The organism is Bacillus sp. KH172YL63, from assembly GCF_011398925.1.
Classification (GTDB): domain Bacteria; phylum Bacillota; class Bacilli; order Bacillales; family Bacillaceae_B; genus Rossellomorea.
In genome coordinates, this window is sequence record NZ_AP022842.1 from 2,655,731 (window position 1) to 2,886,416 (window position 230,686).

The following is a 230,686-nucleotide window of genomic DNA, read 5'->3' on the forward strand; positions in this document are numbered from 1 at the left end:
TAAAAGTAACTTAACAATGCTAATCCTGGTGCTATACCCGCTGATAAAATCACCAGCATAAAAAAGTCCTCTTTTCTTTCGGTTTTCTTAATCGTATCATGTTAAAGTAGGATTGGAAACAGGAATTTACATGGTTGGAGGAATGAACGATGAAGAAAGATATATTGGTCATACATACTGGGGGAACCATTTCGATGATGGAAGATGCACAGACAGGCGCTGTGACACCAGGGAAGGAAAACCCTCTCTCTGTTCAAACATCCATCGTCTCAAACTTGGCAAATCTGATGGTTAAAGAAGCCTTTCATCTGCCATCGCCCCACATCACCCCTCAACATATGCAGCAGATTAAAGATATAATCGAAGTGACCTACAAGGAAAAGGCATTTGACGGTGTTGTCATCACACACGGAACGGATACGCTGGAAGAAACAGCTTATTTCCTGGATTTAACCGTCTCCCTCCCTGTCTCGATCGTCGTGACGGGCGCCATGCGATCAAGTAATGAAATCGGCGCAGACGGGTTATATAATCTGATTTCGTCCATCCGGGTCGCTGCAGATGAAAAATCCAAGGGTAAAGGCGTATTGGTTGTCTTGAATGACGAAATCCATTCAGCCAAAAACGTCACAAAGACTCATACAAGCAATGTGTCGACTTTCCAGAGTCCACAGTACGGGCCGATTGGGATCGTGACAAAAAGGGGCGTCCTCTTCCATCACCAGCCGACCTCGTCTGAATTCTATCAAGTATGCGATATTTCAAAAAGAGTGACATTGATTAAAGCATACGCCGGCATGGATTCTGGATTATTGAAAGTCATCAAGGATCTTCAATACGACGGTGTCGTCATCGAAGCGTTAGGGCAGGGGAATCTTCCGCCAGACACAGTCAGCGGCATCAATGGACTCATTGAAGCGAATATTCCTGTTGTACTCGTTTCCCGATGCTTCAACGGGATCGTCCAGGATATATACGGCTACTCCGGTGGAGGAAAACAGCTGAAAGAAAAAGGGGTCATTTTCTCAAACGGATTGAATGGGCAGAAGGCCAGAATCAAACTAATGGTTGCACTTGCCCAGACTTCGGATATCGGAGAATTGGAATCAATTTTCAAAAACTAGAATACATGAAAAAAGAGGCTCACATCAGAGCCTCTTTTTTCATTAAACATTCAGGAGAGTGGAGCAAAACTATGCTCTCCTACTCAAATAAAAGATATTTTATTACATATTATCTATTGTCGCGATTCTCTCCAGTGGGTTTCACGTGCACCCTTGACCTGACCTCAGTCAATTACCCATTCATCTTGTTCACGATGGAATCGGCGATCAAGCCTCCGTGCAATCGGCCGTTTTCAATGAATATTTCATTGGCATTGTTACCTGCAGCTATGACACCTGCAATATAAACACCTTCTACATTCGTTTCCATCGTCTCAGGATGAAATGCTGGCCGTCCGGTTTCTTCATCGATGTTGATCCCCATCTTGGTCAGGAAGCTGTGATCAGGATGATAACCCGTCATGGCAAACACAAAATCATTTTTGATTTCCTGCTTCTTCCCGTCTACATTGTAGATGACGGAATCTGCTTTTATTTCTTCTACACATGCATTGAATTCCATCTTCACTTCACCGTTTCTGACAAGTACGTCAAAGTTAGGAAGAATCCACGGTTTTACACTTTTTGAGTATTCACTTCCACGATAGATGACGGTTACCCTTGCCCCGGCTTTATTCAACTCGAGGGCAGCATCCACTGCGGAATTCTTCCCGCCGATTACGACGACATCCGTATCAAAAAACGGATGGGCTTCCTTGAAATAATGGAATACCTTTTCCGAATTCTCACCTGGAATATTCAAGTAATTCGGATGATCGTAATAGCCGGTTGCGATGACGACCGTTTTGCTTTTGTATGTGTCCTTTGAAGTGGATACAGTGAAGCACCCTTCCTCTTTGCTGACTTGCAGCACCGTTTCGAAACGGTTGATCCTCAGGTCCTTCCTTTTGGCCACTTCCCGGTAATAAACAAGCGCCTGATTCCTTCTTGGCTTATGTTCTTCAATAACAAAAGGCACATCCCCTATTTCAAGCTTCTCACTTGATGAAAAAAAGGTTTGATGGGTAGGGTAGTGATAGATGGCATTCACAATATTCCCTTTCTCAATGATCAAAGGATTGATGCCTTTTTCTTTTAAGCTGATAGCCGCAGACAATCCGCACGGCCCGCCGCCTACAATGATGCATTCTTCTTGTTTCAATTTCAGCCACTCCTTCAATTCCTGTATCTGAATGGTGGTTATGTCCGTTAACTTCAGATGAATAAACTTTCTCTACCCAATCATTATGGAATAAGATCGCCGTCAGGTCAAAAGGAAGCACTCGGACCGTAGCTTTTCATTCCGTATGATGGCACAAAATGGACGACTTCATTTCAGGAAAACATGCAATATTGTCTTGGACCAACCCATGCACTTTCCATACTCCCATGCTTTCATATATCAAAAAAACCGAACGCATTCGATTCTCTTCAAGGAATCTTGAGTGCGTTCGGTTGATCATTTATTTTACAAATGGAAATCCAGTCGGCTAAATCCAGCCGCGGAACCTGCAGGCTTCTGCCATTTTTCTTACTCCGACCATATAGGCGGCAAGTCTCATGTCGACTTTCCTCGTTTGCGAGGTTTCGTACACATTATTAAACGAGCTGACAAGAATCTTTTCAAGCTTTTCTTCCACTTCTTCTTCCGACCAGTAATAACCCTGATTATTCTGGACCCACTCGAAGTATGAAACGGTTACGCCCCCTGAGGATGCCAACACGTCGGGTACGAGTAAAATGCCCCTTTCAGTCAGAATCTTCGTCGCATCAAGCGTGGTAGGACCGTTAGCCGCCTCTACAACGATGCTCGCCCTGATCCGGTGGGCATTCTTTTCTGTGATCTGATTCTCGATTGCAGCCGGTACAAGAATATCGCAATCAAGCTCTAACAGCTCTTCATTTGTGATTGTATTGTTAAACAATTTCGTCACTGTTCCGAAACTGTCCCGGCGATCCAGCAAATAGTCGATATCGAGGCCGTCTTCATCATGAAGGCCTCCATATGCATCAGAAATCCCGATGACTTTCGCTCCTGCATCATGCATGAATTTCGCGAGGAAACTTCCGGCATTTCCGAATCCCTGCACCACGACACGAGCCCCTTCAAGCTTGATTCCCTTCTTCTTAGCCGCTTCATAGATACAGATCGTCACGCCTTTTGCAGTCGCCGTTTCCCGCCCATGGGATCCCCCGAGGACCAAAGGCTTTCCGGTAATGAATCCCGGCGAGTTATATTCATCGATCCTGCTGTATTCATCCATCATCCATGCCATGATCTGTGAGTTTGTAAATACATCAGGTGCAGGTATATCCTTAGATGGTCCAACGATTTGGCTGATGGCACGGACATATCCCCGGCTTAAACGTTCAAGCTCACGAAATGACATGTCACGGGGGTCGCATATGATCCCGCCCTTTCCGCCTCCATACGGAAGGTCAACAATCCCGCATTTCAAACTCATCCAGATTGAAAGCGCCTTCACTTCTGTTTCCGAAACATTCGGATGAAAGCGAATGCCGCCTTTTGTCGGTCCGACCGCATCATTATGCTGAGCACGGTAACCCGTGAATACTTTCACTTTCCCATCATCCATCCGGACCGGAATCTTCACTGTCAACATCCGGACCGGTTCTTTTAACAATTCAAAAACTTCTTCAGAATACCCCAATTTATCTAGTGCAAGTTGAATAACCGTTTGTGTAGACTTCAGAACATCATGCTTATCAGATGCTTGATGTGTTTCTTTCCCCTTTTCGGCTACCATGTATGTAAACCTCCCAGTATTCTTCACTGATTTCAGGAACCCAGTCCCATTCATGACATAGTATACACGTTTGATTTCTTCTTGCAAAGAAGGAAATCGCAAAAACAAACAAATAATTGAAAGCGCTGTCATTAAAGAAAAGCGGAAGGGGCTTGCCCTGGGGCGACAAGCATAAGGCGAGTCACCATAAAAGGCGTTCTTTGCCTTTTTTGGTGACTTGGCGACCTCGAACAAGCCCCTGGAGCTGGACATCGCGAAAAGCGTAGGCGGCTTGGGCACGCCCGACAAGCATAAGGCGAATCAACCGGAAAGGCGCTCTTTGCCTTTTTGGTTGATTCGACCTATGACCTCGAGGGACTAGCCGCCGGAGCTGGACAATCCGAAAAACGGAGGGGGCTTGCCCAGAGGCGACAAGCATAAGACGAACAGGCCGGAAAAGCGTTCTTTGCCTTTTTGGACTGTTTGGCTTATGACCTCGAGCCTCTAGCCCCCGCAGCTGGACATCGCGAAAAGCGTAGGCGGCTTGGGCAGGCCCGACAAGCATAAGGCGAATCAACCGGAAAGGCGCTCTTGGCCTTTTTGGTTGATTCGACCTATGACCTCGAGGGACTAGCCGCCGGAGCTGGACAATCCGAAAAGCGGAGGGGGCTTGCCCAGAGGCGACAAGCATAAGACGAACAGGCCGGAAAAGCGTTCTTTGCCTTTTTGGACTGTTTGGCTTATGACCTCGAGCACCAAGGACCCGCAGCTGGACATCGCGAAAAGCGGAAGGGCCCTCCACACAAGTTAAACGAACAAGGCTCCTGCGCCTGCTTCCACATACCTAAAAAAGAAAAAGCACCCTTTGACAAATCCAAAAGATGCATCCTTCCTAACTTTATGTTATCAAGGGGGAGAAGGATGAAACAGTATACGGTTTTATCGCCGATACTTAGAAATAAAACAATATTTTTTCTATGCTGTCCTTCAGCAAGACAATCCTCCCGTACTCCAACAGGATGTGCTTCGTGATATTGGATTGTTGGCCGTAATCGGTACAGATTGCTTCGAGGATGAAGCTGTCCCCTTCCAGCAGATTTTCGATAAGTACATAATAATGGTTCTCAAAATGGATGATGCTCAATTGAGTGAGGGAATTGCTTACTTTATCCGTGTCATCCAGTCGCTTCAGGAGGCTAATCAAATCCTCAACATCATCAAGATAGACCAGAATATCATGATCACTCTCAAAGTTCATCAGTTCCATCCCGTCTTCCCAATCAGAAAAATCATCTTCTGACTCTAAAGTGAGGATCATGCATATTTCATAATCATCGAAGGATTCAATCTCTACGGTGATTTCCATTTGTGCTTCGATTCCGAACTTCCCCTGGACTTCATCTAACATGTCTTCAAAAAGATCATGCCACATGTAGGAATCTTTCCATTGATCCTGCTCAAACAAACCCTTCTGCTCTAATTCCTCCACACTGATGGAGAATTTAATTTTATTCTCCGAAATTCTTTCGAGCTTCATCTTCGTACCCCCTAGAGTGTGACGATTTATAGTCATACTATGTAAGGGGTAAAAAACAGTGCATCATACAGTTATAATTTACTTTTCAGCCATTGCTCCCACTCATCTTTGGTTTGTCCCACGATATGTTCGCCGAACTTTTCTTTTAATTTGTTCGGAAGATGGTCGACCGCAAACCCGCCGATGCCGATGTTAAGATTCTCCCTTTCTTCTTTTAATGAAGAAACAAGGTTCAGAAGATGATCTGTGTTTTCCATGAGGGTGCATGAGAAAAAGAGAAACTTCGGATCCACTTCATCAAGGACTACATCTATATCATTTTCCTTAATGCTTGATCCGAGATAAATGACTTCAAAGCCTTTTCTTCTTACATACAGGGTAAAGATCAGCAGTCCCAGCTCATGCCATTCACCTGGGCCGCAAACTGCGACGACTTTAGGTAGTATGCCATTATGGGGAAATGAATGCATGATGATCCCGATCCTCGATCTGAGTATGGAGGTTGCGAAATGCTCATGTGCCGTCGTTATTTCCCCGTTTTCCCACAAGTCCCCGATTCTCACGAGCAGGCTACCAAGAATGTCGATGACGACTTTATCTATCGTATAAACTGCAAACGACTGGTTGATGATTTCGTGGGCTTTAGTTTCGTCAAAACGCAAGAGGGCCTTTAGTAAATCATCTGATATGGATTGTGTACGGTCCTTTTGTTGAGACGAGTTGATTTCACTGTCCTCTAGATCCTGCTTGTCCAGTAGTGCGACTGCCTGACTGATCGTGAATCCCTGATCTACTTTCTCAACCAGCCACTTCAAGATATTCAAATGCTGCTCGGTGTACAATCGATGTCCCGATTCATTCCTGACTGGCGCGATGATCTGGTATCTTCTTTCCCAAGCCCTCAAAGTGCCGGGCTGTATCCCCAGTATGGTAGAGACAGCCTTTATATTATACTTGCCTTCTAATTTCTTTTCGTGACTCATTGTTCGTCCCCCAAGTGTTTCTCATGTCACTAAGATTATAATCGAGAAACCGCTTTGTGTAAAATATGTATAGGTTATGAACAAGACATGTTCATAACCCCTGCCCATTTCTAATCGTCAGGAGATGGGTTTCAGCTGGAGCCCCAAGTCTCAGTGGGATGGCAGTCGTGCCGTAACCGTTGCTTACTAATAGGGTGGTCTGGGGTAGAATTTCAAGTCTTCCTTTTTTATACATCCCCCAACCAAACAGTCGAATCTGTCCCCCATGTGTATGCCCGCTGAGCATAAGATCGATTCCATCTTCTTTTTGTACTTGTTTTACCAGCCTCGGATCATGACTGATCAACAGATTGAATTTTCCGGGATCTGTTTCCCCGATTGCCTGTTGATAATCCGCTCGTTGAGTGCTGGCATCATCCACCCCGATCAGGTTGATTACCCCATTCCCAACGGGCACTTTCAATGATCCATTGACGATTTCTTTTATTCCCTTTTTTTTGAAGATTTGTCTCAATTTGCTCGTGTCGGTTTCATAATCGTTATTTCCCCACACGAAATACACGGGACCGATAGTCATAAGACGCTCCAGATTCTCTTCAACTTTCGAAAACGGCACCCCTCTTTCAAGGAGGTCACCGCCTATGATGACCAAATCGGTCTTTCCTTTCACTTCTTTGATGACATCTTCTGAAATCTCCCGCTTATGTATATCTGAGATGAAAAACAGGGACAGCGGTGACATTTCCGGGGGAAAGCCCCCGAGAATCAACTCTTCCTTCTTAACCGTATTTCGACGTGCTTCATATATCATGATAAGAAGGAGAATGACTCCTCCTGCTAGTAATGAAATAATACTGAATTCAAGCATCATGGCCTCCTTGACGGCGGAAATCTAAAGAAATGATACCATAAAAAAACGCTAAGCAGGAAAAAATCATCGTTTGCCACAGTCCGAGGGTGCATAGTATAGAAATCACGATGATATGGATGGGGACGAGCCATAGTTCTTTATGTATTTTACCCCTCATCAGTCGGAGAATAGAAGAACATTCAATTTTGACCACATTCCCCTGAACCATCAATCCGCCCATGAAGGCAAGAGAAGCGGCAAAGAATTGAATCGGATTTAATACCAATTCGACGATGAATTCAGGTTCATTCACTTGTTCTTCCGCCGGAAACCAGGTGATGAACAGATACCCTAACAGCAGCGTAAATAATAATTTCCAAACATGATTGAACAAAAAAATCCCTCCCATAAATCTTATGAGAAGGATCAGTTTTCATACAGGATTTCATTCAATTATTCATCTTCATGAATATCCAGGATGCGGAATCCGGATTTCTCCAATTTATTAAGGAACTTATCCATATTGTCCTTTTTTTCCACTTTGAGGACAATGCGTCTCAGCAATTTATCTGTTTCATCAAACGTTACAAGCGAGATGACTGATTCGGAATACTGTTGGATGATATCCCCGAGACGGGCGATGCGCCCTTCGGTTTCTACAGAAGAAAACGCAATCCGCACTCCTTTTTGATCCATTCCGAATGCGCTTCTAAACTGGTCAAGCACATCAAATCGGGTGATGAGCCCAAGAAACTCATTTTGTTCCCCGACGACAGGCAGGATTGGTGAATCCTGCAATTCAATGAGTGCATTTTCAAATACATCTTTTTCCGTAATGAACTTATCTGTGTCGGCCAGTATGTCCCTCGCTTTCTTCTCTTTTAGGAATGCATCTTTCTCCATCCCGGAATGGAAGAAGCTTTGATAAATATTATAACGGGTCGCTACACCTCTAAATTGATCATTCGAGAGGATGGGCACGCCATCAATTTTATGATGTTCAAGAACGTTTAGGGTTTTTTCGATTGAATCATTCTCATCGACCACATAGCATTTGTGTTTGGGTATCATGGCATTTTTTACAAACATTTGACCACCTCATCATTAATATCATTCACATATATATTCAACATTTACACTGCATTTCCCTCTAATAATATGAATATATTTAGTTTGCATGTTCCCATTCTTCCATTCATATGTTGTTACGAAGGATTTTGTATCTGAAGGGTTGAGTGATGCACCTGCTCTATTAACCATGTATGTATGCCTTTAACAAAGGAGGGATTTCTTTGACTGAGTTCTATAAGGATTATTACCCGTACGTGAGCCCATTCGATCCTTGTAAGCCGATTACCCGGAAGGTTTATTCAACTCCCCCGAACCTTTATTTGGGCTTCCAGCCGCCAAACCTGGAGCAATATTCACCGAAGGAGGCATTACAAAAAGGAACACTGTGGAAAGTGTTTTACGACCCGTATTACAGTCCATACGAAAAAATGAAGGGAGACTAAACGGCCATGAAACAACTCCCCCCACATTATTATGAAGTGTTGGAAGAACTGCAGGCGGTGGATTTCGTCATAGTCGATCTCACCCTCTATCTGGATACCCATCCTGAAGACTATGAAGCAATCTCCCAATACAATATGTACATCAAGACTCGAAAGCAAATCAAAAAGAAATTCGAAAAGGAATTCGGGCCATTGACCCACTATGGGTATAGCTACTCCAACTATCCCTGGGACTGGAAGGATGCCCCTTGGCCATGGCAAGTATAAGCATGAAGGAGGTATAAAAATATGTGGGTGTACGAGAAGAAGCTGCAATATCCCGTCAGAGTGAGTACATGCAACCCGAAATTAGCGAAATTCCTTATTGAACAATACGGCGGTGCCGACGGAGAGCTTGCCGCAGCGCTCCGATACCTCAATCAACGATATTCGATTCCTGATAAAGTAATCGGGCTGCTAACGGATATTGGTACAGAAGAATTTGCTCATCTTGAAATGATCGCAACGATGGTTTATAAGTTAATCAAAGACGCCACTCCACAGCAGATGAAAGATGCAGGACTTGACCCCCATTATGTGAACCATGATGGCGCGATCTTCTATCAAAATGCAGCAGGTGTACCTTTTACCACTGCCTATATTGCAGCTAAAGGGGATCCGATTGCAGACCTTTACGAAGACATCGCTGCCGAAGAAAAAGCCAGGGCAACGTATCAGTGGATCATTAATATGAGCGATGACCCTGACCTGAATGATGGTTTACGCTTTTTAAGAGAACGTGAGATCATCCATTCCCAGCGGTTCCGGGAAGCAGTTGAAATCCTGAAGGAAGAGAGAGACAGAAAAGTATTCTTCTAAATCATCCTGCATATTCAGGCACATCGGCCAAAAGGTCCCACAATCTTGTCGGGCCCTGCTGCCATGGGCCTTTATTTGCTTTCATACATTATTTCGATACATGAAAAAGATTGATGTCCCATTCTTTTTTCAACATCTCGAATACCTGATGCCTTTTTTTCCACGCATCTTCTTTCCACAGATCCTTGCTTCGGTCGATGACCTCACATCTTAACGCATGAAATTCCTTCTCTTTTTTTTCTTTCTTTTCATACAGAATCTTTGTCATCCCGAATAGTCCAACAAGTCCCAGCATCAGCAATAGATGCAGAGAATTGGACACAAATGCAGAAAACATCGCTGCAAAGGAATAAGAATAGGGTTCGAGAACTTGCTTCATGAGATAATATAGAAGAAAGAATGATGAAAAAATCGTTCCCCATAAAGAATAAAGATGATTGGCTTTCGCCTTTTCAAATGATTGTTTCTTCTCTATCAGATTATGTAGCATTTGTCCCGTCGCTTGATCCGTCCATTCTCCGAAATCCTGTATCTTCATCCCCACCGCCTCCTTTCTTCCCTATATTGTATGGACTTGTCCATGATGATAGACTAGCAAACATAAAAAAAGGACCTGGAAAGATCCTTTTTAGGAATTGCCTCATATGACCTGATTCTCGAAATCCCAGTATGGAATTAGCCAAGCATTTGTTTTTGTTTATAGACATGGCTGACTTCCGAGAATTCTTCGACGAGCTGGTCAAAGATCTGCTCCCATGACTGTTGCCTGGCCATTTGAAGGGACTTCATTCGCAGATAGCCGATTCTGTCTTCCCTGAGCACTTCTGTGATATGCTGAATGAATGACTCGGCACGATGCGCTTTCGCTATCATCCCTGTCTGATTATGTTCAACGATCGTTGTCACTCCACCTTTATCGGCCACCACCGCCGGCAAGCCTGATGCAAAAGCCTCTAATATAACATTTCCAAACGTCTCAGATGCAGAAGGAAACACAAACAAGTCTGAGGATGCATACACCTCTGCCAACCCCTCACCTGTGAGATATCCCGTAAAGATGACACCTTCCCCTTTTGTTTTGTCCATCAGTTCCTGTTTCATTGGACCATCCCCAACGATGACCCACTGAACTTGATTCTTCATGTTTTCAGGAAGGTTTTTGATAGTTTTTTCAAGTGTTTCTAAATCTTTTTCAGGAGCGAGGCGCCCGACATAAAGGAGGATGTATTTCTTCATAATTTTCCATTTCTCTCTGAAGGCAGGACTTCTTTTCACAGGGGAAAACACTTCACAATCGACTCCCCTCCCCCAAATGGACAAATCAGTGAACCCTTGGTTGATTAGATGCTGCTTCGTTTCTTCTGATGGGACAAAAATACGGTCTGCCTGGGAATAAAACCATTTTATATATTTCGATAACAAAGGAGATACCCACATCATTTTATAATAGTTCAAATACATATCGAAATGAGTATGATACGAGGCGACGAGGGGAAGATTCATCTTCTTCGCTGCCCGGATACCGAACAGGCCCATCGAGAGCGGGGTTGTAACATGGATAAGCGTCGGGGAAAAATCATTCAGCTGTTTTACAATCGTCTTGGGATTGGCAACGGCCGTCCGGCATTCTGGATACAGAAAAAAAGGGAAGCTGGTAAATGAATGCACATTCGGGTAGGATTCTTTTTTATCCTGAAGATCCGGGACAAACACTTTGTATGGGATCCTCCGTTTTTCATAATGGTCTGTTAACCTTTTCAACGTTCTGGCCACTCCATTCACCTGCGGGTGGTACGTATCAGAAAAAAGCGCTACTCTCACCATCATCTCCCCCTTCTAAGCTTGCTTTCGTGCGTTTGAACGGTTGGATTTACAGCATGAACCACATCACACTTAAGGTTGTCACACATGCAAGAAACGCTCCTGCCACTACATCTGAAGGGTAATGCACACCAAGGACGACCCTCGAATACCCGACAAGTGAGCTCATGATAAAGAGGATGAGCATGCTGGCAGGGAAGTGGACCATAAAGGGTATGGTGACTGAAAATATGGCAGTCGAATGACCCGACGGGAATGAATGATCTTTAAATTCATATCCATGCAAAATCGCGTCTGGCAGCTTGATATAAGGGCGTATTCTCCTGACCATCCTTTTGATCATTGCCATAAGGATATGACTGAAGGTCAGTGAAATCATGGCGACCACCACTGTTTTTTGGATTGAGGTGAAATATTGACTGAAAATGAATAGGCACAGCATGGCAGAAACCGTTGCCCGTGCCCCTCCCAGGTGAGTGACATAACCAAAAAATGATCTGAATAACTGTCTGCTTCCATTGATTCTGTAAAACAACGAGTCGTCCATCTGTCTAAACCGGGTCATCATTCTGTCCATCCAACTCTCTCCTTTCCTATTCAAGACCACTTGAGACCATTATAAAATTTGTTTGTTACGCTTCTTATAATGGAATGTAAATGTTTCTGGATAATGTTGAAAAGGATTTGTAAAAGGGGTTGAATCTATAATAAAAAGGCTCTTTTCGTATAGATTGTTGCTATTATTAGACATTAATGTGAGCATCTTCGGAAATTTGAGACTGTGGAATAATAAAATTGCCATATTAATGAATCAAGGGTAATGTACTTCATTGACGTTGATCACTACTCTTCAGAAGATGAATAAGCAGTTAAATCAGTGAATTTTCGGTTTTTACCTTCGATGGTTGATTGGAGCGGAAGATGCTCGACTCCTGCGGGAACTGATGGACAGGTGAGACCCCGCAGGACGAAGTCCGAGGAGGCTCACCGCCAGCCCCGCGGAAAGCGAGCATCTGTAGCGGAAATCAACCGCACCTCGCTTGTTTATAAGCCACAATGTTTACGAAAACAGCCAAAAAAAAGAAAACCGAACAATCGACATTCATAAAAGAATGGCGCATTGGTTCGGATTTCTTCTGGTTTGTTTACGTATTCATCAAATACACAGACATCTCTGGAGGATGTGACTGACTGCTAAATCACAGGCAGCTTACTGATCCAACGGGATTTCCAATACTTGTCCAGTTTGGATTTCATTATCCTGGATTTTATTCCACTCTTTAATTCGGTCCACTCCTTCAGGAGAATGGTAGTAATTCATAGCAATTCGGTAGAGGGTTTCCTGAGGCTTTACAGTATGATAGGCGATTTTGTATTCCGGTTCAGCCTCAGGCTCCTTTTTCTCCTCTTCCTTTGGCTTCTCTTCCTGACCAGCAGGGGCGGCAGCTGGTTTTTCGTTCTTTCCGCCTGCTGCGGAAGGAGTACCGGTACTTTTTTCTTTTTCAGCGTGGGTGTCAGGCGGCTCTTGTTTTGCTGAATCCGGTGCTTCTTCACTTTCTTCAGGTTCAGGATCATTTTGATCATAATCAACTTCCACAACGCCGCCTGCTTCATCGGCTATGTCAAACAGCGGTTCGCTTCGATTATCAAAATAAGAATATATGCTAAATACAGTCAAAGGCAGCAGAATAAAAAATATCAGCAGCATGCTGATTAATGGATGTTTCAGCTTCCATTTATTCTTTTTCTGTTTTTCTCTGTGCAATTCACTTCTTGGAGGAAGCGGTTCCCTTTTTCTTGACGGCTCTTCGACTGGAGTCCGTTCAATTTTTTTCTTTAGTTTCGCAGCTTGATCTCGATATGGGTCTTTACTCATGAGACATCCCTTCTTTACTTCCCTGTCTTCCTTTCTTACGCATATACAATCCTAGTAAGAAATCGATAACAAAGTGCATGATGATGGTTACAGCTAAATTACCCGTTTGCTTGTAAATGAAACCGATCCAAAAGCTTAACAGGACAATATTGATGATCAAAAACCAATGGGCCCAATACCTGAAATGGATGATGGCAAAAATCAAACTTGATAGGATCAATCCAAAATGAAATTGCAGAACACCCCTGAATAATATCTCTTCACTCACACTGATGAAAAAAGCCAGAAGTGCGATTTCCCCAATGCTTCTGTTCGTGAATATCCGGGCATTCACCCCTCCATCGTCGTAATAATCAGGGGGTAATGTCTTCATCAATAATAAATCGATCAAGACAATGACCAATCCACTCCCGAGACCTACGGTGAGCATGGCGGGGGATAAACGGAATTGTCCGAGAAACTCTGACCAGCTATCAAATAAAAATATACCCAATCCAAAGGCAATCGTTAATAGTACTATTTGCGTAAAATACAAATGAAACGTTAATTGCTTCTTAGAAAGTTGTTGAATGATTTCTCCTTGTTTCTTCATCGTTACCACTTATCCTAACAATAATTTTTCCAACCTTTTTTCCCACGTTGCCTCTACAGGATGAGCGATTGCCTCTGTAAACGGCTCAGTTGAGAAGTCTTCGATGGAGGCACCGCATCGATCACAGCAAAAACTGTTTTCTTTTTGTAACGTCTCATTGAAATAATGTAGAAGCCCCCTTCGTCTGCAGGACTCGGATTGAATCCACTGAATCATGAAGTATAACTTGTCCTTCTTGTATTGTAAACGGTTATTGCGGATTCGTTTGATCCCCTCTACCAATCTATGAGGTTCTGCATCCCTGCTCTGTGAAAGTTCGGATGTGTAATGTGTGAGGAATCGAAATTGCACCTCTGAAAGCTGCAGGACTTCAATCAATTCCTTCGCATGATTGTTTGGACTTTCTTTTATAAATCTTTCTATTTGAGCATCCTCAGGCAATTCACTCTCGATCAGCCCTAAAGGCAAAGAAAAGTCCTGTTCCGCATATAAAATCACGGCGATGCTTTTCTCCCCATCCCTGCCGGCTCGGCCGATTTCTTGCAAGTACGCTTCTATACTCGATGGGAAGTGATAGTGAATGACAAAACGGATGTCTTCTTTGTTCACACCCATTCCAAATGCAGAGGTGGCGCAAATCAGCTTCAGCTTACCTGATAAGAACTGCTGCTGTATCAATATCCTGTCCTCCTGCTCCATCCCCCCGTGATAGTATGCCACACCGGTTACGCCCTGTTCACCAATCCAACGTGCCACATCCTCAGCCATTCGCTTGCTCGAAAAGTAAATGATCCCAGGACCTCCCCATGTGTTGACGAGTTCAAGCAAGGCATTCATTTTTTCACTTGGTCCCCCCACCTTTTCAACGAACAATCCGATATTTCCACGATCGATCGAATAAACCATTTCAGCGGCATCGTCTATTCCCAATACACGGGAGATGTCTCTTCTCACTTCTTCCGTTGCTGTTGCAGTCAATGCCAGGGTGGTCGGATTCAAAAGCTTCTCCCTGAGTTCCCCAAGTTTTAAATAGTCCGGCCTGAAATCAGGTCCCCACTGGGAAATGCAATGGGCTTCGTCTATGACATACAAGGAAATGTCCAATGATTGTAACGCAGAAATCACCCCTGCATTCATAAGCATTTCAGGTGATATGTAAATGAACTTATAATGCTGCAACTGCTCGAGTGCAGCCCTTTTTTCCTTAAAAGGCAAAAAAGAGTTGAGTGCAATCACCCGCTTTTCTCCCATCACTTTCATCTGTTCTACTTGATCCTGCATAAGAGATAGCAATGGTGAAACGATCAGTACATGACCGTCCATCAAATATCCCGGCAACTGATAACACAGCGATTTCCCGGTTCCGGTAGGGAGCATGGCCACCGTGTCCCGATGGTTTAGGACCGACCGTATGATTTCTTCCTGACCTTCCCTGAAAGACGTGTAACCAAACCGTTTCTTAAGCTCCAGATGTAAATCCACTGCCCTCACCTGCCTTTGCAATTGCGACCCTTATCTGGAAATAAGATAATTGGGGTAGCTTATCTTTGATCGGTTTCAGCCTTCTCGTTTGCATATCATTCATTGCATGGATGACGTCATCATAATCCTGAGCTGTGATGAACGGGGAAATGCCAAAGTCTTTCTTGGTTAATGCAAGCTCAATGATATGATCTTCAATCGTATTGATTTTTAAGTTCCTGATCCTCGCAATTTCCTCAATGCTGTGGCCCCTTTTATACAAATCGTACGTCTTGCTTGTAGAAATTGTAAGATTTTGGGAATGTTCACGATTTACCCCCATTGAATATAATAAAGGGAATTTCGATGATTCCCTTGCTATTTCTGATAAAAGTCCATGTAATAAATTCAAAAAGCGGAACCGGTATTCTTCTCTATCCATCTTTAACATATCAGCGACCTGCCGTTCGGTCCATCCGAAATCATCGTATCCGGTCAACCGGAATACAAGGATGGAGGGATCGGTTGCCTGTGTTGTAAGAGAGCTATATAACTCATGATGTAATTCTGTTGTAAAGCGGTCGATATCAGGGTTAGCCTTCAATGCATGCTTTACCCATTCCTGGACCTGCCTGTTCCGCTGTACAGGAAAATACAACGTTTCCTTTTTCTTCGCATTCGAAAGCACCTGGACCAGCAGGCTCAATCTCAGCCAGAAAAGACGTGCTAGGTCGCCGTATTGCAGTCCATCCATCCTAGAGGGGAATGATTCACCATAGAAATGCTCCTTTACGAGCAAGGACCCCGCATCCAATACAGCCGCTTTTTCAGTTTCATCAAGCTTGATCAGCCTTGCACTTTCCAACTCCAGTATCTTCTGATTAAAATACGACCGTTTCAATTTGGGGAGCGAAAGGAAAAATGGCTGCAGTTTAAAAATGTGCGCGTCTTGAATCGATTGAGAGGATTTTTTTCCTTTCAAAATATGAAAAACAGCGTAAATCGATCTCTCTTCATTAATTTGTTTCAAACAATACAGAATCACATAATTAAGATAGGTCAATTTCCTGCTCCTGTCCTTGTAGGTTATTGTCAAATATTGTACCATGAATTCGCACCCAGACGATGTTTTGTTTTTCTTATTAAGGATAAAAATAAAAAGAGAGCACGTAACTATTGAAATGTCACCCAATCCTCTATAAAATAAACATTAAGTGATTTTTCACAAACTTACACTGTGTATAATGATGAATTATATAGAATTATTTACGTGGGAGGTTTTTTCTTTGCCAAAGTATACGATTGTCGACAAAGATACATGCATTGCATGTGGCGCATGCGGAGCTGCAGCTCCAGATATTTACGACTATGATGATGAAGGCATTGCGTTTGTAACATTAGATGATAACCAGGGAACGGTAGAAGTTCCTGACGTATTAGAAGATGATATGATCGATGCATTCGAAGGTTGCCCTACGGATTCCATTAAGATATCTGAAGAACCATTCGACGGAGATGCACTTAAGTTTGAATAGTAAGAGTGAGAACTGAGGGGAAAGATTCCCCTCAGTTTTTTTATGATTGTTTCAGTCTTATCACACCATTTACAACAGCCGCTTTATTTTACACCACTGTCCATATATCTTATTTCCTGGTCCAATACAGTAGAAAAACCCCTCAACATGTTGAGGGGTTCAGTATATAGTTTGATTATGCCGCTTTATTCAAGGCAGTTTGTTTAGATAACCATCCTTGAAGGCGAACGAATAATAGCGTGAATACGGTCGTGATCAGAATTCCCTTAAGGATATTAAATGGCACGATCCCGGTGATGATGATTTCTGATGGAAGTTCGAAATTCATAAAATATTTATAAGCGGGAAGGAATACGAAGTAATTCAAAATTCCCATGCTTATACTCATGACCACAGTTCCTGTAATCAGTCCGATCAACAAACCTTTTTTTGATTGAAAACGTGTGTAAACATAGTAGGTCGGCAGAATCAATAGGATTCCAGCCATGAAGTTTGCTGCATGACCGATCGGAACGCCTGTATCGCTTCCTGTCAGTACATAATCGATTACATTTTTAAATAATTCCACCAAAATCCCGGCAACGGGTCCTAATGTAATGGTTGCAATCAAAGCAGGAACATCACTGAAGTCTACCATTAAGAATTTTGGAAATGGCGGTATTGGGAAGTTGAATAACATTAACACATACGAGATGGCACTTAACATACCGATTGTAACAAACATGCGCGTATTCATTTTTTTCATCTGTCTCTCTCCCTTTGGAGATTCATCTCAAATCGAAGATGGTCAAACCAAGGTAGCATTAAAAAACTCCTAGATCAAAAGCATCTAAGAGAGTGAAAGGCATACCCTAATAAACGTTTAGCTTCCCATTTTCTAAACGTTGTGGCACAGACCTTCATCTTCTCCCATCCAGACTATACTGTCGGCTTTGGAATCGCACCAAATCCTGCCCCTAAAGGCTCGCGGGCTTAGAAACAAATCGTTTCATCACCGCCGGTAGGGAATTTCACCCTGCCCCGAAGACGAATCTTTATTTTTTTATACACCCCTATTATACATAATGATAAGGAATATGTGAAGAAAAAAAGCTCGAATTCAAAATACATCCCCTGTGACACTTTTGTTTTCAAGCACTAACGTACCTTCAGCACCTGTTTTGGATAAATGGCTGCATGTGCATCGAGGTTGTTTACAGCCACGAGTTCATTTACCTCCATCCCTAGGGACAAAGAAATAGAAAACAATGTATCACCGGACTTCACCACATATGTATTCTCTTTTGATCCCGGGATGACGAGCTTCTGACCGATGCTGATTTGCGTATCAATCAACCCATTTGCCGCTTTCAGCTTATCTACCGAACAATTGTATCTTTGTGAAATCGCCCAAAGCGTATCGCCTTTACTCACCACATGATTCCCGGCCGTCTCCATGACTGCAGCCGAGGCGGTGACATCCACTGTCTGATAAGGGTCCATTTCATTCGCAAATACCAGTTCCCCGACTTCCCCGTGGCCGAAAACCCGAAACGGATCTACCGCATAATCTTTATCAATGGTCCATTCACCCCTGTGAACTTCAAAGTGAAGATGGGCACCCGTTGACCTGCCTGTATTTCCAAGCGTGCCAAGCTGCTGGCCTTGCAACACTTCTTGACCTTCATCTGCCATCCTACTTTCCAGGTGGGCATAAACAGTTTCATAACCATTGTTGTGCCGCACAAATACAACATGACCATAAGTTTCTGAAAGATACGACTTCATGACAATTCCTTTATCTACCGCAAATACCGGGGAACCTACCTCCCCCCCGATATCGATTCCTTTATGTGTGCCAGATCTGCTTCCAAAATAATCAGTAATATAGCCATCCACCGGGAACGTCCATGAGACTGTCTCCTTCTTGACCAAATCCACCTTTGCGGTTGCAGTTCCCCGGGGCAGAAACAACCCTCCCAAAACCATTACCAGGAGGACGATACAAAAAGGTCTCTTCATCTCATCCATCATCATCTCTTTCCTCCTTACTATCAATGGGCTTATGATGTGCACCGCACCCCATCACATGCTCCTCCCTACATTCAGAAGGGTGATTATCACAATGAGATAATTTTCCTTTCAGTAGTTTGGCTAATTTTAAGATAAATATACCTGTTCTTCCCTATTTATTTAAAAAGGAGAGGTCGGGCGGAATCGCGGGGGCTGTGCTTTCCATACAAAAAAGCCCAGAAACGGATTCATTCAGTTTCTGGGCTTTAAGTATGTCAGTTGACGATCATCTTTTTATTGGGGCTGATTGGGGTTTCAACGGGTTCATTGAAAAGAAATCCGTTCCAGCTTTCCTGCCTGATATTTTCAAATCGTACTTTCTCGATGCCAAAACCTCTCAATGTAAGTAGCATCCCTTCGATCATCTCAAGGCCGGCTGTTTCACCCAATGCATCCAGGTCCAATTCATCTTGAAAGCGGATAGCGATCACGTCATCAGACTCTTCCACGCTGATTTCAACATGATGGGGAATGACGCTTTGAAACAAGTCTGAGTCGGGATCCTTCATCGCTTGAATGGAATCCTTTACACTTTCCCGCTCAATATTATCTGTCACGAGAAAGCGGTCTTTGTCATTTGGAGAATACATATAGTATGCCGAGTGGGTTTCATCTTTCAAGTCTATATCCTTCAATTCCCCCATGGTACTGAATTGGGGAACAGAACCATCCTCCGTCTGAAGCATGATCTCATTCATCCCCTTATGTTGGAAAGAATACAACAGGGAATAATAAAAGGCATATTCCATTGCGCTGCTGCCGCTGTATGGGTGGTCAGCAGCCAACCGGTACATGACCGTCTTGTCTTTCAAGCTGAATTCTCCTTTCAAGGGGAGGAAATCCTCAAGCCCCCAATCGGTTTCTGGCAACTTTCCGGCGATCTGCTCATGCCTCGTCAACCAATCACCCCCTGATTCGTGATCTATGACTGATATCGGGACAGGAACTGCATCCTTGGATACGAGACCGAATGTATAAAAGTGATTCCCTTTTAAATCTTCTTCATAAAGGGACAACCGTTCCCGCCCGGACACTTCAGGCGAGATTTCAGTGCTCTCTTCTGCATCATAGCTTTCCATTAACGACATGTTTTGCTTTGGCGCCTCTTCCTTTTCAGAAAGCTGTTCTTCTTCGACTTTTTTATTTTCTCCACTGCTGCCAGCCGAATCGGATGTACTCATTTCTGCATTTTCCATGCTTTTTTCATCCATTTGACCAATCAACGCAGGCGCCAGCAATACGAGGATGAAAAGGGCTGCAAGTGCAGCTATGGCCGGCACGAACCTCTTTGTCAAAGCAGGTCTCTTCTTACTTTGTCGTTCTAATTGTGCATATATCGTCCGTGGATCTCGTTCATCCTTTATATGAGGGAGCTTTTTGACGAGTTCTTCGATATCACGATCTTTCCATTCTGACTTTTTCAATGTCTCTTCCCTCCTTTGGGAGCCGCTCATTCATTTCAAGCCTTAACCATTTGATGGCTCTGTGCTGGGTCGTTTTCACTTTACTTTCAGACCAGCCGAGGACCTCGCTTGTTTCAATGATTGAGAGTTCTTGCAAGTATCTCATGATGATCACCATTCTATAGTCTGTCGAACAGCGCTTCAGACAGTCGTATAGCACTCTTATTTCTTCATTCGCCATGGCGATTTCTTCCGGAAGCGCTTCATCATCCCTTACAGCATGACGGCTCCAATCGAATTTATCCAACACGCGATTTTTCCATTTTTTCTGCTTTCTGAAATGATCAATGGCTACATTTTTCGCAATGGAAAAAAGCCAAGTCTTTTCGGTGCTTTTCCCTTGAAAGTTCGCATGGGACTTCAGCACCCTGATATACACTTCCTGGACAAGATCCTCCGCCAACTGCTTATTCTGCACCATATAGACCAAAAATTGATAAACATCCTGGTGATAGTCGGCATATAATTTTTCAAAAACGGAGTCCATCTGATTCCCTCCCCGTCAAATGATTAGTCGTAAGTTTATGTAAAAATGTTACACACTATCAATATAGTATTTTCAGGAAGAAAAAGAAAGAGCGAGATTGGGTATCCCCTGTCAAGCATAGGGAAGGACATGTAGAAAAACCAACAAGAGGACCCCCTTGTTGGTTTTTTCAACAGCGTTTGCACCGTTTAAAGAATGTTTCCCATGTAACAAGAAAAATCGTCAAGTTTCTGTGTAGATCCTCGATTCTTAGCTAATTAGGAAGAAAGAAAGTGAAGGTTGTCCCTTGGTTCACCTTACTTTGGACGTGAAGATGACCTTTATGGGATTCTATAATATTCTTCGCAATTGCCAGGCCGAGGCCCGTACCGGATTTCCCTCTCGTTCTCGCTTTATCCGCTTTATAAAACCTCTCGAAGACAAACGGTAAGTCGTCTTCAGGTATTCCTGATCCGGTATCTTTTACATGGAAGAGATAGCCGCCCTTACTTTCGGTCAACACCACGGTCACTTCGCCGCCTTCAGGCGTATGCCGGAGTGCGTTATCTATCAGATTGGTCAATACTTGTTCAATCCGGTCGGGATCCATTACACTTTCCTGCTTGATGTTCACATCACTCTCAAAGGAAATTGATACCTTCTTCTCCTTTGCAAGGCCAATGAACTTAGTCGTTACCCTTTCGGTGAAAGGCATGACTCTGATCACATCTTTATTCAATGTGATATGACCCGCTTCCATTCGGGCAAGATCAAGCAGGTCATTCACCAATCTGCCCATCCGTAACGATTCATCATATATGATGCGGGCGATTTCCTTCTTTTCCTCTTCGGAACCGGCGATGTCATCCACAATCGCTTCACTGTATCCCTGCAACATCGAAATCGGGGTCCGTAATTCATGGGAAACATTGGCAATAAAGTCCTTCCGGAGCTTGTCCAACCTTCTCTCCTCCGTCATATCGCGGACGACGGCAACTGCACCCCTTATCGTGTTGTTGTTGTAGAGCGGACTGACGATGACGACGTAGGATCGACCTTGGAGACTTAATTCATCGGTTTGTTCCATTTCGGTGACGACGACGCTTTGCAATAATTCTTTCACCGTCGTCGGAATCGCTCCTTCGCTGTCTTCGCTCTGCTCATAATACCACTGTTGCAGGAACCGGTCTGCCGGTGGATTCGTGATCAGGATGGTGCCGTCCCGATTAAAGGTAATGACGCCATCAGCCATACTGCTCAGGATGGAGGAAAGCTGCTCTTTTTCCTGACTTAATGCGTTGATATGAAATTTCAACTGTCTGCCCATCTGATTGAAACCGGTTGCCAGTTCACCGATTTCATCCTTCGTTAAAATCGGTACTTTTGTATCAAACTTTCCTTTTGCGACTTCAAAGGCTGCCTCTCTCATTTTACGGAGAGGGGCCGTGATCCTTGTTGAAAGGAAGAAGGCAAAAATAGTCGTCAAAATGATAGCTATCCCTGCTGCGAGCAAAATTAACTTTGTCGTCTGCCGGGTCGTATCTTTAATGACGCCCAGTGATTGATACAAATACACCGCACCGTCTTCATTGTTGATGCGGAGGGGCGTCCCGACAATCATCACATTTTCATAACGATTCGCAGTCATATCAGATGATAATTCAATTTCTTTCTTCACAGTGTTTTTTTTCTTTTTGACCGCCTGCAGACTGTTGTCTTCTGAAATATACTGATGGATTTTCTGCTGAAACTCGGAAGAATCATGGGAATATAATGATTCATTTTGATTCAGTGTAATGATGATATTGACAGGTTCATCAATGATTTCTTTCCCAAGCTCCAAGCCAAGATCCAGGTCATTATGGTTCTCAATGACCCTCGCCACCTTCTCTGCCGTATTGGTCAATTCCTTTTCAACGACGTCGACATGGTAATTCTGAAAGAACTCCAGGAGAAGAATCGTGAGGATGAATAGAACGAAGGAAACCAACAGAAGGATGGTCACCCATAGCTTTCCGACTACGCTTCTCCAAAGCCTCATTCATTCGTTACCTCGAATTTATACCCGACTCCCCAGACCGTGACGATCATTTTCGCAGCCATTTCAGATACTTTATTCAACTTTTCTCTCAGCCTTTTCACATGGGTATCCACTGTTCGGAGATCACCAAAAAATTCGTAATGCCACACTTCCTTGAGCAGATGCTCCCGGTCGAATACTTTATCAGGGGCCTTTGCAAGGAAGTAAAGGAGCTCGTATTCTTTCGGTGTCAAGTTGACGTCGATTCCATCTGCAGAAACACGATGGGCATCATTATCAATCGTTAGATGCGGATAGACAATCAAGTCCTTCGCTTTTGTATCGGCCTGAATGAAATTGGATTTCGCCGAGCGCCTTAATAAGGCTTTCACTCTCAGCACGACCTCCCGTGGAGAGAAAGGCTTCACGATGTAGTCATCTGTCCCTACTTCGAATCCCTGTACCCTGTTCACTTCTTCACCTTTTGCAGTAAGCATGATGACAGGTGTCGCCTTGCTTTCACGAAGATATTTACACACTTCGATACCGTCCATTCCAGGCATCATGATATCAAGCAGGATGCAATCGTAATCATGTTCAAGTGCCATTTCCAACGCTTGCTCTCCATTTTCGGCTTCATCAATTTCATAATTTTCTCTTTCAAGATACATCTTCAGCAATCTGCGGATGCGATCTTCATCATCTACTACTAAAATACGAATGTTTTCCTCCATGGGAAGGTCCCCCTTTTGTCTAATTAATCCATTCTATCCTATATATTATATGAAAAAAGAAGCTGACTCAAAGAGAATATCATTCTCCAAGTGCCAGCTCCCCCATTCTTTTAAGAATGTTTAAGCGTATGAATGCAATCCTGCAATGATGAGATTGACTGCCACCAGATTGAATAATATGATGGCTACACCAATGACAGCCAACCATGCGGATTTCTCACCGTGCCAACCTTTTGAAAGGCGAAGGTGCAAGAACGCCGCATAAAACAAGAACGTGATCAATGCCCAAACCTCTTTTGGATCCCAGCCCCAGAAGCGGGTCCAGGCAATCTGTGCCCAAATCATGGCAAAGATCAGTCCGCCAAGGGTGAACACCGGAAAGCCGATCAACACAGAGCGGTAGCCGATCTCGTCCATCAGATCCAGATTCACATTTTTCACCAGCGGCTGGATTTTCGCAGCGATGCGCTTTCTGAAAAGCAAGCGAAGAATGAGGTAAATGCCGGTACCTACCATGAGCGACCACAGCACGGTATTCAACTTCTTCGCATTGATCAGAGCAGGCATTTCAACAAGAGGCTCCATTACACCTTCTGTCAATAACTGCCCTTCATTCGGACCGACGATCGCCGGAAGCGTATACTCAGAGACAGCCTCTTCCCCTTGCTGATTCACATATTGAAAGTTTGCTTCGTAACCCGAAAGTGTATAAGCAGTTGAAGCAACGACGAACCCCAATACAACAATCATCGAATACATAACTGTCTCAAGCCAGAAGGATTGTTTGCTTCCTTTTGTATGCTGAACGGATTTCAGTAAGTAAATCAATCCTGCAACAAAGCTGATGGAAAGAATCGCTTCCCCGGCAGATACAGTCGTGACATGGATTTTCAGCCAGTCACTTTGCAGCGCCGGGATCAGCGGGCTGATATCTTTAGGAAACATGCTCGCATAGGCAATCACCAGCAGGGCAAATGGGAGTGCAATGACCCCAAGGATGGTGGTTTTGTACATAAAATAAAGAATAATGAATGCACCTACAAGCATCATTCCAAAAAACGTTGTAAATTCAAATAAATTACTTACCGGAGCGTGCCCCGAAGCTCCCCATCTGAGAAAGAAATACCCCAGTTGAGAGGCAAAACCGATTAGTGTTAGACAAATTCCGATTAATCCCCATTTTCGCTGATTTGTTTCCGTTGTATTCTTCTGGCGGATGCTCCCCCCAAAGAATAGCGTTGCAATCAGATACATGATAAAGGAAACATATAGTAAGTTACTGCTCCACTCTGCCATTGTTGTCGACATCTTCATTCCTCCTCACTTCGTCCTTTTGTTGTTGATCTTCTGGCTCGTTTATTCCTGTACCTTCCAGGATCATGTTTATTTCTCTTTTAACTACAAACGCCGTTTTTGATATTCTTCTGATATGGCCGGCTACAGATGACCGCCGTCCATATGATCGTCTGATCCATCAACTAACTGATATTTTGATCCCTCCTACAAAACTGATTTCACCTTCAGGCTTTTCAGGTGAGAACAATTTGAACAGAAACGCTGGATTATTCGGAAGGGGAGATTTCGTTTGCGGTTCTCCCTGTTCATTAAAACCTGAAAAATCCGGGTAATATCCCATCAACTCTGCTTTATACCCGTCTTCAAATACATACTCATCCTGCGGGTCGAATAAATCAACTGTAAACTCCCCGAAGGTTTCACCTGACTCTTTTTGATCGAACGTGAAAGACATCGATTTGAATTCATCTAATTTATAACTTGTTTGATAGACTGCAAAATTTCCGAACTTAAGCGGATGATTCACTTTAATCGAGTCTTCCTGCTCTATCGTCCGTTCTGCTTTCTGGCCCGGAATGCGATCCCCCGACTCTTTATACAAAATGACGTCAGATTGGAAGTTCTTCGCGATTGTCCCGTTTTTATCGATTGCTTCACCAAATACTTCTTTATCCTTGTCTTTATCGTAGGTTTCAAGGATGAAGCCTTTATTCTCCAGATAATATTCCTGATCAGTTCCAGGGACTGCCCTTGTTTCACCTTCTCGGATCCACACGGTTTCATCAATATACATCCCCGGGACAAAACGAAGCATCCCTCCGAAAAGGAAGATGATCAGCCCAATATGATTCACGTACGGACCCCATCGGGAAAATCGATTCTTTTCTGCAAGGATGTTGCCGTCTTCTTCTCTCACATGATATTTCTTCAGTCCGAATGATTCTTTTAATTTCCCCATGGTATCATCGTTTATGACGATGTCTGTTCTTCCATAAATCCGCTGACGTTCAAGGAAACCGATATGCCTTGCCACCCGCTGATTTTTCAGCGACCGGTAAAGTGGTACAAACCTGTCAAGACTGGCGATGACAAGGGATATGCCGATCGATGCGATCAGAAGCAGGTACCACCATGAACTGTAAAGATCATGAAATCCCAGAGCATAGTATATTTCCCCGAAAAATCCGTACACATCTCCATAATACTCGTCAGCCGGCTGTCCATTTGGTATGTATTGTTCCTGAGGCAGTATCGTTCCGGCTGCCGAAGCGATCAAGGTAAGGAGAATCAGCCACACACCAACCTTTACAGAAGAAAAGAAATTCCAAATTTTATCGATGATGGATTTGTTATATGTCTGAGAGCGCCTTGCACTGCCTTCATAACGCATGTCATGAAGTTTCTCGCTCATCGCTTCGTCGGTTAATGCCCGTCCACACGCTTCACAGAGTACGGTTCCATTCGGGTTCACATGGCCGCATACACATTTGATCTCTTTCATGTTAAAACTCCTTCTATCAAGTTAAACTGCCGGGTTATGGCTTGATGCTCTCTAAGTCTTCAATGATATCCGCTTCTGACATGGTGCCGGTTATGATCTTTTCAATCTCGCCTTCCGGATTGATGAGAAACGTGGTTGGCAACGGATCTATTCCGTATGCATTTTGAACTTCCTCTTCTTTATCTACTAAAATAGGGAACTCGAGGCCATGTTTCGATACGAAACGGTTAATCAGGAAATCGGATTCACCGACATTCACAGCCAGAATCTGTACACCTTGATCTTTATATTTCGCATATTGATTGTTCATATAAGGCATTTCTCTTTCACATGGCTTGCACCATGTTCCCCAGAAATTCAAGAAGACGCCTTGTCCTTTATAATCCGATAAACGGTGTGTTTCTCCATCCATATCTTCGAGGACAAAATCCGGCGCTTTGTCACCCGCCTTCAGCATCCCTCTTTCATCCTTCGTGAAGTTCGCATACAGCGTATATGCCACAGCGGAGATCAGCACGATGAGGATGGTAGTCCGGATGAGTAATCTGCGTTTTTTCTTATTCATGTACGAGAGCCTCCCATTGTGAAATCGTTCTCAAGATTGCAGAAATTTTTTCTCTCTTTACAGTAGCAAAGGGCCTGACGTCATAGAATGTCCTATGAAATCAGTCCCTGCCCCGTCTAATGTGTCATATCTTCATACTAAGCAGGGAAACGCCCTTACTTTTACAGGGTAAAATTCCTTTCCCATTATATCATTTATCACTTTAAAGTCAGCGTAAATTATATGAATGATATGTGACACTTTCTATGATTCGTTTAATGGATGCTTCCTGTTTCAGCCAATGTCCTTAATTGCTTCACTTCGTGTGGCGTCAGTTCTCTTCCTTCACCGGCATTCAGTCCATGCAGGGTGAGGAATGCATACCTTTCACGTTTCAGCTTTTGAACCGGATATCCAAGCGCCTCGAACATCCGGCGAACTTGACGGTTTCTGCCTTCATGGATCGTGATTTCCACGATGGATTTCCCTTGTTTCTTATCAATGCTCAAAACTTTCACTTTAGCTGGAGCAGTCATACCGTCTTCAAGCTTGACCCCTTTTTCAAGTTCACGGATTTTAAACTTTGGCGGGATGCCTTTTAATCTCGCTACATAGGTCTTTTCGATTTCGTTGCTCGGGTGCATGAGTGAGTTGGCGAAATCACCGTCGTTTGTCAGCAGCAGTATGCCTGAAGTCTCATAATCAAGCCTTCCGACCGGATAGATTCGCTCTTCTATTTCAGGGAAGAAATCGGTTACGACTTGACGGTCTTTATCATCTGTTACAGCTGATATGACCCCTCTCGGTTTATAAAGCATGTAATATACTTTATTTTCTCTTTCAATTTGAACCCCGGCAACTTCCACGCGATCTGATTGAGACACCTTCGTCCCGAGTTCTTTCACTACTTTTCCATTGACCTTGACCTTGCCTTCTATTATGAATTGCTCTGCTTTACGACGGGATGCCACTCCACTGTGAGCAATAACCTTTTGTAATCGTTCCACGGTCTTTCACCTCTTTTAATTTTCAATACATTTGTCTTCATGAATTATTACACAATCCAGGCAAAATAGAAAGGCATAAAGAAAAATCGACCATTTCAGTCTTTTTCTTTATGCCTTTATACTCCGGATAAAAAAAGATGCCCGTCAATAGAGTCGGGCATCTCAATGTCAGAACATGAGAGTTACAATGAATATGGCAGCGACGATCCCTATTACATCTGCCAGGAGACCGACTTTAAGGGCATCACCCATTTTCCTGATTCCGACGGCACCGAAGTAAACCGTCAAAACATAAAGGGTGGTATCTGTACTTCCTTGCAGGGTCGAAGCCAGCCTGCCGATGAAAGAATCGGGTCCGTGAGTTGAAATGATATCGCTCATCATTCCGAGGGCAGCTGTCCCGGAAATCGGCCGTATGATGGCAAGCGGAACGATTTCCGGCGGGATCCCCAATGCGAGCAGGGCCGGGCGGATGAGACCGACGAAAAATTCAAGTGCACCTGACTCTCTGAAGATTGTGATGGCCACGAGCATCCCGATCAGAAAAGGGATGATCGATACGGCGATTTTGATCCCTTCCTTTCCGCCTTCCACAAACACTTCATACGTCGGTACTTTTTTAAAGGTTCCATAGATTAATATGAAACCAATCATCAACGGAATTAACCAAAGCGAAATTGTGGATATCAAGTGCATCTACTTCACCTCTCGACGAGTACGCCTGTAATGAAAATAACGATCGATCAGAATGGCACCTATAGTGGATAACATCGTTGCTATGAGAGTCGGCCCCACTATCTCAGTGGGTGAAACAGAGTCATATTTCATACGGATGGCTATGACTGTCGTCGGTATGATGGTGATGCTCGACGTGTTAATCGCAAGAAACGTGATCATGGATCTGCTGGCGTAGTCCCGGCCGCCGTTAAGCTCTTTCAGTTGCTCCATCGCTTTGATCCCTAAAGGGGTGGCCGCGTTTCCGAGCCCGAACATATTCGCCATCATGTTAGAAAGGATATACCCCATCGCAGGGTGGTCTGCCGGCACTTCCGGAAACAACCGCGTTACCAGGGGCCTGAATAATTGAGCCAGCTTATCAAGGAGTCCTGCTTCCTGGGCGATCCTCATGATCCCCAGCCAAAACACCAGGACACTGACCAGACCAATGCAGAGTGTGACCGCTTCATTGGCCGAACTGAAGATGGCTTCATTCACCTCAGCCATCTTTCCATTCACCATTGCAAAGATCAGCCCAATGATCGTCAAGCCTACCCAGATGAGATTAACCATGATCCCTAACCCCTATGATGGATTCAATGGAAAACGCCCAGAACTTCCACCAGCTTTTCTCCTTTTCTTTTGGGCTTTCCCTCTTGAAATAGACAGGCAGGGAGTCTGCTTCCTTATCATCTAAATAGACCACTGCCTTGCCGACAATATCAGGTGCTTGTTTATTTTTCAGCCACCCTTCATCAGGCTTCAGCATCCTGTATTCCACCCTGACCTCTTCCACTTCTTCATCTGTCAATGAAAGAACTGATTCACGCTTGAGAAAGACATGGTTTTTATATACATCGTCTTCCATTTTGTTAATCTTCCCTTTATTCAGGACGATTTTGTAGTCATATTCCTTAAAGCCGTATTCAAACAGATCCATATGATCATTCCAGTCATCAGGTCCGTTTAATGTCACGGCAATCAGGTTTTCCCCATCCTTTGATGCTGTAGATACCAGGGTTCTTTTTGCCAGTTTGGTGTACCCGGTCTTTCCGCCGGTACTATATTTATATAACTCTGTCAGCAGCCTGTTTTTATTACGCCACTTCCGGTCCCACTTTTCTTCCGGATTAGGGGCAGTATGAACTTTGGTCCCTGCTATTTCCCTATACCGCTCATTACCCATTGAATATTTTGTTAATAAGGCCATGTCATAGGCAGTGGAATAATGACCTTCATGGTCATCGAGCCCGTGTGGATTTGCGAAATGCGTATTTTCCATGCCGATTTCCTTTGACTTTTCATTCATCATATATACAAACCCTTCAAGACTCCCCCCTACATGCTCAGCGATTGCCACAGCCCCATCATTCCCAGACCTCAGCATCAGCCCGTACACAAGATCTTCAAGCTTGATTTTTTCCCCGGCCTTTAAGTAAAGGGAGGAACCTTCAGTTCCCGCTGCATTGGAAGATACCGTCACGTCCTGTTCAAGCTTCCCGGATTCGACTGCCAAGATGGCCGTCATGATCTTTGTTATGCTTGCAATCCGGCTCCTCGTGTGTGCGTCTTTCTCAAAAAGGACCCTTCCTGTTTCCTGATCCATTAATATCGCTTTTTGGGAACTGACAGAAGGTGCGGCCTGAACCTGATTGGAGACGGCAATAAACAGCAGCACAAATATCAGAAAGTAATATATGTAGAATTTCAGTCTCTTACGATTCACGCCCATCTACTCCTTTTTCCTGTAACGTGTTTGTACAAGTTTATGCAGGACAAGGACCAATATGAATGAATTTAAGGAAAAACGGTTGATCTTGGAGGGAGTGTCCTTTTCAATTCATTGAGCGAATAGTACTTTCAAATAAAAAAACCGGACCCATTCGATTTTTATCGTATGGGTCCGGTTTTTCTCGGCCGCTTCTATTCGTTTGCTTCCATCGTTTCCTGGAACTTCTCGAAGAACAGGTCGGCTTCGTCCTGCATGAATTCGTCTTGGACGTTTTCAGGCAGAGGTGGCAGTTCTTCAATGCTCTTCAGCCCGAAGTAATCAAGGAATTCTTTCGTCGTACCGAACAGGTAGGCACGTCCGGTTCCTTCTGCCCTGCCGACTTCTTTCACCAGCCCTTTTGCCATAAGGGTTTGGACCGGTCGTTCGGTCTTGACGCCCCTGATTTGCTCTATTTCCATACGGGTGATCGGCTGTTTGTAAGCAATGATGGCGAGCGTCTCAAGTGCTGCCTGTGATAGAAAGCTGACGTTTGGTGACTCGACCAGTTTCTTTAGGTAGTCGGCATTTTCTTTTTTTGTCACCAATTGGAAGGTGCCGGCGATTTCAATGATGCAAATGCCACGATCCGGATCTTCCTCATACCCTTTTTTCAAGTCTTCTATGATGTCTGATGCTTCATGCTCTTCGATTTCCAAAACAGAACACACTTGTTTAAGGGATAAACCTTCGTCCCCTGCAGCAAAAAGCAGGCTCTCAAGGATCCCTTTCCAATTAATCATGCTCAACGAGTTCTGCCTCCTTCCCCGCTTCAACAAATATCTCTGTGAAGTTGCTTTCTTGATTGACTATGATTTGTTTTCGTTTCATTAATTCCAGCACGGCAAGGAATGTGACAACGAGGTGTTCTTTATTATCCGATTGAAAAAGGCTTGTGAAGGATGTGCGCTTTTTGATACCACGTAAGTTTTGCAGAATGTCGTCCATCCTCTTCTCAATCGAGATCTCCTGCCTTGTGATCCGTGTCTGGACTGGTTTCTGCAATTTTTTACGCCTTAATAATTTATGAAAAGCTCCCAGCATATCATATAATGAAACCTGGGCTTCCCCCTTCTTCAAGTCCACCTCTTCCGTGTACTCAGAAAGGTCACTCGGGGGCTTTGTGTATACTTGTCCACGTTCTTCCTCCCGGTGCTTCAGTTCATTTGCCGCTTCTTTAAACTTACGGTATTCAATCAACCGTTCAACCAGCTCATCACGAGGATCTTCCTCTTCAAACTCAATTTCATCATCCAGGAGGTCATCATCATGTTTAGGCAACAGCATTTTGCTTTTAATCGCAAGAAGTGTAGCAGCCATCACTAAATATTCACTCGCTACATCAAGCTGCAAATCCTTCATTGTCTGTACATATAACATATATTGCTCAGTGATCTGAGCCATAGGAATATCATAAATATCGATTTCCAAAGAGTTGATCAGATGCAAAAGAAGATCGAGGGGACCTTCAAATGCGTCAATTTTCACATTGTATTCCACTTCATCACCAAATTTCTACATACGTTCATTCATGATAGCTACTTAATAGTATAGTAGATTGACACTCATTCTCCAATAGAAAGTTTTTCTCGCGCTCTGTTCCTACTTTAAGGTACTGTGCTACAATTTAACTACTTATCATCAACTGGAGGGATTACATGGCTTATCCTCAAGCCTACTTAGCATTTCTGATGTATTTCCACGGAAATCGTGACTATTTTGAGTGCCACGAAGTGCTGGAAGAATACTGGAAGGAAGTTGACCCGAAGAACCGCTCCTCCCACTGGGTGGGACTCATCCAGGTGGCAGTCGGCTTCTATCATTACAGAAGAAAGAATACACACGGGGCAGTCAGGACCTTTATAAAAGCGATCCGCAACATCGAAATGAATGAAGGAGAATTAACAAAGCTTGGCCTGGACACCGAAATGCTTAAAAGTATGCTGGTGGAAGTCACTGAAGATATTCACGAAAACAAGCCTTATCATAGCATAAACTTACCATTAACACAGGCTGACCTGATAAATAAGGTAGAAGCACTCTGCCATTCGCACGGCTTCACCTGGTGTGCACCGAGCGATCTTTCCATAGCAGAAATCGTCCACCGGCATTCTTTGCGTGACCGGTCCGATGTGATCGCAGAAAGAAACGAAGCGCTCAGAAAAAAAAGAGGCTGACCCCCTTCACTACAAGGTGGTCTGCCTCTTTTTTATTGTTCTTCCCGATTCTCACTGCACAGTTCAGGTTCATCACACTTCTCGAAAAAAGAAGCAGTGTCAGAATTAGGTTTCACTTCCAACTCTGAGTGCATCTCCCTTAAGTGCTTCACCATCGATTTGCCGATTCCTTCGTGGCGGTGGGACGGATTAACGGATATATGTTGAACTTCTAAAGTGCTGTCTGTTTTGAATGCGCCTATCAAGCCTACTATGTCCTCTTCTTTCCATAAAAAGAGCTGCCAATTATCTTCAGTTTCATACTGCTTCATTGTTTGCTGAAGCTTCTTTAAATCCTTTTCATTTGGCATGAAAGATAATAATCCCATTGCGATTTTCTCAAACGCCTTTTTATACCGAATTAACATATTAACCCCTCGTTATGTTTTTTGCCTATATTTTCTATGATCTATTATAGACAAAAACTAGAAATTTAATTGATACGAACGTTTATTCATCTTACTAAATTTACTTTTAATAAGCAAATCTCTCCCCATCAGATGTCGGCAATGAACATCCAGTACATGACACCCCAGAAGAGGCCCGCTGCTACTAATATCAAGAATAACCCTTTATTACCGATTTTCATGATTGACTCCTTCATTTAAACAGTATGATCTTCTCTTATGTCATAGCTATTGTATAGCAAAATTGAAATTTGTTAAAGTATGTAATTCCCAAAGCAGAAAAGTAGTCTTTAAGTACGATATACTTAAAGACTATGTATCACTGATTAGAATGTGACATCCCGTGCCACCAAATCGGCATATGTTTCCCTTCTCACAGCCAATGCAGTTTTACCATCCTCTACAAATACGACAGCGGGACGGGGGATTCTATTATAATTATTTGCCATTGCATATCCATAAGCACCGGTACAGAAAACGGCAAGCAGATCGCCTGATTCAGATGCCGGCAAAGGTAAATCCCATATGAGCATATCACCCGACTCACAGCATTTCCCTGCGATCGATACGGTTTCCTCAGTTTTCCTGCTTGCTTTATTCGCTAATACGGCTTCGTATTTCGCCTTATAGAGGGCTGGTCTGATGTTGTCACTCATTCCTCCGTCGACCGCCGCATATATCCTGATGTCCGGTACTTCTTTCCGTGACCCGAGGGTATAAAGACTTGTCCCCGCATCCCCCACAAGGGATCGTCCAGGCTCTATCCAAATTTCCGGCATGGAAAGATTGAACCTCTCGACTTCCTCTTTCACCGCTGAAATCATTTCTTCGACATATTGTGAAGGCGGGATCGGGTCATCTTCCTTCGTATACCTTATCCCGAAGCCCCCTCCTAAATTAATCACCTTTGGATGAAAATCATATTGGGACTTCCACTGAGCGACTTTTTCAATCATTTTCTTAGCAGCCAGGATGAAGCCCGTTGTTTCAAAGATTTGCGATCCGATATGGCAATGCAGCCCAAGCAAATCGAGGGAATCCAATTGAGAAGCGAGCTTCATGGCTTCCTCCGCCTGACCGTTGCCCAAATCGAAGCCGAATTTCGAATCTTCCTGCCCCGTCAAGATATAATCATGTGTATGAGCTTCGATCCCCGGGGTGACCCTTAATAGAATCTTCGTTTTTCTTTCAAGGGTGTGTGACACCTCATTCACCAGCTTCAGTTCATGGAAATTGTCCACCACAATGCAGCCAACATCGTTCTCGATGGCCATGACTAATTCTTCCCTGCTTTTATTATTCCCATTAAAATGAATGCGGCCAGGGGGGAAATCAGCCTTTAACGCCGTAAATAATTCCCCACCTGATACCACATCCAACGATAATCCTTCTTCTTTCATCAACTGAAAGATCCCGATACAGGAAAACGCCTTACTTGCGTATGCGACTTCCGCTTTGACCCCAAGCGCATCAAACGTCTGCTTGAAGCTCCTTGCCCTTTCCCTGATCAATGCCACGTCATAAACATATAGGGGCGTACCATATTGTGATGCCAGTTGAACAGTACTCACCCCTCCGATCGTTAAATGATCTTGATCGATTTCTGCTGAACCATGAAGATGCATGCAACGACTCATTCCCCTCTTTAATCCACTTCTGATTAAACGTAATTTACCACAGAACGTTAATTGTTGCAATATTCTATGATTTAGCCGGCTGTTTATATTTATTCCTTGGCTGAACGATACTCGGCCGTATTTTAGAACCGGGGACAGACTTCCTCACGAGAATCTGCATGAATGCTTTAGGGCTGAAAGGCAGCAGCGGCCAGAGATACGGCGTATTGAGTGATTTGATATTCGATACGAACAGGATATACAGCGTTATCCCGATTATCAGGCCAGGAATATGGAACAAGGCGACCGACACAAGGAGCAGGAGCCTCGCCATCTTATTGGCCACACTCAACTCATAACTTGGTGTAGCGAACGTACCGATCGAGGCGACCGCCACGTATAATATCACTTCAGGCTGAAAGAGGCCGACATCAATGGCGATTTGACCGATCAGCACTGCTGCGATCAAGCCCATCGCGGTTGATAGCGGAGTAGGCGTATGAATCGCTGCGATTCTGAACATCTCTACCCCCATGTCGGCAATGAACAGTTGGACGATCACGGGAATATTGGTTTGTTCCTGCGGTCCCACGTACTTGATGACCTCCGGTAACAACGAAGGATCCAGTACGAATAAATACCAGAGGGGGAGCAGGAATAAAGAAGCAAGCACACCGGCGAACCGGGTCCACCTTACAAACGTCCCAACAGCAGGTGACTGCCTGTATTCCTCCGCATGCTGTAGATGATGAAAGAACGTTGTTGGCGTAATGATGACACTCGGAGATGTATCGACAAAAATCAGCACATGCCCCTCTAATAGATGTGTGGCAGCGACATCCGCCCTTTCCGTATACCTCACGAGTGGATATGGATTATAACCCTGTTTCACAAGGAACTCTTCCACCGTTTTATCGGCCATCGTCAAACCATCGATTTTAATGGCTTTCAATTCTTTCTTGATCACTTCGATCAAACTGGGATTCGCGACATCTTCTATATATGCAATCGAAATGTCCGTCTTGGACCGCTCCCCTATCCTAAAGATTTCGAATCTCAGCCGGGGATCTCTTATTCTCCTTCTCGTCAATGCTGTATTCACGATGATATTCTCTACATATCCATCACGTGAACCCCTTACGACCTTCTCGGTATCAGGCTCAGACGGCTGCCTTCCGGGATAACTACGGACATCAACGATCAGTGCTTCTGCATAGCCTTCAATAAAGACGGCAATCAAGCCTGAGAGCACTTCATCCACTGCTTCTTCCATCGTATTGACGGGTTCGACAGACTGATGGACAAGCCGGTTATAAACAATGTCATACAATTTACTCGTCGCCCGCTCATTGTCATTGATTTCTACAAGTTCCTCTACGATTTCAATAATATAGGAGGCATCTGTCAATCCATTGATATAGTAGAAATGGACGCCCTTTTTGAGAATCATGAGTTTGCGCACGCCTATATCGAAGCTCTTTTTCAGCCCGACATGATTTTTCATATACTCTTCAATCATTCCTAAATCTTTAGGAATCACTGTTTCCTTGGTCTTTTGAGTCATGATAGCCGCTCCTTTCTAAGATGATTTCCACTGCCTTTCTCGTGATTGGGGCACCTTGTGAGTAATGATCACGTCTCGCCATTTTACCAATGTCTCCGATCCCGACAATGACCGGTACATTCAATTCATCAAGGCAATAAACTGTATCACCTGTCAATCTTCCAACATCCATTTCCGGAACTCCAAATTTATCGACACCATATGGCGTAAGTTCTCCATATTTATCGATACAAATATCCACTCGCGTCCATTCGGCCTGACGGGTTTTGCTCGCTACTGCGATGATGCCGAGCACTTCGATGTCACAGTGATTCGCCACATGTTTCAGCGCCCGCTCCCCTGCTCCTTCACCAATGAATCCACTATCATCAAACATGACAAAGACAGGGTCGTTCTTAGCCCTTTTGATCAGTTTCACGATCTCCGGGCCAGACAAAATAGAGGGATTCCCTTTAGAGCTTGAAATACAACGGCCCCCGTATTGAGCAGCAACACATTCGATGGCACGCTTTGCATATTCGTCTCCGTCTGTGACCAGAATCACTTTCCTTACTTTGTCCATTCGAATCCCTGCCCTTACAATTTATTGATGAACCATGTAGAGCCAATGAAAAAGAGAACCGAAGATTTTACCGAACACAATCGCCATAATTAATATGACGATTTGGCCATCAATACCGATTCGCTTAGCCAGGATCGGGAAAACATTCAACACTTCCGTCAAAGCGGCAGCCAACAAACCGATGAATGTGCCGCTCGCGAGACCAAGCGGGATCAATACCAGCGGGGAACAGTGGAAGGTATATTCATTTAAGCTGATAAACACTCCGGACAGGGCCCCTAATATGATAGCGAGCTCGTAGAAATGGATCATTTTCATCGTTTTCGTCAATTGGGTCAACCGGGGAATGATGCCCAAAACTGTTAAAAAAGCCACAAACCCGGACCCTACTGCCAATCCGCCTGCAAATCCGATAAATACGGTGATGACAATATTAATCGTCATCGAGATGTCTCTGGCTTTCTTTATTTTCATGCATAATGACGTATTGATCTAAATCCTGCTGATAATTGAACATTTCCACTTCCAGCGGGCTCGGTTCTTCATTTAATCTCTTTCTGAAAACATGGTTAAAAAACAAGATCATCCCGAGTCCCAGTCCAAATGAATAAGGAATCTGAAACAATAATGGATGTGGGTCGTTTCCCCCAGTCACAAAATGATACAGACGCTGATGAACCTCCCTCATACTCACATCTTCATGAAAGTTCATGATCGCAAGTGCCGCACCAACGAACAATAGAAGCCATACACCTATGAATAACGGGAGGGATACCTTCTTCTTTTCATAAACGACTTCAATGATGCTTTGTGCAGGTCCGATCGTCTGAATATCCAGATCAGGATGCCCCGCCATGATGCCCCTTATCACCTTCATCACATCGACAACGATAATATTCTTGTCAGAAGGCGTCACCTGATGGACCGGGATACCCTTTAAATCTGACACACGTTCCTCAGGTGCGATGATTTGCGCCAGCTGGCCGAGCGTGACCCTGCTTCTTTCCTTAACCTGCACTCGATGGCGTAAGCGGATATAAACGATTCCTTCCATTGAGCTCACTTCCTGAATACATGATTTTCCCTTCGTATCAATAGTATGGATTAACGGAAATTAATTATGTAATGAGAGGGAACAAACTGGCGTCAGGCGCAGCCGAAAGATTGGAAATCAGAAACAATCGAGTAGGAGGGGATGATTAATCCCCGACCTCTCACACCACCGTACGTACCGATCGGTATACGGCGGTTCAATCAAGATGGTTGACGAAGACTTTCATACCTACCGATAAGACTTAGGAGCCCTTGGCGATTCCAAAAGGAATTGCCAAGGGTTCTGTGTAGTATTGGACTTTGTGCGACCCTCCAATATCCCCTTCCGGGTATTTCCCCATTCATATGCCTTCCATTTTGGAACGCCGAGCGCAATGAGGTTACGGACTTTAGTTTTCGGCAGTTTCCACTGCTTCCACAGACACATTCGCAATCTTCTTCTGATCCATGCATCCAGGTATTTTAGGATGCTATGTGTATCAGCCAGCTGAAAATAGCCGATCCATCCCATTAAATATTGGTTCAGCTTTCTGATTCGTCCCTCCATCGACCATCCTGAAGATCTGGAAGTTAGATAACGGATTTTCTGTTTCAACCGTTTTATACTTTGGGAGGCAACTCTGACTTTTGGTTTACGATTCGATGTAAAGCTAAAGCCAAGGAACGTTCTTCTCCAAGGTCTATCCACCGCAGATTTCTTTCGGTTTACCTTCAGTTTAAGTTTCTTCTCAAGAAACGTCGTCACTGAAGTCATCACCCGGTTACCGGCTTTTGGCGAACGGACAAAGATATTACAATCATCTGCGTACCGTATAAAACGTAGCCCCGTTTCTCTAATTCCTGGTCCAGTTCATTCAAAATGATGTTAGAAAGCAATGGACTGAGAGGTCCGCCCTGTGGCGTACCTTCCTCGCTTTTCACCTTTACACCTTCTATCATAATTCCTGCATTGAGGTAAGAACGAATCAGTTTCAGAAGTGCTTTGTCCTTTACTTTCTTCGCCAGAAGACCCATGAGCTTATCATGATTCACTCTGTCAAAGAATTTCTCTAAATCAATATCGATAACCCAGCGATATCCTTCCCGGATATACATCTTCGCTTTTCTAACGGCGTCATGGGCACTCCGATTTGGTCGGAACCCATAACTATGATCAGAGAAGGTCGGCTCGTATATCCCGGAGAGTATTTGGGCAATTGATTGTTGAATCATACGGTCTGTCACCGTTGGGATGCCTAACAACCGGACGCCGCCGTCTGGTTTCGGGATTTCGATCCGACGTACCGGGTCCGGCTTGTAGGTTCCCCCAAGGAGATTCTTGCGAATCGACTGCCATTCGCGCATGATATGCGATCGCAGGTTTTGTACGGGCATATCATCCACGCCATGGCTTCCCTTATTACGTTCTACACGTTTCAGTGCTTCAAGCATATTCGGTTTAGACAGAATCATATTCATCAACATCACTGATATTCCTTTCCTTCGTGTGTCACGTTTCCTCTTTCGATGGCCCTGCCTCACACTTCCACCAGCCCTCACGGAATTCACCGTTACCTCTAAATGGACAGCTCTTTTCAGATTGTCTGTGAGTCTCTCAGTTACCATGAGCCAGGTCGTGGCACTCTCTTAATTGTTCAGTCCTTCCCGGCTTCCTCGAGAAAAGCCGGTACTATGACCTCGGCTGACTTCTGGCGGTTCAGCGGAGAATCGCTTCTCCGGTTACCAAGTGTTCAAGGCGTATCCGCCAGATCTCCCCGGGTAAGAGTGTAATCTTTCCCTCCATCTATCCGCCTCATTTACTTTCTGCACCTTCGACAGTTCGGACTTCATCTTGTATTGCAGACTCATCCAGTGCAACAAGCCTTATATGAGATTCGTGTTCCTCGGACCGGAGGTTTGCCGCCCGCTTCCTTCAGATTCCAGGTCACCCCGGACACCCTTGCGTTAAGCTAACCGCTACAACTGTCTTCACGGCTCGGGACTCTCACCCTATAGATTACACCCATGCCGGGCGCACAATAAATAACCATGCCGGATCGTGATCCGGCATGGTTATTCATGAGTCTGTATGCATATGGTCTTTCATCGTTTGCAATATTTTCTTCTCAAGCCTCGATACCTGAACTTGCGATATGCCGAGTCGGTCGGCCACCTCCGATTGCGTTTGGTCTTTGTAGTACCTTAAGTACACAATGAGGCGCTCCCGGTCGTCGAGTTCACGTATCGCTTCTTTTAAGGCAATCTTGTCAAACCACTTGTTATCACTATGATCGGCAATTTGATCGAGAAGGGTGATGGGATCCCCGTCATTTTCATACACGGTTTCATGGATGGATGAAGGGGCACGGCTTGCTTCCTGGGCCATGATCACTTCTTCAACCGTATAATCGAGATGGTCGGCAAGCTCACCGACTGTCGGCACCCTTCCGAATTTCTTCGAGAGCTCATCCCTGGCCTTACGGATTTTATTCCCCATTTCCTTCAGTGATCGACTGACCTTTACTGTTCCGTCATCCCGGATAAAGCGCTGGATTTCCCCGATGATCATCGGAACAGCGTATGTTGAGAACTTGACGTCGTAGCTTAAATCAAACTTATCCACTGATTTCAGCAACCCGATACTGCCTATCTGAAAGAGATCATCCGGTTCATAGCCCCGGTTGAGGAATCTTTGGACGACCGACCAGACCAAACGCATATTCTTTTGGACGATCAAGTCCCTTGCACTCTGGTCTCCAGCCTGACTCTGTTTGATGAGCTCCTTCACCTCATGATCCTTTAAGAAGGTCTGTTCCTTTTCATTTTTCACTTCGACATCCATGGGCACGACTCCTTAATTGCATAGCGCTTTACTATTGGTCAAGTGCTTCTTCAGCCTTACCGTGGTGCCTGTACCTGGGTGTGATGATACTTCAATTTCATCCATGAAATTTTCCATGATGGTAAAGCCCATTCCAGAACGTTCAAGTTCGGGCTTCGATGTGTACAAAGGCTGGCGCGCTTCATCCACATCCCCAATCCCGACCCCTTCGTCACGAATGGTCATGTCGATATACCCGTCTTCCTCCATGATGACGGATATGTACACTGTTCCGTTCGGATTGTTTTCATATCCATGTATAATCGCATTTGTGACCGCTTCGGATACGACGGTTTTGATTTCAGTCAACTCATCCATTGTCGGATCCAATTGTGCAATGAAGGAGGCGACGGTCACTCTTGCAAAGGACTCATTCTGGCTTAAAGAACTGAATTGAATGCTCATTTCATTTCTCACGTTAGGCGACCCCCAATCTTTGTAATGCGTTTTCTTCAGACGGCTCAAGACGAATAATCTTAAACAACCCGGACATTTCAAATAATCGGTTTACAGACGGGGAAATCGCACAAACGACCATTTCACCATGCTTTTGTTTAATCTGCTTGTATCGGCCTAAAATGACTCCTAAACCTGAACTGTCCATAAAGCTTAATTCCTCTAAATTCAAGATGATGTGCTTTACATTTTCAGCTTCAATCAGGTTTGAAGCTTTTTCCCTCAGTTCATCAGCTGTATGATGATCCAACTCTCCACTTAAACGGACACAAAGTACATCTTTTTTGACTTCTAAGTTAATAGCAAGACTCACTATCAGAAAGCCTCCTTCTCTGTCGTATAGTGAGTCATTTCGCTATTCTTTTGTTGAATTCCTCCCCGTTGACAAAACTAGAAGGAATTCGTCATAATTAGAGGTTATTTTCTGCCGCCATTCACTTTCCTACTTTTGAGAAAAGGCCAAAGGATTTTTTATACAGCTCCCACCAACTTGCATCATTGACATTCTTCTTGGCTACGAGCGTACTTTTCACTACGATCTTTCCTTTATTCATGACTACCAAGGTGCCGACTTTGTCACCTTTTTTTATTGGTGCTTTCAGTTCTTCGGAAAGCGTGACCTTCTGTTCCACTTCATCCAGTTTTTCACCCTTTTGGGTCAGAAGCGAAATCGGCTCGTCTGTGACGGCATCCACTTTGTTTTCTTTCCCTTTCGAGACGTTCACCTTCGCGAGTGTATCACCCTTCTTGAACAAAGGTTTTGTGGAATATTGGTTGAATGCATAATCAAGCATTTTACTGACCTCATTATTCCTCTCCTTCGGCGTCGGGGCCCCGAATACGACTGCGATCACCCTCATATTCCCTTTTTTCGCCGTCGCCGTTAAGCAGTACTTCGCTTCATTCGTGAATCCGGTTTTCAGACCATCCACACCGTCGTAGAAACGAACAAGTTTATTCGTGTTCACGAGCCAGAATTTCTTCTCCGAATCTTCCCTGAGATAGGATTCATAACTGCCGGTGAACTTTGTAATCCCTTCATATTTCAGAAGCTCCTTTGCCATCATCGACATATCATGGGCGGAACTGTAATGATCTTTTGACGGTAAGCCGGTAGGATTTTTAAAATGGGTATCCTTCAATCCAAGCTCTGTTGCCTTTTTGTTCATTTCTCCGACAAATGCTTCTTCACTTCCGGCGATATGCTCAGCCATCGCAACAGACGCATCGTTGGCAGATCCGATGGCAATCCCCTTCAACATTTCCTCAACCGTCATTGTTTCCCCAGGCTCAAGGAAAATCTGAGATCCCCCCATCGAAGCAGCATACTCACTTGCACGCACTTTATCTTCCCACTTGATCTGGCCATCCTCCAGGGCTTCCATGATCAACATCATCGTCATAATTTTCGTCATAGATGCCGGTGCCAGCTTTTCATGACTATTCTTCTCATACAGGACCGTTCCAGTATCACGTTCGATCAATATGGCTGATTTTGCAACATCCGCCAATTCGGATTTCTTCTCTTCTGCTAATCCTATAGAAGGAGATAGAAATGCCGTCAAAACAAATACAACAACTATATACGCTAAACGTTTCATTAAACTGTCCTCCAATCAAGTCTCATTATTACAATACTCATAGACCCAGTTTTTCCATCTGTATCATTTTTATACAAACATTGGTAAAAAATTGAGTGGGGGATCTTGGTGTAGAGAGAGGGAAAGTCGAAGTAATTCATTATTGAGGAAGCATCTTCAGGTGGGGAGGCCCACTGCAATTGATGTTAATAAAAGGCTGTTTTAGTGAATATTGTGGCTTTTAAACAAGCGAGATGCGGTTGATTTCCGCTCCAGATGCTCGCTTTCCGCGGGGATGGCGGTGAGCCTCCTCGGACTTCGTCCTGCGGGGTCTCACCTGTCCATCAGTTCCCGCAGGAGTCGAGCATCTTCCGCTCCAATCAACCATCGAAGATAAAAACCAAAAATTCACTGGATTAACTGCTTATTCATCTTCTTAATAGTAGTGATCAATGTTATTCAAGTACATTGCCCTTGATTCATCGCTATGGCATTTTTTATTCTACAGTCTCAAATCACCTAAGATGCTCACATTATCGTCTAATAATAGCAACAATCTATGCGAAAACCGGCTAATAAAAAAAAGCCCCAGCCGGAGAGAAGTACTTTCTCCCGGCAAGGGCTTAGTCAGAATCAACCTGTGATTTCTGTATGGATCAACGTCGGTGCATTCACATGCTCAGATGTCACCTTGATGCTTTCGTATAACTTTTCTTTTACTTGATCAATGTTTTCATCATTGCTGTAGATGGTTACAAGAGAATCTCCTGCTTTGACAGTGTCACCGATTTTCTTGCGAAGCTCTAGGCCAACCGCTAAATCGATCACTGAGTCTTTTGTTGCACGTCCTGCTCCCAACCACATTGCTGCCGTTCCGACTGCATCGGCTACGATTTCAGACACGTATCCGTCTTCCTTCGCTTCAAGCTCGATTTTGTACTTCGCTTGAGGAAGCTTCGCCGGCTCGTCCACTACTGACGCATCTCCGCCTTGTGATTCAAGGAAAACCTTGAAGTTATCAAGTGCAGATCCATCTTCGATCGCCTTTTGTAAAAGCTCTCTCGCTTCTTCTAATGTCGATGCTTTCTCCGCAAGGTAAACCATGTGGCTTCCAAGCGTCAGGCATAACTCAGTCAAATCTTCCGGACCTTCGCCTTTAAGCGTATCGATCGCTTCTTTCACCTCAAGGGCGTTCCCGATTGCAAAACCAAGCGGTTGACTCATATCGGAGATGACCGCCATCGTCTTACGGCCGACATTGTTCCCGATGTTCACCATTGCTTTTGCAAGGTCTTTCGAATCGTCAAGTGTCTTCATGAAGGCACCTGCACCGGTCTTGACATCAAGTACGATCGCGTCTGCTCCTGCCGCAATTTTTTTACTCATGATGGAACTTGCAATCAACGGGATACTATTGACAGTAGCTGTAACATCACGCAGTGAGTAAAGTTTTTTATCAGCCGGCGTCAAGTTACCGCTTTGTCCGATAACTGCCAGTTTATTTTTGTTCACCAGGCGGATGAATTCATCGTTTTCGATTTCCACGTGGAAGCCTTCGACCGACTCCAGCTTATCGATCGTTCCCCCGGTATGCCCAAGTCCTCTTCCGCTCATCTTCGCAACAGGTACACCGACAGACGCAACAAGCGGCCCCAGTACAAGCGTAGTCGTATCACCTACACCACCTGTAGAGTGTTTATCGACCTTGATGCCTTCAATCGCAGATAAATCGATTTGATCTCCAGACTCAACCATTGCCATCGTCAGGTCCGCTCTTTCACGGTCACTCATATCTTTGAAGAAGATCGCCATCGTAAGGGCACTCACCTGATAATCAGGGATGCTTCCATCTGTGTACCCTTCCACGATGAATTTGATTTCTTCGGTACTTAGTTCTTTTCCTTCACGTTTCTTTTCTATTAAATCAACCATTCTCATGGTATTCACCCACTTTTCATAAATTGTTCATTGTCTTGCAGACTTAGATGGATTTCACGATTTCTTTCACATATGCTAAGAAGTTGGCACGGACCATTTCCGTCGTTTCCATGACTTCATCATGGGATAGAGGCTGGTCAAGGATTCCGGCAGCCATGTTGGAAATGCATGAGATTCCCAATACTTTAATCCCGGCATGACGGGCCACGATGACTTCAGGTACAGTGGACATTCCGACTGCGTCTCCGCCAAGTGTACGGGCAAGTCTTACTTCAGCAGGCGTTTCATATGTAGGGCCAGTATTTCCTACATATACACCCTCTTGAACTTCGATCGACAGCTTTTCAGCAATTTCTTTCGCTTTTTGACGAAGTTCCTTGTTGTATGCTTCAGACATGTCAGGGAATCTTACTCCGAGACGGGAATCATTGGCACCGATCAGTGGATTTCCACCCATATTATTGATGTGATCTGTGATCAGCATGAGGTCACCTGCATTGAAGTTCTCATTCACCCCGCCGGCCGCGTTCGTCACGATCAGTACTTCGACACCCAATTCTTTCATGACCCGTACAGGGAAAGTGACTTTATCGAAGCCATATCCTTCATAATAATGAAAGCGCCCTTGCATAGCCACAACTTCCTGACCGTTCAGCTGTCCGAATACCAGCTGTCCTGCATGGCCTGCGACAGTTGAAACAGGGAAATCAGGAATTTCTTTATAAGGGATCTTTACTGCATTTTGGATTTCATCTGCAAGAACCCCTAATCCAGATCCAAGGATCAGGCCGATTTTCGGCGCTCCTGTATATTGATTTTTCAAATGGTTCGCTGCATTTTGTATGTTTTCGTAGTTCATTGTCTTGACTCCTTTTTATTCTAACGTAGGAGGAGGAATCGGCAGACGCCTTCTCCCTTTTCGTTTTTTGTCAATTTTAATACTTACTTCAGATTGTTCAAGAAGCTTTTACCGAATTTCGGCATGTTTACATTAAAGTTGTCTGCAACTGTTGCCCCGATATCGGCAAACGTTTCAGATACCGGCAGTTCGACGCCTTTGTCGAATCGTTTTGAGTAGACAAGAAGCGGTACATATTCCCGCGTATGATCTGTCCCTGGAGCCGTCGGGTCATTCCCATGATCAGCTGTGATGATCAATAGATCCTCTTCGGTCATCTTCTCAAATACTTCAGGCAGTCTTGCATCGAACTCTTCCAATGCCTTACCATAACCTTCCGGATCGCGGCGATGGCCGTATAATGCATCAAAGTCTACTAGATTCAAGAAACTCAAGCCTGTGAAAGACTGGTCGAACGTTTTGATGAAGCTGTCCATCCCGTCCATGTTATGCTTCGTACGGATCGAATCGGTTACACCTTCTCCATTATAGATGTCGGAGATTTTCCCGATTGCGATTACGTCGTATCCGGAATCCTTCATTTCATTCATAACAGTACGCTCGAACGGCTTCAACGCATAATCGTGTCGGTTAGACGTACGCTTGAATGCCCCCGGCTCCCCGACGAACGGACGTGCGATCACACGGCCGACTAGGAATTCTTCATCTTTCGTAATTTCACGGGCGATTTCACAGATTTTATACTGCTCTTCAATCGGAATGATATCTTCATGCGCAGCAATCTGAAGAACGGGATCTGCAGAAGTATACACAATCAGTGCACCTGTCTTCATATGCTCTTCCCCTAATTCTTCAATGATCTCGGTCCCACTTGCAGGCTTGTTCCCGATAATCGTTCTGCCGGTTTCTGCTTCAAGCTTTTGGATCAGCTTTTCCGGGAAACCATCCGGATATGTTTTGAACGGGGTATCGATATTAAGGCCCATGATTTCCCAATGACCTGTCATCGTGTCCTTCCCTACTGATGCTTCTTGCATTTTCGAATAGAATGCAAGGGGATTTTCAGCTTTTTCAATGCCTTTGATTTCCCTGATGTTCGATAAACCAAGTTTCCCGATATTCGGCATATTCAGTCCGTTCATATGATCAGCGATGTGACCAAGAGTATCGGATCCTTTATCATTGAATAGTTCTGCATCCGGTGCTTCGCCGATGCCTACAGAATCCATCACAATTAGGTGAACGCGTTTGTATGTATAATTACTCATTCAAGTAAACCTCCTGTATAATAAGCTTTCCGAAAAAGCGGTTACATTTTCTAACCTTCAATCGTATCATACCCTTATCTCAGCAGATGCAATCGACAGAAACTAACGTCAGAAGTCTGACATCTATATTTTACTTTTCTCCTTCAAAAAAAACAAGAGAGATCCCTTAAAGAATCTCATTTTCTTTAAGGGATCTCTTTCATGCCCGGGGATGGAATTGTGAGTATACATCCTTCAACCGGGTTTTCGTTACATGGGTATAGATTTGAGTGGTGGAAATGTCGGCATGTCCAAGCATTTCCTGAACCGCCCTCAGATCGGCGCCATTTTCCAACAGATGTGTGGCAAATGAATGCCTGAGCGTGTGCGGTGTTAAATCTTTCTCGATATTCGCTTTTTTGGCAAGGGTTTTGAGATTTTTCCAGAACCCTTGTCGGGAGAGCCCCTTTCCATGGTGATTCAAAAACAAATGATCATCCCGGTGTTTGGTACTCCTCAATTTCAGCCTGGCATCTGCCAAATAGTTTTCAAGAACTTTCATGGCGGTCTGCCCAATGGGGATGATTCTCTCCTTGTTGCCTTTTCCGATGCATCTGACAAAGCCCATCGTCAGGTGGACATCTTCCATCTTGAGTTGAATGAGCTCGCTCACCCGAATGCCGGTCGCATAAAGAAGCTCGAGCATGGCTTTATCCCTCATTCCAAGAGGTGTCGACTCATCCGGCGCTTCAAGCAAGGCCTCCACTTCCGCGATGCTCAATATTTTCGGGAGGGTCCTCTCAGTTTTCGGTGTTTCGATATGCACAGTCGGATCTTGATCCGTCGCCTTTTCCCTTAAAAGGAATTGGTGAAAAGACCTGATCGATGCCACATGCCTCGCAACGGTTTTTGAGGATTTCCCCTGATTCTTTAAATGCCCAAGGAATTGAACGATGTTCACCCTCGATACTGCATTCAGTTCTGACACGTCCTCTACCTTCATTAAGTAAAGGGAATAATTCTTCAAGTCCCGTTTATATGATTCAATCGTGTTTTTCGCAAGACCTTTTTCTACTATTAAAAAGTGCATGAAATCCTGAATATGATCTTCCACGCTGCATTACTCCCCGTTCATATAAAAAAATAATAATCGATCATACCAATGGCTCTCTTCCTCGGTCACAGAAGAATAAACCTTCACCGCCGCCCCTTCAGGTTCATCATATCGATGATAGCCTTCATATTCCTCGCTTATCCACATGATACCATAATAAAACAAAATCGTTGATCCAGTGAATAATATGAAAACCTTGATGGTTTGCCAGATCACTCGGGCCCCTCTCAGCATTTTTCATCCCCCATTTTTGTCACGTCTATAATACAAGCTATGACGTTTTCAGCAGGTTTTATACCTGATGGGAGTGAAACGGTGCTATAAATATGAAAAAGCCTTAAAGAGTATGTATAGGATGTTTCCATACAGAAACAACAACAGGTGATCTTTAAGGCTTTTGGTCATCAGCTTATTCTTCTGGGTCCTCTTCTTTATCCTGGCATCTTGAACAAATGCCGTGAAAGGTAAGACGGTGATCTTTTATTTTAAATTTCCAATCCCGTTCAACAATCGTTTCTACGTCTTCAAGGAGATCTTCTTGAATTTCATCAACCGCTCCACATTCGATGCACACCAGATGGTGATGAAAGTGGGCTGCTCCTTCTTGTCTGAGATCGTAGCGGGATACACCATCCCCAAAATTAATTTTATCCACAATTTTCAGTTCAGATAGCAATTCCAACGTGCGATATACGGTGGCCAGTCCAATTTCCGGAGATTTTTCCTTAACGAGGAGGTATACATCTTCGGCGCTTAGGTGATCTTCTTCATGTTCTAGTAACACGCGTACCGTTGCTTCCCGCTGTGGCGTAAGCTTGTAGCTCGCAGAATGAAGCTGTTTTTTAATTCGTTCAATACGGCTTTCCATAGTCCCTTCCTCCCTCGTCAATTTCTTTTTCATTATATCAAAAAGGGAGGAATAAGCAAAATAAAATAATTATAATCAAACAAATGTAATGACTATTATTTGAAAATTATTTTAATCTATTAATGACCATTTCCATCAAGTTCGGGGACAGATATGCTTCCACGCTGGCAGCGATTGTCACGATGCCGATTGCGACCACAAAGAAGATGACATACCTTGATAAAAACGGGATCATTTGAAAGTGCATCGACGACGTTTGCCGCATAAATATCTTCCTGATCAACGTAAGTGAAAAGCTTGCAGAAATCACCCCGATGAAAATAAATGCGGGAATGATGATGATGTTTTGCGGAAGTACGCTGACAAAGGATAACAAAAACCCGCTCCATCCCATCTGGTTCACAAGGAAGCCTACCGAAAATCCGACCACCACTCCTTTCATAAAGAGCAAAACGAAAATGAGCGGAAGCCCGATGATTGAAATGCCCAACAGCCAGATCAATCCAAGATACTTCACATTATGAAGAAAGCTTTGACGGAAGAGCTCTTCAGCAGACGTCATACTTCCATCTTCCATCTCACTGAAAAACTTGCTCAAATAGAAGTAGAGATCTTCCTTTTGTGCAAAAGACAATGAATTGACTACGATCGCACCGAAAATGATGCCCATCAGGAATAATGTAATAATAAATAAGTAGATTGAGGAATGTGCTTGTACATGTTCGACGAGTGGATTTGAATTTGATATTTTTTTGCGCATCACAGCGTTCCTCCCAGATATCGATTACTAATCCATATGCAGGAATAGACTTGTTTATTCTTTGATTCTATTGAACTTCCATTTGAATAAACGTATAATCATAGAAACTTTACGGACAAATTGGAGGATTATGCCATGAGAAAACCGGCGTTAATACCGTTTCCGGATAAGATCGAGACAACACGTCTTTACATCAGGCCTTGTTTACCCGGTGACGGTCAAGAGGTCGCTTCCGCCATTTCCGCATCAAGGGACGCACTCAAGCCGTGGCTTCCTTTCGCAAGAAATGAGCAGTCATTGGAAGATGTGGAAGCAGGAATCCGTGAATCATATGCAGAATTCATCAAGCGTTCTGATATCCGCCTCCATATTTACCTGAAAGAAACCGATGAATTCATTGGTTCAACCGGTTTTCACCGCATCGACTGGGATGTACCAAAAGTTGAAATCGGTTACTGGCTTCGTACGGAGCATACAAAAAAGGGTTATATGATCGAAGCAGTCAGGGAACTTGCACACTTTGCCTTAAACCACCTTTCCTGCAGACGCGTGGAAATCCGCTGTGATGAACAGAATACGGCGTCGAGAAGAGTACCTGAAAAACTCGGATTCACCTTAGAAGGCATCCTCCGGCAGGATCACCTTTCTGAAAATGGAAAAGATGCGGGAAATACATGTGTGTACGCTTTGATTCCAGGGGATTGGAAAGAGGATTGAGTTTTTTTGCGAGCCAGGTGTTGTAGAGTTTTTTGTCTTCACTAAGGAAATATATCGATTTTAGAGAGATGTCGGTCTTATCCTGTGAAAATACGAATGTGGATCTTAATTGTTGGGGACCTGCTTCAATTGGCGCTGGAGTTTAGAAGTGATTGCGTCGATTTAAGTGGTATTTGCGTCGAAACTTTTTTTATTGCGTCATTTTTTATTTTTTTGCGTCGGTATCGGGGACATTTGCGTCATTTTTTTATTTTATGCGTCTTTTACCATTTACATCCAAAAAACTGGACCCTTAAAGGAGTCCAGCTTTTTCATTTCCCTTTGATCATTTCATCAGCTGCTGCAGTTTTAAATATTGAACTGCATATGCGGTTTTCGCATCGTAAATGCGCTTCTCTTCAATAAGCTTCTCTGCTTCCTCGACGGTCACTTCGATAAGCTCTACAAATTCATCCTCGTCTGCTTCTCTTGATTCTTCGATAACATAGATGTCACGGGCGACATAGATGTGCACAAGTTCATCTGCAAATCCTGGAGACGTGTAGAACGAAATCAAATGATCCAATGTTCCACACCCATAACCCGTTTCTTCCTCCAATTCGCGAAGGGCGGTTTTATCGGCCTCTTCACCGGGCTCGAGCTTTCCGGCCGGGATTTCAATGATGGATTTTTCCAGTGCTTTCCTGTACTGCTCCACCATCACAAGCTTCCCTTCCTGTGTCAGGGCAATCACTGCCACAGCCCCCGGATGCTTGATCAGCTCCCGCTTCGAAGTCTTGCCGTTTGGCAGCTCTACTTCATCCACTTGAAGATCGATGATTTTCCCTTTATAGATCTTTTCTGTTTTCACCGTCTTTTCTTCAAATTTCTTCATCCATTCAACGCTCCTTGTTCTCTCTATGATCATTTCCTCATACATTTTACCATAATTGATTCCAGGATCGAGGTGAAACACCTTGAAGGTGATGGCTGAAAAAGACCGGATCATTTTGGTTGGCAAGGCTTGGGAAATCAGGGAGAAGTTGAAACAATACAGCCGGACGTATGCCACGGTGAAGGAATGGATCGAAGCCACACGATGAATAAGCCGTTTCTTTTGTTTAAACCTCGCAGCATTCGTTAATATAATAAAGAGTGCGAATGTCGAAAGGACGGATACAATGGAAAAAAGAAGGATCGGAAACTCGGATTTACTTGTATCAAAGATGGGACTTGGCTGTATGTCTCTGGGGACAGATGAGGCCGCTGCCAAAGAAATTGTCCAATATGCGCTGGATCAAGGGATCAATTATCTTGATACCGCCGACTTATACGACTTTGGCCGGAATGAGGAAATCGTCGGGAACGCCATACGCCATGTCAGAGACGACGTCATATTGGCTACAAAGGTAGGAAACCGCTGGAATGATGTAGAGGAAGGCTGGCGCTGGGATCCTTCCAAATCTTATATCAAGTCAGCCGTCAAGGATAGCTTATCCCGGATGAAGGTGGACTATATCGACCTTTACCAGCTCCACGGCGGCACGATTGAAGATAACTTTGAAGAAACGATCGAAGCGTTCGAAGAATTGAAGAAGGATGGCCTGATCCGTCATTACGGGATTTCTTCCATCAGGCCGAATGTCATCAAACAATTCCTCGGCAGCGCTTCGATTGAAAGTGTGATGATGCAGTACAGCCTCCTTGATCGCCGTCCGGAAGAATGGATGGACATGCTTGAGGAAAATAAGGTGAGCATCATTGCCCGGGGACCATTGGCGAAAGGTCTGCTTTCTGAGAAGATGCTTTCCAAAGCCTCCAAGAAAATGGAGGAGAACGGATATCTCGATTATTCTTATCATGAGCTCCGTGAGACGATCGAGTCCATTCACAGCAAGTTTGGAGATGAACGGAAGATGAATGAGCTTGCCCTTCAATTCATCCTCGCTCATGAAGCGGTTGCTGCAGTCATTCCTGGAGCAAGTTCTGTTCAGCAGCTCAAAGAGAACATTGAAGCTGTAAACAGAGAACCATTATCGGCTCAAGAGTTGGATATGCTGAAGCGATACACCACATTATCCCGGTATGGAAATCACCGGGATTAAAAGGGCAAATAAAAGAGGCGGTTCAGGTCCTGCGCTTACCTGTCCGCCTCTTTTTTGTACCATGTGAGTGCCTTTTTCTCCATATCTTTCACGAATCGGTCCTTCCCTTCGATATACCCTTCCATATCACGGGGAAATTCCCTGGCCAGCTTTGCTTTAAGCGCACCATATTTCTTCGCTTCCTCCATGTGCGACCTTAAATAGTCACGGAACGCGAGGTGCCTGATGACATGATGAATGCCGTACGGGAAAATATGGAGGTGGACCTCCCTCTCATTTCCTTCACCTTTATAGAAGAAGCGGCGGTTCTCGATGCCGTTTTCCCCTCTGCCGATGTACCCCAGGCTTTTAAACTCCCCTGTCAGTTCATCCATTCTTTCCAGGCTCGGTACTTCGATGAGGATATCAATGATTGGTTTAGCCATTAATCCGTTTACGGAAGTCGATCCGATATGATGGATACGGGCATCCGGCAAAAACTTGATGAGGTCCCTTTTTACCGATTCAAACTTCCCTTTCCAGGCTGATTGATGGGAAACTATTGTTACATCCCTCATCAATCTTTATACTTCATCCAATCCATATTGCTTTCATTCAGCAACTCTTCGAAGCTTTTATTCTTTTCACGCTGCTTTTTCTCTTCAATTTTTCGAAGTCTTTCTTCTTCTTTTTTTACAGACTCTTCTTTTTCAAGTTCTTGCTTTTTCTGCTTCAGCTGTTCAAAGAGGTCCTGATTGATTGAGTTTTTCAGCGTTAATTCTGCTTCCTGTTTCTTTTTCTTGGACATGGTGATTCCCCCTATCTGTCATAGTTATAAAGCTTTTTTTCTATGAAGTCAAAAAAAAGCCGGTTAAAGGTTCTTTCCCCTTTAACCGGCCGCTTCCATCAATAAGCTTCCAACTTCACATCTTCCCCTACGATCAGCGTCGCGTCGGTGGACGATTGGATATCTTCTACAGAAAAGCCGTTCGCCACTTCCCGGAGCAGCAGCCCTTCCTCTGTCACATCCATCACGGCGCGATCGGTGATGATGCGGTGCACGACACCTTTCCCTGTCAGCGGCAAGGTGCATTCTTTCAGGATTTTGCTTTCACCGGCCTTGTTGACATGCTCCATGATCACGATGATGCGCTGAGCTCCGTGAACGAGGTCCATCGCACCGCCCATCCCTTTGATCATTTTCCCAGGAATCATCCAGTTGGCAAGATCTCCATTTTCGGCAACTTCCATCCCACCGAGGATGGCGATATTAATATGTCCCCCGCGGATCATCCCGAATGATTCGGAACTATCAAAGTAAGAGGCGCCTGGTATTGCCGTAACGGTTTCTTTTCCGGCGTTGATGAGGTCTGCATCGACCTCATCCTCCACAGGATATGGTCCGATTCCGAGCAGTCCATTTTCAGACTGAAGAACAACCTGCTTATTTTCTGTCATGTAATTGGCTACGAGCGTAGGCATCCCGATGCCGAGATTGACATAGAAACCATCTTCAATTTCCTTTTCTGCTCTTCTTGCAATTCTTTCACGCATTTTTGCACGATCCATCCCGTCACACTCTCCCTTCTATGCTTGTTTCACCGTTCGTCTTTCAATTCGCTTCTCCTGCTCTCCCTGAATGAGACGCTTTACGTAGATGCTTGGGGTATGCACTTCATTTGGATTGATTTCACCGATTTCGACTAGCTCTTCCACTTCTGCGATCGTCACCTTGCCTGCAGCCGCGATCATCGGGTTGAAGTTTTGAGCCGTTTTGTTATAGACGAGATTCCCCATCTTATCGCCTTTCCACGCCCGGACAAGGGAGAAATCTGCCGTGTACGCCTCTTCAAGCAGGTATTCCTTCCCATTGAATGTCCGTGTTTCCTTTCCTTCTGCGACCGGTGTACCGACTCCCGCCGGCGTGTAGAATGCAGGGATCCCTGCTCCGCCTGCACGGATCTTCTCCGCCAGCGTCCCTTGAGGAACCAGTTCCACCTCAAGCTCCCCTGATAAAACCTGTCTTTCAAATTCTTTGTTCTCTCCCACATAGGAACCGATCATCTTATCGATTTGCTTGTTTTTCAGTAACATTCCTAACCCCCAATCATCTACACCGCAGTTATTGGAGATGACGGTAAGGTTTTTCACACCTTTGTTCACAAGTGCCAGGATAAGTTTTTCCGGGATTCCGCATAAACCGAATCCCCCGACCATCAACGTAGCGCCATCATGGATGTCTGCCACCGCTTCATCATATGAAGTATATACTTCTTTCATTGCATTCCCTCCTCGTATCTCAATCTGCCTTTATTTATGAAGTTCTACGACGGTCGCTACCCCTTGTCCCCCGCCGATGCATAATGTGGCGAGTCCGTTTTGGGCGCCCCTTTTCTTCATTTCATGAATCAGGGTCACGAGTATACGCGTACCGCTTGCCCCGATCGGATGCCCCAAGGCGATGGCCCCGCCGTTCACGTTGAGGGTATCCCTCTTGAACTGCAGTTCCTTATCGACCGCTAACGATTGAGCGGCAAATGCTTCATTGGCTTCAATCAGGTTCATATCTCCGATTGTCAGGTTTGTTTTTTCCAACACCTTTTTCACGGCAGCCACAGGGCCGATCCCCATGACACTTGGGTCTACCCCTGCATTGGCATTTCCTTTGATTGTCACGAGTGGCGTGATGCCAAGCTCCATCGCTTTCTTTTTAGACATGACGACGACAGCAGCCGCTCCATCATTGATGCCAGATGCATTTCCGGCCGTCACGGTGCCGTCTTTTTTGAAGGCTGCACGGAGGCCAGACAATTTTTCAGCAGTCGATCCCTTTCGTGGGAATTCATCCTGACTGAATACGACAGGCTCCCCTTTGCGCTGCGGAATATGGACCGGAACGATTTCATCATCAAACCGTCCCGATTCAATCGCTACGGCAGCTTTTTCCTGACTCCATGCAGCGAACTCATCCTGTTCTTCACGGCTGAGTGCGTAACGGTCACATAGGTTTTCTGCCGTCACACCCATGTGATAATCATTAAAGGCACACCACAAGCCGTCTGAAATCATAGAGTCGACGACTTTCTGATCGCCCATTTTATATCCTTCTCTTGCCCCTTTTAGCAAATATGGGGCCTGACTCATATTTTCCATCCCACCGGCAACGATGATTTCCGCGTCCCCCGCAAGGATTGCCTGGGTTGCCAAGTGGACCGTTTTTAATCCTGATCCGCATACTTTGTTTATTGTCATGGCAGGCACCTGTTCCGGCAGCCCCGCTTTGATGGCTGCCTGACGTGCAGGATTTTGTCCCAAACCAGCCTGCAGCACATTCCCCATGATCACTTCATCCACATCACTTGCATTCACACCAGCCTTTTCGAGGGCATCCTTAATGACAATCGCTCCCAGATCCGGAGCTGAAATGCCTTTTAACGATCCATTAAAGCTTCCGATGGCTGTACGTACGGCACTTACAATGACGACTTCATTCGACATCTTGCTTCCTCCCTTTCTCTTCTGACTGATTCTTTTGCATGGTTATATCAATCAAAACTGTTCCACTTTAACTCATTCTATGTAAGCGTTTAAATCCCTCTAAATTTGTCAAAAAATTTTTGTATTGATTTATATGTCGAAATTTTCTTAAAATGAAGTGGGAGGGAGTACAATGAAATTACCTGGTAACGCTACCATTATTGAAGTCGGTCCGAGGGACGGCTTACAAAATGAAAAGAATTTTGTCCCGACGGATGTTAAGAAGGAGTTTATCCTCCGTTTAAAGCAGGCAGGCATCAAAGAGATGGAATTGACTTCGTTCGTTTCGCCTAAATGGGTGCCTCAAATGCAGGATGCAGGCGACATCGTCGACACGTGCATGACTATGGATTCAAGGGATATCGTCCTCGCCCCCAATAAAAGGGGGATCGAACGGGTATATGAAACGGGTTGCCGCTCAGTGGCTGTCTTTGTCGGGGTGAGCAATACGTTCAACATGAAAAATATTAATAAAACAACGAAGGAAGCGCTTCAAGGACTGGCCCCGCTCATAGGTGAATTGAAAGACAGGGATTATTTTGTAAGGGCTTGCATATCGACCGCTTTCCACTGCCCATATGAAGGGAAAATCGCAAAGGAAGACGCCCTTTCCCTCTGCAAGGAATTTGTTTCAATGGGCGTGGACGAATTAAGCGTCGCTGATACTGTCGGACGGGCCAATCCACTGGAAGCTTACGGGCTTTTCTCTTTACTTAAGCAGGAACTACCGGATACGCTTCTGACAGCCCACTTCCATGACACCCGGAAAATGGCCCTTTCAAACATCCTCGCTGCCTTGCAGGCCGGGGTCGACCGCTTTGACACAAGCGCCGGCGGCCTCGGCGGCTGTCCGTTTGCCCCTGGTGCAACCGGAAATGTCGCCACCGAAGATGTGGTATTCATGTTGGAAGAAATGGGGATCTCAACAGGGATTGACCTTGAGAAGCTCTCAGAAGCCATCACACTCATCAAACCCCATGTCAGCCGTCCGATCGAAAGCGGATACTTCCGCCTGTATGAAATGAACCGTTCGTGAATACCCCGATTCTTCTTCGTGCATTCTAATAGGATCAAACGTGAAGGAGATGAATCACATGGGCCAAAAGCGTGACAAAGGGTTCAGCCAAAAAGGCAAACCGAATGGAGATACAGTATCTAACACGATGGCGAAAGAAGAAATGGATAAAGCGATCCACCCTACTAAAAGACAGAATGCCAAATCATAAATCCATTATGTGAAACGAAGTGTCTCTTAGGAGGCACTTTTTTCACGTTGTAAACCAATTCCTCTTTTTTTCTTTATTTGCTACAATAATCATAATCAAGTCGTTGAGGTGATGACGTTGAGAAAGAAACTTGCCATCCTTGGCGGTACCCTTTCCTCTATAGGGCTGCTCGGGATGTATGTAACCAACCGGTTCATGTATATACGAAAAAAAGAAGATGACTTCATCCGATCACGGGAGAAAGATTCGGCCCGGCTGATCGAGGGAGATTTTGATCTGCTCCCGAAAGAAGAGGTCATGATCCCTTCCCCGCACGGATATGAGATTAAAGCGATTTTCGTCAAGCCACACCCCCACCGCAGATTCGTGATCTTCTGTCACGGGGTGACCGAAAACAAATGGAATTCAATCAAGTATATGAATCTATTCATTAAACTGGGATATAATGCCGTGATCTATGATCACAGGCGCCACGGAGAGACCGGCGGGAAGACGACGAGCTATGGACATTTCGAAAAAGATGATCTGAAGGCTGTCGTGGATGAGCTGCTCCGCCGTGAAGGGGACGATGTCTCCTTCGGCATTCACGGGGAGTCAATGGGGGCCGCAACCCTGCTACTGTATGCCGGGAGCGTCGAAGACCGGGCAGATTTTTATATCGCCGACTGTCCCTTCTCCGATTTCGGTGAACAGCTCGCCTACCGAATGAGTGTAGAAGTGAAGATGCCGGCCAAATTCCTCCTGCCCCTTGTCAATCGGGTGTTGAAGCTTCGGGAAGGGTATTCGTTAAAGGATTTGTCCCCCATATCCGTCGTCCATCATATTAAAAAACCTGTCCTGTTCATTCACAGCACGGACGATGACTTCATCCTGCCCCGCATGACCCGGGAGCTATTCGATAAAAAGCAGGGGCCGAAAGAACTGTATCTCGATTTCAAGGGGGCACATGCCCAATCGTATAACGAAAACCCTGGACAATATGAGCAGGTGATCAGACAGTTCCTCCAGCAATTTGTACAAAATGAAAAGGATGATGTTTCTTGATTCCAACAGATTTCAGGGTGAAAATGAAGAACATGTACGGAGATCCGGGTACAGAGTGGCTCGCCAAAGCGGAAGCGCTCATGGATTCATTAAAAGCCCGGTTCCACTTAACATTCGGAGAACCTTTTTCCCTCAGCTATAACTTCGTCGTCCCTGTCCGGATCAGTCAGGGTCTCGAAGCCGTCTTAAAGATGGGATATCCGAACGGCGATTTCGCAGGTGAGTTTCATGCCCTGCAGGATTTCCAGGGAAGAGGCATGGTGAAGATCATTGATTTCAATCAAGAGGAAGGTTGGATCCTTCTAGACCGCCTCACCCCGGGAACCTCCCTTCATTCGATCGAGGATGAAGAAGAAGTGCTGAACATCTTTTCCAGCGTTGCCGGTCGCTTATGGCATAAACCCTCTTCCTCCCATTCCTATCCCACCGTGCAAGCATGGTCGAAAGGAATCACCCGTTTAAGGGAACGGTTCAACGGGGAGACGGGACCTCTTCCTGAAGATCTCGTGTCTAAAGCCGAGCAGCTCTATCCTGAGTTACTGCGCACGTCGACTGACACCTACCTCCTCCACGGTGATTTGCATCACGGCAATATCCTGTTTTCGGACGCCTCCGGCTGGACCGCCATCGATCCGAAAGGCCTTCTCGGCGAAAGGGAGTATGACTGCATTCAATTCATGCTGAATGAATGGAAGAAATGGGACGTTCCATTAGAGCTCCTACAATTCAGGACACGGACGTTTGCTTCGCTGCTTTCCCTTTCCTATGAACGGTTGATTCAATACGGATTGTGTCATTCGATTCTATCTGCCTCTTGGTCTGTAGAGGATGGTATGGGCGGGTGGACGACAGGGGTTTCCCTGGCACGGATGTTTGATGAATTAATGGAGGGGGAGATCCTCCATAAAAGCATTTTGTAAAGCCCGAAGAACCTCCACTTCAGTTTATTAGCTGAAAGTCTCTAAAAAAGCCTCATAAAATATAAAAATCCGGACGATTATTCAAGATTCTCCTCAAAGAATCTCGCATGATCGTCCGGATTTTCCGCTGAAGACTTTTCCTCAACCACTATCCTGTTATTCTTCCGGGAACAGTCGCAGGCTCATTCGCCCATTAATGATCTGACCGGGACTTTTCAATTGGAATGTGTTGCTTTGGGAAGAAAAATCAATTTTCAGCTCATCATCCAGAAAAACCATTTTTGACTTTTCTACGAGGATTGGATAGCTGTTCGTTTCTATCTCAATATCTTCTCCTTCAACAGGCTGCTTCACAAACCATAAGGCAGGGATTCCACTGACTACACAGCCACAGCCTTCTGTATCGTATTTAAGCTTCAGGTGGCCCTGTTGGTTTTCTATTGTATCGTCGATTTTCTGCACGGCTTCTTTTGTTAGTTGTATTTTCATTTTTACACGCTCCTCTATTCACTATCGTATCACATTTCATCGGTTTCCTTTTGGATATTGCTTTTTTGGTCTATTCACTTTACTATCGAAAGTGGGGAATTCTTTTGTATTTTTTAGAAAGGGTGGTTTTTCATGACAAAAGCGCAAATTAAAGTGAATGATAATGGTTCTTTTCGTGTAAGCGGTGACGTTGAATTGATCGATGCCGACGGAAATGTTTTTCCGACGAAGCAAGTGTTCACTCTTTGCCGTTGCGGACTATCTGTAAAGATGCCGTTCTGTGACGCATCTCATAAAGGGAAATTCGAATCATGTGTCCGTGCTGAAAAAGTATTGGACGAAGAATAACAAAGAAGAGAGGCTTCCCGGAGCCTCTCTTTTCATTTCAATCAAAAAAACGAATATCCACCACGGTTGCGAGGGAGAGATAGTATACTTCTTCAAATTTGTCTACAACATGCAGTTTCCCTTCAAGTGAGTCGACATGATGAATCGTCCCGATCAATAATTGATGACGGTGGTTTTTATGGTGGGTAATCGACACCTGCTTGCCAAACTCCATTGCCTCTGCAACGACCTCATTCATCCTGTCCAATTCCTGTTCGTCAAGCTCCACTTTTTTTTCATGCGTATCTTCTTTTGCCCAGTCCCTTAACAGTTTCACATGCTCCGGCAGCATCATCGATGTCCACTTTATTCTTCCCCGATCACGGATCAACGCCCTCACCTCCCTATATGCTATGATTTATGTCCGCCCACAAGGCGGGCACGGTGCCTCGCCGTCCCTGCTTCAGTATAAGAGACGGCACGGAGCAGGGAACCGGAACCATATTTATTTCGGATCCGGTCGACAACATACCCCAGCTCTCGCTTTTCCCAACGGTCAGGTTCGAATAATGACACCTGCAATGAGCCATCTTCCACAATATTAGACAGGGAAATATGGATTTTCCTAACGGTTTTACCGCTATAGTTCTCCTCAAATAACGCCAGGCACACCCTGTACAGGTCCATGGTGATGTTGGTCGGTTCCTCTATCGTCCGGGAACGGTGGAACCCGCCCCCAAATTCTTCATGGCTGTACCCGATGCCAAAACTGACGGTCCTTCCCGCCTTCCGATGGTTGCGGGCCCGCCTGGCGACCTCTTCGCACATTTCCAAAATGACTCGTTTGATTTCCTTTTTCTCTTTATAATCACGCATCAAAATCTGGCCCTTACCGAAGCTGACCTGCCCATCCATGATCGGTGCCCCGATTTCAGAAAGGTCCACTCCCCATGCATGATAATAAAGCTGATTTCCCATCACACCGAACTTCGCCTCAAGCTTCTCAAGGTCATACTTCGCCAATTGACCGACAGAGAAGATGCCCATCCGGTTGAGGCTCTTCTCAAGACGTCCGCCTATCCCCCACATTTCACGAAGCGGTGACAGGGGCCACAGCTTTTTCGGAACATCTTTGTATGTCCATTCGGCCACCCCCTTTTTCTTTGCCTCAAGATCCAGGCACAGCTTGGAAAGGAGCATATTCGGGCCGATCCCGATCGCACACGGAAGCTGAAACTCCCTTTCCATGTCGTCTTTGATTTTGCGGGCGATGGTCGTCGCATCCCCCCATAGATTCGTCGCTCCGTCGATTTTAATAAAGCTTTCGTCCACGCTGTACGTATGGATGGCATCCTTCGGTACATAGCGATGGAACAGCCGGGTAAGCTCTGTGGAAATACGGACGTACGTTGCCATTTTCGGCTCGACAAGCCGGATGCGCGGATCGTTCGGGATCTCAAACATCCTCGAACCGGTTTTGATTCCAAAGTCCTTCTTCAATCTCGGCGAGGCAGCGAGCACGATGCTCCCCTGCCGATCTTTATCCCCCACTACAGCCAAGTGACATTCAAGGGGGTCCAGCCCCTCCATGACAGCCGAACAGCTAGCATAAAAGCTCTTCATATCGATGCACAAAATCTTGTGGTGTGGCAGCACACTGTAATCGACAGTCATATCTTCGCCCTCCATTTTACCTGAAATAGAACAAACGTTCTTACATAGTATAGTTATGATTCTATACGAATATACGTTCCCTTTCAACTTAAATTACTGGTAATGGAGAAAATAACAAGAAAAGCGAAGGCGGCTTGGTCAGGCCCGACAAGCATAAGATGAATCGACCGGAAAGGCGTTCTTTGCCTTTTTGGTCGATTTAGCTTATGACCTCGAGGGACTAGCCGCCGGAGCTGGACAAAAGAAAAGCGGAAGGGCTTTGCTCAGAGGCGACAAGCATAAGACGAACCAGCCGGAAAGGCGTTCTTTGCCTTTTTGGCTGGTTTGACTTATGACCTCGAGCCTCTAAGCCCTGCAGCTGGACATCAAGAAAAGCGGAGGCGGCTTGGTCAGGCCCGACAAGCATAAGATGAATCGACCGGAAGGCGTTCTTTGCCTTTTTGGTCGATTCATCTTATGACCTCGAGGGACTAGCCGCCTGAGCTGGACAAAAGAAAAGCGGAAGGGCTCGCCCTGGGGAGACAAGCATAAGACGAGTCACCCGGAAAGGCGTTCTTTGCCTTTCAACGCAAAAAAGATGAGACCACAATCGCCAAATGATTGTGGTCTCATCTTTTTTATCTATCAACCTTTACCGGCTTGGAATCCAGGATATTTTGTCATCCCTCCGTCCGCAATAAGCGTCGTTCCAGTGACATAGCCTGCCTGCTCTGAAGCTAGGAAGGCCGCACAGGACGCAATCTGCTCCGGTTCTCCTATATAACCGAGGGGAATGAGTTTTTCTACTCCTTTCTTCTTTTCAGGGTCAGAAAATTTTTCCGCATTGATTGGCGTATCGATCGCTCCCGGAGCAATGTTATTTACACGTATCCCATCCGGGGCAAATTCCAGCGCAAGACTTTCCATCAATAATTTCACCCCGCCTTTACTGGCTGCATAATGAACAAAATGGGGCCATGGGATGATTTCATGTACGGAAGAAATATTGATGATCGAGCCTTTGATATCGTGATCGAGCATATATTTCGCTGCTTCACGGCAACCGAGAAAAGTGCCTGTCAGATTGGTATTTATTACCCGTTGCCAATCTTCCAGGGAAAGATTTTCAGAAGGTACTTCATTTTCCACCCCTGCGTTATTCACGTAAATATCAAGGCGTCCATAGGTATCGTGGGCACAGCGGACAAATCTTTGGACGTCCTCTTCCTTCGAGACATCCCCCTGTATGATGGAAGCTGTCCCTCCTGCCTCTACGATTTCCTGTAACAGTGCCTCTGGATTTTCTTCTTCATTGAAATAATTGATGACCACTTTACATCCTTCGCTTGCAAATCGTTTTGCAATGGCTTTGCCGATGCCTGTCGCGGCACCTGTGATGATGGCCACCTTATCCGTTAAATCTGTATACATGTCCCATTCCTCCTTACTCTTTGGTAAACCCTAATAGAACTCCCCCGATAATGATGAGGAGACATCCTGCAATAACGAGAAGAATTTGCTTTTTCGATTTCTTTTCACCAAGGAAAAACAAACCGCCGAGAGTGGAAATGACGATCCCTGTTTGGGAAAGGGAAAAACTTGTCGCAACCCCGATACGTGGAAGGGCAAGCAATAACCCCAAGTTCCCTGATGCCCACATGAGACCGGTCAATATGTTCCGGATCGTATATTTGTTAAAGGGCTTATGCCTGAACGTAATGACAACAGCCCCGATAAACATTCCAATCGCCTGAGGCAATATGGCCTCCCATCCGTCGATATCAAACCATCTTAATATGACGACATAAGCTATGTATCCGCCGCTTGAAAGCAGCAAAGTCAGTAGGCCCTTCTTAAGTTGGGACCCTTCATCATCTTCGGATTTTTGAGTGAATGAGGTCAGGACGACACCAATAATAAGAGCTAATACGGCTCCGCTTCCGAGAAGGATCGTTTCCGTCGTTTCCCATTCTTTAAACACCAATACCCCAAAGAGGGTCGTACCGATCAGCTGCATGCCTGTGGAAATCGGCACGGTTTTCGATACGCCGATGAATTTCACACTCGCTAACTGGTTCACTTGTCCGACTGCCCAGAAGACACCGGATATTAAGCCGATTCCCCAAACAAATAACGTCAATTCAGGGGATTTGATGAAGAAAACGCCAGTGGCAAACAATAATGCCCCTATCGTAATCCCAACTGTTTGACTATAAGCATTCCCTCCAAGTTTTACACTTACAAACACAAGGCTTCCCCATGCTACCGCGGGAATGAGGGCTAAAAGAATTCCTATCATACATCCACATCCTTTTTCCGACAATATTTCTAGTTTTCCGCTGAAACCATTTTCCTAGCCGCTCAGGCTAGAAAAATATAAATATATTCCACTCACACATGCATACCCTTCTTTTGCCCGTGCTAATCTCACCATGGATGGAAACATGGATATATCCTGCTTGAAACAGAAGGGATTTTTCAAATCATGTCGAATCAAGGTATAAATCAAGACACAAGGAGAGACAGAAATGGACAAATGGATACAATACGGGGTGACAGCACTGCTTTTTCCAGGGAGCATTGTGAATTCCATCATCAGAAAAAAAGAGGAGCAGCCGCCTGCCGGAAAAATGCTTCACACACCGAGGGGAACATTCCATGTGATTGAAAAAGGACAGGGACCCCTCACCATCATGATGGACGCAGGACTGTCGGGAAGTTCACTCCATTGGCATCATGTACAGGAGAAACTGAGCCAGCATGCTCATACCATTTCATTTGACCGGGGCGGGTACGGCTGGAGTGACAGACGGAGCGGCCAATATGATGGAAAGGAAACCGTAAAAGATATGACAGCGATTTTGGAAGGGTTGGGCTGCACTTCCCCTCTCGTCATGGTGGGGCATTCCTATGGAGGGTTGAATGTAAGGCTGTTTGCACAAGAACACCGAAAAAGGGTGAAAGGGATCGTGCTGGTGGATGCAGTACATGAAGAAAGATACGAAACAGAAGAAACCGATAGGATGGAAGCCATAAAGAAAAACTTGAGGTGGATGAAGCTTGGATATTATAGCGCCTATACAGGGGTCCCGAGGCTTCTGAAAATGAAAGTGGGCGGAAGAATGATAGCGAAAGAGGTGGCCCACCTCCACTCTTACATGGCCTATAAGCCGAGCGCTTATGAAGCCGTATACAAGGAACTGAGGGACAGCGGCTTCACGGCCCGTCAAGTGAAGGAGAGCACCCCGCTTCACAGAGACCTCTTTATGACCATCATCCAATCCAATAACAAATCACCGGAATGGCTTCGCTATCAGGAGAAGTTGCAGCAGCTCACCGATCACCCGACCGTTATCCTTACCGACCATGGACACAATATCCACATGGAAAATCCCTCCCTGGTGGCAAGAGCAGTCAGTGAACAGTTGAAGAAGATTGATACACACATTTTAAAAGAAGAAAGCGTCCGGTCATGACCGGACGCTTTCTTCTTTATCATTTGGTGGAGGTATGTATAGGGACAATGACCCTTTCATTGTCAACATTCACAATGACATGAACGTCCCTGTCGATGGAAAGGTCCTTAAATCGCAATGAATACAAGCCTGTAGGATTTTTTTCGATGGATTGAATGACGACTTGTGAAAACCGCGGGTCCCTCATGACTAATTGGACAGCGCTTGCTTCCGTTTTACTCTGTTGATCTGTCAGAAAGACGAATTGATCAGCCGCTGCCCTCCTGGGATAGGATTCTTCGAGCTTGCCGTCAAAGCGGACATTCACTTTCTTTCCCATTTCTATCTCTTCTTTTCCGACCTTTTTATCCTTATCTGTCACCATGACGGTGTGGTTATCAAAAGAAAACCAGACATCATTCACCAATACTTGATCCTGTTCGAGCTGGGTGACAAAGCCTATGAAATCTGTGCTTGCTTGTGATGAATTGACAGATGTGGATGGCCCGCAGCCGGAGAACAGAATACAAAAACCAAGTATCAGAACAATCAAACATTTCTTCATAGACTCCCCCCTCAGTTAATTAGACGAATGAGCCCACAGGATGGTTTCATTATTTTTTGAAAAAAAAGCTATTTCCTACTTTTTCTACAAAAGATGGAAATAATTGATAGATGCGACTGCCTGCGTTCATCCACCGGGGAAGATTGATTTCCCTTTTGTTCGTTAAAAGGGCACGAACGACTTCTTCTGCCACTTTTCTTGGATCCAGCATGAACTTTTCCACATTTTTCGTATATGTGCCCGACTCATCGGCAATGGTGAAGAAGTCAGTGGCAATCGGCCCCGGGTTCACTGCGGTCACATATACGCCATAACGCTTCGCTTCCATCCGGAGGCTGTTTGTATATCCAAGGACAGCATGCTTGGATGCAGAGTAGGCACTGGACTTTGGCGAAGCAAACTTCCCTGCCTGGGAAGCGATATTGATCACATGCCCAAATCCCTGTTCCCGCATGATGGGAAGGACTTCGCCGGTACAAGCCATCAGGCCGAGGACATTGACGTCCATCATCCCCTTCACATCTTGAAATGATGTTTCATGGGCTTCTTGGAAAATGCCATATCCGGCATTATTGATTAAGGCATGAATGGTCCCGAAATCGTTCAGGATCTGTTGGAACGTGCCGGGAATTTGGTCATAATCCGTCACGTTTAACGGATATATTTCAACCTTGCACTTATACACCGTGCCCAGTTTTTCTTTCAATGCTTCCAACAAGTGGACGCGACGTGCGATCAAGGCAAGGTTTCCACCGCTTTTGGCCACCTTGATCGCCATCTGTTCTCCGATGCCTCCCGAAGCTCCGGTGATGACAATCGTTTTTCCTTTTAATCTACTGTTCAAGTCTTCTCACATCTTTCTAAGCAAAATAATAATAAACGCCGTTCCGCTTTTCCTTCTGAATTTCATGAAGGGATTCAAGGTAATCCAATTGACCGATTGTTTCCGAGAGTGTAAGGCCCAGCTCTTTACGATAAAGGGACGGAAATAACTGCCTGCAGATATCAAACACGGACAGGGCATTTCCTTTCACCATCTCCCGTACACCTAAAGCCCTTTCTTCTTGTTTCCCTAACCTCTTCGGAATTAATCCATGTACATCTGAAATATTCTCCCCATGACCTGTATAGGCAATCGAAATCGGGATATCCAACAGCTTCTTCAGGGAGGCATTGTATTGAAGCAATGGCTTCGACCGTTCCCCTTCACCTTCGAATGGCGGTTCAATGAGGGGATTCGGCGAGATCGAGGCCAAAATATGATCCCCCGCTATCAACACACCATCACGTTCCCTGTATAGTGATAAGTGGCTCTGTGCATGCCCGAGGGTTTCAATGATTGACCAGTCATTCATCCCGGGAATCCGGTCCCCCTCATGTATAGCGACATCCAGTTCCCGCTGCCCCATATACTTTAAGGGACCTTTGAACTTAGGGATGGCCTGGAGGTATTCCTCGGGAAGTCCGGCCTCGACGGCCAATTGCATGAAGAAACGGTCATGCACCGTGTGAAAGCTGTCATCACGGTATAACCAGAAGCGGTTGTACTGATGACCATACACCTTCACTGAATCAGGAAACCGCTCAATCAATCCGGCATGGTCGGGATGATGGTGGGTCAGGACGATTTGATCGATGTCCCTCGTTGTATAACCCAATAAAGAAAGCTGTTCGGTCAATTGCTGCCAGGCAGTATCGGTGAGAGGCCCCACATCCACAAGTGTAAGGGTATCCCCTTTTACTACATATACATTCACGTCCCCTACGGCAAAGGGGGTGGATAGCGTGATCTTTGCTACGCCGTTCACTAAAGTTGTCATATTTTCACCACATTCATCATAATAAAAGGGCAGGCAGTACGTAAAAAAACTCATGCCTTTCCTGTCCAGGGTTCATTTTCACAAAAAATGAATGACCCTTCATTTAATAGTGTACAATTTTACCAAACAAATGTCATTTTTAAAATGTTAGAATATACTGAAATAAACACTTGACAGACTAGCTCTCTTTCAAAGATAATCACCTATAATATATATTTCACAGTCCCTTCATCATTTTACATATCCATACGAGAAAAAGCGATGATAAAGGCCAGTAATGAATGGATGATGTCAGAGATCGGCTGCCCACCGGCTGAAAGGCGCCGTCGTCCGCTCCATTCATGAACCTACCTTTTGAGCGTCTTAAAGCAGAACGTGTTCCAGCGTTACTTGGAAATGAAGTGTGTTCATGCCATCAACCATGGAATGGACAAATCAAGGTGGTACCACGGAAGCAGATCCTTTCGTCCTTTATGGATGAAGGGGTCTGCTTTTTTTTCGAAAACAGAAGGAGGAATGGGCGGATGAATACATTGTTTATCGGGGCCGGGTCGATGGCTCACGCATTATTGAAGGGTGCATTGAGAGCAGGCGTTTTAAAGAAGGAAGAGGTGTATGTGACGAACCGCTGCAATCAGCATAAATTAGACGAAATCGTAGAGGAATTCGGTGTCGGTAAGTACAATCAAGACACGCGATATGATACCGTCATCCTCGCAATGAAGCCGAAAGACTTTCATGATGCGGCACAGTCTGTCCGCACCTTTCTTTCATCAGATACTTTGGTCATCTCCCTGTTGGCCGGAATCACGATAGAGCATATAAGGGAGCAACTCTCCTTTAACGGAGCCGTTGCAAGGGCCATGCCCAATACAAGTGCAGCAGTGGGAAAATCAGCGACTGCCGTATCGTTCAATCCATCCACCACCCATTTCCACAGGGAATGGACGACTGCCCTGTTTGAATCTGTCGGCACCGCGGTCGAAGTTGATGAGAGTAAGCTGGATCTTATTACGGCACTGTCTGGAAGCGGACCTGCTTATATTTATTATGTGGCTGAATTGCTCAAAGATGCTGCAGTGGAGCTCGGACTTGAGAAAGAACTCGCGGAGGGCCTCATCACACAAACCATCTCAGGTGCAAGTGCCATGTTGGAGAAATCCGGTTTGGAGGCCCAAGAGTTAAGGAAGAATGTCACCAGTCCCGGGGGAACGACCGAAGCCGGAATCGCAGCATTAGAGGAATATGAAATGAAAGATGCGTTTATCCACTGCGTCAGCTCTGCCAAGAAACGTTCAGAATTTCTCGGTGAAATGATGAACATGCAATCTCCCAAAAGCTGACCCGCCTCCCGCTTGATATATAACGATTCATCCCGTGAATCAAAAGACATTTCCGCAAGAGCGGGAGCACATTTCTTTTCCAGGTTAAGGGCTGTTGTTATAATCGGTATGCACGACTATTTAGAAACCCGAAATAATTCAATCAGGGAAGGTGATCTAAAAATGAACGCTAAACTATTCCAACCATATACACTGAAAAATGTAGAGCTCAAAAACAGGATTGTGATGGCCCCTATGTGCATGTATTCCTCTCACAATGAAGACGGAAAAGTGGAGAATTGGCATCGCACCCATTATACGAGCCGAGCTGTCGGAGGCGTCGGTCTCATCATACAGGAAGCGACTGCCGTCACACCTCAGGGAAGGATATCCCCCCGTGACTTGGGAATCTGGGATGATGAGCATATTGAAGGCTTGAAAGAGTTGGTAGGATTGATCAAGGAGCAGGGTGCGAAAACAGGAATCCAGCTTGCACATGCAGGAAGGAAAGCCGTCCTCGAAGGTGATATCCTCGCTCCGTCTGCCATCCCATTCAATGACGAAATGAAAACCCCGCTTGAAATGACAGCCCATGATATCAAGGAAACCATCACGGCATTCGTCCAAGGGGCTGAAAGAGCACGGAAAGCAGGATTCGATGTGATCGAAATTCACGGTGCCCACGGATACCTTATCAATGAATTTCTCTCCCCCCTTTCAAATAAACGTACGGACGAATACGGTGGATCGGCAGAAAACCGCTACCGATTCCTCGGAGAGATCATTGACGGCATAAAAGCGGTATGGGACGGACCGCTCCTTGTCCGCGTCTCGGCTAAAGATTATCACGGGGAAGGCTTGGACATCGAAGACTATGTAGCTTTCGGAAAGTGGATGAAAGAACAGGGAGTCGATTTGATCGACGTAAGTTCCGGCGCACTGGTCCCTGCACGGATCCCCGTATTCCCCGGGTATCAGGTAAAGCTTGCCGAGACGATCAAACACGGCGCAGGCATCGATACGGGCGCCGTCGGATTGATCACAACAGGCATACAGGCTGAGGAAATCCTCCAAAATGACCGTGCCGACCTGGTACTGCTTGCACGCGAACTACTCCGTGACCCATACTGGCCGAGAAAAGCCGCACATGAGCTGGGTGTGGAAATCAAAGCCCCTCAACAATACGACCGGGCATGGTAATGGACGTAAAAAAGGAGTGAAGCGATATCGCTTCACTCCTTTTCTTATGTAACCGTCATTCCATTCACAGCAGAATATGCGCCATCATTCATACACTTTCTGCGCTTCATACCTGAATCCGATACAGGAATAGTTTTGTTTTTGATACATCAGTCGCGGCGTATCTTCTCCATCCGCGACGAGGATCACCGTCTTGTCATCGAATCGATCCATCACAAACTGTTGCAGTCTGGTTCCGATCCCTTTCTTCTGAAAAGTCTCATGTACCATCAGTCCATCGATTTCAGCCGTTTCATCCTTGATGATCACATCCACTGATCCGGCAGGTTCCCCTTTATCATAAGCAAGAACCTGCATCACATGGGGATGTTGGAAATTACGTTTATGCATGCCTACCTTTTCGTCAGCAAATGCAGCGCCATACGCCATATCCTGCTCATATTGAAACGCCAGATAAGCATCGAGCTCGACTTCACTCACTTCTCTTATTTCAATTTCAGGGGTATTTTCCACCCGGGGGAAAACATCGGGTGCAATCTTGTACAGTTCAGTGAAGCCAATCCCATAACCTTCTTCTTCCATAACAGCCTTCAATTCCGCCGGAAGCTCCTGATCCTGGGGAAAAATGTACTTCACATGCTTCTGTCCGTTTGATTGTTGGAATTTCCTCAAGAAGCTGGCAGCTTCTAAAAATTCAGCTCTTGTCGGCATTCTCTTGAATTTCAGAAAATTACTATCATATCTTGTGAGCATTTCTGGAAAATGAATATGTTCGTACAATTCATTTTCTGCCACATTATGGCCTGGATTGTAAATATCGTCAAAAGTGATCCCGTTCATCCGTCATTTCCCCTTTGGTCTGTATATTTGATCTCCCCTACGCCCAAATCCGTTGAACAGATGCCCCGTTCTCTTCAATCTTCACCATATAAACATCAGGATTTGACAGGGCAAACAATTCATCGTAGCCATACTTCTCATCAAACAGTCTCAAAAGCAGAGTCGTTAAGTTTCCATGACTCACGCACACAATGGAATCTTCCTTTTTGGAGGTGATGTCATCTACGAAGGACCGTGCCCGGTCCATCGCCATTTGGTTTGACTCACCTCCTGGCAATGATAGTGAAAAATCATCAAAGCTTTCTTTCAGCTTTTCCTTCCAATCAGGAAGATCCTTTTCAGATAGAATTCTTTCTCCCAATCGATCATCAAAGGAAACCTTTAACCCTGACTGCCTGGCAAACGGCTCAATCGTCTTTTCTGCCCGGAAAAAGGGGCTGGAATATATCGCTTGGATCGACCTGTTTTCTAAGAAAGATGCAAGCCGAACCGCCTGCGCTTCCCCTTCTTCCGTTAGTGGGGCCTGTACTTGCTGCCCTTCTGCCTTTGCATGACGCACGATATAGATTGTTTTCATAATAGTCCCCCTCTATTTCTTTAAAGGAATCTCATACTCCATAAAGTCGCTTGCAATGTGTGTGTTAGGAAACACTTCCCTCGCTTCCCCTTCAAGCTCTTCCCACGATTCCTTTGCAAATCTGGACGAGATATGGGTCAAAAAGAGTGTATGTGCCCCTGCAGCTGCTGCAGTCTCTCCAGCCTGCTTTGTTGTCGAATGGAAATATTCTCTCGCCATCTCCTCCTGATCTCGATTGAACGTCGCTTCATGGACGAGTACATCGGCAGATTCACCCAGCTTGACCGCATTATCACATACCCTTGTATCACCAAGGATCGTGACGGTCCTGCCAGGTATCGGAGGTCCAAGGAAATCAGTGCCATCGACCACGGTCCCATCTTCAAGCTGAACGGTTTCTCCTGATTTCAATTTTTTATATAGGGGGCCGGGCGGAATGCCTACTTCCCGTAACCTGTCTACTTGAAGGATGCCAGGCTTGTCCTTTTCCACCACCCTGTAACCGAAAGTCGGAAGAGCGTGATCCAGTTCCCTTGCTTCCACGGTGAACCCATCGTCTTCAAAAATAGTCCCTTCCTCGATTTCGATGACCTCAAGTGGGTACTGAAGGTGCGTCCGGCTGACAGAAAGTGAAACAGAGATGAACTCTTTGATCCCTTTCGGACCGTATACCGTCAACCCAGAATCCCCTCCTTGAAAAGACCTGCTCCCGAGCAGTCCAGGCAGCCCATAAATATGATCACCGTGAAGGTGGGTGATGAAAATCTTCTCGATCCTTCTCGGTTTTAAACTCGTATGTAAAATTTGATGCTGCGTCGCTTCCCCGCAATCAAAAAGCCAAACCGCACCCCGCTCTTCCAACAGCTTCAGTGCGATACTCGTGACGTTGCGGAGTTTGGCCGGTACGCCAGCACCCGTTCCTAAAAATAATAATTCCAACTTCATTCACTCCTATGATGACCGGTGGTGTTTTTATTCTAGCATAATCCCCATCAGAATACCCTTTCCTTCCCTCCGACCGATTCCATTCGGGAAAACTCTCATAAGAATGCAAAAATAAGCCAACATAAGACGGAAACGTTTTCATCATTCCGTATAGAAAAAGTATTCAGCATAACATTTGCTAAATGATTGAGAAGTCTTTAAAATTAAGTAATTGTATAGGATATTAAATAAGAAGAAACACATAGTTTTGGATTTACAACAAAGATAAAGTGAGGTCATAACATTGAACAATTCAATTACACCGACATCTCTGATTACGATTTTTGGAGCGACAGGTGATCTAGCAAAACGAAAACTCTATCCGTCTCTTTATCATTTGTTCCGTAAAGGAAAAATTTCAAAGCGTTTTGCCGTAGTGGGTGTGGCACGCAGAGAGTGGTCAAATGAAGAGTTTCAGGAACATGTAAAGACGTCTGTACATAAAGCGGTAGGCAGCAACGAAAACATCGATGAGTTCGTCTCTCATTTCTACTATCAACCAAACGATGTTTCCAACAGCGATTCATATAAGGCGCTTAAGAACCTGTCTGATGAGCTTGACGATACCTACGAATTGGAAGGGAATCGGGTTTTCTATCTGGCGATGGCCCCAGAATTCTTCGGTACAATCACCGAGCAGTTGAAGAATCAAGGGTTGACCGAAACAAACGGTTTCCAGCGCCTTGTAATTGAAAAACCGTTCGGGCATGATCTGCCTTCAGCTGAGAAACTGAACAGTCAAATCCGCGAATCGTTCTCTGAAGATCAAATTTATCGTATCGATCACTATCTCGGTAAAGAGATGGTCCAGAATATCGAAGTGATCCGTTTCGCCAATGCGATGTTTGAACCGCTTTGGAATAACCGCTATATCTCGAACATCCAAGTCACTTCATCAGAAGAACTTGGTGTCGAAGACCGTGGCCGCTATTATGAGAAAAGCGGTGCGCTCAGGGATATGGTCCAAAATCATCTACTTCAAATGGTTGCACTTCTTGCCATGGAACCTCCGATCAAGTTGACAACAGACGAAATCCGCAGTGAAAAAGTGCGCGTATTACGTTCACTTCGTCCTTTTGAGCATGATGAAGTGAAAGACTATTTCGTCCGGGGACAATATGGCGCCGGCAAGTCAGGAAACCAGGATGCGCCTGGCTACCGTGAAGCCGAAAATGTCGATGATCATTCAAATACGGAAACTTATGTAGCCGGGAAACTGATGATTGATAACTTCCGCTGGGCAGGTGTCCCATTCTATATCCGTACGGGTAAAAGAATGGAAACCAAATCGACGAAGATTGTCATTCAATTCAAAGACATCCCAATGAACCTTTATTACAATACAGACAAGCCTTTGGCCCCTAACCTGCTGGTCATCCACATTCAACCTGAAGAAGGGATCACCCTTCATTTAAACGCGAAGAAATCAGGTCAGAATATCGAAACGACACCGGTGAAATTAAACTTTGCCAACAACAGTGTCGATGGAATGAACACGCCGGAAGCGTACGAAAAACTTCTATTAGACTGTCTCCGCGGAGATGCGACGAACTTCACACACTGGGATGAAGTCAAGCTTTCCTGGGCTTTCGTCGACAAGATTTCTGAAGTATGGGAAAACACCCGTGACGGAGAATTCCCGAACTATGAAGCAGGAACAATGGGACCAAAAGCTGCTGACAACTTACTCGCTAAAGACGGCTTCTACTGGTGGCCGATTGAAAATCTAGACGTAGACCAATGCTAAGGAAGGTGTGGAAACAATGAAAATATATGATGTGACAGCTCCAATCTTTAACGGAATGCCCGTGTATAAAAACAAACCTGAAAAACAGCCGACAATTGAAACGAATACAAACGGTCATGTAACTGAATCCCGGATTTCCATGGACGTGCATACCGGTACACACGTAGACGCTCCGCTTCACATGATCAACGATGGAGAAACGATCGAGACGATCGATATCGAGAAACTTGTGAGACCTGTCAAAGTATACGATTTATCGGAAGTGGAAGAAAAGATTTCCTTGAAGGACATTCAAGATTTAGACATTGAAGAAAATGATTTCATTCTCTTTAAAACAAAGAATTCATGGGATACAGAATTCAACTTTGAGTTCATCTACGTTGCAGAAGATGCAGCTGCGTATCTTGCCGAGAAGAACATCTCCGGCGTCGGAATTGATGCGCTCGGTATCGAAAGAGCCCAGGAAGGTCATCCGACCCACCGCAGCCTGATGGGCAGCGGCGTCATCATCATGGAAGGACTTCAATTGAAAGATATTGAAGCCGGTCAATACTTCATGGTTGCCGCACCACTGAAAATTGAGAACACCGATGCATCACCTGCACGGGTACTATTGTTTGATGAAATGATCGGATAATGCAAGAAAGCCGCTCCTAAAAAGGGAGCGGCTTTTCTTTTTCAACACGATAAGCGATTTATTCTACGGACTGATCCTTCATACATGCATCATCGACAAAGGTCTCCATATAATCCCTCCCCCACTCATACATGGCATCCAAAATAGGCATCAAGGTTTCTCCTTGAGCGGTTAGGGAATACTCCACTTTGGGAGGGACGACCGGATACACTTCACGATGGACGATGAAATCTTCTTCCAGTTCCCGCAATTGATTTACCAGCATCCTTTGGGTGATTCCGGGGATAAGGGATTTCAATTCTCCAAACCGTTTCGTCCCTTCCTTGCCCAAATGCCATAATATCAACATCTTCCATTTACCTCCGATAACCGAGAGCGTCAATTCTTTTTCACAATTAAACATTTTGTCTTTCATTCTCGACATCATCATCATCCTCCAAGCTTATCAAAGTCCATAGTATACTTTTTGACACTATGTAAAATTAAAGTGCGTACTATTAATCATATTATATACATTATATACTTGCAATTGTACGGGATGAGGCACCATTTGAATATCTCGTCAGAAGCAACAACTAGAAACGATACAGGAGTGGATCATCAATGGAATTGCAATTAGCTTTAGATTTAGTGAATATCCCGGAAGCCATTGAATTGGTGAAGGAAGTTGAGGAGCATATCGATATCGTTGAAATCGGGACTCCGGTAGTGATTAATGAAGGGCTTCATGCAGTAAAAGCAATGAAGGAAGCATTTCCTGACCTAAAAGTATTGGCAGATCTTAAAATCATGGATGCAGCCGGGTATGAGGTCATGAAGGCATCTGAAGCAGGAGCTGACATCATTACCATTCTAGGTACAGCTGAAGACATGTCTATTAAAGGCGCAGTGGAAGAAGCAAAAAAACAAGGTAAAAAAATCCTTGTGGATATGATAGCAGTAAAAGATCTTGCCGGCCGCGCAAAGGAAGTCGATGCACTTGGTGTAGATTACATCTGTGTTCATACAGGGTACGACCTTCAAGCCGTTGGACAAAACTCTTTCGAAGATCTTCAAACAATCAAAAGTGTTGTGAAGAATGCCAAAACAGCCATTGCCGGCGGAATTAAACTTGATACCTTGCCAGAAGTGGTCAACGTACAACCTGATCTTGTCATTGTCGGTGGAGGCATCACAGGACAAGAAGATAAAAAGGCGACTGCGGCAACTATGCAGGAAATGATTAAAAAAGGTTAAGTTAACGATGATTACGACTCAATATATTCTTAAGATTTTACAAGAATTAAACCGGACAGCAGACGCCATCTCCAATGATGAAACTGAAAGATTGGTAAATGGGATCTTAGAAGCCAATAAAGTTTTTGTAGCAGGGGCTGGAAGGTCTGGATTAATGACCAAATCCTTTGCCATGCGCTTGATGCATATGGGTATCGATGCATATGTGATAGGAGAGACTGTCACTCCTTCTTTTAAAGAAGAAGATATGGTCATCATTGCATCTGGTTCAGGAGAAACGAAGAGCTTGGTATCCATCGCAGATAAAGCGAAAAGCATCGGAGGAAAGATTGCAGCTGTCACGATCTTTCCAGAATCTACAATCGGACAATCAGCAGACATGGTTGTGAGAATCCCAGGTGCTCCCAAAGATCAATCGGCAGGTGACTATCAAACGATACAGCCAATGGGCTCCGCATTCGAACAGTTTTCACTTGTACTGTTTGACTCGATTATACTGAGATGTATGGAGAAGAAAGGTTTGGATACCGCAAATATGTATGGTAACCATGCCAATCTCGAATAGTTGGATGAAGATAAATGAGAAGCTTGAGGACACAATCCTCAAGCTTCTCTTTCGTTCCTCAAAGTAGGCTTTATCAGTTTACAATCGGGATAATCGATGGACGGTGCATAATGGGAGAGCTTCTTCATGAAATAACATGCCTCTGGAAAGTGATGTTCCAAAAAACGGAGTGTCGCATTATTTAATACCTCATCCTTCACATACAGATTCAATACTTCATCCACAAGCGCCGTAAAAGCGACCACCTGTAAGGACACATCGTGGGCAAATCGGATTTGAGCAGGGAAGCCTGGCTGGGTAAAATGCAAGTAACCTTTAAACATATCATTTTTCACCATAAATTGAGAAAACTGAACCATCAAGGCATTTGCCCTTTCAATCACATCAATTTCGGCACTGTCGAGGATATCAACGAGCAAGGCAGCGTGCCCCCTCTGGTCATCGAGCCACATATCCATCAAATCCACAAGCGGGAGTTCAGCGTAACTCTCCCCTTTCGTATAGCTGTTTAATATTCTGAGATACTCCCTGTTTTCTGCCAATGTTCCGTTCAAGTAACTTGGGGACAGATTTAAATTCACCTGATTGAAGAGCCGCAGATGGAGGAGGTGCCCTTCGAACGTATAGTATTGATATGATACTTCCTGCGCCCATTCTGAAAGCTGTATCATCTCAGGTGAGGATTCAGGCAGATCCCCCGGGACCTTCATCAATTCCTTCTCCACATTTTGGAACCACTCTATATAGTATTCTGCCTGATTCACCCACTTCACTTCTGTCGGACTTAAATAATCCCTTACAAAATACGCATGGTCCTTCAGGATCCCCAGCCAGAACTCGTGCTCCTGCCACGGTGTGATTGTTTCAAACCCCATTCCATACAGTCCCTTCTTTTACATTCTATACCTTAACATTATTAAGAAAGTTAAGTCTTCATGCTTAGAATAGAAAAGTGCTGTTTGGAAAAAATAGCACAAACTGCAACTAAATGAGGGTTTGCTATGGGATTACTTTCGTTCATCAAAAAATTAACGCTGAAAGAGGGAATGGCTTCAACAAATGAATCCTCAAAGCTCCCCTCCAATCCACACAGCCAACCAATGGACTTCGGCCATATTGTGGATCAGTTTAAAGATTGTGAGGATTTCAGGCACAGACAATTCAAAGACCTGGAAATTGAGTGCATTTATTTCGATACGCTGGTGGATAAACAAATACTGAATGAAGAATTATTAGAGTGGATCAGTAAAGGCGATTCAACTCCTATTCATCGGCAAATAGATTCTGATGGAATACTTGAAATCAAGTCAAACAAACAGGCAGTGATGGATGTCCTTAACGGTCATATTGTTCTTTTTCTTGATAACAAAGTATTTTCTTTAAGAGCAGATGGTGAGGAAAAAAGGTCTATCGAGGAATCTGAAACAGAATCTGTCATCTTGGGACCACACGAAGCATTCATTGAATCATCCGATGTGAACATCTCCCTCATCCGAAAAAGAGTGAGAAGTTCTCATTTGAAAACGGTGAGCTTAAGTGCCGGAGAAATTACGAAAACATCCATCACATTATTATATATAGAAGATATTGCGCCCATAGAAGAATTGAAAGACCTAAAGGAGCGGATCAACAAGATTGAGTACACTGGTATTTTGGATACCAATATCCTTGTTCAGATGATAGATGATCAACCAGTATCTCCTTTCCCGCAGTTTTTCACAACAGAAAGACCGGATGTCTGCGCCTCGAAATTATTAGCAGGCAGGATCATCGGAATTGTAGAGGGCAGCCCTTATGTGTTTTGTGCCCCTGTCAGCTTTTTTGATTTTTTCCAGTCAGTGGATGATTACAGTCAGCGGTGGATAACCGGCACTTTTATTCGGCTGCTCAGGTTACTCGCCCTCGTCATTACGCTTGCGTTTACAGCAAGCTACGTATCCATCACCACCTACCATTATGAAATGGTTCCACAGGAGTTATTGCCAAGCCTGATAGAATCGCGAAGCAAAGTACCCTTCCCCCCTCTGATTGAGGCGATATTTCTTGAGTTGGTCATTGAGCTTCTAAGGGAGGCTGGGGCACGTCTCCCAACTAAAATCGGGCAAACAATCGGCATTGTAGGTGGGATTGTAATCGGACAGGCGGCTGTTGAAGCAGGTATTACAAGTAATATTTTAATCATTGCAGTTGCGGTTTCAGCCATCTCATCCTTTGTGATCCCCAGTTATGTGATGAGTGCATCCATCCGGATCGTCCGCTTTTCTTTTATCCTGCTGGCGGGTTTTTGGGGGAACATGGGATTGGTGTTCGGACTGGGTTTGTTGGTCATTCACTTGTCTACTTTAACATCACTGAAAACACCTTATATGATCCCTTTTTCTCCGACTTTTTTTAATGATTGGCTGGACACAATCATCAGGGCGCCTTTCATGATGATCAAAGATCGCCCTGAGCAGGTCAGAACATCCAATGAAGATATTAACAAGATGAAGAAGTAGGCGATTTACTATGAAGGAAAAACTCCATCCATTTCAATTGGCACTGCTAATATATATGATTCAATCGGGCATCACCCTGTTCAGCATTCCGAGACTATCCGCCGAAGCATTCGGGACCAATGGATGGATTGGGATCGTCGTCATTTGTGTGATTGTCACCTTAAACATTTTGTTAATCAGTTTGGTAAACAAGTGGGGGGAAGGTCAATCAATCTTTGTCATCATTGAGAATGTGATCCCAAAATGGTTGGCAATCCCTTTTTATTTGACGGTGAGTATCATTTTCACCCTTCTCGCAACCATGGTGACAAAAAAGTACATTTTACTTCTTAAGATGTTATTTTTCCGTGATACCCCTTCGATTATATTTGTAGGCATGTTTTTTCTCATGAGCTTTCTCTTATTAAAGGGATGCATCTATGAAATCGGAAAGGCGACCGTCCTGTTATTTTTCCTGACCATATGGACGATGCTTTTACTGACCTTCCATCTATCAGAATTCAGTTTTACCCGGATGACAATGTTTTTGATGGAAGGGAAAAAAGATCTTTTGTCAGGAGGGTTGAGTGTATATTCAGCGTTTTTAGGCTACGAGCTAAGCTTATTTCTCATCCCCCATGTTCAGAAGAATTTCACAAAGGGTGTCATTTTGGGAAATGGCATTACATCGTTCATTTATATCACCGTAAGTTTTGTGTGCTATGGATTCTTCGGTTATAAGTATATACTGAATGATTTATACCCTGTCATTACCTTGATTGAATATGTGAAATTTCCATTTGTAGAGAGGGTTGAAAATCTGATCTTTACACTGTTCGCTTTAAAAGTATTGATTACCGTCGTCATGTATTTATGGGCGAGCAAGGAATTGGTATCTCACTCATTTCAGAAGCTGAAACCTGACTTTATCAGTTTGTTATTGTTAACGGTCGGTGCGCTTCTATCTTTCATCCCGGAAATCAGCCGGGAAGTGGATGAATGGCTAAAGTGGCTGACGTATATAGATACAGCCATCGCAATTGCTCTTCCAATTTTCTTATTGGTATTAATAGGGCTTAATAAGGTCAAAGAAAGGAACGTAACGTCATGAAACCTTTGAGGTATCTGTTCATAGCCATGATATGCCTGATGCTTGGCTGTGAAAGGAATGTCATTGATAAACTGGGGATGTTGGATGCGATTGGTTATGACCTGTCTGAAGATCAGGAGCTTCCACTGATGGTTACAGCTAACTATCCAAATGTAACGAAACAAGGTGTCTATCAAAATAAAATACTGACGGTTAACGCAAAATCAAGCAAAGATTCGAGAATACGGCTCAACCATCGTTCAAATCTTAAACTTGTCAGTGGCCAAATCACCGTTGCCCTATTCGGAAGCGAACTGGCAAAAGTCGGTGTTCAGGATATTATCGATACCTATATGCGGGATCCGAGTCTCGGACCGAGAGTATATTTTGCGGTCACAGAAGGACCAGCAAAGGAAATACTGGACTTTAAACCGATTGAAGGGACAAACAGCTCACTGTATTTACGTACCTTCATTGAAAAGCTTGACGATGAAAATGAGCGGATCAACTATAATACATATCAATTTATCAGAGATTATTACGATGACGGAATTGATCCGATTATGCCCTACTACAAATTAAGGAGTGATAATATCAGCTTAGATGGATATGCCCTCTTTAAAGATGACCGATTTGTTCACCATCTCTCCCCCACCTTATCAGGCATTTTATTTACTTTACGTAAAAACACACCAAGGGGGACATTCAGCTTTGAGATTGCGCCCCCGGATGACACACATGTGTTCTCTAATCAATTGATGTTTGACTACGTCAAAAAAGATTGGGATATAGATATAGCATTCAACAACCATATACCCAAGACTGTTAAAATCTCCATCGAGCTCAACGGAAGCATGCTCGAATATACGAATGATGAACTGACAGATTCAAAGAAAACGCAAATGAAGTTAGAAAAGAAGATCAATGCTTATATGGAAAAGAAATCGGAGGAATTCCTGGAATTGACACAGCAACTAAAGGTGGACCCCGTCGGGATCGGTGGATACGTTCGGAACAAACTTTCTTATGAGGATTGGAATCATCTGAACTGGGAAGAAGTCTATCCTGAAATCGATTTTGATGTGACCATTCAAATGAAATTTGTGAATACCGGGCAGACAAAATAATGGATCGGGAGCAACAGAATGTGAGCTCCCGTCACCTTAAGATCATACCAGGCAAATGAGTTAATCCTATCTTAGGATTCTTCTGCTTGGGATTCTTAAGCGTGAATAAGTTCCACTAATTATGTTTACTATCCAAGGTCTCCCCTTTTACCATCAACCTCATTTCTCTGTCACCAGCCTCCTCGCCTATCGCTTCAAAGCCGATTTTTTCGTATACACGGATGGCAGGCGTATTTCTAATATCTACATACAGGCGGACCTCATCTATTTGTTGGTTGTAATGTGAAAGGCCAAACTCGAGCCCTTTCCGGACAAAGTCGAGCCCCAATCCTTTCCCTGTTAAAGAAGGATTTAAAGCAAGCCCTATATACAAGATTCTGCTGTCAATACTGTATTCGAACAAACCGACAGCTTCATTGCGGGACATCACAACAAAACCTTCACATCCACCTGGACCAATCAACCTGCCTGTTTCTTCGAATGAATGAAAGTACGGCTTCATGGAAACTTGTTCAATGAAATCATCATAATTCCATGAATCAATTAATTTAACATCTCTCATGCTAATCGGTTGGAACATCCATTCCATTTCCCATCCTCCTCTACAAATGATGATCATGTCCATTGCAAACAACAGCACCGTCGACTTAATGAACAATTTCAGATAAATAAAAAAATCCGGACGATCATCCGATTTCAGAATTCGAATGCGTCCGGATTTTGGGTTAAGCAGAAGACTTTGTTACAACTGTCTTCTCTTTCATTGAATTACTTCATCCACTCGGTATGGAAGATGCCTTCTTTATCGACACGCTCATACGTATGGGCACCGAAGTAATCACGCTGGGCCTGGATCAGGTTCGCAGGAAGCGTTGCTGTACGGTAGCTGTCGTAATAAGATAATGCCGCAGAGAAGCCAGGCACCGGCACACCGTTTTGTACGGCCACACTGATGACTTCGCGAAGGGCATACTGATAGCTTTCAACGATTTCTTTAAAATACGGGTCCAATAAAAGATTCGAAAGCTGCGCTTCACGGTCATACGCTTCTTTGATTTTCTGCAGGAATTGAGCACGGATGATGCATCCCCCGCGAAAGATCATGGCGATATCTCCGTACTGCAGATCCCAGTTGTACTCATCGGAAGCTGAGCGCATTTGGGCGAACCCTTGTGCATATGAACAAATCTTACTCATGTAAAGGGCTTTACGGATTGATTCGATCAACGCTTGTTTATCACCCTGGAATGCTTTTGTTTCCGGTCCATTCAGCACTTTGCTTGCCTTCACGCGCTCATCCTTGATGGAAGAGATGAAACGGGCAAATACCGACTCTGTAATGATCGGCAGTGAAACGCCAAGATCCAATGCACTTTGGCTCGTCCACTTCCCGGTACCCTTCTGCCCTGCTTTATCAAGGATCACATCGACCATCGGCTTCCCGGTTTCCTCGTCTTTCTTCGTAAAGATATCCGCGGTGATTTCAATCAGATAACTGTCCAGTTCACCTTTATTCCAATCGGCAAACACTTCATGAAGCTCCTCCGCACTCAGTCCAAGCACATTCTTCATCAGGAAGTACGATTCTGCAATCAGCTGCATGTCACCGTACTCGATTCCGTTGTGCACCATTTTCACATAGTGTCCTGCCCCGTCCGGACCGATATAAGTTGTGCACGCATCACCATCCACTTTTGCCGCAATGTCTTTCAAGATCGGCGCAACAAGGTCATAAGCTTCTTTCTGACCGCCAGGCATGATGGAAGGGCCTGTAAGCGCTCCTTCTTCTCCGCCGGACACACCGGTTCCAATGAAATGGATACCCAGTTCACTCAACTCTTGATTACGACGACGGGTATCTTCGAAGAACGTATTCCCCCCATCGATCAGGATATCCCCTTTTTCAAGATGAGGCTTCAACTGATCGATCGTTGCATCGGTCGCCTTCCCAGCCTTCACCATCAGCAAAATTTTGCGGGGTTTTTCTAATGATTGAACAAATTCTTCGATTGTATATGTAGGCGCTACATTCTTGCCTTTTGATTCGTTGATCATTTCATCCGTCTTTTCACGGGAACGATTATATACAGAAACAGAATAACCTCTGCTTTCAATATTCCATGCTAAATTTTTTCCCATTACGGCTAAACCGATTACACCAATTTCTTGAGACATACTTGTCAACTTCCTTTCACCATTGTAATAATCGTTTCTTCACCCTCTGGCGCCTGAAATATTGGTTTCAGAGGAATGAAAGAAACATGCCATTTCACTAAAACCTAATATTTCATACTCCTATTCAATCTAACAAGAACAAGATCATGATGCAAATATTCAGTCTTATAAGGCAATCATCTTACTTAAGTTGTCCGATTATTAACAAGTCATTCCCGCAAAAAGTCTTTATTGAAGCTAGTATCCTGTTTCGGGTCAAATGATTTCTTTTTATTTTTCCCTTTTATCCCCTGAGAGATCGAGTCTTTTCCAAACTTCTCCTGCAGCTGGGATAAGACGTTATAAAGAGGCTCTTTTTCCGCTGCTTTTTTGTAAGAAAAAAGATCGAGCTGCTCGGTGGCTTCGCTTTTTTCAACAACGTCTTGTGCGGTGACACCGAGAAGCCTGACCGGGTCTCCATTCCAATGCTTCAACAATAAATCCTTTGCAAAGTAAACAAGGTCTTCTTTTTTGTCGATCGGATTTTCAAGCTTCTTGCTCCGGGTGATCGTTTTCCTGAATTTATCCCTGATCATGAGCTGAATCGTCATCGCCAGCACATCTTTTTGTTTAAGGCGTGACGACACTTTTTCACACAGCTTTTCTATGACACCGACCAGCTCCTGCTGATTCGTCGTATCCATTGGCAGGGTGGTCGAGTTCCCCACGCTCTTATAGTCATAAATCGAATCAGGGTCAACGTTGCGCCTGTCGACCCCATTTGCCCGCTCTTTGAGGCGGAGGCCGTTGATGCCAAGGAGGGATTTCAGTTGAATGTCATTTGCATGGGCAAGGTCACGGCAAGTTTGAATCCCGACACCATTCAGCTTTTCGGCAGTCTTCTGGCCGATCCCGTGCATTTCAATCACAGGAAGCGGCCAAAGCTTGGCAGGGATATCTCGTTTGCGCAAAACGGTGATGCCCATCGGTTTTTTCATATCGGAGGCGGTCTTCGCCAGAAATTTATTCGGTGCAATCCCGATGCTGCAAGGGAGATCGAGCTGTCTTTCTATTTGGTTTTGTATATCTGAGGCTATTTGCAAGGGGGACCCTTTTTCAAAGGAATCAGTAATATCCATATAGCCTTCGTCGATCGAAACAGGTTCGACTAGATCAGAATATTGTCTGAGGATATCAAAGATCCCTTTTGAGGCCGCGCGGTACCGGTCAAAATTCGGTGTCATGATCATCAGGTCGGGACACAGTTTTTTTGCTTCCCAAAGAGGCATGGTCGTCTTCACACCGAAGCGCCTTGCTTCATAAGAACATGTGACGATGATGCCTTTTCTTTCTTTTGGGTTCCCTGCTATTGCCAAGGGCTTCCCCCGCAGTGCGGGATCATATGCCATCTCAACAGAAGCATAGAAGCTGTTCATGTCTACATGAAGGATCACTCGTCCATTTTTGGGGTAATGTGGGTTCATTTACAATCGCGTCTTTCTTTGTCTAGTTTTGATGGGCCTTCTGTTCTTTCACATACTCCTGTATCTCTTTCATACCTTCTAAGCTTTCCACTAAAACATCCGGGTCAATCTGGGTGATCAGCGCATCGTCGAGATTGATGACGCCTGCAAAATAGTTCGTCTTAGAGTATGCGAATAAACCGACATTCGTCATCGAGTCTGCCGGTACTTCAAGGATTTCTTTTGCTTCCTTCACAACAAGCCCGATTTGCATCGCCTTCGTTTGAATGACGATGAGGAACATTCCTTCCTCCCCGATGGCAGATGTGTTGTACAGGATATTTCCTAAATCGAGAACCGGGATCAATTCTCCTCTCACCTTTACCAGGCCAAGGACAAAGGACGGCAAGTGTGGAATAGATCTTACTTCCTCCAATTTTTCTATTGATACCACATTCTCAATCGGCAGCGCATATTCTTCTTTACCAGCATGAAACACAACCACTTTCGACATTATTCAACGTCCCCTCTCAAACTTCTAATATGTATAATACTAATGTACCATATTTTATAAAAATTTGGTGGGTGTGTGAATGAAGAAAATGTCCACGAATGAAGGTTGACCTTCATTCGTGGACATTTTTGTGTTGTCTCATACTGCAAGCCTGATCGAGCCGCCTGCGCTTTTTTTGTCCAGCTCCGGCGGCTAGAGGCTCGAGGTCATAAGTCAAACCTGCCAAAAAGGCAAAGAACGCCCTTTCCGGCAGGTTCGCCTTATGCTTGTCGCCTCTGATCGAGCCGCCTACGCTTTTTTATTCTCCAGCCACTTCTTGAATGATGGCTACTACCATTTCAGATAGCTTGTTCAGTTCTTCCACCGGCATTCTTTCGTTTTTCGTATGGATTTCTTCGTAGCCAACTGCCAGATTGACAGTTGGTACACCGAAGCCTGCGATTACGTTGGCATCGCTTCCGCCTCCGCTTGTAAGAAGTTCGCTTGGACGTCCGATTTTTTTCGCAGCCCGCTTTGCGACTTCCACTACTTCGTCACCATCTTTGAACTTGAAGCCCGGATACATGACTTCTACTTCAACTTCTGCTTTTCCACCCATTTCTTCTGCAACGGATGTGAAGGCAGCTTTCATTTTCTCCACCTGTGCTTCCATTTTCTCAGGAACAAGGGAACGTGCTTCAGCCAGGATATCCGCTTGTTCGCACACGATATTTGTCGCTTTTCCGCCTTCGAAACGGCCGATGTTCGCCGTCGTTTCTTCATCGATGCGGCCAAGAGGCATTCTGGAGATCGCTTTTGCGGCAATGGTAATCGCAGAAACGCCTTTTTCAGGTGCTACGCCAGCGTGTGCCGTTTTCCCGTAAATGGTTGCCCGCACTTTTGCCTGTGTAGGGGCAGCCACGATGATGTTTCCGACTTTGCCGTCACTATCCAGCGCGAAACCGTATTTCGCTTTTACCAGAGATGAATCCAGGGCTTTAGCCCCAACAAGACCAGACTCTTCGCCTACCGTGATGATAAATTGGATATCACCGTGAGAGATGTTGTTTTCTTTCAGTACACGGACGGACTCAAGCATCGTTGCAAGTCCCGCTTTATCGTCGGCACCAAGGATGGTCGTACCGTCGGAGTAAATATAGCCGTCTTCTTTAAGCGTCGGCTTGACCCCTTTTGCAGGAACGACTGTGTCCATATGGGAAGTAAAGTAGATTGTATCCACACCATCTTTATTTCCTTTCAGCGTGCAAATCAGGTTTCCGGCACCGTGGCCAGTTTCCCCCATCGTGTCGTCTTCGAATACTTCCACTCCAAGATCGGAGAATTTTTTCGTCAGGACCTTTGCGATTTCTGCTTCATCTTTCGTTTCTGAGTCAATTTGAACCAATTCCAGGAATTCATTTAATAAACGCTCATGATTTATCATTTCCAGACCTCCACAATTATGTATTCACTCCTATAGTATAGCGTGAATAGTCAAGGACAACAAATGGAACCACTTTTACAATGGGATATTCCCGTGCTTTTTCTTCGGACGCTCTTCCCGTTTGTTTCTCATCATATCTAATCCTTGAATCAATTTAATCCGTGTTTCACGGGGGTCGATAACATCATCGACCATCCCCCTCGATGCAGCCACATAAGGGTTGGCAAATTTCTCACGGTACTCCTCGATTTTCTGTGCACGCAGTTCTTCCGGATTTTCACTTCCGGCAATCTCCCTTGCGAAGATGATGTTTGCTGCCCCTTGAGGCCCCATCACTGCAATCTCAGCATTCGGCCAGGCAAAGACCAGATCCGCGCCGATCGATTTAGAGTTCAATGCCACATATGCGCCTCCGTAGGCTTTTCGAAGGATTACGGTCATCTTCGGTACTGTCGCTTCAGAATATGCGTAAAGAATCTTTGCCCCATGACGGATGATGCCCCCGTGTTCCTGTTTGATTCCAGGGAAGAAGCCGGTCACATCTTCAAACGTGATCAACGGAATATTAAAAGAATCACAGAAACGGATAAAGCGGGCTGCTTTATCTGATGAATCGATGTCGAGTCCCCCTGCCATGAACTTAGGCTGATTACATACAAGACCGACGACTTCACCCTTTATGCGTGCCAACCCCACGACGATATTCTTAGCGAATTCCTTTTGCACTTCCATGAAGCTTCCTTCATCGACGATTTCATTGATTACCGTCCTCACATCATAAGGGCGGATCGCATCAAAAGGTATCAGGTCAGTCAGGTTTGCACGATAATCGTCCTCTTCATCCACTTCAAGGCGCGGAGGCTTCTCTTCATTATTTTGAGGTAAATATGCCAGTAATCTTCTGACTTCAAGCAGTACTTCTTCTTCTGTCTTTCCGCGGAAATGGGCATTCCCGCTGATCGAGTTATGAACCTTGGCTCCGCCAAGGTCCTCAGAGCTGATCTTCTCACCTGTGACGGTTTCGATGACCTTTGGACCCGTGATGAACATTTGGCTCGTTTCATCCACCATGAATACAAAATCCGTGATGGCAGGCGAATAGACCGCTCCCCCGGCACACGGCCCCATAATGACGGATATTTGCGGAATGACGCCTGAATAAATGGAATTCCGGTAGAAGATATGGCCATAGCCATCCAGTGAGACTACGCCTTCCTGGATCCTTGCACCGCCGGAATCATTCAAACCGATGAACGGGGCACCGTTCTTGACGGCAAGATCCATGACATGGGAGATTTTCTTAGCGTGCATTTCCCCTAATGCTCCTCCAAAAACCGTGAAATCCTGAGAGAATAAATAGACAGGTTTTCCGTTTACTTTTCCGTAACCGGTCACGACTCCATCCCCGGGACCCTGTACCCCATCCAGGCCAAAGTCTGAACATCGGTGCTCAATGAATGGATTCAATTCGACAAAGCTTCCTTCATCAAGTAAAATATCGATCCTTTCCCGGGCTGTCAGTTTCCCTTTTTCATGCTGTTTATCTATTTTCTTATCTCCGCCGCCGAGCTCAACTTCTCTTCTGCGGTCATATAATTCATTGATTTTCTCATAAATATCCATTATGATTGCTCCCCCTTGATGGCTGTTTTATCACATAGCTCATAAAGTACACCGTGAGCCGACTTTGGATGCAAGAACGCTACCTCGGCCCCGCCTGCACCTTTCTTTGGAGTCTCATTGATCATACGGACCCCTTTTTCTTTCAATTCCTTGATTCGCTCCTCGATGCCTTCGACCGAAAAAGCGATATGATGAATCCCTTCTCCCCTTTTTTCAATGAAGGCGGAAATCGGACTGTCGTTATGTAATGGCTGAAGTAACTCAAGTTTCAGGTTACCCCCATCCAGGAATGCAACTTTTACCCCTTGATTTTCAACTGTTTCCATCTTGATGAGTGAAAGTCCGAGCGTATCTTCGTAAAACGGAAGAACATTGTCTATAGATGAGACTGCGATCCCGATATGATCTACTTTTTTCAACTCTATCATCCCCCTGTTGTTTGCATGCTCCACATCTATAGTATTCCATACCGCATGTCGAATTCCCTCCTTATCTGGCGAATAAATAAAGCGTTTTCTTCTTTTCCCGAGGTTGTCTTCCTTTAACATTCACGATAGAATAGAGGTGAAAATCATCTCATGATTAAATGGGAGAATGGAGCGATTCAATGGGTAACAAAAAAATGCAAAAAATCATTGTCTATGTCATGCTGTTCGCGATGATCGCGACGACAATCATGGCAGGATTGACGTTCTTATTATAGAAATGAGTGCTTGATAGAGGACTAGGGAGGGGCATAACCAATCCCCTCTGGAGAAACATCACCAAAGTGGGTAGGACGCTTATTAGTACAGAAAAAACCGAAAAACTATTTTCTTTAAAGAAGATTGTTGTTCGGTTTTTTTATTTGAATGTCCATTTAAATTTTGTAGTTGGTTCCAGCTGTTGATTGGAGTGCAAGGCGAAGACTCCTGCGGGAAAAGCGGAGTAGGCAAGACCCCGCAGGCTTGCCTTCCGCCCGAGGAAAGCGAAGCCTTGCACGGAAATCAACAGCGCTGTACCAAGAGATCTCCCTACCTGCTTTAACTAAAATATATTGCCGTCTGAGCAGAATAAAATACAAAAAGAAAAAGCTTTGGTCCCCCCAAAGCTTTTTCTTTTCCCCTTATTTTAAAGCACCATATTCCCTTCCAAGCTCATTAAAGCTTTTCTTGGACTTGACCACGAGGACTTTCGTTCCGATTGGTACTTTTTCGTAAAGGTATTCCACACGTTTATTTTCCATTCGTATGCAGCCGTTCGATATATATTTGCCTATCGAGGACGGCTGATTTGTACCGTGAATGCCATAGATCCTGCCGTCCGTCCCTTTGGCATCAAAGCCTATCCACCTTGATCCCAAAGGGTTTCTCGGATCTCCGCCAGGAATGTTCTTTTTGCGGTAATATGGATTTTTCGCTTTCACGGTGACATTGAATAAGCCTTCAGGCGTCAGTTCAGTCGTTTTACCGGTTGCTACCGGGAAAGTTGCCTGAATGTTGCCCTCGTCTATATAAGCCAGTTGATTATTCTCTTTGTTCACGATGATGAAAGGGTCTCCCGGCACCGGGTTCCTTCCAAGTGGCCAAATGGGAGATGCAAACAATAGGATGGCAAGAAGTAAACGCATCGGATCACCTTTTCACATTTTAGGTATAGTTTACTTCTTTATGCTCCCTTTCATCCGTCCTGATTCCTTTAAATGAACTTTTAAGTAGGAGATACTGCTCCATTTCCTGCACAAACTGATAGAGTGCCGCCCGGGTTTCGAACTCTTCCCGTGTTTTAGGCAAGTCCATTTGTTCGAACTCCACCTTCATGTCGTACAGCTTTTTCAAGTAGAATAACGCTGTATTTCCCGGGTGGATATGTTCACTGAGCTCTTCGAGGAATTCAGCGATCCGCTTCCCCTGCTCGATGGTCAATGAAATCGAAGTGGCGATCGGGAGGATCCGCTGAAGAATTTCGAATTGTTTTTCCCGCATTTTAAAATACAAGTAGTATAAGTTCTCGTCCCTGAGGAAATGATTTTCAACATCCTTAAAGGCGATCGTTTTCGCCTCTTTGATCAAACGCTCTGTTTCGGTGATTTCCCGTCCATCCCACTTGCTGTCATTCGTCCGTAAATAATTGATCATCTCGCAGAAAATTTTATAAAAGTTCGCTTCTATTTTTTCTTGATAGTCGATCATTTGTTTATCAACGCTCGGCATGTAAAGATTCATGAGAAGTGCTATCCCGATCCCGATGGTGATGATCCCCACTTCATTTTCAAACAGACCGATCGTCACATTACCAGCTGAGTATATATGTAGAATGATGACGGAGCTTGTGACGATTCCTTCCTTTATATTGAGCGCTACTGTGATCGGTATGAATACAAGCAGCAGCAGCCCGATGACGGCAGGGTGGTATGCAAGGAATTCAAAGAAGGCAGCGGAAAACACCATGGCGATCAAACATGCCAGGAAGCGGCTCCATGAGGCGTTCACCGATTTTTTCTTTGTATTCTGTATGCACAGGATCGTCAATATCCCTGCCGATACAAAGTTATCCAGATGGAACCATTGGGCAATGCTGATGGCGACAGCCGTGCCGATTCCTGTCTTGAGTGTACGGTACCCAATACGAAACATTCATCTTTCTCCTATCTCTCTCTTTTTTTGCTACTTAAGAATACCATAAAAGAGGGACGACTCAAAAAGAAGGATTAACGAGTGTGCTCGTTAATCCTTCAAGTAATCAGAGTATCTTTTCAAGGAATTCCTTTCCACGGTCACTTTGCGGATTCGCGAAGAATGGCTGCGGCGCCCCTTCTTCAATGATCATTCCATCATCCATGAACATGATCCGGTCTGCAACCTCTTTTGCAAATCCCATTTCATGGGTGACGATGATCATGGTCATGCCGGTATGGGCAAGTGATTTCATGACTTCAAGTACTTCCTTAACCATTTCCGGGTCAAGGGCTGAAGTCGGCTCATCAAACAGCATGACTTTCGGTTCCATCGCGAGTGCCCTTGCGATGGCCACACGCTGCTTTTGTCCACCGGATAAACGGTTCGGGTATTCGTCACTTTTTTCCTTCAATCCCACTTTCGCCAGAAGATCCTTCCCAAGCGCAGTGGCTTCTTCCCGTTTCATCCCCTTCACTTTCATCGGGGCGTAAGTCACATTCTCAAGTGCCGTCATATGAGGGAAAAGGTGGAAATGTTGAAACACCATCCCGACATCTTGTCTGACTTTCCCTATGTTTTTCCCATTCACGAGATGATCTTCAAAGTAGATTGAACCGGAAGTCGGTTCTTCTAAAAAGTTCAGACAGCGGAGCAGCGTGGACTTTCCTGATCCAGACGGCCCGATCAATGCGACAACTTCCCCTTTGGCTACCGAGAAGTCAATTCCTTTCAACACTTGAAGCTTTCCGAATGACTTGGTAATCTTTTCACCTTTAATCATTTCCACGCAGTCTCCCTTCCAGTACTTTTCCTAACAGAGTAAGAATCATGACAAGTACATAATATACCAAACCGGCGAATAAAAGCGGCTCAAAGAATGAATACAAGTCGCTTCCGACCATATAAGAACGTCTCATGACATCGGCGGCACCGATGACGGTCACGATCGCCGATTCCTTCGTTAGGGTGATGAATTCATTCATTAAAGCAGGTAATATATTTTTGATTGCCTGGGGCAGGATAACATCCTTCATCATCAACGGGTAGGACACACCGAGCGCCATGGCCGCTTCTTTTTGACCTTTATCCACCGCATTGATCCCTGCACGGATGATTTCAGAAATGTATGCTGCCGAATTGAGTGAAAAAGCAAGGATCGCAGCCGTATAAGGTTCAACTTGTGTACCAGTGAACTGGGGTGATCCGTAAAAGATGATCATCAGCTGCAGCACCAAAGGCGTTCCACGAAAGACAGATGTATAAATATCGGCAAAGATCGCCAGAGGTTTAACCGTGCTTATTTTACAAAGGGCGAGGAGAATACCGAAAGCAAATCCGAGCACTCCCGCTAACCCGACAATTTTAAGTGTGACCTTCAAGCCTTCCAGGATGAAAGGAATAGAAGGGATCATTTGTTCAAAATCTAGTGGCATTGTAATCTCCTCCAAGTGTATTCTTTGAATTGAAACAGGAAGGGCTAACCAGTTGAAAGGTTAGCCCTTCTAGCAATCTACTGTTCTCCGTCAAACCATTTTTCTGCGAGTTTATCCAATTCACCGTTTTCTTTAAGCTTTTTCAACGCTTCATTGAATTCAGCTGTCAGCTCGCTGTCCTTAGGAAGTGCGACGGCTGAACCTGCTTCTTCTTCATTCACATTCATCGTAGAGCCTTTAAGGTCTTCACTTTTATTCAAATAACCGTTTGCTACCGTGTTTTCGATTATGATTGCATCAAATCGTCCATTTTGAAGATCTTGTATCAACTCAGGGATACGGTCACGTGTTTCAACTTTAAGATCAATTGATTTTGACAGCTCTTCCGCAGCATCCTGCTGGATCGATCCTAACTGAACACCGACTGTTTTTCCGTCAAGGTCTTCTTCACTTTTGGTTTCATTCTTCTTTGTAGAGATGATCATATCTTTCGCAGTGTAGTATACATCACTGAAGTCAACATTTTTTTGTCGTTCTGGAGTCGGTGTCATCGCAGACAGGACGAAATCCACCTGACCTGTTTTCAACGCTGAGATCAAACCGCTGAATTCCATATCCTTGATTTCGATTTCATACCCTAATTCATCCGCAAGCAGATTCGCAAGATCAATATCATACCCGATGATTTCATCGCTGTTAGCTGTGTCAACATATTCAAATGGTTTATAGTCAGCAGACGTTCCCATGATTAATTTTTCAGTGTCACCTGAAGTGGAGTCTGACTTTTCCTCACCTGATCCGCACGCTGCAAGAGCAGCAGAGACAGTCAGTATGAATAATAGGGATAATAGCTTTTTCATTGAAATTCCTCCTTGATAGGTTCTGTATAAATATTATATATAATGTATATTAATTACTATATTCGTATTGTATCAGAGATTAATTTTTATGCAATATGTTTTATAAATATCGATTAATGTTTATATTTTCTGAAAATAACCCTTGATCACCCTACCTTAATATACAGGTTTTCATACACACCGCTGGATTGTGAAGAGGCGACATACAAGATCCAGTGATACAGTGTTAAATGATTGAATGATTATTTAACGCAAAAAAATCCGAATGAGTCAGATTCACTCTTCCGGATTTTTCTTTAACTAAACCCCTATTCCCCCGTCCCCTTTATCGATTCCATAAAAAAACGCCAGGCCCCACCGCTATCTGCTTATAAGGAGATAGCGAGATGGGAACCTGACGGGTCTTCTCAGTATTGATTCTTATACTTCTTCACAATATTGATCAAAGTAAGATTGAAGTTTGTTCACAACCGACATTGGGTCATGACCTTCGATTTCGTGTCTTTCAACCATCGTTAATAGCTTTCCGTCTTTCAGCAAAGCAAATGACGGTGAGGATGGCGGATATCCTGTGAAGTAGCTGCGCGCTTTCGCAGTCGCTTCTTTATCCTGCCCGGCGAACACAGTCACCAGTTGATCAGGACGTTTATCGTAGTGGATAGCATGGGCAGCAGCCGGACGTGCGATCCCCCCTGCGCATCCGCATACTGAGTTGATCATCACCAACGTTGTGCCTTCTTTCGTAAGTGCTTGATCCACTTCTTCTTCAGTCGTTAATTGAGTATATCCTGCTGTCTCAATTTCTTGTCGTGCTTGACGCACCACATCATTCATCAATAAATTGAAATCTATATCCATGGTGAACTCTCCTTTAATCGCTGACTTTATCATCCTCTCTCAACGGGAGGATAAGATGTACCCCTATCATACCAATTTCAAACCATATCTTTCAATTAAAATTAACTATTCCCATCAATGATTGCTTCTTTATATTGAAGAAGTAATTGTTCGACTGCCTGTGAAGTGGTGAATTCCCCTTCTTTCACACGCTGTTGCAGCTCAGGAAGGGATGTTTTGATTTTTTGCTGATAGAAAAAGTCTGACAGAATTCTTTCTTTCAGCATCGTGTGGAACCATTCCTGCTTTTGATACAGCCTTCTTTCCTGGAAAACGCCCTGCTCCTTCGTTTGCCTTTGAAACTGCAGCATCATGTCCCATATTTCCTGTAAGCCTTCATTCTTCAATGCTGAGCAAGTATAAGCCTTTGAACTCCATCCCTTCGTTGCCGGAAGGAGGAAATGAAGGATTTGATTGAGCTCCCGCTTTGTTTTTTCGGCAAGGGGTTTGTTCTCGCCGTCGGCCTTATTCACGAGAAGCATGTCTGCGAGTTCCATGATCCCCTTCTTCATTCCTTGAAGTTCATCCCCGGCGCCGGTGATGACGAGTAACATGAAGAAATCTACCATCTGTCTGACCATCACTTCACTCTGGCCGACTCCGACGGTTTCGATGATGATCAGATCATAGCCTGCGGCTTCACACAAGAGGAGGGTTTCATTCGTCTTACGATGAACACCGCCGAGCGTCCCGGCAGTCGGCGATGGCCTGACAAACGCCTGGGGGTTTTTCGACAGCTGCTCCATCCTCGTTTTATCCCCAAGGATGCTCCCACCTGAAATCGAGGAGCTGGGGTCGATGGCAAGAACAGCAACACGGAAACCCTGTTCACACAACATTTCCCCGAACGCTTCGATGAACGTGCTTTTCCCGGCACCCGGCACTCCTGTGATGCCGATCCTGAAGCTGTTTCCTGTGTGGGGAAGCAGCTCCTGCAGCAATCTTTGTCCTGCTTCATAATGCTTTTCGGCATTGCTTTCAATTAACGTAATCGCCTTTGCCAAATCGCTTCGATTCCCATTCAGGATGCCCTCTTTCAATTCGGCAATCGAGACTGGCTCTATTTTCTTCTTCACGAAACGTTTTCTTCTTCCTGGCTGTTGATTCATTATTCCGCCACTTCCTCATAGCCGAGCACTTCATAAATTTCCTGGATGACTTTTTGGGCTGCAACAGGGATGATCGTCCCCGGCCCAAAGACTGCTGATGCCCCGTTGCTGAGCAGGAATTCATAATCCTTTGCCGGTATGACTCCGCCGATGACAACAAGGATATCTTCCCGCCCAAGTTTCTTCAATTCCGCGACAAGCTGGGGAAGAAGCGTCCTGTGGCCAGCCGCCAAAGAACTTACCCCGATCACATGGACGTCATTCTCCACGGCTTGAAGTGCAGTTTCCTCCGGCGTTTGGAACAAGGGGCCGATATCGACATCGAAGCCAAGATCGGCAAATGCCGTACTGATGACCTTCGCGCCCCGGTCATGGCCATCCTGCCCCATTTTTGCAATGAGGATCCGGGGTCTTCTGCCTTCGTTCTCAAGGAATTCTTCGGTCATTTCTTTCACAGTATTGATTTCCTGCTCATTGGAGAAGTTCGAACTGTACACTCCGCTTATGCTACGGATCGTTGCTTTGTGCCTTCCTGATACTTTCTCGATGGCATCTGAAATCTCACCCAATGTGGCACGTGCCCTCGCGGCGTCGACGGCTTTTTCAAGAAGATTTCCTTCCCCGGTCTCCGCTGCAAGCGTCAGTGCCTCCAGGGCGCTCTCGACATCCGCTTCGTTTCTTTCCTCTTTCAGCTGTTGGATGCGTGCGATCTGCTTTTCCCTGACGACCGTATTATCGATATCGAGCGTTTCGATCGGGTCCTCCTGATCAAGACGATACTTGTTGACACCGATGATCGATTCATCACCGGAATCGATCATTGCCTGTCTCCTGGCAGCCGCTTCCTCTATGCGCATTTTCGGCAAGCCGGTTTCAATCGCTTTCGTCATTCCGCCCAGTTCTTCGATTTCCTCAATATGACCCCAGGCCTTTTCCATCAGCTGATCGGTGAGCGATTCGACATAATGGGAACCTGCCCATGGATCGATCACTTTCGTTATGCCTGTTTCCTCCTGGAGATACAATTGAGTATTACGGGCGATCCTGGCAGAGAAGTCAGTCGGAAGGGCAATTGCCTCATCCAGGGCATTGGTATGGAGCGACTGGGTATGACCCATCGCCGCTGCATGGGCTTCAAGCAATGTACGGATGACATTGTTATACGGATCCTGCTCTGTCAAGCTCCATCCGGACGTTTGGGAGTGGGTCCTGAGCGCCATCGATTTAGGATTTTGCGGGTTGAATGTTTTCATCATTTTTGCCCATATCCTCCTGGCAGCCCTCATTTTTGCGACTTCCATGAAGTAATTCATCCCGATCGCCCAGAAGAAAGACAGACGAGGGGCAAACGAATCTATATCGATACCTGCATCAAGACCGGTCCGGACATACTCAAGGCCATCAGCAAGCGTATAAGCAAGCTCGATGTCCGCCGGCGCACCCGCCTCTTGCATGTGGTACCCTGAAATACTGATACTGTTGAACTTCGGCATGTGCACAGACGTATATTCAAAAATATCAGCGATGATCTTCATCGACGTTTCAGGGGGATAAATATACGTATTACGTACCATGTATTCTTTTAAAATATCATTTTGAATCGTCCCTGACAGCTTCTCACGTGTCACACCCTGTTCTTCTGCCGTCACAATATAAAAGGCGAGGATCGGCAGAACGGCTCCATTCATCGTCATGGACACGGACATTTGATCAAGGGGGATGCCGTCGAACAGAATCTTCATATCCAATATGGAATCAATCGCCACCCCTGCTTTCCCAACATCCCCCACGACCCGTGGATGATCTGAGTCATAGCCCCTGTGGGTGGCTAAATCAAAGGCGACCGACAGACCTTTTTGCCCCATACTTAAATTTCTTCGATAAAATGCATTGCTTTCTTCTGCGGTCGAAAACCCTGCATATTGCCTTACTGTCCATGGACGGTTCACATACATTGTCGGGTATGGACCACGTGTATAAGGAGCAAGACCTGGCAGATCATCTTTGTGGGAGATATGTTTTGAGTCCTCCTCTGAATAGAGGGATTGCACGTTGATCTGCTCATTCGTTTCATAGCTGCTCCCAAGTAATGACTCTGGTTCAGCCGTTTCCTGTTTTACATAAGGGTCGATGTGCTGCCAATCAGGCTTAAGCATATTCTGTCCCCTCCTCCCAAATGGATAGTAGTTCATCAAGCTTTTCAAGGATATTCTGACCCATATATATGGAACCGGATAATCCGGTACGACTCCATTCCTCTCTTTTTCCTGAAGGAACCTTTCCGGCTATATCGACCACAATCGATGGATCGATCTGATGGATGGATTCAATGATCAACGGGAGCATATGTTCATACTCTTCATCTTTTCCACAGATCACATAATATGGAAAACGGGTCTCCTCAACAAATTGCAGAACATCTTCTTTCGCGGAACCATTTTGGCCCACTTTGGCATGGACCCCTCCCGCTGCTAAAAATCCTTGAACAAAATCCGTCCGTGGTTTATGGTCTTTCAATGTCCCAAGTCCGATCAGCCCAGCCACCGGTTTACCGGTAAGCTTATTTGCCCGCTCTCTTAACCTTTCAAATGGCAGTGACAGCCTTTCTCCTTTAACCGGGGCTACCGACCCAATTTCTTCTTCAAGATTCGCATAGATATTCGTCCCGATCATCGAGTGCTTTCTCGTTGCCAAATCGTTTATTCTGGATTCCCTCAGTTTCTCTATTTTTTCATGAAGGGAACCATTTCCAATAGAAGCCAGGATTCCGCCGGCTCGATCGATGTGCTGGAATTCCTTCCATGCGCATTTCCCTACTTCTTCTGTCAGCCATTCAAGATAATAAGAACCGCCCCCGGGATCCACGACCTTATCCAGGTGAGCCTCCTCTCCCAGGATCAGCTGGGTATTCCGGGCAATCCGTTCAGAAAACGGGCTCACTTCCCCAGTCACCATATCAAACGGAGAAACAACCAGATAATCTACACCAGCAAGGATCGCAGAAAACGCTTCTCCTCCCCCGCGAAGCATATTGACATAAGGATCAAGGGCAGATTTACTGAACGAAGACGTTTCCGCGCTCACACTCACGGCTTGGGCGCATCTCTCTCCGGATAATCCGTAAGAAGCCAGGACCTCTTGCCAGAGCTTTTTAAAAGCCCTTATCTTCGCTATTTCCATAAAGAACTGACTTCCGATTGAGAAGTGGAAGTGCATATTTCCTGCCACTTTCTCTAAAGACCAGCCTTTCTCGCATAGTGTTTCGATATAGCATACGCCTTCACTTAGCGCGATGGCCAATTCCTGTGTGGCATTCGCGCCCTTATCGTGATAAGACGACGAATCGACTATGATCTTTCTTACCTGGGGAAAATGCTTGTCTGCTTCATCCAGTTTCTTGCACCAGTCTTCAAGGCCGCTTTCACCGTGCCCTGACGAGATAGGATCGAAGCCAATGACGCCCACCATCCCCATCAAATCTGAAGCAGTACCCACATTGAATATAGCTGAAGCTGTATGTTCCTCTATCACAAAGGCGGGAACATGATCCTCCACCGTTTCTACCATGAAAGAAGCGAGACCTTCACTATCAAGTTGATCTAATGAAAATGAAAGACAATTCTGCCCCCGGGCCAAAGCATCTGTGACTGCATCTTGAAGGGATCGCCAGGAAGACCTCTTGATTGATTGGGCGATGTACCATTTCGGCGTACGTGTTATTTTTTCCCCTGCATCCGGAATGAAGTCTTTCACCCGATTTCGTGCCGGTACATCTTCTTTTGTATACAAGGGTTTCAGCTCAATATTTTCATAAGTGTTCGTATGTAATGACTGAATTCCTTTCCCCTTTAACGCTTTTTCGGCAGCATCCTGCCATTCTGCCAGTGTAAAACGGCTGAATGTTTGATCTTTCATGTCATTAAGCTTCATAATACCCCTCTTCCGGATCTTTTTTGTAATCGTTTACATAAATGATGATGAAATCTTCGGACGAAACGCCCGAATCCCCTTTGAAAATTCGAAATCTTTCTACTAATGCTATTTTAGTATATAAAAAAAACCGCTTTTCTTCAATGTCTATGGGAAATGAGAAAAGAAAGAAGAGTTGCCTGTGACAACTCTCCTTCCATTCACGCTATTTTTTTGTATTGATATAAAGCTTTCCTGCCGCTTGTTTGGTTGTGACATTACCATATTCATCTTTCACCTTTACTTCAATGACTGCCCCGGGTGCCTTCACATTTGAGGTGGCTGTGTAGTATCCAGTGTAATGTCCCTGTGAGGTTTCCATCATTGGCAGTTCAGTGGCGTTTGTTACTTGACCGGCATTTGTCAGAGGCATGTGAATGACAAATGTCGCATCCAGACCAGGCTCACTGTCAAATTCGATTTTGACGGATTCACCCTTTTTCAGCTCTTTATCCTCTCCTGGGAGAAGGTTTTCAATTTCAATGTCCCCAAATTTCGCGTAAACTGTTACACGTTTTTTCTTTTTGTTCCCTGCTTTATCTTTCGCAACAACCTGGATGACATTTTCACCTTCATCCAAAAGGATTCGATGACTAAATTCGCCGTCGCTGACCGACGCTTTCTCTCCGTTCACTTTTACCCATGCCAGATTTTCATCCATGACCGTTCCTTCGACCGTAATGGCCTCCCGGTTCGTTTTCATGTCATGTTCCGGTGAAGTGATGGAGAGTTCTGGCTTGACTTGATCAAGCATGATCGTAATCGCATCCGATGGACCAGTCATTCCCTGTTCAGTTGCTGCCTTGGCGGTTAATACATTCTCACCTTCATGCAGTGAAACATCAAGTGAAAATGTTCCATCCTCAGCTGTGTCGGCAGTACCTGCTTTCTCATCACCATTAAAGAGGTGAACGGTCGTTGTCGGTGCAGAGGTCCCTTCCACTGTAACCGAATCTTTATTGGTGAAAGATCCATCCTTCGGTGAAGTGATGACCGGTGCAGTCACTTCATAATTCACCGTGGCACGGATCATGTAGTTCCCTTCATCCTCCGGGGACGGAGACCATGCTCCACCAACGAATTGCCAGCTTCTGGCTGCATTTTCACCATCCTCATCCGTCCCAAGTCCAGGGGCATTCGGATTAGGTGCAGACTGGATGTACACCATGTAGAAGTCTCCATCAACCATGATGCCATGTTCGCTGAGATCAACATGTGTCCACTCGCCGTTTCGAAGAGCAGTGCCATCGAACGGTCCTGCAATTTTCTTCCCTGGGGCTCCGTCAGGTCCAGATGCATCATATACGGCTACCTTGAATGCAGTCCCACCAGGTACCGGCCATTCTGTATTCCAGAAGCGGAACAACCCGCCAGTCACAAGGGCCGTCTCATTTCCTTCTTCAAGGGACATCTTCACAGCCCAGCCGTTTCCTGCATCATAGAATGCACGTGCATTTTCAGCTGTGCCATCATCATAGCCTATCTCCCCTGGATACCCGATGAATGGTTCCAGAGATGCATCGGCGGTTGTCACTTCCCCGCCTTCAACCGTGACACTCAATTCCTTACTATAGTAGTAAGGCGCAACCACCTTCAGGGTGTAATTCCCTTCGTAAGCTTCTAATTCATATTCCCCATCTGCATTCGTGACTGCAGGCTCTACAACCGCATCTTCAAGAACGAACACAGTTGCACCTTCTACTGGTTCACCGCTTACTTCGTTGGTCACGGTTCCGGTGATATTCCCTTGAGGGATTTCTTCAAGGGTGAAGTTGGCAGTCGATGTTTGATCGGCATCAATCGTCACACGTTGTGATTCTGACTTATAGCCGTATGTGGATGCCTGTAATGTGAAATCCCCTGCTGCATGAGTCATTTCATATGATCCATCTGCCGGATTGGTGTAGACTGACCGGCCTGTCTCCAATACGCTTACTTCTGCCTGTAACGGAAGGAGTACAGGTGCTGGCCCAGATTCAACCGCCTTTTCATCTTGCTTCACTGCATGCTTAAGTGTGATCTTATCCGGGTTCACACTTGGCTTTTTCGACAATGATGATGATTTCTCATCTTTCGACTTCAAACCAAGATTCATCTTCTTAGCTGGAAGAATGGATTCCGCGCTTAGCTTCACATCATCCAGATACCACCCTTGTTTCGTAACACTCCCATCAGTTGTGACGTTGAACGCCACGTATACACGCTGACCGGCATATTGACTCAGATCGACTTCTCCTTCGATCCAACCTTCTGTATTGCCATTTACCCTTAGTGCCTGCGTCCACTCTTCTCCATCAGTAGATACAAATACATGACCATAATCATAGTTGCGTTCGAGCTCATGCCACTGTTGGAACTGCAGGAAGCTCGCCCCTTCAGGTAAATCGACCGGTGGCATTTGAAGCGACATATTTGCACTGTTTTCATACGTTCCGCCTAAATTCGTGGCATATGCGTTTTCACCGGAAGCTGCCGTTTCCGGACCACTTGCCGGAACTCCCCGCTCCCAGCTGTTGCCTGGGCCATACGACGTCCACCCTGCTACCGGGGATTCAAAATCCTGTTCATACCCGACACTGATTCCTGGCAGAAGATTGATCGTGTACGTATCCGACTCGACTTCATTTCCACCGAAGTCCATTGCCGTCCATTTATACGTAACCTGGTCACCAGTGAGAGCTTCACCCGGGATGACGGCTTCATACGTTCCCGTTCTATAATCGCCTGACGTTCTGGCTGCTTCTATCTGTTCCCATTCACCGTCCTGATTTTGATAGTGAAGGGCGACACTCGTCACGCTTACGTTATCACTTGCTTCTGCCTGTAATGGCAGATTCATTTCTTTAAATGCTTCTTGTGGTGCTTCATGACTGATGACAGGAGCTTCTGTGTCATCACCTTCCTTTGAAACCTGTCCTTTCACTTTTCCAATCCCGCTGATAACGGAGGATACAGCGTCAAACGCATTGACCAAACCGTGTCCATACCCGTTATTAGGCGATTCCGGGAATGTGCCGTCAGTTAACGGTACAGCGGTTGACATCAGAATTTCTTCCAATTCGTCCACTGTCAGGCTTGCATCCACTTGTCGCAATAAAGCTGCAACTGCCGTTACGTGGGGACCAGCCATCGACGTGCCATTCCATCCGCCTTCATAATTGCCACCCGGAACCGAAGAACGAATATTGACACCCGGTGCGGCAATCTCCGGCTTTACTTCATCATAAGGAGAAGGTCCCTGCAACGAAAAGCTTCCCAATTGATCATTGATATCCGTTGCACCTGTTGCGAATGATTCTGGATAGTTGGCAGGATTCGCAATCGAACCTGGTCCACCAGGATTGAATAACGTTGTATTTCCTGCAGAGAACTCAGGGAAAATTTCCGCTGCTCTCCAGGCACTCACCATGTCCCGGTACCATTCATCCAGCCCTGCTCCGCCGCCCCATGAGTTATTGACAACATCAGGCGCCATTTCAGGATGGGGATTTCCTTCAGCATCTTTCGGTGCCAGAATCCATTCTCCTGCTTCCAATAAGTCTACATCCGTTCCACCATCGGCTGTAAACGCCTTAACGGCAATCCACTTGGCACCTGGGGCAACACCAATTTGATTACTGCCATCAGGCTCAGAACCGACCATTGTTCCAACAGTATGAGTTCCATGTCCCTGGTCGTCATATGGCGCGCTCTGTCCTGCAGTTGCATCAAACCAGTTGAATTCATGGTCTGGTGAGTCAGGATTTTGCGGATCATACCCTCTATATTTTTCTTTCAGTGCAGGGTGGTTCCACTGTACTCCGGTATCAATCGAAGCGATGACCGTTCCTGCTCCATCGATTCCCATCTCCCAAACAGCCGGCGCTCCAACCCGGTCGATATTCCATTCAATTGAAGCTGGTGTATTCGGAGCTTCCTTATTCAATTCTGCTGTAGAAGTTGCCTTCGCCGGCTGGATGATCTGTCTTGTTTCGTTCGGAAGGATTTTCTCAACTTCAGCAAAGGTCGAAATTTTCTCCATGACTTTCTTCGTACTTGTAACCGCCATTCCGTTTACAACATAGAAGTCTTTGATTTCCTTCACTTCACCTGACTTCTTTTCTTTCGTTAAGTATTCTTTCACTTGTGCCTGAGATTCAAGGGCTTGGGCTCGAAGTTCAGAGACAACCATATTCCGTTTCAATAACTTCTTACTATTTGCAGATAACTTCTGCTTTTTTGCTGTCTCGGACGCTTTTTTGGATATGCTTTCAGCATCAAGCTGATCCTTGAATTTCACTAAGTATGTGACGTGCTTATCTTTTTTGAACTGCTCTTGCAGTTTTGATGTAATCTTGGCTTGTGGGCTGACTTTCGCTGAATCTTTTGCAGATGTGGATGGTTTTTCTTTCGCAAGGGATATTTGTGAGGTATTTGCCGCCCCTGCATTCAGTGGAAACATCAAGGGGACAAACATGACTAAGATGAGTACAATGGATAACCATTTTGCTCTGAATTTTCTTTGTGACATTAGATTCCCTCCCAATCTTTTTTTGGCTCCTTAGGTAGACCTCCACCTCCTGACATCCCACCAATGGAAAAAAGTAGGTGTTAAACCAAAGATAACCAATCAAGATAAGGGAATGTTGTATATTAATGTCGAAATAACTGTTGCTTTTACACATTTAATAGGAAAGTCATATACCTAAGGTTTTCCCATAAGCATTTTGCCCCAAAGGTTTTATAACTTCAGGAATAATCCAGGCTATTCTCTTTCTCTATCAGGGTAAAAGGTGGGTATTTAACATCGTTCATCATTTTATTTCAAAAAAAATGAGTTATTAGTTCGAGGTAGGGTTGTAGACGAACGCCGAAGCAGTCATAAGACCTATTCATGTTTCGCCACTGAACCATATCTTCATCTGAATGGCCATTTACCATGTCTTCTTCATACGAAGACATGATATATGATCTATTTCGAAACAAAACAAAGGACTAACCCCTCAAGGTTAGTCCTTTGCCACTATTAATATACTGATGTATTTTCTTTTGTTGTATTTTCTAAAATCTCTTTAACGCGCTGCAAGAATCTACCGCAAACGAGGCCGTCAAGAACGCGGTGATCAAGCGACATACACAGATTCACCATATCACGAACGGCAATCATTCCGTTGTTCATGACAACCGGACGCTTGACGATCGATTCCACTTGCAGGATCGCTGCTTGCGGATAATTGATGATACCCATCGATTGTACCGAACCAAATGACCCGGTATTGTTGACAGTAAACGTGCCGCCCTGCATATCCTGGGAAGTTAATTTACCGCTGCGGACTTTTCCGGCAAGCTCAGTGATTTCTCTTGCAATGCCTTTGATCGTTTTTTCATCCGCATTTTTGATGACAGGAACATACAGCGCATCGTCTGTTGCCACCGCAATGGAAAGATTGATATCTTTCTTCTGGACGATTTTGTCTCCTGCCCACATCGAGTTGATTTGTGGATATTCTTTTAAAGCTTGAGCCACAGCTTTTACGAAGAATGCGAAGAAAGTCAGGTTGAACCCTTCACGCTGTTTAAATTCGTTCTTCAGTGAATTTCTGTAATCAACAAGATTCGTTACATCCACTTCCATCATCGTCCAGGCGTGAGGCGCTTCATGCTTGCTGCGTACCATATTGGAAGCAATCGCTTTGCGGATACCTGAAACAGGAATTTCGATATCTCCAGGTACGACTGGTACATTCGCTGCAGGTGCTGAAGGCTTGGCCGGTTGTGCAGGTGCTGACTCTTGAACAGGCGCCTGCTGCGGTGCCGGTGCTGACTTCTCAGGTGCAGCATCCGCTGCTTTCGGAATGGACCCTGATTCGATGATTTTCTTCAAATCTTTACGTGTGATCCTGCCACCGTTTCCAGTGCCCTCCACTTGATTCAGATCAATATCATGCTCTTGGGAAAGCTTTAATACGGCAGGAGAGTATCTTGCTTTATTGCCGCTTTCCTTGTTTGCAGATTGTGATTTCGATGCAGTCGTGTCTGCTTTTTCAAGCGATTCTTTCGGAGCTTCTTCACTAGGTGCAGAGCCTCCACCTTCCACTTCGATAGAACAGATGAGCTCCCCTACTTCAAGGGTGCCCCCTTCTTCAGCGATCAATTCTTTGATCGTGCCTGTGAAAGATGATGGAACTTCTGCATTCACTTTATCCGTTTGTACTTCTGCAATCGGATCATATTTATTGACGGTATCACCAGGTGACACCAACCATTTACTGATTGTACCTTCTGTAACACTTTCCCCTAGCTGAGGCATTTTCATATTTTCAATACCCAATGAGGAACCCTCCCTACTGTGCGTTTGATGGTTATATAATCGAATTAGAATTCTGCAAGTTCACGCATGGCTTTTTCTACTTTATCCGGATTGATCATAAAGTATTTTTCCATTGTCGGTGCATACGGCATGGCAGGTACATCTGGACCCGCAAGTCGTTTAATAGGTGCATCGAGTTCAAATAAGCAGTTTTCAGCAATGATGGCAGAAACCTCTCCCATGATGCTACCTTCCTTATTATCTTCCGTCACCAGAAGGACTTTACCTGTTTTGGAAGCCGCCTCAATGATTGCCTCTTTATCTAATGGATAGATCGTGCGCAGATCAAGGATATGAGCTTCAATTCCGTCCTGGGCAAGCTTTTCTGCTGCTTGAAGGGCAAAGTGGACGCACAGTCCGTAAGTGATGACGGTAATGTCTTCCCCTTCACGCTTCACATCAGCTTTTCCGATTGGCAGCGTGTAATCATCCTCAGGCACTTCCCCTTTGATCAGGCGGTAAGCACGTTTATGCTCAAAGAACATAACCGGATCTTCATCACGGATGGCCGCTTTCAGCAGTCCTTTCACATCATATGGAGTGGAAGGCATAACGATTTTCAATCCTGGCTGGTTGGCAAATACTGCTTCCACGGATTGTGAATGGTAAAGCGCTCCATGAACTCCGCCTCCATAAGGGGCACGGATCACCATCGGACAGCTCCAGTCATTGTTCGAACGGTAGCGGATACGCGCTGCTTCAGATATGATCTGGTTGACAGCAGGCATGATGAAATCGGCAAACTGCATCTCAGCAATCGGTCTCATTCCGTACATGGCAGCACCGATCCCTACTCCTGCAATCGCAGACTCTGCAAGCGGTGTATCAATGACACGGTCTTCACCAAACTGATCGTATAATCCGTGGGTCGCTTTGAACACCCCGCCTTTTTTCCCGACGTCTTCACCAAGGACGAAAACTTTTTCGTCCCTTTCCATTTCTTCTCTAATCGCCATAGTCACGGCATCAATATATGAAATTACTGGCATGATTGAATTCCCCCTTACTTCTCTTCTGCGTAAACATACTTCATTGCTGATTCTGCTTCAGCATATGGAGCATTTTCTGCATAATCGGTTGCTTCGTTCACTAGTTTCATAATGCGGTCATTGATATCTTTTTCAATCTCATCATTCATGACGCCTGTTTCTTTCAGATAAGCACCGAACGTGATGATTGGATCATTTGTCTTTGCCTTCGCTACTTCATCAGGAGAACGATAGCTTCTGTCATCATCATCCGAAGAGTGTGGGGTTAAGCGGTAAGAAACCGTTTCAACCAATGTCGGTCCTTCTCCGCGGCGTCCACGGTCCGCAGCTTCTTTCACTGCCTTGTACACTTCGATCGGATCATTCCCATCTACTGTGATGCCAGGCATTCCATATCCGATCGCACGGTCCGATACATTCTCACAAGCCAATTGCTTTTCAATCGGAACGGAAATCGCATATTTATTGTTTTCACACATAAAGATAACCGGTAATTTATGTACACCTGCAAAGTTAGCCCCTTCGTGGAAATCTCCCTGGTTGGAAGAGCCTTCACCGAATGTCACAAACGTAACTAGATCCTTTTTCTCCATTTTACCTGCAAGGGCGATCCCCACTGCATGTGGCACCTGAGTGGTTACCGGAGAGGAACCTGTAACGATGTTGTTCTTCTTCTGTCCGAAGTGACCAGGCATTTGCCGTCCGCCGGAGTTCGGGTCTTCTGCTTTCGCAAAGCCAGAAAGCATCAGTTCCTTTGCCGTCATCCCGAATGTTAACACGACACCCATGTCACGGTAGTAAGGAAGCACATAGTCCTTTTCCCGGTCCAGTGCGAATGCTGCACCGACTTGAGCAGCTTCTTGGCCCTGACACGATATAACAAACGGGATTTTACCCGAACGGTTCAATAACCACATGCGCTCATCGATTTTTCTGGCAAGCAGCATGGTTTCATACATTTCTAACACTTTCTCATTGGAAAGCCCTAATTCTTCATGACGATTTTCAGCCATATCATTTTACCTCCTACACGGTCTTATGGTAGGAGAAGGCAGACAAGTTCCGCCCTTCTCCACTTAGATTGATTGTTTGGTTGTCCAGCCCCTCTAAACTGCAAGGGGCAGATCCTTGTTCTACGAGTGAATAGCCTTCCCATCGACAGCGAGCGCCGCTTCACCAATGGCTTCTGAAAGGGACGGATGCGGATGGATCGTATGCGCAATCTCCCAAGGCGTTGCGTCTAACACTTTGGCAAGTCCAGCTTCTGAGATCATGTCTGTTACATGCGGACCGATCATATGGACACCAAGGATATCATCCGTGTCTTTGTCTGCGATAATCTTCACGAAACCATCTGATTCTCCGTAAACAAGCGCTTTTCCGATTGCCCGGAAGCTGAATTTACCAACTTTTAGGTTGTATCCCTGTTCTTTCGCTTCCTGTTCCGTGATTCCGACACTCGCAATTTCAGGATTGCTGTAGATACACTTTGAAATCAATGAATAGTCAATCGGATGCGGGTTCTCATTTGCCATATGTTCAACCGCGGTGATTCCTTCATGAGAAGCGACGTGGGCTAATTGAAGTCCGCCGATCACATCTCCGATTGCGTATATGTGGGATTCCTTCGTTTGGAAGAATTGATTGACTTCAATGAAGCCTTTTTCCACTTTGATATCGGTATTTTCAAGACCGATACCCTCTACGTTTGCCTGACGCCCAACACTTACGAGAATTTTTTCAGCAGTGAAGGATTTTTCTTCGCCTTTATGCTCTGCTTTGATCGTGACTTCACCGTCCCCTTTATCTAGCGTTTCCGGAAGCACTTTGGCACCTGTGACGATTTTGACGCCTTTTTTCTTCATCAGGCGCTGCATTTCTTTCGAGATTTCGTGATCTTCCGTCGGGACGATTTTATCAGCGTATTCTACAACGGTTACTTCAACATCAAAGTCAGACAGCATGGATGCCCATTCAATACCAATCACTCCGCCCCCGACAATGATGATCGATTTCGGAAGCGATTCAAGTGAAAGCGCTTCATCAGAAGACATGACAAATTCCCCATCAATGTCGAGTCCAGGAAGTGAACGGGGTCTCGAACCAGTTGCTACGATCACATTTTTCGGGATCAGCATCGGGTTATCTTCACCGTTGTTCATTTCCACGGAAATCGTGCCCGGCATCGGCGAAAAGATGGAAGGACCGAGAATGCGTCCAATTCCTTCAAACACATCGATTTTCCCTTGTTTCATCAGATGCTGCACACCTTTATGAAGCTGTTCGACGATTCCGTCTTTTCTGGATTGAACCTTGCTGAAGTCCAGTTCCACCCCATTGATCTTCACGCCGAAATCTTCACTGTGTTTGGCTGTTGCGTATACTTCCGCACTGCGCAGAAGGGCTTTACTCGGAATGCACCCTTTATGAAGGCAAGTGCCACCCAGTTTTCCTTTTTCTACGATTGCTGTTTTTAATCCAAGTTGAGAAGCACGTATGGCGGCAACGTAACCGCCAGTACCTCCACCCAGAATGACTAAATCATACTCTTCTGCCACTCTTGTTTCCCCCTTTGACTTAAACTCTTGCTTCCTCTTTAACATTTCCAGGATATACTTTATAGTCTTCTTCTTTACGCAGAACCCTTAAAGCCCCTTCTGCAAGTGCTTGAAGCTCATTTTCACCAGGCTGGATCACAACGTCCGCTATCCAGTTGATGCGGTCGCTGATTTCTTTCACAAACTCTTTCCCGTAGGCAAGGCCACCGGTAAGGACAATTGCATCTACCTTGCCGCTTAGAACCGCACTGGCAGAACCGATTTCTTTGGCAATTTGATAAGCCATCGCATCATAGATTGCTTTCGCTTGATCATCGCCGTTTTCAATCATTTTCTCTACTTTGACGGCATCGTTCGTCCCAAGGTAACCGACCAGGCCGCCTTGTCCGACAAGTTTCTTCATGATTTCATCCCGGTAGTAGTCTCCTGAGAAGCATAGGTCAACCAAATCCCCTGCAGGAACGGTGCCTGCCCGTTCAGGACTGAATGGTCCATCACCGTGCAAACCGTTGTTCACATCCACCACTTTCCCATTTTGATGTGCGCCGACTGTGATACCGCCGCCCATATGGGTGATGATCAGATTGAGTTCTTCGTATTTTTTTCCGATTTGTTTCGCGACTCTTCTTGCAACCGCTTTTTGATTCAATGCATGGAAAATACTTTTTCTTTCGATGAGCGAGAATCCTGAAACGCGGGCAAGCTGTTGTAGCTCATCCACTACGACTGGATCCACGATATATGATGGAATATTTAATCCTGAAGCGATCTCATATGCCAGGATACCGCCTAAATTTGATGCATGCTGACCAGAAAATCCTTCTCTTAAATCTTTCAGCATTTCATCATTGACCAGGTATGTGCCACCTTCTATCGGTCTTAGAAGTCCCCCCCGGCCACATACGGCACTTAATTTAGAAATATTGATCCCTTCCTCGTCAAGCGTCTGCAGGATCGTCGTTTTACGGAATTCATATTGATCGATTATTGCTGGAAATTCATTGATTTTGTCTGCATCATGGCGAATCGTCTTTTCAAAAATGGATCGATCATCATCATAGACACCTATTTTGGTCGATGTTGATCCAGGATTAATGACGAGAATTCGATGTTTGTTCTCTTGCACTGTTGTTACCTCCATTTGGGTAGCTGTATTGTCATGTTTTTCACGTAGAAAATTCCCCCTATGACAGATAACCCCTTACTCTTTACTTGTTCGTATTTACAGGGAAGAAACGCTTCACTTTTGACAAAGTAAAGCGTTGTTCTCTAATTTATCCGCGTCTGCTTAAGATATGCTGTCCGTTTTGTAAAAATTGGCTTCTTGAACGGCGCATTTTCTCGATTCTTTCTTCAGCCATACGGTCTGCTGCCACATATGTCGGAACGTTGTCGCGCTTCGCGATTTCGATTACGCGCTCAACATTATTGTAAACCTGCTCGACTTTCTTCATCGCTCTTTCACTGTTGTAGCCGTACAATTCATCGGCTACATTGATGACGCCACCGGCATTGATGACATAATCAGGCGCATAAACGATACCCATCTCATGTATTGCATCACCGTGGCGCGATTCTTTCAACTGGTTATTTGCCGCTCCGGCAATGACTTTCGCCTTAAGCTGTGGAATCGTTTCATCATTGATGATCGCCCCAAGAGCACACGGCGCGAAGATATCACAATCAACACTGTAAATGTCGTTAATATCCACTGCTTTGGCACCGAATTCTTCCACTGCACGTTGAACAGCTTCTTTGTTGATATCTGTCACGATCAGGTTTGCACCTTCTTCGTGCAGGTGACGGCACATATTGTAGGCAACATTTCCGATACCTTGGACAGCAATGGTTTTCCCTTCAAGGGAATCCGTGCCAAACGCTTCTTTCGCAGCAGCCTTGATTCCACGGTAAACCCCGTATGCAGTGACAGGAGATGGATTACCAGAAGAACCGAATGCTGGGGAAATTCCCGTTACGTAATCTGTTTCTTCGTGGATCAGGTCCATATCGGCAACCGTTGTACCTACATCTTCAGCAGTGATATAGCGTCCGTTCAGTCCCTGGATGTAACGACCGAATGCACGGAACATTTCTTCGTTCTTATCTTTGCGTGGATCTCCGATGATAACCGTCTTTCCTCCACCAAGGTTCAGGCCAGCAGCCGCATTCTTGTACGTCATACCTTTGGCTAGGCGAAGTGCATCCTCGATTGCCGCTTCTTCTGATTCGTACGTCCACATACGCGTTCCACCAAGGGCAGGTCCAAGTGTTGTATCATGGATGGCGATGATCGCTTTCAAGCCTGAAGCTTCATCCTGACAGAATACTAATTGCTCATAATCATATTGTTCCATATAGCTGAAAATTTTCATTGTTATTTCCCCCTAGATATTAATAAATGGTTTTTGTTTAATCATTTTTATTTGAAGCAGAGCATATAGCGAGCGCCAGAGAATACAGTTTACTCTCTGCACTATCCGCCCTGGATGTTAATACAATCGGTGCTTTTGCCCCGGCAATGACTGCCCCGACCTTTGCTTTCGCAAAATAAATCAAGGACTTATACAATGCATTACCTGTTTCAATGTTCGGGACAAGAAGAATATCCGCCTGTCCGGCTACCTCGCCTTTGATCCCCTTATGTTCTGCAGCATGGAGCGATACTGCATTATCAAGGGCTAGCGGTCCATCTACCACACAATCTCTGATTTGCCCCCGCTGATTCATCATCGTCAGGGACGCGGCATCAACCGTTGACTGCATGGCCGGGTTCACTACTTCTACTGCTGCAAGTGGTGCCACTTTCGGCTGAACAACCCCGATCGAACGGGCCACTCCGACTGCATTTTCAATAATTTGTGCCTTTTGCTGCAAATCAGGGGCGATGTTCATGGCTGCATCCGTAATGAATGTAAGCCTGTCAAAACCTGCAACCTCAAAAGCTGCCACATGGGATAATACACTGCCTGTACGGAGCCCCCACTCTTTATTTAAAACAGCCTTTAATATGACTGCTGTAGGGACATTCCCTTTCATCAGCGCACCAGCTTCATTTTCCTTGACCGCCTTCACGGCCAATTCCGCTGCTTTTTGCGGTGAAAATGCATGCTTGATGATGATATTGCTGTCGTTTATGAGGTGCGGTGCAACTTCTTTCAGTATGGAAGTGATTTCTTCCTTGTCTCCATATAAAAGAAAGCTGGCCATCTTTTTTTCAACCGCCATCGCGACCGCTCCGAGTACTTCCTTATCTTCTGCAGCCGCAACAGCTACAGTGGAATGTTCGATTTGGGTTGCTTTTTCCACTAAAGATTGTAGATTCATGTATGTTGGTTCAACCCCTTTTTTCTTTTATTTTCGACTCCATTAAACATTATGCAAGAAGTATGCCAACTTTAAAATCATTGGAAACGCTTTATCTTCATATCTTCCGCCATGAAAAATGTTTCACACTATGCAAAATATTTCATGCTATTTATTTCATGCCTGCAATATCAATTTGATATTTCTCTATTTTGTAGTACAAATTTCGCACAGACACATTCAATGCTTTGGCAGTGGCCGTTTTGTTACCTTTATTCTGCTCTAAAACCTTTTGAATTATATTCTTTTCAAAGTGCTCCACCTGGGCAGCAAGATCACCGGGCACTTCTGGTGACACTGGTTCAGACACAGACTTGACTGGGTTTGCAGCATTTATAAGTTGAGGTAAATGCTTATCATCGATGTTCACTTCGTTATATTCCATGAAGATGATCGCCCTGCCAAGGACATTTTCAAGCTCCCTCACATTGCCTGGCCAATGGTAGTTCATCAATTTGTTCATGGCGGCCTCCGTGATTCCTTCCACATTCCGGCCATAGTCTTGATTGATTTTGGCAATGAGCGCTTCAGAGATCTTTGGAATATCCGATTTCCTTTGCCTGAGAGGCGGGATTTGAATGGGCATTCGGTTGAGGCGGTAATATAGATCTTCTCTGAATGAGCCATCTGCCATGCCTTTTTCCAGATTTACATTCGTTGCCGCAATGACTCTCACGTTGATCGGGATGGATTTCGTACCGCCTACACGGACGATTTCATGCTCCTGCAGGACCCTGAGCAGCTTTGCCTGGGTATTGGCACTGAGCTCCCCTATTTCATCAAGAAAGATACTCCCATTATTCGCTTCTTCAAATAATCCCCGCTTGCCTCCGCGCTTCGCCCCGGAAAAGGCTCCTTCTTCATAGCCGAATAACTCACTTTCGAGCAGGTTTTCAGATAATGCAGCACAGTTAACCCTCAGGAACTTGTTGAATTTCCGGTCACTCGCATTATGTATGGCGTGGGCAAATAACTCTTTCCCAGTCCCTGATTCTCCCCGTAGAAGGACCGTTGCAGGGGTTTTTGCCCCTAATTTCGCCTGTTCGACGGCAATCATCATTTCCTCCGAGTCGCCTATGATATCTTCAAACATATATTTCGCTTCAAGGGTGCGGATGATCCTCCTTGCCCGGTCCAACTCCTGTGTCAGGGATTGAATTTCGGACATATCGTGGATGACACCCACACTTCCTTTCAGCTTGTTATTCACAATGATCGGCGCTACATTGACGATGACTTCTTTCCGTTTAGGGCCTACCCTCATCCTGGTCCCCCGGATTGCGCGCCTTGTCTGGAGCACTTTCAGATGGATACTTTCCCCCTCTGAAATGTCTGTTGTCGCCGGCTTCCCGATGACCTGCTCCTGCGTGAGCCCGGTGATCCTTGTGTAAGCAGGGTTGATGAGGATTCCCTTTCCCTCTTCATCTACAACAGATATCGCATCATCGCTTGAGTGGATGATGGCTTCAAGCATTGTCTGGATTTCTTTGAGATTGGTGATCTCTTCTGCAAGATTCACCACTTCGGTAATATCTTTAAATACTGAAAATGCTCCGATGATTTCATCACGGTCAGTGATCATCGGAATCCGGTTGGAAATGATTTTCAAACCATTCTCCAATACAACCTCCTGGTGGATCTCTGTTCGTCTTGTTTCGATCGTGGTGGTAAGCCTGCTTTCTGGAATCACATCTGAAATATGTAAACCGATGACATCTTCACTGTTCTTGCCTATCATCCGTTCAGCACTCTTATTAAAAAGCATCACGATTCCCTGATCATCAATTCCAACCATTCCATCATCAGTGGAATTAAAGATCAAATCCCTTTTAAAAGATTCACTCGTTAACTGGTGGATGAGGTCTTCTTTATCTTCCAGCAGTTTGGAAATAAGGAAAGCGACACTCCCTGGAATCAAAACAGTGTTCTTCCCCCGTTCATCCCTGATGCTTTCAAACACACGCTGATCCCCGGTCACTTCAATCACAATATCTACAGAATCGCTAAGGAACGGACGCCAGTCCTTGCCGGTCGGTATACCGAGCTCCTTGGCCATCCCCATTCCTGAAGCGTTTTCATTTATATCTACCACTGCAATTACTTTCATGACGGAGACTTCGTGGAGGATTTGCAATATGGCGGTCCCGCCTTTACCACCACCGACAATCAGAACCTCTTGCAATATTTTTCACCCCGACACATGCAATTTTTTTCACACACATTATGTTACACTACTTTTCACAACTTGACAATTCTCTACTTGGCGTTAGAATTTTAGTATGGAATTGTAAAGGAGATATACAACGAATGGTCCGTCTAATCGCTTTGATTATCATGCTGATTCCAGGAGCGCTCGCTGCCCTTGGGATCAAGCTGATGAGAGATATGCTTTTCGGGATCCTGCAGCCTCCCATCCCGTATCTTTGGCTGCAATTTATCATTGGATTGGTTTTCTTCGTTTGCGGTTTAGGTTTCATTGCCGGATTCGTCCTTCACCGTGACCGTAAACAAAATAAAGTCCAATCACGATTCAACAAAAAAGGCTAGCGCAGTCGATATGCGTTAGCCTTTTTTACTTTCCCGCAGCTTCCATGCCCTTTCAGGATAATCCGTCACAAATGCGGAACACCCTAAATCCAGTAGCCTCTCCATCTGCTGAACCTTGTTCACTGTATACGGCCTGACGGCGATGCCATTATTCATCGATTCGGTTATCATATCATCCCGTACAGCTTTTACATTTGGATGAATGGCACCTGCCCTCAATGACCGGGCGTAGATCCAGGGCATAAACAATCCCGAAGAATAAAGGGGTGCAATTTCAATGGACGGCTCTAAACGATAGCATGCCACAATCGAGTAATGATTAAAGGATGATATGATGATGCGTTCCTGAAAGCCGAACTCCCGGATCAGCTCAATCACCTTTTCTTCCAGACCCGGATAATCGATCATGCTGTTTTTTAACTCAATGTTACAGTAAAGCTGATTATTCTTCATCCAATGAAACACTTCCCTCAATGAAGGAACACGGTTCTTCTTGAATAACTTGCTTTTGAAGGTATAATTGGCTTGAAGTTTCTGCAATTCCTTCAGCGTATAATCTTTAACGAAGCCTTTCCCGTTTGTCGTCCTGTCCACCGTTTCATCATGAATCACCACGATTTCTCCATCTTTCGTGAGCTGGACGTCCAATTCAATTCCGTCCGCCTTTACCCTCTCAGCTTCAATGAACGCCTCCATTGTGTTCTCCGGATGCGTCCCTGCCGATCCCCTATGTGCGAAGATGAAAGTCATGCGTCCACTCCCCTTCCGATAATCACTTATGTAAGAACCCTACGGTTATGGTTGATATATCACCTTTATTATATACATATTGATGACCTCCATAAAGGATGAACCATCAAGAGAAAAATCCTGAAATACTCAGGATTTTTCTTGTGCATTAGAACCACCAGTTGCATCTGCGGCGCCGGTCATCACTTTCTCCTGCCACATCATTATCCATGCAGCGTCTTACAGCTCTGCAAAATTCTTCACCTTCGATATATGCTTTAACAGGCACTCTGAAATCACGATCTGACACACCGGCCACATCATTATTCCTGCAACGGTCGGAAGCACCTCTTACTCTGTTGTTATTGCGGTAATTCCCCATATTCTCACCTCCCCGTATCATTTTGCACTACTCTGTATCATATGATTGAGAGGACAAGCTGTCAGGGCGAATTACCAAGGGTTGAAAAAAGAGGCGATTGTGACCCCGGGCTTTTATTCAATTCACGAAAACCACGCAGCCAGAAAAATAAACCCCCAGAGGCCGTCGTTGCCCATGGGGGTTTCTCATATATATTCCAGCTATTTCTTTCTCTTTCAGGAAGCCATGTGCTCCAATCGAAGCTTGTCTGCGACCATGGCAATGAATTCGGAATTGGTTGGTTTAGCCTTTGACATGCTGACCGTGTAGCCGAATAAAGATGAAATTGAATCGATATTCCCTCTGCTCCAAGCTACCTCGATGGCATGGCGGATTGCCCTTTCCACCCTTGAGGCCGTTGTATTGTATTTTTTTGCGATATCAGGATAAAGGACCTTTGTGATCGAGCCAAGTAATTCGATATCGTTATACACCATTGAAATGGCTTCACGAAGATATAAATAACCTTTGATATGTGCCGGTACACCGATTTCGTGGATGATGCTTGTAATGCTTGCGTCAAGGTTTCTCGGTTTTTGTTCTGTATTCATTCTGGATGAGGAAGGTTTTTTGATGATTGAGTTTGATTTACCGCTCACTTGTCTGATGTGGCTCACTAAGTTTTCCATATCAAATGGCTTCAGGATGAAATAGGAAGCTCCAAGGTCAACCGCCTTTTTCGTGACATCTTCCTGACCGAAGGCAGTCAACATGATCACATTCGGGATGTTTTTCCTTTCACGGAGTCTTTCAAGCACCGCCAATCCGTCCAGGTGGGGCATGATGATATCCAAGACGAGGACGTCCGGATCCACTTCTTCCAATAAATCTAAACAATCTTGACCATTATGGGCTACTCCTACCACTTCCATGTCATTTTGTGAAGCAATGTAGTCCTCCAATAATGACGTTAGTTCACGGTTATCATCCACAACACATACTTTAATCGATTTCACTACAGGTTTCCTCCTCAATCCTAATTAATTCATCTCTGTATTTTTTATTCTAAATTACTTTTTCGACAATGCAACCTAAATTCCTTTTATTTTGAAAAAAAACTTAAAAAATAATATCTTTTCTTTGATTTTCTTACTTTTTCTTTGTATTTCGACCCTATTCGATATTTATCAATCCATTTGTCGAATAATCTTTATTTTAACAACATACAGCCCTTCTTGGCAAACACTCTTTGTATTGCAGGCATGACTTTTATCATAAGGCTGTTTTCGTAAACATTGTGGCTTTTAGACAAGCGAGTTGCGGTTAATTTCCGCTCCAGATGCTCGCTTTCCGCGGGGCTGGCGGTGAGCCTCCTCGGCTTCGCCTGCGGGGTCTCACCTGTCCAGCGGTTCCCGCAGGAGTCGAGCATCTTCCGCTCCAATCAACCATCGAAGATAAAAACCAAAAATCCACTGGATTAATTCATCTTATGAATAGTAGTGATCAACGTCATTCAAGTACATTGCACTTGATTCATTGCTTTGGCATATTTCACTCCCCAGTCTCAAGTTTCTTAAAATGCTTACATTAACGTCTCAAAATAGCAACAATCTATGCGAAAAAGCCTATCATAAAAAAGAACCCTTACAAGCACCGTTGAACGGTACGTTGTGAAGGGTTTCATCATCAGCTTGCCCGGTTGTGATCTTTTTTATAAATATCGATTCCGGCTTCGCTCAGCATCCATTCAATGTGCACGCCGTACCCGCTTGTCGGATCATTGACGAACACATGGGTGACGGCACCGATGACTTTGCCGTTTTGGATGATCGGGCTTCCGCTCATTCCCTGTACGATTCCGCCGGTTTTCTCCAGCAGCTCTGGATCCGTCACTTTTAATACCATCCCTTTTGTCGCCGGATATTTCTGGGGAATGGTACTGACAATTTCAATATCGTACATTTCCACTTCTTTACCATCCACCACTGTCAAGATTTGCGCAGGACCCTCTTTGACCTGGTGTGATAAAGCGATCGGCATCGGCTTATCCAGCAAATCATTTTCAATCGTCTGATTCAGCTTTCCGAAGATGCCAAACGGACTGTTCCGGGTGATGTTCCCGATGACATTCCTGTCTGATGAAAAGCGGGCCAACTTCTCCCCAGGCTTTCCATCCGCCCCTTTTTGAATGGAAGTCACTTCTGAATTGACGATTTCACCATTCTCCACGACAATCGGCTTTTTTGTATCCATATCAGAAATCACATGGCCAAGGGCTCCGTATTTTTTTGACTCGGGATCATAAAATGTCATTGTCCCGATCCCTGCTGCAGAATCCCGTATATAAAGGCCCAGCTTGTAGTTCTTTTCCCCTTTTTCTTTCAACGGAAGCAATTGTGTCTTCACCGTCTTTTGTTCCCGCTTTAACACGACATCAAGAGACTTTGTTTCTTCTCCTGCTTTTTGAACAAAAGGAGCAACATCGGCAAGCTTTTCAATTTTGGTCCCGTTAATTTCCGTAATCATATCTCCCACTTCAATCCCGGCTTTTTCTCCGGGTGACAATTTCCCTGCATCTGTCTCGACGAGATGATGACCTACAACCAATACCCCTACTGTATTTAACTTGACCCCGATTGATTGACCTCCCGGGATCACCTTGAAATCTTTCAGTACTTCTACATCGACCTTTTTCACAGGCAGGCCGGCAAGTTCGAAAACAACTTCGTCCTTACCTACTGAACTCCCTTGTATCGAGAGCTGACCTTCCCCTTCTTTCAGTTGAACATGTTTAGTATGAGAACCCATTGCAGCGACGGAAGCAGCCTTAGGGAGAGCAACTTGATCCCCTTCCATTACTCTTATGGCGTTCGGTGTGTTTACATATTGTTGGACAGGCTTGTAAAAACCAATAAGACAAAGCGAAACAAGGAGAATTCCACCTATGCATTTTCTTAACCAGTCTACCTTCAAACTATTCACTCTCCTCGCTTCTGATCCTTGCACACTTACTGTTGGCTACAGTTTTAATTTTGCCTTTAAAAGCTTCATTTATAACTGGTAATAATGAAAAAAAGCTACCCGAATTGGATAGCTTTTCATGTCTTTTTGATGGATGCCGCCAGTTGGAGCAGTTCCTTGGCATGTTCTAAAGTGAGGTCTGTGATTTCCACTCCGGAGATCATCCGGGAGATTTCTTTGATCTTGTCCACTTCCTGCAGACGCTTTACCGTAGTACTTGTCCTGCCTCCTGAAAGCTTTTTTGCAATGAACAGGTGGCAGTCGGCCATCGCTGCCACTTGAGGAAGGTGGGAAATACACATCACCTGGGAGTGGACGGCAACCTGATAGATCTTTTCCGCAATCGACTGTGCAACCCTTCCGCTGACACCGGTATCCACCTCATCAAAAATGATCGAAGTGATACCCTGATGTTTCGAGAAAATGGTCTTCATGGCAAGCATAATACGGGAAAGTTCCCCGCCTGAAGCAACCTTGGACAGTGGCTTCAAGGGCTCACCAGGATTCGTGGATATGTAGAATTCGACCGTATCCCAGCCGTCCTTTTTAAAATGCTGAAATGAAAAGGATTCCTTGTCACCACTCTTTACAAAACGCACTTCAAATTTTGTTTTGTCCATATATAGCTGCTTTAACTGCTCGTGGATGCTCGCAGTCAACTTTTTAGCCCATGACTTTCTCGTTTCCGTCAGATTTTTCGCTTCAAGAGATAAATCTTTTTCAAGGGACTGTAATTTACGCTGCAACTGTTCCACGTGGGAATCCTTATTTGTGATCGTTTCGATTTCTTCTTCAATCTTTGAACTGTATGCCAGAATTTCTTCAACCGAAGAGCCGTATTTCCTCTTCAATCCATTGATTTCATTCAACCTTGATTCAATGAGATCCAATCGGTTCGGCTCGAACTCAAGCTGATCCAGGGCACCGCGAACCTGGTGCGCAGCATCTTCAAGCATGTAATAGGCATTGGATACAGACTCTAGGGTCTTTTCGTGCTGGGCATCCACCTCGGCAGCCGTCTCAAGATGACTCATCGCAAGTCCTGCCCAATCCATCCCTTTCCGTTCACCCTGTATGCTGTCATACGATGTTTGAAGCGCCTCAAAAAGTTTCTCAAAGTTCGTGAGCTTACGCTTCTCTTCTTGTAGCTCTTCGTCTTCATTCAGCTGCAGTTCCGCATCTTGGATTTCTTTCAGCTGAAATTGAATCAGATCCAGACGATGGGCCATTTCCTGCTCATTCTCATTCAACCTTCTCAGCTGCTTATAAATGGACAGATACTCTTTATAAACTTCCCCGTAGCTCTCTAAACATGCCGCAATATCATTGCCGCCGAACTGATCCAGCAGGGAAAGGTGAAGACTCTCATTCATCAGTTCCTGGTGCTCATGCTGACCATGGATATCGATGAGCGACCCACCGATTTCCCTCATGATCGCAATCGTCACGAGCTTACCGTTGACACGGCAAACGCTTTTACCCGTACTTGAGATATCCCTGCGAAGGATGATCATACCTTCCTCGATTTCAATCCCGAAACTTGCAGCTTTCTGAAAACAAGGATGGGTTTCATTATCAAGAATAAATAACCCTTCAATTTCCGCCTTTTTCTCCCCATGACGCACATATTCCGAGGATCCTCTTCCTCCCACCAGCAAATGAATCGCATCAATGATAATGGACTTACCGGCACCGGTCTCACCGGACAATACGGTCAGACCCTCTTCAAAAGAAAGGGACAGGGCATCGATAATGGCGAAATTTTTGATTGATAGTTCTTGTAGCAAAACATCCACCTCAAATAAAAAGGAACACTCCCCTCACATATCATAAAGAAAAGCGTCCTATTGGATTTTGTATGAAGGGCTTATGCCCATTGACATTTACATTTTAAAGCATATCTAAAAATCGTTCTGAAACGGTTTTCGTCTCGGCTTCCGTACGGCAGATGATCAAGCATGTATCATCTCCACAAATGGTTCCGAGGATTTCTTCCCAATCCAGGTTATCAATCAGCGCACCGATGGCATTCGCATTACCAGGCAACGTTTTCATCACCAGCATATGACCTGCCTGATCCACTTTCACGAAAGCATCAGTCAGTGTGCGCTTCAGCTTTTGAAGCGGATTAAAGCGCTGGTCTGCCGGCAGACTATACTTGTATCTGCCATCCATCAGCGGAACCTTTACGAGATGCAGTTCCTTGATATCCCTGGAGACGGTCGCCTGGGTCACATTAAAACCTGCATTCTTCAGGCTTTCAACCAATTCATCCTGCGTTTCAACGTCTCTATTTGTAATGATTTCTCTAATTTTAATATGTCTTTGTCCTTTGTTCATCATAGAACATACACCTCTTACATTGGATTAAAGCCTGTATAAATATACCTCTACGCTTATGTTAGCCTATTTTGTGTGGAAGTACAATAAAAAAAGCTACAGGAGTGGACACAAGAAAAATGCGTTGTGCTTTTCCTGTACGGTCTGCTGATCATTTTGTTTCAGGCAGACGTAAATGGACTTGCAGAAAGCGGTCTAGGCTATCCTGTGCGCCTAGACAGCATGATTCAGGCGATATTCGGGAGATATTATCGACTTCTCATCATTTATTATCGACCTTGGTCTTGATTTTATCGACATTCATAGGGATATTATCGACTTTTCCTCATATATGATCAACTTCCACTTTAGCGTTCTCTGCAATCCACCAGTCGATAAACAAGCTAAAACCGCCCTTTGAAGAAAGGGCGGCCCATTTTATTGCGTATTCGCCTTTAATTGATTATGTGCATCTTCAATGACTTCATCAGGTGTCGTCGTCAGGAGGGACTCACCTTCGCCTTCGTTTCCAGACCATTTAAGATGAATGAGGAATTCAATGTTTCCATCTCCGCCGGTGATCGGGGAATACGACAATCCTGCAATATGATAGCCTTCTTTCAAGGCAAGCGTCATGATTTTTTCGATGACCATTTTATGAACCGCGGGATCTCTTACGATGCCTTTTTTCCCTACCTGATCTTTCCCTGCCTCAAACTGGGGTTTGATAAGTGCGACACAGTCCCCGCCTGGAACGAGTAACGTTTTCAGGACAGGCAAAATCAAAGATAGTGAAATAAAGGAAACGTCAATCGATGCAAAGCTTGGCATTTCCCCTTCCAAGTCAGCAGGGGTGACATAGCGGAAATTGGTCCTTTCCATTACTACGACCCGCTCATCCTGGCGCAGCTTCCAGGCAAGCTGATTGTATCCGACATCGAGTGCGTATGACATCTTCGCTCCGTTTTGCAGGGCACAATCAGTAAAGCCGCCTGTTGAGGCGCCGATGTCGATCATTACCTTTTCGTTTACGTCTACATCAAACACTTTCAGTGCTTTTTCTAACTTCAGTCCACCGCGGCTGACATATGGGATGACCTTTCCTTTGATCGTCAAGGGAATGTCTTCACTCACTTTTTCACCCGGTTTGTCCAGTCTCATTTCATTGGAGTAAACAAGTCCTGCCATGACTGCACGTTTTGCTTTTTCTCTTGTTTCCATTAATCCACGTTCTACCAGAAGTACGTCTATACGTTGTTTTTTTACTTTCATCATTAAGCCCTTTTTTGTTTTTTTGGTGTGATCGTTAATATTCTGTCTACGACATTTTCTTTCGTCATGCCGATTTCATTCAGTAATTCCTTGACGCTACCGTGCTCGATGAAGTAATCAGGTATCCCGATCCGCTCGATCACCGCATCATGATAGCCCTGTTCCTGTGCAAATTCAAGCACACCACTGCCAAAACCGCCCTGAAGTACCGCCTCTTCAATTGTGAGGAGCGGCATTTCTTCCTCCAAGATTCCTTTCAGCATTGCTTCGTCCATCGGTTTGATGAAGCGGGCATTGACCACTCTTACTGATAGTCCTTGTTTTTCCAGGTCAGCTGCTGCTTCCATTGCCATCGGAATCGTTGTCCCAAATGTCAAAATTGCCGCATCTTTCCCTTCTTTCAACACTTCCCAAGTACCGATCGGGATCGTCTTCAGTTCGCCATCCATTGGGACGCCATATCCATTTCCACGGGGATAGCGCAGCGCGATTGGGCCGTCATCGTATTGAAGGGCGGTATTAACAAGGTGCTGCCCTTCATTCTCATCCTTCGGCATCATGATGACCATATTCGGCAGGTGCCTTAGGAAGGCGATATCAAATACGCCCTGATGGGTTTCACCATCAGCTCCGACCAATCCGGCACGATCGATGCCGATAAACACATTAAGGTTCTGACGGCAAATATCGTGAACGACCTGATCATATGCCCTTTGCAGGAAAGTGGAGTATATCGCCAGGAACGGTTTCATATCCTGTGTCGCAAGGCCTGCCGCAACGGTCGTCGCATGCTGTTCGGCGATACCTACGTCGAACATCCGATCCGGGAACTCTCCTGCAAACCCGAGCAGCTTAGAACCAACCGGCATGGCAGGTGTGATCGCCACGATTCTTTCATCCTCCCGGGCAATCTTCCGAACCGTTTCACTGACAAGACCGCTCCATGAAGGAGGGGCATTCACAGGCTTGATCAAGTCCCCTGTATCGATTTTGTAAGGGCCTGTTCCATGCCAGGTCCCCTCTTTGTCCGATTCTGCTGGATGGAAGCCTTTTCCTTTTTTTGTGATGACATGGAGGAGCACAGGGCCTTTTGTTTTCTTCGCATATTGAATATTTTCAGCAAGATCATGATAATCATGACCGTCGATCGGACCAAGATATGTGAACCCCAATTCTTCAAAAAACATCCCCGATACGAACAGATACTTCAGGCTGTCCTTCACACGCTCAGCCGTACTTGCAAGCTTCCCGCCGACTGCCGGGATGCGCTTAAGGATGTATTCCATCTCATCCTTCACCCAATTGTACTTTCCTGCTGTGCGCAGGCGGCCAAGGACACTGTGAAGGGCACCGACGTTCGGAGCAATCGACATTTCATTGTCATTCAGAACAACGATCATGTCTTTCTTCTCATGCCCGATATGGTTCAGCGCTTCAAGTGCCATACCGCCGGTCAGGGCGCCGTCACCGATGACAGGGATGATGTAAGAGTCTTCTTTTTTCACATCCCGTGCGATGGCCATACCCATGGCAGCAGATAATGAAGTCGAGCTGTGGCCTGTTTCCCATACATCATGCTCACTTTCATTACGCTTCGGGAACCCGCATAAACCTTTATATTGACGGAGTGTGTCAAATTGACAAGCACGGCCGGTTAAGATTTTGTGTACGTACGATTGGTGACCTACATCCCAAAGGATCTTATCTTTAGGGCTGTCAAAATGCTTATGAAGGGCGACGGTCAGTTCGACCACTCCCAAATTAGGACCAATATGACCGCCAGTCTTTGATAAATTGCTGATCAGGAATTGGCGAATCTCTTGACTGAGCTCTTCTAATTGATCATGGGACATGCTTTTTAAAAAAGAAGGCTCCTTGATTGATAATAAATCCATGGGGTCCACTCACTTTCATCACTAAATATTTTGTTTCTCTCGCTTGTAACGTCTTTTTTTAGTTTTATCTTTTTTATCTTTCATCAATGTAATGTGGAATCGATCTTCAATAAACTGTAGAACTTTACCAACTCTAAATATTATATCCTTAGAATAAGTGATGGCAAACGTTTTTCCAAGTGCCTTGCCTCCGACTGTCAGCGAAGCTATGATACTCGTCAACGTCACGCTTACAATATATTCTTTCAAAGACCCGCCTTCGAGGTGGAATCGTAGCGCGAATTGAATCAGGACAATGGCAGAAGCCGTCCCGCTTATGATCCCTGAGATATCTCCGATTACATCATTACAAAAGCTTGCGAACCGGTCTGCATTCCGGACGATCTTGATCGAGTAGCGGGCACCGTATACCTTTTTGGCGGCCATCGCATGGAATGGGGTTTCGTCTGCTGCAGTTGCGGCGATTCCAAGCATATCAAAGAAGATCCCGATAAAGACGATGATCAAGACGACAATCAGCCCTGTAAACCACGCGACCCCATTTAATACCATATTTGAAGTGACTGAAAAAATAGCCGCTAACACAAATGTGATAACGGCAATGCTGATACTCCACTTTATTGAGTTTTTCATCGTTTCATTCATTATCGTTTTAACACACCGTTTCTACTGTGTATATAGGTTATTCTATGTAATTGGGGGGTCATATAAAGAGTAAAAATTGCAGCTTAGGTCCAGTAGGTTTTCCCAATCAGGTACCGGATGTTGCCATACCGGCGGTTTCCCATTAAACCCGACTTAGCCGCGTCACCACAAGCTAGACTGGATTACCACTTAGTCCGCACTATAATCCTCTTTATATGTCCGAATATGAACAGTCTAGGAGTTTTCCTCAACAGTCCTTAACGCAATCCTTAGCCTCTTTTGCAAAGAGGATTTCATATGGGCGAAAAAGTACATATCAATGGCCAACTGATGTGTACCCTGTAACCATAATCCCCTCTCTCTTCACTCAAGGCAGGCTACGCTGCTAGTGAATCATCACATCGCAGGTTCATACTTTGTTCTTATTGCATATGCTTAATGCCAGCATAAGAAACAAAGCCTCCGCGGCTCGCGGGTCAACGCCCACATGCCATTGTGGATCGCCCTCAAGCCTTACTCCCAGATATGACCCAAAGCTGGGCGCCTCAAGCCAATTCCAGGAACTTCATCGATGTGCCCTTTAGTGGATTTTTAGGCCCACCTTCAGGATTGGTGGACTGACTAGAATACTGCACCACCCCAAAATTTATTCTGAACTTATTATAACATATGTTCATTCTTTTGCTCAAACGAAGAATGGCTTAATGGTTCCGTACAGCGATCAATTGAGCGATTTCAGATAGAAGAGATGAGTCCACTGACAAGTGGCCAAGGGACGATAGCGCTTCATCCAAATGGAATTGAAGCTTTTCCTTCGCTCCCTCCATCCCCAACAGCCTCGGATACGTACTCTTTTGTTTCGATTGATCACTACCGACGGGCTTGCCGATCAATTCTTCAGACCCCTCGATGTCGAGGATGTCATCCTGAATCTGAAAAGCGAGGCCGATGTGGTATGCAAAACGCTCCAGCCATTCTAACTCTTCTGCAGTTGCACTTGAGATGATGCCTCCTGCGAGGACGCTGAACTTTAAAAGCTTCCCCGTTTTGTGGACGTGGATGTGTTCAAGCTCAGCAACCGACAGCTGCTTATTTTCCCCTTCTATGTCAGCTACCTGGCCACCGACCATGCCTTCAGGTCCGGCGCACTCAGCCAAAAGCGAGATGAGTCTCCCCTTTGTATCACTCGATAATTCACTGTCCCCTGCAATCAATTGAAAGCTGTAGGTCAACAGGCCGTCCCCTGCCAGAATCGCCAGTGCTTCTCCAAACATCTTGTGGCTGGTAGGCTTGCCCCTCCTTAAATCATCATCATCCATTGACGGAAGATCATCGTGAATCAAAGAATAAGTATGGATCATTTCCAGGGAAGCCGCTGTATTCAAGCCGAGCCGGGGATTTTTATTGAATGACCGGATCGTCGCCAGCAGTAAGATGGGACGGATCCTTTTCCCTCCTGCCTGCAGGGAATACACCATGGCTTCTTTAAGGGATTTAGGCATAGAGAGCCTCTCTACGGCATCAACCATATGACCGGTGATTAATTCCACATGCTGTTGTTGAAACTCTTTCAAGTAGGTAAGAGGGTTCACCGGTTATTCCTCCTCATTAAGATCAAAGGATTTTTCACCTTCATCCGTCATCATCTTCGTTAAGTGGTTCTCTGCTTTTTGCAATGTATCATGACAGTATTTCGACAGGTCCATCCCTTTTTGATAGTACTCCAGTGCCTTTTCCAAAGGAACTTCACCTTCTTCGAGTTTCTCTACAATCTCTTCCAGCTGTTCCATCGCTGTCTCAAATGATCGTTCTTCCTTAGATTTCGCCATTATGTTCACGCTCCTCAACAGATTCAACTTCGCAATGTATTTTTCCATCTCTGACATTAATCTCGAGGCGGTCGCCTTTTTGGATCTGCTGAGATGATTTAATCAAATTTCCTTCTTCCTTGTATACAAGACTGTATCCCCTGTCCATGATCTTTAATGGACTAAGCGCATGCAGTGTTGACAGGGCAGAACTGAATCGGTGTCTCTTTTCCTTCAGCACCTGCTTGAATTGCTTCTCAAGGGAGGTTTGGCTGTGAAGGACACGTTCCTTTTGAAGCGTGATGAGCTGAGATGGATGAACCCTCTGCAGCCTCTGGTGAAGCCCGTTCAAGTACTCCCGGTTCCCCTTCACATGCAGGCTGATATTCCTTTGCAGCTGATCAGTCAGGCGATCGACCGTTTCAATCTTCTGCTGATACAGATAGCGGGGGTTTCTCAGGGCATAGGATTTCGTCAAACCGTTTAAGCGATTACGCTCACTTTGGAGCTTTGTCTTAAAAGACTTGATCAGTCGTAATTTACGATTCATGATTCTTTCGAGTAAATCGTCGATGTGCGGGACAGCCATCTCCCCCGCTGCAGTCGGTGTCGGCGCCCTCAGGTCGGCTACAAAATCTGCAATGGTGAAGTCAGTTTCATGACCGACTGCAGAAATAACAGGGACCGTCGAATTCCAAATGGCATCAGCCACAATCTCTTCGTTAAAACCCCATAATTCCTCAATCGATCCACCGCCCCGGCCGATGATCAGCACATCAATATTCCCAATTTCATTCACCTTGCCCATGGCATCAGCAATGGAAGCTGCCGCTTGATCTCCCTGTACGAGGGCTGGGAATACAAGGATTTCCCCGATCGGATAACGGCGTTTAATCGTGGTGATGATATCCCGTATGGCAGCACCTGTCGGAGAGGTCACCACGGCAATCCGCTTGGGGAATTTCGGGATCGGCCTCTTGCGGCTTTGATCAAAATATCCTGCTTTTTCAAGCTTATCTTTTAGCTGTTCGTATGCCAGATAAAGTTCGCCGATGCCATCAGGCTGCATCTCTTTCACATAGATTTGATACTGACCGCCCGACTCATATACGGAAATATCTCCACGGACCAACACATTCATCCCATTTTCAGGCATGAATTTCATCGATTGGTTATGGCTTGAAAACATTACGGAAAGAATCCGTGCTTTTTCATCCTTCAATGTAAAGTACATATGTCCGCTGGAGTGTCGTTTGAAATTTGAAATTTCTCCCCGAACAAATAGGTTGGAGAGATGGGGATCTTTATCGAATTTTCTTTTTATGTATTTTGTCAGTGCTTGTACCGTTAAATAACGGGATTGATCGAGTTCCATGACTCATGACTCCTTCCCCGCGCTTCCAGAAAGTTTAAGATGCAGGAAGACGGAAAGGGACCAGTGAATAACTGAAGTCCCTTCCCGCTCTACCTATATTGTACTATTTTTCAGCTCTTTTGGCGATCCGTAACAGCCCATTCGGCCGATTTCACTGTGTTGAACAGCAGCATCGTGATCGTCATCGGTCCTACGCCGCCAGGCACAGGTGTGATTTTCCCCGCTGTTTCCTTCACTTCTTTGAAATTCACATCGCCGCAAAGGTTACCACTTTCATCACGGTTCATCCCGACATCAATGATCACTGCGCCGGGCTTAATGTCTTCAGCACCAATCAAGTTCGCTTTCCCAACCGCTGAAACAAGAATATCTGCCTGCTTCGTGTAAGAAGTCATATCCTTTGTTCTTGAGTGACAGTAAGTAACCGTCGCGTTCTGATTGAGGAAAAGCTGACCTGCAGGTTTACCGACGATATTGCTTCTGCCTAAAATCACGACATGCTTTCCTTCGACCGAAATATCCTCATATTCAAGCATCTTCATGATTCCAAGTGGCGTACAGGAGTAGAAGGTATCCTGGTTGGTGACCATTTTCCCGATCGATACAGGGTGGAATCCGTCTACATCCTTCGATGGAGAAATCGTTTCGATCACCGTGATCGGATTGATGTGATCTGGCAGGGGAAGCTGGACAAGGATCCCGTGGATATGCTCTTGTTCATTCAGCTCCTCCACTTTTTGAAGAAGTGCCGCTTGAGTTAAATTGGATTCATACTCATAAAGCTCAGAATGAATACCAAGATTACTGCATGCTTTTCTTTTCATTTTCACGTATGACTGGGAAGCATGGTTATCCCCGACAAGGATCACGGCAAGGCCGGGTGTGATCCCCTGCTCCTTCAACTTTTGAATCTTAATCGCTAACTGTTCACGGTAATGCTTTGCAATGAGCTTGCCATCGATGATTTTTTCCGACATTCCACTGCCCCCTGACATCGTTATGATTGACTTACTTTTGAAAGGACTCCATTGATGAACTTGCTGGATTGATCATCTCCAAAGATTTTCCCGATCTCCACAGCTTCGTTGATGACGACTTTGTTCGGTACATCCTCCACGAATAAGAGCTCGTACATCCCTAAACGCAGAATGTTGCGATCCACTTTCGCCAGACGGTCAAAAGACCATTTCTCCAGGCTGTCACGAATCTGATTGTCAATGCGTTCCTGATTCTCCACAAATCCAAGAACAAGCTGTTCAAGATAAGCATCCATCTTCTCATCTTCCTCCAGCACATTCGTTAGGGCAACCTCGGGTTCGATCCCGCTCATATCTATTTGAAATAAAGCCTGTAAGGCCTTCTCACGCGCAACTCTTCTCTTCATCTTATATTTACTCCTTTTACTCCATCAATTTTCATACCTTTGATAATAGCACAAATCCACACCAATACGCACGTCAATGTAAAAAAATCAATATTCTGAAAGAAAAGCGGAGGCGGGTTGGGCTGGCCCGACAAGCATTTCTGGGAAATCCATAAAGGCGTTTTGTGCCTTAATGGATTTTTCAAAAATGACCTCGAGGGACTACCCGCCGGAGCTGGACAATAGAAAAGCCGAGGCGACTGGGTTGGCCCAACAAGCATAAGATGAATGGGCCAGGAAGGCGTTCTTTGCCTTCTTGGACCATTTAACTTATGACCTCGAGGGACAAGGAGCCGGAGCTGGACAACAGAAAAGCGGAGGCGGGTTGGGCAGGCCCGACAAGCATTTCTGGGAAATCCATAAAGGCGTTCTGTGCCTTAATGGATTTTTCAGAAATGACCTCGAGGGACTACCCGCCGGAGCTGGACATGAAGAAAAGCGGAGGGGCTTTGGTCAGAGGCGACAAGTATAAGACGAACATGCCGGAAAGGCGTTTTGTGCTTTTTGGCATGTTTGTCTTATGACCTCGAGCCTCTAAGCCCCGGAGCCGAAATCGAATTGCAGAAGGGGATTTGGTTAGAGGTGAACTGGCCCGACAAGCATAAGGTGAATGGGGCTACAAAGTCGTTCTTGGCCATTTTCAGTGCTTTTGCCATAGTTCTCCTGCGCAAAAGGTGGTAGATCGGCTTGAAATGTCACCAAAAGCCTAGTTTCAGATCCCCTCACCTTCTTACAGCGCCTCGTTTTCATATTATATTATGAAATCATCATTTTTTTTTCAACGTCACCCGGCACATATTATCGACTTTAGAGCATATATTATCAACTTTCCAGGTATATTATCGACTTCAGCCCATATATTATCGACTTTCCAGAAATATTATCAACTTCAGCCCATATATTATCGACTCCCGCTTATTACGCCCCTCTCCACCTAACTCTGCATTTACCAGCAATAAACCGCTCGTTCCAATCCCACCCCAATACGCCCATTTTCAAAATAAAAAAACGGCCCCCTAAAGGACCGTTCCACCCATTACATTTCGTCTTCGATGTCAGCTTCGTATTTTTGGTTTTCAAATTGAATGCCGACAATATGAACGTTGACTTCATCTGCTTCGAGTGCAGTCATGTTCAATAATGCTTGACGGATGTTGTCTTGGATTTTTTGTGCAACTGTCGGGATGGCTACACCGAATTTCATGATGCAGTATACATCAACGATGATTCCTTCTTCAGCCAGCTCCACTTTTACACCTTTTCCGTGGTTCTTTTTGCCAAGGCGTTCCACGACGCCTGTTGCGAAGTTACCGCGCATTTGGGATACGCCTTCAACTTCTGAAGCCGCAATCCCTGCGATGACTTCGATCACTTCAGGAGCGATTTCTATTTTCCCGAGACCGTCCTTGCCGTGGGACATTTGTAAAAGGTTTTGATTTTCCGCCATGTATGGCACCTCCTGATTCACACTAGGATTTCATTACTTCATACTTCTCTAAGAACTTCGTATTAAATTCTCCACCAACAAAGGTTTCATGATCTAATAGTTTTAGATGGAACGGAATGGTCGTGTGGATCCCTTCGACCACAAATTCGCTCAGGGCACGTTTCATTCTTCCAATGGCTTCTTCACGAGTCGCTCCAAACGTGATCACTTTCGCAATCATACTGTCGTAGTATGGAGGAATCATATAACCAGGATATGCGGCTGAATCGACTCTTACGCCAATTCCGCCTGGTGGAAGATACATTTCAATCCGTCCTGCTGAAGGCATGAAATTCTTTTCTGGGTTTTCAGCATTAATACGGCACTCGATGGCCCATCCGCTGAAAGTAACTTCCTCTTGAGTCAGAGAAAGGGTTTCGCCTGACGCCACGAGAATCTGTTCTTTAATCAAGTCAACCCCTGTTACCTGTTCTGTTACAGGATGCTCTACCTGGATACGGGTATTCATTTCCATGAAGTAGAACGTCTGATTGACGTAATCATATATAAATTCTACCGTGCCGGCACCAGTATAATCAACTGCTTTGGCTGCTTTTACTGCTGCTTCTCCCATTTTAACACGAATTTCTTCTGTAAGGGCAGGAGATGGCGTTTCCTCGATCAATTTTTGCAGGCGGCGCTGAATGGTACAGTCACGCTCACCTAAATGAATCACGTTGCCAAAATTATCAGCCAATACCTGGATTTCAACATGTCTGAAATCTTCGATGAATTTCTCGATGTACACGCCCGGGTTTCCGAAGGCCGTCATCGCCTCTTGCTGGGTGATGGTCACACCTTTGACAAGCTCTTCCTCCGTCTTCGCAACACGGATCCCTTTTCCTCCACCACCTGCAGTGGCTTTGATGATAACCGGGTATCCCATGGATTCTGCAAGTTTCACCGCGTCTTCCGCGTCCTTCACGATTCCTTTGGAACCAGGTACGATTGGTACTCCCGCTTCCCTCATCGTTTCACGGGCCACATCTTTTGTCCCCATCTTCGAGATGGCTTCAGGTGACGGACCGATGAAGATGATGTTGCACTCCCGGCAAAGGTCGGCAAAGTCAGAGTTCTCTGCTAAAAATCCGTAGCCCGGATGGATTGCATCACAATCTGTCAGCTTTGCGACACTGATGATGTTTGTGAAGTTAAGGTAGCTGTCTTTCGATGCTGTCGGCCCGATGCAATATGCTTCGTCAGCCAGTTGTACATGAAGGGCTTCCTTATCCGCTTCAGAATAAACGGCTACACTTTCAATGCCTAAATCGCGGCAGGCGCGAATGATGCGTACGGCAATTTCTCCTCGATTGGCGATTAATACCTTTTTTATCATATCTATATTCGCTCCTTATTCAGGTTTAACCAAGAATAACGGCTGTCCATATTCAACTAATTGACCGTCTTTTACTAAGATTTCTGCAATTTCACCTTTTACTTCTGCTTCGATCTCGTTAAATAGCTTCATTGCTTCTACGATGCAGACGACAGCGTTTTCGTCGACTTTATCCCCGACTTTTACGTATGGTCCAGATTCAGGAGAAGAAGATTGATAGAACGTCCCGACCATCGGTGACGTGATTTTATGTAGATTTGAATCATCGGCTTTTGCCTGTGGCGCCTCGGCTGCCTCTTGTTTGACAGCTGGTGCCGCTTCCTGGACAGGTGCCTGTTGCACAGCCTGGGCTGCAGGCTTCGCTTCCGGTGCTTGCACCACTTGTGGTTGGGCAGCTGTGGTCACGCCATTATTTTTCTTAAGTTTTATTTTTGAACCATCATGCTCGTATGTAAACTCATCAACACTAGACTGATCTACGAGTTTGATTATTTCGCGAATTTCTTGAATTTTCAACACTGTTGACACCCCTCTTATAGTTTAAAAAATTATGACTAGCTACTAACATCATACGATAATACCTTGTATAAATTCAATATGTGTTTCTTACTATTCGTGTAAAGCGCATACATTTCTACTATCTATTGTAGACCTTTTTTCACAAAAAATAAAATAATAGATATGATATTCCGACATTTTTCTAAACGCTTTCATAAAAACTCTTTCAAAATAACAAAACCGCTGAAGGGTTCCCTTCAGCGGTTCATTGTTTAGTTTGCCGGCTGAAATTCTACTGCGACAGGTTTCATCTGGCCCACTTCACTCATGACCAGGCGGATGATTTCATTTGCGTCGGCCTTTGAATGTTCTTTGTCTGATTTCACTGTGATGCGGATATTCTCTCCATTCGCTCTGACTAATGCATCATCATAGCCCATTGTCTTGATCATCGTTTCAAGTACTGATTCGGTCATGGCAAGCTCACGGAGGTTTTCCATTTGCTCATAGGCAGCGCTCTTATCTTCAGCCGAGACATCTGCACTTGCTACTTTTGCTTCGAGCTCTTCACGGAGCTGTTCACGCTGGTCCAACACTTCGATGCGGAGGGCCTCGAACATTTCATTGCCGGCTGCATCGGTCACAACCTCCATATCGGTACCCGACATCGTTTCTTTATCCCCGTCTTTCGCCTGCTCTTTCCCGTCCTGTTCCTGATATGCCATGTCTGTCGCTTGTTGGGTCGGAGAAGTAATGTAATAAACCGAAAGGACAATCACCAGACTTAGCATCGTTAATAACCAAACCGTTTGTTTTTTAAGTAACATCTATCATTTCCCCCTTATTGTTTAGGCAGTACCGATACCCGGTGACTAGGAACGTCTAAGGAGCGGGTAACAGCCTCTATGATCCATTTTTTAATTTGTATATTATCGGCGCCTTTTGCGACAACAAGGACACCGCTGACTTTAGGTTTTTTGGTTTCTTTCACAATGGGGACTTCTTTATCTCCGTCCCTTACAATGATGACTTCTTCTTCTTGTGATTTGTCTTCGATCGATCTTTTGCCACCTTGTTTATCTTCTTCATCAGTCGATTGGATCTGCGTCTTTTCTTTCTTTTCATAGATTTTCGATTCGGTGGCTTCTACATTGACGACAACATACACATCACTTACACCTACAATTTGATCCAGCGCTTCTTTCAGCTGGTTTTCATATCGCTCTTCATAGGTTGTCATGGCATTATCCTTGCCGTTATCGTTTGATCCAAAGGTTGCAACCTCTTCCCCTGAACCTCCTGAAACAGGTTCTGCTTTACCGCCGGTTGCGTCAGTCCCCCACAGATCACTGATGAGCATGAAGGCGACACCGATGAGCAGTACAAGGAGAAAATAATGCAGTTTTTTCCCTTTTTGATCTTTGGGCGGAGAATTCGCATTTTCCTTCGAAAGCCATTCCTTCAATGTTTGAAGTGGACCCTTATTAAAGTTCATCCGCTTCCCCAGTCCCCCCTTCTAGTGTGATGATGATTTTGTCTGGAGTAAGATTCCATTGCTTCGCAAGTAAGGAGGTCAGTTGGGACATATCCTCTTCCGGTGTTCTGTTCGCTTCAGCTCCCGTATCGATCTCCACGCTTTGTATCGTCTCAACCGCGGTGTCTTCTTTTACTTCTTTCATATAGACTGTGACTCCGGTGATGCTTTCCGGAATTTTTTCCAAGTCGTCCGCCTCTACCACCACTTTATCAATGACCTTGCTATGTTCATCCATCAACTCCTTTTCCACTTGTTGTTTCATTTGGACAGCCATCTGTTCTAAAATATATGCACGTTGTGAAGCTTGTATTTCTTTTTTCTTCATTTCGATTGAATTTTCCATGGAACCTTGATTAGTTGCCCCCTTTATATCGATTGCATCGACCACTTGATCAAAGTCTGTCGACATCAATTTGAACAGGGGTGTCAAGATGATGGTGATCAATAACAATCCGGTTACGATCTTGGCATATTTCTGCATGTTGGAACTGGGAAGAAGCATGTCAATGACTGTGGCCAGTAAAACAAAGATGATGATATTGGTTATCCAATCTGTGAGAAATGACATGAGGCCTACCCTCCCTTCAACGCATCATCATCGTGATATTTCCCGCTGCAATGATGACGGTGATACTTAAGAAGAACATGAACGATACAATCGCAAGGGCTGCGAACACGTAGATGACACTCTTTGCGATCGTATCGAGGCATTCTATGACCGGTCCGCCCCCGAGTGGTTGAAGGAGGGCAGCCGCCAATTTATAAATGAATGCAATCATCAAGATTTTGATTGCAGGAAATGCCGCTATGATTAGGACAATGGCCACTCCAGCAATCCCGACCGTATTTTTCAGAAGGACAGATGCGCTTATGACCGTATCGGCCGCATCAGTGAACATCCTTCCGATCACAGGAACAAAATTGCCGGTCACAAATTTGGCGGTCCTGACAGTGATGCCATCGGTCACCGCCGCGGTTGCCCCCTGAACGGATATCACCCCGAGGAAGACGGTCATGAATGCCCCCAGGAGACCGATGCTCCATGTCCTTAACAGCTGGGCGAGCTGCGTCACTTTATAATGGCTAGATAGAGTACTGACGATGCTCAGGAGTGCTGACAGGAACAGGAGGGGGAGGACGACATTTTGAATGAGCAGACCGCTCGTATTCATGAGGAAGAGAATTACCGGGTGAAAAAACGCCGCAGATACAATCCCTCCCGAAGCTGCAATCAAGGCAAGCAAAAGGGGTATGAGTGCAATGATGAAATGGATCATGGTCGAGATGGCGTCCCGTGTATAGTCGATGGCTACATGGAAGCTGTTAAGGGCGATGATGATCAATACCATGAAGATGATGCTGTAGGCCACCTTGCTGACGCTCCCGCCCTCGAAAGCATTTTGCAGGGATTGAAGGAACATGCTGAAAATCGTCAGCATGATCAGCGTCCCGAGCAGTTTCCCGTTCATGACAAGTTCTTGGAACGCAAATTTAAAGATGCCGCTAAACCACGTTTTAAACGAGAATTCTTTTTCCCCTTTAATAAAGTCAATCAAGCTGCCCTTTTGACTTTCCGGAAGATATCCGCCATATTCCTCCACGATGTCATTCCAAAAGCCCGTTAATTCTTCAATCCCCAGCTGGTCTATCTGTTGGTCGATCATCTGTTGCTGCATGTTGGTGTCGGGGGGAGCTTGTCCATCCCCTTCTTCCGCTTGTCCACCTGAAGCGCAGATAAAAAAGAATAGAAGTGCTGTGACGATGATCCGATACAGTTGCCGCATATTTTTCCACCTCTTCATGTTTACCTTATCCGGTTGGAATCATATTAATGATTGTTTCGATGATCACTGTTAATATCGGGACGGCCATTGCCAGAATCAGGATTTTTCCGGCAAGTTCCACCTTTGCAGCCAACGCTCCCTGCCCGGCATCTTTCGTAATATGAGAAGCAAATTCCGCTATGTAGGCAATGCCGATGATTTTGAGGATGGTTTCAACGTATACCATGTTTACATTTGCATTGGCAGCAAGCTTTTCAATCATGTGGATGATGGAGTAGATCTGGTCGATTAAAAATAGAAAGATTGAGCATCCGACAAAGACGATGAGCAAAAAAGCGAAATCAGGCTTCTGTTCCTTTACAATCAACGCAAGAAAGGTAGCAACCAGTGCAATCCCTACAATCTGAATGATTTCAATCGCCGACGCCCCCTTTATCCTTGATATAAGAAGACCGATTTTATTTTCTGGAATAAATCATCGACAATAGAAGCCACCATAAATAGGATGTATATGAATCCAAACAGCGTGACCCACTGGGCGTACTCCTTTTTTCCAACTTGATCTAAAATCGTATGCAAAAAGGCGACGACGATCCCTACCCCTGCAATTTTAAAAATGATATCCACATCGATTCCCATATCCGTTTCCCTCCCGGTTTATATATGCCAAAGCCTGCACTATTATGGTCAAAGGAGCAGGATGATCAGCAGCAAACCTGATAAAAAACCCAGGCTTTTCGTCATCTTTTCATATTTCCGCTGTCTTTCAACAGCCTCTGTTTCTTCCCTCTCCAAGTGGGTGAGTGCCAGTTGGATATGTTTCTGCTGGGTCAGCATGTCGTGCTTGCCAAGATTCTCTCCAAACTGCTTCAAGATTTCATATTCCCCGCTCTTGAAGGCCGTTAATTTCCATATATCATTCAAGCTTTCCTCCCACGCCTTCTTCACGGATATTTCCTGCTCTGTCAATTTCTTCGAGAAGGTTTCAAAAAACCAGGAAACGGGCTTTTGCAGCTGCTTGGAAATCTTCCTCGTTGCTTCATGTAAAGGGGTATGACTGTACGTGATTTCTGCTTCCAATGACTGAAGGGCAACTTTCAACAGCCGAAGCTGCCTTGGTCTTTCGGTTAAATATTTCGACGCTTCGAAACCTGCCCAGGAAGTGGAGAGCAGGATGAACACAGCACCAATTAATTTAATCATTTAAGTCGCACCCACTTTTCTGTAGAGAGATTGCCCCCGTTCATTCCAGACTTCATGAACCACACCTGGATCTTCCCCCCTCTTCAATTCAATGAAGCGCTCGATTGTTTCTAAGTTGACAATGTCTTTGATCACCGGTCGTTTTCTGACTTCATCAAGGGTCGCTCCGTGTGTGGTCATCACGAGGGTGATACCTGCATTCACTGCTTCCTGAATGGCTTGACCATCTTCCACCCGCCCGATTTCATCAACGATAAGTACTTCCGGGCTCATCGAACGGATCAACATCATCATCCCTTCTGCCTTTGGACATGCATCAAGCACATCCACCCTCGGTCCGAATTCGAGTTGGGGAATCCCGTTTACACAGCCCGCTATTTCAGAACGTTCATCCACAATCCCCACTTTGGATGGAGGGATGTTTTTTTCAGGTACGCCTGATGAAATCATCCTTGCAAGGTCCCTCAGAAGCGTCGTTTTCCCTGTCTGGGGGGAGCCGATCAGCATCGTATGCTTCCAGCCGTCTTCATACACATAAGGGAATATGGAATGGGCGATGCCAAGCTTTTGCCTGGCGATGCGGATATTGAAGGAAGACAGGTTCCGGATACCCTTGACGATTCCCCCTTCAAGGATGACCTTTCCTGCGAGCCCAACACGATGGCCGCCTTCAATCGTAATGTATCCTCTCTTCAATTCTTCTTCTAATGTATAAAAGGAATGGCGGGATAATTTGTTTATGAGTTGTTCGCAATCTTCACCGGTGACTGTGTACGGAATAAAATATGGCTTCCCTCCAGCAGTCACTTCCAACACCCGGTTGGTACGGACCCTTATCTCTTCGATACGGTCCCTCAGTGGTTGTGGAAGGGTCAGAACTTTGTCAGATATGGTGCTGGGTAGCATGGCTATAACTTCCTGCATGGACGGTACCTCCTACTCTTGTTCCACTTCCGGTTGGCCGGCGGACAGTGCCCGTGTCCAAGCTTCCCGATATTACAATGTATTCTAGTGAAAATAGATTATGACAGCCGGGTGTTGGAAGTTGGGGAATGGCGGGGGATGTTTCTCTTTGCTGATACTTGAAAAACAAAAAAAGCCTGAGCGAAAAATTTTCGCTCAGGCTTTTTTTTATTATCCACGTGAAACGTAAGATCCGTCCGTGGTATTGATGATCAGTGTGTCTCCTTCGTTTACGAAGAAAGGTACGTTTACAACCAATCCTGTTTCGACTGTAGCAGGCTTCGAACCACCGGAAGCGGTGTCACCTTTGATTCCCGGTTCTGTTTCTGTCACTTTCAGTTCAACCGAGTTTGGAAGCTCGACTCCAAGCGTTTCCCCACCATACATCATGATGGACACTTCCATGTTTTCCTTCAAGAATTTCAATTCATACTCGATGGAAGTTGCAGGAAGTTCGATTTGGTCATAGCTTTCATTATCCATGAACACATGCATATCGCCGTTAGCGTACAGATACTGCATCTTACGGTTATCGATTTGGGCTTTCCCTACTTTTTCTCCTGCACGGAAAGTTTTTTCCTGGATCGCACCTGTACGAAGGTTACGAAGCTTTGAACGGACGAAAGCCGCTCCTTTACCTGGTTTTACGTGTTGGAAATCGATTACACGCCAAATGCCGTTATCGACTTCGATGGTCAAACCGGTACGAAAGTCATTTACTGAAATCATGTTTATTCCTCCTATTGTCTAGTAGGCCTGAATCAGGTCTAAAGTGGTAGAATGATTAGATCTTTAGTTGAGTGTGTCAGTGTTTCATTGGAATCTTCCGTTATGAGTGTATCATCTTCGATACGTACCCCGCCAACACCAGGCACATAGACGCCCGGTTCTACTGTCACGATCATTCCCTGCTCTAGCACCACGTCGGAGCGTGAAGATAAACCAGGGCCTTCATGGACTTCAAGACCGATTCCATGACCGAGTGAATGGCCGAAATACTCGCCATAACCTTTTTCCGTTATGTAATCACGGGCGATTGCATCCGCTTCTTTACCTGTCATGCCAGGCTTGATGTTTTCCATGGCCAGAAGCTGTGATTGAAGAACGACGTCATAGATCTCCTTCAATTTCTCACTCGGTTCCCCAACAGATACCGTACGCGTCATATCTGAGCAATAACCTTTATAGTATGCGCCATAATCAAGCGTTACAAAATCACCTTTTTCAATGACTTTATCACTTGCCACACCGTGAGGCAGGGCAGAACGGTTACCTGAGGCCACGATGATATCGAAGGAAGATGAAGTTGCCCCTGCTTTTCTCATGAAAAACTCTAATTCGTTGGACACTTCCAACTCTGTCACACCCGGCTTGATAAAATCTAATATATGCTTAAATGCTGCATCGGCAATATCTGCCGCATCCTTAATTATATTAAGCTCTTCCGATGTCTTAATCAAGCGTAACTTTTCCACTAAGCCTGCTACCGGCACCATTTCAGATTCAACGACTCCACGATAGTTTTCATAAGCACTGTAGGTCATGTCATTCTTCTCAAAGCCAAGCTTCTGTATGCCAAGCCTCTTTGCCTGTTTCGCCACTTCTTCCTGGATCGGTCCCGAATGCTGTACGATTTCATAACCTGCAGCTTGTTCCGTCGCTTGTTCGATGTAACGGAAATCGGTGATGAATAGGGCTTTTTCTTTTGAGATTAATGCCACACCCGATGAACCTGTAAAATTGGTCATATAACGGCGGTTATAGGCACTCGTTAAAAGGATTCCGTCTAATTGATTTTCTGCAAAAGCTTCACGTAAGCGTTCAAGCTTCATCATCTTCCACTCCTTTATGATTCTTCATTATTGCTTGCAATGCCAATTCATACCCGAACAACCCCAGACCGACGATCTGACCGATTGTTTCAGGAGCCACAACGGACTGGTGTCTGAATGCTTCACGGGCATGAATATTTGAAATATGTACTTCCACAACAGGCACGGATACTGAAGCGACAGCATCTCTTAATGCGTAGCTGTAATGGGTGAAGGCCCCCGGGTTCAAGATAATCCCTCCATAACCTTCATCTTCTGCCTGATGGATGAGGTCAATCAATTCCCCTTCATGATTCGACTGGGCCGCTTTCAGCCGGCAGTCTTCCTTTTCTGCCAGGGATGCTAGCCTGTTTTCAAGCTGGGCAAGGGTGACGTGGCCGTAAATATGTGGTTCACGCCTGCCTAACCGATTTAAGTTCGGACCATTCAAAAGCAAGATTTTCATCATATGTAAACTCCTAAAAAAATAGAATGTTCATCAAGAACATTCTAACATAAACCATTTACCTATACCTACATAATTGTCTGATAAATAGGATTCTTAATGGGATACTTCCCCTGATCTTTCTTTTTCACCTTGATGCCTCAACTCATTCTCTTCATATGAAATCGAGTAGCCGATGAACACGCCATACAGCACATACAGGCAAAAGGTGGTGATCAATGTGTGATAATCAATCGCTTGAAAAGATTTCAGGCTTGGGAACAGCGGATTAAGCAACAGGAAGAAGGCAAAATACAGTGCTACTCCATAGGCAACGCCCACCCACATTGATTTAAACTTACGCAACAGACCATAATAGATGAGTGCCACTCCAATTGAGATAATGCCGTAAGCCACGATGGATAGGATAATCCCAATCCATGTATCCACCCATTCTCCCACCGCCCAGGGCTCGAAGATGATATTTGGTTCAATCTTCGTAAAGGAAAAGAAGTAACAGATGTACCCGACCGCACTCCACAGCATTCCGCCGATAAATCCCGTCACGACGACCATCATTGTGAATGAAAGTGGCTTTTCACTCTGATTTTGTTCTAAGCGGGGATTTTCCTTACTTTCTTCCGTCCCCTCCTGCACCTTTTCATGTTGACCTTTCTGCTCTGCCATATGCAACACCTCCATTCGTAGTATGTCCCAATGATGTAAACATTTGCATGATAAGTTGAAATTTCACCCCGTTCACTTATGACAGGAATGTGGCGGGAAATATGAATAACGAACTGCTTTCCCTAGTGCTTTCCATCAATTTTTAGTAAAATAGAACATATCTTTCAAAGTTTCAGAAAAAGCAGGGGAGACACACATATAAACAGCAGATAAAAAAGCATGAAACACGGTTAAAAAACCCTTTAATTGTCTAGAATAATAGTATAAGTCAGATTCAAGATGGACTGTCATGTTAGGAGGTGGCTTTGTTGAACGCTCGTAATATTGTTGTTTTCACTTTAATTTTGTTGGCGATCATCGGTCTCGGACATTCCCTGTTCGGAAATCCGTTAGGGCTTGCCAAACAATTACTTTTCACAGCAGCTCTGATCGGAATCATTTATTTTGCATACCGCAGGTGGTTCAGCGGCAGGCGGGCTGGTAATAGTAATGAGCAAAGAGCGTTTCTGAAAGCAGCCAAGCAATCAAAGAAGCGGCATAAGAAGCAATCTTCAAAAAGGCCTCAAGTATCGAATGTGTCGAAAAAGCGCGGGACGCGTAAGAAATCAAACGCTAAACTAACCGTGATTGAAGGTAAAAAGAATAAAAAAAACAATCGAGCTTCGTTTTAGGAGCTCGATTGTTTTTTTATACCGGCCAGTTTTCCAAAAAGGTTTCCGCCCTCAATTTCCCGTATGTGATCAGTTCCTTTTTCTTCTCCGGGGTTAAGGAGAATTCGGTTGTCAGCACCCCTTCTGTCGGGATGAAGATGATATTTTTTTCGAGCTTTCTTGAAATGTAACGGGAATCATGGGCATCTTTCATTGTGATAAAAAGCGCCTCGTATAAATCGATCGCATTTTTGATTTGTTTTTTTGGTCTTGCGATAAGATCATGGCTCAGTTTCACCCCAAGGACCGGCCTCACATGCTGGACATTTTCTGCGTCAAATAGCCATAAGGGGAAATTACTGAGGACGCCTCCATCCACAAGGAAGCTGACACCGGCCAAAGATTTTAACTTTACAGGTTCAAAAAAATAAGGAATACTTGCACTCATGCGTATCGCCCTGGCGACCGGAAATGTCTCTTTCGGTATCCCATACTTTTCAAGATCATCAGGAAGCACCAGCAGCCTTCCATTCGTCAGATCAGAGGCGATGACCCGGAGTGAATTCTTCGGAAGGTCGGCAAATGTATAAATCCCTTTCGCTTTCAGCTTCTCTTCCAGCCAGTTCTCAAGGGCCATCCCTTTATATAAACCCAACCGGTAGTACACCCGAAACCATTTGATGATGGGAAGAGAGATGATCGCGTTCGTATCCAGTAATTCCTTCAGGTCAATTTCATCCATGATTTTCATGATTTCACTGCTTGAATAACCCGCAGCGATAAATGAAGCGACGATCGCTCCTGCACTGGTTCCTGCTATCCTTTTAAAGCGATAGCCCTTTTCTTCTATCGCCTGATAGGCACCGATCAGTGCGAGCCCTTTGATTCCTCCACCCGAAAATACACCATCGATTTCCATAGCCCCACTCCTTCAATGTCTACTACTACATCTTTAATTCAAAGTGGGGGAATTTAGAATAAAAAAATAGGAAGGGAGCGGGTCCCTTCCTATCATTCTTCGATTATAAACCGCATTTCAGCTGTGCACCGCAATTGGTACATGTGTTACAGCCACCCATGTCTTTGACCGTTCCTTTACGGCACACAGGGCACGTATTCCCAACTTCTGAACCGATCGTGACATCCGTCGAACGAACATCCTGGATCGTATCAAGCAATACGATCGGCTTTTTCGATGTAGGGATTTCTTTTTGTTCCTGTCCGTCTTCGTCATCGAAGCTGTTTTCTTCCGCTTTCAGGGTAAGCACCTGGGAATCACGGCTTCCGTCGACATACACGGTTCCACCTTTCGCTCCGCCTTTATACAGACGCTCATACACTTTTTCCACCTGTTCCACCGTATATCCACGCGGGGCGTTGACCGTTTTGGAAATAGAGCTGTCGATCCAGTTCTGGATCACACATTGAACGTCGGCATGTGCCTGAGGCGCCAAGCTCATGGAAGAAACAAACCATTCCGGCAGATTGTCGGCATCCGCTTCAGGATTTCTCTTCAAGTAATCCTCAACGATGTCTGCCTTCACTTCAATGAATTTACCAAGGCGTCCACTTCTGTAGTAGGTGAAGGAGAAGTATGGTTCAAGACCTGTTGATACACCTACCATCGTACCTGTTGAACCAGTCGGAGCGACCGTCAACAGATGGGAATTACGGATGCCGTACTGTTCAATGTCATGTCGGACATCTGCAGGCATTTTCTTCATAAAGCCGGTTTCAACAAATGCTTTTCGTAAAGCTTTCGTTTCTTCGTCCGTACTTCCGGTCAGGAATGGGAAGCTCCCTTTTTCCTTTGATAATTCCACTGAAGCACGGTATGCCGTCGTGGCAATGACCTCAAACACTTCATCTACAAGCTTATTACCTTCTTCAGAACCGTATTCTTTCTCACAGTAGATCAATAAGTCAGCAAGTCCCATGACGCCGAGGCCGACACGTCGTTCACCGAGGGCCTGCTTTTTGTTTTCATCAAGGAAGTATGGCGTCGCATCGATGACGTTGTCCTGCATACGTACACCCACTTCGACGGTCCGCTTCAACTTTTCAAAATCAACTGTCTTCGTTTCTTTGTCGGCAAACCGGGCAAGGTTGACTGCTGCCAGGTTACAAACGGAATACGGGGCAAGAGGCTGCTCACCGCACGGGTTTGTCGCCACTACCTTTTGGCCGTATGCTTTGGCATTTGTCATATCATTTGCGTTATCGATAAAGAAGATCCCAGGCTCTGCAGAGTAGGTTGCACACACATTGATCAGATTCCAAAGCTCCTTCGCCTTGACTTTACGGTATGTACGCACTTTATAGCCAAGCTTCTCCCACTCGCGCACATCACCTACGTTGTGCCATTCTTCGTTATAATATTTCATCTGCTCTTCATTATAGCTTTCCACATCAGGGAAGCGCAGCTCATATTCACGATCATTTTCCACTGCTTCCATAAAGTCGCTCGTCAGGCAGACAGAAATGTTCGCCCCTGTGAGGAACTCAGGATTGTGAACGCTGTAAGTCCCTCCGGTGCGGAGCTTTTCTTCTGCATGCTTAAGGATTTTCGCATCGAATCCACCGTATCCAGGGATTTGTCTATAATTCAGGATGCCTTGATACATCGCTTCCTCTTGTTCCGTCAGAGGGGTGAATTTCAGTTTATCCTCTGCAGCCTTCTTGATCGTTTCGTCTTCTGTGTTTTCGAGAAGATAGCGGAGGATACGCGGGTTTTGCATTTTGGAAATGATGAATTCAATAATGTCGGGATGCCAATCTGACAGCATGATCATCTGCGCACCGCGTCTTGAACCGCCCTGTTCAACCAGGTGTGTCAGCTTTGCGATATCATCCAGCCAAGAAACAGAACCGGAAGATTTACCGTTCACGCCTTTAGCAAGCGTGTTGCGTGGACGAAGCGTCGATCCGTTCGTTCCGACACCGCCGCCCCGGCTCATGATTTCCATTACCTGCTTGCGGTGTTCTGAGATTCCTTCACGGGAATCCTGGACGAAAGGCATCACATAACAGTTGAAGTATGTGACGTCCGTACCTGCGCCTGCTCCGTACAACACCCGGCCTGCAGGAACGAAATGGAGGTTCACTAATTCATGATAGAACTTCTCGAACCAAACTTGTCTTTTTTCAGGAGTTTCTTCCACTTCTGCCAAGCCTGTTGCGTTACGCTTTGCAATTTGTTCGTAATAGACTTCAAGAGGTTTTTCGATCACATCAAGGTTTCTTGATACGATACCTTTTTCCATTTCCTCAGGTTTGTCTATCGCACTTCTGTACTCTTCTTCGATCCAAACATCCGCCTTTTTCGTTTCCCAGTCGATGCTTGAGATATAACCCAATCCACGTGCCGGAAATTTGGGATCCTCCTTGATCGTGAGTACGACAAAGTCCCCTTCTGAAAGTGTGATTTTTTCAGTGTCCTTGAAGGAATAGCGATCAATCATGACAAGACGGGATACACCTTTGTGGGTGGTAGTCATATCCGGGGTTATAGGATGTACCTGAGGAAATAATCCGATATCCTGGTTTAATCTTTCGATGTTTAATTTCATTGTGTTTTTCGACGCAACAGTCATAAAGACAACTCCTTCTATCTCGAATGTTTCAATATATGTGATTTCCTTTGGTGTTTGTTTTCAAATATTACGATACCATAGCTTATTTTGAAAAGCAATAAATAAACACAACATATTGTGTGCGCAAAAATATACAACACACCACATATTGTGTTTCAGGTCAACTGTTCTTTTGTTTGTCAAACGGATAATCAGCTGATAAAAATAGAAAACGGGAGAAAATAATAGAAAAAGATCTAAAGCATGACTGAATTCTAGTATTTTAGAACTTGATATAAATCAAACAACCGCAATCCTTGGTAAAACAGGAAAAAAGCGACAATCATCGCTTTTTTTCTACAAAAACTTTTTTTAACGTTTGTAATTCCATTCATCGGACTCGTATCTTGACTTTGCAAGGTCCTCAACATATTGTGTTTCTTCATCAGAAAGTTCATAAGGTTCGAGATAAATATCCAAACCATCCTCAAAACCTTTTTTGAATGCTACCTTTGCCATGTCCATTGTGATGGTCTCAGTACTGATTTCGTTCATGGCAACTGCCTTATTTTTGAATGCACGCTGCATCCTTTCTTTCACCCTGTCGGATGGATATTTAAACAGACTGAACAGCTTATCTTCATCGAGATCCAAAAGAATGGAACCATGCTGAAGGATGACGCCCTTTTGACGTGTTTGGGCACTTCCAGCCACTTTTCTTCCTTCGACAACCAGTTCATACCAGCTTGGTGCATCAAAACAGACTGCTGAACGGGGGTTTTTCAATCCTTCCCGCTCTTCTGCCGTTTTAGGGACGGCGAAATAGGCTTCAAGGCCGAGTGCTTGAAATCCTTTCAATATCCCTTCAGAGATGACCCTGTATGCTTCTGTTACCGTTTTAGGCATTTCAGGATGATCCTCTGACACGATTACACTATACGTCAATTCGTGTTCATGCAGGACACCCCTTCCCCCAGTCGGCCTTCTCACAAATCCGAGCCCGTGCTCTTTAACCGCATCAAGATTGATTTCCTTTTCAACTCTCTGGAAGTATCCAACTGAAAGTGTGGCCGGGTCCCAGCCGTAAAAACGAATCGTCGGCGGTATCTTCCCTTGGCTGTGCCAATCAAGGAGTGCTTCATCAAGCGCCATATTATAGGACGGGGAACAATGCCCTGAATCGATGAATCTCCATGTTTCTTTTTTCATATTCCATCCCTCATTCATTTCGTCTCTGTTGTGTCATTTATATGTAAATCATTCAACTCACTAAGTCCGTTACTAGTCTATCAAATCCATTTCAAAAAACAAAGGAAAACAGATTGGAAAGTGTATGCATGAAAATAATAAATTTGTTTTGATTCTGCCGGCCTACATGAATATAATAGAAGGTAGCGCATTTGTAGAAAGGAGCATGAATGATGGAAGGATTATATATTCTATTAATCGTATTGGGTGGAATCATCATTTATTCACTATTTACGTTCTTCTATCAAAAGAGAGTCGTAAACACCTTGAATGAAGAAGAATTTCGGGCAGGGTACCGCAAAGCTCAATTGATAGATGTCCGTGAAGCAAACGAATTCGACAATGGCCACGTCCTCGGGGCCCGCAACATCCCTCTCTCTCAAATTAAAATGAGACAAAAAGAAATCCGCGCCGATCAACCTGTTTATCTTTATTGCCAAAGCGGTCTTCGCAGCGGCCGTGCAGCTCAAATGCTGCACCGTAAAGGATACAGAGATCTGCATCAGTTACAGGGCGGTTTCAAAAAGTGGACCGGTAAAGTGAAACACAAGAAATAAATACGAAAAGGATTGCCTTTAAGGTGATCCTTTTTTTGATATATTCCCCACCAAAAAGGGTAGGTGCACAAAAAATCCCCGCGGCCATTCGCTGCGGGGATTTACGATTCTATTCGCTTTCCTTCATATAACGAAGGACGGGTTTTCTCGCTGCCAGTGTTTCATCCATACGCTTCACGATTGTTGTGTGAGGCGCTTCCTGCACGATTTCAGGGGTTTCTTCCGCTTCCTTCGCAATCTGGATCATGGCATCGATGAATGAATCAAGTGTTTCTTTTGATTCAGTTTCAGTCGGTTCGATCATCATGCATTCTTCTACATTCAGCGGGAAATATATGGTCGGTGGATGATAGCCGAAATCCAACAGTCGTTTCGCAATATCCAGCGTACGTACACCCAGCTTTTTCTGACGTTTTCCACTGATGACGAATTCATGTTTACAATGACGGTCATACGGCAGATCAAAATAAGGTGCAAGACGGCGCATCATGTAGTTTGCATTAAGGACGGCATTCTCTGTAACGGCTCTCAGTCCATCCGGCCCCATCGTTCTGATATACGTATAGGCACGGACATTGATGCCGAAGTTCCCATAGTACGGTTTCACACGACCGATGGAATCAGGACGGTTATAATCGAATTCAAATTGTTCTCCTTTTTTCACAAGGACCGGTTTAGGAAGGTACTTGATCAAGTCCTCCTTCACGCCTACAGGACCGCTTCCCGGACCGCCGCCCCCGTGAGGACCGGTGAACGTCTTATGAAGATTCAAATGCACGACGTCAAATCCCATATCCCCCGGTCTCGCTTTCGAAAGCACCGCGTTCAGGTTCGCTCCGTCATAATACAGCTTACCGCCTGCTCCATGAATGATGGAAGCCATTTCCAAAATGTTTTCTTCAAATAAGCCAAGCGTATTCGGATTTGTCAGCATCAGGGCAGCTGTATCATCTCCGACTACCCGCTTTAGATCTTCTAAATCAACAAGACCGTTTTCATCTGATTTCACGGTAACCGTTTCAAATCCGGCAACCGTGGCACTTGCAGGATTCGTTCCATGAGCTGAGTCAGGTACGATCACCTTGGTGCGGTGGGTATCCCCATTTGCCTCGTGATAAGCACGGATCATCATAAGACCGGTCCACTCGCCGTGTGCCCCCGCAGCAGGCTGAAGGGTCACTTCATCCATACCCGTGATTTCTTTCAGATGTTCCTGAAGATCATACATCAGTTCCAGGGCACCCTGTACGCTTTCAGCTTCCTGAAGTGGGTTGATGTGGGCAAAACCGTTCAGTCGTGCAACGTTCTCATTCACCTTCGGGTTGTATTTCATCGTACAAGATCCCAATGGATAGAAGCCTGAATCGACCCCGTGATTACGCTTTGACAGGGCCGTATAATGACGCATGATATCAAGCTCGGATACCTCTGGAAGCTCCGGTGCATCTTGTCGGATATAATCAGACGGGATGAGGTCAGACAGTTCCACCTGTGGTACATCCAGTTCCGGCAGGCTGTAACCTGTGCGTCCTTCTTTCGATAATTCAAAAATAAGAGGCTGATCTTGCTTATTCATGACAATCCCCCACTTCCGCTACGAATGCGTCGATTTCTTCTTTGCTGCGAAGTTCTGTAACAGCGACCAGCATATGATGCGATAAGCTGTCATCCATCAAACCTAAATCATAACCACCGATCATTTCTTTAGTAAGAAGCTTTTGATTGATCTCCTTCACCGGTCTATCCACTTTGATGACAAACTCATTGAATGAAGGCCCTTCAAAGGCGATGGTGAATCCTTTAGCTTTAAACGCTTCTTTTGCATAATGGGCCTTTTGGATATTCTGGATGGCCATTTCTTTTACGCCCTGCTTGCCGAGTGCCGTCATTGCAACCGATGCTGCGAGTGCATTCAACGCCTGATTTGAACAAATATTGGACGTCGCCTTGTCACGGCGGATATGCTGTTCACGGGCTTGAAGAGTCAGAACGAAGCCGCGGATTCCGTCTTCATCGACGGTCTGGCCGACAAGTCGCCCAGGCACTTTCCTCATCAGCTTTTTGTTCACGGCAAAATAACCGCAGTGAGGTCCACCGAAGGCACTTGGAATTCCGAACGGCTGGGCATCGCCGATGACGATATCAGCACCTAATTGTCCAGGAGGTGTCAACGCCCCCAGCGCCAATGGATTGGAAGAAACAACGAACATTGCTTTATCGGCATGAACGATTTCCTCAATTGCCTTCAGCTCTTCCACACGCCCGAAAAAGTTAGGGTATTGAACGACGACTGCAGCGATTTCATCACTCATTAAGCTTTTCAATTCTTCTACATCCGTCACACCGTTCACATGGGGAATTTCCACCACATCGATATATTGACCTTTCGCATACGATCTTAATACATCTCTGGACTCCGGGTGTACCGTACTTGAAACGAGGACTTTCTTTCTTCTCGTTTGACCTGCCGAAAGCATAGCTGCCTCCGCAAGGGCCGTTCCTCCGTCGTACATGGATGAATTGGCCACGTCCATGCCGGTCAGCTCACAGATCATCGTCTGGAATTCGAAGATTGCCTGCAGTTCCCCCTGGGAGATTTCCGGCTGGTAAGGTGTATAAGCTGTATAAAATTCTGAACGGGATAATACATGATCGACAATGATCGGCATGTAATGGTCATATACCCCTGCACCCAGGAAGGATGCATGGCTTTTCAAATCAGCGTTCTTTGCGGCCATTTTGGTAAGTTCTTTCACCAACTCCGTCTCGGACTTCGCTTTCTTGATATTATAATCTCCTTTGAAACGCACCTGTTCAGGAATATCCTCAAATAAATCGTGCACGCTTTCCACGCCTATGCTGTCTAACATTTCCCTTTGATCCTGCTCTGTCATCGGTAAATAACGATGCTTCATGACCGTCATTCCTCCCCTATTTCTTTGGTCTTTTGTAAAAAGGTGTTGCGACAACTGCCGCTTTTAACTTTTTGCCCCTGATTTCAACCATCACTTCCGTACCCAATTCAGTGAAATCTTTATTTAAGAGGGCCAATCCCACATTTTTCTTTAAAGTAGGAGATTGTGTACCGGTTGTGACCTCGCCGATCTCTTCTTCACCGGAAAATACTTTATAGCCGTGACGGGGGATGCCCCGGTCGATCATTTCAATCCCAACGAGCTTCCGTGACGCCCCTTCTTCTTTTTGCTGCTTTAATACTTCCTGACCGATAAACGGCACTTCTTTATTCACTTTCACAGCGAATCCGATTCCAGCTTCTATCGGTGTGATCGATTGAGACAGCTCCTGTCCGTACAGGGCAAGATTCGCTTCAAATCGCAATGTATCCCGGGCACCGAGTCCACAAGGAAGGACGCCCTGATCCCCGCCTGCATCCAGGATCACTTTCCATATATGGGCTGCATCCTGTGCATCACAATAAATTTCGAATCCGTCTTCCCCTGTATAACCTGTACGTGAAACAAGGGCCTCCTTGCCATCGATCTCCACTTCTATCTGGAATTTAAAGAAACCGATATCCCCGAGTGAAGTCTTTGTGAGTGTCTGTAATACCTCTTCTGCGAGCGGGCCTTGGAGAGCCAACTGTGCCATTTTTTCAGAAATGTTGTTGACCTCCACATTATCTCCCTGATGCTCTTTCAACCATTGAAAATCTTTATCTATATTTGCTGCATTCACAACAAGTAAGTAATCGTGATCTTTTATTTTATAAACCAGCAAGTCATCGACGGTTCCACCATTTTCGTAGCACATGGCCGTATATTGCGCGCCTCCGTCTTTCACTTTGGAGACATCGTTGGTCATCATTTTTTGTAAGAAGTCCAGCGCCCCTTCGCCTTTCACTTCAATTTCTCCCATATGAGAAACATCGAATAGTCCTGCCCGGGACCTTACCGCTTCATGTTCTTCTTTAATGCTTGAAAATTGCACTGGTAAAGCCCAGCCACCGAAGTCGATGGTCTTCCCTCCATACTCTTTGTAAACATCGTATAAAGGCGTTTGTTTTAACTCTGACATGACTTTTCCCCCTTCATCTTCCTTTCATTCTGGCATAACCACGTTTTCCCCATGAAAAAAAGGACAGAAAAACCCCTTTTAATAAGAAGTTTTCTCTGTCCTTGCACCTGAAAGTTTACCGAAGAACGGCTTTCCCCTTTGGTGGTTTCCTAAGTCGAAACACTCTCCAGAGTTGCGTCCAACAAGAGTCTTTTTGCCTGAGAGATTCACACTGTTACGTGCTTGCTCCTTCGGCGCTGAATGCACAGTCTCTCCCCTTGTCATCATTCGCCAATATTCCTTGAAACAATTGGTCATACTAGAACTATACAGAAGAAATGTTATCACTATGAATGTTCGGATTTTCGATTTTTTCAAACTTTTGAAAATCTATTTTCATCCTACCATTAAATGCGAGATTTGAGCAATCATTTTTATAAGAAATAAGGAGATGTTTTTCTGATGAATGTTGAAGTAATATTTGATGAAGAGTGGGGAGAAGGGCTGGATGATCTGATTGCAAACGACGGTCCTTGGGGGAATTGGGAGCTTTATAAGCTTGCCATCGAATTTGAACAACATCTTGCAATTCCGAACTTTGAAGGGTTGCAGGCTCCGAAACATTTGGCAAATGTCACTCCGCTCCCCCATCAGCTGGAAGCAGCAAAGCAGGTTGTGGAGACGATGAACGGTAAAGCGATCCTTGCAGATGAAGTCGGGTTGGGAAAAACGATTGAAGCGGGACTGATCCTGAAAGAATACATGATCCGGGGTCTCGTGAAGAAGGTATTGATACTCGTTCCCGCCTCCCTGGTGTCTCAGTGGGCGTACGAATTGAACAGTAAATTCTTTATCCCGGCCGTCCCCCAGCGAAAAAGCTATGTATGGGATCAGTGCGATATCGTCGTCTCTTCCATGGACACGGCAAAGCGGAGCCCTCACAGGGAAAAGGTATACGAGCAGGACTATGACCTGGTCATCATTGACGAAGCTCATAAACTCAAGAATCACAAAACAAAAAACTATGAATTTGTGCAAAACCTCAAGAAAAAATTCTGCCTGCTGCTTACGGCCACACCGATCCAGAACCGGGTGGAAGAGATTTTCCACCTTGTTTCTCTGCTGAAGCCAGGACACCTTGGGAACGAATCGGGATTTACAGACAGATATAAAAAGGGCGTCCGGAGCCTAGAGGAAGATGAAAACCTGAAAAGCCTCATTAATAAAGTGATGATCAGAAACAGGCGGGGAGATACGGGCATCGAATGGACGAAACGTCATGTAAAGACAGTCCTGATTGATTTCAACGAAGCTGAGAGAGCGCTCTATAGGGGGATCGATTCCCTGAAAGGAAGATATGATGACTGGTCGAATGCAAGTTCGTTCTCTCTTTTGACTCTTCAAAGGGAAGCATGCAGTTCAAGGGAAGCCGTCTTTTATACGTTAAAGAACATGCTCGAAAAGAAAGAATCCCCTTCTGAAGCGTTCGAACAAACGATAGGCAATCTGATGAAGAAAGTCGAAAATGTGACGTCCAATTCGAAAGCAGAGAAAGCATTGGAAATCATTCAATCCATTGATGATAAAGTCATCATTTTCACAGAGTACCGGGCGACCCAGCTATATTTACAATGGTTCCTTAAGCAGCACGGAATCAGCTCTGTTCCGTTCAGGGGGGGATTCAAACGGGGTAAAAAAGATTGGATGCGGGAGCTCTTCCAAAAGCATGCACAAGTCCTGATTGCAACAGAAGCGGGCGGAGAAGGAATCAACCTCCAATTCTGTCACCACGTCATCAACTTTGACCTTCCATGGAACCCGATGAGGCTCGAACAGCGGATCGGACGGGTTCACCGGCTTGGACAGACAGAGGATGTCCACATTTATAACTTCGCCACCAAGAATACAGTCGAAGAGCATATCCTGAAACTTTTGTACGAAAAAATCAACCTCTTTGAACGGGTGATCGGACAGCTTGATGAGATTTTGACCCGTCTTGACTTCAAAGACTTTGAAGACCATGTGTCCGATATCCTTACTTCATCTCGGTCGGAAGGGGAAATGAAGATAAAAATGGAGAACTTAACGAGCATGATTCAATTCGCTGAGCAGTTAAAGGAGGAAAAATCAAATGCAGCAACACGAAATTCATCAATTTCTTGAAAGATATTTCCTTGCCAACGGGTGCGAGCTTGTGGCGAACGGGAACGGCTATATGACCGTCCAGCTGACAATTGATCTTGATAAAGAGCTGATGAACCGCCCCTTTTACTGGCATTATCTTGAGAAAACCGGGGGCACGCCAAACCCGATGACACTATCCCTTGTGACCAATCCTGAGCATGCACCGGAAGAATTCAAAGGGGAGACCGTCCACTTCGGTTCCCCGCGTCTGCATCAGATCTTTCACTCGACCAGAAATTTAGCCGGGTACATTCGGTTATATGAAAACAGGAGTATGCCCAGTGGTCAACAGACACCCCTTCACCCCTGGCTTGGATTGAACATTAAGATTTCATACCAGTCAAACCGCAAGAAAGATAGCATTCGAAGCGTCGGACTGAACTTGATCAACGGCGTCATCGAAGACAACTTTCATACGTCTTTATTGGGAAGAAACCTGACGCCGAAGATTCCGGACTTTTCATTCACCCTGACACCGATCATTAAACCGAAAAGCGGCATCAACCGCATTCAAATGTCTATATACGAAGAGATCAAAAAGGAACCAGTGGACTGGGCAGAACAGGCAAGAATAACGTGGCAGGAGGATTTACAATTGCTGAATCACTTCTATGGAGATCAGGAAGAAAAACCGGAATCTTATTTTATGGAGAAGCAGGCATTGAAAGAGCAGTATGAACCTAAGATTTCGATTGATATCATCAATGGAGGGATTTTTTATTTGCAACAGTCCCATTGATCTGGATCCGGAGCGGAGAAGAAAACTGCTCCGGACCAAAAAAAGACTGCCCTCAGGCAGCCGGAATCCACACTATTTATGTTTCTTGAACATGATCATGAATGCATAAGGAATGATGCCGAACCATCGGAATAAAAATGGTTCCCGCTCATTCTTCCTTTTTTTCTTCAAGCTTTTACGTTCATGGGGTGATTTCTCATAATGTTGGACAAATGTTTGTGTGATAAATTTAACATAATCATTCACTGACATAAAAGCACCACCTTCCGCTTTTATCAGTGTACCCTCAGGCAGCGGAATTTATTCAGCGCGACCCTTTAGGTTATGCAAAATCGACTGCACAACCTCTTCCACCGTTTGATCTTTCGTCTCAATGTCGAACCCATTACAACTTTCGTACAGGGGAAGGCGACGATTGTAAAGCGACGATAGCCGCTCTTTAGAATTCTTTTGTACAAGTGGACGATTCTCATCCCCCTCAAGTCGTGACCAGAGCACGTCAAATGGACAGGTGAGATGAAACACTTGATGCTTCCCTCTCAGCAGCTGACGGTTCTCTTCACGTTCGACCACCCCGCCGCCGGTTGTGATAATAGCCGGGGTGCCAGACAGCTTCATCAGAGCCTCACTTTCCAAATCCCTGAAATAAGATTCTCCATGATGATTGAAAATCTCCTTGATGGTTGTCCCTTCATTTTCTTCAATATAGCTGTCCATGTCCACGACCGGGAGATTCAACACTTCTCCCAGACGTTTCCCTATGGTCGTCTTTCCCACTCCCATAAATCCGATAAAGTACAACGGTTCCATATTCTACTCCCAACTGATTATGTCTTTTGTTTCCCTATTATACACAACAGTTGCAGGAAGAAAAACCTCTCCTCCCCGTTTGAAGGTCACAACCAGCCGGGTTTCCAGGGGATTCATTCCTTCACTTATCATATCGATTTCACCATATGTGCCCGTCACCTGTTTGGCAGACGGCATCCCACCCTCGATTTCCATCAGTACCGCATGGGACACACTCACCTCTCTTTCCAGAACCCCCTTCATGTTTGTTAAGTATAGGTACTTGCTGATAAAAAGCTCTTTTGCAGCCATTCCTGTCAGGATCACCATCATTAAAAGCACGTAGGTATATGGGAGGATGAAACCTTTTTCGTTACGGGACTGCGCCCTCTGAAAAGTAATATAATGCTGCCTCTGCCTTCTCATCTCCCTCAAACTCCACATCCATATGCACCCCTTTCCGTACGGGTGAGAACTTAAACGCTTTTACAGACTGTAACACGACTTCATGGCCTTTCTGATCTACTCTTCTTCTGACCGAACCCTGATATTTCTCATATGAAATCCTTTTATTGTTGAGCGTGAATGAAATTTTGTCAGATGTGACAAGGACATTCCTTCCTCCCCAAAGCTCGTTCCTTAAACTTTCATTAAATAGATTCCATTCATAATAATGGGGAGGCACCATGTCTTGTTTGATTGTGGAGAAACATTTCATCACCAGGGGAATGCTGATGGAAATCATGATGAATATAGTAAAGCTGATCATCGCCTCGATGAGCGTATATCCCTTGTCATTCATTCTGGGATATACATACTTCTTTCGATTCTTGTCCTTTGCTATATTGTACACACGCTTCTTCATGCACTGCTCCCCTCCACATGAATTCATACCGCACTCCTTTATATGTTCGTGCGTGACCTGTGTATTCCCGACTGACGATTGTACCCTCCACCCCTTCCCTCAAGAACTTCAATGCTTCCACCTCATGCTGCAGCATCTCGAGACGGGCCGCATACTGAATAAGGAAGGGAATGAAAATACCGCTGATCAGGAGAACGCAGCTGAAGGCAACGAGGGATTCAGGAAGGGAAAATCCATTAGAGTTCCTGTACATAAAATCGTCCCTGCCCTATCTGAAACATCAGTTGAAGGATCCCATCCCCAGCTTTAAAGTTCACTTTTCCAAACCGATTGGTATTGCCGTCCGGATAGAACGTGATATCCTCAAGGTTGCTCGACGAAGAGATCTTGATTCCAGCTGAAAGCTGTCTCGTGAGGATCGTTTTCCTCGTCACTTCTCTTGCCACATATTTATTCGAAAGGGGATAAAACGTAAGAATCACCTGTGATTGATGGCGTATACTATAACTTTGGATCTGATAAAGATCTGATTGTAGTTGGGTAAGAAAGAGGTCTTTTGCAACGGAATCTCTCATTGGGACCGCGGAAAAGGTTACCCACCACAGGAGGGTCGAAACCACCAGAAGGACGATCATCATTTCAATCAGCGTGTAGCCTCCTTCCCCCTTAATTCGCACTCACTTTCCCATTCCCGTCTATGGTGATCGCACTTCCATCAGGACAGGCTTTATATTCCTCATTCAAATACCCTTCCTCCACAAGGGTCGCGGTCGTGACAGGAAGCGCATTTCCGTCCATCTTATACGCCTCGATCTGACCTTCGACCATGTGGACAAAAGCCTCGCAGCCCTTACTACTGATGGAATTACTCTGGTTGGTTACATTCGGGATCGTAATGAACAACAGGACAGAGATGACGAGTAAGACGATCATCATTTCGATCAGCGTAAATCCTTTTTCATTTTTGAACATAATAAACCTCCTGATTTGATTACTGAACGACTTTCATGCCTACACTCCCTGCATCATTTGAAAGAGCGGCATCATGATGGAGAAGTAGATGGCCATGATAAATAAACCAACAAATGAGAAAATCAAGGGCTGGATATATTTGAGCAGTGCATTGGTTTTCTCTTCTAATTCCTGAAAACAGATCTCACTGTACAATGAAAGTTCCTCTGCCAGCCTTCCATTTGTCTGGCCGTGAAGGACCACAAAGGACAATTCATTTTGAAAAAAAGGGAGGGATGAGAGACAGTCATTGAACGGCTTTCCTTCTCTCAATTTTTTGATGCATTGAGCTGAAATATATTGCAGTGTGGGTCTGAACGTTTGACTTTCAATGATAAGGAGGGACTCTGTGATCGACACTCCACTTGTGAGTAAAAAGCTCAATTCCTTTGCGAAAAAATGGGAATGACCAAGTTTGAAATAGGTAGAGAGATAAGGGATCATACACAGGGTTCGTGAGACTTTCACAGGGGAAATCCTGTCTTTGAACAGGAGCAGGAATACGCCTGCAGTGAGGATGAAAATAAAACCGATACTCATCATCATCGGAAAGTTTTCAATGAAGTGAAGCAGGTAGGTCAGCTTTGTTGAAGGGGTATAACCAAGGGAAGCATATAGAGATTGAAACCTTGGAAACAGGACTTTTCGCAGCATGACCATCATCATGATTGAAATGATGATGAGCATGAGGGGATATTGAATGACTTGCTGTACTTTTTGCTGATTTTTTCTTTTCTTTATGAGATAAGCCCCTGCTTCCGAGAGGGTCTGGCCCATTTGGCCATGGTGTTCGGCGAAAAAAATCTGGGCGCTGACATGGCTTGGAATCTTCAGTTGCTTATGGATGACGGAAGAAATGGATTCTCCCTTTTGTAATGAGGCAATCATTCTTTTCTTTAATTTTGTTGTGTTCTTTTCCTTGGGAAGGAGAAGAAAATCAATGGCTTCTGAAAAAGTATAGCCCTTCTGGATGAGATCACCCAGTCTTTTCAGGAATTTCCCTTGATCATCACTTTTCTTCATGAACCCATTTCTTATATTCAAGTTCTGAAACAAAGCCCAGTGCCACCCCCTTATTGATCAACATTTGAAGGGACTGATACCGATATTTCCCCGCTTCCCCCTTCGCTTCCTTCAACACTTCTTTCAGGGCACTGCCGGTGATGATTTCATACACGGATGCCCGGTTGGCGTGCTTTCCATGAAGGCACTTCCCTCCGCACTCTGTCTTGCAGAGCGGACAGACCAACTTCAATAAACGCTGAGCGGAAACGGCGAGGAGCGTCTGTTCAATGTCATGCCATTCGATGCCGAACTCCATCAAACGGTAAATCGCCCCTTTCGCATCCCTGGTATGCATAGTAGATATGACGAGATGCCCGGTCAAGCTCGCTCGAATCGCTACTTCCGCCGTCTCCCTGTCCCGGATTTCCCCGACCATGATAATATCTGGATCATGCCTTAATATCGCCTTCAGCCCTGCTGAATAGGTAATCCCCGCCTTTTCATTCACCTGAATTTGCACCATTTCATCGTGCTGTTTTTCTACGGGATCTTCCAATGTGATCACGTTCCGGTTCAGTGCAACGGAACAATGGTGGACAAGGGAATACAATGTCGTCGTCTTTCCGCTACCCGTGGAACATGTTATGTAAATACAATAAAATTCAAACATACTTTCACTATGTCTATGAGGCACGAATATCAATGTGTCTCTTACATTTCATACACTGAAACAAGTTCGGTTCAATCTCTTTATGCTTTTTCAGTTTCCTACAGGTCTGGCAGGACAAGGTTACATGCCGTATTGAATGATCATTAATTTCAACTTCACCCGGATTTCCGGGTCCTTCCTCAACCTCTTCCCACTCACCAACATTATCTTTTATTAAAGCAAACAACATCGTAGAACATATTATCCCAGCAATAAACGAGATCATATCATTATCCCCTTTCACTTAGCACATATTCGATTTCGCCACTATTGAAGCCCTTAATAGGTACGACTCTGTAGGCAGAATATACACAGTGCTCCTGCTGCAGCTTAAACACCAATTCTGGGTCGTTTAAACACTTTTCCACCAGGAGACAAGCGAGAGTGGTCGGTTTCATATTACAAGCTACGGACAACTTATTCAGTTTTGTATTCATCTTGTTAGTCAGTGAAATGTTCACCCTGTTTACTTTCTTATTTCCTAACCCCTTTCCTTCTATCATCAAGACACCCCCTTCCAAATGTCATGACAATTGACAGTGTCAACCGTGTAACAATGTAACAAAAGAGTAGGGTGAAGGGAGGTCATAACCGTAAGGTAATTCCTCCCCCGGATGTCTTAATTACCTCTTTTTTTTGGAGTGTTCTTTGATATTCCCGGTCTACGAGGGTCTTTAAGAATGAGCTCCCATTCCGTTTGGACCCATTAGGAAGCTTTGAAACAAAATCAAATAATTCTTTTTGTTCAGGGTCATCCACATTTAAACACAGAGTTACCTTTTTTATATTAGTCAATTCAACCTCTCCCCTATCATAATTTCTGGTTCACTTGTGAACCACTTGAGATATACTTATGATGATAATAGGTGAAAAATACCAATGTCTTTTGGAGGGAGAAAGAGTGAACTTTAAAATGGAATTACATATAAGAATCGAGGGCACTGGTATACTTAGATTTAATCGATTCAGATGCAGCAGAAATAAATTGCCTGAGCTTGCTTCTAAATGGAAATATCAAGTGTGGAGAGAGCACGGTTGCCGTGAAATGATCGTGGAAAAAATAATGGCTAACAATGAAGAAGATATAAAAGGTGAGGTGAAGGAGTATGAAGAAAACGTGGGAAGAGGTCATCTCCCGTTTTAAGGAAATGGGGTTAGATCCAGACAAAGTTTTTGATGCCGTGTGTACAATTGATGAAATGGCTAAATTATTAAAAGAAGAAGAAATTAAAGTAAAAAACCTCTCAAAATAGAGAGGTTTTAAACTGTAGCGAGCTTTCTTTCAATCTTTTTAGAATTCTTTTCAATTGATTTTCTTTCATTGTCAGCGATTGAAAACCTTTTCAAAAATGAAGAAAACTCTTCTGGAGTAATCTTGTCGTTTAGATATGCAACTCTAGCTTCATCCAGTGTTCTGAACTTTTTCGCCATTTGTCATACCTCCTAATATTATATCTTTACCCATAATATCAAAAATTATTGCTAATTGATTAGAAAATATTTGGAAATAACTTATATCATCAGGTGAGAAGCAATCTGTTTCTGAACCATCAATACTTAATACCGCTAGTGTAAACCCATCAATTTTGATTGGAACACAAAGTAACGAAGAATAACTCTTTGTGGCTTTTGGATGTGGTTTGAAGTCTTTTTCCTTCGTTAAATCCTTACAATAACTATATTCTCCAGAAGAGAAAACATTTCCTGCTATTGATGAATCAATTTTCAATCTTAATTTTTCTTTTCCATTAATACTAAATCCACAACCCTCAAATATCTTTAAATTATCAGGATCATCTGGATCAACTGCAAATACCGCACATCTATGCCTGATGTTTTTCATACTTTTCAAAGTTAGGGGAATTTGTTCGATAATCATATCAGTTACTTTCCGACCTCTACTTATCAGTAGTGTTTTATCACTCAACCCCGAAAGTTTATGTAACTCGGGAATCTCTTTGTTGACCTGATCCATGAGTGTCATTATTTGTGATTTTTGTTTTGAATCAGCCATGGTCTTTTCCAAATCTAATTTATATTCTTTAATCAATTCTGAACCGGGAGCTTTATACATTTTATATATTTTTACTGCCCAGTACAAAATAATGATTGCTCCTATCAAGTACAAAGAAAAAAGAAAGAATTTCGGATTAAGATTTATTACTTGATTTGAAAGAGATTCATCAAACTTCTTAAAGGTCTTTGTTTCTGTAAGTACAGTTAGGTAAAGCATGTAACCACCCCTATATATCAACTAACATTTGTAATTTTACCATATAATTAACAATTTAGGGGGATTTTTTTAGCCCCTCTCGATTGAGAGGGGCCTTCACTTATGATCCACTGTAGTTCATGGTGTGATCAATATTGTTCTCTAGATAAGACACAATTATTCTACACGGATATATTTTTCATTTGCAGTAACATAAAACGTTTTGCCTTTTGAATTCTTCACTTCAAACTGATACGCATCGTCTACTTTTAATTTCCTTACGATCGTGGGGAATCCATAACCTTCTGAAAGATAGTCCACTACATATTTAGCATCCCAGGATGGCTTAGAGTAAAATCTTAGTTTGGTCACTTTACATTCTGCCCTTTTGCCTACATATGATGATGATCCACTCAATATTAATTTATCTCCTGGGTGAATCACATCAGACATTAATCCACTCAATGTTTTTAACTCACTCACAGAAAGGTTATTGTCCTTAGCAATTTCCCAAAGAGTATCACCGAACTTTACAATGTGAACACCTGAAGAGGTTGAAGGTGAAAGATCCTTTAATAGATAATCTAATGGATCCACAGCTTTACTCTTACCAATATTCCATCTGCCTTTGTGCATCTCAAAGTGAAGATGCTGTCCAAAGGAATTCCCTGTGTCCCCCATGATTCCGATTGGCTGCCCCTGGGTAACACGGTCCCCTTCCCTTACCTTCCGGGACCCGGATCTCATGTGTGCGTATACTGTTTCAAATTCTTGTCCATTAATATCATGCAGAATGAACACACACTCGCCGTATGAAGATGATAGATACGATTTGGACACTCTGCCACCGGCTGAAGCCACAACCTCATTTATGCCACCCTGAGCAATATCTATTCCATTGTGGATCCTGGCAATACCATTCAGAAAATCTTTGCCGAAACGAGAAGTTATTTTACCTTTTGCTGGATAAATGAATTCCATTATAAATCCCTCTTTTCTTGAGCATATTTAATTCCTGCGACCGTCCCGACACCCAACATTGCATACTTAATTCCTTCCAACATCACGTCAAAGTCAAAATTTCTGTACTCGAAGAACGCAAATGCTAGTCCTAAAAAAAGACCCACAACAGGGATTAAACTGTTTGGGACCCTACCTGATTCACGAATCACATAAAGAATAAACGCCAGGGCGACATACCCACCAAAATCTAAAGATAATAATTGTTCCAAGTTACATTCCTCCTTTGAATAATTGAAAAGCTCCATAAAAAATGGCTACGGATCCACCGATCAATGCAACTATAAATGCATTGGTAACGGCACGACGTAACCATTTGGTATTCTCTTTGATTTCACCTAAATCTTGTTTTACATATTCAAGATCTTTACCTTGTAAGAGGACTTCTTGCTCCAACTTTTGCAACCTGTTGTCAGTAGCCTGCTTCCACAGTTCATTCATGTCTGCTTCCTCCAATTTTATCACTCCCTTTTCAAGCAATAAAAAAGACACCTCATATTGGGTGCCTTATCTCTGTATTATCTTAGTGATTTTGCGTCTTCGATTAATCCTGGAACATTATCGTAATCGAATGCAGCCATTGCATTTTTTGCTTCTTCAATCTTCATGAAGTAATCCAATTTATTTGGATGGTCTTCTTTGACACCATTTAAAAAAGCATTCATATGATTTGCCCAGCTTGTAGCTAAAGTGTCTTTATCATAAGGTGTCGTGTCAGGATTTTCAGATAAATCAATGCTGTACTGTTCTAATGCTTCAGCATCAGAAAACAGGTATACGACCTCCCCACTTTCCTGACTCGCTTCAATTTGCTCTGCGGACATATAGTTCCATGGAACCTCCCCGTTAGTATCCACAGTTCTTTCAGTAGGAGCTTTTACACTAACCACCTCCTTTGTGGAATCGTCATTTGAAGCACTCACACTTTGTACTGATTTTTCTTTGACCTTTTCTTTTCCGTCTACCATACTGTATGTTAATATCCCGCCTATGCCGAGCGACCCTACCAAAGCGAAACTAACAAGTAATTTTTTCATAGAAAACCCTCCCGTTTCCTTTTGTTAACAATTATATACGAAAATAGAAGGGAATAGTTTCAAATTTTCATAGAGAGTGGCTTCCTCTACTTTGAATAAACATTTGAACGAATAAATTCGCTCTAATTTTAGCTAACTCATTTGGAGTAATTTCAATTGTTGCCCATCTGTTTCTTGCGATATTACCGCTTGCATCTTTTTCTAAATACGGGGTTAAATCGATATTTTCACCTGACAAAGATTCATGGTCTACTACATTACCATCAACTGTTATTTGTATAGTCGTTGGTGATTCTGGGTTTTTAAAAATGCCATAATTAAATGGGTGGGTGTGCCCAGGTATATTTATTTCGAAAGGATGGCTATGGTCCGGCAGATTTATTTCAAATGGATGAGAATGAGCTGGAATATTTAATGAAAATGGGTGCGTATGTGCCGGTATATTTAAACTCACATTTACTGAATGTCTGTGGCTTAACTTGTCGTCATCTACTTCGACTGCGTGAGTATGTTCTTCATAAGGTGGTGTCATCCCTGTCCCTACTCCCACGGGTGGGGATGAATACAAAAAGAACGTCGGACTTGTAAAAGTGCTTGTGAAATCATTACTCTGCACATAAGCCCCACCGCCTGATGTAGTATTCGCTTGAACTACACTCCCCCCAGATGAAGTAGTAGAAGTTTTGACTATGCTGCCACCGGATTGTGTTGTTGAAGTAGCCACCACTTGGCCAGCGCTTTCCATCGCCTTAATATACCCCTCAAAATTAGTCGTTTCAAAAGTTAGGTCCAATTTATTGATCTTCCTGAAGTCTTCGTAAATAAAAAACTTGAACACTGCAGGATTGTCTGGATCACAGTTTTGGTCTAATGGTACTACGTAAGCATTTGTGGCACCCTGGGCATACACCTCATTAATCTTCTGCCTACGCTCCAAATCAGCCTGTGTGGTGCTCAAATCCTCAGTTAAGCTGCCAATCTCTAATTGAGTATTGCCGGGATCACCTTTAATATCTGGCCGGTGCTCTTTCATGATTAATAGGTCCACATTAGGATAGTCATCTAATTCTAACCCCACCACATTTCCTTCTTTGAGCTCATCGATTTTGGCACCCGTGATGCTTGAAACATCTGCAGCTGACACTACCCAGGAGACAACCGGTTCTTTCCACTTCTTCAAGATTGCTTCTCCGCTCGCCATTAAAGTTGCTGCATCTTCAAAGCGTTTATCAACCCATGTGGTTTCAATGATGCCATTCTCTGCGATTGATGCAGCATCTTCAATATAAGGTACCCCGTTGTTCACCGATTCTATTGTCAGTTGATTCACACCTTCACCATATCCTAAAGGGTAGATCCGGTTGAACACACTCATTGGATTCTCTTCGATTTCAAAGTCAATTAAGTTGTGACGCTCCTTAATCCTACACACAGGTTCTGTATTGGGCCTAACAAGGTTAAGAGTCCAGGGATATGAAGTCGTGTCCCATGTCCATCTGTATTGCTCATCAAATGGCTTTGTCACACTGAAGATTGCAGATAGTAGGTTTTCATTCTCCCACAGGTAATGGAAATATCGAATGATTTCGACTGTCCCCAGCTGCCAGTGCTTCTCTTTTTGCTGATTAATTAAATACTGCAGGACTTCATCTGTGGGCAGGTTCGTCAGTTGATGATCTTTGAACAGTGTGCTCCCCAGGAGAGTGGCCAGAACATGCTCGCATTCAAACGAAACATTTAACCAGCTCTTTGAAGTTTTCTTAGGGATAATCCTGAACAGACCAACATACTCACCTTTATCATAAATTTGCAGGTATTTCAGCAGTTTAACTTTATCGACTTTTGGATCGTTGATCGGGAGTGAAAATGATGCCTGCCAAATTTGATTATTTTTCCTTGTGTATGAAATACCGAATGCATTTTCAAGAATTGCCGTGACATTCCTTTGTAAATCTAATGTCTTAAGCAATATTTTCACCTCTTTTCAAAACAAAAAGACCACCTCATAAGAGATGATCTTCTATTGCGCTACATTATCCGATAGTTTCTTACCCATAAACATCTTTATATTATTCTAATTAATTGTTAATATATTACAGGAAGGGAGATGTCATAAATGACAGATAAAAACATACTTAATACTAAAGAAAAAATAGAAATCGCAGTTCAAACTGGACTTCAATTGGTTCCATATGTCGGACCGGCTTTATCTGCCGCCTACTTTGGGACCAAAAATGAAAAAAGATTTAAAAGGATAGAATCTTTTTATGAAGAAATTTCTCAACTCCAAGATCATCTAAAAGAGCCGTTACCTCCAGTTGAATCGCATAATGAGGATGAGCTTATTGCTTTAATAGAGATTTTAAATGATAAAATTGAACGTGAACACACAAATGAAAAAAGAACATTTTTCAAGCAATTTTTCTTGAACACTTTAGCTACTCCAAAACAAGGGAATTTTGACGAAAAACGCTTCTTTTTAGAAACCTTAGCAGCTATGTCCTTATTAGAATGTGAGCTATTATCATTTCTTTATTCAGAGCAAAATAAAGGCAATTCACCAATCAATGTTGGCACAATTAATAAACCGGGCATAGAACAATATGCAATTGTAGGCGCAATCGGTAGATTGAAAATGTATGGATTTCTAAGTGCTGTTACCAACTCATTTGCTATTGGCGGTGGAGATAACAATCTACAAGAAAATGTTTCTCTTACGAATTTTGGTTTGAATTTTGTCCATTTTTGCTTAGCCTGAGAAAATTTTCAGGCTTTTTTATTTATCCATGTAAGTATTATTACTGATAATAAAACAATTGCACTCCAGACTTGCCAATAATATATTAAATGTTGTATCGGTGTAAGACTTAACAAGTCATAAAAAAACTCATTTTAACACCTACTCTCTAATTTCAGAGTCTGAAAATCAAACCATTAGTTTTGATCTTCAATATTGCCTTTGAAATCCTCCAGTTTGTTATTTGTTTCTTCTAATTGCACTTCTAGTTCATAAACCCGATTCTGTAATTTTGCGATTTCGTATTCCTTTACACCAATTATCGTAAATAGATCCTTTTCCAATATATTCACCCCTCAATATGTTTTCTTTAATAAATCCATTAAGCGCTTTTAAAATTCTTTCCTAAACATTTCCACCCATTGTGTACCTAACCTTGCTAATGTAATATTTGATAAGGTATTAGATGGTCTAAAATCACTTGTAAGCTTTATAGCTGAATTACTTTTTATAGTTGTTACAAAATCATTTATGACCAACGTAACAATTTGACCTGGAGTCCCATCCAATAAATCAGTTATCGAGGTTGTAGTTGTATTTGAGATAACAAATACATTGCCGGTTTTAACACTTGGAGTAGGTAGATTATTTGATATTCCTATATAATTTTGGACGAGCTTTGTTTTAGGTTCTACACCTGCACCAGAAACCCTCAATTGTTCCGTTCCGCCATTGGTGAACACTTTCAATCCGTTAATTAGAGACATGAAAAAATAATCATCAGAATTCATCCTTACTCCGGCATCTGCATTGTTTGCACTATTCCGGAATTTTAGACTTGTGTTATTTTTAAAACCGACTTCTCCTTGCACTTCCATGAGTATGTTTGGATTAAAACCATGTAAAGAAGGTTTATCTTTACCAAATACCCAAACCGGCCATTGGGCTCCCAATCTCGTAATCCTGCCAGCGACCGTCTCTCCATCTTGAAAACTAAATCCTATATCAGGATTCTTCCCTAGATACTGAGCTCCAGTGCCATCGAATACCTTCCCGTTAATCCAAAAAACGCCATTACCGAAATATCCTTTATCTCCAGCTTGGTCAGCGTGAAAATACAAACCTAAATCACGATAATCAGCACCGTTTTGATAATCATCACCAAATATTTTTAAAACCCCACCAACCCCTGAACTTACTTTGGCTTTAGGTAATATATAAAACCTTGTTCCATTGTCTCCCGTATATTCAGTATTAACCAAACCGACATAGGATGATAAACTTGTTACGAATTTACTCGTGGCTTTCAGCCTATCAAGTCCTCCATCGGTTTTTATGGCTCTCTCTGCCATGAGTTCATCAGACGTATCCAGTCGATCCTTCAAAGTAGTGAATGAATTTCCCTCTGCGTTTACCCTTGCTTGCGCCGCTTCGACTGAAGAATCTCCGTCAATCACAACCTGGTTAAACTGTTCCTGGACACTATCTGCTTTTGTTTCTGCTGACTGAGAGGTTGCTAATGCATTTTCTGATTTTATCTTTGCACTTGAAGAATCTTCCTGTGCTTTATCAGCAGCTTCAATGGCTGCATTGATTAATTTAACCCCTTCGAATAAGGGAAATTTAATGCCAGTAGGTATTTTCTGTAGTGTCATACTCACCACCATCCTTTAAATATATTGATCTCGTACTCTAATAGATAAATTGAAATTAAGACTGCTTCCAGAAATCGTGATCTGGTTCAATCCAGGTAGCAAATCGAAAAAGTCCCCAACGATAAACTCTTCTTTACCACCTTTTAAGATAGTGGAGTCTTTTCCTCTAATTACAAAAACAGAGTTTGAAAAAGTTCCAAGTACTAATGTCTTCCCATTTGCACTTAAGGTTACGTTTTCCCCTGATCCGGACACCAAGATAGTCGGACTCATTGCATATCCAGTGATGGTTGTTTCCACAGTTTGAGGGGACGTTATGAGTACATCATCCACAAAGACAGTATTGATGGAATAAACATCATCAAATGTAACTGTAGTACTATCCCAATGTACTTCATGGTTTTCTGAAGCTGAGTATTTCAATGGGTCATTTGCTTTGAAGTTTAAGTTTATGCCCCACTCCTCTTCGACTCTCTGAGGGACAACTGGCCCATTAATCTTCGCCATGCAGTACTTGCCTGGATCATAGTCGGATTCAATCTTTATCAACCGTGGTTTTCCATATGGGTCCAATAAAAAAGAAACGAGATTATTAAGCTGTCGCTGCATATTCGTGTAATAGCGATCCATTATCTTTAAAGGATAAGAGAATTGACGACCTTTAACCTCTGACCCGAAATCCCACTCACCAACTTTTCCTGGAATAAATAAAGTTTTCTCCTCGTAATCGGGAGTGGCGGGATCCTCGTTGCCCGGTTCACAAAAAAAGCCAAAATCCTCGAATCGATATTGGTCATCCATCGTGATCATGTAAACACCACTCCTTGCGCACGTGCATTGATTTTATTGTTCTTGTTGATCTTCTTGCTCATACCAGGTGCCAGCTTGGTAGTTAGTTCATCAGAGTCCACATATACATGGACCTCTACTTGCCCACTGGTTCCCCCCACTGTGGCAGCAATACCTTTTCCGATATCTCCAAGTGTCTGCTCATTGAGTGGAAGTGCGGCTTCCGGACCTGCATCTCCTGCGCCTTGCATACGTCCCCCGTACTGTCCAAAGATTGTTGGTTTTGTAAAGATAGCTCCTTTTGCCCGCCAGTCTACTCCAACAGTAGGAACACTGATTCCAGGAGGCATTAAGTCAAACTTACCTTTAATGCTGAAGTGGGGAAGCTTAACTCTTGGTAGTACCCACTTAATCCCCTTGAACAAATTGGCTATTTTGTCTTTTAACCTACCTGCCTTTTCTTTGATGGTATCCCAATTCTTATAGAGAGCTACACCAGAAGCTATGAGAGCACCAATCGGACCTGTGAGGGCAAGTAGAACAGTTTTTACTGGTCCCATTCTATCCATTAAAGATGTGGCTTTCGATTTTACAGAGTCCCAGTTCTTATAAAGAAGAACTCCTATGGCAATTACAGCCGCTATAGCTGCGATAATTGCTAAGATTGGCCATGTTGCAGCCGTGATACTAATTCCCATAGCTCCCGCAGCCACTGTAACTGCAGTCATGATCGGTGCCGCTATAGTTAATACAGTAACCAGTCCTCCGATTGCTGCCGCCCCAGCTCCGATTGTTGCAGTGAGGTTGGGATTTTCATTAGCCCATTCAATAACCTTGGTTGTAAAGTCAGCTACTTTGGTCACCAGGGGAGTTAATATGAGTGCCAGATCTGCTAGAGATTTCTGCATCTGGGCATTAGCTTCCGCATTTGCCTGTACTTCTGGATTCAATTCTTGATATTTGTTATAAACTTCGCTAAATCCCTCTTGAGATAAGGTTTTGAGGATGTAATTTGAACCTTCTCCGATCTTAATCATAGATGCTAAAGTGCTATTAAAATTATCTACGTTAACCCCACTTCGTTCTAGTAACTCAGCAAATGACCCGGCTGCTTCCCCGGCGGCCATTGTCTCTTGTATCCCATCCGCGATGCCTTCTGTTTTAAGCGTGTCACTGAATTTTATATAAGCACCGTTTATAAGATCAATTGCTTCAGCTAATTGATTATCACTGAATCCACTAGCCAGCAGATTTGCCAGAGTTTCGCCGGCTGCATCCGCTTCTCCCGTTACCGCTGTAATTTTGGAAAATGCTTCTTCAACAATGCCTAGATCCCTTCCAGATAGGACAACATTGGTTCTAAGTCTCGCCATGACTTCGTTGTACTCTTGCATACTCTCCACTAAACCACCGATGGCCGCTGCTGGAATCGCTCCTGCAATTGCTTGTAATCCACGCCCCATTTTATTTAGATTACCCTCTGCTTCATCAGCTTCTTCTCCAACATTATCAAGTCCTCTTGAAAATCGTGTCATCTCAGAACGAGCTTGATTTAATCTTGTTTCTAATTGCATTACTTCTACAGAGTTTTCTCCATAGGCCCTTCGAGTGGCTTCTAGCTGTTGCTCCATATTATCAATTGCTCTTCTAGCCATCCTCATTTGTTGAGTATATTGTTCCTGGGCAAGTGCAGCCCTATCAGCCTCACTAGCATTTTCACTCAGTTCGGATCTTTGAAGCTCGAAAGCACTGGTTAGTCGCCTTTGTTCAGCTTCAAGTCTTTTGGAATCTTCTTTTAAATTAGTGAGCTCATCCTGTGCCTCCCTGGCTGCTATAGCCTCCTCTGAAAGCCCCTCGTTAACTCGTTCCATTGCTTGCTGAAGTGATGTCTGTGCACGTTCTGCGTCTAAAAGTTTACCGTACATCTGCGTAAGCTGACCGGTTGTGGTCCTGGTATCTCGACTCATAGCTTCGTATTGAGCTCTCAACATTCCTGTCCGCTTCTCAGCTGCCTGCATTTGGATTTCTAGTTTCTTCTTCTCAGCAGCTAACTTGTCGGTTGCCTTGGCATCCTTACCCATTGCGGCGATATGATTCTTGTACTCTTTAGCTGCCGTATTCATCACAGTATTTATTTCTTTAAGAGTATCCGCATATTGAACTTGGCCATCCATTTTAAAATTCAGGACAACATTTCTTTCCCTATTAGCCATATCCTCACCTCACTTATAGGAACGGTGTTTGATCTAATGTATATACTTGCTTTTCCTTTTCATCCACCAGGGCATCCGGATTGTGATACCTCACGTGCATGATATATTGCTTGAGTAAATGGTTTGGGGTTATGTTGAAAAAATCATCCATGCTTAATCCAAGAAGCGTATTTCCAACATAAAAATAAAAGTCCCAATCTAACTCTGTAGATTGAGACTCATTTTGCATGCTGCTGATTAATTTTTTTTTTCGGTTTTCAGTTTATCCATATCAGTCTTTTGGAAATTTTGATCATTGAATAGATCAATTGCAACTTGGAAGATGGCAGGAAGATCCGTGAGAGGTATAGCATTTTCAATTTCATTTACTGTACAATCAGTACCCCCAGATTTAATCATGGCATAAATGAGTGAATGCATTAATTTTATTTCTTTTTTACCTAAGGTTATCTTTCCTTGGCTCATCATCCGGTTCATTTCCTGTTCAAATGTACCGTAGGATTTCCCAAATGCTTCTTCAACGTATGGGAAGGATTTGAATGTAAATATAACCGGAATTTCGACCCCTTGTATCCTGATCGTACTCCGGTTAATATCAACATTTACTAACTCACTAAGTTTAGGCACGTAAGTTCCTCCAATAGAAAAAGCCACCTTAAAAAAGTGACTTTGTTTATTATTATTTATTAAATGGAGTTATTGGATGTATATTAATAAATCTTCACCTACATCAGTTAATTGGCATAAAGTTTTATTTCCATCTGTTCTATAGGCTTCCATTAACCCTAATCTTTGTATCTCTACTACAGAATGTTGAATTCTTCGCAGTTTATTTATATCTGTTATACCTTTTGAATGACTGTATGCATGTGTAAATTCTGAGTAAAAATCTGAAGTTACTTTTGGACCAAAAGAAATAGAGGTACCAAGTTGTATTGGTGGCCAATTTGAATAATCCGAAATTATTGTAATTGCCTGAGGTGTTAGCCTTTCAATTTGACCTAGTGCATATTTATGTTGTTCAAACAGCTCTTCGAAATTTCCGTTTTCTACTATTCTTTTTAATACTGTTGATAAATGTGCAGAAAGCTCAGGATCAGGTGGTGAATCATCAAGTATTCGAAGAATCTTATTGAATAACGTGTTACCTTGTGGATCCTTCAAAAAGTCACAAAGCATTTCTAGGGATTTTTCCTGATCATCCACTTTATTAAAATACTGTTCTAATAATACCATTTGCTTTGCTTCGGAGATGTTTTGGTTGACTTCTTCATTCCAAGTAAGCGCAGTTGATATTACATCACCCAAAGGTCCAAGTAATGACAAACCTTTTTCTCTCGCTACTCTTAATCCTTGTTCCACCTTTATTTCTTTTTCTCTTTGCTTGTCTAATTCAATTCCTTCAATCATCTGATCAAGTTTTTTACCGGTAACTCTTAAATAATCCGAGGAGTTTGTTGCAATAAAAGCAAGCTGCTGTTTTTTATCCATATTACAGTCCCCCTAAATAAAGTATACATTTCCTATTTTAACCTTTAACCGGGGAATTTTCATAAAATACCACTTTATTCGAGTTAAACTGTAGGGAATAACGTTTCGATTTGTGATTCATCTGCTACTACCTGGGCCATGAAGTCTGCAGCTTTTACACCTGTTGCACTCTCACGTGTTTCTGAGAATTTAACTTCCGTATTATTGTTAAAGAGTAAAGGAGTGGCATCAAATGTAACAGAAATATCTTTTACGTCTTGTTCTTCGGTCGCAGTAGCAAAGGTTTCCTCAGACGGCACTTTTTGCACTCGTGGATACCAGCGAGCCACTCTAGAACCATCGTTTAATAGGGCAGTAAATCCTAATGCAAACATAGGGTATTCTTTGACGTTCGCCGTACTGAAAGTTATACCCTTATTAGGTGTCACACCATCAATTTTGTCCTGGACTTCTTGTGGTAATGCTACATGGGACAAACTTAGTGTAAACTTTGAGTTTTTGGAAGCATTTACGAACATTTTACCTGATGCCCACTTCACGACTGAAGATGGATTACCTGCGATCCCAAGCTCTGTAATATTATCAAGTTGATAAATTTCAGAATCATATGTCGGAATGGCATCTCGACTATCTTTTCCGCCGGTCATAAATGCCAAATATAATGATTCAATTGTTACTACATACAGCAATTCCTTTGCTTTTACCATGTAAGATTCATCCTCCCATTTCATCTAGTATCTTACTTGCCATAATGTCCGCGATTTTTTCACCATCAGAATCAAATGTGTTTTGAACAAAATGACTGCCTTTGACTTTCCCTTTGCCACTTGCCTTTTTATGGCCATGTTCAACGAGGTGCCAATAGAAAGCCCATTCTTCAAATTCCACACTGACATGATCATCATGTACGACCACCTTTAAGGCATCCCTCAAATGATTCCCTCGATGATATGATTGAGGAATTCTGGGTTTGAGCTTTCTCACAAAGTACTCGGCAGCCTCTTCCAAAACATCGAGCTCCACAGTCTTGTTCACGTTGATCAATGTATTAATTTCTCTGAGAGCATATGCAAACCCATTGTTATTGGCAGCCATTAATTAACACACCTCACATTTGTGATGAACTGTGTTATGGTGGCATCGTTCTCGTCATAAGGAAACCCTTCAAATTGGCTATAGGATACACCATGAGCATTGAACACATCCTTTAATGGTTCGTAGTCTGATTCAGTTCCATTTGTGACCACAGCTATTTGATAAAGGGGCAGAGACTTGAGCACTTTTGAAGATGCTCGTTTATGTGCTTCATTTACAAATTCATATTCGATATAAGGATAGGTTGCTGAAGTCGGAGCACTGTCCCGATAAACAGGTATCCCGGACTCTTTCATGATTATCCTTAACTGCTGTAAGTTAATCTGCATAAGACAAACTCAACTCCATTATGCGTTCATCTTCACGCACATAAATTCTTTCGATGTCATAGATCCGTTCATTGATTTTAACCCTGTATTCTTTTTGGTTATTTTCAACTTCCCGGTCAAGACGAGTCTCGATTTTCTTCATGATTTCCTGGGCATCTTTGAATGTGAACTTGTCTGCTGCCGTTACTCCAATGTTGTCATATTTCAAGTCACGCTCTTTCGAATAACCTATGACAACCCGATCAGTCTCAGGGTCCACCGTTTCTCCCAGCGTCAATAACTCTGCATTCCACCTGAGATTATTCGTTTGTCGTTTCGGCATCTGAATAGACCTCCTGGACAAAGAAAGGTGTAAGGGCATCGAGAGCTTTACCAAGTTCTTTCTCGGCCACACGGTACTCGTAGAAGATCCCTGCACACATGATGACCAGGTACCCCACTTCTTTCCCGGTTGCTTTCTGAACATAGTTTTTACCTTGAGTAATATAAAAAGGGAGCATGGTATCATCCATGCCCTCCTCCCAGTGAATTTGACTTTTTAGTTTTTGAAGATATTCTTCTTCAGTCATGAATCATCCCTCCTATTACGGAGTTTCTACCGCTCCAACTTCGTAACGGTACACGGCCGGTTCGAATGGAGAATAAACCAGTTGACCATCCAAGATGTTATAGATTTGGAAACCGACCTTGTTTGTTCCTGAGAACTTTTCAACAAGCTTTTGCAGCTCCATTGCACCAATTACATCCTGAATGTGGAAGGCTTTGAAGTCACCGAAGTAGAATACTGGTTTAGTAGGATCCGCTCCATCGGTTGCATCTGTGAAATCGAGCTTATGGCCGAGTAATTTATACCCTACACCGTCAGCCGCTTGGTGAAGCAATGGACGGCCAGTTGTGTCTGTCATGTCCTCAAGGATAGTCAGAGCTGCACGATTGACAATCCACATGGATTTCTTAAGCACTTCAGTAACCGGTTGACCTTTAAGTTTGACCAGTTGAGAATATAGCTTCTGAGAGTACCCAACCGCAGTGATATCCACAGGAGTAGATTCATAGTAAGCAACTGCTTTCTTAGCCAGGGCACCTGGATTTTCGTTGCCCACATCGTCACCTTTAAACATGTAGCTTGTTTCTTTGCGGACATAAGCTTTCTTCAATTCTTCAATAACAATTTGCTCAATTGGAGCACCGGACATCTTAAGCAACTTTTTAGTAACAGTTGCCAGTGCATCGAATTCAGCTGGATCAAGTAGGATTTCATCAAATTCGATATCTGTTTCTGGAATCTCGTTACCCGCAGCCCGTTCTGTTTTCGTAACGTTGGCTTCCGCTTTCTTAACAAGAACAGGGTACTTTACATCTCCTTTTGTCTTGTGACGGGAACCATATTTACGCAGCAGGTTCTCTTCTTGAGCATAAGTGATGATTTCAGAAGCAATGACTTCTGGGATAGTAACGGACCCATTACCGACTTCCACACCAAGAGAACGAGCTTCCGCTTCGGTGATCTTACCAACAACAAAGTTAGCGAATGCAGAACGTAGCTCTTTCTCTTTTGTCTTTGTAGACTTGTGGCCACGAGTGGAAAGGCTGGCACCTATCTTTTTCATGATGCCGTCGCGTTGCTCGGCTGGGATGCCTGATCTCTGTTCTCCTTGATCGGAGCCTTGATCGCGTTCTTCATCATCTTTATCAGAACTGTCATCACCTTCGCCGCCTTTGTCTTCACCTGCAGCTTCACCGTCACGGTCCTCACTATCGTCTGAGCCTTCATCAGGACCAGATTCTTCATCTCCACCCTCGATGTTAGCCAGGGCATCAGCGATTGCTTGAGCCTCATCTGCAAGCTCCTGCACTTCTGTTTGAACACCTTCAAGATCTTCAGCACGAACTTCATTCTTTTCAAGACGGCCGCGCAGTTCAGTTAAACGAGCCTTATTACGTTTTTGCATAGCAAGCAATTGTTTTTTATTCATTCTCCAAAACTCCCTTTATTTGATTTAGAATTTTTATCCTTTTCTCTACCTGTTCATCTATTTCTTTACTTCTCAAAGCCACCTCAGTGTCTTCGTATGCGGGTATTGACACCACCGATATCTCATAGAGTTCAACCTCATTCAAGGTCCGGACGGCAGGCTCCACTGAGTAATCCCATGTTTCACCAGTTGCCCAAAATCCAAATGAACATTGATTGATATCGCCACGTCTCATTGACTCAGCTAAGTCACGAGCAAGCGATGTATTAGGCAGCTCGACCTCAAACTTTAGACCTCGGTTGTCTTCCTCTACCTTCAATGTCCCGTTTCTAGTCCGGCCAAGAACATGATCCCAGTTATGATTGAATAAGGCCCGTATATCTCCATTCTCAGAAATGGTCCGGGCAAAGGCGCCAGGCGCAATCACTTCTTCAAAGAAATCTCCAATCGATGTCTTCGAATTAAAAACGGCAGCATACCCGCTTATGACCACAGATTCACTGCCGGTGCCGTCCCGGGTCTGAAGGTTGGTGATGTCAACGATCCGCGTTTCCTTCTTCTTTGTCACTTTCATCACCTCCCTTCAAGGAATCATCAGTGGCTTTCTTCTCACCGATTTTAGTTAAGTCATTTGATATATAGATAGCCTGAGTCTCTGGAGTATTCTGTTTAGGGAACCCAAGCATGTCAGCAACGTTGTCAGGTGATGTAATTCCTGTTCGCACAATGTTATAACCAATATTGGTCTTGGTGCTATAAGTGACAAAATCGAGGATGTTCACCTTGAACTTGATTCTCTTTCCAGAATCCCGTCCAAAAAAAAGAAGACTCAAATGGTCTTCGAAGTTCTTCATTATTGGTTTAGCTGCTTTATTATGCAGGTACATCATGGCCTTTTCTAAATCAGATTTAATCAATGCCTGGTATGTCTCTACATTGATATTTAAGAACTTGCCCAAATCCTTTTTATAAACATTCAGAAAGGCAAGGATCTTCTCATCCTCGATAGGGCTCTTGAGTGAATCGATCGAGTACCCTTTACCCATAGGAATGAGTTTCACTGAACGTGAATCATCAATTGCCTCTAACTGATCCAGGATAGCTTTAATCAGCTTCGACTGTGCTCCATTCTGTGGATTGAAATGAGCATCAAGTTTAAGAAGAAATGCAAGCAAGCCGCCCTTCTTATATTTATCAGTGAGCACCTTCTCAGCATTCATGACACCTTCCAAAGTATTGCGACCAAGTTCCAGCAACCCAATACCTTTCAAATGGTTTGTTCCAATATTCTTGATATGCCTAATCATAAATGGCGGAATGGTCTCTCCTCCAATTTTGAAATGCTCTATCAACCTATCATCGAGCTCAGTATAAACGGTCGATGCAAGGTGCATCCTATCTCCATCAAGGACAGGGAACACTTCTCCCTGGATCAAGTACGTGTTAACCATGAGTTTAATAAATTCAGAACCGCTCAAATAATTGTTAGGATCCTTCAAGATTTTCAATACCGGATGATGCATGATTTCATTTCCTTCCTCGTCTTCCACAACAATGTCGGCCAGCATCAATTGATTGCTTATGTCCTGAAGGAGTTCGTACACATCACTTGATTCCAGAATACTGTCATCATTCGCATACCTGCCGCCATATCGGATGGAATTAGAATAGATATCCTCCATTACCCCGCGTTTTTCTAACTGTCTATAAACAAAATTCGAGAACCGATCTCTTAATCCCAATTTCTCACCGCCTTTCATTGCATAAAAAATGCCCTCAATAATTGAGGACACAAATGTTCTTTAAAAAATATTAATAAAAAACCAAACAATTACAATTATTCCTATTACCCATGTAAAAGCACAACCAATGGCTGCATCTTTTTTATAATTCTTCCCAAAATTAACGTATCCGGTCTCTGTTTTTATACCCGTCTCGCTATCACCTTCATTTTTATAAAAGAACACCAAGTATGTTCCTAATGGTAAAGATATTATAATAATGAATGGAATTAATAAAAATCCGCCGTTAATAAGGATTAAAAATCCAAATAACAGCGTTAAGAAAAAGGCGAACCCTCCTCCAGCATATTTCTTATTCAGCAAATCTTCACACCCAATCTAAATACTTTTCTTTTATGGTTCATCAAGAAAATAGAAAATCCTTGTTACCATCCACAGCTAATTTTCTGCATTAACCTTAACCCCCACAAACACTCATTAGTCTTATCGTCTAATCCAATAAAATTTTTAACTCGGTTTGTTTCACCTATAGATTTCACTTATTAAATCATCCATTCCATCTTGGTCAATATCATCCATAAGCATTATTGTCTCTTTGTGAGCAACTAAAAAAGCCACAAATCCATCAATTTTCTTTTTGGACTGTCGCTTTGAAGGACCCTTCATTCCATTTATGTTTGTCACTACTACCAGATTAAGAGCACAGTAGATAAATAATGGATTATCTGTCATTATTCTCTTTTCATATATTAATCTTTCAGCATCATCGATCATGGCATTCATGACATTAGGGTATTGGTTTACCACAATGCATTCAAGCCCTAAGTTTTCACATTTCTCAATGAGCTTCTGGGACATCGCCGGGTCATAATTCAACTGCTGCACATCGTACAGATCCAGGCATTCGGAGATATAGTCCATTACTTGATCCTGGTCAATCATCTTTCCATCACAGAATTGAACAAAACCACGCTCCACCAAATCAGTATAGGGCACATTGTCTTCCTTCTCCCGGGATTCGATATCCGCATTAGGGATGAAGTACATTTGTTTGACCTTAAGTATGGACCGGCCTTCCTCATCATGTGTAGGGAAATTCAAGTTTACACAGGTTAAGTCAGTGGTCTTCGATAAGTCCAGTCCGAGATAACAGGTTTCCCCCTGCAGCTCCCCAAGGTCATCCACAAGAATATGTTCAACCTGTTCTTGCTCGAAGAAATTGTCTGCTCCATTCACAAATACATTTAAATGTTTCGAAAGGAACTCCGCTTTCTTATGGGCTGACCGATTAGCCGTGATGAATTCCGATTCTAGTGCGCTCATTGTTACCGAGATACCGATATTCGGGTTGACCATCGACCATACTTTCCGGTCTGTCCAGTCATATCCTTTGTTTGGCTCATAGATCATGACGAAGTTTGAATCATTATCATCATTCTTCAAGACTTCCTTAGCCTCCCGGTAGACACGCATACCCACACTTGAGGACCCTTTACCTGCTGTACTGATATTGAACATGATTGGCTCGTCCCGGGCAACCTGGGCAGACTTGAAGTTATCGTATTGGTCCATGTTTTCCTGCTTATGAAGCTCATCATTGAGCACGAAATGGGGATTGGACCCCTCAATGGAATCTATGTTCTTACTCATTACGATGAATTGATTGGAATATGCCAGGTCATTGTGAATGTAGTCATATGTCACGGATGAGACTGTACCTTTTGGGCCCTTGTATATGTGGGAAGCGTTCATCAATGCATCGTGATTCATGATTGTGGCTGCGAATGGTTTGGCTGCATACTGAGCCTGATTAAAATCACTGGCACAACAGTAGCAATCCGCACTCAGTACCCCTTCACCGAACATCGAATAGCCCAGGGCCCCCACTGCAATTAATGTTTTACCGTTTTTCTTCGGCACCTGTATATAACATTCCCGGGTCACCCGAACCATTTTTCCTTTTTCGTTCTTATGGACCCATCCATATATCCACGAGTAAGCGAATTTCTCCCATTCTTCTAAAATGAAAGGCTGGCCGGCTAGATCACCCTTTGTATGCCGGACGAACGTTTCCACCCAGTCCATCATTTCATTGGCGCGATCCACATCGAACCAAAGGTCTTTTCGCTTCCTCCACCGGAAGTAACGATCCACCATATGCTTGATTGTGTCCGGGTACTTCTTAGGATTCTTCCTTACTTTTCTTGCAAATATTTCTGCATAATTTATCCCGCGTTCAATCATTTTGAATTCCGCCACTTTTTCCTATGAGCCGACAGTTCATCCTCCACCGGCTTCGGCTTTTTCATTTCTTCATCTTTTCTAGCTGTTGATCCACCGGTTACAATCTTACCCGGTTTCGACTTATTGGTGAGTCCCATTAAATCCAGTGCTTTTGTCTTCTTGTCAGCCCATGTTTCAACCTGCTGAGCAAGAGGATGCTTGGAGTTATTGGTGGCCCCGGCTTTGTTGGTGTGACGTTGAGTGGCTGGGAATCCCTTCTCCTTCCACTGGATGTACATTGTCATATACACCTCAAAGATATCCAAGTAAGATTCAATCAACGGATCGAGTGTAAGGGTGTAAATTTCAGCGTCTCTCATGATTTCCAGAATCCTTTGTTTCTCCGACTCTGTTTTTTCAGCAACCATTTTTTCACGCTGTTTTCTTGTAGACATCATTTACACCCCCCTTTGTTTTTTAAAATATTGTCTAACGATAGAAAAGACTCCCTTGCTACCTATCTTCCCTAATGGAGAAAAATCGAGATTGGGTAGGGGGGGTTATCCAAAATAACTCGGAAATATTTTTCCTTTGTCATCCTTGTTCTCTTCTTCCGTATGACACTTCGGACATAATAATTTTAAATTGTTTTCATCAAGCTTTAGTGTTGGATCCTCTTTGATTGGTATCTCATGATGCACATGTGCCTGCCTGCCGAATATGAACCGTCCACACTTCTGGCAACATCCTCGTTCTCTTTGATAAACAAGAGACCTCATGTTTTTCCAAGGCTTCGAATTATAGAACTGCTTATTGTCATGGTGATAGATATCCTTCTTCTTACGCTTCCTCAGGACCGATTTCCTGGACCTTTTATGGTCCCCACAGTAATAACCGCGGTCTATTTTATTTCCGCAGCCATTGAAGTCACAGTACTTCATTACTCATCAGCTTCATTTAATGATTCGAGGATGTGAGCACGAATGGTCTCCTCTTTCTTCATGTTACCTGGTACCTCGATGTCATTCTGTTTTGCAAAGCCTTTTAACTGATCAGCATTCATTGAATCCAGGTCAATGTCAGTTTCATTATCTTCCTGTTTTGATTCTTTCTCCGGCAGCATACTCTTAGGTTCCTTTGTTACCTCAAAGCCTGGCTCCTTGCCTGCAGGTACAAAACGGATCTTCTTTTCCTTAGTGTCCCAATACTCAGTGCCCTGTGCCGTCTTTCTCATTTCAACATTCATTTCATTCATCTCCTTTAAAATAATAAAAAGCACCTCATATTTACGAGATGCTTTAAAGTCTACCTATTTCCTTTTTTCTTTCGATAGAATCCATCTTCTTTATGATTTCATTTGCAGAGAAAGCTGTAAGAAAGTTATCCCCTTTTGATAAGATGATCAGGTGTTTCTTTAGAAAGTCCCATTCGGATAGTCCGGCTTCGTTCTCCAACATTTCCCCTTCACAGTCATCACAAAGTTGTAAGTCCCAGTCTTCCATGACTCCTATATCGGATTCACTGAATTCAATGTTACATTTTAAGCACTTCAATGCCCCACCTCCTTGTATAGTACTTTCTACACAAGAAATTTATTTCCTCTTAATTATTGTTATTCAATTTTTCTAACTGCTTTAGGATTAACCAGTTCTGTTCCACCAGGGTGTCTAAGTACAAAACCTGAGCTTCCAAATTAACGTTTGTCTTTCCTGATAGACCATCTTTCATTAGTCCACTCTCTGAAAGATCCTTTGCAATCTTCCTTACAACATGCTGCTGACTTAGACCAGAAAGATCATATCTTTCAATATATTCATCAGCAGTCATCTTACTACTCTTTGGGCTGAATAATGACATTCAATATCTCTCCTCTCTGTCTAAAACTATATTCGACAAAAAGGAATTCAATCCTGCACTTACCTTCTCCTAATCGCTCCACCCTTGCTCCGTCTAAAGGTGTCGCGTTTGGTGCCCATGATCTCTTCCCAGTCCACATGCTCATGATGAACTTTTTTCTTTTGCTCAGGCTTTTTCTTCTTGCTGTAATTTAACTTCTCAAGTTGACCTTCACTCAGATGATCTACTATCCTCATTTCAATCACCCTCAAATTCTTCTCAGATTGGCTCAGTCTCGATTTAACAGACCATTCGAATGTCTAAGTACTAGAAAAGGCTCCCTTCGTTTGAAAGGAGCCCTCTTTGAAATATTCCGTTAATACCATATTAGCACCTCTAGGAAGAAATGCTCATCGTTCATTTTTTATATTTCTTTTGGTTTTACTTCACCAGTCTGATTTTTATAAACCTCGATGCGTAAGATGAATGCCAGTTTGTAAAAGACTCGAGGCTTGAACTTCTGATTGTAGAATGTCTCTCCCATGCCCAGTTCGTTGTACACCTCATAGTCGAACAGTTCTTCTTCACCGAAGTACTTCCGGATGACCATTTCCCTCTCCCTGGCCGTCAGCCGGTTCACAGCCTTTCGGATCCGTTCGATGTAGGCATCACGTTCAATCTCGAAGCCAACCTTGGCGATAACCGCATCTTCAACGGAAGAACTGAACTGGTTCGAATTGGATGGTGGAACAAGTGTATAAGAAGCTGTTACTTTCGGCAGCCGTTCTTCTGGAACAGTAAGCAAATACATTCGATACATCTCAAGTGCATCCTCAACCTTTTGCTGAGTTTCTTTTCTGTCTATCTCAGGAAGCTTGAAGGTTAATTGTTTACCCAACATTGACCCCTCCCGTTATGGTAAAATATTCTTAGCGAAAAAATTTTGTAGATCGGGAGAAGTCTCGGTCTATTTTTTATTGTTTTCTTCGACTTTAGCAATCAACCATTCTATTTCTTCTACAGTGATGCGACCGTTTTTTACACGATCCTTTATTGATTCTAAAGTAATTTGATACTCTTCCATGTTCTCACTCCTTTAATAACTTGTCCGAGAACTATTAAAGCATATCTTGAAATTAATTTCCTTCACTTAATCATCGGATTACACATTACTTGTTTTTAAGATACTCACTTAGTTTCTTTTTACTTTTATCCAACACGTTGCCCACTTTTTCAAGGTTCCCATTGTCTAACGCTTCGCTATACTGCTCCCAGAAACGACCTTTCATATCTGTCATATAAACTGTTCTTTTCTTAAGTTTGATAAACACGCCCACCTTTAGAGGGTTTTTATCACCAGCGTAATGATTAATTAATATATCCCCAAACGTTAACCTCATTTGGTCATCACTCCTTCGCTACATGGGTCTGTAATTCAAAACCTTTCACCATACCGACGTTTATATTCTTCAAGGGCTCCAGGAACCCCAAGGATACAATCCTTGATAAGTTCCAGGATCTTTGTTTGGGAATATGGATTAATGGAGCTCTTTCTCTTCAAACGGGTCTTCGCCCTTTTCTTCCTGTTCTTCATTTTCAACCTCATCGATACTCATCTGATCTTTAGAGACCTCCACATTGCCGTTTCCGTCCACTTGGTACTCAATACCTTCCGGACCTTCGTAAAACTCCTCAATGCTCATCTGAGACTGCTGAATAGATAAGTTCACATTACGTCCAGCGTATTTATAAAGCTCCTGGGCTTTCTTCTCTGAATCTCCTTTTATCGCAAACTTCATGGTTGTCTTTTTGGAGTCGCGTTGAATGTTCATGAATTCAGCTGATGTCTCTCCAGCTGCACATCCTTCGATTTCAAAGAGGATGATGCTCCCTGCCAGTTCGTATAAAACGGTAGTTGCCGTGTCTCCGTCTTCCTGGCCCTTAATTTCAAACTTCAAAACTTCCTTTTTGTCGTCTTTCTGCTGCATTTTGAAGAAAACGTTTAATTGAGTTTTGTTCATGATCTCGTCTCCCTTATTGTTTATTTTTGTCGAACGTCATTAGGCATCCCAAGCCATACCCGTGTTCTTTGATTTCACTCGTTTGAACCCAACCCCTGTCCTCGTGTCTTTCAATGACTCTGGCCAGTGTAGTCTCTGTCATTCCGAATACAATTTTATTTAGAGGCTTGTATTTTCGACTCATGCCTTCTTCTTCATATCTGATTTAGCTTGTATGATTGACTCAATAACCTGTGCCTTATTGACAGATAAACGTGATTCACCAGTCTCTTCTACCACGAATAAATCACCGGCAATTTGAGCAAGAATATACGCGTCAACTACGTTGTCGCTTTTATGCTGGTACTCATAATCATTTACCACTGCTTGCATAACAGCTTTCTTTTTCTGCGGTCCTGTCAATCGTTTCTTGCTGCCTTTTTCACCGGTCCATCCAGTCACCCCTACATACTTTTTCACTGCATTTGGGGCAACCTCATAATAAGGCAGCTTTCTTTTGTATAGCTCGTTCCGGATCCCGTGATGCAATCCCCCAGCAAACATTGCCTTCTGGGTGCTATACGGGAACCCTTCAATGCAGATTATGTCACCAGGCTGTACATGGGCAATGATTTCGTTGATCAGGGTGATCATCCTTTTGGGATCCTGACTCCCGACACCGGTCAATTCCTTTTCTCTAAGGACCATCCCACTTTCGTCCAAGGCAACAAATCCTGTTTTAGTCGATGGGTCAATACCGACAAATCTCATAATGCTCTCCTCCTTGCTTTTTCATTTTCGTAGACCTGTTCCAACTCTGTGAGAGTCAACTCATACAACTGGCTGCCATCTGGTGTTTTAAAATAGCCCATCTTAAGCAGCTCACTTTTATAAAAATCCATTTTTGCTTCAATGCCTTTTCTTAGCTGTCCGAATGGAATATTTGTAATCATGTATACTCCTCCTTTACATAAAGTTCATTTCTTCTTGTTTAACGAGATTGATGAACTTTCCATATTCTTTAATGAAGCCCAGTTTTACAGTCCCCGTAGGACCGTTCCTTTGCTTGCTCACAACCAGCTCAGTTATTCCTTTAAGCTCTGAATCTTTGTAGTAATATTCATCCCGATACAAGAACCCAATGACATCTGCATCCTGTTCAATCTGTCCGGATTCCCTCAGATCGGACATCATCGGACGCTTGTCTTGCCGTTGTTCTACTCCGCGGGAGAGCTGGGAGAGAGCAACCACATTTACATTTAGCTCCCTAGCCATTGCCTTAAGGGTCCGGCTGATATCGCTTATCTCCTGTAGACGGTTTCCTTTGTAACTCGCATTCCCCATGATCAACTGCAGGTAGTCAATCATGACCAGGAGCTTCTTGCCCGGGTTCTCACGTTTTACCTTGCGGGCTTTTGACCATATATAATTGACTGTGACACTTGGTTTATCAAAAATATGTATGTCTAAGTTGTTTAGGATTCCAAGTGAGTGTGAAAGCTTTTTCCAGTCATGATCAGTAAAATCTTCACTTGCATTTCTCATCTTCTGAGCATCGATATTCCCTGAGATTGACACCAATCTCTTGAGCAACTGTTTCTTAGGCATCTCCAAGGAGAATATGCATGGGATGTCACCTTGTTCAGCAGCATTGTAGGCTACATTGAGAGCAAAGGCTGTCTTCCCCATTGATGGACGGGCCCCTATAATGATAAGATCGCTTTCCTGAAGGCCGCCGGTGAGCTTATTCAAATCATCGAATCCAGTTTGTATCCCAGTCATTTCATCTGTCTGGGTGCTTAGCTGGTCATACAGCTGATAAAGTTCTTCACTTATGCCTCCATCATCATCTCCTGCCTCAGCTTCCTCCAACTTCATCAATTCGCTGATTACTGTCTGGATAGCTTCGTGTGGATCCTCTTCAAGAAGTTGTTTTTTAAAATCATTTGCCAGTTGCAAGGACTTTCTTTTTCTCCAGTTTTCAAGGACAAGAGATTCATAGAATTTGAAGTTTCGAGTAGTCGGCACTGACTCGGCCAGCTTCATCATGTATGAAACTCCACCGACTTTATCCATGCTCTTTTCAACTAGCTCAACAAGGGTCACGATATCGATTGGTTTTCCTTTTTCATCGAGCTTCTTCATGGCCCAGAAGATACGTTTGTTCTCAATGATGTGGAAATGATAGGACTGCAGCACACAATCTTTTATCAAGTCTCCTTCCAGAAGAATGGATCCGATAACGGATTGCTCAGCTTCTACATTCACGATCTGAGGTTCTTCAGCCAGCTGATTCATTGTTGTTCACCTCATCCGGGATATTTAGTATTTTCCTGATTTCAGCAAGTGCCTTTTCCCGCACTTCAGGACTTGCCGCATTTCTTCTGTTCCGTGCTCGCTCTCTGAGCATTTCATTTGTTTCTTCTACCGAGGGGACTGCCGGGCCTGATGGCACTTCTTCTTTTGAGTAATTAATCAACTCAGAAACTGTTGGGACAAATTTTGATTCTTGGGCAAGCCTATCAGCGTTATACAAGATGACTTCGGGATCCTTGTCCTTTAATAACCGGTGCCAGGTATCAATTTTTACCTGGTCGAAATAGAAGTTATTAAACACGTTTTCAAATAGGGTCATCACTTCAAAAACCTGTTTCTTATTCACTTAAATCGAAATCCTCCTTGCTTGGCCTTTTTTTCGTTCCTTTACGACCATTACTTTTAAATGACTGTTCGAACTTCCTGGCATCATCTATAGTTTGTACCCCAGCTTCAACCCATTTTTTTAGGATGCCTTCTGTATAATCAAATCCCTTCTTTTCTTTCTTAGCTGATAATTTCATGGCTGCTATAACCAAATCAGAGTCAAGATCTTCAATCCAGTTGTGAATCTGTTCGTACACATAAGGAGATGATGTCACTCCGACTTGTAGGTTTTGATGGTAGAAATCAATCACATCATTTTGACTACTACCACTACTACTAGAATTCTTTAAATTCTTGTTTGTGTTATTTTGTTGTTCTTTTGTTGTTCTTTTGTTGTTATTTTGTTGTTCCTCATCAGTATCATGAGATTGATAATTCCCCCATTTACCAACGGTTACAATAGAAAATTTGTTGTTACTCTTGAGTGATATTGAGTCTAACTTTTCGAGTAGCTTCATGTACTTCCAAACAGTGGACTCTTTCATGTTCAATTCTGATGCTGCTTTACTTCTCCCAAAGACGAATTGTCCTGGTTTTAAATCGATGAATGTCATCCCTACCAATTGTTTATATTCGGTGTGAGATGCCTTCATAAGGCAATACATGAATACCTTTAACAACTTCTCGTTCTGGAAGATATCGCTCTGTAATAATTTACGATGTACCTTTATCCATCCGCCTAATGAAATGGCATCTCACCCCTTTTCTCTATATTTCCGTTCGCTGACAAATTGCAAAACCATTTTTAACCGCAACCACTCTGTAATGAGGATAGTGCTTCATGTAGTCCTTAATGAATTGCTTAGCATCTTCTTTACTGGTCGCCTTCTCCCATATCCATTTAGGGAGAAGGACTCTGTATTGATCGTTCATTGATTATCAGTCCAGCTGACCTTCTTGAAAGTCAAATTCCATTTCGATTGCTTCTGCTTTTTTACTAGCATCATTGATTTTTAGGTCAACAAGCTTGGAAAGACCGGTCACCTGGCTTAGAGTCAAATCTGCAGGCTTCTTGTTGAAATTCTCTTTAACCAAATCAGTGACAATCTTTTTATCAAGCGATGATTGTTTAACCTTTTGATTAATTCCATCCCAGGCTTCTTTCAGCTGATCTTCTTCATCTACCATTTCCCCGAGCCTTGGCTCATCGAAAGAATCAGGAGTGATATCCTTTCTTTCTCTCGGCTGGTAAGGATCAACGGTATCTTCCTGGGCACCAGTAGCATCATCCACATCGATTCCGAATTGGAGCTTCAATGCACGTTTCAAAACGTGCTTTTTAAACATGTCATTGTAGTAGGTCTTCCATTGGGATCCTGACTTTGTGCGTAAGTGTTCAACCTCATCAGCTTCGATGACGACCACTTTATCCGGGTACCCTTCACGTTTTGCAATCGCATATGAAGCAGCGACTTTACCCCTTGGGATTTTAATCGTGTGTTTTTCAATCTTCAGCTCTTGTGTCTCCGGATCCACACCGATTTCAAAGTCATCGTTTTCGTGAACCAGTTGAACTGTCACCCCTTTATAATCTTCACGCTGCTGGGCCAGGTACTGAATGCCTTCAACTGAAACCTGTATGCTCATTTGATTGCCGTATTTGATAAAGTAGATATGGTTCTTAAATGGATTTAGGTTGTTCTGCTTACAGATTTGAATGAACAGGGCCAGCTCTTCATTAGTAGCTCCTTTGGCGATCGAGTTGACAACCACCTCCAATTCCTTTTGAGTGAACACGTTCTCGAATTCTTGAGTGTTAATTGCGGATAATTGGTTTTTACTCATTTCGTTTCCTCCTTGGTATCAAGACTTGCTGCTTTATTTTGCAAACTCTCGAGCATTTTAGGTATATTAAGTCTTTCAATGATATCCACAGATAGCTGCTCTTTCAGGTTATTTTCAAGCGCCTTAACAATCGTTTCCTCTGCATCCTTACGAGCCGTTTGAATCATGGAACTTACTTTTCCAGTCAGCTCCTTAGCAAGATAGTTATTTATGAAATACTCACTAATCGATAGCCTTGCATCACTGTTGTATTTAGCTTCTCGCCCATGTTCATCAAGCAACTTTTTGGTAAGGTGTGCTTCGTACTTCCTACCGATATATTGACTGATTGGAATATATTCAACCTCTGAGCCCCAGCTATTGGTCTTATGTGGGATTTGCAGATCTTCAATTTTAGTTTCAAGAGTCTTTTCAATAAAACTTGAAGTAACACGATCAGCAATCTCAGCAAGTTGAGTATTTAGTTTTCCAGCGATTTGATTCTCAGCATTTTTGATTAATCTGTTTTGGAGATTGGCAATTACTTGCTCTTTGATTGCCTCATCTAGTGATTCATCTTCATTTAACCAATCAAGTTCCAACTCGATTTTTACATTTGCCATTATTTATCCCCCTCTGTTTCTACAGTTTTTATATTTAAATCCTCATCCTTCACCCTGGCTACAATCAACTGACCAGCCGGCGCAGTGAAGTTCAAAATGGATTCCCCGTTATCAACAAACGTTGGTGCTATAACTTCAGACAGCTTGCTCAGCACCTCAATTAGTTCTAAGCCCGCTTTAATCTTCTCAGCAGTGGAAAGTTTACTGTAAGGCTTGCCGTCCATCTCAATCTCGAATGTCGCTCTCTCCTCTCCGTTCTTAAGAGTTTCATAGAGCTTGACCGAGATGGTTGTGAACAAATCATCCACCTTGCTGACCATCAGTTCCGATCGTTTGGATTTGAACTCTTTGATCGCATCCACAATTGCCTTTGAAGTAACCAATTCTTTTCTAATCGATTCTTTCTTCTCCACGGCCACGTTGCGATCCGCATCAAGATTTTTAAATTGTTCGGAAGCTTTTACTGCCATCTGCAGTTCCATGAGTTTATCTTCAATTTCAAGGAGCTCATCACGGTTGATTTCTTTTACCTCTGGCATTTCAGATAAAGTTTTCTTTAGTTCGTTCACCTTTTGAACCAACTCTTTGCCCTTTTGTACTTCTTTGTTGAATCGACTTTGCCTGTTTTCTTTCACTTTCAAAATCGATTCTTCATCCAATGCTTGTCCGCAGGTAGTGCATTCCTCTTTTACCTGCTCATCTTTGATGTTCTGGACCACTTGCTTTTGGTTTGCAATCTGAGTGGATAAGTTATCAACTTGTCCTTCCAATCGATTGCGATAAATAATCGCCTTCTGTCGAACAGCATTATCTTCATCAATGGCAATACGTTTCTTGTACAAAGATTCGATTTCCTTTTTGGCCGTCTCAACATCGAATGAATCATCTTTATCCTTTTTCGCTTGTTCCTCTAATGTAAGGACACGTTCCGATGCTCTTTCATACGCAGTCTTTGCGGTCTTTGTTTTTTCACGATGCATACTCTCCAGGTCATCCAGTGAATACTTTTTCAACTGTCCCTCAAGTCTTTCTCGGTCTACTTTTGATAATGTGGCTAAAACTTCTTTATTCAGAGGCTCGCTCACATATTGTAGGAGTTGTGCTCTTTGATCCTGCCAATGCTGAGTGAAGAAGAATGCCGGGTTCAATAAAGAGAGAAACCGATTCTTATCAAACTGACTTTCTAAGTATTCGTTGAACTCGGTTGCTTTCTTAGGGACCTCATTTAGAAAATATTTAGCCGTTTTCTTCTGAGTCCGACCGAACAAGACATCCTTGCCACTGATACACACAAGTAACTCTACTTTCGACTCGGTCCCTTCCTCTGAATCAATTGGCCTGGGGTCCAGCTTGCTACCTGAAATATCCGTCCCGAATAGCACCCAGGAAATTGCATCTCCAATTGAGGATTTCCCTGCACCGTTACGACCTTGGATATTCGTGACTTCCCCGAACTTAACTGATAATGATTTATGATTTTTAAAGTTTTCAAGCGCTAAAGTTTTAAAAGCGATTTGCATTTTTCACCCTCCATTTGATTTTGGTTGGTGATTCCGATACTATTTATATAAAGTTGTTGTACAGGATCACCTTTTTAAGAGATCCGTGTTGGCGCACGGGTCTTTTTTAGTTTTCATGCGGTCCTTCAGGAGCCTTCACAATTACCACTCCTTTCGGGAAACCGTTCCATAGGAAGAACTGGTATTGTTCCCATGTGATTTCCACAACCTCTCCCCGATCGTCCAGATATCCGTTCAGCTTTCTCACCCCCTTTCAAGGTTACAGCTACCGATTAAGCTGATTGAATGCTATTGCGTTCAGCTGCTATTTTCATTTTGAATAACTTTTCTTTCGCTTCTAATTCCACAGCGATAAGTAATGCCGGTGCCTTTTTAGCCTCTCTACACATCTGAAGGACCTCACTCGCTTTCATCATTCTGCTTGCAGTAAACACTCCGTTCATACTAATCAATCTCCTCTGCTTCATATTTGGTTATGAACCACTTTTACTTCTGAACTAGTTATCAACTAATCACCTTATGGTTCGACAACATCTTTAGCTAACGTTCTATTAATTAATCCAATAGATTATTAGTTTCTTCAGCACTCGACTTCATTCACCAGCAAATTTCGCAACGATGTCGAAAAAGAAGGAGCTGCTTCCAGCTCAATAACCTGCTTTATTAATTTGGTCATGCATTAGCTTCTTGTAAGCCATTAACCTTTGATGACGGTATGTGAACCATCGTGGATGTCTTTCAGCAAGATTTACTGATGATTTTTCAGCTACTTTACGTGTGTAGTATGCGATCCGATGAACGATCTCCTTTTTCACCTTTCATCCTCCTCAATATCTACGACTTCCAAATCATCTAGGGACAATATGACCTTAATAATTTCTTCCTGGTTATTTTGTGGGAGAGACTCGAATTTAATCATTGTCTTCCCCTTCTGATTCCATATTTTCAATAATTCTTGGAATCGAAGTTCTTGCAAAGAATGCTGCCATTTCTTTCATTGTTTCCTTGCTGATTCTTGGTGGTGTTACATTTTCTTTAAGCTTTTCCCCCATCTATGTCACCATCCAAATGTTAATAAGTTATCGAGTTCCCAACTGATCCATCAGTTTGATTACAATTGCAAGCATCTTCGATAAAAAAAATATCTGCAAAATTTACTCCTAATCCATCTGATATTTGTTTAGCAATCTTCCCACTACAGAACCTTTCTTCATTTACAATCTGGCTTAAGTAAGGATTAGAAATCTTAATGTGTTCAGCGAAAGATCTTTGTGAATGGCCGTTCTGCAAAATCAATTTCCTTAACTCGTGTGGATCTTTCAATTTAACTTTCAATGATGTAGAAACCTCCTTTCAATCTGTTGCTTGCAATTGTTATCTTGCTTCTGTAATCAATTTACCATCACTAATTAACAAATGCAAGCATAAATTTATAATTTTTTGTCCATAATGCTAACAATAGTTAATTCATTACGTTATAATGTTTTCAGTGAGGTGAGAATTTAGTGAGTAGTATAGAAGTATTTGATGAGAAGAAGTTTGGAGAAAAGTTAAAAGAATTGAGACAGAACAAAGGATTGAAGATTAGAGAACTGGAGGCTCTATCTAGTGTATCCAATGCATATTTATCTCAATTAGAAAACGGCAAACGAGGTAAACCATCTCCAGAAATTATTAAGAAGTTAGCTCCGCATCTTGGTGTTACATATACAGAACTGATGAGAATGGCAGGTTATATTACAGAAGATATTAACGATGAAGCTTTAGAGTTATTAAAATTAGAGGATATAGAAGAAGTATTTAATTACACTTTTGAACAATTTTTTAATGGCATTTCAAATGATGGGGAAGTTTTAAAAGAATTTAGAGAATCTTTTATTAGTCAAGTTAATCAACTGGATACAAACATAAGTGAATTTTTTAGTGAAGAGAATATGAAAAAAAGAAGTTTTTGGGAAGAGTTATTTAATAACTTAACTTTTCAAGAAAAATTAGAGTTTCTTTTACTACTTAAGAAAGATGTAAATATCAATTCAATTTATCAAATTCAAAATGAGACTTTGTATAAAGCAGAATTCAAAGAAAATTACTATACAAAAAACGATATTGAGAAGACAGATAAAAGTGTTCGGGTGCCTATCTTAGGTTATATTGCAGCTGGTCAACCTATATTTGCAGATGAACATATTATAGATTATGAAGAGGTACCAGGAGAATTTAATAAAGATCATTTTATGTTAATTGTCAAAGGTGACTCAATGAGAGGGAGCCGGATTTATCCTGGGGATAAGGTATTAGTAAAGATGCAACCTGAAGTGGAAAACGGAGAAATAGCTGTAATTAATGTGAATGGCGAAGATGCCACACTCAAAAAAGTAAAGAAATATGAGGATGGGTCAGTATGGCTTGTTTCTACAAACGAAAAATATGCACCTATCCCTTTCCAAAAAACATCAAGAATTATAGGTAAAGTGGTAAAAGTTATTTTTGAGCCTTAGAGAGATTTTTTCTTTGTTTCATATTTTCACTTTTTACGATTAATTTAATCATTTTATGTATTGTCTCATTAGAAAGCTGTTTCATTTGTTTATCCCCCATTTTATGTTTTGTAAGGTGGTGATAAGGTTGTATACGGTCGGTCGGTGTAAAATCCGCGACTGGCGACTGCAGTTCGATATGACCCAAAGTGACTTAGCAAACAAATCAGGTGTAGATCGGTCCAATATTTCTAAATATGAGCAAGAAGTTAGTAGACCTGATTTAAAGAATCTTAAAAATATTGCTGCTGTTTTTGGGTGCTACATGGAAGATCTGTATGAGTGGAAAAAAGACCACTAATAAGTCTGCCAGAGGATAGGACGGGAAGATTTTATTGCACCGTCCCGACCGTTAAGTGCATGTTCGCAACAAATACGAACGTATTTTTTATTATAAACTTGCTCTCACCTTTTATCTACCGCTTTTTTACATAAAAGTAACGATTAACACAAACCAGGGAGGTTTTATCTTGACTGTAGGAATTTATATAAGAGTAAGCACACAAGAACAAGCTAAAGAAGGATATTCAATCGCTGCACAAAGAGAAAGACTGACTGCATACTGTGCCGCCCAGGGGTGGACTGAATACAAATTTTATGTGGATGAAGGGGTATCCGCTAAGAATACCGACCGTCCACAATTAAAATTACTCTTGGAGCATGTGAAATCCGGAACGATTGCAACGATCTTGGTATATAGACTAGACCGGTTTACGCGATCAGTAATGGACCTCTATACCCTCCTCGACTTTTTAGATAGTCATCAGTGTGCATTTAAATCTGCCACAGAGCTCTATGACACGTCAAACGCTATGGGGAGGATGTTTATAGGTCTGGTTGCTCTTTTGGCTCAGTGGGAACGTGAGAACCTTTCTGAGCGCGTCAAAATGGCACTTGAGGAAAAAGTATCTGATGGAGAACGTGTTGGTAATGTTCCATTTGGATTTGATTTATCCGAAGAAGAAAAACTGGTGAAGAACGAACAATCACCAATCGTATTGGAAATGATTGATTTATTAAAATCTGGCATGTCAGCAAAAAGGATTGCTGATCATTTAAACCTCCGTTACGACCACAGAAGATGGCATGCGCAGGGAGTCCTTCGTATTTTTCGGAATCCAGCTATTTATGGAGCAACTCGATGGAACGACAAAGTGTATGAAGATACTCATGAAGGATTGATATCTAAAAACGAGTTCAATAAAATCCAAGACATTCTTGCTGATCGTACAGTCCACCACCGTCGTGAGGTAAAAAACACTTATCTATTTCAAGGGATCTTGGCATGCCCACAATGTGACCGGCCACTTTCAGTCAATCGATATTTAAGAAAAAAGAAAGATGGTACTTCATATCAAAGTGCTCTCTATAAGTGTCAAGTATGTTGGAAAAAAGGATTTAAAATGGTCTCTATTGGAGAAAATCGAGTTTTAGATGCTCTTAATGAATACATGAAGGAAGTAATAATACAAGACATTGAAGTACCAAAAAATCAAAACACTGAACGAGACGAACTTCTTAAGCAGCAACAACAAATTGAAAGGAAAAGGGAAAAGTTTCAGAAAGCATGGGCCAATGATTTAATTACCGATAGTGAATTTGAGGAACGTATGAAGGAAACAATGGATTCCTATAACTTGGTTAAACAACAATTAGAAAAAATAAAAGCCCCTGTGCACTTAGACACAAAGGCAATACAAGACATTGTATTTACATTTAACCAGACCTTCTTTTTACTTACAAACGATGAAAAAAAGGAATTCATATCACGTTTCATAAAAAAGATTGAATTTGATTTAATACCACAGCCTCCTAAGAGACCAGATAAACACCTAAAGGGAAAGGATTTAATCGTTATTTCGAATGTTTTGTTTTATTAGTATTTACGACACGTTACCAGTCGGACCGGTGAACAGAATGAGCCCATGGGAATACATCAACAATGCAAGCAGTTTTTTTGCAGAAGAAGGATAAAGGGACATTTTTTCAATAGGAATTTGGTATTTCTGCGGGAGAATGCGGATGACAAGACTTTCTTTTAAGTGGGTGGTCGGTAAGGTGGATATCCTGAGGGAAAGGGGTGTGTTGCGGACAGTAAGGCTGAAGGAGCCGCTTTGGGGCTTTCTTTTTTCCCCGATGTCCATCGAGGCCATGAACTTCAAGTGGGCGATCAATCGTTCGGCCTGATCCTTGTCGATCGTCTGGAACGGAACCAGTACGCCGGTCTTCCTGAATTGTATCAGGTAATCATTTGTTCTTGGTATAACGTGAATGTCTGTTGCATCACTGCTGAAAGCATCACCAATCATCACTTCCGATAGGGATTCTACTGAGTGAAATATGGATGTGCACCACCTTTCTGTTTTCTTAAGTATAGGTATACGACACTTTTTGGGAAAATCCTTCTTTTTGGATATATATTTTCTCTTTATTATTTTCCTTATCATATTACAAAACACATAAAAAGAGGCTGGGACATAACTAGCTTCTAATTAAAAAAAGATGAAATTGAGCGAGCTCAAATTCACTGCCAATAATGCCATGCCCATTTCATTTTCGACCTTCGATTTTCCTCGTACAGAAAATCGAGTGACACTAAATTAGCTTTCAAAAATCCAAAAACTGGCTCGACATCGATTTTACGTTTTCGATAGATGGCCCCAGTTTTTCTTCTGAAAGCTTAGATTTTACATATTCTTTTTGTTGTTCCCACAGTTCATTCACCATGAGTTTTCGATTATTTCCTTCTTTTGCTTTCGTACATGATGAACGAAATGGACACCCAAAACAGTCTTCGCACTCATAAATTTTGAACTTCCGTTCATAGCCACTGCGATCACTGCGGAGAGAATGATTTTTAAATTGAAGACGCTTATGATTTGGACATGTATATGTATCCGTCTCCTCATCATACTCCCAGTTCTCAGGATTAAGTATACTTTGTTTGTACTTTTTCTTTTGTTCCTTTTGATACATGTTATACGTAATAAGCGCTTCGCGTTTTCTGTTTAAAAGGATATCACTATAGTTTTGTTCGCTGCCATAACCCGCATCCGCGACGATGTGTTTTGGCAACTCGAAATAATCCTGCTCAATCTTATCAAGAAATGGAATTAATGTACGGGTATCTGTTGGATTTGAAAACAAACTATAGGCTAGCGTGTATTGACCTTCTGTGGCAATTTGTACATTATAACCAGCTTTCAATTGTCCGTTCTTCATATAATCATCTTTCATTCGCATGAATGTCGCATCGATATCTGTTTTAGAATAGCTATTTCGTGTTCCGAAGGTCTTAAAATCTTGTTGGTATTTCTGTTTGCGTATGAGAAAATCTATCAGTTTTTCGGACTTGCTTTGGATATTTACGCTCACTTCTTAATGCTTTTCGTTCTGAAGTATCAGAGGTAGCTTCAATGTGTTGATCATATTCATTTACGACTTCGTCTACTTTTCGAACCAGTTGAGCGAGTTCTTCCACAGACAATTGTTCCAAGGTTTCACGTTAAATTTCGGGAATGATTTCACTTTTAAGCAGCTCAGTATATAACTCATTTGATTTTTCGATCAAGCTTGTATGATATTTCTCGATAAACTTTTTCCATACAAATGTGAATTTATTGGCGTTCGCTTCAATCTATCTACCATCAATAAAAATCGGTTGATGGTGCGATAGCTTGGTTCATATCCTTGTGCTAGCAACTTCATACGTATACTGTCTTTTAGGGGTGCTTCAATTTTACGTCCTGAAAAGACCGATTGTGTGTAGGCGCACAGAATAATCTTAAGCATCATTCGAGGATGGTAAGCAGGACACCCTTTATTTCGAAGAAATGGTTCAAACACTTCATGAGGCATGCTGTCCACTAAATGATAAACAAGAAAGGCAATATCATTTTTTTTGCAAATTCACTTCTAAATCTAAGGGCAAAACAATTTGATTCATGTTATAATTTTCAAACAACATAAGGACCCTCTTTTCGGATGGCCGCCATAACCAACCGAGAAGTATCGGACCCCAGCAATTACGTTCATTTCAATCGTATTGTCATAGATCAAAAAGTTTTATAATGGTGAGGACAAATATACTTTTATTTGATCCAAATGATTCCGATGTATTAGTTCATATGCCCGACCATAGATTGATAAATCCAGAACAATATCTGCATTAAGAGCAGCATCTTCTATTGTTTCGTTGATTTCATTAATTTTTTCCTGAGTGGACTTATCCTTATGACGAACTGATACAGGAGCACCTACAAAGAAGCCCTGCATGAAGTTAGAAACATACTTCGCATAATTGTGCTTGGCCCGGTGATCGGCCTTGTCATCTTCTTTCCGACGATTGGCTGCAGAGATCGTCGTGTTCTCCCCGAGATAATAATCGTCCAAGACAGTGAGCCTTGGACGTTGGTGTTCAATATGATGTTTTAATATTGCAGACAGTTCTTTTGTATCTTGCACCAGCTCTTCTGCAGAATCAAACGTATACTGAATGTTTGATTCTATACTAAACCGCCTCTTCTTCCCGGCACTTCCACTCGTACCTACTTCAAGCTCAAAAGCATTAACGTGATTCATGTTCCACCTCCTATAAACCTAATCCTTTTAAAGCATTATAAGTATCATCTTTCTTGGCCACTCCCAAATGGTATTGTTCCAGGCTATATCTAAGAGCATCAATAATATGGTTATTTGCATCAACCGGAGTATTCAGCCACTTTCCTTCTTTATCCTGATCAAAAGTGTACGTATTAAATTCTTCAATGGTATGTTCACATGTGGGATGAATGTATACCTTGAATCCTTGAATGAACAGGATTCCTTGATTCACACTGCCTTTCCCTTTGACTGAAGCTCTCATTCTTCGAACACCTTTATTGATTAATTCCTGGATCAAACGACGTTCTGCAGAGTCAGCTGTGATGACTGATTTGAGAAGTCCTTTCCTTACGATCATCTTGTATATTTCTTCGGTTAACATCGCTTTCTCATAATGTTCATCGTAAATCCAAAGCTCTTTCTTCTTAAGGTCTACCACAGAGCTGGGTAATGTTGTAGGATCATTGGTAAACCCAAAATCCATTCCATGAGCAGTTTCTTGAATCTCTTTAATCTTGTGTTGGATATCGAAATCAACCACATGGAAGTTTTCAAAGACGAGACCTTCTGCTACTCCCCAGTCTCCGTCACAAACAATCCTGGCACGTCTAGGGTTAGTTCTATATAAGTCCTCATATCTGGCTCGGTCTACTTCGTCTAGCCATTCATTAACCCGGAATGTCGTAGTAATGGCAAACGTATCCTTCTCCCGGGTCTCTTCATCAAAGAATACCTTCTTAAGCCAGTGTCGTTCAGACCAGGGATTAAAAGTAACTGTTATCTGTTTAAAGAAGTTCGGATCATCATATTTTCCTCGGATTGATTCAACCACAGTACGAAATTTAGCTTCAGTTTCAATTTGATAAGCTTCCTCAAACCATGCCCAGCTCAATATCCCAACATCAACGGTTATCGATGTAATCTTCAATTCATCATCAAGACCTCTGAACAAAATCTTCTGGCCAGTGGGCATGTACGTTATCTCTGGCATTGATTCATTGAACTTAAATAAATGGGCAACCCCTAATTGCTTGGCTGCCCATTTTAAGAGATTGTTGTCAATATGAAATTTATTGTTCCTTTAACTGATTCTTATTGTTAGTACCCTCTATCTTCTTTTATCGACCTGCTGCTTAGATCAGTATGCTGCTTTTACTCGATCTTTAAGGTAGGTGTCCTTGTGTACCTTTCATACTGGTATCTGTTCGGTGTATTCTCCTCGCATCACTGAAGTGAGGAACTGAAGGATCTCGTCCTGTTCAGCGATTGATTCTTTTGTCAATTCCTCTAAACGCTCCTCGATATATTGTCTCACGTTAGCTTTTGTTAGCAGCCTGCTTCCAGATGACCTTGCAGCTGAATCCTTTTTTACATTAGGGTAGGAGATTTTATAGGCAGCTGAAATATTGCCTGATTTAACATATTCATCAGCAAATCTCATTTGTTTTTCGGTTAGTTTCATTCCCTCACACCTCTCACCTCCTATTTTTTGATTTGTTTTGTAACAAAAGAAAAAGCATTCCTAAGAATGCTTAAGTAATAAAAAAATATAAATAGTTATTATTTATTAGAAAAACTTCCACTATATAATACTCTTAAGTATTCTCTAAAACGTAAATCATTAAATTCATCTTTGTTTTTATCTTGAACAAATATACCGTTATATGTAATTCGATCAAGTTCAGAATCATTAAGTTTTACCGTAATTTCGTTTCCTAAACGAGTTATATCCAAAACCTGGTCTTCTATTTTCACTTCTCCAATATACTGAGAATCATCAACAAAAGTAGAGATTTCGAAATCACTAGAATATTTTATTTCTTGACTAAGATCTCTTGCTAATTTTTCTAGAAGCTTTTTAATTTCCTTACTCACCTTGTCAATTGCGACTCCAGCTTCCACTTCCCCTTCATATCTTTCTTTCATTTCTCTTATAAATTTCTCAAATGGCATAGATATTCACTCCTTATATTAGTATTGATTCGACAAAAGGAGATATTTTCCTGCAAATAAATTAAGGTTATATTATAAAGTGGCTTTTCTACGACAAATACTTCATAAAATTAAAGGTCAACTAAGACAAAATAGACTATCATTTTTTCTTTTAATAATTTTCTTTTCTGCTCGTTCAATCATTGTTTGTACACTACTAGAACTAATGCATAAATAGTTTGCAATCTGACTATATGACAAGCAGTGGCCACGTGACATTAAATATACCTCTTTTTCTTTACCAGTAAGGACAGATAAGGCATCTTCAATCACTTCTTTTTCAGCAGATGAAATTACACTTTCATTTTCTGCTTTATCCCAGACATATGTCTCACCTTGGCTCCTAAAAAACCTTTGCATTAATAACGGATCAAGTGGTCTTTCCCTTTGATATGCAGCTAGCCTCTCCACTCCTCGCTTACTTCCAGGCTCTCTTCCGGTTTCCATCCATTCAATAGAGTACTTAAGGTCCCTTATCATTCCATTAAGAAGTGATTGATCCCTTTCAGAAGCCCCATCAAGCATTAATTTTGCCCTATTTAAATTTTCTTTGTAGCTTAATAATAATTTTTCCATCAAATCACTCCTTAAGCAAAATAAAAAAGGACACCAATCAACACCATTACAAGTGTTAGATCAGCGTCCTCCAGAAGACTGGTAGAAACTTAATAATTCCTGATTGACTTTTGTATATCATTAAACAAATTAGTTAATTTCTCAATTTTTATTAATATGGTGTTAATCCTATTAGCTTCATTTTCAATATCAATTTTTTTTAAGTAAGTATCTAAATAAGTATCTACCTCAGTAATTATGAACAGAGTTTCCTGAATTAACTTATTTGAGTCTACTGTCAAAAGTTCAATATCAATGGTCTCTAAAGACTCCTTTAATTTTAATACTTCCTCAAACTCGTCTTTTATTTCTTTATCAAAATCAATATTATATACATCTAGTCCCGTTTGGCTTTCTTTAATTAAAAATTCAAGTTGTCTAAAATAGTTAAAAAGGCAATCTATATATCTACTAATAATGGGCATTGATTTTGCAGATTTATCTTTTCTTATTTCTTCACTTTTATTTCTATCATATTGGATTTGCTGTTTAACAGCTTGAACAGATTTTTCACCTGCCACTTTTGCTCCCCAATATGCTCCCAGTATTGTAAACACCCCCGGAATGAATAAGCCGATTAACCATTGATAATTAATTAATTGAAAGTAATCCTTTATCAAAAATGTGACTCCTTTCATAGTCTTTCTTAATATTTTTGTAGTTCTTTTATTTGTGTTTTATTTAATTTATAAATTTTTCTATCTAGTTTTTTATAATCTGTTCTTACCAAGTTTAATTGATGGATATACTTTTTTAAATCCTCACATAAGTTATTAAATTGTTTATGTAGTTCGGTTTTATAGCTATCAATAGATTTTAAATGGTAGGATTTCTCTTCTTCGTTTAAGCGCTCCTTAATAATCATAGCCTTTATGTCCAATTCAAATTGTTTAGTCTTTTGATAATTATTAAGTAGCATCCTTAAGTCACTAAGAATTTCATGAAATACTTCCCTCGTCCGAAACATAGTATTCATATTATTAAAGGGGATAGTATGCATCTGCATTTCTCCTATAAGATTAGAAATCAGTTCAATACCATTTATCCTTGCTTCCAAGTTATTCATATTTTCTGCTTCATTTTCTTCTAGCATTGCGGTTAGATATACTGTTACTCTTCTACAGCTTTCCCAAAGAAGTATTTGAACTTGTTTTGATTTCTTTCTATTGTCCCACTTTCTAAGAAGCAATTGTATTACAAAGGTACCGATGGCACCAATCAATGCTGCAATAAAGATTTTTAATAATTCATCATTCAAAACTCTTCCCCCTCATCAAACTTAACCCGTTTCACTTTGCCCTGGTGGGTAACAATTTTCGTTTCCCCGTGAGACGGCAGCTCAGTAATCTTCGCCTTCCCATCACAAACCACCACAGCAAAACTTCCTTCTTTATCCATTATATCAATTTCTAGTTTTAAAGTACTAGTGTTAATTTCCAAGTCTGATAGTCTCATCAAGACCCCTCCTGTAGTATAATTAAAATGGTCTACCTAGAAATGCCCTGATTTATTTATATTTCACACAATAAATTTCATTTAATTCCAACCAAATTTCCTATGAGTAATTAGTTAATCTTGTACGTTATCCCATTATAGGAGGAATAATAAATGGTTAATCTCCTGCCAATTGATGAACATGCATGGAAATTAGACTGCATTCTGAGAACATTAGATATTAATGATAACGATGAGAGCTGGGAACATATCTGTAGTTGGTTACAGATGGCATCTAACGTAGAACAAGTTGATTTAATAACAGAGAAATTTGATGCAAGTCTTGCATTCTGTTCCTCAGCTAGACATTTTGAAAATGAAAGGAGTGCTTTACTTTCAAAAATTGCTACAGAAATTACTATTTTTAACTTTATCTGGGGCGCCTTTGAATCCTTGATAAATAAATTAGAACCTTTAATTGATGGATGTAATATAGGAAAATATGGGAAAGTAAAGACAGCTCGTTACATAATTAATAAAAATCAAATATCCTTGTTTCCAGGGTACAAAGGAGCACTTGACAAATTATTACAACTTTACAGCTCCTTAAAGATTTTACCGAAACATTCTCATGTAAAACATAACGAAAAAGGAATTTTTCTTGTCTATAAGATTCGTAATGAATTTGCACATGGTGCTTATTCAATTCCCCATCATCCAGACGATTTTGATTTACACAACTTTGATGATACCGATTTGATAAGGGAATGCTCACGCATTGTACTATTAACTATGCAAATGATCTTAGTTTCGTATTTTTCCGATAAAAATATTGAACTTGAAAATTTATTTTTATTTGATGAGCTAGATGATATCGATACTGTAATTTTGATTTCTTTATTAAGAAATGTACATGTCCATGGATATACCAATCTAATTTCTTAACTATAGTAGTTTCATCATTCATCTAACAATAGTATCTCATATTACTTCATTTCCTACCCTCCACTTCTTTTCTCTTAAAGAATGGAGGGATTTTGTTTTTAGTAACTTCCAAAAGTATATTTCAGAAAAATCAATCATGATTAGCATAAAGTGTTGAAACATCGTTACTACAATATTTACAAACTAAGAAAAATACACTACAACCACTACCCTCTTTTAAAAGCCTTCAATTCAGCGACTAACTTAGCTCGTTCTGCTTCAAAATCAAATTCTTCATTCTCAGCTTGGGATGGTTGAAAATATGATTTTTTCTCCTCAAACCAATCCGGCAGTTTCTCTGTGCGAATTGGCCTCACCTTACCATTCCTCGCAGGTGTTCGCTTGGTTCTCTGCTCTTTAAATTGCTGTTGTTCAGCTCGAGACTGTTCCAATGTCCTAATCCCCTTCTGAGCCCAGTTTTTTAGAATTGCCTCAACATATCCCCATTTCTTAGTCCCTTGCTCTACAGCAATCTTCATTGCCTCCAGTACCAATTCCTCACAGAGATCATCACACCAAGACACAATCTTTTGCGGTATATAACCTCCCAAGACCCCAAACCCCTCTTGCTCGTAAAACTGAAACGGATTGAGTGATGCAGGTGAATCATCTACTACATCTTCTTTTAGTTTCGTTTTGTTTAGTTTATGTTTAGGTATGGTCAACTGTTGGTCATCGGATTGGTATCCATATTGGTATACGGATTGGGTATCAGATTGGTATAGCGATTGGTCAACTGAGTTGACCAATGACTTTACCTTATAGATGGGAGCCTTCCCTTTCTTTCCTTTTTCGTACTCAATCAGTTCATTTTCGATAAGCTTTATTCGAGCATTAACCAACCCCTGTTTAGAAAGGCCAGTCAATTTCTCTACTGTGGAGTTTGGCGCATTGAATCGTTCTTTCCAGCCAGCCATATTGTTTATAGCCATCAGTGTGTGCCATAACGCAATTGCGCTGGTATTAAGATCGTTCAGTAGCAACCAATCCTTAAAAGCTTTGAGTTCCTTTAGATAATTCAAGTCATCACCTCTATGCTTGTCTTACGTATGAAATAGCTGCTGAAATAGATTCCCTATCATCTTGGTTCGTTGCGTCTGACAAAGCATTCTCAAGCCATGTAAGCGTATTATTTTTTGTAACATCCTTTTGATAAGGTCTGAAGACAATACCACCATGATCTAGAAACATTTCTAATGGGGTGCCACTATTCAATCCCTGTGTTCTTCTAATCTCCTTTGGAATAACCACTCTACCTAATTCATCAATCTTTCTTACGATTCCAGTTGCCTTCATAATTCCTCTTCCTTCCTTTCACATATCGCTTTCCCCTCATTAACACCTTTTACGTGATAATGGGGATATCGCTTCATATAGTCCAATACGAGACTTTTCAGCTCTTCCTTACTCTGAGCCTTCTCCCAAATCCATTTTGGAAGAAGGACTCTGTAAGGTACTTCATGGTTAATCAAATTTCATATCCATAGTGTCTTGTGCTGATTCTTTTTTATTTTTCTTTGACTTAGATTCTTTTGCCGGTTCTTCCGTTTGTTCTACCTGGACCTCATATTCAATTGTGTTGTCATCCTCTTCAGGTGTAATATCTTTCAATTCCCGATCCTCGTTATCTTCAATAACAGCCTTTTGCATTTCTACTGAGAGAATGCCCCATTTAGATAAGAGATTCTTTAGTACCGTTTTCATGGCCATAGCATCCCAGTCATTCTTCCAACCAAAATCGGATTTACTGAATTTCTTCCGATGCTTCTCTACATGTTCTCGGGTCCAGTAGACGGTTTTTCTAAATCCATTAAGTAGTTCAAAATAAGCTGCATATCCAATGACGGCTTCTGACTCTCTTTGCTCAAAATCGATATCGATTTCCTCTGTTAGGGGATTCCATTTAATCAACTCCCCTTCATGAATCGGTGTGACGTTTATATACCGATACTGTCCGGTTCTAAGGGCTAATTGAATATAACCTTTATATCCAAGTTGAAATTGTGCCTTTCCCCATATGGAACAATCCAGGCATACCCTAAATTCTTATCTACTGGGAGATCTAATGTTGCTGCAATCATCGCTGAAGAAATAACTGACAATGGTTCAGCTTTTTGTAGCATCTTTTCATTGTTGTAAAGGCTAAGGATAGAGGCGGTAAACTGTGTTGCTCGTTTACCTAATACCTCTTCAAAGCGCTTAATCACACTAGGGCTAGCTAGTAACCCTTTCATAGTGGAACCTTGTGTAGAAGGAGCTTGTCCATTCTTGTTAGCTAGTTGAGTTTTAAGAGTTTGATTAGTGGCCATTATTTTGCCTCCTTGATATCAAATCGTCTATAAGCACTCTTTTTGGTTACTTCTTTATATATATTCGGAAACATCTCTTTTAATAGCTTTGAATCTACTCTATTTGATTCTATCGGCTTCCAGGCTACTTCATAATTCGAGCAGAACCCTAATTCTGCTTCTTTTAATTCATGCTGCAGGTCATGCTGAATATGTTTTTTCTGTTTTTCTAATTCGCTAATGGTCTTCTTCAAATCGAAGTACTCAAGGATGCGATCTTTATTGGTACTCTGTAACTCAATGGACTTACCCTTTTCAGCTTTGGCATACTTTTCTTTTAAGTACTTTTCAGCAGCACTCGATCCGTCCAGGGCCGGGGGATTCCCTCTCATTACGTGGTATTCCCAAAAATGCTTTTCAGCTTCAAAAATAATGCTGATCAACTCTTCGTCACGATTCACTTCTTTACATATAAATTTGTTACCGCCTATCAAGACCGCGATGTATGCCTTGGGGTATCCGAGTACACCTAAGTAATGCTGCACTTGTACCAAGTAAGACTCAGGTATTTCTTCGCTCTCCCAATCTTTCGCAAGAAACTGATTGGCTGTTTTACATTCAAGTAACGCTTCTTCCCCTACAACCTTACGATCTATGTTGGCGATAATGTACTCATGGTCAGGATGATGAAGGATGGCATTTCTTTTTCGTACCTTCTTCCCCATACGCACTTCAAATTCTTTTGCGACCATATCCTCAAAGAGATTTCCAAAGTAGGCAGCTTCACTGGATGATTCTTCAATAAGTACCTGTCCGGTTTTCTCAAGCCATAATTCAAAAGGGGTTTTATATTTATTAAGTCCGAGGATGATGCTTGACGCTTTGGAGAAAAAAATATTGCTTCAGATGTTCACGAAAAAGATAGTTGTTGATCGGGTTAGTGACCAGTTGAAACCTGAATGCTTGGAGATAATAGAGGTTGAGTTTTATTAAACAAATAAAAAAGAGATCTTATATTTGATCTCTTTTTTATACCTTATAACTAAATAAAGATTTAAATTTAAATCATAGTGTTATTCAGTGAAATCGTGCCATTCTGTATTTCTATCTCTGTATTAAATTCAGAGGAAAGTTCTTTCAATTTTATTAGTGTTTCTTCGTTGTTACTCAAATAAGGGGTTCCTCTTTGATGTCTGGATAAACCATATCCTAAATCTACTGGATAGAGCTTTAATTCTTTCAATTTCCCTTTTTCCATTGTCCATTCTGGAATGACTGAAACCCATGCATCAGGGTATGATCCAAATCCTCTTGTATCATTATTACTTCTCGCTTCTAAAGCATCAACTACGTTGTGTTCACTATTAAGCCCCAACTTCGAATAAAAATCAGAAGGTAAGTGTGAGACAGTTTCATTTTGAAAAATAAAATTTCCTAGACTATAAAAAATTGGACACCCTTTATAAATTTCAATCCCTCTTAAAACATGTGGCCCATGCCCAATTACAGCATGTGCCCCTTCGTCAATACAATTTCTAGCAAATTCCTTTAGAAATTCAGCAGGTTTGTCTAAGGAACCTTCACCTATTTCATGAGAGTGTATACTAACTAATACATAGTCAGCTTGTTGCTTTGCTTCGGCGATTTTACTCAATATCCTTTTAAGATCTTTTTTATTTGGCTTTGTAAACTTTCCTTCTTGTTCCCCTTCCTGAAATAAAAGCTTACTAAACGGTATATATTTCTCATCAATTTTATTTATTAGTCCTTTTTCTACACCTTGCTCATAAAACCCATTAACATTAGCTGACTTTTCGATAATTTTTAATTGTTCCAGTTTCTCTTTAGAAAGAACATGTACAGTATTATGACGTAATGGGTTAATTCCAGGACGACCAATCATATCAGAGCGTTGTTCCCCGGCAGCCATCGCTTCATTAAAAGTAGAAGTGGCAGCTATTAAAGCTACTCTACCAGAGTTGGTCTCTAAATAGCGTGCTTGAGTAGCCTCTGCAAGATTATCACCTACCCCTGCATGTACAAAGTTATGATGATTCAAATATGTTTTTGTTCCCTTTAAGCCTCCATACGAATAATCGAGTGTATGATTATTTGCCCAAGCCACTAAGTTAAATCCATATGACTTTAAGTCTAATAGTACATCAGGATCTGCTATTGCCCACGTTCCTCCACTTAGTGCTGAAGGGAATCCTTCAAAACGATGAGTAGTAACTTCCAAATTTGTGAAACGAACTTCTGCTCTCATAAAAAGGTCTGTAAGTTTATGAAACGAAGGTGATTGGTTGGGAATTCTTCTAGTGATAAAACTATCTCCAGTAGCAATAAATTTCATTTCCTTATCAGTTTCTACATGCATGTAATAATCCTCGTTCCCTTTTGTTAATTGATAATTGGTGAAATTACTCTGTGCCCTCTAATCTGTATCCGTACTCTTTCTCCCAAATGTCGTTTCCAGTTTCAGATATCTCTCCTAAAACAGGAAGTTCTTCTGATTTTTTTCCGAATCCAGCTTTGTGTGTAAGTATTCCGTTAAAGTATCCTTTACAATCAGGATAATAATTTTGAGGGTGTAGCATGTGAAGATGCCAAACCTCATCAATTGATTTTGTAGGGCTAAAAGGTCTTTTAGGATATTTTTTTATTAATTTCCAAAACATCTTGTATTCTTTAACCATTCCCTCTATTTCTTCTTTGTTCCTTCCATCAAAATATTTACCATAAAGTTCACACGCTTCTACCAAGTCTATTGATATTTCAGGTAGTTCAACATTTTCTAAAACTGATTTAGTCTCCATAATAAATAATCCCCTTTATTAAATATGTAATTTATTTTCTAACCCTCTATAAGTCGAGAAAGGGCATAAAATTGCCCTTTCTCTTTATTAAAAATTAGTTTGTTTTGTCGTCCGCTACTTCACCGATACATAGTTCATTTGGCTTTTTATCAGCTACTTCTCCAATACATAATTCGTTTGGCTTTTTCCATGTTCATTTCCCCCTCTCAATTGGATCATCTAAATGATGTTTTAGTTTGTTTTGTCGTCCGCTACTTCACCGATACATAGTTCATTTGGCTTTTATCAGCTACTTCTCCAATACATAATTCGTTTGGCTTTTTTTCCATGTTCATTTCCCCCTCTCAATTGGATCATCTAAATGATGTTTTAGTTTGTTTTGTCGTCCGCTACTTCACCGATACATAGTTCATTTGGCTTTTTATCAGCTACTTCTCCAATACATAATTCGTTTGGCTTTTTTCCATGTTCATTTCCCCCTCAATTGGATCATCTAAATGATGTTTTAGTTTGTTTTGTCGTCCGCTACTTCACCGATACATAGTTCATTTGGCTTTTTATCAGCTACTTCTCCAATACATAATTCGTTTGGCTTTTTTTCCATGTTCATTTCCCATTTCCTCCTTAATATTCAATTGATAGCTACACTTTGCTATTTTAAGATAGAAAAAATAATAGTTTCGTTAACTATTCAAATATTCAACTTATTAATATTATTCTGATTTTAAAGTTGAAATTTTTTTAATATATTTTCTTTATCATATTTCGACAAAACTTCGCTATCCATTTATAACCATATTTTATAAAATGTCTCATGTCAAAAACTTTTTATATTCTTTTAGGCATATATTCTTTTGGGAATATTTTTGATTTTTTTCTATTTCTTGTAAAAAAATTGTGATATTTAGGTTATATTTGTATTGTTAGATTATTTAGAGTAGTAAAAATAAACCATGATGTTAATAAGGAGATGAAACTTTTTAGCTATTAGGATAACTACCACTGCTAGAGCTATTAATACACTAAATGATTAATCAAGGAGCGATCTACTTGACTTCAGAGCACAAAACATTATTTCAAAATAAAAGTTTTATGAAATTTTGGATTGGCCAAACTATTTCAATGTTTGGTTCACAAATCTCAGTAATGGCACTTCCTTTAACAGCAGTTCTTATTTTTGACGCTTCACCAATGGAAATGGGAATCTATATGGGAATGGCTACTGCCCCGTATTTAGTCATAGGACTCTTTGCTGGTGTTTGGGTAGATAGGGTTCGTAGAAGACCACTTATGCTTACATCAAATTTACTTTCTGCAGCAATTTTATCGTTGATACCTGTACTTGCTTGGTTGGACTTACTAACAATAAGTCTTATGTATATAATTTTATTTTTATTTGGCAGTACTAGAGTGGTTTTTGAACTTGCATATCTTTCATTTATTCCTAGTATTGTAGGTCAAAATGAAATAGCCGATGCCAACAGTAAAATCCATAGTACTGTTTCGGTTGCCAAGGTAGCTGGTCCAAGCTTGGCTGGTTTTTTAATATCCTTAGTTACAGCTCCTTTTGCAATATTAATTGATTCAGTTTCCTTTATTGTTTCTTATTTTGTTTTAAGGAGAATACCTGTAGAGGAGCCTTTACCTAAAGTAAAAACTGTAAATAATATTTGGAAAGAGATTGGATTAGGATTAAAAACTATTTTCACACATCGTATTTTATTGTCACTTTCAGCTTCGACAGCCACGATCAACTTTTTCCATACAACATTTTCAGCTGTATTTATGATATTTTTAGTAAAAAACGTACATTTAACCCCTCTTGAGATAGGTTTGGTTATGAGTATTGGTAGTATTGGAACTTTAATAGGAGCTTTTACCGCTAAAAAAGTTTCTGATCGAATAGGAATCGGACCTTCTATTATAGGTTCAACTATATCGATTGTCTTAGGTACTTTTATAATTTTTTCTACACCAACATCAGTATGGATTGCTTTACCTTTACTAGCTTTCGGCCAATTCTTTACTGGATTTGGTAACACAGTGTACCTCGTTAATCAGGTTAGTTTGCGACAGTCAATTACGCCAAACAACTTACTAGGTAAAGTTAATGCTAGTAGCAGGTTTCTTACGCGTGGAGTAATGCCAATTGCAGGCCTTTTTGGTGGAGTTATAGGTACATTGTTTGGCTTAAGAACTGCATTACTTATTACTGTACTAGGATATACAATAGCTGTACTCTGGTTGATTTTTTCTCCTGTTAAAACTGTTAGAACAATAGAAGACATTAATCATCAAAAGAACAAATTGAGTGAAGGATTGAAAATCGCAAAATAAAACTAATTTAAATGAAACGAGAATAATTTAAAAAACTTATGGAGGGGGTGAAAAATTATGCTTAACAACATACCAATAGATACACTTTTAGATTCAGGCTATGAAATTATTGGACCACATAATGAAGAAACAGGATATTGAAATCATATAGGAAATTGAGAATGTACTAAGAACGCTATCCGTTTAACTGGATAGCGTTTTATGCATCACGCGACTATTTAGTAATGACAAAATCGTCTAAATTAAAATTGATATGTATAGAATTACATAAAAAAAATCAAACATGAATTTTTGGTGCATTGTCCTATTAATATGACTGGATGCCCGGTCAAGCTCGCCCGAATCGCTACTTCCGCCGTCTCCCTGTCCCGGATTTCACCGACCATGATAATATCCGGATCATGCCTTAATATCGCCTTCAGCCCTGCTGAATACGTAATCCCCGCCTTTTCATTCACCTGAATCTGCACCATTTCATCGTGCTGTTTCTCTACGGGATCTTCCAGTGTGATCACGTTCCGGTTCAGCGCAACGGAACAATGGTGGACGAGGGAATACAATGTCGTCGTCTTTCCGCTGCCAGTCGGACCGGTGAACAGAATGAGCCCGTGGGAATACATCAGCAGTGCAAGCAGTTTTTTTGCAGAAGAAGGATAAAGGGACATTTTCTCAATTGGAATTTGATATTTCTGCGGGAGAATGCGGATGACAAGACTTTCTTTTAAGTGGGTGGTCGGTAAGGTGGATATCCTGAGGGAAAGTGGTGTGTTGCGGACAGTAAGGCTGAAGGAGCCGCTTTGGGGCTTTCTTTTTTCCCCGATGTCCATCGAGGCCATGAACTTCAAGTGGGCGATCAATCGTTCTGCCTGATCCTGGTCGATTGTCTGGAACGGAACCAGTACGCCGGTCTTCCTGAATTGTATCAGGTAATCATTTGTTCTTGGTATAACGTGAATGTCTGTTGCATCACTGCTGAAAGCATCACCAATCATCACTTCCGATAGGGATTCTACTGAGTGAAATATGGATGTGCACCACCTTTCTGTTTTCTTATGTATAGGTATACGACATTTTTTGGGAAAATCCTTCTTTTTGGATATATATTTTCTCTTTATTATTTTCCTTATCATATTACAAAACACATAAAAAACCTCCCTCAATAACGAGAGAGGTAAGATCTTTTACTGGCCATACCAAACCTTATTATTCTGAATTTGCGTATTATGCGCTTGATGCCAGTAATCTACTGAATAAGAATAATCATAATTCATGATGCATCGAATCCCACTACCTTGTGCATCATGGCCTAATCCGTAGTTATGGGAGAACTCATGTTGAGCCGCTTTAGAAGTGTTTGTCACACCTTGGTCTAAGTTCACACTGAACGCGGTACCCGGATCAGAAGAGTAGACATAAGCGATCCCACCTGCTTCAAAATTTGCATCTCTTGTGAATCCTACCACGAAATCGTAGTTATACCCTGACCAATCCCGGCTTAGGTCTGATAATATTTGTGAGCTGTTTCCACCTTGCGAACTCCAATTCCCTACTGCTTGCACTTGGAAATCAATGCCATGATCTCTGATAAATGCATCATCTGCATTTTCGATGATTTGCTGGACCCTGCTTTGCCAGTCACTATATGTAGCACGATACTCCTCGTCTGCCACTGCCAAAACCGTTACTTTCCTATTGGCCGCAGCTGCTGCTTTTTGGACACCCTGCTTTTCGATTGAGATTGTACTTTTAGTAGTCGATGATTTCTTAACCTTACCCTTTTCGTCTAATTCTACAACTGTAGTAGAGTTTTCAATTTTTGCAGGACCTTTATCAGGTGCATAATCCTTTGCTTTTGGCAAAGAATCAACATATGTCTTCGTTGTGGCGTGGTCATGATCATGGTGATTAAGATCTGTGGGTTGTACCTTTGCTAATCCGATGGCAGGTGCGACACAAATCGATAAAGCGAGCGTGGTTGAAGCAATTTTCTTCAAGTTCATTATGAACCCTCCCTTTTTTGGTATACCTAATGAATTCGGGGGATTCTTCCTGATTCCTTTTAATCTGAGGTTGAGAAAATCAGGGGTAAAAGCCTCATGCAGATTCGGGATTATTCTACTAAAACTATGAAATTTTTCATGAATTCTATCGCTATTGAACCTTTAAATTTTAAGCAAATGCGGAGTCAGGATTTTTCAGGAGACAGGCTTCTGTGCGAGGTATACATATTTTCTTATTTAAGGATCTATATCGAATAAACAAAAAGAAAAACCCCTTCCCAATATAGGAAAGAGGTTCCTCGCAATCTTCAGTATTACACCCTAAACTTACGACTGACTTCCTCTAATTGATGACTCGCTTCATTTAATACAGCTGCTGATTCTGTAATAGAATTGAGTGCGCTCAATTGTTGTTCAGTCGAAGCGCTGACTTCTTCACTTGACGCAGCCGACTGTTGGACGGCTGCAGAGATGCTTTGAATCGCACCGACAACGTCATCTTTATGGCTTGTCATGGTTTCTACTTTTTGTGAAATTCCTTCTATTGATGTAACCATGTGATCGATCATGGATGAAATCGAGTTGAAGGCTTTTTCTGTCTCGTTTACTACGATGTTTTGCTCATCTGCAATTTCACGTGTTGTTTTCATTTCATTCGTTGCATGGCCGGATTCGTGTTGGATGTCCCGGATTGTATTCCGGACCTGATCCGTTGCACGTGCTGATTGCTCAGCTAGTTTCCGAACCTCTTCCGCCACGACAGCGAAACCTTTCCCGTGTTCACCTGCACGTGCAGCCTCGATGCTAGCATTCAGGGCAAGTAAGTTTGTTTGATCGGAAATTTCATTGATTGAATGAATAACTGTATCAATTTCATTGATTTTCTTTGTCAGGTTCTGAATGACCGTTTCCACGGTACGAAGAACTTCATTTGACTGGTTCGCTTTCTCTTTAAGATTCACCATTTGCTTCAAGCCGTCTTCACTCGCTGTCGATGCAGCGCTTGAAAGTTGAATAAGTTCATTCGATGATTCATCGACTTCTTCAATCTGTGTGGATAAATCAAGCGTGCGCTGATTCCCCATTTCCGCATCTGTCGCAGTCTGTGTCGCACCATTTGAAATTTCATCCATCGCTCTTGCGATTTCTTCGCTTGATGCCGTCGTTTCTTCTGAAATGGCACTTAAATTATCGGTTGATTCTTTTACCTTTGACACAGATGTTTGTACAGAATCAATGATTCCTCTCATACTGGTGACCATTGAATTGAAATTCTTCGTCAGTTGGCCCACTTCATCGTTTGAAGATGATTGAACAGAAACAGTCAGATCTCCTTCTGCCACCTTGCTCACTTGATTATTCAAATGAATGATCGGTTTCGTGATGCTTCTCGCAACCAGGGTTGTGATGGCTGAGATAATCACGATGATCACAAGTGTCACGACTAGAAGGAAATTCCTGAATTCGGTTGCTTCAGAAAGCATCTTTTCATTGATGTATACTGTACCGACCTTCCAGTTGGTTGCCTCTATCGTGCTGTAAAACAATACTCTTTCCTGATCATTGAATACATAATCCATCCGTCCGCTTTTTTCATTCGACTCATACATATCTTTGATAAAGTCAAGTTCCATCAGGCTTTTTCCTTTTTCAGTGGGGTGGACCATAGCCACACCATTTTGGTCAAACAGGAATGCATAGCCTTCGTGTCCGACGTTTGACGAATTAACCAAAGCATCCAATTGATCAATTTTTATATCAAATGAGATGACGCCGATCACTTTACTCGAATTCGCTTCTGTCACCACTTTAGAAAGCGTGACGATGAATTCACCTGAAGACTTATCCTCGTATGGTTCACTCCAGAAAGCTCCTTCAGGATTGGCAGTTGCCCCCTTGAACCATGGGGATTCCAACGGGTTAAAGTCTGAAGGGAGATTGACTGAAGGTTCAATTAGAATCTCTTTATTCATTCCTGTGACATACACATTCGATACCGATGGATTACTTCTGATAAACGAAGCAAATTCATTCGTGACTCTTGTCTTTAGTACTTTCGAGTCAAACGACTCTTCTTCTTTAGTACTGGCTGAGTCCTTCAAATAGTCGCTTATTAGTGATTGATTGCTTAAAATATTTATATTCGATTCATATTTTTCAAGGAACATATTGATTCCAAAGTCGATATTTTGAACAATCGACGTAGACTTTTCTTGAACATCCTGTTTAATTCCTTCACTTTGTTGCACAAACAACAACACAGCCAACCCGATCAAAATGATGGCAAAAAATGATGAAAAAATGAGCACCATTTTCATTCGCAGGCTGTTGAAAGAAACCTTCTTTAAAAATGTTCCGCTTAGCTTACTCCTCAATTTCTTAAGCATTGATGCTTCCCCCTAAATGTATGTATCTTTATCCCCTCTAAAATGACATTTTTTTCTTTTTAAAGGGACTTCCTCTTCATGCTTACAGAAAATGATTATAACACCAAATACTAAGGATTATGTAAAAAAATGTCGAATATTCACGAATTAAATCTATTCAAAAAAATGAAATTAATCTGACTATATTCTACTAATAGAAATCAAAGTAAAAATGTAAAATAATGGTAGGTTTTTTGATTATTTATTATAAGAACACAGTCACATCCTGTCCGCCTTCATAGAATGTAGTAGATGATAAGGAGGTGAATGTATGGGAATTTATTTAGATGGTAGAACGAGTCAAAATGCTAGTTTAGCCAATAGCATCGCCACTCCACTTGTTTTAGGACAGGAGGCGTTGTTCGGTGTCGTGGGGCTTGATGTTTCAAAGGCAACTACTGGACAAATCCGGGTTGCATTTAATGGAACAGCGGCAGTGCAATTGCCCTTAGTTCCAGTTCTGACAAGTATCAATATCAGAATCGTGAGAGGAACCGCTCAATCCGGCTTTACCACAGTCTATACCGCAGAACAACAACTTAGCCTTGAAATCGCTGGTCCTCAATTAATCACCTTCGCCGGTGCTGACTTTAACCCGCCTAAACCTTCAAGCGGACCTTTAGTTTACACAGCTTATATCAGTGCTACAGCAGTAGGAACGATCCGGGTTGGCCCTGAAAGCTTTAGTGCCATTGCAACGGCAGGCTGATCCTGAAAATAAGACAACCCATACCCCGTCAAAGGGATATGGGTCTATTTTTTAATTCCATGCACCTGCTCATTCTTATGAACATTCAATTCAGTCACCGATTCCCCTCTCCCCCATATACATAAATGGAATATGCAGAAAGCGGTGAAAATCAAGCATGACCAAATACATGGATTATGCCTCTCAAGAAGCACAATTTTATTTTGATTTGAATAGTAGCCCTTTATTTATAAAAAACAATCAAAACAGAATCAATATCCTCGGTCTCAGTCAAATGAATACATTGGATAACAGTTCCCTGCTGGATATATATTTAAGTAAACATAACTACGTAGAACCCCACTACCATCAAAACGCAGCTGAATTGGTATACTGCATTTCAGGCGGAGCAATCGTGTCCATGCTCAATCCTTCTACGAAAGAAATCATGAATTTCCGTCTTTCCCCCGGCCAGGTCGCAAATGTGCCACAGGGCTGGTGGCACTATGAAGAAGCGACGAAAGATCAAACCCACCTGCTGGCAATTTTTAATGCGCCGACGCCTGAAGTGATATTAGGCTCCGATCTCTTGGCCCTTACCCCTTCTAACGTAATGGCAGACAATTACTGCATGGATGAAATCCAGTGGATCAAGACGACTTCGAACGTGAAGCCTGGCACCTATATCGGTCCTGGTTGCCTTCATGAAAACAGGACGGCAACCTTCCAACCGTACGGGTCTTGTTTCCCCTACTACTTTATCAATCACCACTATCCATATTATTATCGATAGAGGGAAATTCTTTTCAATTTTTGAATAGACCCCGAAAAATTTGTCATACTAATCGTATAACCAGACTCAATGGGCTATAGCCAAGCGGTAAGGCATCGCACTTTGACTGCGACATGCGTTGGTTCGAATCCAGCTAGCCCAGTTAGAAAAGCGGAGGCGGATCGGTCAGCCCTACATAAAAAAGCAGACACTTTTTAGAACAGTGTCTGCTTTTTTATGCGGGAATCGGATTTCGCCGATAAAAATGGAATTTCGCCGGTAAAATGAAAATTTCGCCGTTATATCCTGTTGTCACAAAGAATTCTATCTGATTTCATCAACTGCTGATCTTCAAAGCCTTACTTTTGCTTGCCAGGCTTTGCAGGCCTTCCGGGTTGTAGCCGACCACGAGCTTCTTTCCGTCGGTCAATAAAGGGCGGCGGAGAAGTTTTGGCTCATCGATGATCAGTTTGATGACTTCTGAAAGGGGCAGTTCATTTACATCTTTGCCGAGATCTTTAAAGGTTTGGCTTCTCGTTGCAAGGATTTCATCCAGACCGTCTGTGGTGAGGGATAACAGCCCCATCAGCTCTTCCCGGGTAGGGGTTTCCCTGAACAGGTGGCGTTCATCGAAGTTGATGGAGTTGGCAGTTAGCCATTTTTTCGCTTTACGGCAAGAGGTGCAGCTTGGATAAGTAAAGAATGTCAGATTATTCACTTTGAAGCCCTCCTATGTTTATGTTTTGTTAAACTAATTGTATACCATTTGTATAACTTATGTACAGCTAAATCCTTTGGAAATTTGTAGATTTTTTTCAATTGGATGAAATTCATGCTATTTAAATAGATTTCCCCACGGATATAGCTGAATATCTCTATTACAAAGGGAATTTGCTCTTTTATGTGTAGATATCACCTATTCGTCACAAACTAACATCAAACAGATATTTACTTTTAAGGTAGTATTCATTTATAATATTGAGTGATGGACTTAGGGTGCAAAGGAGGGTTACATATGGATCGTATGTTTAGAGTTCTAGGGTTTTGGACTGGTATTTTTGCTGTCATGTTCTATCTTGGTCATATGACTACTACATCATTAATATTCTTAGGCCAAACTGGATTCTTCATTATGCTTAGCTATTTAAAACTGTCCGAGCGTATGTATATTTACGTTTTCGGTGCTTACTTAACAGTTTTCTTTGCAGGATTTACTTATTGGACGACCTTTATGATGACTCCTGGTGCAGGAGGTCACTAAAAAAAATTCCCTTTAGCGAAAAGCTAAAGGGAATTTTTTTGATTAAAAGCCATTTAAAAATGGATTCGTATCCATTTCAGCTTCAATGGTGGTTTCCGGGCCGTGTCCAGGCAAGACCGAAGTTGACTCAGGGAGCGACAACAATTTATCATGGATGCTCGAAAGCAATTGCTTCTGATTTCCCCCTGGCAGATCTGAGCGGCCAATGCTTCCCATAAATAACGTATCCCCGGCTAATACAATCCCGCTTTCTTGTACATAATAAGAAATACTTCCAGGTGAATGGCCTGGTGTTTCAAACAATTGCAGCTTGAAATCACCAATATCTAATGTCTTCTCGTTAGTCAGTATGTAATCGGCGGGCTTCACTCTGACAAGCTCACCCATCATGAACAGCTGTGAACCGTTCAAGGCAGGATCCAACAGCCACTTTGCTTCTTTTTCGTGCACATATACCGGGATGCTATAATGTTCTCTTACTTCATCCACCGCACCGATATGGTCGAAATGGGCATGTGTCAGAAGGACGGCCAATGGGGATAGTGAATGGCTCTCCAACCACTGAATCAACTTGTCCCCTTCTCCGCCTGGATCGATGATCAGGCATTCATTGCTGGTATTCCATAAGATATAGCAGTTGGTCTGTAAAGGACCCAAGGGCATTTGTTTCCACTGCATACTTTCACCTCCACTTGTGATACTATCATTGTATCAGAAGTTTCTGTGATGCCGAAAGCCGAACGGCGCCGACATACAAGTGTCAAACTTTTGACCTCGACAAACGAAAGAAAAACCTATAAAATGTTAATGAGTGCATTTATGTACATAAGTAATCGTCGAACGCATTTTAATGAAAGGGGTCATATAAATGGGTCTTGTTATTATTACTTCACTGGTTACATTATTAGCTTTATTCGCAGTAGTAAGCACGTTCAAAAACAAGAATGTGATGGGAATCTTTTTCTCATTGGCTACATTAGGTGTTTTCGGATGGTTTACAATTATGACTGTCCTTCACTCTGGATACCCAGGTGGTCATTAATTACAAAGAAAAAAGCCTCCACTTCATGCTGGAAGGCTTTTTTCTTTTTGCTTTTTTCATATTGATTGAGTGAATAGCAGCTTTTGATAAGGCTGTTTTCGTAAACATTGTGGATTATAAACAAGCGAGATGCGGTTGATTGCAGCGAGGATCAACCATCGAAGATAAAAACCAAAAAAACATTGGATTAACTGCTTATTCATCTTCTGAATAGTAGTGATCAACGTCATTCAAGTACATTGCACTTGATTCATTGCTATGGCATTTTTTATTACACCGTCTCAAATTACCGTAGATGCTCACATTAACGTCTAAAAATAGCAACATTCCATGTGAAAAGATCCTTTGATAAAAAAATCCGAGCAATCCGACGTTCTGAAAAGAAAATCGAATCGGCTCGGATATTTATTCGTTATTCACCCGGCTATTGGTCAAGTTTTCGTTGAACAGAAGAAAGCTTTCCTTCCATTGTTGTTTGTTTATCCCTGCGGTCATCTATACGGATGTTGGTTGCCACTCTGTTGATCCCCTTTTCGAAGGGAGATTCGTGAATGTCTTGAATCACTTGGAACAGGACAGGAAGCTCGCCTTCAATGATGGTATTCATCGGGGTAAGCTGGAAGCGGATTTTCCCCTCTTCTTCATATCCTTTTAATATACGGTGTAGGTCCGCTACATAGGAACTGACACTGGGAGAGTCTGTCCCGATTGGTATGACTGTTACATCGACGATTGCCATTACATATCTGCTCCTTCATCTTTTAATAGTTGTACAATGGATGATTTCTTCAGCGTGATCACTTTTTCGAGCTGGTTTCCATATAAGCAGGTCTCCCCATTCGGCGAACACTGAATCGGTTCTAATGGCATGTCTTCCGACACAAGCGTATCTTTTCCTGACAGCACATCCCATTTCCGCAATGAAAACGTTCCTGCATAAGTATCGAATGAACCTTGTTCATCAGCCACGAAAGTGATCAGCTCATTTTTCCCTTCTATCATATCATAATAGGGAACCAACCAGTCAGAGTAACGGCTCAAAAGGTCTACAGTGAACTCAGACTGAATCTCACCTTTTGCCGTGATGAATTGATATGTGAAAGGTCCCCCTTCTTCCCGGGGAAAAATAGATAAAAGCGTATTTTTGAATTGGTTGAAATGAATGCTTTCATCGACGATCATTTCTGTTTTACCGTCAAGAATATTTTGAGCGAATAGGGGAGCTGCCACACTGATTTCTTCCGTATCCCAATCCTGAAAGAGGATGGTTGTGGCAGATTGCCACTGAACGAATGGCTCCTTGACTTCAATCTTCTTGATTTTCTTTTCTTCTATATTCACCTGATAAACCTGATAGCTCCAATCTTCACTAAAGCTTGTCATAAGGAGGTCATTTTCATTGAACTTGTTCCATGTATAGGTCAATTCATAAGATGGCATCTCTTCTTGAAACATCAATTTTCCTGATAGATCAATAATTGACACTTGGGCGGAGTAGGATGTTTGTGAGGAATGAATGAGTATTTTATCTCTATCAGGTGAAATACTCGCCGACACATATGTAGAAGAGCTCTCATAGATTTTCTTTATGGTTCCGTCATACACATTGTATCGATTGAACACAGTGGCCTCCCCTTCACTGTACACAGCCACAATTTCTGAGTCGGTGATCCATCCTATGACCTCAATGAATCCTTGTGCCGGGAGCTGACCTGATTTGATTGATTTCTGCTCTGCTTTCACGTTTTTCGGAGGGGAAGAAGATTCTTCAGGCTGACAGGCGGATACCCACGGCAGTGTCACGATCAAGACAAACATCATAACGTATAGTTTATTCTTTACCATCTTCTTCTCCCCCCTCTCTTTTTATCCATATCTATTAGTACGTATGACCCGTAAAAATGTTTCAAATAGATGAAAGAAACATTACAAAATATTCAAAAAAATTGATGACGTGATGCAGATACCTGCGCCATTTGTCACCACGTAAAGCCTTCTTTTCTTTGGATGATGATTTATTTTACTCCGGATTTACTATTTCTACAATAGCTTTTTTATGATAATGAAAAAAGAATTTTCGAGTGATTTTTTACCCTCCCGAAAGGGCAATCACTTTACCTTCTCCTTTATATGTGAACGGCTCAAATAAACCTGCCGAAAAGTATCGTTACGTACTTTCCGGCAGGTGTTGAAAACCTTAATACCATTTATATACCGCTACGAGAAAGATGCCCAGCACATCCTGGTAGATTTCATTGAATTGTGATAAGGGGAGGGGATTGATACCTTTTCCGAGTTCAATGGTGAAGCCCGCTTTTTTAAATTCTTGAACAAACCAATCCTTATAGCCGGCATAGCTGTCAATGTACCGGATAGATTCATATCCACTCACTCTCGTAAAGTCTGCTGCAAGCTTAGCTGATTCAGGTGGTTCCATTCCTTCATACCCCCAATAAAATTCCTTTCCCTGGGTGTGAATCGCGAGTACCCGGTCGAATTTCTCCTTTTCGGCGAGTTCCGCCATCGCAACGGCTTCTGGTTCTGATAGTGGCTTATATCCTGGGAAATCCCTTGGAGCGGGTGCTTTCTCTTCTTTTCTTTCTTTCTCGAGCTCCCATTTGGCAGGGTATTGATTATTTAGATCTACTCCTCTGCCATTCGCTTTCCACCCGGTAAAATCCGCACTTCCTTTGTTAATTTCAATCAGTTCCTTCCTCTGATCCGCCGGCGGACCGTTCAGCACGAGGTCTACTCCGTCGGGGTTCACCATCGGAACGAAGGAAATCATAACACTCTCATAAACCGGCATCGCCTCGATCCCCCTCATCAAGGAACCATTCGTTAACGCAAGCACGTAATCATTTATGAATTTCATTAAAATGGACGTAGTGATCCATTCATTCGCATGAAAAGAACCATTAAAATGAACTTTTCTCTTCCCGTTGCCAATCCGCCATTCCACGATTTCGTTCCCGAATACACTTTCCCCGATTGTCCTTGATTTAATGAAGGGGTATACCTCTCTTAATTGTTGCATGGCATGTTCCAATGTTTTCGGATCAAAGGCTTGTTTCCCTTTGATAAGCGGTGACACCACTCTTGCCGGCAACAAAACCTTAGAACCGATTTGAAGGTCGGTTGGATTGACCCACTCGTTCAACAACAGCAGTGCGTCGACGAGAATATTCCGCTGCTGTGCCAGCGTCCAAAAGGAATCCCCCTCCCTGATTGTATATTCCTCACTTCTAAATCCGGGAATCTTGACTTCCGTCCCAATCTTCAACCGCTCTGCCTCAATGGATGGATTTGAATCGACGATCAGTCGTACCGGAATATAAAATAATTGGCTGTAATACCAGAAGGAATCTCCTCTTCGAACTTTGACTTTCATGATGGAACCTCCCCATTCATATGCCCTTACTTACATGTATGAGGGGTTCATTATTTCATGACAAAAAAACTTGCGAATCACTTCGCAAGTTTTTTTCATTGCTTTAATTCAGTTTGGCCATAAAAGCGGAGCAGATCGCCGTAAATGATACGATCAGAGTATTCAAGCTCCTGAGTAGCCCGTTCTTTATATGGCTCACAGTACTTCATATCCGTTTCTTCCTCTGTTTCCTTACTCCAGCACGCTTCTCCTGCATACACATAATCTTTAGTAATGAAGCGCCCGTCACGGAGTATTGCAAGATCTTCGTGATCATCAGAGAAGATATCCGAACCGAATTGAATGTCTTTCTTCGTGTCGATACCAAGCAGATGCATGATGGTCGGTTTCAAATCTACCTGTCCCGAAATCTTGGAAATAGTCTTCCCTTCTTGTCCGGGAATATGAATGATCATTGGCACCTGCTGCAACTGTGTGCTTACAAACGGGGTAATTTCTTTACCCAGATATTTACTCATCGCTTTATTGTGATTTTCAGAAATACCATAGTGATCTCCGTACATAACGATAATCGAGTTGTCATACAAACCTGACTCCTTCAAGTCTGCGATGAAATTCTTTACAGCTTCATCCATATAACGGACTGTTTGGAAATATCGATTCACAGTACCGTCATCTGACGTAAAGGGATCGATGTACTTATCCTCTTCGTCAAGCGTAAACGGATAGTGATTGGTCAATGTAATCATTTTCGTGCTGAAAGGTTGAGGCATAGCTTTCATATGTTCGACCGACTGATCGAAGAAGGGGATATCCTTCATGCCCCAGTTTACGGAATTTTCTTCGGTCACATCATAATCGGGCAATGAATAGAAGCGCTCATAGCCTAACGAATCATACATGATGTCCCTGTTCCAGAAGCTTTTATTGTTCGCATGCATGGCCGTCGTGTAATAGCCGTTATCATGGAGCTTTTCAGTCATGGATTCAAACTCATTTCCTGAATGGGTAAAGAATACTGCTCCGCGATTCAAAGGATACAGTGAGTTGTCGAGGATAAATTCAGAATCCGATGTCTTCCCTTGCTGTGTCTGGTGGTAGAACTGATCGAAGTAATAGCTTTCTCCGATAAAATCATTCAGGAAGGGTGTGATTTCCTGGCCATTCATTTCACTGTTGATCACAAAGTTCTGGAGGGACTCAAGGGAAACAATGATGACATTTTTGTCTTTCGCTATACCGAACATATCCTCATTCGGCTCGAGATAGCTCGCTCTGACATAGTTATCGATGTCCGCCAATTCACTTCCATCTGCCATCGCTCTCTGGGCGGATGACTTTGATTGCAGGAAAAGGTCATACACGTGATAATTGTACGTCCCTAAATTTTTGACAAGCATTTCACGATCGAATGTTCTTGTCAATAACTGGGGCCGCTCAGACTCTGCCAACCCGAGGTTGAAGAAGACGAGTGCGGTTGCAACGAGAAAATAGGCCCGGCGATTGACTCTCGTATAATTTTGAGCAGAAAACCATGACGGTTTGATTTTTACGATTGCAATCAAAATGAGCACATCTGTGAAGTAGAATAAATCCTTCCAGCTCATGATGGCACTTGCACTGGTGCCTAAGTCGGAAAAATTGCTCGTCTGAAATAATACCGGCAGTGTCAGAAAATCATCGAAGAAACGGTAAAACACAACGTTTCCATATAGGATGCCGGAGAGGATAATGCTTGTTGTGATGATGAATCTCGTCCGGGACTTATCTCTTTTGAGCAGTAAGCCAATCCCGAAGATGAATAATAAGAAACTAAGTGGATTGATGAATAGAATAAGTTCCTGCAGTGTGTTTTCTATTTTTATATCAAAACTAGTTTTATAGACAATGTATGTTTTCATCCACATCAAAAGTGCAGCGATGATGATCAGCGGCAGCTTTATCATTTTTCTTTCTTTCATTGAATCAACCTCCTTGCTACAAACGATTCATGCGTATGTAACACTTTAAAATTTAATCTGAAAATAAGGAAAAATATAGAAATAACCTTGCCCTATCTTAATCCTTTTTTTACAAACAGTCAAACCGATTTTCATCTTTTTCTTGTATCATGATAAGTTAAGCTCTATTCACTTACCCATACTATTAGACGAATGAAACACGATAAAGTTTCAAAAAACACGTTTTTTTCAAAAACAGTCCCATAGTCGTTAGGTATTTTTAACCAATTATTGCTTCAATTAATTTTTTCCTATCTTTAAAATAAAAAAATCCGAACGCATTCGGATCTTCACAAAGGAAATCGAATGATCGTTCGGATTTTTCTTTAAAAATGTTAGCCGGTCTTTCCCTTCACTTAGATCTTATTCTTTACGAGCCAGGCTGCCCCGATCACACCTGCATCATTACCGAGGGTGGCGATGCCGAGATTGGTCGATGTGCGTACTGTAGGGAAAGAAAACTTCTCAAAGTATTTTTTAACCGGATCAAGCAATATGTCCCCGGCCTTCGAAACCCCGCCGCCGATGACGATTTTCTCTGGATTCAAGCCGTTTCCAAGGTTTGCAAGAGATAAACCGAGGTAAAACGCAAGTTGATCAATGACCTCAAGGGCAAGGGCATCTTCTTCACGGCCCGCATCAAAAATATCCTTCGCACTGATCATTCCCTGTCCTTCCCTCATGTCACGAAGTACGGAAGCATCAGTGGTTGCATCAAGCTTTTGATTTGCGAGGCGGACGACACCTGTTGCTGAAGCCACGGTTTCCAAACAGCCGGTCTTTCCACAATTACACTGAAAACCGCCTTCAGGTACGACTGTGATATGACCGATTTCACCACCTGCACCCTTCACACCGTGCACAACTTCACCATTGGTGATTACGCCGCCGCCGACTCCTGTACCAAGGGTTACACATACAAGATCCTTCGCACCATCCCCGGCACCTTTCCACATTTCACCTAAAGCTGCACAGTTCGCATCATTATCGATCACTGCATACAAGCCGGTTTCCATCTCAAGCAGATCCTTCAACGGCGTATTTTTATCCCAGCCTAAGTTGACCGCTTCGTAAATGATTCCCTTTGCCATGTCGACAGGACCAGGGGCACCCATGCCGATACCGGCCAGTTTTTCTTTTGTTAAATCCAATTCTTCCAGTTTTTTATCAATCGCTTTTGCAATATCAACAATGATGTTCTTACCATTGTCAGATGTGTCTGTGGGGATTTCCCATTTATGTAAAAGTTCACCGTATTTGCTTAAGAACGCAATTTTGGTAGTCGTTCCTCCCAAATCTACTCCAACCAACCATTTATCCATCCTATTCATCACCTGTCCTGTTTTTCTTTTTCGATTTGAATCTCATGACGCAACAATAACAAAGCTGTTTGAAAATCACGTGTATCGATCAGTTGAGATTGATAAAGTTCTTTTAATTCGCCTTCCATCAGTTGCAGGTCGGAAAGACGATGCCCAACATATATAATCGTTCCATAACTTTTCAGCAATTGTTGGATATCATAAATCGTTTTCATGCCATACACCTGCTTTCTATTCTTCCTATTAAAGTATAAGTGAAAACCCTTTTCTTCTCAATAAAAACAAGGGGCAAACGCTTTATCCACCAAAGCACGGATTTCACTATCGACACCTTTCATGGCTCCATGCAAAAAAATCCGAATGATGATCAGACCTTCTCTGGAGAAAATCGGATCATCATTCGGATTTCATTCACCCCAACCTAAGCTTGCACCACGTTATCTGTCGGGGTCTTTCGGATGTAAAAACCGGGGGCGCCTGTTCTTAAGAGGCATCGGGGATCGTAAAAATACATCCCGGAATGCCCGGAAATTGAACGGAATAAACGGCCACATGTACGGGATATCAAATGAATTCATCCTTGATAGCATGATAAGCCATAATAAAACCCCGACGACGAAGCCGTACACGCCAAACAAAGCTGTACATACGAGCAAAAAGATTCGTACGAGCCGGTTGGCAAGGCTCATCTCGTAGCTTGGGGTGGAAAATGTCCCGATCGCCGCTATTGCCAAATAAAGAATGACTTCATTAATGAAGAGACCGACTTCCACCGCTACCTGCCCGATCATCAGGGCAGCCACGAGACCGAGTGCCGTTGCAAGGGAAGAAGGGGTATGGATGGCCGCCATCCTCAGGATATCGATTCCCACTTCAATGATGAGGAATTGAAGGAACAGGGGCACCTCCCCCACGTCATTAGGTCCCACATAGGCAAGCGCCTCCGGCAGAAGCTCCGGGTGAATCGCGAACAAATAATAAAGGGGTAAAAGGAATATTGAAGACCATACCGCTATGAATCTGACAAAGCGCAGGTATGCACCAACCGATGGTTTATTCCTGTATTCCTCGGCATGCTGAAGGTGATGCCAGAAGGTCGTCGGCGTGATGAGCACGCTCGGTGAGCCGTCCACCATGATCAGGACATGTCCTTCATATAAATGAGCAGCAGCCGTGTCAGGCCTTTCGGTATACCTGACGAGTGGATACGGATTCCAATGCCTGCCCGCAATGAACTCCTCCAGCGTCTTTTCCCCCATCGGCAGTCCGTCTGTGTCAATTTTGGAGAGGGCATCTTTGATTTTATGTACCAGGGTCGGATCAGCGATATCCTCGATATAACTGACGACAATGTCCGTCTTCGACCTTCTCCCTATCTGCATATATTCCATCCGGAGAGACGGATCACGTACCCTTCTTCTCGTAAGGGCAGTATTGAAAACAATTGTTTCCACATATCCATCCCTGGATCCCCGCACGACCCTCTCGATATCGGGCTCCTGAGGTCCTCTGACCGGATAAGTACGTGCATCGATTATGATGACTTTATCTATGCCATCTACCACAAGGGCAGTCGGACCTGCCAGCACGAGATCGATCACCTGATTGAGGTCGTCCACCTGCTCAATCTCTATGTACGGAATATACGTTTTCAACAGCTTTTCAAGCGTATCTTCATCTAACTGTTCGGGACTGAGGCCCGCTAAGAATTCCATAAGATAGTGCATGATATCATCTTTCACAAAGCCATCCACTAAAAACATCGCCATTTTTCTCTCAGCATACACAAGGTCCAATTGTATGACATCAAAGCTTTTATCAACTGCGAGGGTATCTCTTAAATAATTGGTGTTTGCTTCAATCTGAGTAGAGACAGGCTTTTTCTTTTCATTTGACATCAGCCTTCACTCCAGTACCTTTACATGATTTTCCATCCTTACCATCCTTGACAACGATGTTTGAAATCATACATCCAATCATATTCATACCGGTATTCTCATATTATGTACAAAATGGACAAACCACTGGAGTGAACCCAATGAAACAAAGATTAAAAGGCGCGATGCCTTTTCTCGTGATCATGTGTGTACTCGCCCTCGGGATTCAATTCATCTATAAACCCGAGAGCAGGGAAAGCATCATATTCTTCCCTATCAATCAACATGTCCTCTACGAGAACGCCTCCACCATCCTCATGCTTGAGCCGGAGAAGAAAAACGATCACTACGAAACGAATTGGAAAATATCTTCCAAACTCGATACACCTGCATATTTGCGTCAGGATGTCGGCTTTATATATATGAATGGGCGATTGAAGGGTCTGATGAATGAGTGGGAGCAGGATACAGATCAAATTGTGGAGGAATCGGCCATTAAAGGCAAAGAAAGCAGCCTGCTTCAAGCCGTCTCCTTCCATTACTCGGAAATTCATGATTCAGATACAGACTTTACAAGTGCGCAAAAAATGACCGAAGACACATTATATGTGATAGACTCCAACTTCAGTCCGTTAAATGCTTTCCGAGAGCCTGCAACCCAGGCTGAAAGGGAGTGGAAGAACATACTGGACAAAGTGACAGCCCAACAGCTTGATTATTTATGGGAGAAGGCAGTCACCTCTTATAAGATACTGCTTGAAGAATACGTCACCTTCCCTTTGACCCGTCTTCCTGCCCTTGAAGAACAGCCTGTTTCAGGCTTCACGCAAGAAGAGTGGGACCGAGTGATCGGTAACCTGTGGGAAGGTCTTTATAAAAACTATTATCTGGGAATCAAAAAAGAGGACGGCTCCTCTATTGATTCAATAGACAGTGCCATCCCCCTCATCATGGTAAAAAAAGACCGGTCAGAAGTCCTCGTGCTGCTCATCGACCAAAACAGTGAAGCGTCCCTGCTCAGGCAGCAGATTTCCCTTTAACGCTCTTCCAGCTGCTGATACAGCCTCTCATATTTTTCATCCTGCCTATGTAATTCATAGGCTTTTTTTGCGTGGATGAATGCTTCCTCCATTTGCCCGCCATCGAGGAGAATGAGCGCAAGATTGTAATGGGCTTCATGAAAATCCTCATCTTCCTTGATCGCTAGTCTTAAATGCTCCTCGGCAGCTGTCAGCTTCTCCTGCTTAATTTCGGCAAAGGAGAGATAGAAATACGTATAGGCATTCGGTGAACCATCCTTTACGACAGGGGTCAGCAGTTCTTCCGCATCCTTCCATTGTTCGTTGGAGATCTTTTCCTGCGCAACGCCGTTCACAGTGTCGATATCCCATGAGAGGGAACCTGCTCCAATTCCATTCCAGAACACCCCTCCGATAAGAAGGATCGTCCCCGTCAGGAACATCAACTGGCGGAATGGGCGGAAAGCTTTAGGAAGGCTTACGATACCCGCTCCCAGGAAACCTCCGATCAATCCACCGATATGGCCTGCATTATCGATTCCGGGTATCGAAAAGCCGAGAACAAGGTTTAATAAAATGACGGCAATGATATTCGTACCCATCGTCCTGAAAAATATTTTAGGATACAACACGCCAAAATATAAGAGTGCACCAAAGCAGCCAAAGATCGCTCCGCTTGCACCGGCGGACAGGCTGGATGTAAACAGGAAGCTTGCAAGGGAACCTGTTATACCTGAGAAGAGATACACGAGAACGAATCGGAGACGCCCGAACATTTTCTCCACTGCACTTCCGAGATAATATAAAGCAAATGTATTCATGAGCAAATGCAGGAACCCGATATGGAGAAATATCGGAGTCACAAGCCGCCACCATTCACCCTCAAGCATCAAGGGGTTGTATTTGGCACCGAACTTTATGAGGGTTTGCGGATCTTTGCTGCCCCCATTCAGTTCAAGGACGAAAAACATGATCAATTGGACGGCAATGAAGAAATATGTAAAGAAAGGCTTTCCTCTTTCAAACAGCTGTCTTTCCTTTTGAACCTGCTTTTGTGATGCCGTCATGGACATATTTTTCATCCACTCAATATTGGCTTCAAGCACATCCGAAGGGAGATCCCATTCTCCTTGTGAAAATAGCGGATCGCTTTTCAACGGTTCACCCGGCTCATTACCATGAAGCAGGAGAGGCTGGACGGTCGTCTTTTGTCTCAAGACAGTGTCTTGGAAAAGTTCAGAACCGCCATCCACAGGCGGATAGGTTGAAATATAAATGCTCTTCACCTTCAGCTGCCTTTTCCTCAATGATTTCCGGATTTTTTCCCCGTTCATGGCCGTATGTTCCAAATCACGTTTAACCCAGTTCCCCCAGTCCAGGTCTCTTCGAACGATCCGTACGACGTCCCCCTCTTTCTCCCCTATATTCTCCAGCCATATCTCATGATGGTCCTCTGAGAGCGTAAGAATGCGATATTGTTTATATTCTATTAAATGATGGGCCACCTTCCAAAATAAATAATGATATCGTAAGTCCACAGAATCCACTACTTTCTATTCGGGCTGTTGTCTCGGGTGGCGCCGCTTACATGATGCGCACACCTATTACAGTCTTACTTTATGCTTTCCATTGATTCGTATGAATCTATCTTCGTTATTCCTTACTATACCGGACCCCTTCTCACACTGTAAAATAAAAAGGCTGTAAGGGAAGTGTTCCACACCCCTTACAGCCTTTTGGACATTAACCCCTAAAAGCACCTTGAATGAACTTCGAGCGAAGGGCAGGTATTCCCATCGCTGCTTTCACGGCAAACTTGCGGATCATGAAGTTACCCAGGACTACATTCAATAATCGATAGCGGTTCGGAATGAGGAAAAGAACCAATCCGCCCAAAACAATCCATTTTGTCCATCCGTTCATATTGATCCCTCCTACCGCTAGTTTGGATCAAACACCGCCTCATTATCCAAAACATTCATATAAAAATACAAATGTCTATTCACCAATACACACACAGCATGATCACACCTGCGAACATGCTTGAAAGGGCATTGACAACTTCATTATTCATTCCATAGCCTTTCGTCCTGATCGTTTGCCGTTCACAATGTCTGGTGGCTTCAGTCTGCATCCCGCACACCTTACATCTGTATGCCAATTGTACGGTCGCCCCGAGGAACGTATCCATCAGGTTACCGAGGAAACCTGCCAGCGTGATCCACAAAAACAGACGGAATGTCATCCCATCCAGCATAAGGGCGGCGGTAATCGAGATGAATGCTGCACCCAACAGGGCCGCGCATGTACCGATAACAGAAACGGCGCCTGATGTCCCTTTTGGCACCCTTTTGAACGTCCTGAGGGAAAGTGGGAGCTTTCTGCTGAGGGGACCAATTTCTGAAGCCCATGTATCTGCGTTTGCCCCTGCTATGGCAGCGACAAATGCATATGTCCACACGTCCTCTCCCGTTACAGTAAAGAAAAGGGCAAACAAAGCGGCAGGCCCCCCGTTTGCCAACACCTGCTGCCAATCCCTGCTGGCCGTCTTCGCTAGCCGGTCATCGATTCCAATCTTTGAGAACTGAAAGAGGCGCGACCACAAACTTGAAGAAAGAAAAAAGACCCCTAATACGATCAAGCCGTAGACACCGTATGCATATCCGATGATGACACCGACGACGACGGCCATCCATGCACCTGACAAACGCAGATGGGCGGTTCTCCAACCTCCCCATGCTACGGCAGAAATAAAAATCAGGAGATATAGCTGATCAATGCCCATCATCCATTCGTTCCTTTTCGGTCAGTATTGTTTTCACAGGCATATCGAACGCTTCAACCGGGAGCGATTCGACCATCTGCTCTTCAAAGGCAAGAGACAAAGTCAGCCCCCTATAGTCAGACAGGAGCCGGTCATAGTACCCCCCGCCAAACCCGAGGCGGTACCCTCTCCTTGTGAACGATAAGCCGGGCACGATCATGAGCTGGATTGAGTCAAGTTGAACCGGACTCGTGTGATCCGGAGAAGGCTCGTATAAATCAAAATAGGATCGTTCCAATTCACGGAAATCTTTCAGCTCATAGAACACCAATTGGCGATTTAGGGGAATACATTTTGGAACCGCAATCCTTTTTCCTTCTTCCCAGCCCCTCTTAATGATATTCCATGTATTAATCTCAGGGCTCTTTGAAACTGTCACCCCGATTGTGTCACTCGCTTTCCATTCTTCTGAATGAAACAGACGCTGTTCTATTTCAAAGCATTTCTGCTGATAGATAACTTTATTCAATGTATTTAACTTT

248 protein-coding genes, 1 tRNA gene, 8 pseudogenes and 3 riboswitches (2 of these 260 cut by a window edge) are annotated in these 230,686 nt (G+C 43.4%); of the genes and pseudogenes, 44 read left to right on the forward strand and 213 right to left on the reverse strand.

The window, feature by feature from the left end:
* On the reverse strand, positions 1-59 hold the 5' portion of the coding sequence (gene prsW / locus KH172YL63_RS13580) for a glutamic-type intramembrane protease PrsW (protein ID WP_173106606.1). The gene continues 625 nt to the left of window position 1, outside the view; the window shows 59 of its 684 coding nt (coding positions 1-59); it begins with the start codon at positions 57-59; its stop codon lies beyond the left edge, outside the window.
* Between the two features lie 90 nt (positions 60-149).
* Between prsW and KH172YL63_RS13585 the strand changes: the two genes are divergently transcribed.
* Positions 150-1,124: an asparaginase gene (locus KH172YL63_RS13585; protein WP_173106607.1), complete on the forward strand. Its 975-nt coding sequence runs from the start codon at positions 150-152 to the stop codon at positions 1,122-1,124.
* A 172-nt stretch (positions 1,125-1,296) separates the two neighbouring features.
* Here KH172YL63_RS13585 and KH172YL63_RS13590 read toward each other — a convergent pair whose 3' ends face one another.
* The 7 genes from KH172YL63_RS13590 to KH172YL63_RS13620 form a co-directional block, all read right to left on the reverse strand.
* Positions 1,297-2,265 carry a YpdA family putative bacillithiol disulfide reductase gene (locus KH172YL63_RS13590; protein ID WP_173106608.1) on the reverse strand — a complete coding sequence of 323 codons (969 nt, stop codon included), beginning with the start codon at positions 2,263-2,265 and terminating at the stop codon, positions 1,297-1,299.
* Positions 2,266-2,593: 328 nt separating this feature from the next.
* Entirely contained in the window at positions 2,594-3,871 is a 1,278-nt protein-coding gene (locus KH172YL63_RS13595) for a Glu/Leu/Phe/Val family dehydrogenase (protein ID WP_173106609.1), read from the reverse strand.
* A gap of 931 nt (positions 3,872-4,802) precedes the next feature.
* Positions 4,803-5,387 carry an adaptor protein MecA gene (locus KH172YL63_RS13600; RefSeq protein ID WP_173106610.1) on the reverse strand — a complete coding sequence of 195 codons (585 nt, stop codon included), beginning with the start codon at positions 5,385-5,387 and terminating at the stop codon, positions 4,803-4,805.
* Between the two features lie 71 nt (positions 5,388-5,458).
* Complete coding sequence (locus tag KH172YL63_RS13605; RefSeq protein ID WP_173106611.1) at positions 5,459-6,370, reverse strand: MerR family transcriptional regulator; 912 nt, start codon at positions 6,368-6,370, stop codon at positions 5,459-5,461.
* 91 nt (positions 6,371-6,461) lie between these two features.
* Positions 6,462-7,238 (reverse strand): metallophosphoesterase, encoded by a 777-nt coding sequence (locus tag KH172YL63_RS13610; protein WP_232066028.1) that lies wholly within the window; start codon positions 7,236-7,238, stop codon positions 6,462-6,464.
* Positions 7,231-7,614 (reverse strand): hypothetical protein, encoded by a 384-nt coding sequence (locus KH172YL63_RS13615; protein WP_173106613.1) that lies wholly within the window; start codon positions 7,612-7,614, stop codon positions 7,231-7,233. The genes KH172YL63_RS13610 and KH172YL63_RS13615 overlap by 8 nt, the downstream gene beginning before the upstream one ends.
* A gap of 59 nt (positions 7,615-7,673) precedes the next feature.
* Positions 7,674-8,309: a CBS domain-containing protein gene (locus tag KH172YL63_RS13620; RefSeq protein ID WP_173106614.1), complete on the reverse strand. Its 636-nt coding sequence runs from the start codon at positions 8,307-8,309 to the stop codon at positions 7,674-7,676.
* Positions 8,310-8,512: 203 nt separating this feature from the next.
* Here KH172YL63_RS13620 and KH172YL63_RS13625 point away from each other — a divergent pair, with 203 nt between their 5' ends.
* From KH172YL63_RS13625 to KH172YL63_RS13635, 3 genes are read left to right on the forward strand one after another with little or no spacing between them, the layout of a single operon-like run.
* Entirely contained in the window at positions 8,513-8,734 is a 222-nt protein-coding gene (locus KH172YL63_RS13625; RefSeq protein WP_173106615.1) for a spore coat associated protein CotJA, read from the forward strand.
* 6 nt (positions 8,735-8,740) lie between these two features.
* Positions 8,741-9,001 carry a spore coat protein CotJB gene (locus KH172YL63_RS13630; RefSeq protein WP_173106616.1) on the forward strand — a complete coding sequence of 87 codons (261 nt, stop codon included), beginning with the start codon at positions 8,741-8,743 and terminating at the stop codon, positions 8,999-9,001.
* 21 nt (positions 9,002-9,022) lie between these two features.
* Entirely contained in the window at positions 9,023-9,592 is a 570-nt protein-coding gene (locus KH172YL63_RS13635; RefSeq protein ID WP_173106617.1) for a manganese catalase family protein, read from the forward strand.
* A gap of 88 nt (positions 9,593-9,680) precedes the next feature.
* Here KH172YL63_RS13635 and KH172YL63_RS13640 read toward each other — a convergent pair whose 3' ends face one another.
* From KH172YL63_RS13640 to KH172YL63_RS13670, 7 genes are all read right to left on the reverse strand, one after another.
* On the reverse strand, positions 9,681-10,130 hold the full coding sequence (locus KH172YL63_RS13640; protein WP_173106618.1) for a DUF2663 family protein: 450 nt from the start codon (positions 10,128-10,130) through the stop codon (positions 9,681-9,683).
* Positions 10,131-10,267: 137 nt separating this feature from the next.
* Entirely contained in the window at positions 10,268-11,416 is a 1,149-nt protein-coding gene (locus KH172YL63_RS13645; protein WP_332066850.1) for a glycosyltransferase family 4 protein, read from the reverse strand.
* 46 nt (positions 11,417-11,462) lie between these two features.
* On the reverse strand, positions 11,463-11,990 hold the full coding sequence (locus tag KH172YL63_RS13650; protein WP_173106620.1) for a phosphatase PAP2 family protein: 528 nt from the start codon (positions 11,988-11,990) through the stop codon (positions 11,463-11,465).
* Between the two features lie 633 nt (positions 11,991-12,623).
* A complete protein-coding gene (locus KH172YL63_RS13655) occupies positions 12,624-13,289 on the reverse strand; it encodes a LysM peptidoglycan-binding domain-containing protein (protein ID WP_173106621.1) in 666 nt (221 codons plus the stop codon).
* Entirely contained in the window at positions 13,282-13,881 is a 600-nt protein-coding gene (locus KH172YL63_RS13660; RefSeq protein ID WP_173106622.1) for a CPBP family intramembrane glutamic endopeptidase, read from the reverse strand. Before KH172YL63_RS13660 ends, KH172YL63_RS13655 begins: the two co-directional genes overlap by 8 nt.
* 9 nt (positions 13,882-13,890) lie before the next feature.
* A complete protein-coding gene (locus KH172YL63_RS13665; RefSeq protein ID WP_173106623.1) occupies positions 13,891-15,363 on the reverse strand; it encodes a RecQ family ATP-dependent DNA helicase in 1,473 nt (490 codons plus the stop codon).
* Positions 15,341-16,405, reverse strand: a complete 1,065-nt coding sequence (locus KH172YL63_RS13670) for a YpbB family protein (protein ID WP_173106624.1) — start codon at positions 16,403-16,405, stop codon at positions 15,341-15,343. The genes KH172YL63_RS13665 and KH172YL63_RS13670 overlap by 23 nt, the downstream gene beginning before the upstream one ends.
* 223 nt (positions 16,406-16,628) lie before the next feature.
* Here KH172YL63_RS13670 and KH172YL63_RS13675 point away from each other — a divergent pair, with 223 nt between their 5' ends.
* Positions 16,629-16,877 (forward strand): ferredoxin, encoded by a 249-nt coding sequence (locus tag KH172YL63_RS13675; RefSeq protein WP_173106625.1) that lies wholly within the window; start codon positions 16,629-16,631, stop codon positions 16,875-16,877.
* A gap of 175 nt (positions 16,878-17,052) precedes the next feature.
* On the opposite strand, the gene KH172YL63_RS13680 is transcribed toward KH172YL63_RS13675, so the two are convergent.
* The 15 genes from KH172YL63_RS13680 to KH172YL63_RS13750 all read right to left on the reverse strand — a co-directional run bounded on the left by KH172YL63_RS13680 (position 17,053) and on the right by KH172YL63_RS13750 (position 31,945).
* A complete protein-coding gene (locus tag KH172YL63_RS13680) occupies positions 17,053-17,622 on the reverse strand; it encodes an ECF transporter S component (protein WP_173106626.1) in 570 nt (189 codons plus the stop codon).
* Positions 17,623-17,774: 152 nt separating this feature from the next.
* Positions 17,775-17,909: riboswitch (FMN riboswitch) on the reverse strand.
* A 105-nt stretch (positions 17,910-18,014) separates the two neighbouring features.
* Positions 18,015-18,893, reverse strand: a complete 879-nt coding sequence (locus KH172YL63_RS13685; protein ID WP_173106627.1) for a LysM peptidoglycan-binding domain-containing protein — start codon at positions 18,891-18,893, stop codon at positions 18,015-18,017.
* 251 nt (positions 18,894-19,144) lie between these two features.
* Positions 19,145-20,353 (reverse strand): hypothetical protein, encoded by a 1,209-nt coding sequence (locus tag KH172YL63_RS13690; RefSeq protein WP_173106628.1) that lies wholly within the window; start codon positions 20,351-20,353, stop codon positions 19,145-19,147.
* Positions 20,325-20,879 carry an RNA polymerase sigma factor SigX gene (gene sigX, locus KH172YL63_RS13695; RefSeq protein ID WP_173106629.1) on the reverse strand — a complete coding sequence of 185 codons (555 nt, stop codon included), beginning with the start codon at positions 20,877-20,879 and terminating at the stop codon, positions 20,325-20,327. The genes KH172YL63_RS13690 and sigX overlap by 29 nt, the downstream gene beginning before the upstream one ends.
* Positions 20,880-21,132: 253 nt before the next feature.
* On the reverse strand, positions 21,133-22,899 hold the full coding sequence (locus KH172YL63_RS13700; RefSeq protein ID WP_173106630.1) for an ATP-binding protein: 1,767 nt from the start codon (positions 22,897-22,899) through the stop codon (positions 21,133-21,135).
* Entirely contained in the window at positions 22,896-23,612 is a 717-nt protein-coding gene (locus KH172YL63_RS13705) for a response regulator transcription factor (RefSeq protein WP_173106631.1), read from the reverse strand. Before KH172YL63_RS13705 ends, KH172YL63_RS13700 begins: the two co-directional genes overlap by 4 nt.
* Before the next feature lie 120 nt (positions 23,613-23,732).
* The gene (ccsB, locus tag KH172YL63_RS13710) at positions 23,733-24,908 is read right to left on the reverse strand and encodes a c-type cytochrome biogenesis protein CcsB (RefSeq protein ID WP_173108180.1); all 1,176 of its coding nucleotides are present in this window, start codon (positions 24,906-24,908) and stop codon (positions 23,733-23,735) included.
* A gap of 178 nt (positions 24,909-25,086) precedes the next feature.
* Positions 25,087-26,409 (reverse strand): cytochrome c biogenesis protein ResB, encoded by a 1,323-nt coding sequence (gene resB, locus KH172YL63_RS13715; RefSeq protein ID WP_173106632.1) that lies wholly within the window; start codon positions 26,407-26,409, stop codon positions 25,087-25,089.
* A gap of 34 nt (positions 26,410-26,443) precedes the next feature.
* A complete protein-coding gene (gene resA / locus KH172YL63_RS13720) occupies positions 26,444-26,974 on the reverse strand; it encodes a thiol-disulfide oxidoreductase ResA (RefSeq protein WP_173106633.1) in 531 nt (176 codons plus the stop codon).
* Positions 26,975-27,228: 254 nt separating this feature from the next.
* Positions 27,229-27,960 (reverse strand): pseudouridine synthase, encoded by a 732-nt coding sequence (locus KH172YL63_RS13725; RefSeq protein WP_173106634.1) that lies wholly within the window; start codon positions 27,958-27,960, stop codon positions 27,229-27,231.
* 168 nt (positions 27,961-28,128) lie between these two features.
* Positions 28,129-28,656 (reverse strand): spore maturation protein, encoded by a 528-nt coding sequence (locus KH172YL63_RS13730; RefSeq protein ID WP_173106635.1) that lies wholly within the window; start codon positions 28,654-28,656, stop codon positions 28,129-28,131.
* On the reverse strand, positions 28,657-29,250 hold the full coding sequence (locus KH172YL63_RS13735; protein WP_173106636.1) for a nucleoside recognition domain-containing protein: 594 nt from the start codon (positions 29,248-29,250) through the stop codon (positions 28,657-28,659).
* Positions 29,243-30,403, reverse strand: a complete 1,161-nt coding sequence (locus KH172YL63_RS13740; RefSeq protein WP_232066030.1) for a D-alanyl-D-alanine carboxypeptidase family protein — start codon at positions 30,401-30,403, stop codon at positions 29,243-29,245. Before KH172YL63_RS13740 ends, KH172YL63_RS13735 begins: the two co-directional genes overlap by 8 nt.
* Positions 30,404-30,600: 197 nt before the next feature.
* Positions 30,601-31,194 carry an SMC-Scp complex subunit ScpB gene (gene scpB, locus KH172YL63_RS13745; protein WP_269475154.1) on the reverse strand — a complete coding sequence of 198 codons (594 nt, stop codon included), beginning with the start codon at positions 31,192-31,194 and terminating at the stop codon, positions 30,601-30,603.
* Entirely contained in the window at positions 31,181-31,945 is a 765-nt protein-coding gene (locus KH172YL63_RS13750; RefSeq protein WP_173106638.1) for a segregation/condensation protein A, read from the reverse strand. Before KH172YL63_RS13750 ends, scpB begins: the two co-directional genes overlap by 14 nt.
* 158 nt (positions 31,946-32,103) lie before the next feature.
* Here KH172YL63_RS13750 and KH172YL63_RS13755 point away from each other — a divergent pair, with 158 nt between their 5' ends.
* Positions 32,104-32,622: a DUF309 domain-containing protein gene (locus KH172YL63_RS13755; protein WP_173106639.1), complete on the forward strand. Its 519-nt coding sequence runs from the start codon at positions 32,104-32,106 to the stop codon at positions 32,620-32,622.
* 32 nt (positions 32,623-32,654) lie between these two features.
* Here KH172YL63_RS13755 and KH172YL63_RS13760 read toward each other — a convergent pair whose 3' ends face one another.
* The 18 genes and pseudogenes from KH172YL63_RS13760 to spoIIM all read right to left on the reverse strand — a co-directional run bounded on the left by KH172YL63_RS13760 (position 32,655) and on the right by spoIIM (position 49,545).
* A complete protein-coding gene (locus tag KH172YL63_RS13760; RefSeq protein ID WP_173106640.1) occupies positions 32,655-33,029 on the reverse strand; it encodes a GNAT family N-acetyltransferase in 375 nt (124 codons plus the stop codon).
* 365 nt (positions 33,030-33,394) lie between these two features.
* Positions 33,395-34,693 carry a diaminopimelate decarboxylase gene (lysA, locus tag KH172YL63_RS13765; protein ID WP_173108182.1) on the reverse strand — a complete coding sequence of 433 codons (1,299 nt, stop codon included), beginning with the start codon at positions 34,691-34,693 and terminating at the stop codon, positions 33,395-33,397.
* Between the two features lie 76 nt (positions 34,694-34,769).
* Positions 34,770-36,248 (reverse strand): spore germination protein, encoded by a 1,479-nt coding sequence (locus tag KH172YL63_RS13770; protein ID WP_173106641.1) that lies wholly within the window; start codon positions 36,246-36,248, stop codon positions 34,770-34,772.
* Positions 36,214-36,810, reverse strand: coding sequence for a stage V sporulation protein SpoVABEA (locus KH172YL63_RS13775; protein WP_173106642.1), 597 nt, complete (start codon positions 36,808-36,810; stop codon positions 36,214-36,216). The genes KH172YL63_RS13770 and KH172YL63_RS13775 overlap by 35 nt, the downstream gene beginning before the upstream one ends.
* 21 nt (positions 36,811-36,831) lie before the next feature.
* Complete coding sequence (locus KH172YL63_RS13780; RefSeq protein WP_173106643.1) at positions 36,832-37,254, reverse strand: stage V sporulation protein AB; 423 nt, start codon at positions 37,252-37,254, stop codon at positions 36,832-36,834.
* Positions 37,244-37,864, reverse strand: coding sequence for a stage V sporulation protein AA (locus KH172YL63_RS13785; RefSeq protein ID WP_173106644.1), 621 nt, complete (start codon positions 37,862-37,864; stop codon positions 37,244-37,246). The genes KH172YL63_RS13780 and KH172YL63_RS13785 overlap by 11 nt, the downstream gene beginning before the upstream one ends.
* Positions 37,865-38,064: 200 nt before the next feature.
* Positions 38,065-39,327, reverse strand: a pseudogene (gene ltrA, locus KH172YL63_RS13790) (group II intron reverse transcriptase/maturase).
* A 592-nt stretch (positions 39,328-39,919) separates the two neighbouring features.
* The gene (gene sigF / locus KH172YL63_RS13795; protein WP_173106645.1) at positions 39,920-40,684 is read right to left on the reverse strand and encodes an RNA polymerase sporulation sigma factor SigF; all 765 of its coding nucleotides are present in this window, start codon (positions 40,682-40,684) and stop codon (positions 39,920-39,922) included.
* A 12-nt stretch (positions 40,685-40,696) separates the two neighbouring features.
* Positions 40,697-41,140: an anti-sigma F factor gene (spoIIAB, locus tag KH172YL63_RS13800; protein ID WP_173106646.1), complete on the reverse strand. Its 444-nt coding sequence runs from the start codon at positions 41,138-41,140 to the stop codon at positions 40,697-40,699.
* 1 nt (position 41,141) lies between these two features.
* Complete coding sequence (gene spoIIAA, locus KH172YL63_RS13805; RefSeq protein ID WP_173106647.1) at positions 41,142-41,492, reverse strand: anti-sigma F factor antagonist; 351 nt, start codon at positions 41,490-41,492, stop codon at positions 41,142-41,144.
* Between the two features lie 121 nt (positions 41,493-41,613).
* Complete coding sequence (locus KH172YL63_RS13810; protein ID WP_173106648.1) at positions 41,614-42,780, reverse strand: D-alanyl-D-alanine carboxypeptidase family protein; 1,167 nt, start codon at positions 42,778-42,780, stop codon at positions 41,614-41,616.
* 612 nt (positions 42,781-43,392) lie between these two features.
* Complete coding sequence (locus KH172YL63_RS13815; protein WP_173106649.1) at positions 43,393-44,697, reverse strand: pyrimidine-nucleoside phosphorylase; 1,305 nt, start codon at positions 44,695-44,697, stop codon at positions 43,393-43,395.
* 43 nt (positions 44,698-44,740) lie between these two features.
* Positions 44,741-45,556: a purine-nucleoside phosphorylase gene (locus KH172YL63_RS13820; RefSeq protein ID WP_173106650.1), complete on the reverse strand. Its 816-nt coding sequence runs from the start codon at positions 45,554-45,556 to the stop codon at positions 44,741-44,743.
* Positions 45,557-45,639: 83 nt separating this feature from the next.
* Positions 45,640-46,824, reverse strand: coding sequence for a phosphopentomutase (gene deoB, locus KH172YL63_RS13825; RefSeq protein ID WP_173106651.1), 1,185 nt, complete (start codon positions 46,822-46,824; stop codon positions 45,640-45,642).
* Positions 46,825-47,023: 199 nt separating this feature from the next.
* Positions 47,024-47,917, reverse strand: coding sequence for a site-specific tyrosine recombinase XerD (xerD, locus tag KH172YL63_RS13830; RefSeq protein ID WP_173106652.1), 894 nt, complete (start codon positions 47,915-47,917; stop codon positions 47,024-47,026).
* Between the two features lie 6 nt (positions 47,918-47,923).
* Positions 47,924-48,151, reverse strand: a complete 228-nt coding sequence (locus tag KH172YL63_RS13835) for a YqzK family protein (protein ID WP_173106653.1) — start codon at positions 48,149-48,151, stop codon at positions 47,924-47,926.
* Positions 48,152-48,326: 175 nt separating this feature from the next.
* Positions 48,327-48,785 (reverse strand): ferric iron uptake transcriptional regulator, encoded by a 459-nt coding sequence (fur, locus tag KH172YL63_RS13840; protein WP_044340109.1) that lies wholly within the window; start codon positions 48,783-48,785, stop codon positions 48,327-48,329.
* A gap of 106 nt (positions 48,786-48,891) precedes the next feature.
* Positions 48,892-49,545 (reverse strand): stage II sporulation protein M, encoded by a 654-nt coding sequence (gene spoIIM / locus KH172YL63_RS13845; protein ID WP_173106654.1) that lies wholly within the window; start codon positions 49,543-49,545, stop codon positions 48,892-48,894.
* Between the two features lie 135 nt (positions 49,546-49,680).
* Here spoIIM and KH172YL63_RS13850 point away from each other — a divergent pair, with 135 nt between their 5' ends.
* Positions 49,681-50,262 (forward strand): GNAT family N-acetyltransferase, encoded by a 582-nt coding sequence (locus tag KH172YL63_RS13850; protein ID WP_173106655.1) that lies wholly within the window; start codon positions 49,681-49,683, stop codon positions 50,260-50,262.
* Positions 50,263-50,587: 325 nt separating this feature from the next.
* Here KH172YL63_RS13850 and KH172YL63_RS13855 read toward each other — a convergent pair whose 3' ends face one another.
* The gene (locus KH172YL63_RS13855; protein WP_173106656.1) at positions 50,588-51,136 is read right to left on the reverse strand and encodes an NUDIX hydrolase; all 549 of its coding nucleotides are present in this window, start codon (positions 51,134-51,136) and stop codon (positions 50,588-50,590) included.
* A gap of 91 nt (positions 51,137-51,227) precedes the next feature.
* Here KH172YL63_RS13855 and mciZ point away from each other — a divergent pair, with 91 nt between their 5' ends.
* Together mciZ and KH172YL63_RS13865 are read left to right on the forward strand one after the other, a co-directional pair.
* The gene (gene mciZ, locus KH172YL63_RS13860; RefSeq protein ID WP_173108183.1) at positions 51,228-51,344 is read left to right on the forward strand and encodes a Z-ring formation inhibitor MciZ; all 117 of its coding nucleotides are present in this window, start codon (positions 51,228-51,230) and stop codon (positions 51,342-51,344) included.
* Positions 51,345-51,422: 78 nt separating this feature from the next.
* Complete coding sequence (locus tag KH172YL63_RS13865) at positions 51,423-52,346, forward strand: aldo/keto reductase (RefSeq protein WP_173106657.1); 924 nt, start codon at positions 51,423-51,425, stop codon at positions 52,344-52,346.
* 35 nt (positions 52,347-52,381) lie between these two features.
* Here KH172YL63_RS13865 and KH172YL63_RS13870 read toward each other — a convergent pair whose 3' ends face one another.
* From KH172YL63_RS13870 to KH172YL63_RS13890, 5 genes are all read right to left on the reverse strand, one after another.
* Positions 52,382-52,903, reverse strand: coding sequence for a GrpB family protein (locus tag KH172YL63_RS13870; protein ID WP_173106658.1), 522 nt, complete (start codon positions 52,901-52,903; stop codon positions 52,382-52,384).
* Complete coding sequence (locus tag KH172YL63_RS13875) at positions 52,903-53,133, reverse strand: YqkE family protein (RefSeq protein WP_173106659.1); 231 nt, start codon at positions 53,131-53,133, stop codon at positions 52,903-52,905. The genes KH172YL63_RS13870 and KH172YL63_RS13875 overlap by 1 nt, the downstream gene beginning before the upstream one ends.
* 98 nt (positions 53,134-53,231) lie before the next feature.
* Positions 53,232-53,879 (reverse strand): CoA transferase subunit B, encoded by a 648-nt coding sequence (locus KH172YL63_RS13880; protein WP_442858785.1) that lies wholly within the window; start codon positions 53,877-53,879, stop codon positions 53,232-53,234.
* A gap of 33 nt (positions 53,880-53,912) precedes the next feature.
* Complete coding sequence (locus KH172YL63_RS13885; protein WP_173106661.1) at positions 53,913-54,605, reverse strand: CoA transferase subunit A; 693 nt, start codon at positions 54,603-54,605, stop codon at positions 53,913-53,915.
* A 30-nt stretch (positions 54,606-54,635) separates the two neighbouring features.
* On the reverse strand, positions 54,636-55,823 hold the full coding sequence (locus KH172YL63_RS13890) for an acetyl-CoA C-acetyltransferase (protein ID WP_173106662.1): 1,188 nt from the start codon (positions 55,821-55,823) through the stop codon (positions 54,636-54,638).
* 172 nt (positions 55,824-55,995) lie between these two features.
* Here KH172YL63_RS13890 and KH172YL63_RS13895 point away from each other — a divergent pair, with 172 nt between their 5' ends.
* The 4 genes from KH172YL63_RS13895 to KH172YL63_RS13905 all read left to right on the forward strand — a co-directional run bounded on the left by KH172YL63_RS13895 (position 55,996) and on the right by KH172YL63_RS13905 (position 59,052).
* Positions 55,996-56,898: a hydroxymethylglutaryl-CoA lyase gene (locus tag KH172YL63_RS13895; protein ID WP_173106663.1), complete on the forward strand. Its 903-nt coding sequence runs from the start codon at positions 55,996-55,998 to the stop codon at positions 56,896-56,898.
* Between the two features lie 58 nt (positions 56,899-56,956).
* Complete coding sequence (locus KH172YL63_RS21760; protein WP_269475155.1) at positions 56,957-57,088, forward strand: hypothetical protein; 132 nt, start codon at positions 56,957-56,959, stop codon at positions 57,086-57,088.
* Positions 57,089-57,205: 117 nt separating this feature from the next.
* Positions 57,206-58,132, forward strand: a complete 927-nt coding sequence (locus KH172YL63_RS13900; RefSeq protein WP_442858734.1) for an alpha/beta hydrolase — start codon at positions 57,206-57,208, stop codon at positions 58,130-58,132.
* A complete protein-coding gene (locus KH172YL63_RS13905) occupies positions 58,129-59,052 on the forward strand; it encodes an aminoglycoside phosphotransferase family protein (protein WP_173106665.1) in 924 nt (307 codons plus the stop codon). Before KH172YL63_RS13900 ends, KH172YL63_RS13905 begins: the two co-directional genes overlap by 4 nt.
* 156 nt (positions 59,053-59,208) lie before the next feature.
* Here KH172YL63_RS13905 and KH172YL63_RS13910 read toward each other — a convergent pair whose 3' ends face one another.
* A complete protein-coding gene (locus tag KH172YL63_RS13910) occupies positions 59,209-59,541 on the reverse strand; it encodes an iron-sulfur cluster biosynthesis family protein (protein ID WP_173106666.1) in 333 nt (110 codons plus the stop codon).
* Between the two features lie 132 nt (positions 59,542-59,673).
* On the opposite strand from KH172YL63_RS13910, the gene KH172YL63_RS13915 reads away from it, so the two are divergent.
* Positions 59,674-59,889, forward strand: a complete 216-nt coding sequence (locus tag KH172YL63_RS13915) for a CDGSH iron-sulfur domain-containing protein (RefSeq protein ID WP_173106667.1) — start codon at positions 59,674-59,676, stop codon at positions 59,887-59,889.
* A 37-nt stretch (positions 59,890-59,926) separates the two neighbouring features.
* Here the strand turns inward: KH172YL63_RS13915 and KH172YL63_RS13920 are convergent, their stop codons facing one another.
* The 4 genes from KH172YL63_RS13920 to KH172YL63_RS13935 form a co-directional block, all read right to left on the reverse strand.
* Positions 59,927-60,259 (reverse strand): YolD-like family protein, encoded by a 333-nt coding sequence (locus KH172YL63_RS13920; RefSeq protein WP_173106668.1) that lies wholly within the window; start codon positions 60,257-60,259, stop codon positions 59,927-59,929.
* A gap of 20 nt (positions 60,260-60,279) precedes the next feature.
* Complete coding sequence (locus KH172YL63_RS13925; RefSeq protein WP_173106669.1) at positions 60,280-61,542, reverse strand: Y-family DNA polymerase; 1,263 nt, start codon at positions 61,540-61,542, stop codon at positions 60,280-60,282.
* 624 nt (positions 61,543-62,166) lie between these two features.
* Positions 62,167-62,952, reverse strand: a complete 786-nt coding sequence (locus KH172YL63_RS13930) for a glucose-1-dehydrogenase (RefSeq protein WP_173106670.1) — start codon at positions 62,950-62,952, stop codon at positions 62,167-62,169.
* A gap of 13 nt (positions 62,953-62,965) precedes the next feature.
* Positions 62,966-63,817 carry a GRP family sugar transporter gene (locus KH172YL63_RS13935; RefSeq protein WP_173108185.1) on the reverse strand — a complete coding sequence of 284 codons (852 nt, stop codon included), beginning with the start codon at positions 63,815-63,817 and terminating at the stop codon, positions 62,966-62,968.
* 232 nt (positions 63,818-64,049) lie between these two features.
* Between KH172YL63_RS13935 and KH172YL63_RS13940 the strand changes: the two genes are divergently transcribed.
* Positions 64,050-64,997 (forward strand): alpha/beta fold hydrolase, encoded by a 948-nt coding sequence (locus KH172YL63_RS13940; protein WP_173106671.1) that lies wholly within the window; start codon positions 64,050-64,052, stop codon positions 64,995-64,997.
* 19 nt (positions 64,998-65,016) lie between these two features.
* Here KH172YL63_RS13940 and KH172YL63_RS13945 read toward each other — a convergent pair whose 3' ends face one another.
* Genes KH172YL63_RS13945 through KH172YL63_RS13955 form a run of 3 tightly spaced genes read right to left on the reverse strand, consistent with a single transcriptional unit; the run spans position 65,017 to position 67,361 of the window.
* On the reverse strand, positions 65,017-65,541 hold the full coding sequence (locus KH172YL63_RS13945; protein ID WP_173106672.1) for a DUF3221 domain-containing protein: 525 nt from the start codon (positions 65,539-65,541) through the stop codon (positions 65,017-65,019).
* A 49-nt stretch (positions 65,542-65,590) separates the two neighbouring features.
* On the reverse strand, positions 65,591-66,385 hold the full coding sequence (locus KH172YL63_RS13950; protein WP_173106673.1) for an SDR family NAD(P)-dependent oxidoreductase: 795 nt from the start codon (positions 66,383-66,385) through the stop codon (positions 65,591-65,593).
* A 16-nt stretch (positions 66,386-66,401) separates the two neighbouring features.
* Positions 66,402-67,361, reverse strand: coding sequence for an MBL fold metallo-hydrolase (locus KH172YL63_RS13955; protein WP_173106674.1), 960 nt, complete (start codon positions 67,359-67,361; stop codon positions 66,402-66,404).
* Between the two features lie 524 nt (positions 67,362-67,885).
* Between KH172YL63_RS13955 and proC the strand changes: the two genes are divergently transcribed.
* Together proC and namA are read left to right on the forward strand one after the other, a co-directional pair.
* Positions 67,886-68,704, forward strand: coding sequence for a pyrroline-5-carboxylate reductase (gene proC, locus KH172YL63_RS13960; protein ID WP_173106675.1), 819 nt, complete (start codon positions 67,886-67,888; stop codon positions 68,702-68,704).
* A gap of 162 nt (positions 68,705-68,866) precedes the next feature.
* Positions 68,867-69,883, forward strand: a complete 1,017-nt coding sequence (namA, locus tag KH172YL63_RS13965; RefSeq protein WP_173106676.1) for an NADPH dehydrogenase NamA — start codon at positions 68,867-68,869, stop codon at positions 69,881-69,883.
* Between the two features lie 84 nt (positions 69,884-69,967).
* Here namA and KH172YL63_RS13970 read toward each other — a convergent pair whose 3' ends face one another.
* Genes KH172YL63_RS13970 through rnz form a run of 3 tightly spaced genes read right to left on the reverse strand, consistent with a single transcriptional unit; the run spans position 69,968 to position 72,239 of the window.
* Positions 69,968-70,723 carry a GNAT family N-acetyltransferase gene (locus KH172YL63_RS13970; protein WP_173106677.1) on the reverse strand — a complete coding sequence of 252 codons (756 nt, stop codon included), beginning with the start codon at positions 70,721-70,723 and terminating at the stop codon, positions 69,968-69,970.
* 37 nt (positions 70,724-70,760) lie between these two features.
* On the reverse strand, positions 70,761-71,300 hold the full coding sequence (locus KH172YL63_RS13975; RefSeq protein ID WP_173106678.1) for a histidine phosphatase family protein: 540 nt from the start codon (positions 71,298-71,300) through the stop codon (positions 70,761-70,763).
* A 12-nt stretch (positions 71,301-71,312) separates the two neighbouring features.
* Positions 71,313-72,239: a ribonuclease Z gene (gene rnz, locus KH172YL63_RS13980; protein ID WP_173106679.1), complete on the reverse strand. Its 927-nt coding sequence runs from the start codon at positions 72,237-72,239 to the stop codon at positions 71,313-71,315.
* Between the two features lie 289 nt (positions 72,240-72,528).
* Between rnz and zwf the strand changes: the two genes are divergently transcribed.
* Complete coding sequence (gene zwf / locus KH172YL63_RS13985; RefSeq protein WP_173106680.1) at positions 72,529-74,031, forward strand: glucose-6-phosphate dehydrogenase; 1,503 nt, start codon at positions 72,529-72,531, stop codon at positions 74,029-74,031.
* Between the two features lie 16 nt (positions 74,032-74,047).
* Positions 74,048-74,668, forward strand: a complete 621-nt coding sequence (locus KH172YL63_RS13990; protein ID WP_173106681.1) for a cyclase family protein — start codon at positions 74,048-74,050, stop codon at positions 74,666-74,668.
* A gap of 58 nt (positions 74,669-74,726) precedes the next feature.
* Here the strand turns inward: KH172YL63_RS13990 and KH172YL63_RS13995 are convergent, their stop codons facing one another.
* Positions 74,727-75,092 carry a transcriptional activator HxlR gene (locus KH172YL63_RS13995; RefSeq protein WP_173106682.1) on the reverse strand — a complete coding sequence of 122 codons (366 nt, stop codon included), beginning with the start codon at positions 75,090-75,092 and terminating at the stop codon, positions 74,727-74,729.
* A 179-nt stretch (positions 75,093-75,271) separates the two neighbouring features.
* On the opposite strand from KH172YL63_RS13995, the gene hxlA reads away from it, so the two are divergent.
* Together hxlA and hxlB are read left to right on the forward strand one after the other, a co-directional pair.
* Positions 75,272-75,904 (forward strand): 3-hexulose-6-phosphate synthase, encoded by a 633-nt coding sequence (gene hxlA, locus KH172YL63_RS14000; protein WP_173106683.1) that lies wholly within the window; start codon positions 75,272-75,274, stop codon positions 75,902-75,904.
* Positions 75,905-75,911: 7 nt separating this feature from the next.
* Positions 75,912-76,469, forward strand: a complete 558-nt coding sequence (hxlB, locus tag KH172YL63_RS14005; RefSeq protein ID WP_173106684.1) for a 6-phospho-3-hexuloisomerase — start codon at positions 75,912-75,914, stop codon at positions 76,467-76,469.
* Between the two features lie 38 nt (positions 76,470-76,507).
* Here the strand turns inward: hxlB and KH172YL63_RS14010 are convergent, their stop codons facing one another.
* A complete protein-coding gene (locus KH172YL63_RS14010) occupies positions 76,508-77,344 on the reverse strand; it encodes a DUF2935 domain-containing protein (RefSeq protein ID WP_173106685.1) in 837 nt (278 codons plus the stop codon).
* A 126-nt stretch (positions 77,345-77,470) separates the two neighbouring features.
* Here KH172YL63_RS14010 and KH172YL63_RS14015 point away from each other — a divergent pair, with 126 nt between their 5' ends.
* From KH172YL63_RS14015 to KH172YL63_RS14025, 3 genes are read left to right on the forward strand one after another with little or no spacing between them, the layout of a single operon-like run.
* Positions 77,471-78,967, forward strand: a complete 1,497-nt coding sequence (locus KH172YL63_RS14015; protein WP_232066031.1) for a spore germination protein — start codon at positions 77,471-77,473, stop codon at positions 78,965-78,967.
* A gap of 10 nt (positions 78,968-78,977) precedes the next feature.
* Positions 78,978-80,057 carry a GerAB/ArcD/ProY family transporter gene (locus KH172YL63_RS14020; protein ID WP_173106686.1) on the forward strand — a complete coding sequence of 360 codons (1,080 nt, stop codon included), beginning with the start codon at positions 78,978-78,980 and terminating at the stop codon, positions 80,055-80,057.
* The gene (locus tag KH172YL63_RS14025) at positions 80,054-81,163 is read left to right on the forward strand and encodes a Ger(x)C family spore germination protein (protein WP_173106687.1); all 1,110 of its coding nucleotides are present in this window, start codon (positions 80,054-80,056) and stop codon (positions 81,161-81,163) included. Before KH172YL63_RS14020 ends, KH172YL63_RS14025 begins: the two co-directional genes overlap by 4 nt.
* Before the next feature lie 115 nt (positions 81,164-81,278).
* On the opposite strand, the gene KH172YL63_RS14030 is transcribed toward KH172YL63_RS14025, so the two are convergent.
* The 7 genes from KH172YL63_RS14030 to mce all read right to left on the reverse strand — a co-directional run bounded on the left by KH172YL63_RS14030 (position 81,279) and on the right by mce (position 88,759).
* Positions 81,279-81,752 (reverse strand): GNAT family N-acetyltransferase, encoded by a 474-nt coding sequence (locus KH172YL63_RS14030; protein WP_173106688.1) that lies wholly within the window; start codon positions 81,750-81,752, stop codon positions 81,279-81,281.
* 179 nt (positions 81,753-81,931) lie between these two features.
* Positions 81,932-83,338: an NADP-dependent phosphogluconate dehydrogenase gene (gndA, locus tag KH172YL63_RS14035; protein WP_173106689.1), complete on the reverse strand. Its 1,407-nt coding sequence runs from the start codon at positions 83,336-83,338 to the stop codon at positions 81,932-81,934.
* Positions 83,339-83,547: 209 nt separating this feature from the next.
* Entirely contained in the window at positions 83,548-84,801 is a 1,254-nt protein-coding gene (locus KH172YL63_RS14040; RefSeq protein ID WP_173106690.1) for a DNA polymerase IV, read from the reverse strand.
* Between the two features lie 22 nt (positions 84,802-84,823).
* On the reverse strand, positions 84,824-85,294 hold the full coding sequence (locus tag KH172YL63_RS14045; protein ID WP_173106691.1) for a chemotaxis protein CheW: 471 nt from the start codon (positions 85,292-85,294) through the stop codon (positions 84,824-84,826).
* Positions 85,295-85,592: 298 nt separating this feature from the next.
* On the reverse strand, positions 85,593-86,717 hold the full coding sequence (locus KH172YL63_RS14050; RefSeq protein WP_173106692.1) for a tripeptidase T: 1,125 nt from the start codon (positions 86,715-86,717) through the stop codon (positions 85,593-85,595).
* Between the two features lie 75 nt (positions 86,718-86,792).
* Entirely contained in the window at positions 86,793-88,340 is a 1,548-nt protein-coding gene (locus KH172YL63_RS14055) for an acyl-CoA carboxylase subunit beta (protein WP_173106693.1), read from the reverse strand.
* Positions 88,340-88,759: a methylmalonyl-CoA epimerase gene (gene mce, locus KH172YL63_RS14060; RefSeq protein WP_232066032.1), complete on the reverse strand. Its 420-nt coding sequence runs from the start codon at positions 88,757-88,759 to the stop codon at positions 88,340-88,342. The genes KH172YL63_RS14055 and mce overlap by 1 nt, the downstream gene beginning before the upstream one ends.
* Positions 88,760-88,947: 188 nt before the next feature.
* Between mce and prli42 the strand changes: the two genes are divergently transcribed.
* A complete protein-coding gene (prli42, locus tag KH172YL63_RS14065) occupies positions 88,948-89,043 on the forward strand; it encodes a stressosome-associated protein Prli42 (protein ID WP_173106695.1) in 96 nt (31 codons plus the stop codon).
* Positions 89,044-89,445: 402 nt separating this feature from the next.
* On the opposite strand, the gene KH172YL63_RS14070 is transcribed toward prli42, so the two are convergent.
* From KH172YL63_RS14070 to KH172YL63_RS14155, 18 genes are all read right to left on the reverse strand, one after another.
* Positions 89,446-89,949: a L,D-transpeptidase gene (locus KH172YL63_RS14070; RefSeq protein ID WP_173106696.1), complete on the reverse strand. Its 504-nt coding sequence runs from the start codon at positions 89,947-89,949 to the stop codon at positions 89,446-89,448.
* A gap of 19 nt (positions 89,950-89,968) precedes the next feature.
* Positions 89,969-90,955, reverse strand: a complete 987-nt coding sequence (locus KH172YL63_RS14075) for an aromatic acid exporter family protein (RefSeq protein WP_173106697.1) — start codon at positions 90,953-90,955, stop codon at positions 89,969-89,971.
* Between the two features lie 106 nt (positions 90,956-91,061).
* Positions 91,062-91,778 carry an amino acid ABC transporter ATP-binding protein gene (locus tag KH172YL63_RS14080; protein WP_173106698.1) on the reverse strand — a complete coding sequence of 239 codons (717 nt, stop codon included), beginning with the start codon at positions 91,776-91,778 and terminating at the stop codon, positions 91,062-91,064.
* A complete protein-coding gene (locus KH172YL63_RS14085) occupies positions 91,771-92,430 on the reverse strand; it encodes an amino acid ABC transporter permease (protein WP_173106699.1) in 660 nt (219 codons plus the stop codon). The genes KH172YL63_RS14080 and KH172YL63_RS14085 overlap by 8 nt, the downstream gene beginning before the upstream one ends.
* A 77-nt stretch (positions 92,431-92,507) precedes the next feature.
* Positions 92,508-93,290, reverse strand: coding sequence for a transporter substrate-binding domain-containing protein (locus KH172YL63_RS14090; RefSeq protein WP_173106700.1), 783 nt, complete (start codon positions 93,288-93,290; stop codon positions 92,508-92,510).
* 420 nt (positions 93,291-93,710) lie between these two features.
* Positions 93,711-94,148 carry a BrxA/BrxB family bacilliredoxin gene (locus tag KH172YL63_RS14095; RefSeq protein ID WP_173106701.1) on the reverse strand — a complete coding sequence of 146 codons (438 nt, stop codon included), beginning with the start codon at positions 94,146-94,148 and terminating at the stop codon, positions 93,711-93,713.
* A gap of 101 nt (positions 94,149-94,249) precedes the next feature.
* A complete protein-coding gene (gene meaB, locus KH172YL63_RS14100) occupies positions 94,250-95,296 on the reverse strand; it encodes a methylmalonyl Co-A mutase-associated GTPase MeaB (protein WP_173106702.1) in 1,047 nt (348 codons plus the stop codon).
* Entirely contained in the window at positions 95,296-97,452 is a 2,157-nt protein-coding gene (gene scpA, locus KH172YL63_RS14105; protein ID WP_173106703.1) for a methylmalonyl-CoA mutase, read from the reverse strand. The genes meaB and scpA overlap by 1 nt, the downstream gene beginning before the upstream one ends.
* Positions 97,445-99,226 carry a methylmalonyl-CoA mutase family protein gene (locus KH172YL63_RS14110; protein WP_173106704.1) on the reverse strand — a complete coding sequence of 594 codons (1,782 nt, stop codon included), beginning with the start codon at positions 99,224-99,226 and terminating at the stop codon, positions 97,445-97,447. The genes scpA and KH172YL63_RS14110 overlap by 8 nt, the downstream gene beginning before the upstream one ends.
* Positions 99,227-99,431: 205 nt before the next feature.
* Positions 99,432-103,775 (reverse strand): S8 family serine peptidase, encoded by a 4,344-nt coding sequence (locus KH172YL63_RS14115; protein WP_173106705.1) that lies wholly within the window; start codon positions 103,773-103,775, stop codon positions 99,432-99,434.
* Positions 103,776-104,270: 495 nt separating this feature from the next.
* Complete coding sequence (locus tag KH172YL63_RS14120; protein ID WP_173106706.1) at positions 104,271-105,575, reverse strand: dihydrolipoamide acetyltransferase family protein; 1,305 nt, start codon at positions 105,573-105,575, stop codon at positions 104,271-104,273.
* A gap of 44 nt (positions 105,576-105,619) precedes the next feature.
* Positions 105,620-106,603: an alpha-ketoacid dehydrogenase subunit beta gene (locus KH172YL63_RS14125; protein WP_173106707.1), complete on the reverse strand. Its 984-nt coding sequence runs from the start codon at positions 106,601-106,603 to the stop codon at positions 105,620-105,622.
* Between the two features lie 14 nt (positions 106,604-106,617).
* Complete coding sequence (locus KH172YL63_RS14130; protein WP_173106708.1) at positions 106,618-107,616, reverse strand: thiamine pyrophosphate-dependent dehydrogenase E1 component subunit alpha; 999 nt, start codon at positions 107,614-107,616, stop codon at positions 106,618-106,620.
* Positions 107,617-107,736: 120 nt separating this feature from the next.
* On the reverse strand, positions 107,737-109,161 hold the full coding sequence (lpdA, locus tag KH172YL63_RS14135; protein WP_173106709.1) for a dihydrolipoyl dehydrogenase: 1,425 nt from the start codon (positions 109,159-109,161) through the stop codon (positions 107,737-107,739).
* Positions 109,162-109,180: 19 nt separating this feature from the next.
* Positions 109,181-110,302, reverse strand: coding sequence for a butyrate kinase (gene buk / locus KH172YL63_RS14140; protein ID WP_173106710.1), 1,122 nt, complete (start codon positions 110,300-110,302; stop codon positions 109,181-109,183).
* Between the two features lie 133 nt (positions 110,303-110,435).
* Positions 110,436-111,533, reverse strand: a complete 1,098-nt coding sequence (gene bcd, locus KH172YL63_RS14145; protein WP_173106711.1) for a branched-chain amino acid dehydrogenase — start codon at positions 111,531-111,533, stop codon at positions 110,436-110,438.
* A 37-nt stretch (positions 111,534-111,570) separates the two neighbouring features.
* Entirely contained in the window at positions 111,571-112,485 is a 915-nt protein-coding gene (yqiS, locus tag KH172YL63_RS14150; RefSeq protein WP_173106712.1) for a phosphate butyryltransferase, read from the reverse strand.
* Between the two features lie 151 nt (positions 112,486-112,636).
* Positions 112,637-114,706 (reverse strand): sigma 54-interacting transcriptional regulator, encoded by a 2,070-nt coding sequence (locus tag KH172YL63_RS14155; protein ID WP_173106713.1) that lies wholly within the window; start codon positions 114,704-114,706, stop codon positions 112,637-112,639.
* A 125-nt stretch (positions 114,707-114,831) separates the two neighbouring features.
* On the opposite strand from KH172YL63_RS14155, the gene KH172YL63_RS14160 reads away from it, so the two are divergent.
* Positions 114,832-115,071 (forward strand): DUF2627 domain-containing protein, encoded by a 240-nt coding sequence (locus KH172YL63_RS14160; protein ID WP_173106714.1) that lies wholly within the window; start codon positions 114,832-114,834, stop codon positions 115,069-115,071.
* Positions 115,072-115,086: 15 nt separating this feature from the next.
* On the opposite strand, the gene KH172YL63_RS14165 is transcribed toward KH172YL63_RS14160, so the two are convergent.
* The 29 genes from KH172YL63_RS14165 to KH172YL63_RS14305 all read right to left on the reverse strand — a co-directional run bounded on the left by KH172YL63_RS14165 (position 115,087) and on the right by KH172YL63_RS14305 (position 141,669).
* On the reverse strand, positions 115,087-115,821 hold the full coding sequence (locus tag KH172YL63_RS14165) for a glycerophosphodiester phosphodiesterase (protein WP_173106715.1): 735 nt from the start codon (positions 115,819-115,821) through the stop codon (positions 115,087-115,089).
* A 148-nt stretch (positions 115,822-115,969) separates the two neighbouring features.
* Positions 115,970-116,182: a hypothetical protein gene (locus tag KH172YL63_RS14170; RefSeq protein ID WP_173106716.1), complete on the reverse strand. Its 213-nt coding sequence runs from the start codon at positions 116,180-116,182 to the stop codon at positions 115,970-115,972.
* Between the two features lie 215 nt (positions 116,183-116,397).
* Positions 116,398-117,177, reverse strand: coding sequence for a sporulation transcription factor Spo0A (gene spo0A, locus KH172YL63_RS14175; protein WP_173106717.1), 780 nt, complete (start codon positions 117,175-117,177; stop codon positions 116,398-116,400).
* Between the two features lie 670 nt (positions 117,178-117,847).
* On the reverse strand, positions 117,848-119,134 hold the full coding sequence (spoIVB, locus tag KH172YL63_RS14180; RefSeq protein ID WP_173106718.1) for a SpoIVB peptidase: 1,287 nt from the start codon (positions 119,132-119,134) through the stop codon (positions 117,848-117,850).
* A gap of 125 nt (positions 119,135-119,259) precedes the next feature.
* On the reverse strand, positions 119,260-120,969 hold the full coding sequence (gene recN, locus KH172YL63_RS14185) for a DNA repair protein RecN (RefSeq protein WP_173106719.1): 1,710 nt from the start codon (positions 120,967-120,969) through the stop codon (positions 119,260-119,262).
* A 103-nt stretch (positions 120,970-121,072) separates the two neighbouring features.
* Positions 121,073-121,522 (reverse strand): transcriptional regulator AhrC/ArgR, encoded by a 450-nt coding sequence (gene ahrC / locus KH172YL63_RS14190; protein WP_173108189.1) that lies wholly within the window; start codon positions 121,520-121,522, stop codon positions 121,073-121,075.
* A 417-nt stretch (positions 121,523-121,939) separates the two neighbouring features.
* Positions 121,940-122,773 carry a TlyA family RNA methyltransferase gene (locus KH172YL63_RS14195; RefSeq protein WP_173106720.1) on the reverse strand — a complete coding sequence of 278 codons (834 nt, stop codon included), beginning with the start codon at positions 122,771-122,773 and terminating at the stop codon, positions 121,940-121,942.
* A gap of 2 nt (positions 122,774-122,775) precedes the next feature.
* Positions 122,776-124,668: a 1-deoxy-D-xylulose-5-phosphate synthase gene (gene dxs, locus KH172YL63_RS14200; RefSeq protein ID WP_173106721.1), complete on the reverse strand. Its 1,893-nt coding sequence runs from the start codon at positions 124,666-124,668 to the stop codon at positions 122,776-122,778.
* A 21-nt stretch (positions 124,669-124,689) separates the two neighbouring features.
* Complete coding sequence (locus tag KH172YL63_RS14205; RefSeq protein WP_173106722.1) at positions 124,690-125,313, reverse strand: CNNM metal transporter family protein; 624 nt, start codon at positions 125,311-125,313, stop codon at positions 124,690-124,692.
* A 701-nt stretch (positions 125,314-126,014) separates the two neighbouring features.
* The gene (locus tag KH172YL63_RS14210; RefSeq protein WP_332066851.1) at positions 126,015-126,905 is read right to left on the reverse strand and encodes a polyprenyl synthetase family protein; all 891 of its coding nucleotides are present in this window, start codon (positions 126,903-126,905) and stop codon (positions 126,015-126,017) included.
* A gap of 3 nt (positions 126,906-126,908) precedes the next feature.
* Complete coding sequence (xseB, locus tag KH172YL63_RS14215; protein WP_173106723.1) at positions 126,909-127,142, reverse strand: exodeoxyribonuclease VII small subunit; 234 nt, start codon at positions 127,140-127,142, stop codon at positions 126,909-126,911.
* Positions 127,129-128,496 (reverse strand): exodeoxyribonuclease VII large subunit, encoded by a 1,368-nt coding sequence (xseA, locus tag KH172YL63_RS14220; RefSeq protein WP_173106724.1) that lies wholly within the window; start codon positions 128,494-128,496, stop codon positions 127,129-127,131. Before xseA ends, xseB begins: the two co-directional genes overlap by 14 nt.
* A gap of 110 nt (positions 128,497-128,606) precedes the next feature.
* Positions 128,607-129,473, reverse strand: a complete 867-nt coding sequence (gene folD / locus KH172YL63_RS14225) for a bifunctional methylenetetrahydrofolate dehydrogenase/methenyltetrahydrofolate cyclohydrolase FolD (RefSeq protein ID WP_173106725.1) — start codon at positions 129,471-129,473, stop codon at positions 128,607-128,609.
* A gap of 20 nt (positions 129,474-129,493) precedes the next feature.
* Positions 129,494-129,880, reverse strand: coding sequence for a transcription antitermination factor NusB (nusB, locus tag KH172YL63_RS14230; protein ID WP_173106726.1), 387 nt, complete (start codon positions 129,878-129,880; stop codon positions 129,494-129,496).
* Between the two features lie 1,075 nt (positions 129,881-130,955).
* Positions 130,956-131,366, reverse strand: coding sequence for an Asp23/Gls24 family envelope stress response protein (locus KH172YL63_RS14235; protein WP_173106727.1), 411 nt, complete (start codon positions 131,364-131,366; stop codon positions 130,956-130,958).
* 22 nt (positions 131,367-131,388) lie between these two features.
* A complete protein-coding gene (gene accC / locus KH172YL63_RS14240) occupies positions 131,389-132,741 on the reverse strand; it encodes an acetyl-CoA carboxylase biotin carboxylase subunit (protein WP_173106728.1) in 1,353 nt (450 codons plus the stop codon).
* 15 nt (positions 132,742-132,756) lie between these two features.
* On the reverse strand, positions 132,757-133,260 hold the full coding sequence (gene accB / locus KH172YL63_RS14245) for an acetyl-CoA carboxylase biotin carboxyl carrier protein (RefSeq protein ID WP_173106729.1): 504 nt from the start codon (positions 133,258-133,260) through the stop codon (positions 132,757-132,759).
* A gap of 251 nt (positions 133,261-133,511) precedes the next feature.
* Positions 133,512-134,066 carry a SpoIIIAH-like family protein gene (locus tag KH172YL63_RS14250; RefSeq protein ID WP_173106730.1) on the reverse strand — a complete coding sequence of 185 codons (555 nt, stop codon included), beginning with the start codon at positions 134,064-134,066 and terminating at the stop codon, positions 133,512-133,514.
* Between the two features lie 14 nt (positions 134,067-134,080).
* The gene (gene spoIIIAG / locus KH172YL63_RS14255) at positions 134,081-134,734 is read right to left on the reverse strand and encodes a stage III sporulation protein AG (RefSeq protein WP_173106731.1); all 654 of its coding nucleotides are present in this window, start codon (positions 134,732-134,734) and stop codon (positions 134,081-134,083) included.
* On the reverse strand, positions 134,724-135,344 hold the full coding sequence (spoIIIAF, locus tag KH172YL63_RS14260; RefSeq protein WP_173106732.1) for a stage III sporulation protein AF: 621 nt from the start codon (positions 135,342-135,344) through the stop codon (positions 134,724-134,726). The genes spoIIIAG and spoIIIAF overlap by 11 nt, the downstream gene beginning before the upstream one ends.
* 16 nt (positions 135,345-135,360) lie before the next feature.
* Complete coding sequence (gene spoIIIAE, locus KH172YL63_RS14265) at positions 135,361-136,560, reverse strand: stage III sporulation protein AE (RefSeq protein WP_173106733.1); 1,200 nt, start codon at positions 136,558-136,560, stop codon at positions 135,361-135,363.
* Positions 136,561-136,585: 25 nt separating this feature from the next.
* The gene (gene spoIIIAD, locus KH172YL63_RS14270) at positions 136,586-136,978 is read right to left on the reverse strand and encodes a stage III sporulation protein AD (RefSeq protein WP_173108193.1); all 393 of its coding nucleotides are present in this window, start codon (positions 136,976-136,978) and stop codon (positions 136,586-136,588) included.
* Positions 136,979-136,992: 14 nt separating this feature from the next.
* A complete protein-coding gene (gene spoIIIAC / locus KH172YL63_RS14275) occupies positions 136,993-137,199 on the reverse strand; it encodes a stage III sporulation protein AC (RefSeq protein WP_034758004.1) in 207 nt (68 codons plus the stop codon).
* Between the two features lie 48 nt (positions 137,200-137,247).
* Positions 137,248-137,763: a stage III sporulation protein SpoIIIAB gene (gene spoIIIAB / locus KH172YL63_RS14280; RefSeq protein ID WP_173106734.1), complete on the reverse strand. Its 516-nt coding sequence runs from the start codon at positions 137,761-137,763 to the stop codon at positions 137,248-137,250.
* A complete protein-coding gene (gene spoIIIAA, locus KH172YL63_RS14285; RefSeq protein WP_173106735.1) occupies positions 137,764-138,687 on the reverse strand; it encodes a stage III sporulation protein AA in 924 nt (307 codons plus the stop codon).
* Between the two features lie 210 nt (positions 138,688-138,897).
* Positions 138,898-139,455 (reverse strand): elongation factor P, encoded by a 558-nt coding sequence (gene efp, locus KH172YL63_RS14290; RefSeq protein ID WP_173106736.1) that lies wholly within the window; start codon positions 139,453-139,455, stop codon positions 138,898-138,900.
* Positions 139,456-139,493: 38 nt separating this feature from the next.
* A complete protein-coding gene (locus tag KH172YL63_RS14295; protein WP_173106737.1) occupies positions 139,494-140,561 on the reverse strand; it encodes a M24 family metallopeptidase in 1,068 nt (355 codons plus the stop codon).
* A complete protein-coding gene (gene aroQ, locus KH172YL63_RS14300) occupies positions 140,548-141,006 on the reverse strand; it encodes a type II 3-dehydroquinate dehydratase (RefSeq protein ID WP_173106738.1) in 459 nt (152 codons plus the stop codon). The genes KH172YL63_RS14295 and aroQ overlap by 14 nt, the downstream gene beginning before the upstream one ends.
* 93 nt (positions 141,007-141,099) lie before the next feature.
* Complete coding sequence (locus KH172YL63_RS14305) at positions 141,100-141,669, reverse strand: YqhR family membrane protein (RefSeq protein ID WP_173106739.1); 570 nt, start codon at positions 141,667-141,669, stop codon at positions 141,100-141,102.
* Between the two features lie 308 nt (positions 141,670-141,977).
* Between KH172YL63_RS14305 and KH172YL63_RS14310 the strand changes: the two genes are divergently transcribed.
* Positions 141,978-142,340: an SA1362 family protein gene (locus KH172YL63_RS14310; RefSeq protein WP_173106740.1), complete on the forward strand. Its 363-nt coding sequence runs from the start codon at positions 141,978-141,980 to the stop codon at positions 142,338-142,340.
* Positions 142,341-142,356: 16 nt separating this feature from the next.
* Here KH172YL63_RS14310 and KH172YL63_RS14315 read toward each other — a convergent pair whose 3' ends face one another.
* From KH172YL63_RS14315 to KH172YL63_RS14325, 3 genes are all read right to left on the reverse strand, one after another.
* The gene (locus tag KH172YL63_RS14315) at positions 142,357-143,238 is read right to left on the reverse strand and encodes a patatin-like phospholipase family protein (RefSeq protein ID WP_173106741.1); all 882 of its coding nucleotides are present in this window, start codon (positions 143,236-143,238) and stop codon (positions 142,357-142,359) included.
* 103 nt (positions 143,239-143,341) lie between these two features.
* Positions 143,342-145,912, reverse strand: a complete 2,571-nt coding sequence (locus KH172YL63_RS14320) for a vitamin B12-dependent ribonucleotide reductase (protein ID WP_173106742.1) — start codon at positions 145,910-145,912, stop codon at positions 143,342-143,344.
* 351 nt (positions 145,913-146,263) lie between these two features.
* Positions 146,264-147,100, reverse strand: coding sequence for a lipoate--protein ligase family protein (locus tag KH172YL63_RS14325; RefSeq protein ID WP_173106743.1), 837 nt, complete (start codon positions 147,098-147,100; stop codon positions 146,264-146,266).
* Between the two features lie 212 nt (positions 147,101-147,312).
* On the opposite strand from KH172YL63_RS14325, the gene KH172YL63_RS14330 reads away from it, so the two are divergent.
* Positions 147,313-147,696, forward strand: coding sequence for a rhodanese-like domain-containing protein (locus KH172YL63_RS14330; RefSeq protein WP_173106744.1), 384 nt, complete (start codon positions 147,313-147,315; stop codon positions 147,694-147,696).
* A gap of 109 nt (positions 147,697-147,805) precedes the next feature.
* Here KH172YL63_RS14330 and gcvPB read toward each other — a convergent pair whose 3' ends face one another.
* From gcvPB to gcvT, 3 genes are read right to left on the reverse strand one after another with little or no spacing between them, the layout of a single operon-like run.
* Positions 147,806-149,272, reverse strand: coding sequence for an aminomethyl-transferring glycine dehydrogenase subunit GcvPB (gcvPB, locus tag KH172YL63_RS14335; protein ID WP_173106745.1), 1,467 nt, complete (start codon positions 149,270-149,272; stop codon positions 147,806-147,808).
* Complete coding sequence (gene gcvPA, locus KH172YL63_RS14340; RefSeq protein WP_173106746.1) at positions 149,265-150,611, reverse strand: aminomethyl-transferring glycine dehydrogenase subunit GcvPA; 1,347 nt, start codon at positions 150,609-150,611, stop codon at positions 149,265-149,267. The genes gcvPB and gcvPA overlap by 8 nt, the downstream gene beginning before the upstream one ends.
* Positions 150,612-150,627: 16 nt before the next feature.
* Positions 150,628-151,731, reverse strand: coding sequence for a glycine cleavage system aminomethyltransferase GcvT (gene gcvT, locus KH172YL63_RS14345; RefSeq protein ID WP_173106747.1), 1,104 nt, complete (start codon positions 151,729-151,731; stop codon positions 150,628-150,630).
* A 93-nt stretch (positions 151,732-151,824) separates the two neighbouring features.
* Positions 151,825-151,903, reverse strand: a riboswitch (glycine riboswitch).
* A gap of 3 nt (positions 151,904-151,906) precedes the next feature.
* Positions 151,907-151,998, reverse strand: a riboswitch (glycine riboswitch).
* 174 nt (positions 151,999-152,172) lie between these two features.
* Between gcvT and KH172YL63_RS14350 the strand changes: the two genes are divergently transcribed.
* The gene (locus KH172YL63_RS14350) at positions 152,173-153,873 is read left to right on the forward strand and encodes a DEAD/DEAH box helicase (RefSeq protein ID WP_173106748.1); all 1,701 of its coding nucleotides are present in this window, start codon (positions 152,173-152,175) and stop codon (positions 153,871-153,873) included.
* Positions 153,842-154,633, forward strand: coding sequence for a YqhG family protein (locus KH172YL63_RS14355; protein ID WP_173106749.1), 792 nt, complete (start codon positions 153,842-153,844; stop codon positions 154,631-154,633). The genes KH172YL63_RS14350 and KH172YL63_RS14355 overlap by 32 nt, the downstream gene beginning before the upstream one ends.
* 72 nt (positions 154,634-154,705) lie before the next feature.
* Here KH172YL63_RS14355 and KH172YL63_RS14360 read toward each other — a convergent pair whose 3' ends face one another.
* The 10 genes from KH172YL63_RS14360 to KH172YL63_RS14405 form a co-directional block, all read right to left on the reverse strand.
* Positions 154,706-154,885, reverse strand: a complete 180-nt coding sequence (locus KH172YL63_RS14360; protein ID WP_173106750.1) for a YqzE family protein — start codon at positions 154,883-154,885, stop codon at positions 154,706-154,708.
* A 48-nt stretch (positions 154,886-154,933) separates the two neighbouring features.
* Positions 154,934-155,443, reverse strand: a complete 510-nt coding sequence (locus tag KH172YL63_RS14365) for a shikimate kinase (protein ID WP_173106751.1) — start codon at positions 155,441-155,443, stop codon at positions 154,934-154,936.
* A gap of 3 nt (positions 155,444-155,446) precedes the next feature.
* Positions 155,447-155,866 carry a hypothetical protein gene (locus tag KH172YL63_RS14370; RefSeq protein ID WP_173104251.1) on the reverse strand — a complete coding sequence of 140 codons (420 nt, stop codon included), beginning with the start codon at positions 155,864-155,866 and terminating at the stop codon, positions 155,447-155,449.
* Positions 155,796-156,287, reverse strand: a complete 492-nt coding sequence (gene comGF, locus KH172YL63_RS14375) for a competence type IV pilus minor pilin ComGF (protein WP_173106752.1) — start codon at positions 156,285-156,287, stop codon at positions 155,796-155,798. Before comGF ends, KH172YL63_RS14370 begins: the two co-directional genes overlap by 71 nt.
* Positions 156,217-156,540, reverse strand: coding sequence for a type II secretion system protein (locus KH172YL63_RS14380; protein WP_173106753.1), 324 nt, complete (start codon positions 156,538-156,540; stop codon positions 156,217-156,219). The genes comGF and KH172YL63_RS14380 overlap by 71 nt, the downstream gene beginning before the upstream one ends.
* Positions 156,524-156,964 (reverse strand): competence type IV pilus minor pilin ComGD, encoded by a 441-nt coding sequence (gene comGD, locus KH172YL63_RS14385; RefSeq protein WP_173106754.1) that lies wholly within the window; start codon positions 156,962-156,964, stop codon positions 156,524-156,526. Before comGD ends, KH172YL63_RS14380 begins: the two co-directional genes overlap by 17 nt.
* A complete protein-coding gene (comGC, locus tag KH172YL63_RS14390; RefSeq protein WP_173106755.1) occupies positions 156,954-157,259 on the reverse strand; it encodes a competence type IV pilus major pilin ComGC in 306 nt (101 codons plus the stop codon). The genes comGD and comGC overlap by 11 nt, the downstream gene beginning before the upstream one ends.
* Positions 157,260-157,298: 39 nt before the next feature.
* Entirely contained in the window at positions 157,299-158,321 is a 1,023-nt protein-coding gene (gene comGB / locus KH172YL63_RS14395) for a competence type IV pilus assembly protein ComGB (RefSeq protein WP_173106756.1), read from the reverse strand.
* Positions 158,308-158,973 carry an ATPase, T2SS/T4P/T4SS family gene (locus KH172YL63_RS14400; protein WP_173106757.1) on the reverse strand — a complete coding sequence of 222 codons (666 nt, stop codon included), beginning with the start codon at positions 158,971-158,973 and terminating at the stop codon, positions 158,308-158,310. Before KH172YL63_RS14400 ends, comGB begins: the two co-directional genes overlap by 14 nt.
* 269 nt (positions 158,974-159,242) lie before the next feature.
* Entirely contained in the window at positions 159,243-159,515 is a 273-nt protein-coding gene (locus KH172YL63_RS14405) for a hypothetical protein (RefSeq protein ID WP_173106758.1), read from the reverse strand.
* A 398-nt stretch (positions 159,516-159,913) separates the two neighbouring features.
* Here KH172YL63_RS14405 and KH172YL63_RS14410 point away from each other — a divergent pair, with 398 nt between their 5' ends.
* Together KH172YL63_RS14410 and KH172YL63_RS14415 are read left to right on the forward strand one after the other, a co-directional pair.
* A complete protein-coding gene (locus tag KH172YL63_RS14410) occupies positions 159,914-160,156 on the forward strand; it encodes a hypothetical protein (RefSeq protein WP_173106759.1) in 243 nt (80 codons plus the stop codon).
* Complete coding sequence (locus KH172YL63_RS14415) at positions 160,119-160,265, forward strand: hypothetical protein (protein WP_173106760.1); 147 nt, start codon at positions 160,119-160,121, stop codon at positions 160,263-160,265. Before KH172YL63_RS14410 ends, KH172YL63_RS14415 begins: the two co-directional genes overlap by 38 nt.
* 7 nt (positions 160,266-160,272) lie before the next feature.
* On the opposite strand, the gene KH172YL63_RS14420 is transcribed toward KH172YL63_RS14415, so the two are convergent.
* The 7 genes from KH172YL63_RS14420 to KH172YL63_RS14450 form a co-directional block, all read right to left on the reverse strand.
* Positions 160,273-160,443, reverse strand: a complete 171-nt coding sequence (locus tag KH172YL63_RS14420) for a hypothetical protein (protein WP_173106761.1) — start codon at positions 160,441-160,443, stop codon at positions 160,273-160,275.
* Positions 160,415-161,245, reverse strand: coding sequence for a GAF domain-containing protein (locus tag KH172YL63_RS14425; RefSeq protein WP_173106762.1), 831 nt, complete (start codon positions 161,243-161,245; stop codon positions 160,415-160,417). The genes KH172YL63_RS14420 and KH172YL63_RS14425 overlap by 29 nt, the downstream gene beginning before the upstream one ends.
* A 156-nt stretch (positions 161,246-161,401) precedes the next feature.
* On the reverse strand, positions 161,402-162,208 hold the full coding sequence (locus KH172YL63_RS21635) for a M23 family metallopeptidase (protein ID WP_232066200.1): 807 nt from the start codon (positions 162,206-162,208) through the stop codon (positions 161,402-161,404).
* Positions 162,205-162,456: a hypothetical protein gene (locus KH172YL63_RS14435; RefSeq protein ID WP_197747079.1), complete on the reverse strand. Its 252-nt coding sequence runs from the start codon at positions 162,454-162,456 to the stop codon at positions 162,205-162,207. Before KH172YL63_RS14435 ends, KH172YL63_RS21635 begins: the two co-directional genes overlap by 4 nt.
* A gap of 1 nt (position 162,457) precedes the next feature.
* The gene (locus KH172YL63_RS14440; RefSeq protein WP_173106764.1) at positions 162,458-162,685 is read right to left on the reverse strand and encodes a hemolysin XhlA family protein; all 228 of its coding nucleotides are present in this window, start codon (positions 162,683-162,685) and stop codon (positions 162,458-162,460) included.
* A gap of 77 nt (positions 162,686-162,762) precedes the next feature.
* On the reverse strand, positions 162,763-163,281 hold the full coding sequence (locus KH172YL63_RS14445; protein WP_173106765.1) for a hypothetical protein: 519 nt from the start codon (positions 163,279-163,281) through the stop codon (positions 162,763-162,765).
* Positions 163,282-163,348: 67 nt separating this feature from the next.
* Positions 163,349-165,250 carry a phage tail spike protein gene (locus tag KH172YL63_RS14450; RefSeq protein WP_173106766.1) on the reverse strand — a complete coding sequence of 634 codons (1,902 nt, stop codon included), beginning with the start codon at positions 165,248-165,250 and terminating at the stop codon, positions 163,349-163,351.
* A 147-nt stretch (positions 165,251-165,397) separates the two neighbouring features.
* On the opposite strand from KH172YL63_RS14450, the gene KH172YL63_RS14455 reads away from it, so the two are divergent.
* Positions 165,398-166,039 carry a hypothetical protein gene (locus tag KH172YL63_RS14455; protein ID WP_173106767.1) on the forward strand — a complete coding sequence of 214 codons (642 nt, stop codon included), beginning with the start codon at positions 165,398-165,400 and terminating at the stop codon, positions 166,037-166,039.
* A gap of 176 nt (positions 166,040-166,215) precedes the next feature.
* On the opposite strand, the gene KH172YL63_RS14460 is transcribed toward KH172YL63_RS14455, so the two are convergent.
* The 36 genes and pseudogenes from KH172YL63_RS14460 to KH172YL63_RS14635 all read right to left on the reverse strand — a co-directional run bounded on the left by KH172YL63_RS14460 (position 166,216) and on the right by KH172YL63_RS14635 (position 191,312).
* Entirely contained in the window at positions 166,216-166,362 is a 147-nt protein-coding gene (locus KH172YL63_RS14460) for a hypothetical protein (RefSeq protein ID WP_173106768.1), read from the reverse strand.
* Between the two features lie 48 nt (positions 166,363-166,410).
* Entirely contained in the window at positions 166,411-167,673 is a 1,263-nt protein-coding gene (locus tag KH172YL63_RS14465) for a hypothetical protein (protein WP_173106769.1), read from the reverse strand.
* Positions 167,674-167,688: 15 nt separating this feature from the next.
* Positions 167,689-168,483 (reverse strand): phage tail family protein, encoded by a 795-nt coding sequence (locus KH172YL63_RS14470; RefSeq protein WP_173106770.1) that lies wholly within the window; start codon positions 168,481-168,483, stop codon positions 167,689-167,691.
* Positions 168,484-170,002: 1,519 nt separating this feature from the next.
* Positions 170,003-170,675: pseudogene (locus KH172YL63_RS21875) on the reverse strand (phage tail tape measure protein); the annotation flags it as partial.
* Positions 170,676-170,912: 237 nt separating this feature from the next.
* Positions 170,913-171,302 carry a hypothetical protein gene (locus tag KH172YL63_RS14480; RefSeq protein WP_173106772.1) on the reverse strand — a complete coding sequence of 130 codons (390 nt, stop codon included), beginning with the start codon at positions 171,300-171,302 and terminating at the stop codon, positions 170,913-170,915.
* Between the two features lie 69 nt (positions 171,303-171,371).
* Positions 171,372-172,166, reverse strand: a complete 795-nt coding sequence (locus tag KH172YL63_RS14485) for a hypothetical protein (RefSeq protein ID WP_173106773.1) — start codon at positions 172,164-172,166, stop codon at positions 171,372-171,374.
* Positions 172,167-172,249: 83 nt separating this feature from the next.
* On the reverse strand, positions 172,250-172,873 hold the full coding sequence (locus tag KH172YL63_RS14490) for a major tail protein (protein WP_173106774.1): 624 nt from the start codon (positions 172,871-172,873) through the stop codon (positions 172,250-172,252).
* A gap of 7 nt (positions 172,874-172,880) precedes the next feature.
* Positions 172,881-173,261: an HK97 gp10 family phage protein gene (locus tag KH172YL63_RS14495; RefSeq protein ID WP_173106775.1), complete on the reverse strand. Its 381-nt coding sequence runs from the start codon at positions 173,259-173,261 to the stop codon at positions 172,881-172,883.
* Positions 173,261-173,590, reverse strand: coding sequence for a hypothetical protein (locus KH172YL63_RS14500; RefSeq protein ID WP_173106776.1), 330 nt, complete (start codon positions 173,588-173,590; stop codon positions 173,261-173,263). The genes KH172YL63_RS14495 and KH172YL63_RS14500 overlap by 1 nt, the downstream gene beginning before the upstream one ends.
* Positions 173,580-173,912 carry a hypothetical protein gene (locus KH172YL63_RS14505; RefSeq protein ID WP_173106777.1) on the reverse strand — a complete coding sequence of 111 codons (333 nt, stop codon included), beginning with the start codon at positions 173,910-173,912 and terminating at the stop codon, positions 173,580-173,582. Before KH172YL63_RS14505 ends, KH172YL63_RS14500 begins: the two co-directional genes overlap by 11 nt.
* Positions 173,890-174,159, reverse strand: a complete 270-nt coding sequence (locus KH172YL63_RS14510) for a phage gp6-like head-tail connector protein (RefSeq protein ID WP_173106778.1) — start codon at positions 174,157-174,159, stop codon at positions 173,890-173,892. Before KH172YL63_RS14510 ends, KH172YL63_RS14505 begins: the two co-directional genes overlap by 23 nt.
* Positions 174,160-174,174: 15 nt before the next feature.
* Positions 174,175-175,566, reverse strand: coding sequence for a phage major capsid protein (locus KH172YL63_RS14515; protein ID WP_173106779.1), 1,392 nt, complete (start codon positions 175,564-175,566; stop codon positions 174,175-174,177).
* Positions 175,559-176,134: an HK97 family phage prohead protease gene (locus KH172YL63_RS14520; protein WP_232066034.1), complete on the reverse strand. Its 576-nt coding sequence runs from the start codon at positions 176,132-176,134 to the stop codon at positions 175,559-175,561. The genes KH172YL63_RS14515 and KH172YL63_RS14520 overlap by 8 nt, the downstream gene beginning before the upstream one ends.
* Positions 176,103-177,308: a phage portal protein gene (locus KH172YL63_RS14525; protein WP_173106781.1), complete on the reverse strand. Its 1,206-nt coding sequence runs from the start codon at positions 177,306-177,308 to the stop codon at positions 176,103-176,105. Before KH172YL63_RS14525 ends, KH172YL63_RS14520 begins: the two co-directional genes overlap by 32 nt.
* A 60-nt stretch (positions 177,309-177,368) precedes the next feature.
* Positions 177,369-177,671, reverse strand: coding sequence for a hypothetical protein (locus KH172YL63_RS14530; RefSeq protein WP_138777782.1), 303 nt, complete (start codon positions 177,669-177,671; stop codon positions 177,369-177,371).
* Between the two features lie 159 nt (positions 177,672-177,830).
* The gene (locus tag KH172YL63_RS14535; RefSeq protein ID WP_173106782.1) at positions 177,831-179,552 is read right to left on the reverse strand and encodes a terminase large subunit; all 1,722 of its coding nucleotides are present in this window, start codon (positions 179,550-179,552) and stop codon (positions 177,831-177,833) included.
* Positions 179,549-179,986 (reverse strand): P27 family phage terminase small subunit, encoded by a 438-nt coding sequence (locus KH172YL63_RS14540; RefSeq protein ID WP_173106783.1) that lies wholly within the window; start codon positions 179,984-179,986, stop codon positions 179,549-179,551. Before KH172YL63_RS14540 ends, KH172YL63_RS14535 begins: the two co-directional genes overlap by 4 nt.
* A 105-nt stretch (positions 179,987-180,091) precedes the next feature.
* On the reverse strand, positions 180,092-180,472 hold the full coding sequence (locus tag KH172YL63_RS14545) for an HNH endonuclease (RefSeq protein WP_173106784.1): 381 nt from the start codon (positions 180,470-180,472) through the stop codon (positions 180,092-180,094).
* Positions 180,472-180,777: a hypothetical protein gene (locus KH172YL63_RS14550; RefSeq protein ID WP_173106785.1), complete on the reverse strand. Its 306-nt coding sequence runs from the start codon at positions 180,775-180,777 to the stop codon at positions 180,472-180,474. Before KH172YL63_RS14550 ends, KH172YL63_RS14545 begins: the two co-directional genes overlap by 1 nt.
* Positions 180,778-180,829: 52 nt before the next feature.
* On the reverse strand, positions 180,830-181,084 hold the full coding sequence (locus KH172YL63_RS14555) for a hypothetical protein (RefSeq protein ID WP_173106786.1): 255 nt from the start codon (positions 181,082-181,084) through the stop codon (positions 180,830-180,832).
* Positions 181,085-181,133: 49 nt separating this feature from the next.
* Positions 181,134-181,388, reverse strand: coding sequence for a hypothetical protein (locus tag KH172YL63_RS14560; RefSeq protein ID WP_173106787.1), 255 nt, complete (start codon positions 181,386-181,388; stop codon positions 181,134-181,136).
* Positions 181,389-181,447: 59 nt separating this feature from the next.
* Positions 181,448-181,624, reverse strand: a complete 177-nt coding sequence (locus tag KH172YL63_RS14565) for a hypothetical protein (protein WP_173106788.1) — start codon at positions 181,622-181,624, stop codon at positions 181,448-181,450.
* 167 nt (positions 181,625-181,791) lie between these two features.
* Positions 181,792-182,265 (reverse strand): ArpU family phage packaging/lysis transcriptional regulator, encoded by a 474-nt coding sequence (locus KH172YL63_RS14570; RefSeq protein WP_232066035.1) that lies wholly within the window; start codon positions 182,263-182,265, stop codon positions 181,792-181,794.
* A gap of 271 nt (positions 182,266-182,536) precedes the next feature.
* A complete protein-coding gene (locus tag KH172YL63_RS14575) occupies positions 182,537-182,767 on the reverse strand; it encodes a hypothetical protein (protein ID WP_173106790.1) in 231 nt (76 codons plus the stop codon).
* Positions 182,768-182,905: 138 nt separating this feature from the next.
* Complete coding sequence (locus tag KH172YL63_RS14580; protein ID WP_173106791.1) at positions 182,906-183,388, reverse strand: hypothetical protein; 483 nt, start codon at positions 183,386-183,388, stop codon at positions 182,906-182,908.
* Positions 183,389-183,568: 180 nt separating this feature from the next.
* Complete coding sequence (locus KH172YL63_RS14585) at positions 183,569-184,138, reverse strand: RuvC family protein (protein ID WP_173106792.1); 570 nt, start codon at positions 184,136-184,138, stop codon at positions 183,569-183,571.
* Positions 184,135-184,320, reverse strand: a complete 186-nt coding sequence (locus KH172YL63_RS14590) for a Fur-regulated basic protein FbpA (protein ID WP_232066036.1) — start codon at positions 184,318-184,320, stop codon at positions 184,135-184,137. Before KH172YL63_RS14590 ends, KH172YL63_RS14585 begins: the two co-directional genes overlap by 4 nt.
* 13 nt (positions 184,321-184,333) lie before the next feature.
* Positions 184,334-185,665 (reverse strand): replicative DNA helicase, encoded by a 1,332-nt coding sequence (dnaB, locus tag KH172YL63_RS14595; protein WP_173106793.1) that lies wholly within the window; start codon positions 185,663-185,665, stop codon positions 184,334-184,336.
* A complete protein-coding gene (locus KH172YL63_RS14600; RefSeq protein WP_173106794.1) occupies positions 185,649-186,029 on the reverse strand; it encodes a hypothetical protein in 381 nt (126 codons plus the stop codon). Before KH172YL63_RS14600 ends, dnaB begins: the two co-directional genes overlap by 17 nt.
* Entirely contained in the window at positions 186,022-186,663 is a 642-nt protein-coding gene (locus KH172YL63_RS14605) for a DnaD domain-containing protein (RefSeq protein WP_173106795.1), read from the reverse strand. The genes KH172YL63_RS14600 and KH172YL63_RS14605 overlap by 8 nt, the downstream gene beginning before the upstream one ends.
* Before the next feature lie 286 nt (positions 186,664-186,949).
* A complete protein-coding gene (locus KH172YL63_RS14610) occupies positions 186,950-187,855 on the reverse strand; it encodes a RecT family recombinase (RefSeq protein ID WP_173106796.1) in 906 nt (301 codons plus the stop codon).
* Positions 187,852-188,457, reverse strand: a complete 606-nt coding sequence (locus KH172YL63_RS14615; RefSeq protein WP_173106797.1) for a hypothetical protein — start codon at positions 188,455-188,457, stop codon at positions 187,852-187,854. Before KH172YL63_RS14615 ends, KH172YL63_RS14610 begins: the two co-directional genes overlap by 4 nt.
* Positions 188,457-189,977, reverse strand: a complete 1,521-nt coding sequence (locus KH172YL63_RS14620) for an AAA family ATPase (protein WP_173106798.1) — start codon at positions 189,975-189,977, stop codon at positions 188,457-188,459. The genes KH172YL63_RS14615 and KH172YL63_RS14620 overlap by 1 nt, the downstream gene beginning before the upstream one ends.
* 272 nt (positions 189,978-190,249) lie before the next feature.
* Entirely contained in the window at positions 190,250-190,420 is a 171-nt protein-coding gene (locus tag KH172YL63_RS14625; protein WP_173106799.1) for a hypothetical protein, read from the reverse strand.
* A gap of 468 nt (positions 190,421-190,888) precedes the next feature.
* Entirely contained in the window at positions 190,889-191,029 is a 141-nt protein-coding gene (locus KH172YL63_RS14630; protein ID WP_173106800.1) for a hypothetical protein, read from the reverse strand.
* Between the two features lie 19 nt (positions 191,030-191,048).
* The gene (locus KH172YL63_RS14635; RefSeq protein ID WP_173106801.1) at positions 191,049-191,312 is read right to left on the reverse strand and encodes a helix-turn-helix transcriptional regulator; all 264 of its coding nucleotides are present in this window, start codon (positions 191,310-191,312) and stop codon (positions 191,049-191,051) included.
* A 170-nt stretch (positions 191,313-191,482) separates the two neighbouring features.
* Here KH172YL63_RS14635 and KH172YL63_RS14640 point away from each other — a divergent pair, with 170 nt between their 5' ends.
* The 3 genes from KH172YL63_RS14640 to KH172YL63_RS14650 all read left to right on the forward strand — a co-directional run bounded on the left by KH172YL63_RS14640 (position 191,483) and on the right by KH172YL63_RS14650 (position 194,394).
* Positions 191,483-192,475: a helix-turn-helix domain-containing protein gene (locus KH172YL63_RS14640; RefSeq protein WP_173106802.1), complete on the forward strand. Its 993-nt coding sequence runs from the start codon at positions 191,483-191,485 to the stop codon at positions 192,473-192,475.
* A 103-nt stretch (positions 192,476-192,578) separates the two neighbouring features.
* Complete coding sequence (locus tag KH172YL63_RS21880) at positions 192,579-192,815, forward strand: helix-turn-helix domain-containing protein (protein ID WP_138777822.1); 237 nt, start codon at positions 192,579-192,581, stop codon at positions 192,813-192,815.
* Positions 192,816-192,984: 169 nt separating this feature from the next.
* Complete coding sequence (locus KH172YL63_RS14650) at positions 192,985-194,394, forward strand: recombinase family protein (RefSeq protein ID WP_173106803.1); 1,410 nt, start codon at positions 192,985-192,987, stop codon at positions 194,392-194,394.
* Between the two features lie 3 nt (positions 194,395-194,397).
* Here the strand turns inward: KH172YL63_RS14650 and KH172YL63_RS14655 are convergent, their stop codons facing one another.
* From KH172YL63_RS14655 to KH172YL63_RS14700, 10 genes and pseudogenes are all read right to left on the reverse strand, one after another.
* Positions 194,398-194,961 (reverse strand): ATPase, T2SS/T4P/T4SS family, encoded by a 564-nt coding sequence (locus KH172YL63_RS14655; protein WP_173106804.1) that lies wholly within the window; start codon positions 194,959-194,961, stop codon positions 194,398-194,400.
* Between the two features lie 72 nt (positions 194,962-195,033).
* A pseudogene (locus KH172YL63_RS14660) lies at positions 195,034-196,478 on the reverse strand (IS1182 family transposase); the annotation flags it as partial.
* A gap of 101 nt (positions 196,479-196,579) precedes the next feature.
* Complete coding sequence (locus KH172YL63_RS14665) at positions 196,580-197,095, reverse strand: phage portal protein (protein ID WP_173106805.1); 516 nt, start codon at positions 197,093-197,095, stop codon at positions 196,580-196,582.
* A 10-nt stretch (positions 197,096-197,105) separates the two neighbouring features.
* Positions 197,106-198,164, reverse strand: a pseudogene (locus KH172YL63_RS14670) (PBSX family phage terminase large subunit); the annotation flags it as partial.
* Positions 198,165-198,305: 141 nt separating this feature from the next.
* The gene (locus KH172YL63_RS14675) at positions 198,306-198,578 is read right to left on the reverse strand and encodes a terminase small subunit (RefSeq protein ID WP_173106806.1); all 273 of its coding nucleotides are present in this window, start codon (positions 198,576-198,578) and stop codon (positions 198,306-198,308) included.
* A gap of 98 nt (positions 198,579-198,676) precedes the next feature.
* Positions 198,677-199,069, reverse strand: a complete 393-nt coding sequence (locus KH172YL63_RS14680) for a hypothetical protein (protein ID WP_173106807.1) — start codon at positions 199,067-199,069, stop codon at positions 198,677-198,679.
* A gap of 117 nt (positions 199,070-199,186) precedes the next feature.
* Complete coding sequence (locus KH172YL63_RS14685) at positions 199,187-199,684, reverse strand: sigma factor-like helix-turn-helix DNA-binding protein (RefSeq protein ID WP_173106808.1); 498 nt, start codon at positions 199,682-199,684, stop codon at positions 199,187-199,189.
* A gap of 89 nt (positions 199,685-199,773) precedes the next feature.
* The gene (locus tag KH172YL63_RS14690) at positions 199,774-200,343 is read right to left on the reverse strand and encodes a hypothetical protein (protein WP_173106809.1); all 570 of its coding nucleotides are present in this window, start codon (positions 200,341-200,343) and stop codon (positions 199,774-199,776) included.
* Between the two features lie 26 nt (positions 200,344-200,369).
* Positions 200,370-200,981: a hypothetical protein gene (locus KH172YL63_RS14695; RefSeq protein WP_173106810.1), complete on the reverse strand. Its 612-nt coding sequence runs from the start codon at positions 200,979-200,981 to the stop codon at positions 200,370-200,372.
* Positions 200,978-201,178 (reverse strand): XtrA/YqaO family protein, encoded by a 201-nt coding sequence (locus KH172YL63_RS14700; RefSeq protein WP_173106811.1) that lies wholly within the window; start codon positions 201,176-201,178, stop codon positions 200,978-200,980. The genes KH172YL63_RS14695 and KH172YL63_RS14700 overlap by 4 nt, the downstream gene beginning before the upstream one ends.
* Positions 201,179-201,331: 153 nt before the next feature.
* Between KH172YL63_RS14700 and KH172YL63_RS14705 the strand changes: the two genes are divergently transcribed.
* Entirely contained in the window at positions 201,332-202,102 is a 771-nt protein-coding gene (locus tag KH172YL63_RS14705; RefSeq protein WP_173106812.1) for a hypothetical protein, read from the forward strand.
* Positions 202,103-202,308: 206 nt separating this feature from the next.
* On the opposite strand, the gene KH172YL63_RS14710 is transcribed toward KH172YL63_RS14705, so the two are convergent.
* From KH172YL63_RS14710 to KH172YL63_RS14735, 6 genes and pseudogenes are all read right to left on the reverse strand, one after another.
* Complete coding sequence (locus KH172YL63_RS14710; RefSeq protein WP_173106813.1) at positions 202,309-203,163, reverse strand: DnaD domain-containing protein; 855 nt, start codon at positions 203,161-203,163, stop codon at positions 202,309-202,311.
* A gap of 10 nt (positions 203,164-203,173) precedes the next feature.
* Positions 203,174-203,437, reverse strand: coding sequence for an AbrB/MazE/SpoVT family DNA-binding domain-containing protein (locus KH172YL63_RS14715; protein ID WP_173106814.1), 264 nt, complete (start codon positions 203,435-203,437; stop codon positions 203,174-203,176).
* Between the two features lie 168 nt (positions 203,438-203,605).
* Positions 203,606-204,450, reverse strand: a pseudogene (locus tag KH172YL63_RS14720) (recombinase RecT).
* Positions 204,450-205,307 (reverse strand): annotated as a pseudogene (locus KH172YL63_RS14725) (YqaJ viral recombinase family nuclease); the annotation flags it as partial. The pseudogenes KH172YL63_RS14720 and KH172YL63_RS14725, both read right to left, overlap by 1 nt.
* A gap of 182 nt (positions 205,308-205,489) precedes the next feature.
* Complete coding sequence (locus KH172YL63_RS14730; protein ID WP_173106815.1) at positions 205,490-206,806, reverse strand: CapA family protein; 1,317 nt, start codon at positions 206,804-206,806, stop codon at positions 205,490-205,492.
* A 43-nt stretch (positions 206,807-206,849) separates the two neighbouring features.
* A complete protein-coding gene (locus KH172YL63_RS14735) occupies positions 206,850-207,245 on the reverse strand; it encodes a glycine-rich domain-containing protein (RefSeq protein ID WP_173106816.1) in 396 nt (131 codons plus the stop codon).
* A gap of 1,050 nt (positions 207,246-208,295) precedes the next feature.
* Between KH172YL63_RS14735 and KH172YL63_RS14740 the strand changes: the two genes are divergently transcribed.
* Positions 208,296-209,582 (forward strand): MFS transporter, encoded by a 1,287-nt coding sequence (locus KH172YL63_RS14740; RefSeq protein WP_173106817.1) that lies wholly within the window; start codon positions 208,296-208,298, stop codon positions 209,580-209,582.
* 311 nt (positions 209,583-209,893) lie between these two features.
* Here the strand turns inward: KH172YL63_RS14740 and comGA are convergent.
* The 4 genes and pseudogenes from comGA to KH172YL63_RS21890 all read right to left on the reverse strand — a co-directional run.
* A pseudogene (comGA, locus tag KH172YL63_RS14745) lies at positions 209,894-210,607 on the reverse strand (competence type IV pilus ATPase ComGA); the annotation flags it as partial.
* A gap of 156 nt (positions 210,608-210,763) precedes the next feature.
* Positions 210,764-211,582, reverse strand: coding sequence for a zinc-dependent metalloprotease (locus tag KH172YL63_RS14750; RefSeq protein WP_173106818.1), 819 nt, complete (start codon positions 211,580-211,582; stop codon positions 210,764-210,766).
* Positions 211,583-211,896: 314 nt separating this feature from the next.
* A complete protein-coding gene (locus tag KH172YL63_RS21885; RefSeq protein ID WP_442858786.1) occupies positions 211,897-212,844 on the reverse strand; it encodes a methyl-accepting chemotaxis protein in 948 nt (315 codons plus the stop codon).
* Positions 212,839-213,969: pseudogene (locus KH172YL63_RS21890) on the reverse strand (HAMP domain-containing protein); the annotation flags it as partial. The pseudogene KH172YL63_RS21890 and the gene KH172YL63_RS21885, both read right to left, overlap by 6 nt.
* A gap of 310 nt (positions 213,970-214,279) precedes the next feature.
* Here KH172YL63_RS21890 and KH172YL63_RS14760 point away from each other — a divergent pair.
* From KH172YL63_RS14760 to KH172YL63_RS14770, 3 genes are all read left to right on the forward strand, one after another.
* A complete protein-coding gene (locus tag KH172YL63_RS14760; RefSeq protein WP_173106820.1) occupies positions 214,280-214,717 on the forward strand; it encodes a hypothetical protein in 438 nt (145 codons plus the stop codon).
* A 157-nt stretch (positions 214,718-214,874) separates the two neighbouring features.
* Positions 214,875-215,489 (forward strand): cupin domain-containing protein, encoded by a 615-nt coding sequence (locus tag KH172YL63_RS14765; protein WP_173106821.1) that lies wholly within the window; start codon positions 214,875-214,877, stop codon positions 215,487-215,489.
* 70 nt (positions 215,490-215,559) lie between these two features.
* Positions 215,560-215,631 (forward strand) — tRNA-Gln (locus tag KH172YL63_RS14770).
* A gap of 174 nt (positions 215,632-215,805) precedes the next feature.
* On the opposite strand, the gene KH172YL63_RS14775 is transcribed toward KH172YL63_RS14770, so the two are convergent.
* The gene (locus KH172YL63_RS14775; protein ID WP_173106822.1) at positions 215,806-216,186 is read right to left on the reverse strand and encodes a Spx/MgsR family RNA polymerase-binding regulatory protein; all 381 of its coding nucleotides are present in this window, start codon (positions 216,184-216,186) and stop codon (positions 215,806-215,808) included.
* Positions 216,187-216,483: 297 nt separating this feature from the next.
* Between KH172YL63_RS14775 and KH172YL63_RS14780 the strand changes: the two genes are divergently transcribed.
* Positions 216,484-216,729, forward strand: a complete 246-nt coding sequence (locus KH172YL63_RS14780; RefSeq protein ID WP_173106823.1) for a DUF2626 domain-containing protein — start codon at positions 216,484-216,486, stop codon at positions 216,727-216,729.
* A 42-nt stretch (positions 216,730-216,771) separates the two neighbouring features.
* Here the strand turns inward: KH172YL63_RS14780 and KH172YL63_RS14785 are convergent, their stop codons facing one another.
* On the reverse strand, positions 216,772-217,407 hold the full coding sequence (locus tag KH172YL63_RS14785; RefSeq protein ID WP_173106824.1) for an MBL fold metallo-hydrolase: 636 nt from the start codon (positions 217,405-217,407) through the stop codon (positions 216,772-216,774).
* Positions 217,408-217,597: 190 nt separating this feature from the next.
* Between KH172YL63_RS14785 and KH172YL63_RS14790 the strand changes: the two genes are divergently transcribed.
* Positions 217,598-217,771 (forward strand): DUF2759 domain-containing protein, encoded by a 174-nt coding sequence (locus KH172YL63_RS14790; protein ID WP_173106825.1) that lies wholly within the window; start codon positions 217,598-217,600, stop codon positions 217,769-217,771.
* A 424-nt stretch (positions 217,772-218,195) separates the two neighbouring features.
* Here the strand turns inward: KH172YL63_RS14790 and KH172YL63_RS14795 are convergent, their stop codons facing one another.
* The 7 genes from KH172YL63_RS14795 to KH172YL63_RS14825 form a co-directional block, all read right to left on the reverse strand.
* On the reverse strand, positions 218,196-218,510 hold the full coding sequence (locus KH172YL63_RS14795) for an MTH1187 family thiamine-binding protein (protein ID WP_173106826.1): 315 nt from the start codon (positions 218,508-218,510) through the stop codon (positions 218,196-218,198).
* A complete protein-coding gene (locus KH172YL63_RS14800; RefSeq protein ID WP_173106827.1) occupies positions 218,510-219,616 on the reverse strand; it encodes a YqgU-like beta propeller domain-containing protein in 1,107 nt (368 codons plus the stop codon). Before KH172YL63_RS14800 ends, KH172YL63_RS14795 begins: the two co-directional genes overlap by 1 nt.
* A gap of 352 nt (positions 219,617-219,968) precedes the next feature.
* A complete protein-coding gene (locus tag KH172YL63_RS14805) occupies positions 219,969-221,162 on the reverse strand; it encodes a M14 family metallopeptidase (RefSeq protein WP_173106828.1) in 1,194 nt (397 codons plus the stop codon).
* A 95-nt stretch (positions 221,163-221,257) separates the two neighbouring features.
* On the reverse strand, positions 221,258-223,123 hold the full coding sequence (locus KH172YL63_RS14810) for an LTA synthase family protein (RefSeq protein ID WP_173106829.1): 1,866 nt from the start codon (positions 223,121-223,123) through the stop codon (positions 221,258-221,260).
* A 395-nt stretch (positions 223,124-223,518) separates the two neighbouring features.
* Complete coding sequence (locus KH172YL63_RS14815) at positions 223,519-224,484, reverse strand: ROK family glucokinase (protein ID WP_173106830.1); 966 nt, start codon at positions 224,482-224,484, stop codon at positions 223,519-223,521.
* Between the two features lie 8 nt (positions 224,485-224,492).
* The gene (locus KH172YL63_RS14820) at positions 224,493-224,699 is read right to left on the reverse strand and encodes a YqgQ family protein (RefSeq protein ID WP_173106831.1); all 207 of its coding nucleotides are present in this window, start codon (positions 224,697-224,699) and stop codon (positions 224,493-224,495) included.
* A 222-nt stretch (positions 224,700-224,921) separates the two neighbouring features.
* The gene (locus KH172YL63_RS14825) at positions 224,922-226,382 is read right to left on the reverse strand and encodes a spore germination protein (protein WP_173106832.1); all 1,461 of its coding nucleotides are present in this window, start codon (positions 226,380-226,382) and stop codon (positions 224,922-224,924) included.
* Between the two features lie 140 nt (positions 226,383-226,522).
* Between KH172YL63_RS14825 and KH172YL63_RS14830 the strand changes: the two genes are divergently transcribed.
* Positions 226,523-227,401 (forward strand): hypothetical protein, encoded by an 879-nt coding sequence (locus KH172YL63_RS14830; protein WP_173106833.1) that lies wholly within the window; start codon positions 226,523-226,525, stop codon positions 227,399-227,401.
* Here the strand turns inward: KH172YL63_RS14830 and KH172YL63_RS14835 are convergent.
* From KH172YL63_RS14835 to KH172YL63_RS14850, 4 genes are all read right to left on the reverse strand, one after another.
* A complete protein-coding gene (locus KH172YL63_RS14835) occupies positions 227,398-228,918 on the reverse strand; it encodes a rhomboid family intramembrane serine protease (RefSeq protein WP_173106834.1) in 1,521 nt (506 codons plus the stop codon). The two genes, KH172YL63_RS14830 and KH172YL63_RS14835, sit on opposite strands and share 4 nt — an antisense overlap.
* Positions 228,919-229,123: 205 nt before the next feature.
* Complete coding sequence (locus KH172YL63_RS14840; protein WP_173106835.1) at positions 229,124-229,303, reverse strand: hypothetical protein; 180 nt, start codon at positions 229,301-229,303, stop codon at positions 229,124-229,126.
* Positions 229,304-229,382: 79 nt separating this feature from the next.
* The gene (locus KH172YL63_RS14845; RefSeq protein WP_173106836.1) at positions 229,383-230,165 is read right to left on the reverse strand and encodes a DUF92 domain-containing protein; all 783 of its coding nucleotides are present in this window, start codon (positions 230,163-230,165) and stop codon (positions 229,383-229,385) included.
* On the reverse strand, positions 230,155-230,686 hold the 3' portion of the coding sequence (locus tag KH172YL63_RS14850) for a 5-formyltetrahydrofolate cyclo-ligase (protein WP_173106837.1). The gene runs 35 nt beyond the window's last position; 532 of the gene's 567 nt are visible here — the last part of the coding sequence; its start codon lies beyond the right edge, outside the window; the stop codon is at positions 230,155-230,157. Before KH172YL63_RS14850 ends, KH172YL63_RS14845 begins: the two co-directional genes overlap by 11 nt.

Bases quoted from the DNA above. Each gene is read 5' to 3' on its own strand.
- KH172YL63_RS13585 (WP_173106607.1), top strand. From the start codon at position 150: ATGAAGAAAGATATATTGGTCATACATACTGGGGGAACCATTTCGATG.
- KH172YL63_RS13595 (WP_173106609.1), bottom strand. From the start codon at position 3,871: ATGGTAGCCGAAAAGGGGAAAGAAACACATCAAGCATCTGATAAGCAT.
- KH172YL63_RS13600 (WP_173106610.1), bottom strand. From the start codon at position 5,387: ATGAAGCTCGAAAGAATTTCGGAGAATAAAATTAAATTCTCCATCAGT.
- KH172YL63_RS13605 (WP_173106611.1), bottom strand. From the start codon at position 6,370: ATGAGTCACGAAAAGAAATTAGAAGGCAAGTATAATATAAAGGCTGTC.
- KH172YL63_RS13610 (WP_232066028.1), bottom strand. From the start codon at position 7,238: ATGCTTGAATTCAGTATTATTTCATTACTAGCAGGAGGAGTCATTCTC.
- KH172YL63_RS13620 (WP_173106614.1), bottom strand. From the start codon at position 8,309: ATGTTTGTAAAAAATGCCATGATACCCAAACACAAATGCTATGTGGTC.
- KH172YL63_RS13630 (WP_173106616.1), top strand. From the start codon at position 8,741: ATGAAACAACTCCCCCCACATTATTATGAAGTGTTGGAAGAACTGCAG.
- KH172YL63_RS13635 (WP_173106617.1), top strand. From the start codon at position 9,023: ATGTGGGTGTACGAGAAGAAGCTGCAATATCCCGTCAGAGTGAGTACA.
- KH172YL63_RS13640 (WP_173106618.1), bottom strand. From the start codon at position 10,130: ATGAAGATACAGGATTTCGGAGAATGGACGGATCAAGCGACGGGACAA.
- KH172YL63_RS13645 (WP_332066850.1), bottom strand. From the start codon at position 11,416: ATGGTGAGAGTAGCGCTTTTTTCTGATACGTACCACCCGCAGGTGAAT.
- KH172YL63_RS13650 (WP_173106620.1), bottom strand. From the start codon at position 11,990: ATGGACAGAATGATGACCCGGTTTAGACAGATGGACGACTCGTTGTTT.
- KH172YL63_RS13655 (WP_173106621.1), bottom strand. From the start codon at position 13,289: ATGAGTAAAGACCCATATCGAGATCAAGCTGCGAAACTAAAGAAAAAA.
- KH172YL63_RS13660 (WP_173106622.1), bottom strand. From the start codon at position 13,881: ATGAAGAAACAAGGAGAAATCATTCAACAACTTTCTAAGAAGCAATTA.
- KH172YL63_RS13680 (WP_173106626.1), bottom strand. From the start codon at position 17,622: ATGAAAAAAATGAATACGCGCATGTTTGTTACAATCGGTATGTTAAGT.
- KH172YL63_RS13685 (WP_173106627.1), bottom strand. From the start codon at position 18,893: ATGATGATGGATGAGATGAAGAGACCTTTTTGTATCGTCCTCCTGGTA.
- sigX (WP_173106629.1), bottom strand. From the start codon at position 20,879: ATGGACTCCGTTTTTGAAAAATTATATGCCGACTATCACCAGGATGTT.
- KH172YL63_RS13700 (WP_173106630.1), bottom strand. From the start codon at position 22,899: ATGAGGCTTTGGAGAAGCGTAGTCGGAAAGCTATGGGTGACCATCCTT.
- KH172YL63_RS13705 (WP_173106631.1), bottom strand. From the start codon at position 23,612: ATGGAGGAAAACATTCGTATTTTAGTAGTAGATGATGAAGATCGCATC.
- ccsB (WP_173108180.1), bottom strand. From the start codon at position 24,908: ATGGCAGAGTGGAGCAGTAACTTACTATATGTTTCCTTTATCATGTAT.
- resB (WP_173106632.1), bottom strand. From the start codon at position 26,409: ATGAAAGAGATCAAATGTGTATGCGGCCATGTGAACCCGAATGGAACC.
- resA (WP_173106633.1), bottom strand. From the start codon at position 26,974: ATGAATAAGAAAAAACGCAGATTACTCATCCGGACTACCATCCTCATC.
- KH172YL63_RS13730 (WP_173106635.1), bottom strand. From the start codon at position 28,656: ATGCACTTGATATCCACAATTTCGCTTTGGTTAATTCCGTTGATGATT.
- KH172YL63_RS13735 (WP_173106636.1), bottom strand. From the start codon at position 29,250: ATGGTTAATCTCATCTGGGTAGGCTTGACGATCATTGGGCTGATCTTT.
- KH172YL63_RS13755 (WP_173106639.1), top strand. From the start codon at position 32,104: ATGGCTTATCCTCAAGCCTACTTAGCATTTCTGATGTATTTCCACGGA.
- KH172YL63_RS13760 (WP_173106640.1), bottom strand. From the start codon at position 33,029: ATGTTAATTCGGTATAAAAAGGCGTTTGAGAAAATCGCAATGGGATTA.
- lysA (WP_173108182.1), bottom strand. From the start codon at position 34,693: ATGCATCTTCATGGTTCAGCAGAAATCGATCAAGATCATTTAACGATC.
- KH172YL63_RS13770 (WP_173106641.1), bottom strand. From the start codon at position 36,248: ATGACTCAAAAGACCAAGGAAACAGTGATTCCTAAAGATTTAGGAATG.
- KH172YL63_RS13775 (WP_173106642.1), bottom strand. From the start codon at position 36,810: ATGGACAAAGTAAGGAAAGTGATTCTGGTCACAGACGGAGACGAATAT.
- KH172YL63_RS13780 (WP_173106643.1), bottom strand. From the start codon at position 37,254: ATGACGATTAATATTGTCATCACCGTATTTATCGGATTTGCAGGCGGA.
- KH172YL63_RS13785 (WP_173106644.1), bottom strand. From the start codon at position 37,864: ATGGAAGGAATCGTTTATATCCGCTTACGCCATCGAGTGCAGGTTAAG.
- sigF (WP_173106645.1), bottom strand. From the start codon at position 40,684: ATGGATGTCGAAGTGAAAAATGAAAAGGAACAGACCTTCTTAAAGGAT.
- KH172YL63_RS13810 (WP_173106648.1), bottom strand. From the start codon at position 42,780: ATGAAACGTTTAGCGTATATAGTTGTTGTATTTGTTTTGACGGCATTT.
- KH172YL63_RS13815 (WP_173106649.1), bottom strand. From the start codon at position 44,697: ATGAGAATGGTTGATTTAATAGAAAAGAAACGTGAAGGAAAAGAACTA.
- KH172YL63_RS13820 (WP_173106650.1), bottom strand. From the start codon at position 45,556: ATGAACTACGAAAACATACAAAATGCAGCGAACCATTTGAAAAATCAA.
- deoB (WP_173106651.1), bottom strand. From the start codon at position 46,824: ATGAGTAATTATACATACAAACGCGTTCACCTAATTGTGATGGATTCT.
- KH172YL63_RS13835 (WP_173106653.1), bottom strand. From the start codon at position 48,151: ATGCTGAGAGGGGCCCGAGTGATCTGGCAAACCATCAAGGTTTTCATA.
- fur (WP_044340109.1), bottom strand. From the start codon at position 48,785: ATGGAAAGCCGTATTGAACGAATTAAAAAACAGCTTCATTCTGCGAGC.
- spoIIM (WP_173106654.1), bottom strand. From the start codon at position 49,545: ATGCGCAAAAAAATATCAAATTCAAATCCACTCGTCGAACATGTACAA.
- KH172YL63_RS13850 (WP_173106655.1), top strand. From the start codon at position 49,681: ATGAGAAAACCGGCGTTAATACCGTTTCCGGATAAGATCGAGACAACA.
- KH172YL63_RS13855 (WP_173106656.1), bottom strand. From the start codon at position 51,136: ATGAAGAAATTTGAAGAAAAGACGGTGAAAACAGAAAAGATCTATAAA.
- mciZ (WP_173108183.1), top strand. From the start codon at position 51,228: ATGGCTGAAAAAGACCGGATCATTTTGGTTGGCAAGGCTTGGGAAATC.
- KH172YL63_RS13865 (WP_173106657.1), top strand. From the start codon at position 51,423: ATGGAAAAAAGAAGGATCGGAAACTCGGATTTACTTGTATCAAAGATG.
- KH172YL63_RS13870 (WP_173106658.1), bottom strand. From the start codon at position 52,903: ATGAGGGATGTAACAATAGTTTCCCATCAATCAGCCTGGAAAGGGAAG.
- KH172YL63_RS13875 (WP_173106659.1), bottom strand. From the start codon at position 53,133: ATGTCCAAGAAAAAGAAACAGGAAGCAGAATTAACGCTGAAAAACTCA.
- KH172YL63_RS13880 (WP_442858785.1), bottom strand. From the start codon at position 53,879: ATGCGTGAAAGAATTGCAAGAAGAGCAGAAAAGGAAATTGAAGATGGT.
- KH172YL63_RS13885 (WP_173106661.1), bottom strand. From the start codon at position 54,605: ATGAAAGAAGTATATACTTCATATGATGAAGCGGTGGCAGACATCCAT.
- KH172YL63_RS13890 (WP_173106662.1), bottom strand. From the start codon at position 55,823: ATGTCGAATGAAGTCGTCATTGTAAGTGCCGTACGTACAGCCATCGGA.
- KH172YL63_RS13895 (WP_173106663.1), top strand. From the start codon at position 55,996: ATGAAATTACCTGGTAACGCTACCATTATTGAAGTCGGTCCGAGGGAC.
- KH172YL63_RS21760 (WP_269475155.1), top strand. From the start codon at position 56,957: ATGGGCCAAAAGCGTGACAAAGGGTTCAGCCAAAAAGGCAAACCGAAT.
- KH172YL63_RS13910 (WP_173106666.1), bottom strand. From the start codon at position 59,541: ATGAAAATACAACTAACAAAAGAAGCCGTGCAGAAAATCGACGATACA.
- KH172YL63_RS13915 (WP_173106667.1), top strand. From the start codon at position 59,674: ATGACAAAAGCGCAAATTAAAGTGAATGATAATGGTTCTTTTCGTGTA.
- KH172YL63_RS13925 (WP_173106669.1), bottom strand. From the start codon at position 61,542: ATGACTGTCGATTACAGTGTGCTGCCACACCACAAGATTTTGTGCATC.
- KH172YL63_RS13930 (WP_173106670.1), bottom strand. From the start codon at position 62,952: ATGTATACAGATTTAACGGATAAGGTGGCCATCATCACAGGTGCCGCG.
- KH172YL63_RS13940 (WP_173106671.1), top strand. From the start codon at position 64,050: ATGGACAAATGGATACAATACGGGGTGACAGCACTGCTTTTTCCAGGG.
- KH172YL63_RS13945 (WP_173106672.1), bottom strand. From the start codon at position 65,541: ATGAAGAAATGTTTGATTGTTCTGATACTTGGTTTTTGTATTCTGTTC.
- KH172YL63_RS13955 (WP_173106674.1), bottom strand. From the start codon at position 67,361: ATGACAACTTTAGTGAACGGCGTAGCAAAGATCACGCTATCCACCCCC.
- proC (WP_173106675.1), top strand. From the start codon at position 67,886: ATGAATACATTGTTTATCGGGGCCGGGTCGATGGCTCACGCATTATTG.
- namA (WP_173106676.1), top strand. From the start codon at position 68,867: ATGAACGCTAAACTATTCCAACCATATACACTGAAAAATGTAGAGCTC.
- KH172YL63_RS13970 (WP_173106677.1), bottom strand. From the start codon at position 70,723: ATGAACGGGATCACTTTTGACGATATTTACAATCCAGGCCATAATGTG.
- KH172YL63_RS13975 (WP_173106678.1), bottom strand. From the start codon at position 71,300: ATGAAAACAATCTATATCGTGCGTCATGCAAAGGCAGAAGGGCAGCAA.
- KH172YL63_RS13990 (WP_173106681.1), top strand. From the start codon at position 74,048: ATGAAAATATATGATGTGACAGCTCCAATCTTTAACGGAATGCCCGTG.
- KH172YL63_RS13995 (WP_173106682.1), bottom strand. From the start codon at position 75,092: ATGTCGAGAATGAAAGACAAAATGTTTAATTGTGAAAAAGAATTGACG.
- hxlA (WP_173106683.1), top strand. From the start codon at position 75,272: ATGGAATTGCAATTAGCTTTAGATTTAGTGAATATCCCGGAAGCCATT.
- hxlB (WP_173106684.1), top strand. From the start codon at position 75,912: ATGATTACGACTCAATATATTCTTAAGATTTTACAAGAATTAAACCGG.
- KH172YL63_RS14010 (WP_173106685.1), bottom strand. From the start codon at position 77,344: ATGGGGTTTGAAACAATCACACCGTGGCAGGAGCACGAGTTCTGGCTG.
- KH172YL63_RS14015 (WP_232066031.1), top strand. From the start codon at position 77,471: ATGGGATTACTTTCGTTCATCAAAAAATTAACGCTGAAAGAGGGAATG.
- KH172YL63_RS14020 (WP_173106686.1), top strand. From the start codon at position 78,978: ATGAAGGAAAAACTCCATCCATTTCAATTGGCACTGCTAATATATATG.
- KH172YL63_RS14025 (WP_173106687.1), top strand. From the start codon at position 80,054: ATGAAACCTTTGAGGTATCTGTTCATAGCCATGATATGCCTGATGCTT.
- KH172YL63_RS14030 (WP_173106688.1), bottom strand. From the start codon at position 81,752: ATGGAATGGATGTTCCAACCGATTAGCATGAGAGATGTTAAATTAATT.
- gndA (WP_173106689.1), bottom strand. From the start codon at position 83,338: ATGTCTCAAGAAATTGGTGTAATCGGTTTAGCCGTAATGGGAAAAAAT.
- KH172YL63_RS14040 (WP_173106690.1), bottom strand. From the start codon at position 84,801: ATGAACCCACATTACCCCAAAAATGGACGAGTGATCCTTCATGTAGAC.
- KH172YL63_RS14045 (WP_173106691.1), bottom strand. From the start codon at position 85,294: ATGTCGAAAGTGGTTGTGTTTCATGCTGGTAAAGAAGAATATGCGCTG.
- KH172YL63_RS14050 (WP_173106692.1), bottom strand. From the start codon at position 86,717: ATGATAAATCATGAGCGTTTATTAAATGAATTCCTGGAATTGGTTCAA.
- KH172YL63_RS14055 (WP_173106693.1), bottom strand. From the start codon at position 88,340: ATGGATATTTATGAGAAAATCAATGAATTATATGACCGCAGAAGAGAA.
- prli42 (WP_173106695.1), top strand. From the start codon at position 88,948: ATGGGTAACAAAAAAATGCAAAAAATCATTGTCTATGTCATGCTGTTC.
- KH172YL63_RS14070 (WP_173106696.1), bottom strand. From the start codon at position 89,949: ATGCGTTTACTTCTTGCCATCCTATTGTTTGCATCTCCCATTTGGCCA.
- KH172YL63_RS14075 (WP_173106697.1), bottom strand. From the start codon at position 90,955: ATGTTTCGTATTGGGTACCGTACACTCAAGACAGGAATCGGCACGGCT.
- KH172YL63_RS14080 (WP_173106698.1), bottom strand. From the start codon at position 91,778: ATGATTAAAGGTGAAAAGATTACCAAGTCATTCGGAAAGCTTCAAGTG.
- KH172YL63_RS14085 (WP_173106699.1), bottom strand. From the start codon at position 92,430: ATGCCACTAGATTTTGAACAAATGATCCCTTCTATTCCTTTCATCCTG.
- KH172YL63_RS14090 (WP_173106700.1), bottom strand. From the start codon at position 93,290: ATGAAAAAGCTATTATCCCTATTATTCATACTGACTGTCTCTGCTGCT.
- KH172YL63_RS14095 (WP_173106701.1), bottom strand. From the start codon at position 94,148: ATGGATATAGATTTCAATTTATTGATGAATGATGTGGTGCGTCAAGCA.
- meaB (WP_173106702.1), bottom strand. From the start codon at position 95,296: ATGAATCAACAGCCAGGAAGAAGAAAACGTTTCGTGAAGAAGAAAATA.
- scpA (WP_173106703.1), bottom strand. From the start codon at position 97,452: ATGCTTAAGCCTGATTGGCAGCACATCGACCCTTATGTAAAACAGGAA.
- KH172YL63_RS14110 (WP_173106704.1), bottom strand. From the start codon at position 99,226: ATGAAGCTTAATGACATGAAAGATCAAACATTCAGCCGTTTTACACTG.
- KH172YL63_RS14115 (WP_173106705.1), bottom strand. From the start codon at position 103,775: ATGTCACAAAGAAAATTCAGAGCAAAATGGTTATCCATTGTACTCATC.
- KH172YL63_RS14125 (WP_173106707.1), bottom strand. From the start codon at position 106,603: ATGCCAGTAATTTCATATATTGATGCCGTGACTATGGCGATTAGAGAA.
- KH172YL63_RS14130 (WP_173106708.1), bottom strand. From the start codon at position 107,616: ATGGCTGAAAATCGTCATGAAGAATTAGGGCTTTCCAATGAGAAAGTG.
- buk (WP_173106710.1), bottom strand. From the start codon at position 110,302: ATGGAGGTAACAACAGTGCAAGAGAACAAACATCGAATTCTCGTCATT.
- bcd (WP_173106711.1), bottom strand. From the start codon at position 111,533: ATGAAAATTTTCAGCTATATGGAACAATATGATTATGAGCAATTAGTA.
- yqiS (WP_173106712.1), bottom strand. From the start codon at position 112,485: ATGAATCTACAATCTTTAGTGGAAAAAGCAACCCAAATCGAACATTCC.
- KH172YL63_RS14160 (WP_173106714.1), top strand. From the start codon at position 114,832: ATGGTCCGTCTAATCGCTTTGATTATCATGCTGATTCCAGGAGCGCTC.
- KH172YL63_RS14165 (WP_173106715.1), bottom strand. From the start codon at position 115,821: ATGACTTTCATCTTCGCACATAGGGGATCGGCAGGGACGCATCCGGAG.
- KH172YL63_RS14170 (WP_173106716.1), bottom strand. From the start codon at position 116,182: ATGGGGAATTACCGCAATAACAACAGAGTAAGAGGTGCTTCCGACCGT.
- ahrC (WP_173108189.1), bottom strand. From the start codon at position 121,522: ATGAACAAAGGACAAAGACATATTAAAATTAGAGAAATCATTACAAAT.
- KH172YL63_RS14195 (WP_173106720.1), bottom strand. From the start codon at position 122,773: ATGAAAGTAAAAAAACAACGTATAGACGTACTTCTGGTAGAACGTGGA.
- dxs (WP_173106721.1), bottom strand. From the start codon at position 124,668: ATGGATTTATTATCAATCAAGGAGCCTTCTTTTTTAAAAAGCATGTCC.
- KH172YL63_RS14205 (WP_173106722.1), bottom strand. From the start codon at position 125,313: ATGAATGAAACGATGAAAAACTCAATAAAGTGGAGTATCAGCATTGCC.
- xseB (WP_173106723.1), bottom strand. From the start codon at position 127,142: ATGGCGAAATCTAAGGAAGAACGATCATTTGAGACAGCGATGGAACAG.
- xseA (WP_173106724.1), bottom strand. From the start codon at position 128,496: ATGGAACTCGATCAATCCCGTTATTTAACGGTACAAGCACTGACAAAA.
- folD (WP_173106725.1), bottom strand. From the start codon at position 129,473: ATGTCGGAAAAAATCATCGATGGCAAGCTCATTGCAAAGCATTACCGT.
- nusB (WP_173106726.1), bottom strand. From the start codon at position 129,880: ATGAAGAGAAGAGTTGCGCGTGAGAAGGCCTTACAGGCTTTATTTCAA.
- KH172YL63_RS14235 (WP_173106727.1), bottom strand. From the start codon at position 131,366: ATGGCGGAAAATCAAAACCTTTTACAAATGTCCCACGGCAAGGACGGT.
- accC (WP_173106728.1), bottom strand. From the start codon at position 132,741: ATGATAAAAAAGGTATTAATCGCCAATCGAGGAGAAATTGCCGTACGC.
- KH172YL63_RS14250 (WP_173106730.1), bottom strand. From the start codon at position 134,066: ATGTTACTTAAAAAACAAACGGTTTGGTTATTAACGATGCTAAGTCTG.
- spoIIIAG (WP_173106731.1), bottom strand. From the start codon at position 134,734: ATGAACTTTAATAAGGGTCCACTTCAAACATTGAAGGAATGGCTTTCG.
- spoIIIAF (WP_173106732.1), bottom strand. From the start codon at position 135,344: ATGTCATTTCTCACAGATTGGATAACCAATATCATCATCTTTGTTTTA.
- spoIIIAE (WP_173106733.1), bottom strand. From the start codon at position 136,560: ATGCGGCAACTGTATCGGATCATCGTCACAGCACTTCTATTCTTTTTT.
- spoIIIAC (WP_034758004.1), bottom strand. From the start codon at position 137,199: ATGGGAATCGATGTGGATATCATTTTTAAAATTGCAGGGGTAGGGATC.
- spoIIIAB (WP_173106734.1), bottom strand. From the start codon at position 137,763: ATGATTAAATTAATTGGTGCTGTGTTCATCCTGCTCTCCACTTCCTGG.
- spoIIIAA (WP_173106735.1), bottom strand. From the start codon at position 138,687: ATGCAGGAAGTTATAGCCATGCTACCCAGCACCATATCTGACAAAGTT.
- efp (WP_173106736.1), bottom strand. From the start codon at position 139,455: ATGATTTCAGTAAATGACTTTCGTACCGGTTTGACCATCGAAGTCGAT.
- KH172YL63_RS14295 (WP_173106737.1), bottom strand. From the start codon at position 140,561: ATGATGAAGCTTGAACGCTTACGTGAAGCTTTTGCAGAAAATCAATTA.
- aroQ (WP_173106738.1), bottom strand. From the start codon at position 141,006: ATGATGAAAATCTTGCTTTTGAATGGTCCGAACTTAAATCGGTTAGGC.
- KH172YL63_RS14305 (WP_173106739.1), bottom strand. From the start codon at position 141,669: ATGGCAGAGCAGAAAGGTCAACATGAAAAGGTGCAGGAGGGGACGGAA.
- KH172YL63_RS14315 (WP_173106741.1), bottom strand. From the start codon at position 143,238: ATGGAAATCGATGGTGTATTTTCGGGTGGAGGAATCAAAGGGCTCGCA.
- KH172YL63_RS14320 (WP_173106742.1), bottom strand. From the start codon at position 145,912: ATGACTGTTGCGTCGAAAAACACAATGAAATTAAACATCGAAAGATTA.
- KH172YL63_RS14325 (WP_173106743.1), bottom strand. From the start codon at position 147,100: ATGAAAAAAGAAACATGGAGATTCATCGATTCAGGGCATTGTTCCCCG.
- KH172YL63_RS14330 (WP_173106744.1), top strand. From the start codon at position 147,313: ATGGAAGGATTATATATTCTATTAATCGTATTGGGTGGAATCATCATT.
- gcvPB (WP_173106745.1), bottom strand. From the start codon at position 149,272: ATGAATAAGCAAGATCAGCCTCTTATTTTTGAATTATCGAAAGAAGGA.
- gcvPA (WP_173106746.1), bottom strand. From the start codon at position 150,611: ATGAAGCATCGTTATTTACCGATGACAGAGCAGGATCAAAGGGAAATG.
- gcvT (WP_173106747.1), bottom strand. From the start codon at position 151,731: ATGTCAGAGTTAAAACAAACGCCTTTATACGATGTTTACAAAGAGTAT.
- KH172YL63_RS14350 (WP_173106748.1), top strand. From the start codon at position 152,173: ATGAATGTTGAAGTAATATTTGATGAAGAGTGGGGAGAAGGGCTGGAT.
- KH172YL63_RS14355 (WP_173106749.1), top strand. From the start codon at position 153,842: ATGCAGCAACACGAAATTCATCAATTTCTTGAAAGATATTTCCTTGCC.
- KH172YL63_RS14360 (WP_173106750.1), bottom strand. From the start codon at position 154,885: ATGTCAGTGAATGATTATGTTAAATTTATCACACAAACATTTGTCCAA.
- KH172YL63_RS14365 (WP_173106751.1), bottom strand. From the start codon at position 155,443: ATGGAACCGTTGTACTTTATCGGATTTATGGGAGTGGGAAAGACGACC.
- KH172YL63_RS14370 (WP_173104251.1), bottom strand. From the start codon at position 155,866: ATGTGGAGTTTGAGGGAGATGAGAAGGCAGAGGCAGCATTATATTACT.
- comGF (WP_173106752.1), bottom strand. From the start codon at position 156,287: ATGAAGAAGCGTGTGTACAATATAGCAAAGGACAAGAATCGAAAGAAG.
- KH172YL63_RS14380 (WP_173106753.1), bottom strand. From the start codon at position 156,540: ATGTACAGGAACTCTAATGGATTTTCCCTTCCTGAATCCCTCGTTGCC.
- comGC (WP_173106755.1), bottom strand. From the start codon at position 157,259: ATGTTCAAAAATGAAAAAGGATTTACGCTGATCGAAATGATGATCGTC.
- comGB (WP_173106756.1), bottom strand. From the start codon at position 158,321: ATGAAGAAAAGTGATGATCAAGGGAAATTCCTGAAAAGACTGGGTGAT.
- KH172YL63_RS14400 (WP_173106757.1), bottom strand. From the start codon at position 158,973: ATGTTTGAATTTTATTGTATTTACATAACATGTTCCACGGGTAGCGGA.
- KH172YL63_RS14405 (WP_173106758.1), bottom strand. From the start codon at position 159,515: ATGATAGAAGGAAAGGGGTTAGGAAATAAGAAAGTAAACAGGGTGAAC.
- KH172YL63_RS14415 (WP_173106760.1), top strand. From the start codon at position 160,119: ATGAAGAAAACGTGGGAAGAGGTCATCTCCCGTTTTAAGGAAATGGGG.
- KH172YL63_RS14420 (WP_173106761.1), bottom strand. From the start codon at position 160,443: ATGGCGAAAAAGTTCAGAACACTGGATGAAGCTAGAGTTGCATATCTA.
- KH172YL63_RS14425 (WP_173106762.1), bottom strand. From the start codon at position 161,245: ATGCTTTACCTAACTGTACTTACAGAAACAAAGACCTTTAAGAAGTTT.
- KH172YL63_RS14440 (WP_173106764.1), bottom strand. From the start codon at position 162,685: ATGAATGAACTGTGGAAGCAGGCTACTGACAACAGGTTGCAAAAGTTG.
- KH172YL63_RS14445 (WP_173106765.1), bottom strand. From the start codon at position 163,281: ATGAAAAAATTACTTGTTAGTTTCGCTTTGGTAGGGTCGCTCGGCATA.
- KH172YL63_RS14455 (WP_173106767.1), top strand. From the start codon at position 165,398: ATGACAGATAAAAACATACTTAATACTAAAGAAAAAATAGAAATCGCA.
- KH172YL63_RS14465 (WP_173106769.1), bottom strand. From the start codon at position 167,673: ATGACACTACAGAAAATACCTACTGGCATTAAATTTCCCTTATTCGAA.
- KH172YL63_RS14470 (WP_173106770.1), bottom strand. From the start codon at position 168,483: ATGATCACGATGGATGACCAATATCGATTCGAGGATTTTGGCTTTTTT.
- KH172YL63_RS14485 (WP_173106773.1), bottom strand. From the start codon at position 172,166: ATGGATAAAAAACAGCAGCTTGCTTTTATTGCAACAAACTCCTCGGAT.
- KH172YL63_RS14490 (WP_173106774.1), bottom strand. From the start codon at position 172,873: ATGGTAAAAGCAAAGGAATTGCTGTATGTAGTAACAATTGAATCATTA.
- KH172YL63_RS14495 (WP_173106775.1), bottom strand. From the start codon at position 173,261: ATGGCTGCCAATAACAATGGGTTTGCATATGCTCTCAGAGAAATTAAT.
- KH172YL63_RS14500 (WP_173106776.1), bottom strand. From the start codon at position 173,590: ATGCAGATTAACTTACAGCAGTTAAGGATAATCATGAAAGAGTCCGGG.
- KH172YL63_RS14505 (WP_173106777.1), bottom strand. From the start codon at position 173,912: ATGCCGAAACGACAAACGAATAATCTCAGGTGGAATGCAGAGTTATTG.
- KH172YL63_RS14510 (WP_173106778.1), bottom strand. From the start codon at position 174,159: ATGACTGAAGAAGAATATCTTCAAAAACTAAAAAGTCAAATTCACTGG.
- KH172YL63_RS14515 (WP_173106779.1), bottom strand. From the start codon at position 175,566: ATGAATAAAAAACAATTGCTTGCTATGCAAAAACGTAATAAGGCTCGT.
- KH172YL63_RS14535 (WP_173106782.1), bottom strand. From the start codon at position 179,552: ATGATTGAACGCGGGATAAATTATGCAGAAATATTTGCAAGAAAAGTA.
- KH172YL63_RS14540 (WP_173106783.1), bottom strand. From the start codon at position 179,986: ATGTCTACAAGAAAACAGCGTGAAAAAATGGTTGCTGAAAAAACAGAG.
- KH172YL63_RS14545 (WP_173106784.1), bottom strand. From the start codon at position 180,472: ATGAAGTACTGTGACTTCAATGGCTGCGGAAATAAAATAGACCGCGGT.
- KH172YL63_RS14550 (WP_173106785.1), bottom strand. From the start codon at position 180,777: ATGAATGTTGAAATGAGAAAGACGGCACAGGGCACTGAGTATTGGGAC.
- KH172YL63_RS14560 (WP_173106787.1), bottom strand. From the start codon at position 181,388: ATGTCATTATTCAGCCCAAAGAGTAGTAAGATGACTGCTGATGAATAT.
- KH172YL63_RS14565 (WP_173106788.1), bottom strand. From the start codon at position 181,624: ATGAGGATAGTAGATCATCTGAGTGAAGGTCAACTTGAGAAGTTAAAT.
- KH172YL63_RS14575 (WP_173106790.1), bottom strand. From the start codon at position 182,767: ATGAGGTTAACGTTTGGGGATATATTAATTAATCATTACGCTGGTGAT.
- KH172YL63_RS14580 (WP_173106791.1), bottom strand. From the start codon at position 183,388: ATGAACAAAACTCAATTAAACGTTTTCTTCAAAATGCAGCAGAAAGAC.
- KH172YL63_RS14585 (WP_173106792.1), bottom strand. From the start codon at position 184,138: ATGAGATTTGTCGGTATTGACCCATCGACTAAAACAGGATTTGTTGCC.
- KH172YL63_RS14590 (WP_232066036.1), bottom strand. From the start codon at position 184,320: ATGATTACAAATATTCCATTCGGACAGCTAAGAAAAGGCATTGAAGCA.
- dnaB (WP_173106793.1), bottom strand. From the start codon at position 185,665: ATGAATCAGCTGGCTGAAGAACCTCAGATCGTGAATGTAGAAGCTGAG.
- KH172YL63_RS14605 (WP_173106795.1), bottom strand. From the start codon at position 186,663: ATGAAGGCATCTCACACCGAATATAAACAATTGGTAGGGATGACATTC.
- KH172YL63_RS14610 (WP_173106796.1), bottom strand. From the start codon at position 187,855: ATGAGTAAAAACCAATTATCCGCAATTAACACTCAAGAATTCGAGAAC.
- KH172YL63_RS14615 (WP_173106797.1), bottom strand. From the start codon at position 188,457: ATGGCAAATGTAAAAATCGAGTTGGAACTTGATTGGTTAAATGAAGAT.
- KH172YL63_RS14620 (WP_173106798.1), bottom strand. From the start codon at position 189,977: ATGCAAATCGCTTTTAAAACTTTAGCGCTTGAAAACTTTAAAAATCAT.
- KH172YL63_RS14625 (WP_173106799.1), bottom strand. From the start codon at position 190,420: ATGAACGGAGTGTTTACTGCAAGCAGAATGATGAAAGCGAGTGAGGTC.
- KH172YL63_RS14630 (WP_173106800.1), bottom strand. From the start codon at position 191,029: ATGGGGGAAAAGCTTAAAGAAAATGTAACACCACCAAGAATCAGCAAG.
- KH172YL63_RS21880 (WP_138777822.1), top strand. From the start codon at position 192,579: ATGTTTTGTAAGGTGGTGATAAGGTTGTATACGGTCGGTCGGTGTAAA.
- KH172YL63_RS14655 (WP_173106804.1), bottom strand. From the start codon at position 194,961: ATGATAAGGAAAATAATAAAGAGAAAATATATATCCAAAAAGAAGGAT.
- KH172YL63_RS14665 (WP_173106805.1), bottom strand. From the start codon at position 197,095: ATGAATCACGTTAATGCTTTTGAGCTTGAAGTAGGTACGAGTGGAAGT.
- KH172YL63_RS14675 (WP_173106806.1), bottom strand. From the start codon at position 198,578: ATGAAACTAACCGAAAAACAAATGAGATTTGCTGATGAATATGTTAAA.
- KH172YL63_RS14680 (WP_173106807.1), bottom strand. From the start codon at position 199,069: ATGCCATTTGAGAAATTTATAAGAGAAATGAAAGAAAGATATGAAGGG.
- KH172YL63_RS14685 (WP_173106808.1), bottom strand. From the start codon at position 199,684: ATGGAAAAATTATTATTAAGCTACAAAGAAAATTTAAATAGGGCAAAA.
- KH172YL63_RS14700 (WP_173106811.1), bottom strand. From the start codon at position 201,178: ATGAGACTATCAGACTTGGAAATTAACACTAGTACTTTAAAACTAGAA.
- KH172YL63_RS14705 (WP_173106812.1), top strand. From the start codon at position 201,332: ATGGTTAATCTCCTGCCAATTGATGAACATGCATGGAAATTAGACTGC.
- KH172YL63_RS14715 (WP_173106814.1), bottom strand. From the start codon at position 203,437: ATGAAGGCAACTGGAATCGTAAGAAAGATTGATGAATTAGGTAGAGTG.
- KH172YL63_RS14730 (WP_173106815.1), bottom strand. From the start codon at position 206,806: ATGCATGTAGAAACTGATAAGGAAATGAAATTTATTGCTACTGGAGAT.
- KH172YL63_RS14735 (WP_173106816.1), bottom strand. From the start codon at position 207,245: ATGGAGACTAAATCAGTTTTAGAAAATGTTGAACTACCTGAAATATCA.
- KH172YL63_RS14750 (WP_173106818.1), bottom strand. From the start codon at position 211,582: ATGAACTTGAAGAAAATTGCTTCAACCACGCTCGCTTTATCGATTTGT.
- KH172YL63_RS21885 (WP_442858786.1), bottom strand. From the start codon at position 212,844: ATGGTCACCAGTATGAGAGGAATCATTGATTCTGTACAAACATCTGTG.
- KH172YL63_RS14760 (WP_173106820.1), top strand. From the start codon at position 214,280: ATGGGAATTTATTTAGATGGTAGAACGAGTCAAAATGCTAGTTTAGCC.
- KH172YL63_RS14765 (WP_173106821.1), top strand. From the start codon at position 214,875: ATGACCAAATACATGGATTATGCCTCTCAAGAAGCACAATTTTATTTT.
- KH172YL63_RS14780 (WP_173106823.1), top strand. From the start codon at position 216,484: ATGGATCGTATGTTTAGAGTTCTAGGGTTTTGGACTGGTATTTTTGCT.
- KH172YL63_RS14785 (WP_173106824.1), bottom strand. From the start codon at position 217,407: ATGCAGTGGAAACAAATGCCCTTGGGTCCTTTACAGACCAACTGCTAT.
- KH172YL63_RS14790 (WP_173106825.1), top strand. From the start codon at position 217,598: ATGGGTCTTGTTATTATTACTTCACTGGTTACATTATTAGCTTTATTC.
- KH172YL63_RS14795 (WP_173106826.1), bottom strand. From the start codon at position 218,510: ATGGCAATCGTCGATGTAACAGTCATACCAATCGGGACAGACTCTCCC.
- KH172YL63_RS14800 (WP_173106827.1), bottom strand. From the start codon at position 219,616: ATGGTAAAGAATAAACTATACGTTATGATGTTTGTCTTGATCGTGACA.
- KH172YL63_RS14805 (WP_173106828.1), bottom strand. From the start codon at position 221,162: ATGAAAGTCAAAGTTCGAAGAGGAGATTCCTTCTGGTATTACAGCCAA.
- KH172YL63_RS14810 (WP_173106829.1), bottom strand. From the start codon at position 223,123: ATGAAAGAAAGAAAAATGATAAAGCTGCCGCTGATCATCATCGCTGCA.
- KH172YL63_RS14815 (WP_173106830.1), bottom strand. From the start codon at position 224,484: ATGGATAAATGGTTGGTTGGAGTAGATTTGGGAGGAACGACTACCAAA.
- KH172YL63_RS14820 (WP_173106831.1), bottom strand. From the start codon at position 224,699: ATGAAAACGATTTATGATATCCAACAATTGCTGAAAAGTTATGGAACG.
- KH172YL63_RS14825 (WP_173106832.1), bottom strand. From the start codon at position 226,382: ATGTCAAATGAAAAGAAAAAGCCTGTCTCTACTCAGATTGAAGCAAAC.
- KH172YL63_RS14830 (WP_173106833.1), top strand. From the start codon at position 226,523: ATGAAACAAAGATTAAAAGGCGCGATGCCTTTTCTCGTGATCATGTGT.
- KH172YL63_RS14840 (WP_173106835.1), bottom strand. From the start codon at position 229,303: ATGAACGGATGGACAAAATGGATTGTTTTGGGCGGATTGGTTCTTTTC.
- KH172YL63_RS14845 (WP_173106836.1), bottom strand. From the start codon at position 230,165: ATGGGCATTGATCAGCTATATCTCCTGATTTTTATTTCTGCCGTAGCA.